The sequence below is a fragment of the Streptomyces sp. NPDC086080 genome, assembly GCF_044540255.1.
Classification (GTDB): domain Bacteria; phylum Actinomycetota; class Actinomycetes; order Streptomycetales; family Streptomycetaceae; genus Streptomyces.
In genome coordinates, this window is record NZ_JBITRU010000009.1 from 56092 (window position 1) to 238597 (window position 182506).

The 182506-nt window shown below is 72.4% G+C and carries 160 protein-coding genes and 3 pseudogenes (1 of these 163 cut by a window edge); 71 read left to right on the top strand and 92 right to left on the bottom strand.

All coding sequences use genetic code 11. The annotated features are described in order from the left end of the window. Positions 1–462, bottom strand: the 5' end (the start) of a protein-coding gene (locus tag ACIF9R_RS13830) for a phosphocholine-specific phospholipase C (protein ID WP_399978690.1). 2976 nt of this gene lie to the left of the window's left edge; the window shows 462 of its 3438 coding nt (coding positions 1–462); it begins with the start codon at positions 460–462; the stop codon falls past the left edge of the window. A gap of 233 nt (positions 463–695) precedes the next feature. Between ACIF9R_RS13830 and ACIF9R_RS13835 the strand changes: the two genes are divergently transcribed. Both ACIF9R_RS13835 and ACIF9R_RS13840 read left to right on the top strand, forming a co-directional pair. Continuing rightward, on the top strand, positions 696–1061 hold the full coding sequence (locus ACIF9R_RS13835) for a hypothetical protein (protein WP_399978693.1): 366 nt from the start codon (positions 696–698) through the stop codon (positions 1059–1061). Beyond that, positions 1058–2191: a phosphoesterase gene (locus ACIF9R_RS13840; RefSeq protein ID WP_399978695.1), complete on the top strand. Its 1134-nt coding sequence runs from the start codon at positions 1058–1060 to the stop codon at positions 2189–2191. The genes ACIF9R_RS13835 and ACIF9R_RS13840 overlap by 4 nt, the downstream gene beginning before the upstream one ends. 35 nt (positions 2192–2226) lie before the next feature. On the opposite strand, the gene ACIF9R_RS13845 is transcribed toward ACIF9R_RS13840, so the two are convergent. The 5 genes from ACIF9R_RS13845 to ACIF9R_RS13865 all read right to left on the bottom strand — a co-directional run bounded on the left by ACIF9R_RS13845 (position 2227) and on the right by ACIF9R_RS13865 (position 10920). Beyond that, positions 2227–2469, bottom strand: a complete 243-nt coding sequence (locus tag ACIF9R_RS13845; protein ID WP_399978697.1) for a DUF6411 family protein — start codon at positions 2467–2469, stop codon at positions 2227–2229. A 148-nt stretch (positions 2470–2617) separates the two neighbouring features. Beyond that, a complete protein-coding gene (locus tag ACIF9R_RS13850; protein ID WP_399978700.1) occupies positions 2618–4384 on the bottom strand; it encodes a lectin in 1767 nt (588 codons plus the stop codon). An 18-nt stretch (positions 4385–4402) separates the two neighbouring features. Beyond that, entirely contained in the window at positions 4403–7270 is a 2868-nt protein-coding gene (locus tag ACIF9R_RS13855; protein WP_399978701.1) for a lectin, read from the bottom strand. A gap of 521 nt (positions 7271–7791) precedes the next feature. Then, complete coding sequence (locus tag ACIF9R_RS13860; protein ID WP_399978704.1) at positions 7792–8814, bottom strand: hypothetical protein; 1023 nt, start codon at positions 8812–8814, stop codon at positions 7792–7794. A gap of 171 nt (positions 8815–8985) precedes the next feature. Continuing rightward, positions 8986–10920, bottom strand: coding sequence for a glycoside hydrolase family 5 protein (locus ACIF9R_RS13865; RefSeq protein ID WP_399978707.1), 1935 nt, complete (start codon positions 10918–10920; stop codon positions 8986–8988). Positions 10921–11134: 214 nt separating this feature from the next. On the opposite strand from ACIF9R_RS13865, the gene ACIF9R_RS13870 reads away from it, so the two are divergent. The 4 genes from ACIF9R_RS13870 (at position 11135) to ACIF9R_RS13885 (ending at position 17186) form a co-directional block, all read left to right on the top strand. Further along, the gene (locus tag ACIF9R_RS13870; RefSeq protein ID WP_399978710.1) at positions 11135–11596 is read left to right on the top strand and encodes a DoxX family protein; all 462 of its coding nucleotides are present in this window, start codon (positions 11135–11137) and stop codon (positions 11594–11596) included. Positions 11597–11689: 93 nt separating this feature from the next. Further along, positions 11690–12103 carry a DUF4190 domain-containing protein gene (locus tag ACIF9R_RS13875; protein ID WP_399978713.1) on the top strand — a complete coding sequence of 138 codons (414 nt, stop codon included), beginning with the start codon at positions 11690–11692 and terminating at the stop codon, positions 12101–12103. Between the two features lie 1416 nt (positions 12104–13519). Next, positions 13520–15610 carry a DUF4139 domain-containing protein gene (locus ACIF9R_RS13880; protein ID WP_399978716.1) on the top strand — a complete coding sequence of 697 codons (2091 nt, stop codon included), beginning with the start codon at positions 13520–13522 and terminating at the stop codon, positions 15608–15610. A 7-nt stretch (positions 15611–15617) separates the two neighbouring features. Continuing rightward, positions 15618–17186 carry a mucoidy inhibitor MuiA family protein gene (locus ACIF9R_RS13885; RefSeq protein ID WP_399978719.1) on the top strand — a complete coding sequence of 523 codons (1569 nt, stop codon included), beginning with the start codon at positions 15618–15620 and terminating at the stop codon, positions 17184–17186. Positions 17187–17414: 228 nt separating this feature from the next. On the opposite strand, the gene ACIF9R_RS13890 is transcribed toward ACIF9R_RS13885, so the two are convergent. Next, positions 17415–17792: a MerR family transcriptional regulator gene (locus ACIF9R_RS13890; protein ID WP_399979103.1), complete on the bottom strand. Its 378-nt coding sequence runs from the start codon at positions 17790–17792 to the stop codon at positions 17415–17417. Positions 17793–17884: 92 nt separating this feature from the next. Continuing rightward, positions 17885–19351, bottom strand: a complete 1467-nt coding sequence (locus ACIF9R_RS13895) for an amidohydrolase family protein (protein WP_399978721.1) — start codon at positions 19349–19351, stop codon at positions 17885–17887. A gap of 239 nt (positions 19352–19590) precedes the next feature. On the opposite strand from ACIF9R_RS13895, the gene ACIF9R_RS13900 reads away from it, so the two are divergent. The 6 genes from ACIF9R_RS13900 (at position 19591) to ACIF9R_RS13925 (ending at position 24350) form a co-directional block, all read left to right on the top strand. Then, complete coding sequence (locus tag ACIF9R_RS13900; RefSeq protein WP_399978724.1) at positions 19591–20394, top strand: IclR family transcriptional regulator C-terminal domain-containing protein; 804 nt, start codon at positions 19591–19593, stop codon at positions 20392–20394. 94 nt (positions 20395–20488) lie between these two features. Continuing rightward, on the top strand, positions 20489–21670 hold the full coding sequence (locus ACIF9R_RS13905) for a CaiB/BaiF CoA transferase family protein (RefSeq protein WP_399978727.1): 1182 nt from the start codon (positions 20489–20491) through the stop codon (positions 21668–21670). 89 nt (positions 21671–21759) lie between these two features. Then, entirely contained in the window at positions 21760–22599 is an 840-nt protein-coding gene (locus tag ACIF9R_RS13910) for a citryl-CoA lyase (protein WP_399978729.1), read from the top strand. A gap of 1 nt (position 22600) precedes the next feature. After that, positions 22601–23464, top strand: coding sequence for an extradiol ring-cleavage dioxygenase (locus ACIF9R_RS13915; protein ID WP_399978732.1), 864 nt, complete (start codon positions 22601–22603; stop codon positions 23462–23464). Further along, positions 23461–23820: a hypothetical protein gene (locus ACIF9R_RS13920; RefSeq protein WP_399978734.1), complete on the top strand. Its 360-nt coding sequence runs from the start codon at positions 23461–23463 to the stop codon at positions 23818–23820. Before ACIF9R_RS13915 ends, ACIF9R_RS13920 begins: the two co-directional genes overlap by 4 nt. Continuing rightward, positions 23817–24350, top strand: a complete 534-nt coding sequence (locus tag ACIF9R_RS13925; RefSeq protein WP_399978736.1) for a DoxX family protein — start codon at positions 23817–23819, stop codon at positions 24348–24350. The genes ACIF9R_RS13920 and ACIF9R_RS13925 overlap by 4 nt, the downstream gene beginning before the upstream one ends. 16 nt (positions 24351–24366) lie before the next feature. On the opposite strand, the gene ACIF9R_RS13930 is transcribed toward ACIF9R_RS13925, so the two are convergent. Further along, positions 24367–25230 (bottom strand): class I SAM-dependent methyltransferase, encoded by an 864-nt coding sequence (locus ACIF9R_RS13930; protein WP_399978739.1) that lies wholly within the window; start codon positions 25228–25230, stop codon positions 24367–24369. A gap of 103 nt (positions 25231–25333) precedes the next feature. Between ACIF9R_RS13930 and ACIF9R_RS13935 the strand changes: the two genes are divergently transcribed. Continuing rightward, positions 25334–25552 (top strand): hypothetical protein, encoded by a 219-nt coding sequence (locus tag ACIF9R_RS13935; protein WP_399978742.1) that lies wholly within the window; start codon positions 25334–25336, stop codon positions 25550–25552. 226 nt (positions 25553–25778) lie between these two features. Then, positions 25779–26630: a hypothetical protein gene (locus ACIF9R_RS13940; protein ID WP_399978744.1), complete on the top strand. Its 852-nt coding sequence runs from the start codon at positions 25779–25781 to the stop codon at positions 26628–26630. A 33-nt stretch (positions 26631–26663) separates the two neighbouring features. Here the strand turns inward: ACIF9R_RS13940 and ACIF9R_RS13945 are convergent, their stop codons facing one another. The 6 genes from ACIF9R_RS13945 to ACIF9R_RS13970 form a co-directional block, all read right to left on the bottom strand. Next, positions 26664–27104, bottom strand: coding sequence for an OsmC family protein (locus ACIF9R_RS13945; protein ID WP_399978747.1), 441 nt, complete (start codon positions 27102–27104; stop codon positions 26664–26666). Between the two features lie 225 nt (positions 27105–27329). Further along, positions 27330–27521 (bottom strand): hypothetical protein, encoded by a 192-nt coding sequence (locus ACIF9R_RS13950; RefSeq protein WP_399978750.1) that lies wholly within the window; start codon positions 27519–27521, stop codon positions 27330–27332. Between the two features lie 39 nt (positions 27522–27560). Continuing rightward, complete coding sequence (locus ACIF9R_RS13955) at positions 27561–28073, bottom strand: NUDIX hydrolase (RefSeq protein ID WP_399978753.1); 513 nt, start codon at positions 28071–28073, stop codon at positions 27561–27563. Positions 28074–28109: 36 nt separating this feature from the next. Continuing rightward, entirely contained in the window at positions 28110–28325 is a 216-nt protein-coding gene (locus ACIF9R_RS13960; protein WP_399978755.1) for a hypothetical protein, read from the bottom strand. A 71-nt stretch (positions 28326–28396) separates the two neighbouring features. Then, positions 28397–29581, bottom strand: coding sequence for an FAD-dependent oxidoreductase (locus ACIF9R_RS13965; protein ID WP_399978758.1), 1185 nt, complete (start codon positions 29579–29581; stop codon positions 28397–28399). A 128-nt stretch (positions 29582–29709) separates the two neighbouring features. Beyond that, positions 29710–30186, bottom strand: a complete 477-nt coding sequence (locus ACIF9R_RS13970; RefSeq protein ID WP_399978761.1) for a DUF2809 domain-containing protein — start codon at positions 30184–30186, stop codon at positions 29710–29712. A 160-nt stretch (positions 30187–30346) separates the two neighbouring features. Between ACIF9R_RS13970 and ACIF9R_RS13975 the strand changes: the two genes are divergently transcribed. Further along, a complete protein-coding gene (locus ACIF9R_RS13975; RefSeq protein ID WP_399978763.1) occupies positions 30347–31231 on the top strand; it encodes a GyrI-like domain-containing protein in 885 nt (294 codons plus the stop codon). A 10-nt stretch (positions 31232–31241) separates the two neighbouring features. On the opposite strand, the gene ACIF9R_RS13980 is transcribed toward ACIF9R_RS13975, so the two are convergent. From ACIF9R_RS13980 to ACIF9R_RS14000, 5 genes are read right to left on the bottom strand one after another with little or no spacing between them, the layout of a single operon-like run. Then, positions 31242–33026, bottom strand: coding sequence for a hypothetical protein (locus ACIF9R_RS13980; protein ID WP_399978766.1), 1785 nt, complete (start codon positions 33024–33026; stop codon positions 31242–31244). Next, a complete protein-coding gene (locus ACIF9R_RS13985; protein WP_399978769.1) occupies positions 33023–37063 on the bottom strand; it encodes a DUF5682 family protein in 4041 nt (1346 codons plus the stop codon). Before ACIF9R_RS13985 ends, ACIF9R_RS13980 begins: the two co-directional genes overlap by 4 nt. A 5-nt stretch (positions 37064–37068) precedes the next feature. Then, complete coding sequence (locus ACIF9R_RS13990; protein ID WP_399979106.1) at positions 37069–38238, bottom strand: AAA family ATPase; 1170 nt, start codon at positions 38236–38238, stop codon at positions 37069–37071. 35 nt (positions 38239–38273) lie between these two features. After that, complete coding sequence (locus tag ACIF9R_RS13995) at positions 38274–43340, bottom strand: hypothetical protein (RefSeq protein WP_399978771.1); 5067 nt, start codon at positions 43338–43340, stop codon at positions 38274–38276. Continuing rightward, positions 43337–44191 carry a DUF4132 domain-containing protein gene (locus tag ACIF9R_RS14000; protein WP_399978774.1) on the bottom strand — a complete coding sequence of 285 codons (855 nt, stop codon included), beginning with the start codon at positions 44189–44191 and terminating at the stop codon, positions 43337–43339. Before ACIF9R_RS14000 ends, ACIF9R_RS13995 begins: the two co-directional genes overlap by 4 nt. Before the next feature lie 343 nt (positions 44192–44534). On the opposite strand from ACIF9R_RS14000, the gene ACIF9R_RS14005 reads away from it, so the two are divergent. Further along, the gene (locus tag ACIF9R_RS14005; RefSeq protein ID WP_399978777.1) at positions 44535–44750 is read left to right on the top strand and encodes a hypothetical protein; all 216 of its coding nucleotides are present in this window, start codon (positions 44535–44537) and stop codon (positions 44748–44750) included. A gap of 82 nt (positions 44751–44832) precedes the next feature. Here the strand turns inward: ACIF9R_RS14005 and ACIF9R_RS14010 are convergent, their stop codons facing one another. Both ACIF9R_RS14010 and ACIF9R_RS14015 read right to left on the bottom strand, forming a co-directional pair. Further along, positions 44833–45219: a VOC family protein gene (locus tag ACIF9R_RS14010; RefSeq protein WP_399978780.1), complete on the bottom strand. Its 387-nt coding sequence runs from the start codon at positions 45217–45219 to the stop codon at positions 44833–44835. Positions 45220–45511: 292 nt separating this feature from the next. After that, positions 45512–46114 (bottom strand): DUF998 domain-containing protein, encoded by a 603-nt coding sequence (locus tag ACIF9R_RS14015; protein ID WP_399978783.1) that lies wholly within the window; start codon positions 46112–46114, stop codon positions 45512–45514. Between the two features lie 176 nt (positions 46115–46290). Between ACIF9R_RS14015 and ACIF9R_RS14020 the strand changes: the two genes are divergently transcribed. The 6 genes from ACIF9R_RS14020 (at position 46291) to ACIF9R_RS14045 (ending at position 51914) form a co-directional block, all read left to right on the top strand. Next, positions 46291–47121, top strand: coding sequence for an alpha/beta fold hydrolase (locus tag ACIF9R_RS14020; protein ID WP_399978786.1), 831 nt, complete (start codon positions 46291–46293; stop codon positions 47119–47121). A 292-nt stretch (positions 47122–47413) separates the two neighbouring features. After that, positions 47414–48526, top strand: a complete 1113-nt coding sequence (locus ACIF9R_RS14025; RefSeq protein ID WP_399978789.1) for an NDMA-dependent alcohol dehydrogenase — start codon at positions 47414–47416, stop codon at positions 48524–48526. Positions 48527–48555: 29 nt separating this feature from the next. Further along, positions 48556–49773, top strand: a complete 1218-nt coding sequence (locus tag ACIF9R_RS14030; protein ID WP_399978791.1) for a cytochrome P450 — start codon at positions 48556–48558, stop codon at positions 49771–49773. 6 nt (positions 49774–49779) lie between these two features. Further along, complete coding sequence (locus ACIF9R_RS14035) at positions 49780–49968, top strand: ferredoxin (RefSeq protein WP_399978793.1); 189 nt, start codon at positions 49780–49782, stop codon at positions 49966–49968. 325 nt (positions 49969–50293) lie between these two features. Then, on the top strand, positions 50294–51061 hold the full coding sequence (locus ACIF9R_RS14040; RefSeq protein WP_399978795.1) for a crotonase/enoyl-CoA hydratase family protein: 768 nt from the start codon (positions 50294–50296) through the stop codon (positions 51059–51061). A 76-nt stretch (positions 51062–51137) separates the two neighbouring features. Continuing rightward, entirely contained in the window at positions 51138–51914 is a 777-nt protein-coding gene (locus ACIF9R_RS14045; protein ID WP_399978799.1) for an SDR family NAD(P)-dependent oxidoreductase, read from the top strand. Positions 51915–52040: 126 nt separating this feature from the next. Here the strand turns inward: ACIF9R_RS14045 and ACIF9R_RS14050 are convergent, their stop codons facing one another. Then, positions 52041–53108 carry a phosphotransferase family protein gene (locus ACIF9R_RS14050; RefSeq protein ID WP_399978802.1) on the bottom strand — a complete coding sequence of 356 codons (1068 nt, stop codon included), beginning with the start codon at positions 53106–53108 and terminating at the stop codon, positions 52041–52043. Between the two features lie 199 nt (positions 53109–53307). Between ACIF9R_RS14050 and ACIF9R_RS14055 the strand changes: the two genes are divergently transcribed. Next, complete coding sequence (locus tag ACIF9R_RS14055) at positions 53308–54759, top strand: MFS transporter (RefSeq protein WP_399978805.1); 1452 nt, start codon at positions 53308–53310, stop codon at positions 54757–54759. A 122-nt stretch (positions 54760–54881) separates the two neighbouring features. Here the strand turns inward: ACIF9R_RS14055 and ACIF9R_RS14060 are convergent, their stop codons facing one another. The 5 genes from ACIF9R_RS14060 to ACIF9R_RS14080 all read right to left on the bottom strand — a co-directional run bounded on the left by ACIF9R_RS14060 (position 54882) and on the right by ACIF9R_RS14080 (position 60407). Then, positions 54882–55985, bottom strand: coding sequence for a 2-oxoacid:ferredoxin oxidoreductase subunit beta (locus tag ACIF9R_RS14060; protein WP_399978808.1), 1104 nt, complete (start codon positions 55983–55985; stop codon positions 54882–54884). Then, entirely contained in the window at positions 55982–57844 is a 1863-nt protein-coding gene (locus tag ACIF9R_RS14065) for a 2-oxoacid:acceptor oxidoreductase subunit alpha (RefSeq protein ID WP_399978811.1), read from the bottom strand. The genes ACIF9R_RS14060 and ACIF9R_RS14065 overlap by 4 nt, the downstream gene beginning before the upstream one ends. Continuing rightward, positions 57841–58155, bottom strand: coding sequence for a hypothetical protein (locus ACIF9R_RS14070; protein WP_399978813.1), 315 nt, complete (start codon positions 58153–58155; stop codon positions 57841–57843). The genes ACIF9R_RS14065 and ACIF9R_RS14070 overlap by 4 nt, the downstream gene beginning before the upstream one ends. 97 nt (positions 58156–58252) lie before the next feature. Continuing rightward, positions 58253–59179, bottom strand: a complete 927-nt coding sequence (locus ACIF9R_RS14075) for an SDR family NAD(P)-dependent oxidoreductase (protein ID WP_399978815.1) — start codon at positions 59177–59179, stop codon at positions 58253–58255. Continuing rightward, complete coding sequence (locus ACIF9R_RS14080) at positions 59172–60407, bottom strand: cytochrome P450 (RefSeq protein ID WP_399978818.1); 1236 nt, start codon at positions 60405–60407, stop codon at positions 59172–59174. Before ACIF9R_RS14080 ends, ACIF9R_RS14075 begins: the two co-directional genes overlap by 8 nt. Positions 60408–60519: 112 nt before the next feature. Here ACIF9R_RS14080 and ACIF9R_RS14085 point away from each other — a divergent pair, with 112 nt between their 5' ends. Continuing rightward, positions 60520–61308, top strand: coding sequence for an enoyl-CoA hydratase (locus tag ACIF9R_RS14085; RefSeq protein ID WP_399978820.1), 789 nt, complete (start codon positions 60520–60522; stop codon positions 61306–61308). Positions 61309–61575: 267 nt separating this feature from the next. On the opposite strand, the gene ACIF9R_RS14090 is transcribed toward ACIF9R_RS14085, so the two are convergent. The 17 genes from ACIF9R_RS14090 to ACIF9R_RS14170 form a co-directional block, all read right to left on the bottom strand. After that, positions 61576–62019 carry an SRPBCC family protein gene (locus ACIF9R_RS14090; RefSeq protein ID WP_399978823.1) on the bottom strand — a complete coding sequence of 148 codons (444 nt, stop codon included), beginning with the start codon at positions 62017–62019 and terminating at the stop codon, positions 61576–61578. A 40-nt stretch (positions 62020–62059) separates the two neighbouring features. Then, on the bottom strand, positions 62060–62545 hold the full coding sequence (locus ACIF9R_RS14095) for a nuclear transport factor 2 family protein (protein WP_399978825.1): 486 nt from the start codon (positions 62543–62545) through the stop codon (positions 62060–62062). A gap of 13 nt (positions 62546–62558) precedes the next feature. Continuing rightward, entirely contained in the window at positions 62559–64949 is a 2391-nt protein-coding gene (locus tag ACIF9R_RS14100; protein WP_399978828.1) for a transketolase-like TK C-terminal-containing protein, read from the bottom strand. 25 nt (positions 64950–64974) lie between these two features. Next, positions 64975–66159 carry an acyl-CoA dehydrogenase family protein gene (locus tag ACIF9R_RS14105; protein ID WP_399978831.1) on the bottom strand — a complete coding sequence of 395 codons (1185 nt, stop codon included), beginning with the start codon at positions 66157–66159 and terminating at the stop codon, positions 64975–64977. A 12-nt stretch (positions 66160–66171) separates the two neighbouring features. Further along, complete coding sequence (locus ACIF9R_RS14110; protein WP_399978833.1) at positions 66172–66960, bottom strand: SDR family NAD(P)-dependent oxidoreductase; 789 nt, start codon at positions 66958–66960, stop codon at positions 66172–66174. Next, complete coding sequence (locus tag ACIF9R_RS14115; RefSeq protein ID WP_399979109.1) at positions 66957–68123, bottom strand: thiolase family protein; 1167 nt, start codon at positions 68121–68123, stop codon at positions 66957–66959. Before ACIF9R_RS14115 ends, ACIF9R_RS14110 begins: the two co-directional genes overlap by 4 nt. A gap of 62 nt (positions 68124–68185) precedes the next feature. Next, a complete protein-coding gene (locus tag ACIF9R_RS14120) occupies positions 68186–69232 on the bottom strand; it encodes an LLM class flavin-dependent oxidoreductase (RefSeq protein ID WP_399978836.1) in 1047 nt (348 codons plus the stop codon). A gap of 80 nt (positions 69233–69312) precedes the next feature. Next, complete coding sequence (locus ACIF9R_RS14125) at positions 69313–70161, bottom strand: alpha/beta fold hydrolase (protein ID WP_399978838.1); 849 nt, start codon at positions 70159–70161, stop codon at positions 69313–69315. A gap of 2 nt (positions 70162–70163) precedes the next feature. Then, positions 70164–71363 (bottom strand): CaiB/BaiF CoA transferase family protein, encoded by a 1200-nt coding sequence (locus tag ACIF9R_RS14130; protein ID WP_399978841.1) that lies wholly within the window; start codon positions 71361–71363, stop codon positions 70164–70166. Continuing rightward, positions 71360–72529 (bottom strand): hypothetical protein, encoded by a 1170-nt coding sequence (locus tag ACIF9R_RS14135; RefSeq protein ID WP_399978843.1) that lies wholly within the window; start codon positions 72527–72529, stop codon positions 71360–71362. The genes ACIF9R_RS14130 and ACIF9R_RS14135 overlap by 4 nt, the downstream gene beginning before the upstream one ends. A gap of 256 nt (positions 72530–72785) precedes the next feature. Beyond that, complete coding sequence (locus ACIF9R_RS14140) at positions 72786–73562, bottom strand: enoyl-CoA hydratase-related protein (protein WP_399978845.1); 777 nt, start codon at positions 73560–73562, stop codon at positions 72786–72788. A 15-nt stretch (positions 73563–73577) separates the two neighbouring features. After that, the gene (locus ACIF9R_RS14145; protein WP_399978847.1) at positions 73578–74696 is read right to left on the bottom strand and encodes a hypothetical protein; all 1119 of its coding nucleotides are present in this window, start codon (positions 74694–74696) and stop codon (positions 73578–73580) included. A gap of 3 nt (positions 74697–74699) precedes the next feature. Beyond that, entirely contained in the window at positions 74700–75512 is an 813-nt protein-coding gene (locus ACIF9R_RS14150) for an SDR family NAD(P)-dependent oxidoreductase (protein WP_399978849.1), read from the bottom strand. A 75-nt stretch (positions 75513–75587) separates the two neighbouring features. Then, positions 75588–76049 carry a limonene-1,2-epoxide hydrolase family protein gene (locus ACIF9R_RS14155; RefSeq protein ID WP_399978851.1) on the bottom strand — a complete coding sequence of 154 codons (462 nt, stop codon included), beginning with the start codon at positions 76047–76049 and terminating at the stop codon, positions 75588–75590. A gap of 42 nt (positions 76050–76091) precedes the next feature. Further along, positions 76092–76652 (bottom strand): VOC family protein, encoded by a 561-nt coding sequence (locus tag ACIF9R_RS14160; protein WP_399978854.1) that lies wholly within the window; start codon positions 76650–76652, stop codon positions 76092–76094. Further along, entirely contained in the window at positions 76652–79435 is a 2784-nt protein-coding gene (locus ACIF9R_RS14165; protein ID WP_399978857.1) for an ATP-binding cassette domain-containing protein, read from the bottom strand. The genes ACIF9R_RS14160 and ACIF9R_RS14165 overlap by 1 nt, the downstream gene beginning before the upstream one ends. A gap of 40 nt (positions 79436–79475) precedes the next feature. Beyond that, positions 79476–80204: an ABC transporter ATP-binding protein gene (locus ACIF9R_RS14170; protein ID WP_399978859.1), complete on the bottom strand. Its 729-nt coding sequence runs from the start codon at positions 80202–80204 to the stop codon at positions 79476–79478. A gap of 246 nt (positions 80205–80450) precedes the next feature. On the opposite strand from ACIF9R_RS14170, the gene ACIF9R_RS14175 reads away from it, so the two are divergent. Together ACIF9R_RS14175 and ACIF9R_RS14180 are read left to right on the top strand one after the other, a co-directional pair. Next, positions 80451–81638, top strand: a complete 1188-nt coding sequence (locus tag ACIF9R_RS14175) for an ABC transporter substrate-binding protein (protein ID WP_399978862.1) — start codon at positions 80451–80453, stop codon at positions 81636–81638. Further along, entirely contained in the window at positions 81635–82375 is a 741-nt protein-coding gene (locus ACIF9R_RS14180; protein WP_399978865.1) for an SDR family NAD(P)-dependent oxidoreductase, read from the top strand. Before ACIF9R_RS14175 ends, ACIF9R_RS14180 begins: the two co-directional genes overlap by 4 nt. A 580-nt stretch (positions 82376–82955) precedes the next feature. On the opposite strand, the gene ACIF9R_RS14185 is transcribed toward ACIF9R_RS14180, so the two are convergent. The 6 genes from ACIF9R_RS14185 to ACIF9R_RS14210 form a co-directional block, all read right to left on the bottom strand. Further along, a complete protein-coding gene (locus ACIF9R_RS14185) occupies positions 82956–84146 on the bottom strand; it encodes an ABC transporter substrate-binding protein (protein ID WP_399978868.1) in 1191 nt (396 codons plus the stop codon). Positions 84147–84324: 178 nt separating this feature from the next. Continuing rightward, positions 84325–86292, bottom strand: a complete 1968-nt coding sequence (locus ACIF9R_RS14190; protein ID WP_399978870.1) for an FAD-dependent oxidoreductase — start codon at positions 86290–86292, stop codon at positions 84325–84327. 60 nt (positions 86293–86352) lie between these two features. Further along, on the bottom strand, positions 86353–88353 hold the full coding sequence (locus ACIF9R_RS14195; RefSeq protein ID WP_399978873.1) for a thiamine pyrophosphate-dependent enzyme: 2001 nt from the start codon (positions 88351–88353) through the stop codon (positions 86353–86355). 290 nt (positions 88354–88643) lie between these two features. Continuing rightward, entirely contained in the window at positions 88644–89153 is a 510-nt protein-coding gene (locus tag ACIF9R_RS14200) for a MarR family winged helix-turn-helix transcriptional regulator (RefSeq protein WP_399978876.1), read from the bottom strand. 21 nt (positions 89154–89174) lie between these two features. Continuing rightward, positions 89175–89369 (bottom strand): ferredoxin, encoded by a 195-nt coding sequence (locus tag ACIF9R_RS14205; protein ID WP_399978878.1) that lies wholly within the window; start codon positions 89367–89369, stop codon positions 89175–89177. Continuing rightward, positions 89369–90544: a CaiB/BaiF CoA transferase family protein gene (locus ACIF9R_RS14210; RefSeq protein ID WP_399978881.1), complete on the bottom strand. Its 1176-nt coding sequence runs from the start codon at positions 90542–90544 to the stop codon at positions 89369–89371. Before ACIF9R_RS14210 ends, ACIF9R_RS14205 begins: the two co-directional genes overlap by 1 nt. A 72-nt stretch (positions 90545–90616) precedes the next feature. Between ACIF9R_RS14210 and ACIF9R_RS14215 the strand changes: the two genes are divergently transcribed. Then, positions 90617–91738: a hypothetical protein gene (locus ACIF9R_RS14215; protein WP_399978883.1), complete on the top strand. Its 1122-nt coding sequence runs from the start codon at positions 90617–90619 to the stop codon at positions 91736–91738. A 362-nt stretch (positions 91739–92100) separates the two neighbouring features. Here the strand turns inward: ACIF9R_RS14215 and ACIF9R_RS14220 are convergent, their stop codons facing one another. The 6 genes from ACIF9R_RS14220 to ACIF9R_RS14245 form a co-directional block, all read right to left on the bottom strand. Further along, the gene (locus tag ACIF9R_RS14220) at positions 92101–92517 is read right to left on the bottom strand and encodes a TIGR03618 family F420-dependent PPOX class oxidoreductase (RefSeq protein ID WP_399978886.1); all 417 of its coding nucleotides are present in this window, start codon (positions 92515–92517) and stop codon (positions 92101–92103) included. Then, entirely contained in the window at positions 92514–93458 is a 945-nt protein-coding gene (locus tag ACIF9R_RS14225; protein ID WP_399978889.1) for a hydroxymethylglutaryl-CoA lyase, read from the bottom strand. Before ACIF9R_RS14225 ends, ACIF9R_RS14220 begins: the two co-directional genes overlap by 4 nt. Then, positions 93455–95470, bottom strand: coding sequence for an FAD-dependent oxidoreductase (locus tag ACIF9R_RS14230; protein WP_399978891.1), 2016 nt, complete (start codon positions 95468–95470; stop codon positions 93455–93457). The genes ACIF9R_RS14225 and ACIF9R_RS14230 overlap by 4 nt, the downstream gene beginning before the upstream one ends. Before the next feature lie 12 nt (positions 95471–95482). After that, entirely contained in the window at positions 95483–97546 is a 2064-nt protein-coding gene (locus ACIF9R_RS14235) for an FAD-dependent oxidoreductase (RefSeq protein ID WP_399978893.1), read from the bottom strand. Positions 97547–97695: 149 nt separating this feature from the next. Next, positions 97696–99216, bottom strand: coding sequence for a class I adenylate-forming enzyme family protein (locus ACIF9R_RS14240; protein ID WP_399978895.1), 1521 nt, complete (start codon positions 99214–99216; stop codon positions 97696–97698). A 151-nt stretch (positions 99217–99367) separates the two neighbouring features. Beyond that, positions 99368–100078, bottom strand: a complete 711-nt coding sequence (locus tag ACIF9R_RS14245) for an EthD domain-containing protein (protein WP_399978897.1) — start codon at positions 100076–100078, stop codon at positions 99368–99370. A 149-nt stretch (positions 100079–100227) separates the two neighbouring features. Between ACIF9R_RS14245 and ACIF9R_RS14250 the strand changes: the two genes are divergently transcribed. Then, on the top strand, positions 100228–100791 hold the full coding sequence (locus tag ACIF9R_RS14250; protein WP_399978899.1) for a VOC family protein: 564 nt from the start codon (positions 100228–100230) through the stop codon (positions 100789–100791). Positions 100792–100957: 166 nt separating this feature from the next. Then, positions 100958–101347, top strand: coding sequence for a hypothetical protein (locus tag ACIF9R_RS14255; protein ID WP_399978902.1), 390 nt, complete (start codon positions 100958–100960; stop codon positions 101345–101347). Between the two features lie 118 nt (positions 101348–101465). Here ACIF9R_RS14255 and ACIF9R_RS14260 read toward each other — a convergent pair whose 3' ends face one another. Continuing rightward, the gene (locus ACIF9R_RS14260; protein ID WP_399978905.1) at positions 101466–102113 is read right to left on the bottom strand and encodes a TetR/AcrR family transcriptional regulator; all 648 of its coding nucleotides are present in this window, start codon (positions 102111–102113) and stop codon (positions 101466–101468) included. A 179-nt stretch (positions 102114–102292) separates the two neighbouring features. On the opposite strand from ACIF9R_RS14260, the gene ACIF9R_RS14265 reads away from it, so the two are divergent. Genes ACIF9R_RS14265 through ACIF9R_RS14275 form a run of 3 tightly spaced genes read left to right on the top strand, consistent with a single transcriptional unit; the run spans position 102293 to position 105082 of the window. Continuing rightward, positions 102293–103561, top strand: a complete 1269-nt coding sequence (locus ACIF9R_RS14265; protein ID WP_399978907.1) for a multidrug effflux MFS transporter — start codon at positions 102293–102295, stop codon at positions 103559–103561. Positions 103562–103601: 40 nt separating this feature from the next. Further along, positions 103602–104201, top strand: coding sequence for an NADPH-dependent FMN reductase (locus ACIF9R_RS14270; protein WP_399978910.1), 600 nt, complete (start codon positions 103602–103604; stop codon positions 104199–104201). After that, positions 104198–105082, top strand: coding sequence for an LLM class F420-dependent oxidoreductase (locus ACIF9R_RS14275; RefSeq protein ID WP_399978912.1), 885 nt, complete (start codon positions 104198–104200; stop codon positions 105080–105082). Before ACIF9R_RS14270 ends, ACIF9R_RS14275 begins: the two co-directional genes overlap by 4 nt. Positions 105083–105225: 143 nt before the next feature. Here ACIF9R_RS14275 and ACIF9R_RS14280 read toward each other — a convergent pair whose 3' ends face one another. Both ACIF9R_RS14280 and ACIF9R_RS14285 read right to left on the bottom strand, forming a co-directional pair. After that, the gene (locus ACIF9R_RS14280; protein ID WP_399978914.1) at positions 105226–106020 is read right to left on the bottom strand and encodes an enoyl-CoA hydratase/isomerase family protein; all 795 of its coding nucleotides are present in this window, start codon (positions 106018–106020) and stop codon (positions 105226–105228) included. 8 nt (positions 106021–106028) lie between these two features. Then, on the bottom strand, positions 106029–106844 hold the full coding sequence (locus tag ACIF9R_RS14285) for an SDR family oxidoreductase (protein ID WP_399978916.1): 816 nt from the start codon (positions 106842–106844) through the stop codon (positions 106029–106031). 46 nt (positions 106845–106890) lie between these two features. Here ACIF9R_RS14285 and ACIF9R_RS14290 point away from each other — a divergent pair, with 46 nt between their 5' ends. After that, positions 106891–108150 (top strand): cytochrome P450, encoded by a 1260-nt coding sequence (locus tag ACIF9R_RS14290; protein WP_399978919.1) that lies wholly within the window; start codon positions 106891–106893, stop codon positions 108148–108150. After that, entirely contained in the window at positions 108147–109430 is a 1284-nt protein-coding gene (locus ACIF9R_RS14295) for a cytochrome P450 (protein ID WP_399978923.1), read from the top strand. The genes ACIF9R_RS14290 and ACIF9R_RS14295 overlap by 4 nt, the downstream gene beginning before the upstream one ends. 368 nt (positions 109431–109798) lie before the next feature. Here the strand turns inward: ACIF9R_RS14295 and ACIF9R_RS14300 are convergent, their stop codons facing one another. Next, the gene (locus tag ACIF9R_RS14300) at positions 109799–110842 is read right to left on the bottom strand and encodes an NAD(P)H-dependent flavin oxidoreductase (RefSeq protein WP_399978925.1); all 1044 of its coding nucleotides are present in this window, start codon (positions 110840–110842) and stop codon (positions 109799–109801) included. A gap of 198 nt (positions 110843–111040) precedes the next feature. Here ACIF9R_RS14300 and ACIF9R_RS14305 point away from each other — a divergent pair, with 198 nt between their 5' ends. The 3 genes from ACIF9R_RS14305 (at position 111041) to ACIF9R_RS14315 (ending at position 114548) form a co-directional block, all read left to right on the top strand. Further along, positions 111041–112234, top strand: coding sequence for a flavin reductase (locus tag ACIF9R_RS14305; protein WP_399978928.1), 1194 nt, complete (start codon positions 111041–111043; stop codon positions 112232–112234). Beyond that, on the top strand, positions 112231–113247 hold the full coding sequence (locus ACIF9R_RS14310; protein WP_399978931.1) for a TIGR03617 family F420-dependent LLM class oxidoreductase: 1017 nt from the start codon (positions 112231–112233) through the stop codon (positions 113245–113247). The genes ACIF9R_RS14305 and ACIF9R_RS14310 overlap by 4 nt, the downstream gene beginning before the upstream one ends. A 104-nt stretch (positions 113248–113351) precedes the next feature. After that, complete coding sequence (locus ACIF9R_RS14315) at positions 113352–114548, top strand: cytochrome P450 (RefSeq protein ID WP_399978934.1); 1197 nt, start codon at positions 113352–113354, stop codon at positions 114546–114548. Positions 114549–114626: 78 nt separating this feature from the next. On the opposite strand, the gene ACIF9R_RS14320 is transcribed toward ACIF9R_RS14315, so the two are convergent. The 4 genes from ACIF9R_RS14320 to ACIF9R_RS14335 all read right to left on the bottom strand — a co-directional run bounded on the left by ACIF9R_RS14320 (position 114627) and on the right by ACIF9R_RS14335 (position 119236). Next, positions 114627–115127: a nuclear transport factor 2 family protein gene (locus ACIF9R_RS14320; RefSeq protein ID WP_399978936.1), complete on the bottom strand. Its 501-nt coding sequence runs from the start codon at positions 115125–115127 to the stop codon at positions 114627–114629. Further along, complete coding sequence (locus ACIF9R_RS14325; protein ID WP_399978939.1) at positions 115127–116551, bottom strand: FAD-dependent oxidoreductase; 1425 nt, start codon at positions 116549–116551, stop codon at positions 115127–115129. Before ACIF9R_RS14325 ends, ACIF9R_RS14320 begins: the two co-directional genes overlap by 1 nt. Before the next feature lie 97 nt (positions 116552–116648). Then, complete coding sequence (locus tag ACIF9R_RS14330) at positions 116649–117827, bottom strand: ABC transporter substrate-binding protein (protein ID WP_399978942.1); 1179 nt, start codon at positions 117825–117827, stop codon at positions 116649–116651. An 8-nt stretch (positions 117828–117835) separates the two neighbouring features. Beyond that, positions 117836–119236, bottom strand: a complete 1401-nt coding sequence (locus ACIF9R_RS14335) for an aldehyde dehydrogenase family protein (protein ID WP_399978944.1) — start codon at positions 119234–119236, stop codon at positions 117836–117838. Between the two features lie 190 nt (positions 119237–119426). On the opposite strand from ACIF9R_RS14335, the gene ACIF9R_RS14340 reads away from it, so the two are divergent. Then, the gene (locus ACIF9R_RS14340) at positions 119427–120611 is read left to right on the top strand and encodes an NAD(P)/FAD-dependent oxidoreductase (protein WP_399978947.1); all 1185 of its coding nucleotides are present in this window, start codon (positions 119427–119429) and stop codon (positions 120609–120611) included. 81 nt (positions 120612–120692) lie between these two features. On the opposite strand, the gene ACIF9R_RS14345 is transcribed toward ACIF9R_RS14340, so the two are convergent. Beyond that, entirely contained in the window at positions 120693–121607 is a 915-nt protein-coding gene (locus ACIF9R_RS14345; protein ID WP_399978950.1) for a crotonase/enoyl-CoA hydratase family protein, read from the bottom strand. A 130-nt stretch (positions 121608–121737) separates the two neighbouring features. Between ACIF9R_RS14345 and ACIF9R_RS14350 the strand changes: the two genes are divergently transcribed. Then, complete coding sequence (locus tag ACIF9R_RS14350) at positions 121738–122373, top strand: TetR/AcrR family transcriptional regulator (protein WP_399978953.1); 636 nt, start codon at positions 121738–121740, stop codon at positions 122371–122373. 276 nt (positions 122374–122649) lie between these two features. On the opposite strand, the gene ACIF9R_RS14355 is transcribed toward ACIF9R_RS14350, so the two are convergent. The 10 genes from ACIF9R_RS14355 to mftA all read right to left on the bottom strand — a co-directional run bounded on the left by ACIF9R_RS14355 (position 122650) and on the right by mftA (position 132374). Further along, the gene (locus ACIF9R_RS14355) at positions 122650–123744 is read right to left on the bottom strand and encodes an acyl-CoA dehydrogenase family protein (protein ID WP_399978956.1); all 1095 of its coding nucleotides are present in this window, start codon (positions 123742–123744) and stop codon (positions 122650–122652) included. Beyond that, the gene (locus ACIF9R_RS14360) at positions 123737–124912 is read right to left on the bottom strand and encodes an acyl-CoA dehydrogenase family protein (RefSeq protein WP_399978959.1); all 1176 of its coding nucleotides are present in this window, start codon (positions 124910–124912) and stop codon (positions 123737–123739) included. The genes ACIF9R_RS14355 and ACIF9R_RS14360 overlap by 8 nt, the downstream gene beginning before the upstream one ends. Before the next feature lie 7 nt (positions 124913–124919). Continuing rightward, a complete protein-coding gene (locus ACIF9R_RS14365) occupies positions 124920–125693 on the bottom strand; it encodes an enoyl-CoA hydratase-related protein (RefSeq protein ID WP_399978962.1) in 774 nt (257 codons plus the stop codon). A 547-nt stretch (positions 125694–126240) separates the two neighbouring features. Next, positions 126241–126933 (bottom strand): mycofactocin system transcriptional regulator, encoded by a 693-nt coding sequence (gene mftR, locus ACIF9R_RS14370; protein WP_399978965.1) that lies wholly within the window; start codon positions 126931–126933, stop codon positions 126241–126243. A 145-nt stretch (positions 126934–127078) separates the two neighbouring features. Then, entirely contained in the window at positions 127079–128530 is a 1452-nt protein-coding gene (gene mftF, locus ACIF9R_RS14375; protein ID WP_399978968.1) for a mycofactocin biosynthesis glycosyltransferase MftF, read from the bottom strand. Then, positions 128527–129342, bottom strand: a complete 816-nt coding sequence (gene mftE / locus ACIF9R_RS14380; RefSeq protein ID WP_399978970.1) for a mycofactocin biosynthesis peptidyl-dipeptidase MftE — start codon at positions 129340–129342, stop codon at positions 128527–128529. The genes mftF and mftE overlap by 4 nt, the downstream gene beginning before the upstream one ends. 2 nt (positions 129343–129344) lie before the next feature. Then, positions 129345–130526: a pre-mycofactocin synthase MftD gene (mftD, locus tag ACIF9R_RS14385; RefSeq protein ID WP_399978973.1), complete on the bottom strand. Its 1182-nt coding sequence runs from the start codon at positions 130524–130526 to the stop codon at positions 129345–129347. Positions 130527–130714: 188 nt separating this feature from the next. Then, positions 130715–131962, bottom strand: a complete 1248-nt coding sequence (mftC, locus tag ACIF9R_RS14390) for a mycofactocin radical SAM maturase (RefSeq protein WP_399978976.1) — start codon at positions 131960–131962, stop codon at positions 130715–130717. Further along, positions 131959–132237, bottom strand: a complete 279-nt coding sequence (mftB, locus tag ACIF9R_RS14395) for a mycofactocin biosynthesis chaperone MftB (protein ID WP_399978979.1) — start codon at positions 132235–132237, stop codon at positions 131959–131961. Before mftB ends, mftC begins: the two co-directional genes overlap by 4 nt. 8 nt (positions 132238–132245) lie before the next feature. Next, positions 132246–132374 (bottom strand): mycofactocin precursor MftA, encoded by a 129-nt coding sequence (gene mftA / locus ACIF9R_RS14400; protein WP_399978982.1) that lies wholly within the window; start codon positions 132372–132374, stop codon positions 132246–132248. Positions 132375–132805: 431 nt separating this feature from the next. Between mftA and mftG the strand changes: the two genes are divergently transcribed. Continuing rightward, positions 132806–134374, top strand: coding sequence for a mycofactocin system GMC family oxidoreductase MftG (mftG, locus tag ACIF9R_RS14405; protein ID WP_399978985.1), 1569 nt, complete (start codon positions 132806–132808; stop codon positions 134372–134374). 103 nt (positions 134375–134477) lie between these two features. On the opposite strand, the gene ACIF9R_RS14410 is transcribed toward mftG, so the two are convergent. Beyond that, positions 134478–135158, bottom strand: a complete 681-nt coding sequence (locus ACIF9R_RS14410) for a TetR/AcrR family transcriptional regulator (protein WP_399978987.1) — start codon at positions 135156–135158, stop codon at positions 134478–134480. Between the two features lie 283 nt (positions 135159–135441). Between ACIF9R_RS14410 and ACIF9R_RS14415 the strand changes: the two are divergent. After that, a pseudogene (locus ACIF9R_RS14415) lies at positions 135442–135570 on the top strand (methylmalonyl-CoA mutase); the annotation flags it as partial. A gap of 204 nt (positions 135571–135774) precedes the next feature. Here ACIF9R_RS14415 and ACIF9R_RS14420 read toward each other — a convergent pair. Genes ACIF9R_RS14420 through ACIF9R_RS14430 form a run of 3 tightly spaced genes read right to left on the bottom strand, consistent with a single transcriptional unit; the run spans position 135775 to position 139192 of the window. Then, positions 135775–136635 carry an alpha/beta fold hydrolase gene (locus ACIF9R_RS14420; RefSeq protein ID WP_399978990.1) on the bottom strand — a complete coding sequence of 287 codons (861 nt, stop codon included), beginning with the start codon at positions 136633–136635 and terminating at the stop codon, positions 135775–135777. Beyond that, entirely contained in the window at positions 136632–137609 is a 978-nt protein-coding gene (locus ACIF9R_RS14425) for a VOC family protein (RefSeq protein ID WP_399978993.1), read from the bottom strand. The genes ACIF9R_RS14420 and ACIF9R_RS14425 overlap by 4 nt, the downstream gene beginning before the upstream one ends. A gap of 50 nt (positions 137610–137659) precedes the next feature. Further along, a complete protein-coding gene (locus tag ACIF9R_RS14430) occupies positions 137660–139192 on the bottom strand; it encodes an FAD-dependent monooxygenase (protein WP_399978995.1) in 1533 nt (510 codons plus the stop codon). Between the two features lie 112 nt (positions 139193–139304). Here ACIF9R_RS14430 and ACIF9R_RS14435 point away from each other — a divergent pair, with 112 nt between their 5' ends. The 5 genes from ACIF9R_RS14435 (at position 139305) to ACIF9R_RS14455 (ending at position 144420) form a co-directional block, all read left to right on the top strand. After that, positions 139305–139940, top strand: coding sequence for a TetR/AcrR family transcriptional regulator (locus ACIF9R_RS14435; protein ID WP_399978997.1), 636 nt, complete (start codon positions 139305–139307; stop codon positions 139938–139940). A 43-nt stretch (positions 139941–139983) separates the two neighbouring features. Beyond that, on the top strand, positions 139984–140664 hold the full coding sequence (locus ACIF9R_RS14440) for an IclR family transcriptional regulator (protein WP_399978999.1): 681 nt from the start codon (positions 139984–139986) through the stop codon (positions 140662–140664). 228 nt (positions 140665–140892) lie between these two features. After that, positions 140893–141753 carry an alpha/beta fold hydrolase gene (locus ACIF9R_RS14445; RefSeq protein ID WP_399979002.1) on the top strand — a complete coding sequence of 287 codons (861 nt, stop codon included), beginning with the start codon at positions 140893–140895 and terminating at the stop codon, positions 141751–141753. 19 nt (positions 141754–141772) lie between these two features. Then, the gene (locus tag ACIF9R_RS14450; protein WP_399979004.1) at positions 141773–143479 is read left to right on the top strand and encodes a bifunctional 3-(3-hydroxy-phenyl)propionate/3-hydroxycinnamic acid hydroxylase; all 1707 of its coding nucleotides are present in this window, start codon (positions 141773–141775) and stop codon (positions 143477–143479) included. Beyond that, complete coding sequence (locus tag ACIF9R_RS14455; RefSeq protein ID WP_399979007.1) at positions 143476–144420, top strand: 3-carboxyethylcatechol 2,3-dioxygenase; 945 nt, start codon at positions 143476–143478, stop codon at positions 144418–144420. Before ACIF9R_RS14450 ends, ACIF9R_RS14455 begins: the two co-directional genes overlap by 4 nt. Positions 144421–144556: 136 nt before the next feature. On the opposite strand, the gene ACIF9R_RS14460 is transcribed toward ACIF9R_RS14455, so the two are convergent. Beyond that, positions 144557–145405, bottom strand: coding sequence for a CBS domain-containing protein (locus ACIF9R_RS14460; RefSeq protein ID WP_399979009.1), 849 nt, complete (start codon positions 145403–145405; stop codon positions 144557–144559). Between the two features lie 157 nt (positions 145406–145562). Between ACIF9R_RS14460 and ACIF9R_RS14465 the strand changes: the two genes are divergently transcribed. The 11 genes from ACIF9R_RS14465 to ACIF9R_RS14515 all read left to right on the top strand — a co-directional run bounded on the left by ACIF9R_RS14465 (position 145563) and on the right by ACIF9R_RS14515 (position 157010). After that, positions 145563–146057, top strand: coding sequence for a hypothetical protein (locus tag ACIF9R_RS14465; protein ID WP_399979012.1), 495 nt, complete (start codon positions 145563–145565; stop codon positions 146055–146057). Then, positions 146057–147028 carry a hypothetical protein gene (locus ACIF9R_RS14470; RefSeq protein ID WP_399979015.1) on the top strand — a complete coding sequence of 324 codons (972 nt, stop codon included), beginning with the start codon at positions 146057–146059 and terminating at the stop codon, positions 147026–147028. Before ACIF9R_RS14465 ends, ACIF9R_RS14470 begins: the two co-directional genes overlap by 1 nt. Next, entirely contained in the window at positions 147015–148505 is a 1491-nt protein-coding gene (locus tag ACIF9R_RS14475) for a V-type ATPase 116kDa subunit family protein (protein WP_399979017.1), read from the top strand. Before ACIF9R_RS14470 ends, ACIF9R_RS14475 begins: the two co-directional genes overlap by 14 nt. Next, positions 148502–148918 carry an ATP synthase subunit C gene (locus tag ACIF9R_RS14480; RefSeq protein ID WP_399979020.1) on the top strand — a complete coding sequence of 139 codons (417 nt, stop codon included), beginning with the start codon at positions 148502–148504 and terminating at the stop codon, positions 148916–148918. Before ACIF9R_RS14475 ends, ACIF9R_RS14480 begins: the two co-directional genes overlap by 4 nt. After that, the gene (locus tag ACIF9R_RS14485; RefSeq protein ID WP_399979022.1) at positions 148915–149148 is read left to right on the top strand and encodes a V-type ATP synthase subunit F; all 234 of its coding nucleotides are present in this window, start codon (positions 148915–148917) and stop codon (positions 149146–149148) included. Before ACIF9R_RS14480 ends, ACIF9R_RS14485 begins: the two co-directional genes overlap by 4 nt. Then, positions 149145–149669 (top strand): hypothetical protein, encoded by a 525-nt coding sequence (locus ACIF9R_RS14490; protein WP_399979025.1) that lies wholly within the window; start codon positions 149145–149147, stop codon positions 149667–149669. The genes ACIF9R_RS14485 and ACIF9R_RS14490 overlap by 4 nt, the downstream gene beginning before the upstream one ends. Continuing rightward, the gene (locus ACIF9R_RS14495) at positions 149657–151408 is read left to right on the top strand and encodes a V-type ATP synthase subunit A (RefSeq protein ID WP_399979028.1); all 1752 of its coding nucleotides are present in this window, start codon (positions 149657–149659) and stop codon (positions 151406–151408) included. Before ACIF9R_RS14490 ends, ACIF9R_RS14495 begins: the two co-directional genes overlap by 13 nt. After that, on the top strand, positions 151405–152814 hold the full coding sequence (locus ACIF9R_RS14500; protein ID WP_399979031.1) for a V-type ATP synthase subunit B: 1410 nt from the start codon (positions 151405–151407) through the stop codon (positions 152812–152814). The genes ACIF9R_RS14495 and ACIF9R_RS14500 overlap by 4 nt, the downstream gene beginning before the upstream one ends. Further along, positions 152811–153431 carry a V-type ATP synthase subunit D gene (locus ACIF9R_RS14505; protein ID WP_399979034.1) on the top strand — a complete coding sequence of 207 codons (621 nt, stop codon included), beginning with the start codon at positions 152811–152813 and terminating at the stop codon, positions 153429–153431. The genes ACIF9R_RS14500 and ACIF9R_RS14505 overlap by 4 nt, the downstream gene beginning before the upstream one ends. A gap of 137 nt (positions 153432–153568) precedes the next feature. Continuing rightward, positions 153569–154456, top strand: coding sequence for a universal stress protein (locus ACIF9R_RS14510; RefSeq protein WP_399979036.1), 888 nt, complete (start codon positions 153569–153571; stop codon positions 154454–154456). A 193-nt stretch (positions 154457–154649) separates the two neighbouring features. Next, positions 154650–157010, top strand: a complete 2361-nt coding sequence (locus ACIF9R_RS14515) for a heavy metal translocating P-type ATPase (RefSeq protein ID WP_399979039.1) — start codon at positions 154650–154652, stop codon at positions 157008–157010. Between the two features lie 31 nt (positions 157011–157041). Here the strand turns inward: ACIF9R_RS14515 and ACIF9R_RS14520 are convergent, their stop codons facing one another. Then, positions 157042–157914 carry a universal stress protein gene (locus ACIF9R_RS14520; RefSeq protein WP_399979111.1) on the bottom strand — a complete coding sequence of 291 codons (873 nt, stop codon included), beginning with the start codon at positions 157912–157914 and terminating at the stop codon, positions 157042–157044. Between the two features lie 252 nt (positions 157915–158166). Here ACIF9R_RS14520 and acsA point away from each other — a divergent pair, with 252 nt between their 5' ends. The 5 genes from acsA to ACIF9R_RS14545 all read left to right on the top strand — a co-directional run bounded on the left by acsA (position 158167) and on the right by ACIF9R_RS14545 (position 163711). Further along, entirely contained in the window at positions 158167–159957 is a 1791-nt protein-coding gene (gene acsA, locus ACIF9R_RS14525) for an acetate--CoA ligase (protein ID WP_399979041.1), read from the top strand. Then, complete coding sequence (gene pdhA / locus ACIF9R_RS14530) at positions 159954–161042, top strand: pyruvate dehydrogenase (acetyl-transferring) E1 component subunit alpha (RefSeq protein ID WP_399979044.1); 1089 nt, start codon at positions 159954–159956, stop codon at positions 161040–161042. The genes acsA and pdhA overlap by 4 nt, the downstream gene beginning before the upstream one ends. A 61-nt stretch (positions 161043–161103) precedes the next feature. Continuing rightward, complete coding sequence (locus ACIF9R_RS14535) at positions 161104–162051, top strand: alpha-ketoacid dehydrogenase subunit beta (RefSeq protein WP_399979114.1); 948 nt, start codon at positions 161104–161106, stop codon at positions 162049–162051. A gap of 2 nt (positions 162052–162053) precedes the next feature. Next, complete coding sequence (locus ACIF9R_RS14540; RefSeq protein ID WP_399979047.1) at positions 162054–163469, top strand: 2-oxo acid dehydrogenase subunit E2; 1416 nt, start codon at positions 162054–162056, stop codon at positions 163467–163469. Then, positions 163466–163711 (top strand): acyl carrier protein, encoded by a 246-nt coding sequence (locus ACIF9R_RS14545; RefSeq protein WP_399979050.1) that lies wholly within the window; start codon positions 163466–163468, stop codon positions 163709–163711. The genes ACIF9R_RS14540 and ACIF9R_RS14545 overlap by 4 nt, the downstream gene beginning before the upstream one ends. 111 nt (positions 163712–163822) lie before the next feature. Here the strand turns inward: ACIF9R_RS14545 and ACIF9R_RS14550 are convergent, their stop codons facing one another. After that, entirely contained in the window at positions 163823–165304 is a 1482-nt protein-coding gene (locus tag ACIF9R_RS14550; RefSeq protein ID WP_399979117.1) for an AAA family ATPase, read from the bottom strand. A 103-nt stretch (positions 165305–165407) separates the two neighbouring features. Further along, positions 165408–166289: a universal stress protein gene (locus tag ACIF9R_RS14555; RefSeq protein WP_399979052.1), complete on the bottom strand. Its 882-nt coding sequence runs from the start codon at positions 166287–166289 to the stop codon at positions 165408–165410. A gap of 184 nt (positions 166290–166473) precedes the next feature. On the opposite strand from ACIF9R_RS14555, the gene ACIF9R_RS14560 reads away from it, so the two are divergent. From ACIF9R_RS14560 to ACIF9R_RS14580, 5 genes are all read left to right on the top strand, one after another. After that, a complete protein-coding gene (locus ACIF9R_RS14560; protein WP_399979055.1) occupies positions 166474–167301 on the top strand; it encodes a universal stress protein in 828 nt (275 codons plus the stop codon). Positions 167302–167691: 390 nt separating this feature from the next. Then, complete coding sequence (locus tag ACIF9R_RS14565) at positions 167692–169083, top strand: nicotinate phosphoribosyltransferase (RefSeq protein ID WP_399979058.1); 1392 nt, start codon at positions 167692–167694, stop codon at positions 169081–169083. Between the two features lie 11 nt (positions 169084–169094). Then, complete coding sequence (locus tag ACIF9R_RS14570; RefSeq protein WP_399979061.1) at positions 169095–169373, top strand: DUF1876 domain-containing protein; 279 nt, start codon at positions 169095–169097, stop codon at positions 169371–169373. A gap of 129 nt (positions 169374–169502) precedes the next feature. Beyond that, positions 169503–169970: an Hsp20/alpha crystallin family protein gene (locus ACIF9R_RS14575; RefSeq protein WP_399979064.1), complete on the top strand. Its 468-nt coding sequence runs from the start codon at positions 169503–169505 to the stop codon at positions 169968–169970. 140 nt (positions 169971–170110) lie between these two features. Next, positions 170111–170986 carry a pyridoxamine 5'-phosphate oxidase family protein gene (locus ACIF9R_RS14580; protein WP_399979066.1) on the top strand — a complete coding sequence of 292 codons (876 nt, stop codon included), beginning with the start codon at positions 170111–170113 and terminating at the stop codon, positions 170984–170986. Between the two features lie 153 nt (positions 170987–171139). Here ACIF9R_RS14580 and fdhF read toward each other — a convergent pair whose 3' ends face one another. The 6 genes from fdhF to ACIF9R_RS14610 all read right to left on the bottom strand — a co-directional run bounded on the left by fdhF (position 171140) and on the right by ACIF9R_RS14610 (position 178987). After that, the gene (fdhF, locus tag ACIF9R_RS14585) at positions 171140–173821 is read right to left on the bottom strand and encodes a formate dehydrogenase subunit alpha (protein WP_399979069.1); all 2682 of its coding nucleotides are present in this window, start codon (positions 173819–173821) and stop codon (positions 171140–171142) included. Further along, on the bottom strand, positions 173818–175503 hold the full coding sequence (locus tag ACIF9R_RS14590; RefSeq protein ID WP_399979071.1) for an NAD(P)H-dependent oxidoreductase subunit E: 1686 nt from the start codon (positions 175501–175503) through the stop codon (positions 173818–173820). The genes fdhF and ACIF9R_RS14590 overlap by 4 nt, the downstream gene beginning before the upstream one ends. A gap of 146 nt (positions 175504–175649) precedes the next feature. Further along, positions 175650–176297 (bottom strand): CBS domain-containing protein, encoded by a 648-nt coding sequence (locus ACIF9R_RS14595; protein WP_399979119.1) that lies wholly within the window; start codon positions 176295–176297, stop codon positions 175650–175652. Between the two features lie 172 nt (positions 176298–176469). Beyond that, positions 176470–177594, bottom strand: a complete 1125-nt coding sequence (locus tag ACIF9R_RS14600) for an FAD-dependent oxidoreductase (protein WP_399979074.1) — start codon at positions 177592–177594, stop codon at positions 176470–176472. Then, a complete protein-coding gene (gene arsB, locus ACIF9R_RS14605) occupies positions 177591–178682 on the bottom strand; it encodes an ACR3 family arsenite efflux transporter (protein ID WP_399979077.1) in 1092 nt (363 codons plus the stop codon). Before arsB ends, ACIF9R_RS14600 begins: the two co-directional genes overlap by 4 nt. Continuing rightward, entirely contained in the window at positions 178679–178987 is a 309-nt protein-coding gene (locus tag ACIF9R_RS14610; protein WP_399979080.1) for an ArsR/SmtB family transcription factor, read from the bottom strand. The genes arsB and ACIF9R_RS14610 overlap by 4 nt, the downstream gene beginning before the upstream one ends. Before the next feature lie 107 nt (positions 178988–179094). Here ACIF9R_RS14610 and ACIF9R_RS14615 point away from each other — a divergent pair, with 107 nt between their 5' ends. Continuing rightward, on the top strand, positions 179095–179508 hold the full coding sequence (locus tag ACIF9R_RS14615; RefSeq protein WP_399979083.1) for an arsenate reductase ArsC: 414 nt from the start codon (positions 179095–179097) through the stop codon (positions 179506–179508). 116 nt (positions 179509–179624) lie between these two features. Here ACIF9R_RS14615 and ACIF9R_RS14620 read toward each other — a convergent pair whose 3' ends face one another. Next, positions 179625–179987 carry an ArsR/SmtB family transcription factor gene (locus tag ACIF9R_RS14620; protein WP_399979086.1) on the bottom strand — a complete coding sequence of 121 codons (363 nt, stop codon included), beginning with the start codon at positions 179985–179987 and terminating at the stop codon, positions 179625–179627. A gap of 74 nt (positions 179988–180061) precedes the next feature. Between ACIF9R_RS14620 and ACIF9R_RS14625 the strand changes: the two genes are divergently transcribed. From ACIF9R_RS14625 to ACIF9R_RS14635, 3 genes and pseudogenes are all read left to right on the top strand, one after another. After that, entirely contained in the window at positions 180062–180232 is a 171-nt protein-coding gene (locus ACIF9R_RS14625; RefSeq protein WP_399979087.1) for a hypothetical protein, read from the top strand. A gap of 31 nt (positions 180233–180263) precedes the next feature. Beyond that, entirely contained in the window at positions 180264–181658 is a 1395-nt protein-coding gene (locus tag ACIF9R_RS14630) for an NAD(P)-binding domain-containing protein (protein WP_399979090.1), read from the top strand. A 48-nt stretch (positions 181659–181706) separates the two neighbouring features. Next, positions 181707–181959: pseudogene (locus tag ACIF9R_RS14635) on the top strand (VOC family protein); the annotation flags it as partial. A gap of 365 nt (positions 181960–182324) precedes the next feature. Here the strand turns inward: ACIF9R_RS14635 and ACIF9R_RS14640 are convergent. Next, positions 182325–182506 (bottom strand): annotated as a pseudogene (locus ACIF9R_RS14640) (hypothetical protein); the annotation flags it as partial.

Sequence of the window (182506 nt, forward strand, 5' to 3'; positions counted from 1 at the left end):
GATGTCGTGCCGGTCGTAGAAGGCCATGCTGCTCTGGGTCTTGGCGGCGACCCAGTCGTTCCACCATCCTTCTGCCCGGGCCTGGTTGGCGTCACGGAAGCCGTGCGCGAGCGCGCCGAGGTACTGGATGTCGCTCTCCGGGCGGCCCGCGTCGAGCGCCGCACGGCGGGCCGAGAACGGCAGGACGGCGCCGCCGCCGGGCCGCGGCTGCTCGAAGACACCGGCCCCCGACGGCAGACGCAGCGGCGTGGGGTCACCGAAGCCGCGCACACCCCGCAGGGTTCCGAAGTAGTGGTCGAAGGAGCGGTTCTCCTGCATCAGGACGATCACATGCTCGATGGCACGCAGGCCGCCGCGCGGCACCGGCGCGGCCATCGCCTCGTGCAGCGACGGAGGCAGGAAGGAGAGCGCGGTCCCTCCGGCGAGAGCGCCGAGCACGTGACGGCGGGAAACATCAGACATGCCGGGGACGCTAGGGTGCGTCCAGCGCACGGCAACACCCCGCCGGGCGGATTTTCGCCGACCGTTCACCGGATGGCATCGCTCGTTCCGCCGTCCGTCGGCTGGGCGGCGGTCCTGCGCCCCGCGGGCTTTGTTCTCCTGGTACGGCGGCCTTGTTCACGCCGTGTTCAGCGGGCGGCTCGAGACTTGGCCGCCCCGGCATGACGCACGCATGCGGACGAAGGGGTTGAGCGGTGAAGGGCAACGACGTCCAGGACGACACATCTTCGGCTGTATCCAGACGCCAGTTGGTCAAGTACGCGGGTGTGGGGGCGACGTTCGTCGCCGCAGGCTCGCTGACAGGGGCTACTTCCGCCGTGGGAGCGGCCGGTGACGACCGCGCCTTTGGTGGCGGTTCCCGCGGGAGGGCATGGCGCGCGGGTGACCATCACGTGCACTCCGAGTACAGCGGCGAGTTCGACACATCCACCAGTCCCCCTGTCTTCCACAAGGGTGCGGACGCGGTGTATCCGATCGTCACCAACGCGATCATGGCCAAGCACTTCGGCCTCGGCTGGATCATGTGCACCGACCACGGCGGTCCCACCACTCGAAGGTGAATCTGGAACTGGCCTATCCGGAGCTGCTGCGCTCACGCGTCCTGGTGCCCGGGGTTCTCCAGTTCTGGGGCATGGAGTTCGACGCTCCCGCACTGGACCACCACACGCTGATGATCCCGCACCACGCGGACGAGGCGGGGCAGTTGTTCGAACTCGAGAGCCGCTTCGCCAAGTACGACGCCTTCCCCACCGACCCCGGCCGCAACACCGAGGCCAAAATGGTCGAGTTCCTGAGGACCGCGAAGGACATGCGGCACAAGCCGCTGGTCATCGCCCACCACGTGTCCCGCTCGGCCACCGGTCTCGGTGTCTACGGACAGGACACCCCGCGCGAGTTCCGCAACGGCAACAACGACGCCCCGGACGTCTACGTGGGCTTCGAAGGGTCACCCGGACACCAGGCCGATCCGCTCATCGGACGTGCGCGCGGCGGCTACCGCGGCCACCCCACGTACGGCGGATTCGACCAGATGACCGCGCGGGTGGGCGGTCTGTGGGACTCCCTGCTGGGCGAGGGCCGCCGCTGGTGGATCACCGCGACGTCCGACTCCCATGTGCACTGGACCCGTGGCGGCTCCGACTTCTGGCCCGGCGAGTACAGCAAGACCCACGTGTACGCCCGGCAGGACTACGCCGACATCATGGACGGGCTCCGCAACGGCCGGATCTGGGTGGGAACCGGTGATCTGATCACCCGTCTCGACCTCACCGTCACCGGCCGGCACGGTGGTGCGGCGATGGGCGGGACCCTTGTCCTCGGCCGCCGTGACCGCGATCAGGTCGACATCGAGATCAGGTTCCGCCCGGCGAGGGGCGAGAACGCGGGTGGCCGGCGTCCCGAGGTGCGTCGCGTCGACCTGATCGCCGGTCAGGTCACGGGACCGGGCTCCAGCCTCGATGCCGACACCAACCCCACCACGGAGGTGGTGGCGCGGTTCGGCCCGCGCGACTGGCGCCGGCAGGGGCACGACCACGTCATCAGATACACGTTGCGCGACGTCGGGACGGATCTCTACGTGCGGGTGCGCGGGACGAGCACCGATGAGGCCGAGCCGCTCGCCGACGGGCTGGAGAGCCCGTGGGACGACCTGTGGTTCTACTCCAACCCCGTGTTCGTCGAGGCCCGTTAGCACCTCTCGGTGCCGGCCGCGGCGCCCCCAGGACGTCAGAACGGAAGCTTGCCGCGTGCCCGCCTGCCCGCGGAGCCGCTGCGGCCGACCGCGCGCGAGCTCGACCGGAAGGGTTTGCTGAACCAGCGTCCGAGCGGGCCCGGAGCCCTGGACCCGGCCCGGGAGCCGAAGCCGAGGGTGCGTTGCGCTCCGTTCTGCGGGTGCCGCGAGAATCGTGGGAGAAGAAATGCGAGGACGGCGATGACCACGCAGACAGCGATGATGCCGACGACCATCATGGAGACCTCCTGAGGGGGTGGGGAACGCCGTACCGGCTGTTCGTGTGGGAACGCGTTCCCCGTTCTCCCGTCGACACGCTTGTCAGCCGGAGTGGGCCCGCCCACCCCGCCGCTCCGGCGGGGTGGGCGGCGGCGGGCGCGGCGGTCGTCAGGGCAGGGTCCACTGCTGGTTGGGTCCGGTGTGGCAGGCCCACAGATGGACCGGCGTCCCGTCGTTCCACGTACCGCCCGAGGCGTCCAGACACTTGCCCGACTGAGGATTGCGCACCGTACCGTCGGGCTGGGCCGCCCACTTCTGCGCACCCGTGCCGTTGCACGTCCACAACTGGATCCGGGTACCGTCCGCACTCCCCCCACCGGAAACGTCCAGACACTTCCCCAACGCCCGCAACGCACCGTCGTCCGCCACCGTCCAACGCTGCGCCGCCGACGCGTTGCACGTCCAGATCTGCACCTCCGTACCATCCGCCGTCCCCGCGTTGTCCACGTCCAGACACTTACCACCCACCCCCTTCACCTCACCCGTACGGGGATCCGTCGGGGCTCCGGACTGCTTGATCCGGATGTTGCGGAAGGCCGCCTCGTCGCCGTCACCGTGGTTCTGGAGTCCGATGTGGCCCTGCCTCAGGCTGCGCGCCGGGTCCGTGTTGGTGAAGTCGTTGATCTTCCGGCCGTTGAGGAAGATCTCGAGCCGCTCCCCGGTGACCCGGATCTCGTACGTGTTCCACTCCCCCGGCGGATTGAGCGCGGCGTCGCGTGCGGTCAGGTCGGCGGAGCGGAATCCGTACACGGCACCCGTGGTGCGGTCGGCCGCGTCGGTGGCGTCGATCTGGATCTCGTAGCCGTTGTCCACCGCGGACCACGGGTCGTCGGACGCGGGGAAGCCGACGAAGACGCCGGAGTTGTCGTCACCACTCAGCTTCCAGTCCAGCTTCAGCGAGTAGTCGCCGGTGAACTCCCTGGCGTCGTACCAGAGCATGCCCAGTCCGCCGTGCGAGGTGAGGGAGCCGTCGGTCAGGGTGAAGCCGCCGGGGCCCGCCTGCTTCCAGCCAGTCGTGGAGGTGCCGTCGAACAGGGAGGTGTAGCCGGTCTCCGGGCGGCAGTCGGCCCGGGTCGTGCCGGCGGCCCAGCGGATGCCTCCGAGCAGATGCCTGCGGAAGGCGGGGTCGGCGTAGGACTCCTCGGTGTGGCCGCCGCCGGTGTAGAAGGCCCGGCCACCCGCGTAGTCCTTGCACCAGGCGATCGGGTGGTCGCCGGACATGCTGCCGCCGGAGTAGCTGGACTCGTCCAGTGACGCCAGGACATGGGCCGTGGTGCGGGGGTTGGTGCGGTAGTTGTACCACTCGTCGGTGCGCTGCCAGGTGCGGCCCAGGTGCGCGGTGGCGTCGTGCGCCCGGTCCTCGGCCCTGACGGTCGCGGGCTGGATGGCGGGGTGGGACTGGAAGAGGGCGCCCGCCAGTCCTTCGTAGAAGGGCCAGTCGTACTCGGTGTCGGCGGCGGCGTGGATACCGACGTACCCGCCGCCCGCGCCCAGGTACTGCTCGAAGGCCGTCTGCTGGGCGGGGCCCAGGACGTCTCCCGTGGTCGACAGGAACACCACGGTCCGGTACTGGGCCAGGTTGGCGGTGGTGAAGGCCGTGGGGTCCTCGGTGGCGGTGACGGTGAAGTTGTTCGCCGCTCCGAGGTCGCGCAGCGCCGTGATGCCCTCATCGATCGAGGAGTGGCGGAAGCCCGCCGTCCGGGAGAAGACGAGGATCCGGTACGCGGGGTCGGCCGCCGCGCCGGCCGTGCGGTGCGGGGCGTGAGCGGCACGGTCGGGGGCCGGTGCGGCGCCGGGCTGGGCCGTGGCCTGGGGGGTCAGGCAGAGCATGGCTCCGGCACACAGGCCGAGCGCCGTCTTGAGCAGGGTGCGCATCGTCGGTCGCCTCCTTGGCTACGGCAGGGTCCACTGCTGGTTGGGTCCGGTGTGGCAGGCCCACAGATGGACCGGCGTCCCGTCGTTCCACGTACCGCCCGAGGCGTCCAGACACTTGCCCGACTGAGGATTGCGCACCGTACCGTCGGGCTGGGCCGCCCACTTCTGCGCACCCGTGCCGTTGCACGTCCACAACTGGATCCGGGTACCGTCCGCACTCCCCCCACCGGAAACGTCCAGACACTTCCCCAACGCCCGCAACGCACCGTCGTCCGCCACCGTCCAACGCTGCGCCGCCGACGCGTTGCACGTCCAGATCTGCACCTCCGTACCATCCGCCGTCCCCGCGTTGTCCACGTCCAGACACTTACCACCCACCCCCTTCACCTCACCCGTACGGGGGCCGCCGCCGGTGGAGGTGGTGAAGGAGAACTCGTCGACGTCGAACAGGGCGCCGCTGCCGCCCCGGAAGACGAGGTAGAGGGTGGTGGACCCGGCCGGCCGGTCGGTCAGGGAGGCCGTGACGTCCTGGAAGGTCTCCCAGCCGCCGGTGCTCGGCACGGTGGCCGTGCCGAGCAGGGTTCCGGCCGGGGAACCCGCGCGGACCTCGAGGGTGCCGCCGCTGCCGCCGGAGGAGACGCGGGCGGTGAAGCCGGTGGCGTCGCCGAGGCTGTAGGGCGAGAAGGAGATCCAGTCACCGTTGTGGATCTCGCCGACCGTCCTGCCGCCGTGCGCGGGTGCGTGGTTGATGATCTGTACCCCTGCGGAGTCGCCGTAGTGCTCTGCCTGACGGTGGCTGGGCTGGGTGATGTGCTGGTCGTGAGCGGTCAGCGCGGGCTGTCCGTTCGCGCCCCGGTCGGTGTACTCGGCGTCGATGACGCCGAAGATGTTGGCGTTGGGGTCGTGTTCACCGTCCGCCAGGGTCTGCAGGGTGCCGGTGCAGCCGGTGGCCGAGGTCTGCGGGTGCCCGTGGCTGTCGTGTCCGATGATGAAGGTGACCTTCACCCTGGCGCAGTCGATCGTGCCGTCCTCCGGGTCGGTGACCGTCACCTCGAACGGGATGGCGGCGCCGAAGTCGTGGATGCGTCCGTCGGCGGGTGTGTCGAGCCGTACGGTCGGGGCGGTGTTGCCGACGGTGATCGGGACGGAGGCCGTGGCGGATCTGCCGGTGGAGTCGGTGACCTTCAGGGTCGCGGTGTACTGGCCGTTGACGGTGTAGGTGTGGGACGGGTCGGCGGCCGTGGAGGTGGCGCCGTCGCCGAAGGCCCAGGCGTAGGTGAGCGCGTCGCCGTCCGGGTCGGAGGTTCCGGCGGATGAGAAGGTGACGGTGAGGGGTGCGCCGCCGGAGGTGCTGCTCGCCCTGGCCTGGGCCACCGGGGCGCGCCCGCCGGTCACGTGCTCGATGCGGTACAGAGCGGAGTTGGCGTCGCCGTTGAAGTAGCCGGTGCCGTAGTCGAGGACGTAGAGCGCGCCGTCGGGGCCGAACGCCATGTCCATCACCTGGGTGCCGCTCCAGGGAAAGGAGTTGATCGACTGCACGGTCCCGTCGCCGCCGGCCTCGATCCGCTTGATCCAGCGGCGGCCGAACTCGCCGGCGAAGAAGTCGCCGTCGTACTCGGCCGGGAACTTCACCTCGGAGGGGGAGCCGGCGTCGTAGCGGTAGACGGGGCCGCCCATGGGTGACTCGGATCCGTTGCCGAACTCCGGGACGGAGCCGCCGTCGTAGGGGATCCAGGCGGGCTGGGCGGGGGGCAGGTCGGTCAGGCCGGTGTTGCGCGGGGACGTGTTCCTCGGCGCCGCGCAGTTGAACGCCGCCCCCGTGGCGCCGGAGGCGAAGTCGTGGTCGACGTAGGCGTTGTTCCTGCCGGTGCAGTACGGCCAGCCGAAGTTGCCCGCCGTGGTGATCCGGTTGAACTCGACCTGGCCGGCGGGGCCGCGGGAGGCGTTGGCGGTGCCCGCGTCGGGGCCGTAGTCACCGACGTACACGGTCCCCGTCGCCTTGTCCACGCTCATCCGGAAGGGGTTGCGGAAGCCCATGGCGTAGATCTCGGGCCGGGTCCTGGCGGTGCCGGGTGCGAAGAGGTTGCCCGCCGGGATGCCGTACGTCCCGTCGGGGTTCACCTTGATGCGCAGGATCTTGCCGCGCAGGTCGTTGGTGTTGCCCGAGGACCGCTGGGCGTCGTAGGCGGGGTTGCGCGAGGCCCGCTCGTCGGTGGGGGTGTAGCCGTCCGAGGCGAAGGGGTTGGTGTCGTCACCCGTCGACAGATAGAGGTTGCCGGCCGCGTCGAAGTCGATGTCGCCGCCTACGTGACAGCACAGGCCGCGGGAGGCGGGCACGTCGAGGATTCTCTTCTCGCTGCCGGGGTCCAGGGTTCCGTCCGCCCTCAGCACGAACCGGGACAGCCGGTTGACGCCGTCGAACCGTGCGAAGTCGGACGGCGTCCCGTCGGCCGGTGCGTCGCCGGCCGGGGTGTCCGACCGGGGAGCGTAGTAGAGGTAGACGAAGCGGTTGGCGGTGAAGGCGGGGTCGACGGCGACGCCCTGCAGGCCTTCCTCGTCATGGCTGTAGACGTCCAGTGTGCCCGCCACGGTGGTGGTGCCGGCCGCGTCGGTCCGTCGCAGGGTGCCGTCGCGCGAGGTGTGCAGTACCGAGCGGTCCGGCAGGACGGCCAGCGTCATGGGTTCGCCCATCTCGGCGACGCCCTTGGCGAGAGTGACCTGCTGGAAGTCCTCGGCTGCCGCGGCCCCGGCGGCGCCGCCGGGTCCCGCCGGGGCGGATGCGGGGGCAGCGGCGACGGGGCCCGTGGGAAGCGCCAGGGCCCACGCGCACACAACGGCGGTCAGCAGGGTGCGGACACGTCTGTGTCCGGGCGGTCTCGTGCGCACAGCAATCTCCAGGACTGTGGGGAGGTGCGGCGGCCCGGGGGCCTGCCGTGACGAGTCCGGGCGCGCGCCGTCGCGCCGTCGAGCACCGGTGCCTTCACCCGAACGGGTTCATGACCGGTTCATTTCAAGGAAGTTAGCGGGCCTCACGCGAACGCGTAACCCCTTTCGCGCCCCCTCCCTCATCTTTTTCCACGCGTGAGACAAAGTGCCCCGGCATCGATGTCACCGCGCCGCGCGGTTCGTCACCCGTCCGCGCCGGCGTCACCGCTCCATCCGTCCGCCGGCTCGCCGGTGAGCCGCGTCGCGAGGCGGTAGGCAACGGTGACATCGCGGTAGTCCCGGCCGGAAGAGACCCGGTCGGGAAGGTGCGTGCGGTCACTGTGGCTCGTCGACTCACGCTTCCCGGCGCCGGGAAAGCGGACGGAGGTCCTGGGCTCCTCGGTGAAGCGAAGCCGCTCGCAGTGGACCGTCGACCCGAACGTGATGTCCCACGCCGGGTCCAGCGGTCCCGTGCCCGACGTTCAGGGCGGCTCCTTCCGCTCCTCGGCGGCACGGCGGCGACTGGGCCGCGGGGGCAGTTTTCCGTCCTTGGCACGTGCGCGGCGGGGTCGGGTGCCGGTCTGACCGCGGGGGGCCGCCGTGGTCCGGTCGCGCTCCGCGGTCCTGCGCGGCGTACTCCGTCCGGCGGCAGGTACGGTTCCGCCCGCGGTGCCGGTGGCGTCCGTGGTGGGCGGGACGTCCGCCACGGCGTCGACACCCTCCGCCGCGGTCCGGCCCGCCGCTTCGGTCACGCCCGCGGCCTGGTCGACCACCCTTCCGGCGGCACCGCCCACCTGCTCGATGGTCTGCCCGGCGGCCTGGCCCGCCTCGTCGCCGACAGCCTCCACCGCCCGTCCGGTGGCGCCACCCACCTCCTGGACAGCCTCGCCCGCCCCGCGGCCGACGTCCTCCACCACCGAGCCGGCACCCCGGCCCACGTCCCGCACCGCGGTCCCGGCGCCCCGGCCCACGTCCTGCACCGCGGTCCCGGCACCCCGGCCCACGTCCCGGACGGCCGTTCCGGCGCCCGTGCCCAGCTCGCCCACGGCTTGACGGGCTCCGCCACCGATGTCCTGGACGGCGGAACCGACCCCCCGCGCCACCTCCCGCAACAGTTCCGGGTTGCGGTCGAGCGTGGTGAGCACCCGGTTGATGATCAGTGCGACATTGTCCAGGCGAACCTTGAGCTGCGCCTGTGCCTCCACGCCCGAGATCCCCAGGTGTACCCGGCCGAGCGCGACGTCGGCGCCCACATTCAGCTTCAGCAGATCCAGCACCTCGGCCTGCAGCGAGACATGCGCCCGCAGGTTCTCGACATCCAGGTCGATCTCATCGACCTTCAACATGGGGACGTCGAGGAAGACGTCGGGGTCCGCCCCCTGGACGTGCGGCAGGGACTCGGCGTACTCGTCGGTGTCCTCGACCTCCTCGCCATCGGGTTCACCGTCGTACTCGTCGACTTCCTCGACGGGTTCCTCTTCGTTCTCGGCGTTGTCGTGCATCATCACGCCTTCCCACGAGGCCGCCGCGGTCCTTTGTCCATTGTGATCCCTTGTGCGAACCCGTGCGAGGGCAGAGGCGCGCGGTGCCGGTTCCGCCGCTCCCGTCGGTCTTCGGCGTGGCGCGGGTGCCGACGGCGTCCCCGAGGCCGCACGCCCCGTATGCGCGGGACCCGATCAGCCGAGTGTCCGGCAGTACAGGGCATCCGGGGTGCGGAAGGAGCCGATGCGGCCGGTGAAGGCGATTCCGGCGGCGTACTCGTCGTCCGCGCACTGTCCCTTGTAGTGCCCCTGTGCGAAGTCGCCGCCCTTGGGGTCGGTTCCCCTGTTGTCACTCCGGTCGAACCAGACCGTGCGACCGCTCGTTCCGGCGACCTCTCCGGGTGCGGCCTTCGCGCACAGAGCGGCCGAGACGGCGGCGCCGCGAACGCTGTAACCGCTGAGGAAATGCCCCACGGGACACTGCAGCTTGGTGTACCCGGATGCCCAGTCACCGCCCGGCGGGACATGCCGTTCGTCCCTGACCACTTCGTGCCGTCCGGCCGGGTCCCACAGGTGTCCGGCGGTCACGTCCGAGCACAGTCCACGGTTGCCCGTGTGGCTGATGCCGAGGAGGCGCTCCCCGTCGGGGCATGCCGCCTTGCGTGCTCCGGAGTCCCAGTCGGGCAGGGCGCGCATGCGGCGGGAGGCGACGAAGTCGCTGTGGTCGGGGCTGAGCATCGACCAGTTGGCCACGGGGGCGATCTGTCCGGTGCGGCCGCCGCTGCGGACGAGCCGGGTCCATGCCCCGGCCCGCCAGTCGTCACCGTCGAGGACACCCATCCGGCGGCCCGCGGCATCCCAGTGCAACAGCGCCCAGCCGTTGCCCCTGCGGTTCTCGTGCCACCCGACGAGCGGCCAGTACGCGAAGTCGGCGTCGGTGCGGACCAGATGGTCGACGAAGTTCTCGAACCAGGCTCGTTGTGCGACGCCCGTCTCCTCCCGCCCGCCGGCACCGAACTCACTGATCCAGACGGGGGCGGTGAAGTGCCGGTCCCGTTCCGCGGTGACGAAGAATGCCTGGCGGTCGAGCACGGCGATCAGTTCGCCGGGGGAAAGGTCCTGGTAACGGGGGTCGGTGGTCTCGCCGATCCCGGTGGCACCACTGTGGTTCGGGCCGGTGTAGCCGTAGAAGTGGGCGGAGTACACGAGTTTGCCCGAGTCGACGAGGGTGTGGGACAGCGCACGCACGGGTTCCAGCGTGGGGCGTCCGTGCGCGAATCCGTCGACGGGGATGCCGGTCCAGTTGATGCCCTCGACGATGATGAGGAGGTCGGGGTTGGCCTCGGTCAGGATGCGGTCGCCGACGCGCTGGGAGGCGGTGAACCAGTCGTGGTTGTCGCCGAGGCCCCAGTTGGGGTCGTCCCAGATATTGCGGCGGACCTCGTTGTAGAGATCAGCGCCCACAACGCGCTTGTTCTTCTGGTAGCGGGCGGCCATGAAGAGCCAGTCGCTCTCCCAGGCCCCCGTGGACCGACTCGTGTTCCAGCGCTCGTTTCCATCGACTCCGCAGCACCAACGGGTCGTGTTGGTGTGGTTGTTGAGGATCACCGCAAGGCCCGCATCGGTGAGTGCGCGGACCACGGCATCGTAGACCTGGAGCGGGGTGCTCCCCCTGAGGGCGGGGTTGGCGGCGACGGCGTCGTCGGTGACGGGAAGGGTGTCGTGGATCATCTCGTTGGAGAAGGGCAGCCGGACGCTGTTGATGCCGATCTCCTGGAAGCCCGCGATGATCTCGGTCATGGGGGCGCGGTCGAGGCCGAGCGGTATCCGGTGGGAGTTCTCCCCCGCGTGGTGGTTGGCGTCCTCGTCCGCGCTGCCGCTGCCGTTCCAGGTGCCGCTGGCACCATGCCAGTTGCCGGACCGGAGTCTGAACCGGTCACCGTCCGCATCGACGATCCAGCGGCCCCGCGTGCTGAGCGGCGCCGTCCAGTCGTCCACGGCGGCGACTTCCGTGCCGGAGGCGGTTTCCCGCGGCACCGCCGCCGCGGGGCCCGGCACCAAGGGCGCCAGCAGAAGGACGGTGGTGAGAATTGCCTTGGCCAAGGAGTCGCGCACGGTCACCTTCCCCATCGTCGTCACACGAAATGGGCTGTCATGACAGCGTCATAATGGGCCATGGGAACGACGCGGTCCAGGCATTCCGGCCCCTCCGGACAGCCGGTTCCGGCCGGTGAGCGGGCCGGCTGAACGGTCGGAGCACCGCGCGCGTACAGAAGTGGCAGAGGGCCGCTCGCCCGGGCGGGCCCACTGTGCGTCGCACGGATCGTGCAAGGAGTAGGCAGCGATGAGCACCACCCGCCTGAGCGACCGGCTCGCCGGTCATCAGCCTCTCGTTCTGGGGCTGTTCCGTATCGTCATCGGCCTGCTGTTCGCCAGTGAGGGCGCCGCCACGCTCTTCGGTGTCCTGGACAGGGAGGCCAGCCCCGCGGGTGACTGGCCGTTCTGGTACGCCGGTGTGATCGAACTCGTCTGCGGCGTCCTCGTTCTCGTGGGGGTCGCGACCCGCGGTGCGTCGTTCCTCAGCTCGGGAGCCATGGCGTTCGCGTACTTCACCGAACACCAGAAGGACGGGGTCTTTCCTCTGCAGAACGGCGGGCTGGCCCCGGCGCTGTTCTGCTGGGGTTTCCTCCTCCTGGTCTTCTTCGGGCCGGGCGCTCTGACGTTGTCGCGCCTGGTCCGTCCGCGGTCCGCCCCGAACACCACGGCCCCGTCGGCCGGGAGCGCGGAGAGTACCCGGGCCGGGTAGGACAGGCCGTCACGGAGGCATTCACCGCCGGTCTCGGGGCAATCGGCCCGTACGGCAACTCACCCGAGCAGAAGCAGAGATGAGTGTGATGGCATGTCCTCCCCGGAACAACCCCCGACGCGAGCCGACTCCATGCGGGCGCATCCGGACACAGGTGCGCACCGGAACAACGGACTGGCTGTCGCCGCGCTGATTCTCGGCATCCTGGCGGTCATCCTGTTCTGGACCGTCATCGGCGGTGTGGTGCTCGGCCTGCTGGCACTGATCTTCGGCATCATCGGCGCACGCAGGGCACGGGGCGGCCGAGCCCCGCACGGCACGATGTCGGTCGTGGGCGCGGTGCTGGGTGCGCTGGGAGTCATCGCATCCGTGGTGATCATCGCGATCGGCGCATCGATTCTCAATTCGGACGAGTTCAAGGACTTCGACGACTGTGTCCGTCACGCCGACACGAAGAGCGAACGTGACGCGTGCACCGAGGAGTTCAACAGGGACATCAACAACTGACCAAAGCCGGAGTCGGACGGCGGCGCCCCGTCGTCGGTGCGGTGCCGCGAGGTCGGGGCAGCCGGGGACCGGCTGCCCCGGACCTGTGCGTGTCACCCGGACGGACGGCAGAAGCGGAGGGAAAGCACAACTTCCAGACGACGCGACAGGCGCCCCGCCGGGAGGCGTAGGACAGTGAGACCATGAATCGTCACCGACGCCAAGCCCGGCGGGCCCCCTGGGTCGCAGGCGGTGCCGCTGTGCTCGTCCTCGGCGGCGTCGGGGTGTGGCTGTTGGTCGCGCAGGACGGCGGCAGCCCCGGTCCCACCCCCTCGGCCTCGACCGACCTGTCCCTGCCGACTCTGAACCCGCTGCCGTCGTGGACCTTCGGCCCACAGCCGTCGAGCGCCGGAGGGCAGACGCCGACGCCGGCGCTTTCCCTCTCGCCCGGGCCGACGTCCCGCCCCCGTCAGCCGGCCACCCCGCGGCCGCCCCAGCCGGAACCACCGGGCCAGGGGCAGGCAACGCGGTTGGCACCACCGACCCGTCCCCTGACGGCCGAGCCGGAACCACAGCCACAGACGCCGACGGCCCAGCTTGTACCGCCGGCCCAGCAGCCGACGGCCCAGCAGCTGCCGCCGAGCCACAGGCCCACAGCCGGGACGGCACCGCGCAGCCACAAGCCCGCCATCCGGCCGAGCGCCACAGGTGCGTCGGCCGGGGAATCGGCAGGGCCCACCCCTCGGACGGGACCGGTATCGACGCCGTCACCCGCCCGGCCCACAGGGCCGAAGCCCCCGGCACCGTCCCTCACGGCACAGCATCCGTCGCGCCCGGCCCCACCCTCACCCACCAGGGCACCGACGACGCCACCACCGGTTCCCCCCGGGCCCGTACCGCCGCCGCCCGCCAGGCCGTCCACACCGGTTTCACCCGCTCCGCCGTCCGTATCCGCGCCCGCGTCCGCGTCACCTCATCGACCGCACAAGACGCCGACACCCACGGCCGGCGGCGACGAGCCGAAGACCACCCAGTGGTACACCTCGGCGGCCGCGACCGAGGCCGCCCGGCGGATGGCCGCCACCGGTACGGTCGGTGATGTCACGTGCTCCATGGCGGCCGCAGGCCGGCCGGACCCCCGTCTGCTTCCGCGGAGCAGCCGTGTCGGCATCGGGCACCATGGCGTCTACTGGTGCCTCGTCTGGTGACCCGAGGGGGGCCGGCGGGGGTGGCGGTTCGGCCAGGACGCTGTCCTGTCGGTGCTCGCACGGACCTCGGTCCACCCGCCGTCCGACGCGTCGCGCCCGTCACGTCGGTGGTGTTGTTCCCTGCGGCACCGCGGCAAGAACGCCGAGGTGCCGGGATCCCGCACGATCAGTGACATGCCACGGCGTAGGCTGCCCTCGGCACGGACACGGTGGCTGGGTGGGGGAGCACATGACGGCTGGGACGGTCCCGAAGTGGGCGTCGGCACTCGACTCGGTGGTGGTGTACGCGCAGGGCGCGCTCTGCCGCCGGCTGGCCCGGGGCAGGGTGCCGGCGGGCGGACAGATACGGGTGACGGGACTGCCCCGGTCGCTGGACCCGGACTCGTTGCGGGCCCGTGTGGTCGGCGCGTCGGGGGTGCGGGTCACCGGGGCCCGGATGGAGGTCGAGGCCCAGCCGCGCGACACGGACCGCTCCGACACCTTGCTGCGCGACGTGGAGCGGCTGCGTGACGACTGCGCGGCCGCACAGGGTCGCCGGGACCGTCAGCTGACCGTGATCGAGGAGATCAGTGCGCTGCGTCCGGTGCCGCCGACCCGCAAGCGCGACGATCCGCACCGCCGTACGCCGGTCGACGCGTGGCTGGAACTCTCCGATTTCGTCGACGCGCGTCTGACCGGACTCCAGAGCGGGCTGCGCGCGCTGGAGGAGGAACTGCGCCGGTGCGAGCACGAACTCGCGGTCGCGGTGGACCGGCTCTCCCGCGCCTCCACCGATGCGCCCGCCGCGCATGTGGCCACCTCGTTCGACGCGGTCCTGACGCTGGACGGCACGGGCGAGGCGGAGATGGAGGTGGAGGTGGAGGTGGAGTACGGGGTGCCCGGTGCCGTCTGGGTGCCCGCCTACCGTCTCACGCACCGTCAGGGGGACGAAGGCGGACGCCTGGTGCTGCGGGCCTCGGTGGCCCAGCGCACGGGCGAGGACTGGACCGGGGTACGGATCGCCCTGGCCACCGCCGACCTGCGCCGCCGCACGGATCTGCCCCGGCTCCGCTCGGTCCGCATCGGACGCAGCCAGCCCGCCCCCACGCCCTCGGGCTGGCGTGCGCACCCGGCGGGACTGGACGGTCTCTTCGCCGGCTACGACGCGGCGGGCCCCCGGCCGGACCGGGACACCGCGCCCTCGCTCGTCGGGGCCGGCGCTCCGTCCGGTCCCGTTCCACCGCCGCTGCCCCCTCCGCCGGCACCGGCGGGCTACGGCGGGCCGCCGGCCCCCGGCGGCGCGGTGGGCGCCTTTCCTCAGGCCCGTGGCAGCGGTGATCTCGTTCCCCCGTCCGTGCCCCGGACACCCGCCGGGGCACGGACCCGCGGCGGTCCCGCCGCCCGCGCCGCCCTGCCCGTGGCCGCCGCGGCCCCCGGGGCAGCGCCGCAACCCGAGATGTCCGGGGGCCTCTCCGCTCCCGTCCCGCCCGCGCCCGCGGCCGGGCCGCCGCAGCCGGACAGCGCCGAGCTCGACTACTCCGGGCTCGTCCTGTGCGGACCGGACGAACCGCGGGGCCGTCGGGGCCGGCTGTTCCCCGGCTCCGGTGTCGACCCGGTGAGCGCCGAGTACCGCCGCCGCGCCGAGACGGTGGCCGCGCTGCCGCTCCCCGGGCACGCCGTACGGCCCCGCGAGTCCGCCGGTTCCTTCGACCACCGTTTCGATTCCGCGGCACGGGCCGACATTCCCTCGGACGGTACCTGGCACACCGTCACCGTCGGCGAGATCCCCGTCGGCCTGCGGACCGAGTACATCTGTGTACCGTCCGTGGAACAGACGGTGTACGCGACCCTGATGCTCTCCAACGCCACCGGACAGGCCCTGCTGGCGGGGCCGGTGGAGGTGACCGTGGACGGGGAGTTCCTGCTGACCGCCTCCCTGCCCACGCTCGCCCCGGGCGGCGAATGCCGGGTGGGACTCGGACCGGCGGAGGCCATCGGAGTCACCCGCCGTACGAATCTGCGCGAGTCGACCTCCGGTCTGCGCAACAACACCACCGTGCTCGACCACCGCATCCACGTGGAACTGGCCAACCGGCTCCCCGTCCCCGTCCGCGTCGAAGTCCGCGAGCGCGTACCCGTCACCTCCGACGCGGACGTCCGGATCGAGGAACGAGCCGACTGGACGGCGCCCGGGGACGACGAGGACCCGGAGCGGCACGCGCCGGGAACGCGTCTGTGGCGGGTCGAGCTGCCCCCCGGCGGCACCGCCGCACTCGACGGTGGCTACGAGATCCGCATCCCGGCCGGCAAGGCCCTCACCGGCGGCAACCGCAGGAGCTGACACAGCCATGTCTACGTCATCGGAGCCGATCCCCCTGATCGCCCTGCCCGTCACCGCCGTCACCTGTACGGAGGACCGCGCCCATGTGGAGCGGACCGCCGTGCTCGATCTGAAGGCCGGCACCCGGCGACTGCGCCTCGGGCCGGTCGGTGCGGCGGCCGTCGACCGTACCCTCCACGCGGAGCTGACCTCTGGCATTCCCGCGACCGTGCTCGACGCGCGGATCGTACGCCGCTGGACCCCGCGCGGGCCGGAGCCCGCCGACGACGACTCCGCGCTGCGCCACCGGGTGGCAGCCCTGGAAGAGGAGCGGTCGGCCCTGGAACAGCGGCGCGACCGGCTGCGCACCCGGGGCGAACTGCTCGGCCGTGTCGCCGCGGACCTGCTGCGGGACATCGCCGAGGGCGCCGGCCTGGGCGAGACGGAACGCGACCGCTGGACCCGGGAGCTGGACCGGGTGGACGGCGAACGTGACTCCTGCGGTGAGCGACTGCGCGCCGTGGAGGCCCAGTTGGCGGGCCTCGCCGCTGAACTCTCCGAGGCGCACCGGGCCCTGGCCCTCTACGGGACGGAGCCCGCGGAGCTGACCGCCCACGTCGAGCTGACCGTCCACTCCCCGGCCGACGGGCAGGCCGAGTTGCGTGTGCACCACCTCACCCCGTGCGCCCTGTGGCGGCCCGCCTACCGGGCCGTGCTGGACGGACAGAACCTCACGCTGGACACGGACGCGATCGTCTGGCAGCGCACCGGCGAGGACTGGTCGAACGTACGGCTGACCCTGTCCACCGCCCGCTCCGCCGCGGCGACACAGCCGCCGCGGCTCGGCGAGGACCGGCTGACGCTCACCGAGCGCTCCGCCGCGGAGCGCCGTACCGTCCATGTCGGCCTGCGCGAGGAGGAGATCGCGGAACTCGGCCCGGCCCCGACTCTCGGGCTGCCGGGCGTGGACGACGGCGGCGAGGTACGGGTGCTCCACTCCCCCGCGCCGGTCTCCGTGCCGGCGGACGGCCGCGCCCATCGTGTTCCGCTCTCCTCCTTCACCTCGTCCGCGCGGAGTGAGTACACCTGCTCCCCCGAGCTGTCGCCGCTGGTCAGCCAGGTGGTGCGGTTCGACAACCGGTCCGGGCACGCGCTGCTCGCCGGGCCGGTCGACCTCATCGGCATCAGCGGGTTCGGCGGGCGCGGCACCCTGGACTTCACCGCCCCCGGTGCCCCCGTCGATCTCGCCTTCGGCAGCCGGGACGACCACCGGGTCGTGCGGCAGACCGAGGAGACCCGGGAGACCGCCGGAATCACCCAGCGGACCGTTCTCACCCGGACCGTCCGGCTCCACCTGTCCAGGTTCTCCGCCCCCGGCGAGGAGGACGACAGGGTGATCGTCCTGCGGGAGCGCATCCCCGTCTCCGAGGTCTCGGCGGTGGAGGTACGCCTGCACCGGGACGCCTGCTCGCCGGCGCCCGACGCGGTCGACGAGGACGGCATCGTCCGCTGGAACATCCCGCTGGGCCCCGGCGGCCGGCGCACCGTCAGCCTGGTCTACGACGTGTCGGCGAGCAGCAAGGTCACCGGGCTCTGAACCCGGCGGACCGGCCCTGCGGGCGGTCGGCGGCCGGCGCGACCTCCTCGCGCCTCGGGCCGGGGACCCGGCGGTGTCCGGTACTGCGCAGGCCGACCTCGTCCGGGGCGATCCGAGCGCGCCCCGGACGGAGAAACCCACCGAGCTCAGAAGGCTTCATGCCCGCAGGACAGGCACGCGCGCGCCCTTCGTCCTGGGTGGGCCGCACCCAGGAACACGGCGCACCGGTCAGCCGACGGGTGCCGGACGCAGGCTGTCCCGGTACTCCCGGGCGACGGTCATCAGCGCGTCGAGCGCGTCCCGGGTCCGTGCGAGGTCGGCGATGTGCTCGGAGATCCGGTCGCGTTCCTCGGCCGTCCGCTCCAGCGCGGCGTCGGAGTGCTCCTCGCTGGGCGCGTCGACGCAGGGCAGCAGTTCGACGATGGTGCGGCTGGACAGGCCCGCGGCGTACAGCCGCTGGATGAACGCGACCCGCTCCACCTCGTCGTCCGCGTAGTGCCGCTGCCCGCCGGCGCTACGGGTACTGGTCAGCAGCCCCTGTTCCTCGTAGTAGCGCAGGGACCGGACGCTGACCCCGGAGCGTGCGGCGAGTTCCCCGATGCGCATCTCGTCCTCCCACCGTGCCCCACGGCACATCACCCGCTTCTCAGCTGTCCACGGGGATCCAGCGTACGTTCCGCGCCGGGGCCGGGCGGGGGTCAGCCTCCGTGGGTGGTGGCGCTGCGGTAGCCGGTGTAGGTGTACGGGTTGTCCAGGATCTTCGTCTCGGGGATGTCGGGGTTCATCCCGTGTTCCCAGGCCTCGGGGCCGAGCTTTCCCCGCAGGTGCTCGACCGTCGCCTCGGCGCTCCGGCGTGCCCTGGCGAGGTCGATGCCGACCAGCCGGTGGTCGTACTTGACGACGCGTCCGTCGACCACGACCGTGTGCACGTCCGCGCGCTGGGCCTGGAAGGCGATGTGGCCGTAGGGGTTGATCAGCGGGAACATCACCGGGGAGCGGTCGTTCTTGATCAGGACGACGTCCGCCTTCTTCCCGGCCTCCAGACTGCCCACCGTGTCGTCCAGTCCGAGTGCCTTCGCGCCGCCGCGGGTCGCCCACCGTACGACCTGTTCGGCCCGGAGGTGGACGTGGGTCACGGTGTCGCCGCCGCCGTGCGCGTCGAGGTGTTCGCGTGCCCGGTCGGCGCCGAGGGTGGACCGCATCGCGGAGAACAGGTCCCCGCTCCACCACACGCTGGTGTCCATGGACAGGGACACGGGGATGCCGTGCGCGCGCAGCGCCCAGGTGGGCGGATAGCCCTGGCCACAGCTCTGCTCGCTCTCGGTGGACACCGAGACGGAGCCGCCCGTGGCCGCGATGCGGTGGTAGGCGTCGGCGCCGAGGGTGGCGGCGTGCACATAGACGGTGTCGGGGTTCATGAAGCCGTGCTCGTACATCAGACGGATGCCGTCGTCGTTGGTGGCGCCCCACACGCCGGCGTGCGTGGTCACCGGTGCTCCCAGTTCCCGGGCCACCTCGAAGGCGGCCTTCTCGGGGAAGGCCGGGTCGCCGGTGACGTCGAAGGCCATCTGGAATCCGAGCATGTCGCCGCCACGGAAGCGGCGTTCGACGAAGGCGCGGAACTCCGGCGCCGCCGACCATTCCCAGGGCGCCGCCTGGATGTTGCCGTAGGCGAGGACGAACCGTCCGGGAACCTCCTCCAGGGCGTCGACGGCGGCGTCCGCGTGCTGCACCGTCTGCAGGCCGTGCGACCAGTCGACGGTCGTGGTGACACCCGCGTCGAGCGCCTCGATCGCCGAGAGCAGGTTGCCCGCGTACACGTCCTCGGGCCGGAAGTGCTTGCCGTGCTCGAGGTAGTACCAGACGAAGTACTGCGTCAGGGTCCAGTCGGCGCCGTAGCCGCGCATGGCCGTCTGCCACATGTGCCGGTGCGTGTCGATCATGCCGGGCATGACGATGCCGCCGTCCGCGTCGATCTCGGTGGTGCCCTCGGGAACGGCCAGGGACGGGCCGACCGCTTCGATCCGCTCGCCGACGACGAGGACGTCGGCCTGCCGGTGAACGGTCCCCCGGTCGTCCATGGTCAGGACGGTTCCGCCGCGGAACACCACAGGTGCCCGCCGCGCTCCGCCGTCGAACCCGTCCGCTCTGCCGGCCGTGTCCATTGCGTCCTCCGACTCGTGGCGCAGGGTGTCGTGCGGGCTTCACCGCGATACGGACGATTGTCCGTGGAACGAACACCTCGATGTGGCGTAACGATGGATCCGTGCCGAAGGGACTGTCAAGGGTCCGGCACAAGACCGTCGCCACCGTCCGGCGGCACCCGGCGGACACCCGTACAGGGGCGGCTAGGCTCGGTGCGGGCACCTCGTGGTGCCCATACCTCCGAACAGCAGGAGCCGCCGTGTCTCGTCGCGACGACGACCCGAACTTCATCGAGGCGATCGCCCGCGGATTCGACGTGATCAAGGCGTTCGACCCGCACGCGCCCGTCATGACGCTGAGCGAGGTGGCCGCGGCCACCGGTCTCGCCCGGCCGACGGCGCGCCGGATCCTGCTGACCCTGGAGGCGCTCGGGTACGTGCGTCCACTGCCGGGCGGAGGCTTCGCCCTCACCGCCCGGGTCCTGGAACTCGGACTCACCTACGTCCAGTCCATGGGCCTGTGGGGCGTGGCGCGCCCCCATATGGAGCGCCTGGTCGGCCGGACCAACGAGTCGACGTCCGTCGCGCAACTGGACGGCTCCGACATCGTCTACGTGGCGCGCGTGGCCGTACCCAAGATCATCGCGCTGGCGGTCTCCATCGGCACCCGCTTCCCCGCTCCGCAGACGTCCCTGGGCAAGGTGCTGCTCGCGGGTCTCGAGCCGGCGGAGCTGGACCGGGCGCTGGCCGAACCGACCAGGTCCGGGGCCGAGCCGCGGCACCGGTTCGACCGTGCGGAACTGGAGGAGACCCTGCGGGACGTGCGCGCCCAGGGGTGGGCGCTGACCGACCAGGAACTGGCCGCGGGCATCCGCTCGGTGGCCGCTCCGCTGCGGGACTGCGACGGGCGGGTGATCGCGGCGATGAACGTCACGGTCCATGCGGCGGAGACCTCGGTGGAGACGCTCCGGGACGAGTACCTGCCGTTGCTGCTGCAGGCCGCCGGCGAGGTGAGCGCCGATTTCGCGCGGTACGGCGCGATCCCCCGGACGCCGGTGGCGTGAGGCGCTGGCCCGGGGCTTGACACGCCGCCCCGGCGATCCGAGACTCCGTTCTACGGACGCAAGTCCGCAGAGCGGACAAGGAGAGTGCTGAGGCATGTCAGACGACACTGCTCCGTCCGGTGACGACGGCCCTCGCGGGCCGCTGCACGGACTGCTGGTGGCCGACTTCTCGCGCATCCTCGCGGGTCCGTACGCGACCATGCTGCTCGGGGACATGGGCGCCGAGGTGATCAAGGTGGAGAGCCCCGGGGGTGACGACACCCGCAGCTGGCTTCCGCCGGTGCGCGGCGACGTCTCCACCTACTACCTCGCCGTCAACCGCAACAAGCGGTCACTGGCGCTGGATCTCAAGGACGGGACCGACGCGGCGCTGGCGCGCGAACTGGCCGCCCGCGCCGATGTGGTGATCGAGAACTTCAAGCCGGGCGGACTCGCCCGGTTCAGCCTGGACTACCCGGCCGTCCGGGACGTGAACCCGGGCGTCGTCTACGCCTCGATCAGCGGATTCGGCTCCCGGGCCGATCCCTCCCTGCCCGGCTACGACCTGATGGTGCAGGCGATCTCCGGTCTGATGAGTCTGACCGGCGACCCGGAGGGCACGCCCTACCGGGCCGGCATCTCGGTCTTCGACGTGATGACCGGGATGCACGCCACGATCGGCATCCTCGCCGCGCTGCGCCACCGCGAACGGACCGGCACGGGACAGCATCTCGAGGTCAGCCTGCTCTCTTCGGCGCTGTCCGGGCTGGTCAACCACTCCAGCGCCTACGTGGCCGGCGGGGAGGTCCCGTACCGGATGGGCAACGCCCACCCCAGCCTGTTCCCCTATGAGCCGCTGCCGGTGGCCGACGGCGAACTCGTCGTCATCGCCGGCAACGACGGCCAGTTCGCCAGGCTGTGCGAGGTCCTGAACCTGCCGGACCTCCCGGCCGATCCGCGTTTCGCCCGCAACCAGGACCGTACCGCCCACCGCGAAGCGCTCCGGCCGCTGCTCGTGGAGCGGCTGGCGACCCGCACGAAGAAGGACCTCTTCCACGAGCTGCTGGCCGCGGGCGTGCCGTGCGCGCCCATCAACACCATCGACGAGGGCGTCGCCTTCGCCGAGGAAGCCGGCCTCGACCCGGTGGTCCTGGTCGGCGAGGGGGACGCGGCCGTTCCGTCCATACGCCACCCGGTCCTGTTCTCGGCCACCCCGGCGCGCCACGCACTGCCTCCGCCGGGCCTGGACGAGCACGGCGCCGCCCTGCGCGCCTGGCTCGCGGGCCCGCGCGACTGAGCGGTCCCACGGCGGGCGTCCCCTGTGATCGAGCGGCCCGCGCGACCGGGCGCCCCGCTTCCCCCCTCCCCCTCCCGAGGAGCACCACCGTGCAGCACCCGTCGAACGGCCGGCCCCCGCGGTATCCGACCTCGCTGGGCACGTCCGACACCAGCACCATCACCCTGCTCGGCCACGATCTGGCCGGCGAACTCATGGGGCAGGTCGGATTCGGCGAACTGGCCCTGTGGCTGGTGACCCAGCGCCGCCCCGAGCCCGGCGAGGTGCGGGTCTTCGAGGCCGTGCTCGTCGCTCTGGCCGACCACGGCTTCACTCCGACCGCGATCGCGGCCCGGCTCACCTATCTGTCCGCGCCCGACTCCGTGCAGGGCGCGCTCGCGGCGGGACTGCTCGGCGGCGGCTCGCGCTTCCTCGGGGTGACCGAGGACTGCGGCGCCTTCCTGCACGAGGTCGTGGCCGGGCACGAAGGGCGCCTGCCCGACGACGTGGACGAGGAGGGCTGGAACGCGCTGGCCCTGGAGACGGTGCGGGCGGCCCGGGCCGGCCGGCGGCTCGTCCCCGGGCTCGGACACCCCGTGCACAAGGTCCAGGACCCACGTACCCCCGTACTGCTCAGGATCGCGGAGGAGAACGGTCACAAGGGCCCCCACCTGCGGCTGTTCGAGGCCGTCGGCCGGGTCCACCCGCAGGTGCTCGGCCGTACCCTCCCGCTCAACGGCGCCGGTGTGTGCGGTGCCGCCCTGGCCGACCTCGGTCTGCCCGTCGGGCTGCTGCGCGGTTTCGCCCTGCTGGCGCGGGCCGCCGGCCTCCTCGGCCACCTCGCCGAGGAACAGCGCTCCCCCGTGGGCATGGACGTCTACCTGTCCGTCGACCGCAACGCCGAGTCCGTCCCTGCGCAGCATCCGACACGGCAACCGACGAAGGAGTGACATGGCAGAGCTGGTGGCGGTCATCGCCTCGACCCACCATCCCTTCTACTACCGGGCCTCCACGGCGACCGGCGAGGACCGGCCCCCGTTCGCGGACGCCTGGGTGGCCAAGATCGAGAGGTTCCGCGAGACGCTGACCCGGGCCCGCCCCGATGTCCTGGTCATGGTGGGCTCCGACCACTTCCACCAGCTGTGGCTGGACAACATGCCGCAGTTCCTGGTCGGCAAGGCGCCGTTCTACGACGCCAACTTCTACAACGAGGAGCGCGAGTTCGGCCTGCCCCGGATGCTGCTCCCGGGACACGAGGAGCTCTCCGCCCATGTGCTGCGCGAAGGGCTCGACGCCGGTTTCGACCTGGCCTTCAGCAACGAGCTGCGGATCGACCACTCGATCACCTGCCCGATCATCACGCTGCGCCCGGAAGCGGACCTGCCGATCGTGCCGATCTACACCAACATCTTCGCGCCCCCACTGCCGCGGCCCCAGCGGTTCGTCCAACTGGGGCGCTCCCTCAGGGAGATGATCGAGAGCTGGCCGGCCGACCAGCGGGTGGCGGTCATCGGCACCGGGCACCTCTCCCTCGAACTCGGAGGCCCGCGCCAGTTCGGTGAGCACGGGCCCGACCCCGAGTTCGACCGCAAGGCCGTCGAATGGATCGCGAGCGGTGACATCGAGGGCTGTCTGTCCGAAGTCACCCTCGACAGCCTCCACCGCCCCGGCAACGCCACCCACGGCTTCATGGACTTCATGCTGATGATGGGCGTCGCCGGCGAGGGCGCGAGAGCGGACCACGTCGACACCCTGGACCTGTTCCACACGATGGAGGCCTACTTCACCTGGTATCCGAAGGGAGTCCCGGCATGAGCAAGTACCTGGTGAACAAGTTCCTCTTCACCGTCGACCGCGACCCGGAGCTGGTGGAGCGCTACCGCGAGGATCCGCGCGGCACCGTCGAGTGGTGGGAGGCCGCCCGGGCCAACACCCTCCTCAACTGCGTCGGCCAGGAGGCGTCCACCTGGCTGAGGTTCGAGGACGCCGAACGCGAGGCGCTCGCCACGCACGACCACTGCGCGCTCTTCGCGCTCGGAGCCCACCCCTTCCTCACTCTCACCCTGTTCATCGCCATGTTCGAGCGCGATCACGAAGGGCTGGGCTACCAGAAGCAGTACGCCGAGCGACTGGCGCACTTCGCCCTTCCCTACCCGGACATCGCGACATGACCGCCGGTCTGCTGCTCCTGCGTCTGCTGCTGGCGGGGCTGCTCTTCGGGCACGCCGCCCAGAAACTGGCGGGCCGGTTCGGCGGCGGTGGCCCGGAGGGCACCGCGCCGGTCTTCGAGAGCTGGGGGTTTCGACCCGGCCGGCCCATGGTGCTCCTCGCGGGCACCTGTGAACTGGCCGGGGCCGTCCTGCTCGCCGCCGGTGCGGCCACCCCGCTCGCCGCGTCGATCGTCCTGGGCACCATGATCGTCGCCGCTGCTCCCAACTGGTCGAACGGCCTGTGGGCGCATCTCGGAGGCTACGAAGTCCCCTTCGTCTACGGGGCCTTGGCGCTGGTGCTGGCGATGACCGGCCCGGGTTCCTGGTCGGTGGACCATGCCCTGGGCGCGGACGGGATGTCCGGCGTTCCCTGGGCACTGGCCGCGGCGGCCGTCGCCCTGGCAGCCGCGGCCCCCGCCCTGCTGCTGCGCCGCCGCAACCTCCGCGCCCCGGCTCCGACGGCCACGGGAACGCCCGAGGCGCACACATAGCGCGTGCCGGCGGTGGTCAGGGGCGCCGCGCGGCCCAGACCGTGCGCTCGGTCCGGACGCTCAGACCGGGGTGGCGCAGGATGCTCCGCTGTCCGCCGGTGTCGAGCAGCTGGTCGAGAGCGGTCAGGTCCTCGGCCGTGAGGGCGGCGGCCGCGCTGCCGCGCATGCGGCGCAGACTGATGAGGGCGTAGGGGCCCACCGCGTCGCTGCGGTCCGGACCGACGCCGACCGTGCGGGTGCGTTCGGCTTCGATGGTGAAGCCGGCTCCGGTCAGCGCCGCTCCCCAGTCGGCACCCCGGTGGGGCATGTGTGCGGCGTGGTGGTGGGCGACGGTGGCGTGGCAGCGTTCCTCGAGACCGGGCGCGGTCTCCGGGGCGTCAGCGGGCAGGAACCGGGGAGAGCCGGCCGGCTCGAGGACGGCGAACAGTCCGCCCGGGGCGAGCAGTTCGTACACCGTGCGCAGGGCGCCGCCGGGGTCGGCCAGGTGGTGCAGGGTGGCCGATGCCCAGACCAGCTCCGGTGTGCCGAGGCGGGGCCAGGGCGTCGCGTCGAGATCCGCGTGGACGAGGCGGACGCGGTCGGCCGCTCCGGCCGCGGCCGCCTTCTCACGCAGGCGGTGCAGATGGGCGGTGGAGGAGTCCACGGCGGTCACTTCGGCGTCGGGGAAGCGTCCGAGCAGGGCGAGGGTGCCCGCTCCGGTACCGCAGCCGAGGTCCACGATGTGGCGGGGGCCGGCCCCTACGGGCAGCCATGCCGTGACGGCCGCGGTGTCCTCGGCGAGTACGGCCGCTTCCAGGTCGAGGAAATCCGCCTGATCGCCCGCGGCGTGCGCGGGGCCGTGCGTACCGTGGGAGGCCTGGTGCGGGGTGGAGTGACTCATGCGCCCACGCTAGGCGGGCCGTCCGCGGGGAACCCGCCCCGTCCCGGAACGCGCAAGACGATGGCCGGTTGCGCTGCGGCACCCGCAAAACGGGTTCACCGACATGAGCGCGTTCCGGGAAGCGGTCACCGGGTGGGCGGCCGGTGGTCCCGGTGACGTGGCACAGGAGCCGGCCTTCGCCCGGGCGCACGACGAGGATCCGGCCCGGCCGAAGCTGTCGCCGAAGGAGCGCCAGGTACTGCTCGAGTGCGCCTCCGGACTCACTCTCCAGGCCACGGCGCGGCGCACCGGGGTCGGTGCGCACACCGCCCGGTACTCCTGAACCTCGTCAAGGGGGATGTACGCGCAGACGGGCAGGCCCACCTGCACGAAGACCGGCCTGGCGGGTCCGTGCCGGTCGTCGGCACGGGGCTCCGGCCGGACGTTCTCACCTGTATGCCTCCGCTGCGCTGGTCCCACGGGCGCAGCGGTGATGCGGTGAGGGACAGGGGAGAAAGCGCCCGGGGCAGGTCGGCACCGGGCGGTCGTCCCGTTCTCAGGAGGCACACGTGACCACCCCTCGCCCGATCGTCCGCCCGGCCCGCGCACTCACCCTTGCCCTGGCCGCCGGGACGCTGCTCGCCACGGCGGCCTGCTCCGGCACGGACACCAGTGCTCCGTCCGGCTCGGAGACCGCCTCCACCGTCGCCGAGCGGGGCATCGCCGCCCAGACCACCACACCCTCGTCCCCTTCCCCCTCACCGTCCTCGGATCTCACCGAGGTCGGCGCACGGAACGCCCTGATCACCTCGGAGGACATCGAGGACGACTGGACGCAGGTGGGGAACCCACAGGAGTGGCGGGACTCCCTGCTGATCGGGAGCGTCGACGTGGCCGCGTTCCTCGACGGGCAGAGTGACGCCTCGGAGTGTCAGCGTCTGGTCGACGCGCTCTACGACGAGACGCTGCTGGGACGCCCCTCGGGGCCGTCGGCGGTCACCGGTTTCCAGGAGGGCGAGTCCCGGCTGCTCTACCAGGTCGCCGCCTACGACGACACCGCACTCGACGAGTCGATGCGATGGCTCACGTCGCTTCCGGACACCTGCGACCAGTTCACGCTCACCGGCGGGGGCAGTGGTGACCGCACCGTCCAGGTCATCGGACTGAAGCTGCCCGAGAGCGGTGACGCCCGGCAGGGACTGACCGTGACGGTCAAGGGCACGAGCAGCGGTGAGAAGGTGACCCTCACCCTGGACGTCGCCGCCGTCCGGCTCGGTGCGGACGCGATCACGGTCACCAACGGCGGACTCGACGGCGCCGATCACGACACCACCTCGACCGCCGTGAAGCAGGGCACGGGGCGGCTCGAGGAGGTACGCGCCGGCCGTACCCCACAGCCCACGCCCAGCGGCATCAACTGAACGGAACCGGCCGGCAGACGGCGCGCCCGGCGGTCAGGCGTCCCTGACCACCGTCCTGACGGGAGTGCCGATCTCGATCGTGCGGCTGACCGTGCAGAGCCGGTCGTGGGAGGTCCGCACCGCGCGAGGAAGGATCGCGCGGGCGCGGTCCGCGCCCTCACCGTCCGGGAAGGTGACGTCGAAGGCGACCGTCAGGTCCGTCATACGGTTGCCCAGCTCGTCGCTGATCTTGTCGCCGGTCACCGACACCGAGAACGCGACGGGCTCGGCGTGACGGACGGTCGCCACGTCGACGTCCGCGGCGGTGCACCCCCCGATGGCGGCGAGCAGCAGTTCGACCGGAGTGAATTCCGCTTCCCGGCCGTCGCCGGAGGCGGTACCGAAGTGGATCGTGCCGCCGCGGGCGTTGGTGGCGACGAAGTGGCCGGTGCCCGTTCGTTCGACGACGACGGAACGCTGGGAGTCTTCGCTCATGCGTCGACCGTAGTACCGCCGGGACGGGCACGCGGGCGGGACCCGCCGTCCGCCTGTCGCCCCGCGCGGGCTGTGAGGCGGTGGAGTCGAGGAAGCCCTCGCCCCCTGGACTCGCCGCGGCTCGCCGAACCCGGGCCGGGCATGGTGATGGCGATAGCACGGGGCAACGGGCCTGACCGGCGGCGGCCGGCGTCCTCGCGCTCGGCGCCATCCCGGCGCCCCAGGTCACCTCCGGCCCGCGGCGGGAGTGGCGAGGGCGTCGAGCTGCAGGTCCGCCGGAATGGCCGGCCCGGTCCGGCCGTGGAATCCGGTGGTCGTCGTCGCGGCGAGCAGGGGAGTCGAGCACCGCCGTACATCGGTGATCGCGTCATGGTGGCCCGCCTTCCAGGTGGACGCACACTCCGTCACCCTGGTCACGGGTGGCCGGCGTCCCCATCGTGTCCGGATGACGGCACGTCAGGCGCGATGCGGCCGCTTCACGTCCGGCAGGGCCAGGTATCGCGCGAATGCCTCGCGCGCGTCGGGGACGAACGCCTCGTCGTGCACCAGTTCGGCGAGTTCGGGCTCGGTCAGCCAGGCGTGCCAGGAGATCTCCCCGGGGTCCGGGCCGAGGGGCCCGGTCACCACCGTCTCGTGCAGGCCGAGCCAGTACGGGCTGATCGCGCCCTCGCACCGGAACTTGAACACGAACCTCGGGCGGGCCCGGACGCCGAGTTCCTCCGTCAGTTCCCGTGCGGCGGCCTCCTCGTAGGACTCACCGGCCTCGACGGCGCCTCCGAGCATCCAGTTGTACTGCCCCGGGAAACGCGAGACGTCATGGGAGCGGCGGTGTACGAGGATCCGCCCGGCGGTGTCACGGCACACGACCGTCGCGATGCGATGCAGCCATCCGTGGCGTATCGCGTCGCCCCGGCCGACGACGGTGAGGATCTCGTCGTGCTCGTCGACACGTTCGACACGTTCGTCCATGGTCCCAGCGTGCCGGACGGCACCGACAGCCCGGACTCACCCGCTCCACGCGTCCGGGCCGCCACCGCGCCACTCGACCAGCGCGGACCGCCGCATGAAGTCGTCGTCGACATCGTCCAGACCGGCCAGGCGCAGGAACTCCACGATGTCCAGCAGCCCGTACGCCATTCCGAGGAACCGGGTACCCGCGCGGACGCGCCGGCCGCCGTCCTCACCGGGCGGGTAGATCACGATGGGCTGCTCGCTCGCCATGACACCAGCGTGCCCGGGGTGGCATCCGCGCGCACGCGGGCGCGTCCCCCGGGCCGGGGCGTACCCCCGCGTCACCGGTGTGCGGCGTGCACGCGAGGGACGGGGGGCCGATCGGGGAAGGACCGGTCGCCGAAGAGGATCCGGCCCGCCGCCGCCCGGCCCAGCGGTGTGCGCAGCAGGGTGAACGCCGCCGTCGTCGCGGCCGGCGTCCGTACGTGGGACAGTCCTCTGCGCAGGGAGAGCCGCCCGCGGAAGGCGGCCCGCAGGCCGGCTCCGCTGTAGTGCGCCAGCGCGTCCGGCTTCCCGGCCTGCAGGGCGTCGTCCAGGACCGAGGCGGCCAGTTCCGACAGGCGCAGGCAGGGGTCCAGGCCGCCGGCGGTGAGGGGGGAGACGGCGCCCGCCGCGTCCCCGACGAGGAGTCCGTCGGCACCGCTGATACGGCGCAGCACGCCGCCGACGGGTATCGGTCCCCCGCGGCGCTCCACCGCTTCGGGGCGGTCCACTCCGGACAGGCCGGGTGCCGAGGCGCTGAAGCGTTCCAGGGCCCGGCGGAGGCCTCCCGGGAAGCGGTCGGCGTAGCCGGCGGTGCCGACGTGGGCGTGCTGCCCGTCGTGGACCACCCAGGCCAGGTATCCGGGGGCGACGGAGGGGTCGAGGACGCAGTGGAAGGTGGGCGGTTCGCCGTTCGGGTGGACCTCGAAGACCTCCTCGGCGCCCACCAGCAGATGACGGTTGCGGTCGAGGCCGAGGTCACGGGCGACGGTCGACCGGGCCCCGTCGGCACCGACGACGAAACGTGCCCGGACCGCGGCCGGACCGTCGCGGCCGGCCAGGTGGAAGGTGCCGCCCTGCCGGCCGAGGTATCGCGTGCCCAGCGCGATCCGCACACCGGCTTCGGCCGCGGTCGCGGCCGCCGCCTCGTACAGCCCCGCCATGTCGCCCACCCGGTACTCGTCGCGGTCGCTGACCAGGCTGACGGGGCGGCACAGGTCAGGGGGGTAGAGCAGGACGCGCCGGATCGGGGGGCCGAGGTGCCGGTCGGGCAGCGGGAAGTCGTCGAGTGTCTTGCGAACGAAGATTCCCGTGGTGCGGATCGCTCCGGCCAGGGTGGTGCGCCGGTCGACGAGGAGCACGTCGTGGCCCTGGCGGGCGAGGAGTGTGGCGACGTGCAGGCCGGCCAGCCCCGCGCCGACCACCAGGACGTCGGTGCCGACCGTACCGGTCAGGTGGTGGGTTGCGCGGGCCGCTGTGGGCATGGCTGTGCTCCTCGTGGAGTCGGTCAGGGGTTGCCGGTGCGGGCGTGCCGCCGCGGGCGCGTGTCGTGGCGCCGGCCGGTTCAGACGCTCGCCGACGACATGGACTTCGATCGAATCACGATGGGAAACTATCGAAAATCGATAGGTTCGGCAAATCGCGTGCCCCGCCGCGGCGGCGCCCCGCCCCTCATCACGAGCCAGCCGGCTGCCGCGCCGGCCGCGTACCAGAACAGGTCCGGTGCGTTGAAGGTGGAACCGAGCACCAGACGGGAGACGGCACTGTGCCGTGCGAGCTCCGCGGGCAGCCCGGTGAGTTGCAGGAACTCGACGCCCCAGCTGACGGCCAGCGCGATTCCGGCCGCTCGCGAAGGCGTCGTCCGCGGTGCGACCAGGACGACGAGGGCGAGCACCAGGACGGTGTACAGGGCGTCCCCGCCGTACTTGGCCACGTCCCCCGTCGCGACGGTCCTGAGCCCCAGTCCCGCGCCGATGACGGCCAGTCCGGCCGAAGCCGCCACCGGGCGCCGGTGGGCCGGGGCGTTCCCGGTGCCGTCACGGGTGCGGAGTTTCCTGGTGCCGACGCGGGTGCGGATGGAGGAGGCCATGGGCGTCATTCTGCTCGCCGCCCCACCCCGGCGGCCGTCGGTCGTCCGGCGCGCGGGGCCGGCGATCGCGCGGACCCGATCCGATCGGGCACAGGATGTCGGGTCCGGCGGTGTGTGGGCTGCCTAACGTGGTGATCACGAAAGAGGAAGGAGACCGGGCGTGCTGGAGCGTCTCAACCAGACGATGGAACACATCGAGCGCCGTCTCGACCGGACCGTCGACGTGGCCGAGCTGGCCCGTGTCGCGGCGACTTCGGAGTACCACCTGCGCCGGATGTTCTCGGCGCTCGCGGGAATGCCGCTGTCGGAGTACATACGGCGCAGGCGGCTCACCGTCGCGGGTGCCGCGGTGCTCGCCGGGCGGGAGACGCTGCTGGACATCGCGACGCGTTACGGCTACGGCTCGGGCGAGGCGTTCGCGCGGGCGTTCCGCGCCCTGCACGGTGTGGGTCCGGGCGAGGCCCGGCGCGCCGGATCCGCGCTCATTTCCCAGCCCCGGCTGACCTTCCGCCTCACCGTCGAAGGGAGCAACAGCATGCGATATCGCGTAGTGGACAGGCCCGCGTTCACCGTCGTCGGCCCGAAGGCCAGGGTGCCGCTCGTGCACGCGGGGCCCAACCGGGCGATCATCGACTTCGTCCGGGGGATCGCCCGGGAGACCCTGGAGGACCTGGAGAAGCTGTCGGACCAGGAGCCACAGGGGGTCGTCGCCGTCTGCGACGACCTGGACCCGAGCCGGGCCGAAGGCACCGAACTCGACTACTACCACGGGGTGGTCACATCGGCGCCCGCGCCCGGGGGCGCCGGCGTGCCCGGGGGCGCGGCCGTGCTGTCCGTCCCGGCAGGCACCTGGGCGGTGTTCACCACCTCGGGGCCGGCCCCGGAAGCCATCCAGTATCTGTGGCGGGACGTGTTCACCGAGTGGTTCCCCTCGAACCCGTACCGCAGCAGGCCGGGCCCGGAGATCCTGCGCACCCGGATGTCCCCGGACACCACGGAGGCCGATGCCGAACTGTGGCTCCCGGTGGAGCGGGAGGAGCGGTAGGTCCCGTCGGTCAGGTCCTGGCCGGCATCGCCTCCTCGCCGGCGGCCCCCCAGGCATGGGCGCACAGTGCCTGTTCGACCGCGTCGGTGTAGACGGCGGCGGCGAGCCAGGACCGGGCGAAGCGGCCCGTGTCGGCCGGGAGCAGACGGCCGAAGGTGTCGCGGGTACGGTCTGCGGCGGCGGCGTGGAGGTCGTCGAGGAGGTCGGCGGCCGTGGCGAGGCCGTGACCGCGCAGTCGGGCGGCATCGCCCGGTGTGTTGCCGGCGAGGGTGAGGACCCGGCGGCCCCCCGGCACGGCCTGGTGGACGCGGCGGCGCAGCAGGTGCAGCGGTGCCCCGTCCCCGGTGCCGGCGGTCGCGGGCGGGGCCGCGAGGGCCCCGGGAGGCAGATCGGCGTGCTGGAGGCGGTCCAGGCCGAGGTCGACCCGGGCCGCCGGGTCGGTGGGGTGCTCGGTGGCGAGGAGCAGGGCGCGGGGGCGCGGGCCGGGCACCAGGCGTGCGACGATCCGCAACCGGCTGCCCGTCGCGGCGGCGAGCAGGCGGAGGTTGTCGCGGCAGGGCAGTGCGGGATCGTCGTGGGCGGTGGCCAGGCGCAGGGGCACGCCCGCGCAGTCGGCCAGCAGACAGTCGCCCGTCGCCCCACGCACCGTGCCGGTGAGGGTCACCTCGAGGAACAGCAGGTCCTGCGCACCGCTCAGGGCCCGCGTCACTTGTTCGGCGGCGGGCACGGCCCACAGCCGGTCCAGGGGATCGTCGCGCCAGGCCGCGCCGGACGCGCGGACCGCCCGCACGCCGGCGCCCGCGCCGAGGCGGCCGTCCGGGGAGACCGTGGCGCCGGACACGGCCAGCCCCGCACGTGACAGTTCCCGGTGGGTCAGGGCGGTGTCACCGATGCGTACGGCCCGGTCGGCGGCACCGGACGCCCGGGTGGGGCCGCCGGGTGCCACGTCGGACACCGTGTACAGGCGGCCGTCGGCGTCGGCGGTCCAGGTGACCGCGCCCGCGTAGCCGGTGGCCGTGAGGACCGGTTCGGAGAAGACCCCGTACAGCCGGAGGGAGCCGTCGGGGCGGTAGGGCCGACGGACCGTGCCGCGCAGTTCGGCCAGGTCGGGGCCGGTCGCGTACGGGAGGCCGTGGGCGACGCCGAGGACCGCGGCGAGCGCGTCGGCGAGGCCGGCGAGCCGGTATCCGGGATCGGCGGCGCGGGCCGCCCGGACCCCGGTCACCACGGAGACGGCCGCGGCGGAGGCTCGTGGGAGGCCGGCGAGGCGGGCGGTGTGCGCGGCGTGCAGGAGTTCCGCCTGGAGCACGGCCCCGGCGCCGTCCGTGCCGGCTTCGAGTACCGCGGCAGCAGCGTCGAACACCGCGCGGGCGGCGGCGTGTTGTGCGGGAGTGATGGTCTCGGGTTCCGTGTCTCCGCCCGGCTGCGCCACGGGTCCGGCGGTCTCCGTCTCCGCCGTCCCGTCCGGTGCGTCCATGTTCTCGCCGGGGTCCTGGGCCGGGGCGGCGTCGGCGACCGGGGCCGCCGAGGCGGCCGCCGCGCGGTGCAGGCAGTCGGGGGCCAGCAGACATCCGCAGCGGATGGCGTCCGCGCCGGTCACCGCTCCGCCCGGTGCGTGCAGGACGACGTCGGTCTCGTCGTCGACGGCGATCCGGACGGTGGCGCCGTCCCGGGTGACGGGACGTGCCAGGAGCTTGGTGACCCCCGCGTCCAGCCGCTTGCGGAGCCGGGGCGAGAGCGCCCCCACGAGTTCGGCGGTGACGGACGGGGCGACCGGAGGGAGGTCCGGGCTCATGCGATCTTCTCCCCTACCCAGCGGGCGAGTTCGAGTGGACTGAGAGCGGCGACCGGCATGCCGGCGGCGACGAGCTGCCCGGCGACGCCCGTGGAGTAGCGGGGCCGGCCGGTGTCGTCGAGGCTCGCGCAGCCCAGGACGTGACAGCCGGCCGAGACCAGCGCGCGGACCTCGGCGAGCAGCCCGCCGACCGGGTAGCCCTCCTCGAAGTCGCTGACGACCACGACGAGGGTGCGTGAGGGGACGGTGACGAGGTCACGCGCGTGCCGCAGTCCGGCGGCGATGTGGGTGCCGCCGCCGACGCTGACCTCCAGCAGCAGGGACAGCGGGTCGTCCACGTGCCCGGTGAGGTCGATGACCTCCGTGGAGAAGGCCAGGAAGTGGGTGGACAGGGTCGGCACCCCGGCCAGTACCGAGGCGGTCAGCGCGGCCCACACCGTGGATGCCTCCATGGAGCCCGACACGTCGGTGACCAGGATCAGCCGCCAGTCCGCGGCCCGGCGCCCCCGGGTGCGGAAGACCGGCCGTTCGGGCAGCACCCGCACCGTGCCGTCCGGGCCGCGGCGCGCGGTCGCGAGGTTGGCCCGCAGGGTGCGGGGCAGGTCCAGGCCGCCGCCGGGCCGTCTGCTGGGGCGGGGCAGGGCCGTGCCGTGCAAAGCGGGACGCAGACGGGTGGCCAGTTGCCGGGTCAGCTCTTCGACCAGCCTCCGTACGAGCGGCCGCAGTGCGGCCAGACGGGCCTCGGGCAGGCCGCCCGCGTGCCGCAGCACGGTGCGCAGCAGGTCCACCGAGGGGCGCACCGCGTCCGGGTCCAGCGCGGTGAGGACATCGCGGCGGCCGGACGCGGCGGCCGCCGCCAGGACCTCCTCGCGGATGCCCGGCCCGAACAGCGCGGCCAGCTCCTGCGACCACTCCCGCACCCCGGGATACGACGCCTGCCGTCCCCCGCCGCCTCCCGGGCCCGCGAGATCGCCCCGGCTGCCCTCACCGCGTCCGTTGCCGTACAGCTCGTCCAGCGCGGTCGCCAGCGGCGCGGCGGACGTCGGCAGCGCGGCGGTACGACGGCCGAGGAGGAGACGCCAGCGGTCGGCGGGCGCGAGGAAGGTGCCCCCGGCCAGGGGCACGCCGGCCCCGGAAGAGCCGTTCCCCGGCGGCCTCTCCGGCCCGGACGGCACCGCGCCCTCCGGCCCGCGGTGCCCCGTGACACCGGGCCGCGTCCCGGCCCCCCGCTCGGGCGGGACCATGACGTCCGGCTCGGCTTCCGTGCCGTCCTCCGGCCCGCGTGGCGCCGCGGAACCCGGCCCAGATCGCGTCACGCCTCGCGATCCGGGTGACGCCGTGGTTTCCGATCCGGGGCCCGCCGGCACACCCGCGCCGGGTTCCGCCGCGACATCCGCGCCGGGCTGTGCCACGACACCGGGTCCGGGTATCGCCTCGCCGCCCGGACCGGTGGCCGTCTCCGACCCAGGTCGCCCCATGCCCAGCGGTACGCATGGCGCCGTGGACGCCGATCCGGGCCCCGCCGGCACACCCGCGCCGGGTTCCGCCGTGGCATCCGGGCCGGGCCGGGTCGTGGCCGTCGGCGCGGGGTGTGTCGAGGCGGTGCTGTGCGGGGGGTGCGGTGTGTCGTTCGATGCGGTGTCGCCGGTTGGGTCCGTGCCGGCCGGGCCCGTCGGCAGGCGCAGGGACCGCAGCCGCTCACGGGCCGCGAAGTCCGCCGCGGTCCAGGCGGCCAGGGCGGCCGGGTCGACGCCACCGGTGTCGGCGACGTGCGCGGTTCCCAGGCGCTCGTCGACCGAGGCCAGGAGCCGGTCCCGGGCCGCGGGGCTCAGCGTGTCGAAGCCGCCGCGCAGCGCGGGGAGCCGGTCGAGGAACTCCCGGTCGGGCAACTCGGTCACCCGTGTGAGCAGGGGCTCCAGCGCGGGCTGCGCCGTCTCCAGCAGCGGTCCCGCGGCGGAGAGCAGTCCGCTGAGCCGGGCGGTGAGCGCGGCGCGGGAGTCGGGGTCGGTGGCCCCGTCGATCCAGGAGGCCACGCGGTCGCCGAAGCTCCGGGCGTCCTCGTGCCCGAGCAGGACGCGCACGGCCCCGGCGGCACCGCGCATCAGCGGTGAGCCGTCGGCGGACAGCCGGGCCAGGGCGTCGGCGAGCCGGATACCGCCCAGCAGATCGGCCCGGTGGGCGAGTTCGAGCAGGGCGTGGGCGTCGGCCACGTCCTCGGATCCGGTCAGGCCGTCCACCTGCCGTACCGCCGCCGCCGTGAGCAGCTCCGCGACATCGGCCGCCCGGGCCTCCCGGTCCGTGTCCGGACCGAGCCCGGGGACATGACCCGCCCGCAGCCGGTCCAGCAGGGCGAGGCCGGCGAGGAGTTCCGGCAGGGTACCGGCCCCGGGCAGGACGTCGGCGAGATCGCCGAGCCGTTCGTCCGCGAGTCCGTCCAGGCCGCACTCCGCCGCTCGCAGGAGCCCTTCGACGGCCTGGGAGGCCGTCGGCCCGCCCTCGTCGCACTCCTGGCGCCGCCGTTCCCGCAGCACCCCCTCGGCGGCCTGCGCGGGGGTGACTCCGCGCACGCCCGCCGCGGTCAGCACGGCAGCCGTGGCGGGCGTCCAGCGCACCTCCCAGCGGGAGGTGAGGGCCTCGGCGCCGCCCGCACCGACGACCTCCTTCGCCTCCCCGTAGGGCACCCCGCACACCGTCAGCCGGCGCAGCAGCAGCTCACGGCGCCGGTCCAGGTCGGAGCGCAGCGGGTCCAGCCGCAGATCCCGGGCCGGCGCGGGGCCGTCCGTCTCCGGGCCGGGCAGGCCGAGTCGCGCCGTCTCGGCCTCGACCGCGGGGGCGAGGCCACTGCGCGGCGCCTGCGGGGCGGGCCGCCCGCCGCGCGTACCGACGAGGACGCGCTCCATCGCCCGCGCCACGGCCCGCCCTCTCCCGTACGGCTCCCCCTGAGCGAGCACCGTCTGTACGGCCTCGACCAGTTCACCCCGGCCGGCCGCGGGCAGACCGCGCAGCCGGGCCAGGTCGTGGGCGAGCCGGCTGATCTCCCGTGCGTCGGCGGGTCCGGAGGGGTGGCCGAGTCCGCGCAGCTCGGCGCAGATACGGACGGACGCCCGGGTCAGGGCCTCCTCCAGCGCCGCCGGATCTCCCGCCGCGCGCAGGACCATGTCCTGCCACTCGGGGTCCCGGATGCCGGCCGGGTAGCCGGACCGCTCGTCGAGGAGTGCGTACGTATACGGGATCAGCGAGGTGGTCCAGCCGGGCCCCCGCGGGTCCGGGTCCGGTGCTGCGTCCTCGCCGGTGTCCTCGCCGCTGTCCTGCCGCACCAACGCGGGGGCGTGGAAGGCCCCCACCACCACGGCGGCCCGCTCGCCCCGGGCGGTGGCATCGGCGAGCCGGGCCCGCATCCAGCGCTCGCGCCGCAGGTCCAGCTCCGGCACGCCGCCCGAGGCGGCCGCGTCCTCACGCAGGGCCCACCCGGTGAGCAGGGCGGCCCGGCGCAGCGCCTCGGGTGGGGAGCCGGGGGCGGTCGCCTCGACGAGGCGGTCCCACAGGTCGTCCCCCGGGCGGCCCGTCAGGCGGGCCCGCAGCGCGGTGGCGAGCCCGGGGCCGCCAGTGCCCGTCACCGCGGCCCGCCGCCCCTCGGCCCAGGCCGGGTCGGCGAGCGGCAGGTCGCAGGCGACCACCGGTACGTCGTGCCGGGCGGCCCAGCGGACGGCGGCCAGTTCGGGCGAGAAGTCGGCGAACGGGTAGAACGCCGGCCCCCCGCCGCTTCCGTCGACGGGAGCGGCGGCGAGCGCCACCGGAGCCCGTGTCTCCTCGTGTGCCAGCCAGGGCAGCCATTGCTGCATCTCGGCGGGCAGTTCGACGAGCAGCACCTCCGGTTCCGCCTCGTCCAGCAGCGCGGGCAGCGCCGCGGCCAGGGAGGGGGCGTGGTGCCGTACGCCGACGAGATAGGGCGCGGACCGGTCGGTGAGGACGGTGAGCGCCTCGTCGGGCGGCCGGACGGGCGTGCCCTGCGGGGCGGCCTTGTGGGAGCGGGACACGACCGTCAGCCCTCCAGGACCGTACGCAGGTCCCACAGGGTGCGCCAGGTGGCGGACCCCTGTTCGGCGCGGCGCCGGACGGGCCCGTCCCAGTATCCGCGCAGCCGGGCGGCGTCGGCGGGGTCGTCCTTGCGGACCACGCCGAGCAGGTGGCCGGGCAGCAGTCCGAGCACGTCGCGGTCGCCGGGGAAGTACGCCGCGGCGAGGGCGAGCGCACCGGCGACGGACACGGCCTCCGCGGTGCTCATCACCGTCGAGGGCCGCTCGACCTCCCAGCCCTCCGCGGACCGGCCCTCGCGCAGGTCCCGGAACGCGGTGACCAGGGCCTCCAGTACGGCGTCGTCGACCTGGAACGGCGCGCCCGCCCGCTCGACGGACGCCCGCGCCTGGCCACGCACCAGCGCGGTCTCCGCGTCGAGGTCCCCGATGGGGCCGACGGTCTCGAAGTTGAAGCGGCGCTTGAGTGCCGCGGACATCTCCGAGACACCCTTGTCACGGAGGTTGGCCGTGGCGATGAGGTTGAAGCCGGGCGCGGCATGGGCCAGGGCGTCCTCGCTGCCTGCCAGTTCGGGAACCGCGATCCGCCGTTCGGAGAGCAACGACACCAGCGCGTCCTGCACTTCGGGAAGACAGCGGGTGACCTCCTCGACGCGGGCGACGGCGCCCCGGGACATGGCGGTCAGCACGGGTGAGGGCACGAGTGCCTGCCGGGTGGGTCCCTGCGCCAGCAGCAGCGCGTAGTTCCAGCCGTACTTGAGCTGGTCCTCGGTGGTGCCGGCCGTGCCCTGCACGACCAGGCCGCTGGTGCCGCACACGGCGGTGGAGAGCAGTTCCGACAGCATCGACTTGGCGGTACCCGGCTCGCCGACGAGCAGCAGACCGCGCTCCCCGGCCAGGGTCACCACACACCGCTCGACCAGCGCCCGGTCGCCGACGAACTTGTCCTCGATCACCAGTCGGCGCGGTACGCCCTCGGGCACGTCGGCGTCGTCGGGCAGCTTCAGGGCCTCGCCGGCGCTGCCCATGACGAACGTGACGACCGCGCGGGGGGTGAGCCGCCAGGCGGGCGGTCGCGGTCCGTCGTCGTGGGCGGCGAGGAAGGCCAGTTCGGTCGCGTACCGCTCCTCGGGCGGGACGATCTGACGGGCCGGGGAAGGGGACAGGGTGGTGGTCATCGCTTCGCGTGGCTCCAGGTGCGGGTGGACGGTGGTCATCGGCGGCGGCCCTTGCGGGTGGCGCGGGTGGTGAGTTCCTCGTAGGCGGGGGCGTCTCCGGCACGGACCCGGTCCCACGCGCGGCGGAACAGTTCGGGTACCGGCAGCAGCGGAACCACCGGGGAGTTGCCGCGCACCGGGTAGAGGCCCTGCTTCCAGATCTCCACCGGCAGCGCGGGGGACTTCAGGTCCAGCCAGCCGCACGGCAGGAAGAGCGTGCGCCCGGCGCGGGCCCGCTTCGCCTCGACGACCAGACGGGGGGCCGCCGCCAGCTCGGCGCGGGCCTTCTTCATGCGGGCGGGCTTCCAGCCGGTCCAGCGGGCGCAGTTGCGGTCCGTCGGGTCGGGCAGGGTGAGCAGTTGGAGGTAGAGCCCTGCCGCGTCCGCGCCCAGGCCGTGGGACGCGGCGACCTCCGCGACCAGTTCGGGCACGCTGACGGACGGATCCTGGGCGTAGCCGGTGGGGCCGTCCGGTTCCGTTCCGGCCGCGACGGCGCGGGCGAGTTCGTCGTCCACGACCGCCCGCAGCGCCCGCATACCGTCGCCCCGTCCGGGTCCGACGAGTCCCTCGACCAGTCCGAACACGGGGTCGTCCGCGCGGTCGAGTGCGCAGGTGCGCACCAGGACGGCCTCCTGGTCGCCGTACCAGGGGCGCAGTACCAGCGCCTCGCCGACGGGTGTCAGGCCGCGCGCGTCGGCGCCGCCGGTGGCGGGCAGTCCGAACGCCTTGCGCAGTTCGGCGGCGGTCGGTGAACCCTTCTCGGTCCAGTCCAGGTCGAGGTCGAGCAGCAGCCCGGGGTCCGCGAGACGGCGGCGCAGCGCGGCCAGTCCCTCCGGAAGCGCGGCCCGCAGGGGGTGACCGTACGGCAGCGAGTAGGCGAGTCCGGCCAGGGACGACACGGCGTACGTCAGGTTGTACCGTCCGGGCAGTGCCCGGGGGTCCTCCGGTACGAGGTTGCCGTCCTTGTCGAGCCGCTGGACGGTGGTACGGCTGAGCCAGGAGGGGCGGCGCGGATTGAGCAGCGCCTCGACGGCCACGGTGGACAGTCCCGGCAGGGCGAGATCGCCGACGAGGTCCTCGGGGAGGCGGACGAGGCCGTCGAAGCGCTCGGCCCACACGCGGCCCGCCGCGTCCGTGTCGGGTCCGGTCGTCCACAGGTCACCGGGGTTCGCGGGCAGCAGCGCGCCGACCAGGGCGGCCCGGTCGCCGGGCTCCAGCGAGCCGAGCAGTGCGTCGCCGAACTGCTTCTGACGTGGCTTCAGGCCGGTGGCGGCGCTGACCTCGTCGGTCAGCTCGGACGGCTTTCCGGCCAGGAGCAGGGCCGCCTGTACGGGGCCGAGGCCGCCGTGCGTGGCGGCTGCGAGCGCGGCGGGCGCGGCCGGCTGCCAGGGGGCGGCGCCCTTGTCCCGGACGAGTCCGGTCACCGCGGCCAGTGCTTCGGCCGGGAACACCGGCGGGTGCGCGGTCTCCCGGCCCGAGGTGAAGTGGGCGACAGCGCCGAACACGCCCGTCGGGTCGTGGTCCAGGGCCAGCCAGTTCACGCGCTCATGATGGTGGTCGACGCTCTGGCAGCCGAGGACGACGACGGTGCGGCCCTCGCGGCGCAGCACCTGACCGGCGCGGTCCTGCTCGCCCCGCGGCTCGCTCAGCACGACATCGCGCAGCGCGGCTCCGGGGGCGGCCAGCGGCCCCTCGAGGATCGCCTCGAAGAACAGCAGCAGTGCCCGGCGGTGCGCCTGCGTCAGGGCGGGGGAGGCGGCGCGGTAGGCGAGCGGGCGCAGCGCGTCCAGCAGGGACGGCCACGCCGCTCCCCCGGACGGGACGGTGCGCTCGTCGCTGTGCCATCCGCCGGCGGGCCCGGTGAGCCGGGCGGCACCGGGCAGTGCCTTGCCGCCGGCGGGCTTCCCGGTGAGGACGTGGTTGACGGCGCGGATCTGACGCAGGACGCCCCACCGCTTCCCGCCTCCCCACCAGCCGTGCTGTTCGGCGAGGCCGGCGGTCGCCTCGCGCAGTGTCTGGTCGTCGCCGTCCTCGGGAGCGTAGTCGGCGAACATGTCCACGACCCGCGGGGACTCCGCCCTGGGCCGTTCCTCCGGAGGCGACACGAACCCGGCGACGGACTCGGCGACGCGCAGCACCGCGAGCAGCAGAGCGGTGACACCGGTGAGCAGACCGGGCTCGGTCAGGGCGGGCAGGGAGCGGGAGACGACCTCGCGCAGGACCTCCTGGGCGGTCGGGACAGCGGGGTCGCCGGTGGTGGCCGCCCGGCCGGTCCGGGCCTCGGCTGCCGCCTTCGCGCGCCTGGCCTCGGCCAACTCGGCGTCCCTCGCCGCCAGAACACTGGCCCCGGCCCTCAGCAGTTCCCCGGCCTGCTCGTCACTCAGCGCCCGGAGGATCGCCGAGGCGCTCTCGTCGCGCGGGCGCAGGGCGTGCCAGAAGTCGACCGGCGGAACGAGGGGTGTGCCGGCGGCGAACTCGCCGCCGCGCTGCAGCGGTGCCAGTCTGCCCAGTTCCCGCACACCCGTGGTGCCGTCCGTCGTGTACAGGGTGACCGAGCGGTAGTGGGCGACGGCGAGGGGCTCGACGCCACCGGGCAGGCGCAGCGCGCCGAGCGGCACGCCCGGTATCCGGCTGTCCCCCGCCGGCAGGGCGGCGGTCCTGCCGTCCGGTGTGCCGACGGTGATGCGGGCCTCGTCGCCCTCGCCCTCGGTGCGCACCCAGCGGCCGAGGACCGTGCCGTCGGTGCCGAACGGGCTGTGCTCCAGGCCGGGTTGCAGGGGCAGCACCGTGCAGTGCTGCTGCAGCAGGGTGGCGCCGTCGCAGATGCCGGAGCGCAGGAACGCGGGCAGCGAGGCGCGGCCGTGGGTGCCGGTGGCCGGGTCGTACTCGAGCCACACCTGCCGCACCCCCTCCCGGCCCTGGCGCCAGTACGAGGTGCCGTCCCCGATGACGGGGCGGGCGGGCGGCAGGACCGTGTCGCCGGCGTGCAGGGTACGCCCCCCGGTGACACGGCCGCCGTCCGGCCGCGGAATCGAGGTCTCGCCCGCGTCGCCGCCGCTGTACCAGGAAGGGAGTTGCTCACCGCCGAGCTCGAAGACCTCGGCGGGGCGGGCCGACCAGTAGCCGTGCTGTTTGTTGCCGTCCCGCCACATGACCAGCAGTTCGCCGTCGGTGTAGCGCAGCGACGGCCGAAGCGGCCGGCGGTCCGGTTCGGGCGGCAGCCGCAGGTCGTGCTCCAGCAGGATGTCCTGCGGTCCCACGACGATCGCCTTGTGCCCCCGGGAGAGGATCAGGGCCGGCCATGCCTCCTGGACGACGAGGGTGTCGTCGCGCCCGCGCCGGGTCTCGGCGTCGAGCCGTCGCACCGCCTCTTCGAGCGCGGGCCAGCCCAGCTCGTCCGGGATGCCGGCGCGCAGGGTGTTGCCGAGCAGCGGCGCGACGTCGAATGCGGCGGCCCGGGCGAGGGCCTGCGGGCTGATGTGTGCGGCGACCGTGCGGAAGGGACGCAGCCGCTCGAGTGCAGCGCGGGCGGCCGCCAGACCGGTGGCGCCGTCCAGCTCCGCGGCGGCGTCGTCCAGCCACTCGCGGAGCACGTCGGCGAGTACGGGGTGGCCGGCGATCTTCTCCGGCAGTTCGGTGCGGGCCCGTTGACGGTGCGGGTTGCCGACGGCGTCGTACAGCATGCGCCGACCGTGCGGGTCCGCCGCGACGGCCGTCAGGTCACGTCGCCCGGCCCCGGAGTCCGCCATCCACCGGCCCAGGTCGAGGTGGATGTCCGTGCCTGCGGCGGGCCGGGTCAGCGGAACGTCCTCGGCCAGGCACAGGTCCAGCAGGTCGAGGTCGGCGCCGGTGTGCCAGCGGCCGGTGAAGAGGTCGACGCGGCGGCCCTGTGCGCGCAGGCGCGGGGCCATCCGCTCCACGAGCGCGAGGGTGGCCGGTGAACGGTCGCCGACCGTTCCGCCGTGCTTGCGGTGCAGCGACCAGCGGCTGAGCCAGTCCGCCGCGTCGACCCGGTCCGCGGCCTCGCCCCGGCTCTCGCCCGTCAGCAGCCGGTCGGCACCGGTCTCCGCGAGCAGCGTCAGCCAGAACTCGTCGTCCTTCGTGGTACGGCCCAGCCCGGCGGGCATGATCTCCAGCAGCCGGACCCGTACATCGGGCTGCCGCTCGGCGAGGACGGCGAGCGTCGTGCGGTAGGTGGTCCAGAAGGACGCGGGAGCGCGCACGGCCGCGGGTGACGCGAGCAGGTCCGCGACCAGAGCGCACTCCTCGGCAGCCCGGTCCAGCCCCGACGCCTTGATCAGGGCGCGCGCGTCCTGCGGCAGGGACGCGTACGGCGGCATGCCGGCGGCACAGCGCTCCACGGTCAGCTGCCGGAACTGTGCCCATGCCTCGGCCGGCGCGAGCCGTGCCGAGAGGGCCTTCACATGCTCCTTGAGCGCCTTGACGGTCAGCGCCCCGGCGAAGGCGAACTCCAGGAAGACGGCGCGCTGCCGCTCCTCGTCGACGGGCAGCGCGTGCACCCGCTCCGCATCGCGCGCCTTGCCGAAGAAGGCGGCCGCGTAGGTGGTGTTCTCGTGCTGCAGGAAGACGCGCGCGGCCTGCTCGTAGAAGGTGGGCAGGAAGTGCGGCACGGCCCGGCCGAGTCGCTCGCCGAGCGTCTCGAAGCCCTCTTTGGCGATGCCGGGACGGGACTTGGCCTGGCGGGCCAGCCGCTCGACATCCCTGACCAGCGCGAGCGCGTGGTGGCCGTTCGCCGGGTCGTGGACCAGCGCCCAGGCGGGGAAGCCGAGGGTTTCCCGGCGTACCTGCCCGACCTCCAGGGTCTGCGGCTCGCGGGCCAGTCCGAGGAAGTCCAGGGCGAGGTCCTCGGCCTCACCGAGCGTGCCCGGTACCAGTCGTACGACCTTGCGCTCGTCCAGCGCGGTGTGCGTGTACGTGCGGGCGGTGAGGACATCGGCGTCCTCCCGGTCCGTGACGCCAGGGGGCAGCACGGCGCCGGCGTCGAGCAGCGCGGCCGTGGTGGTCTCGTCGAAGCTGAACCCGTCGTACTCGTGGGTCGTCATGCCGCACGCTCCTCGTCCTCGATGTCGCGTCCGGCGTACAGCGCGGCCGCCATGCGCATGCCCTCCGACCAGGCCACCGGCCCGACCTGACCGAGCTTCAGGGCCCGGCCCGCCGCGTCGGTGAAGACGAGCGGTCCGGTCTCCGTCTCGGAGTAGCCTTCGTAGTCGCCGACCCATACCCGGGCCTCGACACCGCGGCCGTCCTCCAGTACGGAGCACACGGCGTGGCCGCCCCGGACGCGGTATCCCAACTGGGTCGCGCGGCCTTGGAGAAACCTCAGTTCCCTGAAGACGCCGCCCGCGTAGTCCTCGACGGAGCCGGCTTCGGCGTCCAGGGCCGCGGGCCGGTGCCACACCTCGCGGAAGAGCTGCTGGGCGCGCTGTTCGATGCCGATCTCGACGGCGAACTCGCGAAGGTCCTCGAGTTCGTCGAGCAGTACCGGGTGCGGCAGGCGGACCAGACCGGGGGTGATCCGGACGGTGTCGCCGTCGAGGTCGACGAGGCCGAGGCCGCGCTCGGGGTCGGCGTCCCGCAGGAATCCGGCCACCACCCCGTCCGTCCCCGTGACCACCATGTCGCGCAGGGCGGCCTGCCAGGCTGGGTCGGGCCAGACCCGCGCCAGGACCGCGAACGGCACCGGCAGGGAGCGCACCATCCACCGCTCCACATCGGCGAGGCACTGCCGTTCGTGCCGCTCCAGCCATTCGACGAGCTGGCGCAGCCCCACCACCGCCGGATCGTCAGCGATCTTGGACGGTACGGACTTCAGCCGCCGCCCGGCCGCGTTGCGGCACACCACCTTGCCGTCGTCGAGGGCGACTTCATAGTCGCCGGCCGACACCCACCCCATGCGTGCCTCCCGCATCCCCACTGATCAAGTGACGGGAACTGTAGAGCAGGCCTCTGACACTCGTCCGTGGACGGTGTGCCCGGCCCGGGCGGGCCGGGCTACCGGCCGGGCGCCGGGAGCGGGGAGCGGAGTCGCGCCCGGGCGCGGCAACGGCCTGCCGGGGCGCCGCCGTTCTTCCACACGGAGCGATGGCTGCCTCGGCTCCGGTCCGGCCGGCGGCGGTGGAGCCGTGGCGTGAGCGGAGCCATCAGGGTGGTCACAGGCCGTGTCGGACGGCTGTGCGGGTGCCCGCTGGCCATGCTGGGTCGGAGCAGGAGCCTTCCACGCGAACAAGGAGCACGGCATGCCCACGGACCCGGTCGGACGATTTCTGACGGCTCTGGACCCGGAGCACCGGGAGGCCGTCCGTTCCAGACCACGCGAGGAGCAGGAACACCTCGCGGCCGCCTGGGAGCGGGAGCTGGAATCCGACACCGAACTCGACTCCCTCGACGAGTTGTCCCCGCCGGCGGCCGAGGCCGAGGCCGCCCGCCGTGTTCTGCGGAACGAGCCGGGGTAGACCCCGGGCCGGTGGTGGGCCCGCACGCCGGCGTGGCCCTCGGCGCGGCCGGTCGTCCGCCGTCCGTCCGACGATTTCGCGGCTACTCGCTGTGCACGATCTGGATCAGATTGCCACAGGTGTCGTCCAGGACGGCGGTGGTCACCGGGCCCATGGCCAACGGTTCCTGGGTGAAGACCACACCGAGTGCGCGCAGCCGGTCGAACTCCGCCCGTACGTCGTCCACGCTGAACGAGGCGGCCGGAATGCCGTCCTGGACCAGCGCCGTTCTGAACGGCCCGACCGCGGGGTGCCCGGAGGGCTCGAGGAGCAGCTCGGTCCCGTCGGGGTCCTCGGGGGAGACCACGGTCAGCCACCGGTCCTCACCCACCGGCACGTCGTGCTTCTTCACGAAGCCCAGCATGTCGGTGTAGAAGCGCAGCGCCTTGCCCTGGTCGTCGACGAAGACGCTGGTCAGGTGGATCTTCATGAGGACTCTCCGGAATGTGTGGAGCGGGCGGGGGCCAGGATGTGTCTGAGCGGACCGGTTGCCCGGACCGTGGAACGTACGGCCGCCCTGGCGTCGCGGGGCGACGAGACCGGAAAACCGAAGGACGGCAGGGCGCCTCGAGGACGGCGCCCGCCATGACTCCACCATAGGCAAGTACTTACTTGCCTATCAAGTCGGCGCCTGTCCTTCCGGGGCCGGTGGCCGGTCGGCACCCCCGCGGGCGGACCTCCCACGAGCCCCACCCGGCCCGAACGGTCCGCCGGCCCGCGGCTCATGTCGGCGTCCTGTCGCCGCCCCGGCAGTGACGAAGGCACGAGGCGACGGCCACGAAGGGCCACACGGACTGGACAGCCGTGACGACTCGTTCCGCGACACCGGCCGCGCCCTCACGCTGCAACTCGACCAGGAACCACACCGCGCCGACGACCATCACGGCGGTCGCCACGAACGACGGCGCGGGCCGCAGAGCCCATGGCGCGGCACCGCTGCCATCGGCGGCCAGGACCGGCCACACGGCCAGGAGCACGAATCCGACGACGGCGACCGAGCCGTGCCGCAGGGATCCCCCACTGCTCGGCGCCGGGATCAGCGCCACCACCACAGCCGCCACTCCCCCACCGGCCAGCGCCACACGTCCGGCAACAGCCGCCGTCCTCAGCCCCCAGGCGGTGAGGAGATGACAGACACCCAGGGCGAACAACGCACCGGTCATCACCCAGAACCCCGCGGCCCCGTGAGCCGCCAGCACACTGATCGTCTGACTGACGGGGTCGTACCCCGCCCCCTCCAGGGACGCCGCGATCAGCCATCCCGCGATCAGCAGGACAGGCGCACACCCGGACGAGAACAGGACCCATAGGGGAACGGTCGGCATTCAAGAACCATAAGACGCGAAAAGCACCCTGACGGTCTTTGTGCTGGTAAGTCGCCCGATCACACGAGATGAGGCCGGACGGGCCGACGCGTAGGGTGATATCCGTGTTCCTGCAGCCGTGGCCCGAGGCCGCCGCGGACGCATCCCCTTCAGCCATTCACGCGGGAGGATCAACCATGGGCACGGTCAGCACTCCTGACGGCACGACCATCTTCTACAAGGACTGGGGCCCGCGCGACGCCCGGCCCATCGTCTTCCACCACGGCTGGCCGCTGAGCGCCGACGACTGGGACAACCAGATGGTGTTCTTCCTCGCCCAGGGCTACCGGGTGATCGCTCACGACCGGCGCGGCCACGGCCGCTCCAGCCAGTCCTCGGCAGGCCACGAGATGGACACCTACGCGGCTGATGTGGCGGCGCTGACGGCCGAACTCGATCTGCGGGAGGCCGTCCACATCGGGCACTCGACCGGCGGCGGCGAGGTCACACGCTATGTGGCGCGCGCCGAACCGGGACGGGTCGGCAAGGCGGTGCTCGTCGGCGCGGTTCCGCCGGTCATGGTCAAGTCCGAGGGCAATCCGGACGGTCTGCCGATCGAGGTCTTCGACGAGCTCAGGGCATCCCTCGCCGCCAATCGGGCGCAGTTCTACATCGATCTTCCGTCGGGCCCGTTCTACGGCTTCAACCGGCCCGGCGCGGACGTCTCCCAGGGCCTGATCGACAACTGGTGGCGGCAGGGAATGGCGGGGGCGGCCAACGCCCACTACGAATGCATCAAGGCCTTCTCCGAGACCGACTTCACCGAGGACCTCAAGCAGATCGACGTCCCGGTCCTCGTCGCGCACGGCAGCGACGACCAGATCGTGCCATACGCGAACTCGGCGCCGTTGTCGTCCGGGCTGCTGCGGCACGGCACCCTCAAGACGTACGAAGGGTTCCCCCACGGCATGCTGTCGACGCATCCGGACGTCCTCAACCGCGACATCCTGGAATTCGTCACGTCATAGCACGGCGGTGGGCGCGTCGCGTCCGCTCACCGGCGGACCACGCGCGGCGAACGCCGGCGACCCGGAGAACTCCGCTCCACACCTGGTTCCCACCTCGCACCGTTCGTTTTACGGTGGCGGGCAGGGGAGGCGACACACGACCCAGCATCCCTTACATCGGGGCATTACGGCCACATTTCAGGGTCACACCCCTCTCCCCGGGCGACGTCCGCCCACTTTCGACATAAGGCTTGACAGACCGAACCTAACATTGTGTGATTACCGCCACCTAAGGCGCGAGAGGGATCACACTGTGAAATCAAAAGCAGCCATCCTCTGGGAAACCGGCCGGCCGTGGAGCGTCGAGGCAATCGAACTCGACGCTCCCCAGCAGAACGAGGTCCTTGTACGGATCGAGGCCGCGGGCATGTGTCACTCCGACGACCACGTCCGGGTCGGGGACGGATACGCCGCACTTCCCACCATCGGCGGCCACGAGGGCGCCGGCGTGATCGAGCAGATCGGCCCCGGCATCGAGCACCTCGCAGTGGGTGACCACGTGGTGTTCTCGTTCCTGCCGGCCTGCGGACGGTGCCGCTGGTGCGCGAGCGGGCGGTCCAACCTGTGCGACTACGGGCAGTTCCTGATGGAAGGCTCGATGATCAGCGGCGGATACCGCGCCCACGCCCGGGGCAAGGACGTCGGCACGCTCTCCCTCGTGGGCACGTTCAGCGAGCGCACCGTCGTGCACGAGACGTCGGTCGTGAAGATCGACCCGGACATCCCGTTCGAGGTCGCCTGCCTGCTCGGCTGCGGTGTGCCGACCGGCTGGGGGTCATCGGTCAACATCGGCAAGGTCCGGCCCGGCGAGACCGTCGTGGTGGTGGGCATCGGCGGCATCGGCGCCAACGCGGTTCAGGGCGCCCGGCTCGCGGGCGCCAAGAACATCGTCGCCGTCGACCCGGTGGCCTTCAAGACCGAACAGGCGAAGATACTCGGCGCCACACACACCGCCGCCTCGATGGAGGAAGCGGTGGGCCTCCTCCAGGACATCACCCGCGGTGTGATGGCCGATGTCGGGGTGAACACGATCGGCGTGGTCGAGGGGTGGATGATCCAGCCGTTCCTCGACCTCGTGTCCAAGGGGGGCCGCGCGGTCCTCACCGGCATGGCGCGCAATGTCGACGACAAGGCGACCCTGGGCATGCAGATGTTCGCGCTGTTCGAGAAGTCCCTGCTCGGCACCGTGTACGGAGGCTGCAACCCGCGCGCGGACATTCCCCGGCTCGCCGAGTTGTACCGGGCCGGCAAGCTCCGGCTCGACGAACTGGTCACCCGCACCTACTCCCTCGACCAGATCAACGAGGGCTACGCCGACATGCTCGCGGGCAAGAACATCCGCGGCGTGATCGTCAACGAGTTCTGAGTACCCGGATCCGCTGCCGAGGAGGCTTCGTGACGACCACGCATCAGGGCGACAAGCAGGAACAGCTCGACAACCAGCAGCAACTCGCCGAACAGCTCAGCCACTTCGACCTGTTCAGCTGGGAGGACCAGCGGGTGAAGTGGGAGCTGTTCTCCTACGCCCGCGACAAGTGCCCGGTGGCACACACCGACGGGAACGGCGGCTTCTACATCGTCACCCGCTACGAGGACGTGCGCCGGGTGATGGAGGACTGGGAGACGTTCTCCTCGACCGAGTCGCCCCTGGTCCCGACCGGGGTACCGTCGCTCTGCCCCATCGACAACGACCCGCCCGTCCAGACCGCCGCACGGCAACTGCTCAACCCGCTCTTCTCCCGCAAGGCGCTCGCGCCCTACGAGGAGGCGATGCACCAGACGGCCCGGGAACTGATCGACGCCTTCGTCGACCGCGGCTCGGCCGAGATCCTCAACGAGTACGCCGGCCCCTACATCGGCCGGATGCTCACAAAGGTGATCTTCAACGACCTCAGCGACGAGGAACTCCAGGCGGCCCAGGACCTGGCGCTGGCGGTGGCCGAAGGGGCCACACCGGAGCTGTTCGGGCAGTTGTTCATGATGTGCACCGAATACCTGGAGCGCGCCAAGCAGCGTGGGATCTCCGGCGACGGTGTGCTGGCCCGCCTCGTCAACGGCCGCTTCGGTGACCGGCCCATCAGCCACGACGAGCAGGTCGGCGCGCTCGGCATCCTGATCCTCGGGGGCCTGGACACCACCCGCGCCGCGATCGGGAACATCACCTACCGGCTCACCCAGAACCCCGGCCTGGAGGACCGGCTGCGGGACCCCGCATGGGTACGCCGGGACATGGACGAGTTCCTGCGTCTCGACTCCCCCGTCGCCGCGATGGCCCGGGTGGCGACCCGGGACGTCGAGCTCAACGGCGTGCTGATCAAGAAGGGTGAGCGGGTCCAGGCCCGGTTCGACTCCGCCAACCGGGACACCGACAAGTTCCGGGACGCGGACCAACTGGTCTTCGACGAGGCGCGCAGCGGCCACGCCGCCTTCGGCATGGGGGTCCACCGCTGTGTCGGCTCCAACATGGCCCGGATGCAGATCGAGATCGCCTTCGAGGAGCTGCTGAAGCGGATCAGGAACATCAGACTCGCCCCGGCCGCCGACATCAAGTGGGTTCCGGGACAGAGCAACGCACTCCACACCGTGGACATCGAGTTCGACCGGGTGGGGTGACCGATCATGAAGGTCGATGCCGATGTGACACGGTGCCAGGGGCACGGCCGGTGCGCCCTGCTCGCCCCCGATGTGTTCGACGTGGACGACAACGGCAAGGTCGTGGTGCTGCTTGCGGAGGTCGGTGACGAGCACGTCGCCGGCGTCCGCGAGGCCGTGACGAGTTGCCCGGAGGCCGCGCTCGACCTCGCCTGACGGGTGTCCCGGCCCGACCTTGTTCGGGCCGGGACACCCGTGTGTTCCCAGGTCACGCATCACCGTCCGACCTCCCCGTCCCCTCGGCACGCGTGAGGTCGTCCGGACCAGGCGGCGCCCGCCCCGTCCAGCCGGTCGGCTGGGGAGCGGGCGCCTCCGTTGGTCGTGGTCGTGGGTGCACCCCGGGAAGGCGATGACTTAATCTATCGTTGTTTGATAATGTGTGGGTGCCACGCCTTCCCGCTCTCTCCTGGAGAGGGGCCGCGGACGTCGGCGTGCCCTGTGGTCGTCGCCTCCGCTTGTCGCGGAATCCGAAGGGAGAGATGTGAGCTCGAAGGACGTATCGACCGAACGGAAGGGCGCCGTCCTGGTGATCACGATCAACCGGCCGGACGCCAGGAACGCGCTGAACCGGAACGTGGCCGAGGGCATCGCGGCGGCAGCCGACGCACTCGACGCGTCCGAGGACCTGCGGGCCGGTGTGCTGACCGGGGCGGGCGGCAACTTCTCCGCCGGCATGGACCTCAAGGCATTCCTGCGGGGCGAGTCGCCGAGCCTGGAGGGCCGGGGACTGTGCGGCATCACGATGACGCCTCCCCGCAAGCCGTTGGTGGCCGCCGTGGAGGGCTGGGCGCTGGCGGGAGGACTCGAACTCGTGCTGGCCTGCGACATGGTCGTCGCGGGCGAGACAGCGCGGTTCGGCGTCCCCGAGGTCAAGCGCGGCCTCGTCCCGGCCGCCGGCGCCGCCCTCAGTCTGCCGAACCGCGTGCCGCGGGCGCTGGCACTGGAGATGCTGCTCACCGGGGAGCCGATCGAAGCGCCACGAGCCGCGAAGATCGGCCTGGTCAACCGTGTGACACGGGCCGGCGGGGCGCTGGAGGGCGCCCTGGCCCTCGCACAGAAGATCGCCGAGAACGGTCCCCTGGCGGTCCTGCGGACCAAGCACATAGCGAACGCCGCCGCGGACTGGGGAACGGAAGAGGGCTGGAAGCGCCAGCAGCCGTTCATCGAAGAGATCTTCGCCTCCGAGGACGCCGCCGAGGGGGCACGCGCCTTCGCCGAGAAACGCCCCCCTGTCTGGCGTGGGCGGTGAAGTCCGGCGTCGTCGCGCGCGGGCGGCACGGCGTCCGTCCCCATGATCCCCGTCATCCGCAGGAAGAGAGAGAAGCATGAACATCACGGGAGCCAGCGCTCTGGTCACGGGAGCGGCGTCCGGCATCGGCGCCGCGGTGGCACGCCGTCTCGCGGCGGAAGGGGCCCGGGTCGTCGTCGCCGACGTGCAGGAGGAGAAGGGGCAGAAACTCGCCGCCGAGATCGGAGGCGTGTACGCCCCGGTGGACGTGACCGACACACGTCAGATCGGCGACGCGGTCGCGGCGGCCACCCGGCTGGCGCCGCTGCGGGCGGTGGTCAACTCCGCCGGCATCGGCGGGGCCCAGCGGACCATCGGCCGCAACGGCCGGGTCGAGTCGGCGCACGACCTCGCGGCATTCTCCCGGATCGTCGCGATCAACCTGATCGGCACGTTCGACGTCATACGCCAGGCGGCGAGTGCCATGAGCACCAACGAGCCGGACGCCGGCGGACAGCGCGGCGCCATCGTCAACATGGCCAGCGTCGCGGCCTTCGACGGGCAGATCGGCCAGGCCGCCTATGCCGCGTCCAAGGGGGGCGTGGTCGGCATGACGCTCCCGGTGGCACGCGACCTGTCGGCCTCGGGAATCCGCCTGAACACGGTGGCCCCAGGTCTGATCGACACTCCGATCTACGGCGAGGGCCCGGAGGCGGAAGCCTTCAAGGAGCAGCTGGGCTCGCACGTGCTCTTCCCCAAGCGCCTCGGACTGCCGGAGGAACTCGCCGCCGTGGTCCTGGAGTTCCTCCGCAACGACTACCTCAACGCCGAGACGGTCCGGGTGGACGGCGGCATCAGGATGCCTCCTCGGTGACCCACCGGGGTGGTGCGAGCGCCGGCTGAGCCGGCAAAGACGGCTGTCGGGCAGAACCCAGCGGGAGCGGTTCTGCCCGACAGCGCTGTCCGCGCTTCCTGCGCCCGGTGCGCATGCGTCACGGCGTCACCCGTCCAGCGGTCCCAGGGCAAGGCCTGCCGCCATCAGCCGGGGCACCGCGTGTCCCGCGGTCGCGAAGCCGGGGCCGGATCCGACACCGGCCCGGCGACGGTGCTCGATGCCGGCCGCGATCGTTCCTATCTTGTAGTAGGCCAGGGCCAGGTGGAAGTCCCAGTGGTCGAGCGGTACTCCGCCCGCCGCCTCGTAGGCGGCCGCCAGTGCCGGCACGTCGGGCAGCCGGTCGTCGGTCCAGGCGCTGGGTGCGCCCAGGATGAGGTCGAGCGCCTCGTCCCGATAGGCGCACATCATGGCCACGTCCGCCACGGGGTCACCGATCGTGGACAGCTCCCAGTCGACGACGGCCGCCACCTCGGGCAGCCGGCCGTGGGTGAGGATGGTGTTGTCGATGCGGTAGTCGCCGTGCACGATCCCGGTGGACACCTGCTCCGGGACCGCGACCGTCAGCCGCCGTGCCAGTTCGGCCGCGGCGGCGCGGACCTCCCTGTCCTCGGGGGCGACCAGCTCCCACTGCCCGCTCCAGCGGCGCAGTTGCCTCTGCGCGTACGCGTCGGGCCGGCCGAAGCGCCCGAGTCCGGCGGCCACATGGTCCACGCGGTGCAGCGCGGCCAGGGTGCGGGTCAAGGAATCCATCAGGTGGGACAGTTGGGAATCGTCCAGCGCCGCCAGGTCGTCGCGCGACTGCACGCTGAGGCCGTCCACGAAGTCCACGACCGTGAAGGCTCCGCCGAGGAGCGACTCGTCCTCGCACAGGACGACCGGCCGCGCGACCGGTACGGCGCTGCCCCACAGACCGGAGGTCACCCGGAACTCCCGGGCCACGTCGTGCGCGGAGGGCGTGCGTCCCGCGCGGGGTGGCATGCGCAGGATCCAGCGTGACGTCGCGTCGGTCAGCGTGTAGGTCAGGTTGGAGCGGCCCCCGGTGATCAGCACAGCCCTCAGCGGGCCGTCGGGAGGTGTGCCGGCTTCCGCCATGCGGCGCGCGACCGCGTCCAGTTCGGTGCGGCTCAGGTCGGTCGGCGTCGGGCTCGTCTGCGTGGGCGGATCGGTCTTCACGGATGTTCCTCCTGACGGTCGCGGCCGGCCCGCGGCCGCCCGGAAACAGGCAGCGGCCGAGTGCCGGCACCGGGCCGGGTGTGAGGCGATCGGCCCATTCCTGAGGGGTCAATTATATCTATTGATGTTTGGTTTAGCGTAGCATGAGCCGATCGGATCATCCGGTTCGAACAGTCCAGGCCGGGGAGGCGAGCAGTACGTGAAGGACATCGGACGCGGACGCCGACAGCTGTCGTTCTGGGTCCTCACCCTCTCGGCCATGGCCTTCTCCTCCTTGCAGTCCCTCCTCGTCCCGGTGCTCCCCCACATCGAGCGCCTGTTCCACACCGACCAGCGCACCGTCGTCTGGGTCGTCACCGCCTACCTGCTCTCGGCCTCGATCTTCACTCCGGTGCTCGGCCGTGTGGGAGACATGGTGGGCAAGCGCCGCGTGCTGGTGGCGACCTTGGCCGCGCTGACCGTCGGGTCCGCGCTCGCGGCGCTCGCACCGTCCCTGGGATGGCTCATCGCGGCCCGGGTGATCCAGGGGGCCGGCGGCGGGGTCATGCCCCTGACCTTCGGCATCATCCGCGATCTGTACCACGAGGCTCACGTCTCCCGGGCGGTGGGCGTACTGGCCGCCGTCGGTTCGCTCGGCTACGGGGCCGGCATCGTCGCGGCCGGTCCGGTGGTCGATGTGCTCGGATATCCCTGGCTGTTCTGGCTGCCGACGATCACGACGGCAGCCGCGGCGGTCGCGGCCCGGTTCGTGATCCCCGAGTCTCCGGTGCGCGGCCCCCGGGGTCTGCCCCTGCTCCCGGCGCTGCTGTTGTCGGTGGGGCTGGTCTCGCTCCTGGTCGCGCTGAGCCAGGGCACCGTCCGGGGCTGGCTCTCCCCGGGCATCCTCGCTCTGGTGGCGCTCTCGGTGCTGGCGGGGACCGCCTGGATATGGACCGAGGGCCGGGTTCCGGTGCCGATGATCGACATGACGATGATGCGCCGACGGGGTGTGTGGTCGGCCAACTGTGTGTCGGCCCTGCTCGGGTTCGGGATGTTCGCGGGTTTCGCGTTCCTGCCCCAGCTCATGCAGACCCCGCCCGAGGCGGGCTACGGTTTCGGGAGCACCATCGCGCAGTCGGGACAGCTCATGCTGCCCTCGGCCCTGGCGATGTTCGCCGTCGGCTTCGCGACCGCCCCGCTGATCCGGCGTTTCGGATCCCGGGCGGTGACCGTCGCCGGGTCCGCCGTGGGCGCGCTGGCCTATCTGGCGCTGGCCGCCTTCCACGACACTCCCTGGCAGGCCTGCGCGGCGATGACCGTCCTCGGTCTGGGGATCGGGCTCGTCTTCACCACCGTCGCCGGTGTGGTGGTCCGCGCCGTGCCCCCCGAACAGACCGGTGTGGCCGGCGGGATGAACGCCAACATCCGCACCATCGGCGGTTCCTTCGGAGCGGCGGCCATGGGAGCCATCGTCACCGGCGGCGTCTCCGCGACGGGTCATCCGCCGGAGGCGGCCTACACCGCCGGCTTCGCAACGCTGGGCGTGGCCCTCGCACTGGGCAGCGTCCTGGCGCTGTTCGTCCCGAGCCCCGACGGTCAGCCCGTCGGCGGCCCCGGACACGACGCCGCACCCGCCGGACCGGACGCGGTCCACTCCGGCCGCGTCGGCTGACGCGGCCCACGGACGGGCCCGGCCGCGTCACCACGATCCGCTCGGCGAACCCGTGGGCCGGAACACCACTGCGCGCTCTGTGACTCTTCACGAGACAGTGCGCGCAGTGCCCGGTCGACCGGTCAGCGCACCTCCCAGGTGTCGGGGCCGTCGATGAGTGCCTGGAGGTCCCCGTCGCCCCTGCGCCCGCGGTCGGCCACCACCTGGGTCCGGGCCCCGTCGTCGTACGTGGGTCGCCTCACCTGCCGGAAGATGCCGATCGGGGCACGGGTCATCTCACCCGTGGCGGTCAGTCGCGAGAGTGCGAACGCGACGGTCGGGTCCTCCGCGTGGGCGTCGTGGACCACGACCTGCCCCGCGTTCGCGGGCGTGACGTCGGCGACATGCACCTCGCCCGTGGGCAGGCGGAAGACGCCGAGCCGTCCCCGCCCGTCCTCGGCGGGCGCGCCGAAGCGGACGGGTTCGCCGTGGACCAGCGGGATGATCGCGTCGGCGGCGGAGTCGCGGTCCTTCAGGACCTCGTAGGCGCCGTCGTTGAAGATCGGGCAGTTCTGGTAGATCTCCACGAGTGAGGTGCCGCGATGGGCGGCCGCCGCCGACAGCACCGAAGTGAGGTGCTTCCGGTCGGAGTCGACGGTGCGCGCCACGAAGGTGCCCTCGGCACCCAGGGCGAGGGAGACCGGGTTGAAGGGGTGGTCGACCGAGCCCACAGGGGTGGACTTGGTGATCTTCCCGGTTTCGCTGGTGGGCGAGTACTGGCCCTTGGTGAGCCCGTAGATCCGGTTGTTGAACAGCAGGATCGTCATGTTGACGTTGCGGCGCAGGGCGTGGATCAGGTGGTTGCCGCCGATGGACAGGGCGTCGCCGTCACCGGTGACGACCCACACCGAGAGGTCCTCGCGGGCCGTGGCGATTCCGGTGGCGATGGCGGGGGCACGACCGTGGATGGAGTGCATCCCGTAGGTGTCGAGGTAGTAGGGGAACCTCGAGGAACAGCCGATGCCGGAGACGAAGACGATGTTCTCGCGGCGCAGGCCCAGGCTCGGCAGGAAGCCCTGGACGGCCTTGAGCACCGCATAGTCGCCGCAGCCGGGGCACCAGCGGACCTCCTGGTCACTGGTGAACTCCTTGCCGGTCTGGGGAGCGTCGGCGGTCGGGACCAGGGCGGTGCCGCTGTCCCCGTTCCCGTCCCCGACCACGGGAACGGGGAGGTCGGTGACCGTCATGAGGCCTCCTGCGGGATCTCGGTGAGGTGGGTCAGGAACTCCTGCTCGAGCTGCTCGGCGCCGAACGGCATGCCGCGCACGGTGGTGAGGCGCCGTACGTCGACCAGATAGCGGTCGCGCAGCAGGGTGGCGAGCTGGCCCAGGTTCATCTCCGGGCACACCACCCGGTCGTAGGCGGCGAGAATGTCGCCCAGATCCGCCGGGAACGGGTTGAGGTGGCGCAGGTGCACCTGGGCGATGTCCAGTCCGCGGCGGCGCACCCGGCGTACGGCGGCGCCGATCGGGCCGTAGGTCGAGCCCCAGCCGATGACCAGCACACGGGCCCGGCCGCCGGGGTCGTCCACGGCGAGGGCGGGGACCGACCGGGCCACCGCGTCGACCTTGGCCTGCCGGGTGCGGACCATGAGGTCGTGGTTGTCGGGGTCGTAGGAGATGTCCCCGGTGCCGTCCTTCTTCTCGATGCCGCCGATGCGGTGCTCCAGGCCGGGGACGCCGGGCGGTGCCCAGGGCCGGGCCAGGGTCTCGGGGTCGCGGGCGTAGGGCAGGAAACGCTCTCCCCCGGCCGGCGGAGCCGCGAAACCCGGCTCGATACGGGGCATCGACGCCACGTCCGGAAGCCGCCATGGCTCGGAGCCGTTGGCGAGGTAGCCGTCGGAGAGCAGTATCACGGGGGTGCGGTACGTGACGGCGATGCGGGCCGCCTCGACGGCGGCGTCGAAGCAGTCGGCCGGGGAGCGGGGCGCGATCACCGGCAGCGGTGCCTCGCCGTTGCGGCCGTACATCGCCTGCAGCAGGTCCGACTGCTCGGTCTTGGTCGGCAGACCGGTGGACGGACCGCCGCGCTGGACGTCGACGATCACCAGGGGCACTTCGAGCATCACCGCGAGGCCGATCGTCTCCGCCTTGAGCGCCACTCCCGGACCGGATGTCGTGGTGACGCCGAGCTGGCCGGCGTAGGACGCTCCCAGGGCCGCGCCGACGGCGGCGATCTCGTCCTCGGCCTGGAAGGTGGTGACGCGGAAGTTCTTGTGTCTGCTCAGCTCGTGCAGGATGTCGGAGGCCGGCGTGATCGGGTAGGCGCCGAGGAACACCGGGAGTCCGGTCAGGCGCCCGGCGGCCACGAGCCCGTAGGACAGGGCGGTGTTGCCGGTGATGTTCCGGTAGCGGCCGGGGGCGACGGCCGCCGGTTTGACCCGGTAGGAGACGGCGAACGTCTCGGTGGTCTCGCCGAAGTTCCAGCCCGCGCGCAGTGCGGTGACGTTGGCATCGCGGATCGCGGGCTTCTTCGCGAACTTGGTGGTGAGGTGGGCGACCGTACCGTCGACCTCCCGGCCGTACAGCCAGGAGACGAGGCCCAGGGCGAACATGTTCTTGGCACGGGCGGCGTCCTTGCGGGAGAGCCCGAACGGCTTGACCGCCTCCACCGTCATGCCCGTCAGGTCGAGTGCGTGGACGGCGAGGTCGGCCAGCGCGTCGTCCTCCAGCGGGCTGGCGGAGTACCCGGCCTTGGCGAGGTTGCGTGCCGTGAAGTCGTGTGTGTCGACGATCAGTGTCGCCCCGGGCCGCAGGTCGCCGACGTTGGCGCGCAGCGCCGCCGGGTTCATCGCCACCAGGACGTCGGGCCGGTCGCCGGGGGTCAGGATGTCGTGGTCGGCGAAGTGCACCTGGAAGCTGCTCACGCCCGGGATCGTGCCCTGCGGTGCCCGGATCTCGGCCGGGAAGTTCGGCAGCGTGGACAGGTCGTTGCCGAAGACGGCCGCTTCCTGGGTGAACCGGTCACCCACCAGTTGCATGCCGTCGCCGGAGTCGCCGGCGAACCGGATCACCACCCGGTCCAGTTCTGTCACTCGTGTGCTCATCGGGATGCCTCCAGGTGCGCTCGGACCACCGAGCGGGTGTCGTCGGTCCAGCCCTTGTCCGCGGCGTAGGCGATCATCGCGTCGTACCGTGTGCGCCACTGGGCGTCGCCGGACGGGTGTGCGCGGCGCCCGAGTTCGGCGACGTCGAGCCACATGTGTCCGGCGTCCGCCCCGTCGGTGCCTCGGGCCAGGCCGTCGGCCATCAGCACCCGTGCCGCGGTAGGGGCGTCGAGCCCGGTGACGACCGACAGTGCGGTCAGCAGGGACGGTTCGAGGATGTCGATCCCCTCGGCGGTGACCTGCACCTTCATGGCGGCTCCTCTCCTGGAGGCTGCGTGGGGTGGTCGGCAGCCCACCATACCAATCATTGTTTGATTATGGGGGTCCACCGTCCCCCCACGGAGGTGGTCAGGAGGCCAGTGCCCGCACCGCGGTGGCCCAGAGCCGCTCGGCGTTGGCCGGGTCCAGGGCGTAGGGGGCCACGCCTCCGGAGTAGTCCGGCGAGCGTTCCTCGACGACCCGGGCCGGCCGGCAGTCCTGGTAGTAGGCACCTCCCAGGCCCTCGAGCTCCGGGGCGGTGGCGAGCAGGACCGAGGTGGCGGCACCCTGGGCGACGGTCTTCATGGGCAGCCCTGCCGTGTCCCACTGGATGTGCCGCTGCAGTTCGGTGTGGACGATGCCGGGGTGCGCGGCGTCGGCCCGCACACCGCGCCCGCCCCAGCGGCGCGTGATCCCGACGGCGAGCAGCACGTCGGCGGTCTTGGACTGCGCGTACGCCAGCCAGGGATCGTAGGGCCGGTAACGGAAGTGAAGGTCGTCGAACACCACCGGCGAGCGCAGGTGCGCGGCGGAGCTGAGGCACACCACACGCGCGCCGGACGCCTCGGCCAGCGGCCTCTCCAAGCCGCGCACCAGGGCGAAGTGTCCGAGGAAGTTGACGGCGAGTTGCCGTTCCCAGCCGTCCGGGGTGCGCTCCAGCTCGGGCAGCGCCATGATCCCGGCGTTGTTCACGAGCATGTGCAGCGGCCCGGTCCACGCGTCGGTGAACCGGCGCACCGAGCGGGGGTCGGCGAGGTCCAGCTCGCGGGCCTCGATCCGGTCGTTGCCGGTACGCTCCGTCAGCTCCGCCGCGATCCGGGCCGCTGCGCCGGTGCGGCGGGCGGCGAGGACGACGCGGGCGCCCGTCACGGCGAGGGCGCGTGCCGTCTCGGCGCCGAGACCGGAGGTGGCTCCGGTGACGATCGCCGTACGGCCGGTGAGGTCGACGCCGTCGACGACCTCGTCCGTGGTGGTGGCGAAACCGAAACCCGCCGGCCGCCCGGCCGTCTCAGACATCGCCGTCCTCCCGCGTCGTCGCGCCGGTGGGTGCGGCACCCCCCGGGAAACGTACGGGGAGGCTGCGCAGCCCGTGGGAGTTGGTGTGGCCGCCCCAGACCACGTCGCCGTCGAGTGCGAGCGACGGGAACTCGTCGAGGACGTGCTCCAGGACCGTGCGCAGCTCGAGCCGGGCCAGACCCTCCCCGAGGCAGCGGTGCCGACCGCTGCCGAAGGTGAGGTGCTGGGTCAGGCCGGGGCGGTCGAGGTCGAAGGCGAAGGGCTCGTCGAACTTGTCGGGGTCGTGGTTGCCCGCCCCGAAGGCCAGCATCACCTTCTCGCCGGGGCACAGTTCGGCGTCCCGCAGGGTGGTCCCGTGCCGTACGGTGCGGGCCATGTTCCACACCGGGGGGTGCAGTCGCAGGCACTCGTCGATCATCTTCGGCACCAGGGAGCGGTCGGCGAGCAGCCGGTCGCGCAGGCCCGGTTCGGTGAGGAGGCGGTAGAGCATCGTCCCGATGCCGTCGACGGTGGTGCCGTGGCCGGCGACGACCAGCAGCTGCACCAGGCCGAGCGCCTCGACGTCCGAGACCGTCTCGCCCTCGACCTCGGCGTTGACCAGCTGCCCGAGCAGGTCCTCGGCGGGCCGGCCGCGCCGCGCGGCGATCTCCTCCGCCAGGAATGCCTCCAGCCGCTGGGCGGCGGCCCTGCCCCGTTCGGGACGGCCGGTGTCGGCGAAGGCCTCCATGAACTCCTCGCCCAGGCGGTGGATGCGCTCCCAGTCGGAGCGGATGCCGAGGACCTTGCAGATCACCAGGACCGGCACGGGGCGGGCGAACTCGGTGACCAGGTCGGCACGGCCCCGCTCGGCGAGCGGCGCGAAGCCGTCCGCGACGATCCGGCGGATGCCGTCCTCCCACGGGCCGAGCGCCTTGGGGGTGAAGTGCGGGAGGACCAGCTTGCGGAAGGCGCCGTGGCGGGGCGGGTCGAGCTCGGCCGGGATGACCGGCATGGACTTGCCGGTCGGGGGGATCATGATGCCCTCGGTGACGGTGTACGTCTCCCAGTCCGCCGAGGCGGTCACGATGTCGGCGTGCTTGAGCAGGGCCCAGAAGCCTCCGGACGCCTCGCTCCAGGCCACGGGACACCGTGCCTGCATGTCCGCGAGTGTTTCGAACAGGTCGCCGGCCAGCTCCGGTCTGCGGTTGTCGAGGTCGACGAGGTGTCGCTGTCTGCGGTCGTCGGTCACGGATCCTCCTCGATGATCGGACCGCGCTAATCTAACAGCGATTGGCTCTGGTGTGACCGGGTGTCGCCTGTCACGCTGGGGTCACATAATCAATCGCCGTTAGGAGCCTGGTGTGTCCTCCACGAACCCCTCTGACTGTGTCCTGGTCGAGCACGACGGGGCGGTCGCCACGGTCACCTTGAACCGCCCGCAGCGGCGCAACGCGCTGAACTCCGCGCTGATCCGCGAGCTGAGCGCCACCATGGCCCGGCTCACCGACGACACCCGGGTGCGCGCGGTGGTGCTGACCGGAGCGGGAGTCGCCTTCTGCGCCGGGCTCGACCTGCGCGAACTGGGCGAGACCGGGGACAACATGCGCTCGGCGGGCCCCTCGGCCGGCGACAACGCGCCCTGGCACCGGCCGGCCAAACCGGTCGTCGCCGCGGTCAACGGCCCGGCCGTCACCGGCGGTCTGGAGATCGTGCTGCACTGCGACTTCGTCCTCGCCTCCCCGGCGGCCCGCTTCGGCGACACCCACGCCCGGGTCGGCGTGCTGCCCGGCTGGGGCCTGTCCTACCTGCTGCCGCAGGCCGTCGGAGTGCGCAGGGCCCGGGAGATGAGTCTCACCGGGCGCCTGATCGGTGCCGGGGAGGCGCTCACCTGGGGGCTGGTCAACCGGGTGGTGGAGGGCGAGGACCTGCTCGCCACCGCGCGGGAGGCGGCCCGCCAGATCGCCGAGCTGGACCCGGGGATCGCCGCGGAGTACCTGGCGCTCTACCGCGACAACGCCGCCTCCACAGTCGCGGAGGCGGCGCGGCGCGAGAGCGTCCGCTCGCTGGCCTGGGCGGAGCGCATGTTCCGTCCGGAGAACGTCGCGGCACGCGCCGACGCGGTGATCGAGCGGGGGCGGGCGCAGAACTGAGCTCCGTCCGTCCGGCGCGAAACAGGACCTGGAGACGAGGGCAGCCACGCACGACGGCGCCGCCCCCGTTCTCCCGGTCCGGCCCCGGGCGGGGCCGGACCGGGGCGGGGGCCGGAGCCGGGGCCGGAGCCGGGAGCCGGGGCCGGGAGCCGGAGCCGGAGCCGGAGCCGGGAGCCGGAGCCGGCGCCGGAGCCGGAGCCGGCGCCGGGGCCGGAGCCGGGAGCCGGGGCCCGACCTGGGGCGGGGCGGGGCCCGCTCCCCCGCGGCCTACGGCAGGCCGAGGTGGGCGCGGAGGTCGCCCAGGAACTCCGTGTACCGGCTCGCGAAGGCCTCGTGCATGGCGGCCTCCACGTCGGCATCGCAGTCGAAGTCGCCGTACCACTCGACGAACGTCGCGTTCGTCCGCGTCACCGGCCGCACCCGGATGGTCGCCCGGTAGCTGCGCACCGGGAACGGGTTCTGTCCGGGCGGGAAGTCGTACGCGTACGACCGGTCGTCGGCGTCCATCGCCACCAGCCGCTCGCGCACCACCCGGCCCCCGTCACGCAGCACGAGGCGGCGCACGGAGCCGACGGCCGGTCCTCCGCCCCCCTCAAGACCACCCTCCGACAGTTTTCCGACGAAGTCGGCGATGTCCTCGAAGCGGCCGAGCACCGCCCAGACGGTGTCGACCGGCGCGGGCAGGACGTCGCTGACGTAGGCACGGCTCATGGTTCCTCCGGTACGGAGCGGGTCGGGGCGGACGGGGGTGTCACCGCTGTCCCTCGGGCGGGAGGGGCCGCATGAACGCCTCCGTCTCGCGCTTGAACGCGACGACGACGCGGCGTTCACGGAACAGCCAGCAGCCGCCGACGCGCACGAACTCGTCCTCGTAGTCGCCGGCGATGGCCGGACGGGTGTCGACCGCGAGCCCGTCGGGGCCCCGGTCGTCCCGCAGTTCGACGGCGACGGACACGCCGCGGGCGTGGTCGGCGTCCAGCACGTCGACGGCGATGTTGGTGACGACGTGCCGGGTCGTCCGGGCCGTCAGGGCGTCCCGCCGAGCGAAGAAGGAACGCAGCTCCTCCCGCCCGACGGCATCGATCGCCGGGGAGCGCCAGGCGCCGTCCTCGGTGAAGAGGTCGGCGGCCGACGCGCCGCGGCCGTGGTCGAGCCGGCGGCCGTACTCCACCATCAGCCGCTTGCACTCCTCGACGGCGAGCAGTCTCTCCAGCGGGGGCAGTTCGTGGTGCGCCATGCGCGGACTCCTGTCAGTCGGGCCGGTCGATCAGGTCGAGGGCCGCACGGACGATGTGATCGGCGTCGATGCCGTGGCTCGCGTAGAGGTCCGGCAGGTCGCCGGATTCCCCGAACCGCGTCACCCCTAGCGTGCGGATGCCGAGTCCCGCGGTGTGGGCGGCCAGGAAGGCCAGGGTGTGCGGATGCCCGTCGAGCACGGTCACCAGGGCCTGCGGCCGCCGCTGGGGGAACAGTTGATCGAGGATCCAGCTGTCCCCCGGCTCCAGGCCGTCGCGGGCCCGCTGGGCCCGCATCAGCCGGTCCGGGCTGGTGGCCACCACGACGTCCACGGGGTGGCCACCAGCCGTGAGGCGGTCGGCTGCCGAGACCGCCTCCGTCACCATCGCCCCCATGGCGACGATCGCGACCCGGGCGCCGGGCACGGTGCGCAGCCGGTAGCCGCCGGCCAGCACCTGACGGCGGCGCCGCTCCCGGGCGGCAGCCTCGCCGGGGATCGCCGCCAGCGCCTGGTCCACCGGGCGGGTGGACAGCCGCAGGTACGTCGAGCTGCCGTCCTCGCGGCCCAGCCGGGACAGGCCGTCGAGCAGGCACCACTCGGCCTCCAGGGCGAAGGCCGGCTCGAAGGCGACGCAGCCCGGCTGCTCCAGGCCGATCGAGGGGGTGGTGACGGACTGGTGGGCGCCGCCCTCCGCGCCCAGGGTGACGCCCGACGGGGTGCCGACCAGGATCGACTGCCCTCCGGCGTACATCCCGAACGACCAGGGCTCCAGAGCCCGCCCGACGAACGGGTCGTAGACCACGCCGATCGGGAACAGCGGGTGCCCCCACCGGCTCCAGGTGGCGCCGAGTTCGCCCAGCAGGCCGACCAGGTTGACCTCGGCGATGCCGAGTTCGATGTGCTGGCCGGTGGGCCGCTCGGCCCAGCGCAGCAGGGTCTCGGCGTCGTCGGCGAACCAGTCCGGCTTGGCCGTGCTGGACCAGGGGCCGGCCTTGTTCAGCCAGCCGCCGAGGTTGGTGCTGGAGGCGACGTCGGGTGCCACCGTGACGACCCGGGCCGCCACCTCCGGCGCGGACCGGGTCAGGTCGAGCAGGGTGCGTCCCAGCGCCTGCTGGGTCGAGGCGCGCCCGTTCGGGGTGCGTCCGAGGTCGGCCGGTACGGCGGGAGGCGGGATCTGTTCCACCGGCGTGCGGGTCAGCCGGGCCGCGACGGCGGCGCAGTGCCGCCCTTCGGCGCTTTCCGCCGGGAACGCGGCCCACGGGTCGGCCGGGTCGGCGCCGGTGCGCACGGCGAGGTCGCGCAACTGCTCGGGGCTGAGCAGGTTGGCGTGGTTCTGCGGGTGTCCCGCGCTGGCCAGCCCGTAGCCCTTGACCGTGTAGGCGAAGATCACGGTGGGACGGGTGTCGTCGATCCGGTCGAGGGCGTCGAGGAGGGCGGGCAGGTCGTGCCCACCGAGGTCGGCGACCGCCTCGACCAGGGTGGTGTCGTCGACGCCCACGATCGCGGCGGCGACCGAGGCGGCGTCGGGCCCGGCGCCGGGCAGGCGGTGGCGCAGTTCGGTCGCGTCGCAGCGCAGCAGCCGCTGGTACTCCGGGTTGGGCATCTCGTCGATCCGGCGTTCCAGGGCGTCGCCGCCCGGCCGGTCGAAGAGGGCCTGGAGCTTGCGTCCGTACTTGACCGTCAGGACCTGCCAGCCCGCCGCGTCGAACATCTGCTGCAGTCGGCCGGCGGCGATGTCGGGCACCACCCGGTCCAGGGACTGCCGGTTGAGGTCGACGATCCAGACGACCTCGCCGAGGCCGGCCGTGGCGGGGTCGAGGACGGCCTCCCAGACCGCGCCCTCGTCCAGTTCGGCGTCCCCGACCAGCGAATACTGGCGTCCGCCGCGCCGGGTGCCGGTGCGGTCGTCGACGTAGCGGCCGGCGACCGCGCCCCAGATCGGCGCGGTCGCCCCGATGCCGACCGAGCCGGTCGAGTAGTCGACCGGGTCGGGGTCCTTGGTGCGGCTCGGGTAGCTCTGCAGCCCGCGGTAATCCCGCAGCCGGGTGAGGTAGGACCGGTCGAGCCACCCCAGCAGGTAGTTGACGGCGTGCAGGACCGGTGAGGCGTGCGGTTTCACCGACACCCGGTCCTCGGCCCCGAGACGGCCGAACCAGAGGGCCGTCATGATGCCGGCCATCGAGGCGCTGGAGGCCTGGTGGCCGCCGACCTTGAGCCCGGACCGGTTGGGACGCCCGCGGTTGGCGTGGTCGATCATCGCCGTCGCGAGCCACCGGACGCGGTGCTCGATCGCCTCCAGGACCGCCGGCTCGTCCGTCGTCCCGGGGCCGTCCGTCCGGGCCGCCGCGCCGGGGAAGGCGTCCGGCAGTGGCGGGGGCGGGGTGCGGGGGGTGCTGTGGGTCATCGGTCTCTCCCGGTCGGTCGTCGGCTCAGCCCACGTACGGTCGCTCCCGGCGCAGTTCCTGCCGGGCGACGGTGCGGCGGTGGACGGCGTCGGGTCCGTCGACGATGCGCAGCACCCGCGCCCAGGCGTAGAAGTAGGCCAGCGGCAGGTCGTCGCTCACCCCGGCGCCGCCGAACACCTCGATGGCCCGGTCGATCACCCGGGTGGCGACGGCCGGGGCGACCACCTTGATCTGGGAGATCTCCCCGCGCGCGCCCTTCGCGCCGTGCCGGTCGATGAGCCCGGCCGTGTGCTGCACGAGCAGGCGGGCCTGGTCGATGTCCATCCGGGAGTCGGCGATGAGCTCCTGGACGACCGGGTTGTCGGCCAGCCGTTGCCCGAACGCCACCCGTTCCCCGGCGCGTCGGACCATCAGGGCGAGGGCCCGTTCGGCCATGCCGATCGCGCGCATGGCGTGGTGGATGCGGCCGGGGCCGAGCCGGGCCTGGGCGATGGTGAATCCGTCGCCCTCGGCGGCCAGCAGGTTCGAGGCCGGCACCCGCACCTCGTCGAAGACCAGTTCGGAGTGGCCGTGCTGGTCCTGGTAGCCGAAGATCGGCAGGTGCCGTTCGATGGTGAGTCCGGGCGTGTCCCGCTCCACCAGCACCATCGACTGCTGCCGGTGGGTGGGCGCGTCCGGGTCTGTCTTGCCCATCACGATGAAGATCTTGCAGCGCTCGTCCGCGGAGCCGGTGATCCACCACTTGCGTCCGCTGATGACATAGGAGTCGCCGTCACGGCGGATGGTGGTGGAGATGTTGGTGGCGTCGGAGGAGGCCACGTCGGGTTCGGTCATCGCGAAGGCGGAGCGGATCTCTCCGGCGAGGAGGGGGTCGAGCCACCGCTTCTTCTGCTCGTCGGTGGCGAAGAGCGCCAGGGTCTCCATGTTGCCGGTGTCCGGTGCCTGGCAGTTGATCGCCTCGGGTGCGATCACCGGTGACCACCCGGTGATCTCGGCGATCGGGGCGTACTCGGCGTTCGACAGGCCGGAGACCGACGGCAGGAAGAGGTTCCACAGTCCGCGCTCGCGGGCGGACGCCTTCAGCCGCTCCATCACGGGCGGGTTGCTGTGCTCGCCGTGCTCGCGCAGCTGGGCCGCCCAGACCGGTTCGGCCGGGAAGACCTCCTCGCGCATGAAGTCCCACATGCGGTCCTGCAGGGAAGTACTCATGAAACAGCGCTCCTAGTGGCCGGACATGCCGCCGTCGACGGGCAGCGTGATGCCGGTGACGTACGTCGACGCGTCGCTTGCAAGGAACACCACGACGCCGTCGAGCTCGTGCGGCTCGCCCAGCCGCCGGAGTGTGGTGTTGTGTTCCAGGAAGTTGTCGAGCGCCGGACGCGGGATCGGATCGGTGAGGTCCGTGGCGAAGTAGCCCGGTGCGATCGCGTTGACCCGGATGCCCTTGCGGCCCGACCACTGCTGGGCGAGGTCGCGGGTGAGGCCGACCAGGCCGGCCTTGCTGGCGACGTAGGCCGCCTGGGGGGCGAAGGGCTTCACCAGCGCGAGCGCGCTCGCGACGTTGATGATGCTCGATCCGGGCCGCATGACCCGGGCGCAGGACTGCGCCATCCAGTAGGCGCCCATGAGGTTCACGTCGATGACGCGGCGGAACTCCTCCGGTGTCTCGCGCAGGGCCGGGACGGCGGTGCCGACGCCGGCGTTGTTGACGAGCACGTCGACGGCGCCGAGATCGGCGACGGCGCGGTCGACGACCGCGGCGCAGTCGTCCGGCGAGACGACGTCGCAGCGCACCGGCAGGGCCCGCACCCCGTGCTTCTCGACCTCCCGTGCGACGTCGTGCAGGCGGTCCACCCGCCGGGCGGCGAGCACCACGTCCGCACCGGCCGCGGCCAGCGCGCGGGCGAATCCCGCTCCGAGGCCGGAGCTCGCGCCGGTGACGACGGCGACCCGGCCGGTCAGGGAGAACTGTGCGACGCCGGTCCCGAGCGTCTCGTCCCGGGCCGTCATCGGACCAGCTCGACCAGGGTCGCGTTGGCCATGCCCCCGCCTTCGCACATGGTGATCACACCACGCCGTCCGCCGGTGGCCTCCAAGTGGCTGATCAGAGTGGAGAGGATACGGATGCCCGAGGCGCCCATCGGGTGGCCGAGGGCGATGGCACCGCCCCGCGGGTTGACCTTCGCGAGGTCGACGCCGAGTTCGCGGGCCCACACCAGGGGTACGGGGGCGAACGCCTCGTTGACCTCGAAGACGTCGATGTCGTCGACCGTCAGGCCGGTCCGGTCCAGCAGGCGCTGGGTGGCGGGGATGACGCCCGTGAGCATCAGCAGCGGATCGCTGCCGGTCACCGCGAAGCCGGTGAGCCTGGCCCGGGGCGTCAGGCCCAGTTCGGCGGCCTTGGCCTCGCTCGTCACCAGGGCGGCGGAGGCCCCGTCGGTGAGCGGCGAGGAGTTGCCGGGCGTGATGTGCCACCCGATCTCCGGGAAGCGCTCGCCCAGTGCGTCGCACCTGAACGACGGGCGCAGGCCCGCCAGTTGGTCGGCGGTGGTGCCGGGGCGGATGGTCTCGTCGGCGGTGATGTCCCCGACCGGCACGATCTCCCGGGCGAAGTCACCCGCGGCGGCGCGGGCCGCGGCCAGTTCGTGGGAGCGCGCGGCGAACTCGTCCAGCTCACGCCGGTCGAGCTTCCAGCGTCCCGCGATGATCTCGGCGGAGATTCCCTGGCCGACCAGCCCCTCGGGGTAACGGCCGGCCAGGGGCGCGAACGGCTTGCCGTCGCGGCCCGGGAACCCGAGCGGCACCCTGCTCATGGACTCCACACCGCCGGCGACCACCACGTCGTAGGCACCGCTCATCACGCCCTGGGCCGCGAAGTGCAGTGCCTGCTGGGCGGATCCGCACTGGCGGTCGACGGTGGTGCCCGGCACGGATTCCGGGTAGCCGGCGGTGAGCAGGGCGGTTCTGGCCACGTTGGTGGCCTGGTCCCCGGCCTGACCGACACAGCCGGCGATCACATCGTCGATCCGCGCCGGGTCGACCCCGGTGCGCTCGAGCAGAGCCGCCAGCGTCGTGGCCAGCAGATCGGCCGGGTGCACACCGGACAGGGCACCGCCGGGCTTGCCCCGGCCGGAGGGAGTGCGCACCGCGTCGACGACGACGGCAGGAGTCAGCTCGGACATGTGTTTCTCCTGAGTGTGACGGTCAGGTCGGGGCACCGGGGTGCCGGGCCGGGTCAGGCGTCCGCGAGCTGCGGGATCACCTTGCTGCCGAAGAGCTCGATGGCGGGGAACAGTTCCGCCTCCGGCATGCCGCCCATGTCCATGTAGGCGAGGTGCGTGGTGACCTTGAGCTGCTCGCTCAGCCGGGAGATCCGGTCGACGACCTCGTCCGGACTGCCGACGATGGCCGGGCCCTTGGTGGTGAGCCAGTCGAAGTCGAAGGGGCGTTGGTTCTGCTTCGGGACGGCGGGGTTGATCTCCGCGAGCAGTTCGTTCATCCAGGCGTGGTAGGCGCGGTAGCGGGGTTCCCACTGCTCGCGCGCAGACTTGCTGTCGGGGCCGACCCAGACGTGCCAGCCGGCACCGATCTCCGGCTCCCAGTCGTGGCCGTACTCCTCCCACTTGGCGAGGTAGTGGTCCACGACCTTGGTGAAGAAGGAGGGGTCGCCGAAGGCGCTGGGCAGCATCAGCTTCCATCCCAGGCGGGCGGCGAGTTCCACCGACGCCAGGGAGCTGCCGCCGCCGATCCACATGCAGTCGCGGGCGGACTGGATCGGGGCCGGCTGAAGCGACTCGCCGTTGATCGACGGCCGGAACTGTCCTGACCAGTGCAGGGGTTCGCCGGTCCAGAGCTTGTCGACGAGCTCCGCGTTCTCCTGGAAGCGCGCGGCGGACTCGTCCAGGCTCTGGCCGAAGAGGGTGTAGGTCGAGGCGAAGAAGTTGCCCCGGCCGTGCACGACGTCGACCCGGCCGTCCGACAGCACGTCGACCGTGGCGTAGTCCTCGGCGATGCGCAGACCGTCCAGGTTGGCGAGGAGGGTGACGGCGGTGCCGAGGCGCAGGGTGGTGGTGCGCTCCGCGATGGCGGCGAGGACGACGGGCGGTGCCGAGTAGATGTACTCGATCCCGTGGTGCTCACCCATGTTGATTCCGTGGAAACCGGTCGACTCGGCGAGCACGGCCATCTCCGGGAACATCTTGTAGCGGCGCGCGTTGCTGCTCCGCTCACCGGTCACGGGGTCGGTGACGAGGTCACCCAGCGACATCAGGTTGAACTTCATGGAGCCTCATTTCGTCTGGCCGACAGGGCACTCACAGGGGGCCTTGCAGGGCAATAATCTAACAGTCTTTGGTTAACGGGTCAATCGGTGAGGAAGGCCCGGATGGCATCGACGAACGCGTCGTTGCGGTCGCCGACGACCATGTGTCCCGCACCGTCGAGGGTGACCGCGCGGGCGGTGGGCATGACCGTCAGGAACTCACCCACCTCGTCCTCCCGGACGACGTCACTGGCACCGCCCGCGACCAGCAGGGTGGGCACGGTGACCGACTTGGCGGCGGCAACCGCCTCATCCGGCCTGACCAGCGGGTTCGGTCCGTCGTTGCTACGCAGGATCGCCGGGTCCCAGTGCCACCGCCACCGTCCGTCCGCGCCGCGCCGCACATTGCGGTGCAGCCCTTCCGCACTCGAGGACCGTCGGGCCGGGTTGTAGGCCGCGACGGCCTCGGCGACCTCGGCGAGGGTCTCGAACCCGTCGAGGTGCGCCGTCATGAACTCTCTGATGCGTGCGACGCCGGCCGGGTGGGGCCGCGGTGTGATGTCGACCAGCACCAGACGGTCGGTCAGACGGGGGCTGCGGGCCAGGGCCATGAGCGCGGTCATGCCGCCGAGGGAGGCGCCGGCCAGGCAGGCGGGGCGGGCCCCGCCCACCTGGTCCAGGACGCACTCCAGGTCGTCGACGTAGCGGGCGATGGAGTAGTCCGCGTCCCCGGCCCAGTCGCTGTCGCCGTGCCCGCGTGCGTCGTAGGTCACGGTCGTCCAGCCGTCGTCCGCCAGGGTCTCGGCGGCGCGGCTCCAGGAGTGCCGGGTCTGGCCCCCTCCGTGGAGCAGCACCACCGGGCCGCGACCGGTACGGGGCTCGGCCGGCTCCCGCACGTCTGCGACGATCTTCCCGGCCGTGCCACGCACGATCAGGGGAGCCCGGTTCATGGTCACCTCCGGCCCGCGGACGCCGTCCGCAGCGCGCCCAGGATCTCGTCGTTGTGCTCACCCAGCAGCGGCGCACCGCGCCGGACGGCGCCCGGTGTCCGGCTCAGCTTGGGCACCACACCGGGCATCGGGACGCTCTCGCCGTCCAGCGACGGATCGGGCACCTCGACGACCATGTCCCGTGCCCGGTAGTGCGGGTCACCGAGGATGTCGGGCGCGGTGTAGATCCGGCCGGCCGGTACCCCCGCCCTGTCCAGCACGTCGAGGAGTTCGTCGACCGTCCGCCCGCGCGTCCACCGCGCGATCTCGGCGTCCAGTTCGAGCTGGTGCTCGCCACGCAGCAGATGGGTGGCGTACCGGCCGTCCGGCGCGGCCCACTCGGGGCGCCCCAGCGCGGCGGCGAGCCGGCCGAACACGGTGTCCTTGTTCGCCCCCATGACGATCCACCGTCCGTCGGAGGTGGGGTAGACGCTGGAGGGCGCGATGCCCGGCAGCAGAGGTCCGGAGGGCCCGCGCACCTTTCCCAGTTTCACGAACTCGGGAAGAATCGACTCCATGTACATCCACGTGGCCTCGTAGAGCGCCACGTCGATCACCTGCCCCCGGGGGCCCGGACGCAGATGGCCCGACAGCAGGGCGAGCAGCGCGCCGATGAAACCCTGGGTGCCCGCGAGGGCGTCCCCGATGGAGATGCCGACCCGCACCGGAGGCCGGTCCGGCTCGCCGGACAGATGCCGGAAGCCGCTCATCGCCTCGGCGATGGAGCCGAATCCGGCGCGGTCGCGCAGGGGGCCGGTCTGCCCGTAGCCGGTGATGCGGACCATGACCAGATCCGGGTTGTCGGCGTGCAGGTCCTCGGGACCGAGGCCCCAGCGCTCCATGGTGCCGGGACGGAAGTTCTCGATCACCACGTCGGCCGTACGGGCCAGTTCGCGGAAGGCCGCCTGCCCCTCGGCGCCGCGCAGGTCGAGGGTGACCGACTTCTTGCCGCGGCCGATGATCGGCCAGTACAGCCCCACTCCCTTGTAGAGCCCGCCCCAGCGGCGCATGTCGTCACCGGCCGGGGGTTCGACCTTGATGACCTCGGCGCCGTGGTCGGCGAACAGGTGGGCGCAGAAGGGCCCGCTGATGATGTGTCCGACCTCGAGGACGCGCAGGCCGGCGAGGGCGCCGCCGCCGGCCGTGGCCACCCGGGCGGTCACCGGTCGAACCCGTTCTGCGTCAGCCAGCCGTCGATGTGGTCGACTGCGGACTGGAGGTGTTCCTTCTGGCCGCTGTAGTAGTGGTTCGCGCCCTCGATGACGCTGAGTTGCTTGTTCTCGTGGGCGATGCCCTCGTAGATGGCGCGGGGGTGGGCCGGCGGGCACGCGTCGTCGCGGGAGTTCTCCAGCAGGAGCACAGGGACGGTGACCCGGGCCGCCGCGTCGACGGCGTCGACCTGGGCGGTGTCGTAGGACCACTGGGAGAGCCAGCTGCGGGTGGTGGTGAAGCGGCCCAGCGCCGAAGGGCCGTCGTTGACCAGTCGGGGATCGCCGAGGTAGGAGCCGGGAGCGCGGTCGTTGGGGTCGACGCCGAGGTCCAGCCAGCGGGGGTCGGCCATGGTGCCGTACACCACGAAGCAGTGCTCCTCCTGGTCGCGCCCGGCCGTCTTGAGGGCGGCCAGCCGCTCCTGGGCATACGTGGTGATACGGCGGCTGCGGGCCACCTGGGCCGCGCGGTACTCGGCCAGGAACTCCGCGGTGTACGGGGGCTGGGCGGGGTTCTCGGGGGAGTACAGGTTCAGCCGGGGGTCACGCTCGTCGGGGCGCGACTCGTCCAGGATCGAGGCGTCCAGGAAGTCGGTCAGCAGGTGGTGCCGGCTGCGGTGGGCCGCGAGGATCATCACCCCGTCGGCCGGGGTGAGGCGGGTGTCGGCGAGCGGGGTGTACTCCCCCGCGCCGGTGAGCTTGATGACCGGCTTCTCGGCCTCGGCCTGATAGCCCATCATCAGCGAGCCGCCGCCGCTCCATCCGGCCAGGATGACCCGTTCGTAGCCGAGGCGCTCCTTGGCGTCCTTCACCACGGCACCGAGGTCGAGGAGGACGTTCTCCATGATCAGCGCGGCGTCGCCGTTGCTGTAGCGGGTACCGGCGGCGACCACGTGGAATCCGGCGCGGGCCAGCGCCGAGAACATCGGCAGGTATCCGGGCGATCCGATGGGGTGCATGGCGACCACGCAGGTCGTGGACGGGTTCTCGCCGCGCAGGAGCTGGGCCTGCAGCACGACCGAGTCACCGATCGTGCCGTAGACGTCCTTGCGGGTGGAGTTGTCCCGTTGCACCACGAGGTAGGGGGTGCGGGTGTACTTCACGGACCTGTCCGCGGGCATGGGCGTTCCTCCAGTGCTCGACGTCGTGCGGGGTCGGCTGTCCGATGCCGCCCACAAAACCATACAGTGTTTGGATCCTGATGTGCAGCTCCTGCCGGACCCGGCTTTCCACGTGGTCCCGGGCCGGAGCGGGGTGGGCGCGGTCCACCGGGAACCGACCGCGTCGGCGACGCCGAGAGCCCGTGGGCAATCGCCGGCACCACGTCGGCCGCGGTGCCGGCCCCCACGGGCCCGGCGGGAACCGTACGAGCGGGGCCTACGAAGAGGTGTCCCCCGACAGGTAGCCCTTGCGCTCGCCGGACACGAAGGTCTCGCGGGCCTCGCGCGCGTCACCGCGCATGTTGAGTTCGAGGGTCAGCGCGGTCTCCTGGCGGTACAGCGGGCCGATGTCCCGCCGGGCGCTGCCGTTGATGGCTTTCTTCGCCGCCCTGACCACCGCGGGCCGCTTGCCCGCGATGACCCCGGCCAGCCGCCGGGCCTCCACCGGCACCGACTCCTCGTCGGCCACCGCGACCACGGTTCCGTACGAGGCCAGCTCACGCCCCAGGACCGGCTCGCAGGTGAGCATGGCCTGACGCAGCCGCTTGTCCGGCATCAGGCCCATCGCCTGGACCGCGCCACCGGTGGCACCGTTGTCGACCTCGGCGAGCACGAAGCGGCACTCCTCGTCGGCGACCACGATGTCGCAGGCCCCGGCGACCAGGACGCCCAGCCCGACGCAGTAGCGGTGCACGGCGGCGATCACGGGGGCGGCGCACTCGTGCAGGGCCACGGTCAGGTCGGTGGAGCCGTTGACCTGCCCGAGGATGCCCTCGAAGCCGGGCAGCCGCTGGACCTCCTTGACGTCGCCGCCCCCGATGAAGCCCCGGCCCTCGCCGCGCAGGACCACCGCGCGCACCTCGGGGCGCGCGCCGACACCCTCCACGACGGCCGCCAGCGCGGCCAGGTCCTCGATCCCCACGGCGTTCACGGGCGGGGCGTCGATGACCAGGTCGAGGACGCCGTCCTCGGACAGGTGCTGGTGGATGGGCACGGTCTCGTCCTTCGCTCAGCGTCCGCGTTCGTCGCCGGTCAGCGACGGAACCTTGGGGTGCGGCATGGGGTGGGCCAGCGGCGGGGCCTCGTCGGGTGCCTCGGCCCGGCACATCTCGACCGCCTTGGCGTAGGCGGCGACCTGCCGGTCCTCCAGTTCGTAGTCGAACGTGCCGGTGTACATCGGGTAGGCCTCGGGGGTGGGCGGGTTCTCCCGCAGCCACTCGACGGTCTCCACGAGCGCGTCGTACGCCGTGACGACGTCCTTGTACCCGAGCTGCGTGCGGATCTTGGAGGCGTCGACGGTCATGTGCGGCCGGGAGGCCGGGGCCAGGAACTCGTTGACCGCGGACGGCGCGATGAGGGAGGGGATGCCGATGAACTCCAGGTCCGTACCGCAGATCCCGGCGACCGTCTCGGCCCACTGCCGCATGCTGAACTGGTCGTCGTCGGCGACGTTGTAGGACTCGCCGTCGGCCTGCTCGGGATGGTCGACGATCGCCATGATGCCCGCGGCCGCGTTGCGGGCGGCGCAGCGGAAGATCAGCCAGAGGCCGTCGTCGGGCAGGATCATGTACCTCCGGCCGTCCTGGATCCGCTTCAGCACCGCCCACTCCCACGGCACGATGTTGCGCGGGCCATAGATCTGCGGGTACCGGACGTAGGACGCCTTGTAGGCGCCGTTCGCGGCCCGCTCCATCACCGAGCGCTCGGCGTTCAGGATCTGCATCGCGAACTTCGCGGGCACCTCGGCCGTGTCGGCCAGCGGGCTGTCCTCGCGGGCGTTGATCTTCATGCCCCACGGCTTGGAGCCCTGCGGCTCGATGAAGCCCCGGTAGACCGGCACGCCGCCGACACAGATGAGCTGATCGGTCCTGCCGGCGAAGAACTCCCCGGTCACCCGCATCCGGCCGTAGGTCGCGACGACGAGATCCCACTCCTGGCCGCCGACGACCTCCTGGAGCGTCTCGGCGAAGTGCGGGTCTGCGTGCAGGTGCCGGACGTCGGGCAGACCGGGCGGCTCGTGGGCGCCGCGGTGCAGCATGGTGACGTCGTGGCCCCGGTCGAGCAGCCCCTGCAGGATGTGCGGGCCGGTGGGGCCGGTGCCGCCGATGACCAGTGTCCGCTTGCTCATCGCTCAGTCCTCGATTCCACGGCTGACCGCGGGGGCCAGCCCTTCGCTGAAGGCGGTCTGACCGCCGTCGACCGGGATGACGGCGCCGGTGATGAAGCTGGAGAGGTCGGAGGCGAGGAACACCACCGCCTGCGCCATCTCCTCGGGCCGGCCGACCCGGTTCAGCAGGTGGGAGCGCTCGACCTCGCGCAGCCGCTCCGCGGGCAGGCCGCTGCGCAGGGCAGGGGTGTCGAAGACGCCGGGCACGATGGCGTTGCAGCGCACGCCCCGCGCTCCGTAGTGCACCGCCACCGTGCGGGTCAGCCCGATGATGCCGGCCTTGGCGGTGTTGTAGCTCATCCGCCAGGTGGCGCCGGTGACGCCACGGGTGGAGGACATGTTGATGATGCTGCCCTTCCCCTCCTCCAGCATCCCGGGCAGCACGTGCTTGCAGCCGAGTGCCGCTCCGGTCAGGGTGATCGACAGGCTGGTGTTCCAGGCCTCCAGATCCAGGTGGAGCGGGTCGCGGTCGCGGTCCATCACCGGTCCGCCGGTGAGCGCCGCGTTGTTGTGCAGCACCGTCACCGGCGCGGAGAACGCGCGGCGCCCCGCGCCGACCGCCTCCTCCCAGGACGCCTCGTCGGCGATGTCGAGGACAACCGCGGCAGCGGTGCCGCCGGCCGCGGTGATCGCCTGCGCGGTGGCGGTGGCGGTGTCACCGTTCACATCGGTCACCAGCACCTTGGCACCCGCGGCGGCGAGTGCCTCCGCGGAGGCCCGGCCCATTCCGGAGCCGGCACCGGTGACCAGCGCGACCCTCTTGTCCAGGGAACCCATCGTCGTGTTCTCCGTTCGCCTCGGCATAAAACCAAACAGTGTTCTATCAGGGTGGGCGGCGCAGGGAAAGGAGAGTCAGTCCCCGGCGCGCATGTGGTCGTCCAGCAGGGGCGGACGGTCCGTCGCGAAGTCCTCGGGCAGGTAGCCCTCGGTGAACTCGCGGCTGTCGTAGAAGTAGTCGCGGACCCAGCGGATGCGGCCGTCCTCGACCTTGAGCGTGCCCATCACCTTGTACGAGTGGAGCAGCCGGCCGTCCGCGTCGACGGAGTCGTCGTACCGCTCGGTGAGGACGTAGGGGCCGTCGGCGGCCGCGTGCACCAGCACGAACCGGAAGCCCGCCACCCCCTTGCGGTCCCTGGCCTTCTCCAAGTCCGCCACCAACTGCTCCAGGCTCGTCACCCGGGGCGGGTCGAAGCCGGCGGAGGCCCACCACAGGTCGTCGTGGCACAGCCGCCGGGCGGTCGCCACCATCGCGTCGTGGGCCGGCCCGAAGTGCGCGAAGAAGTCGCGCACCACGGTCAGCGGATCGGTGTTCACCCGCTCTCCTCCTGTCTCCCAGACCGGTGTGCCCGGCACGGCTCAGGCGTTCTCGTGGTCGTAGCGGTAGGCCGTGAGCACGGCCTCGTCCTCACCCTCGTGGAGGCGGCGGGCCAGGTCTTCGAAGTCCACGCCGTGACCGACCGGGTGCCGGGCGAAGGCCGGCGAGCGCAGGAACGCGGTCGCCTCCTCGGTGCCGGCGAACCGGTCGATCTGCAGCTCGGCCCGGTTCCCGTCCGGGTCCTGGTAGTAGAGCGACAGCGTCGGGCCGTGGTTGACCGCCCAGGTGGGGACGGTGCCCCCGGCCTTGAGCCGCTCGTACGTGGCGACCAGGTCGGCCAGGCCCGCGTAGGTGAACGCGATGTGGTCCAGGCCCGCCGCCTGCTCGGCGGGCCCGCCGAGGCCCGGCGGCGCGACGACCGCTATCCGGTGGTGTTCGTCGTCGAAGGTGAGGAAACCGATGAACTCGTTCTCGAACACCACCTCCGCCTGGAGCAGGTCGGCCCACCAGTCGAGCACCGGCCGGAAGCGACGAGTGCGGAGCACCACGTGGGCGAGACGGGCGGGCACGACCCGGCGGGCCGTGCCCCCGCCCCCGCTCATCAGCTGTGCTCCCCGACCAGATCGCCGTCGCGCCGGCCGGCCGGCTCCGCGGTGTCCTGCGGGCCGTCGGTCCCGCCGGACGCATCGCCCTCGCCGGGCTCGTCGGTCCCGCCCCCGAGGTAGGCGCTGAGCACCCGCGGGTCGTTGCGGACCTCCTCGGGGCTGCCGTTGACGAGGACGGCCCCGGCGGTCAGCACGGTCACCTCGTCGCAGGCGGCGAGCACCATGTCGATGTTGTGCTCGACCAGCAGGATGCCCATGCCCCAGTCCTTGGCCAGGCGGCGCAGCAGCGTGGCCAGGTGCTGGGCCTCGGGGTCGCTGAGGCCGGCGGCGGGCTCGTCGAGGCAGAGCACCGAGGGGGTACTGGCGACGGCGCGGGCGATCGCCGCGAGGCGTCGGTGGCCCATGGAGAGTTCGCCGGGCTTCAGGTCGAGCTCGCCGAGCAGGTTGAACTCGCGGGCCGCCGCGAGCGCCACGCCGTTGAGCTGGATACGGCCCGGCCGCACGAAGTCGGCACCGTACTTCAGGGGGCTCCAGTGCTCGCTGGCGATGGCGAGGTTCTCACGCAGGGTGAGGTCCTCGAACAGCTCCAGGGACTGGAAGGAGCGTCCCAGACCGGCCTTCAGCCGCTTCTGGGGCGTCAGGCGGGTGAGGTCGGTGCCGTCGAGGTCGACGGTGCCCGTCTCGGTCCGGACGAAGCCGCTGACGGCGTCGATGACGGTGGTCTTGCCCGCGCCGTTGGGGCCGATCAGGCCGTGCACGGTGCCGGGTTCCACGGTGAACGTGGCGTCGGCGACGGCGACCACGTTGCCGAAGCGCACCCGCACCCCGGAGACGGTGAGCCGCTTGGCCGGCACCGGATCCGCCGTGACGGCCTCGGCCGCCTCGACGTCCGCGGTGTCGGCGGCCGGTGCGGCCTTCCCGCGGCGCAGCTTGCGTCCGACGCCCTTGACCAGTTCGACGTTGACCTGCCACAGCCCGGACGGGTTCTGCACCAGGATGACCAGCAGCATCAGGCCGCTGATCAGCGGCAGCCAGGACTCGATCGAGTGGATGCCGGACAACAGTTCCGAGCCGACGCCGGACGGCATCAGGGTGCCGCCCATGACACCGCCGCCGACATATCCGGCGCCGCCCACCACGGTCATGGCGACGACCACGATGGAGTTGAAGGTGTCGAAGTTGACGGTCACCACGCTGAAGCTGCGGAAGGTGAGCACCACACCGGCGATGGCCGCGATGCCGGCCGCCGCGCCGAACGCGAACAGCTTGGCTCCGAAGACGCTGACGCCCAGCGAGGCCGCCGCGCGCTCGTTGCTCCGCACGGCGAGCAGCCGCCGGCCGACGGCGCCGCGGCGCAGGTTGAGGACGCCGACCGCCACGAGCACCAGCAGCAGGAGCGCCATCACGGCGTAGTGACCGGGTTCCAGCAGGCCGCTGACGTTCAGCCCGAAGATCTCGATGGGCGGGACGACGATGCCGCTGGTGCCGCCGCTGTAGTCGCTGTTGTTGAGGACGATGTTGTAGATGACGACGGCGAGGCCGAGGGTGACGATGGCCAGATTGATGCCGCGGGTACGCAGGGCCGGAAGTGCCACCAGTACACCGAGCAGCGCGGTGACGGCCACGGCGCCCACGAGGGCGGCGAGGAAGGGCCACTTCAGGTCGGCCACCAGACGGGCGGCGACCAGGGCGCCGAAGCCCGCCAGCACGTACTGGGCGAGCGAGAGCTGCCCGGCGTAGCCGGTGACGAGCACGATGGACACGCACAGGATCGCGAAGCCCATGGTGACGGTGACGGCGTTGGTCCAGGCGAGGTCGAACACCGAGGAGACCAGCCAGGCCATGACCGCGGTGACGACGACCGTCGGGATGATCCGCACCTTGCCGGACCCGACGTCGATCATGCGGTCGAGCACGTGGCTGCGCAGCGGGATGCCGCGTCCGCGCAGCACCATGACGACGACCACGATGATGAAGGGCACGCTGGCCGACCAGCCGGGCGCGCTGACGTAGCGGGCCAGGAGGGACTCGACGACACCGAGGCCGATGGCTCCGGCGAAGACGATCGGGAAGGAGTTGAAGTTGGCGATGAGACCGACGGCCAGGGCGGGGATCACCAGCATGGCGAGGACCTGCGGCTGCAGGTAGGTGATCGGCGCGATCAGCGCGCCCGCGAGCGCGCTGAGGCCGGCGCCCAGGGCCCAGTTGACGGTCGCGATCCGCTCCGGGGAGTGCCCGAGGCTCGCGGCGACACGGACGTTCTCGGCGACCGCGCCGGTGGCACGGCCGAACGTCGTACGGCGGTAGAGGTACCAGAGCGCGGCGGTGGAGGCGGCGCCGAGGAGGAAGAGGATCATACGGTCGGCGCCGACGTAGACGTCGGGGGCGACCTGGATGCCGTTGGTCGGCAGCAGCGAGGGGGCCGACTTGAGGTCGCTGCCGTAGATGAGGACGGCGGCGGATGTCAGCACCATCAGCACGGCGAGGGTCGAGATGACCTTCAGCAGTGCCGAGGCTTCCTTCATCGGTCTGAGGATCAGCAGCTGCACCAGGGTGCCGAGGACCGCGCCCACCACGACGGCGAAGACCAGGCCGAGCCAGCGCGGGAGCGAGAAGCCCACCACCGCCTGGTAGTAGGCGTAGCCGCCGACCATGACGAAGCCGCCCTGGGCGAAGTTCAGGATGCCGGATCCGCGGTAGACCAGTACCAGCCCCTGGGCGATCAGCGCGTAGAGCGCACCGGCACCCAGGCCGATGAGCACATACCGGAGTATGTCCATGGAGGTGTCTCCTGTGAGTGGTGAGGCCGGGTCGAGCGCGTCAGTCGGCGCTGTCGTGGTCGGAGAGGTAACGGCGCCGGATCTCCTCGTCGCCGTCGGCGGAGTCGCCGCTGGCGACGAGTTCGCCTCGGCGCATCAGGTACCACCGGTCGGAGGCACCGAGGGCCCGGCGTGCCTGCTGCTCCACGAGCAGCACACCGATGTCCAGCGTGGTGGCCGCTTCGCGGAGTGCCGCGAGGAGCCGGTCGACCACGATCGGTCCCAGGCCCAGGGAGAGTTCGTCGGCGAGCAGGACCTTCGGCCGCCGGGCGAGCGCGCGGCCGAGGGTGAGCATCTGCTGTTCGCCGCCGGAGAGGAGTCCGGCCCGGCGGTCGAGCAGTCTGCCCAGTTCGGGGAAGACCTCGACGGCGGGCTCGAGGCCGCCGCTGCCGAGGAGCAGGTTGTCCCGCACCGACATCGACATGATGACGGAGCGTTCCTCGGGCACGAAGCCGAGGCCGGCCGCTGCGCGCTTGTGCAGGCCGCCGGTGAGCGGTTCGCCGAACCAGTCGATCTCCCCGCCCAGCGGGCGCAGCTCGCCGGCGAGCGTCAGCAGGGTGGTCGACTTGCCGGCGCCGTTGGGCCCGAGCAGCGCGACGATCTCACCGGCGCGGACCTCGAGGTCCAGCCCGCGTACGACGGCGAGATCGCCGTAGCCGGCGACGAGCGACGTCGCCCGCAGGGCGGCGGCTCGCGCCGTGCCGGGCTCGGTGTGGGCGACTGCAGTCACGTCATCTCCCTCAGCGGTGGTGGAGCCGGGTGTGCCGATACCGGATGGTGGATGGCGGCACACACAGCGTAGTAAACGCTGTTTGGTTTTACGCTGCCTTCAGATGGAGCGCAAGGGGCGTGCACGGCCGAATTACTCCGAGAGATGACGTGTACGCATCCCTTGAAGTAACAAGCTGTACATGTTTAACCTAACCGCGTTTCGTTATGCGTGGCAAGGACTCTCTCTCCTAGGGCAAGGACCCTCATGAAGCGACGTCTGTTCTCCACCTTCGCGGTATCCACTCTCGTCCTCGGTTCCGTGGCCGCGTGCGGCGGCTCCGAGGCGGATTCCGCCGCTGCCGACGAGGGCCCGATCAAGCTCATGTCGATCGGCTCCTTCGAAACGCCCGTCTTCTCGACCCCTCAGGTCGAGACGGCGCTGCGGGCGAAAATCGCCGACATCAACGGGAACGGCGGCATCGACGGACGTGAGGTCGAGCTCACGATCTGCAACGACAAGTTCGACCCCAATGAGGCCACCTCCTGTGCCCAGCGCGCCGTGTCGGGCGGCGTCCACGCCGTGATCGGCGGCGCCTCTCCCTTCTCGCCCCAGTTCCTCCCGGTCCTGGAGGCCGCGAAGATCCCGCTGGTGGCCGGCAGCGCCAGCTCGGGCGCGGCGGAACTGCAGAGCGAGATCTCCTTCCCCGTCAACGCGGGTGCACCCGGCATGTCGATCGGCACCGGGCGCCTCGCCGCCCAGGCCGGTTCCTCCACCGTCGTCATCGCCTCCGACAACGAGGGCTCGCAGACCGGCGCCGACCTGAGCATCCAGGGCGCCGAGTCGGCCGGCGCCAAAATGACCAAGGTCACCATGAAGCTGGGCGCCCCGGACGTCTCCGCGACCGTCGCCCGCGCCCTGCAGCTGAAGCCGGACGCCATCGCCCTGCAGGTCGTCACCGAGGACGCGCTGAAGGTGGTCAAGAGCCTGCGCCAGTCCGGTTACAAGGGCGCGATCACCGCTCCCGGCTCCCTCTTCCCGCCGGCCAGCCTGGAGGCGCTGGGTGACTTCGCCGAGGGCGTCCGCATGACCAGCCGGGTGGTGCCGCCCACGTCCACCGACATCCCCCAGGTCAAGGAGTTCCTGGCACAGATGAAGAAGGAGGACCCCAAGGCCCAGACCGACGATCTCGCCCTCAACGCCTGGACCGGCATGTACCTGCTGGCCGAGGTGCTCAAGGGCCATGAGATCACCGACGGCGCCTCCGTGATCGCGGCCTTCGACGCCGTCGACAAGCCGATCGAGCTCGGCACCGCCCCGGACTACACCGGCGTGCCCGCGACCCCGGACTCCAAGACCTACCCCCGGGTACCGGAGTTCGCCACCGTCGGCAGCGCCGTCAAGGACGGCAAGGTGGTCCGCGAGGGCGACTTCTTCAACCCGCTCGAGGCGTGACCGTGACCGTGAACACCGTCGTCGTCACCGGGGGCGCCAGTGGCATCGGCGCGGCCACCTGCCGGTACCTGACCGAACAGGGCTACCGGGTGGTCGTCGCCGATCTGCAGCGCGCGGAGGGTGAGCGGCTGGCAGCCGAGCTGGACGGCCTGTACGTCCACCACGACGTCGGGGATCCGAAGTCCTGGGACGCCCTGCTGACCGCGGCCGTGGACCGCCTAGGTCCGCTGTACGGCCTGGTGGCCGCCGCCGGCGTCAAGAGCGAGTACCTCCTGGAGAGCCCGCCCGACCCGGTCCTGTTCCACCGCACCGCCACGGTCAACCAGCTCGGAGTGATCCTCGGGGTCCAGATCATCGGCGCACACCTGCGCGAGCAGGGCCGGGGCTCCATCGTCAACATCGCCTCCGGCGCGGCGATGCCGCCGGCGCAGAGCCCGGACCTCGCCTATGTCAGCACGAAGTGGGGGGTGCGCGGGATCAGCCGGGTCGCCGCGCGCCGGCTCGCACCGCACGGTGTACGGGTCAACACGGTGCTGCCCGGGCTGGTGCGCACCCCGATGATCGCCGGCATCACGGAACGGGACCCCGAACGGGTCGCCTCCGTGGAGGCGGCGATCCCGATGGGCCGGATGGGCCGGCCGGAGGAGATCGCCCGGGCCGTCTACTTCTTCGTCTCCGAACTCGGCTCGTACGCCACCGGCGCCGAGCTGGTCGTCGACGGGGGGTCACTGGCCTGACGGGCCCGGCGCACCGAGGGGGCGGGCGGTCGACGGAACGCGGGACACCGGGGAGATCCCGGCAGCCCCGGTCCGTCGGCCGCACCGCCCCCTCGGTGTTCTCCGGCTCCGGCCGCCGGAGAACCCCCGACGGCGAAGGGATCACGCGGAACGCCTGGTCCCGCACACGGTGACGGACGGGACGGGGCCCGGGGAGATCCCCGGCCCGTCCCGTCCGTCACCAGTTGTGTTCCTCCGTCCCGCCCGGTGACGGCGCGGACGCGTGCCGTACGAGCCCGGCGCACGGCGGGCAGCACCCTCGGATGGCGCCTCCCCCATGCGCGGGGCTCGTCCGCCCCGCCAGACGTACCGCATCCCGGAGAACCACCCACCCGGACCCACTCCCGGCCCCGTCCGGGAAAGCCACATCGCCCGGACCGGTCCCCACCACCGACAGTGCGTCACCACTCCCCGCCCGCCGGCCGCCGTGTCCGTTCCGTCCTCCGGCCGTCACCGTCCGGGGCCGGATGAACAGCGCATGCGAACGGCCGGTGGCCACTGCGCCCACCGGCCGTCCGCCGTCATGTCCCGCCCCGCCGGGTCAGCCCTTCAGCGGGTCGAAGAACTCTCCGTCCGGGACGATCTTGCCGTCCTTGATGGTGCTCGGCATCACCTCGAACACCGCGACGCGCGGGAACTCCTTGTGCGGCGGCGTGCCACCGAGGCCCGGGTAGTCGGGGTAGATGCCGAACAGGTCCACCGGCTCGGCGATGTCCGAGAGGGCGTCTATGACCGACTGTCCGTCGGTGACCTTCTTGCCGCCCAGGATGCCGGGCAGGGCGCGCACGGAGAGCCAGCCGTTGAGGCTGATGTCGTCGATGGGCGCGTCGGCGTCGAGGGCGTGCACCTCCTTGTTGAACTGCGCGATCATCTTGTTCTCGGTGTACGCCGCCGGCAGGCCGCGCCCGGCGAGCACGATGCCCTCCGCCTTGTCGCCGAGCGCCTTGATCGAGGCCGGGTTGACGATCGACGCCGGGCCGGTGATGGGGCCCTTGAACCCGTTCTCGCGCAGGGCGGACACAATGCGTGTCGCGGTGTCGCCGGAGGCGGTGATGACGATCCCGTCGGGCTTCTGGTCGAGCACCTTGAGCGCGGTGGGGTTGTAGTCGGCCGCGGTGAGCGGGGCGACGACCTCGGTCGCGGAACCGCCGGCGCTCTTGATGCCCTTCTCGGCCTGCTTGACGGAGGCGCGGCTGGAGGCGTTGTCCGCGGGGACCACGACGACCTTCTCGCCGCCGCGCTCCGCGGCCAGCCGGCCGGCGGCGATGACGAAGGCGCTCGAGCCGGCGTTGATCGGGTAGAACGCGGCCTGCTCGCTCTCCGCGGTGCCGTCACCGCCACCGGGGCCGATGAACGGGATCTTCGCGGCCTCCAGGACGGGCGCGAGCGCGGCCGTGTGCGGTGTCATGCCGCCGACGACCGCCGCGACGCCCTCGCTGATCGCGCGCTGGGCGCAGGCCGTGGCCTCGTTGGGGTCGAACTTGTCGTTGCAGAAGGAGACCTTGAGCTTGCGGCCGTCGATCCCGCCCTCCTTGTTCACCGCGTCGACCGACGCCTGGATGGCGGTCTCCAGCTGGGGAATCGAGTACACGGAGCTCTCGAAGGAAGCGATCGACATGATCTTGATGGGGCCTTCGGCGCCCGCCGCGGAGGAGGCGTCGCCGCCCCCGCAGGCGGTGAGCGGAAGGCTCAGGGCGAGCGTCGCGGCGGCGATTTTCGCGGAACGGTGCATGACTGTCTCCTACGTGTTCAGGAAAAAAGGTGTGAAAGCGTTGGCCGCTCTCCCTCCGCGTTCGCGCGGCTGAAGGGTCGAGCGGGTTCCACGGATGTCGGACCGGTCCGGTCCGTGCGGGGTGGGCGGCCCGGGCCGCCGGGTCGCGGGCCGGGCCGGTCGTGTTCGGAAGGCGTACTCAGAAGGTCTGCGCCAGCAGGGTGGCCTCGCGGGTGGCGGTGGTGACGCCGCGAGGGGCGATCACGTCACCGCAGGTGTGCGCGGTGACGCCGAGTGCCTCGAGTTCGTGGACCAGCTCGTCCCGCGGCACGGTGTGCACCGCGGCCACGACGACGTCGATGCCGGTCAGCCGGCTCTCGACACCGTCGGGGTCGATGAGCGTGGCCGTTCCGTTCTCGAACGACCTCAGGTCCCTGAAGGTGGTCGCCGTGATGAGCGGCGACCGGCGGAAGATGTCCTGGTAGTCGAGCCGGTGGTTGTAACCGCTGTTGGTGACCAGCCGGTCGAACGGGGTGATGTAGACGACCTCATGGCCCTCCAGCGCCAGTTTCTCGACCGCCACACCGGCCGGGTTGTGACCGGTGCGGTCCACGACCAGCACCTTCGCCCCCTCGGGAAGGCCGTCCGCGATCGCGTCGTCGACCGTGACGATCCCCGGGCGGTCCAGGCCGTGGGCGGCCAGGTCGTGCGCGGCACCGGTGGCCACCACGACCTCGTCGACGTCCGCCGCCCGGATGTCGGCCGCGGTGAGCCGGCGTCCGTACTCGACCTCGACGCCCTCGTGCCGCAGCTCGCCCACCAGGTGGTCGACGGTGCCGAACGCTTCGGTGGCCCGGGTGCCGAGGAGGGTGCGCAGCCGGCCGCCCGGCCGGTCGGTCGCCTCGACGATCCGCACCTCGTGCCCCCGTTTGGCGGCCACCTCGGCGGCCTGGAGACCGGCGACGCCTGCGCCCACGACGAGGACGCGCTTGCGCCGCGTCGGCGCGGGGACGGCGGCGAACCGTGCCTCACGGCCGAATTCGGGGTTGTGCCAGCACTGCACGACCTTGCCGTCCACACGCCGGCTGTTGCACTCGGCGACCCGCACACAGGTGCGGATGCGGTCCTCGTCCCCGCGCAGGATCTTCACGCCCATGTCCGGGTCGGAGAGGAAGCCGCGGGTCATGCCGATCAGGTCGCACATCCCGTCGGCCAGCGCCTGCTCGGCCATGTCCGGGTCGACGATGCCGCCCACTCCCACCACCGGCACCCGGGCGCCGATCGCGTCCCGCAGGCCCCTGGCCAGTTCCAGGTCGTAGCCCTTGGGGTAGCGGAAGGAGGCAACCGAGGGCTGGGAGTACGCCGGCGCCTTGGTGCCGATGGAGAGGTTCATGAAGTCGATGTGGCCGGTGTCCACCAGGCGCCTCGCGACGTCCTGGAGTTCCTCGGGGGTGAGACCGTTCTCGTCCTCGCGCAGATGGTCGTCGGCGGTCATCCGCCAGCCCAGGATCTTGTCGTCGCCGAGTCCCGAGCGGACCGCCTCGAGCACCGCGGTCGAGAAGGCCAGCTGCTCGCCCCACTCGTCGTCGCGGCCGTTTCCCCAGGGACTGTAGGACTGTTGCAGGAGGTAGCCGTGGGCGCCGTGCAGTTCGAGCCCGTCCAGGCCGGCCTCGCGGAACACCTCGGCCAGCCGGCCGAAGGCGTCGACCGTCAGCTGCACCTCGGCGGCGGTCATCCGGTGCGCGGCTTCGCCGTACTCGTCCTGGCCGCCGTTGAACGACCACTCCGCCCTTTCCTCGAGGAGCACGTGCGAGCCGATCTGGCGGCCGAAGTTCACCACCTGCGGAGCGACCAGTGCACCCTCCTCGTGCACGGCGTCGGCCAGCCGCTTGAGCCGGTCCACCACCGGCCACGGCCAGTCGTGGAAGGGCTCGACATTGACGGGCTGGGCGATGAGCAGGGCGGCGCCGCCCCTGGCCCGGCGGCGGCAGTAGTCGACGTAGGTCGTCTCGTCGCCCGCCGGGTGCCAGGGGGCCATGATGCTGTGGCCCGTGGTGATCATGCGGTTGCGCAGTACGTTGCCGCGGATGGTCACCGGACTGAGCAGACGGGCGTACTTCCCGTCCGTGCGGGGTGACGTCGGCGCGGCGGCCGGGCTGTTCGTCATACGTCTCTCCTGTCGCAATGCCCGCCGTGCCGGAGGGCCGGTACGGCCCGCCCGGCCGGCCTAGACGGCGAGGATTCTGCGGATCGCGGCTTCGATGTCGCGCTGCCCGACCACCCACTGCTTCTCCAGGGCGGGGGCATAGGGTGCGGGGCTGAAAGGCGCCCCCACACGCACCACGGGGGCGTCAAGGGTCCAGAACCCCTCGTCGACGGCCCGGGCCGCGATCTCCGCGCCGATACCGAAGTCGAGGACGGCCTCGTGCGCGATCACCAGCCGATTGGTCTTCGCGAGGGAGCCCAGGACGGTCTCCCAGTCGATGGGGGCCACGGTGCGCAGGTCCACGACCTCGACCGAGATGCCCTCGGCGGCCAGCGACTCGGCGACGGCGAGGCTCTCGCGCACCATGCGCGACACGCTGACGACGGTCACATCGGTGCCCTCGCGGAGCACCTTCGCCTTGCCGATCGGGACGACGTGGTCGGGCGAGAACCCCGGGCCGGACTTCTCGTAGAGGAGACGGTGCTCGATGACGACCACCGGGCCGTCCTCGTGGATGGCGCTGCGCAGCAGTCCGTAGGCGTCGGCCGGGGTCGAGGGCATCACGACCTGGAGGCCGGGGATGTGCGCGAGGAGCGCCTCGATCGCCTGGGAGTGCTGGGCGCCCGAGGAGCGTCCGGCGCCGAACTGGGTACGGATGGTGAGCGGCACGCTCACCTTGCCGCCGGTCATGTAGCGCAGTTTGGCGGCCTGGTTCATGATCTGGTCCAGGCAGACGGCGACGAAGTCGGAGTACATGATCTCCACCACCGGCCGCATGCCCGCCATGGCGGCGCCCACGCCCGCACCGATGATGGCGCTCTCGGCGATCGGGGTGTCGCGCACCCGGCCCGGGAAGTCCGCGGCCAGGCCACGGGTCAGGCCGAAGACGTTGCCGCCCTCACCGACGTCGATGCCGGCCACGAAGACCGACGGGTCGTGCTCCAGTTCGTGCCGCAGGGCGGCCTTGACCGCGCGGCTGTAGCGGACCGGTTCGGCGTCGGCGGGCAGCGCGGGCTCGGTGACGGTCCTGGCGGGCGGACGGATGTACGCGAAGAGGTCGGCGGCCGACGGTTCGGGTCCGGCCTTCGCGGCGGACTCGGCCCGCTCGATCTCCTCGGTCACCGACGCGTGCACGGCCGCGATGTCGGCGTCGCTCGCGCCGCCCGCCCGCAGCCTCTCCTCGGCGAGCAGGATCGGGTCGCGCTCGGCCCAGGCCGCCGCGAGCTCCTTGTCGCGGTACTTCAGCGGGTCGCCCTCGTAGTGGCCGCGCGCGCGGAACGTCACGGCCTCGACGAACGCCGGGCCCTCGCCGCGGCGTACCGCCGCCACGATGTCCTCCATGGCGTCCGCCACTTCCGTCACGTCGTTGCCGTCGAGACGGTGGAAGGACATGCCGTAGGCGGCGGCACGCGCCTCCATGAGGCCGGGTGCCTTCAGATGGGTGCTGGAGAACTCGGAGAACTGGTTGTTCTCACAGAGCAGGATCAGCGGCAGCCGCCAGTCGCCGGCGAGGGTGGCGCCCTCGTGGAAGGCGCCGGTGCTGGTGGCGCCGTCGCCGAAGTAGCTGACGGCGACCTTGCCGTCGCGCCGCAGCAGTGCGGCGGTGGCGGCTCCGGCCGCGATCGGCACTCCGGCGCCGACGATGCCGTTGGCACCGAAGATGCCCAGGGCCGGGTCGGCGATGTGCATGGAGCCGCCGCGGCCGTGGTTGGTACCGGTCTCCCGGCCGAAGAGTTCGGCGAAGGCGCCGGTGAGGTCGAGGCCCTTGGCCAGGACGTGTCCGTGCCCCCGGTGGGTGGAGGTGATGACGTCGTCGGGCCGCAGGGCCGCGGCGGTCCCGACGGGCACCGCCTCCTGGCCGACCGAAAGGTGCACGAACCCGCGGATCACACCGTCGCGGTAGAGCGCGGCGGCGCGGTCCTCGAACATCCGGATGCGCAGCATCTCGCGGTGGAGGTGGGCCAGGTCCGTCCGGTGTCCGGGGCTCGGGTGCGAACGGAGTTTCTCCTGGACGTGTGTCATCGTGCTCCCTGTCCTCGCGGGGATCGAATCGCGGTGTCCGTCCGTTGCGGACCGCAGTCGCGATCGGGCTCACTGTGGCACAGGGCGAGGGAATTAAACAAGCATTGATTGGTTACTGGTGTGCGCGGATTTCGGCGGGCTTTTCCGACATGCGCGCGACAGTCGCTCCCACCGGCTCGCACACGGGCCCGCGTGGCGGCCTGAGCCGGCCCGGCCGGGCCACGCGTCACCACACGAGCCGGGCGGCCGAGCCACGCGTCATCGCGTGAGCCGAGCCGCCGAGCCCCGCGTCACGGCGTGGGCTGGTCGGCCAGGCGCGTCAGGAGGCTGCCGAGCTGCCGCTGCTCCTCGGGAGAGAGCACGGCGAACCAGGCCCTGTCCCGCTCGGCCTGGGCGCGCAGGCCCTCCAGGAGCCGGGAGGCGCCCTCGTCGGTGAGCGAGACGAGCACCTGGCGGCGGTCGCTCTCGCTGCGGTCGCGGCGGATCAGCCCGTCGCGTTCCAGGGTGTTCAAAACGGCCGAGGTGGCGGCCCGCGAGGCCCCGGACAGCCGGGTGAGCTGCCGGGCCTCAAGAGGTCCGGCAGCCCAGAGCAGGTTCATGAAGCGGAACCCGGCCCAGCTCCAGCCCAGCCTGCGGTGCACCGACTCGGCGTCCTGGCCGAGCCGGTTGAAGAACTTGGTCAGGTCGAAGACCAGGTCGGTGCGGTCGGCGGCGTCGGGCGGGATCGTGTCCTGCTCGACGAGCCGGGCCCGCAGGATGTCGCGGAAGGTGGGCTGCGCCTGACCGTGAGGGGAGTTCACGCCGAGAAGGATAGAGCCCACTCAGTCCTCGATGCGGATGGCCTGTTCGGGGCAGGCCAGGGCCGCGGTCTCGGCGTCCCGGCGCTGGTCGCCGGTGAGTTCGCCGACGACGGTCTCGGCGTAGCCGCCGGCGTCGAGGTCGAAGACGTCGGGCGCCATCATCGCGCACTGGCCGTGGCCCACGCACTTGCTCGTGTCGATCACTGCTCTGGTCATCACTGCTCCTTCGTCGTGTCCTGTGGTGCGGGGCCTGCGCTCACCACGCCCGTCTCGACCAGCCGGCCGGCGTCGAGCCCGAGCGAGGTGAGGATGTCGTGGCTGTGCTGTCCCGGCAGGGGCGGCGGGGTCGGGTCGTGCGGCTCCGAGCCCGAGAAACGAGGTGCCGTGCCGGCCTGGAGGACCCCGTCGCGCCTGCGCAGCGACCGCCGGGACCGGATGTGGGGGTGGTCGGCGGCCTCGGTGAGGCCGAGGACCGGGGTCACGCAGCAGTCGGTCTGTTCGAACTCCGCCGCCCACGCGTCGCGGGTGCGGGTGGCGAAGACCGCGGCCATCCGGCGGCGCAGCTCCGGCCAGCGCGACTCGTCTAGTTGCTGACGCGGATCGTCGTCGAGACCGAGCCGGCGCAGCAGTTCGGCGTAGAACTTGCCCTCGCCCGCGCCGACCGCGACGTACCCGCCGTCGGCGCACTCGTAGACGGAGTAGAAGGGCGCGCCGCCGTCGAGGACGTTCACCCCGCGACGGTCCTGCCACATACCCCCGGCGTACATCGCGTGGGTGCTGGAGAGCAGGTGGGAGACGCCGTCGACGATCGCGGCGTCGACGACCTGACCGGCGCCGGTGGCCGCGGCCTCCCGCAGGGCGGCGAGGAGGCCGATGACGAGGTAGGTGGCGCCGCCGCCGAAGTCGCCCACGTAGTTGACCGGGATCTGCGGCGGCCCGCCGGCGCTGCCGATGCCGTGCAGGGCTCCGGTGAGGGCGATGTAGTTGATGTCGTGGCCCGCGGTCGCGGACAGCGGGCCCTCCTGGCCCCAGCCGGTCATCCTGGCGTACACCAGCCTGGGGTTGCGGGCCAGGCACACGTCCGGGCCGAGCCCGAGCCGTTCGGCGACGCCGGGGCGGAAGGGATCGGTCAGCGCGTCCGACCGCTCGACGAGCCGGAGGACGATCTCCACCGCCTCGGGCTTCTTCAGGTCCAGGGCGAGGGACCGCTTGCCGCGGTTGAGCAGGTCGAACCTCGGCTCGGCAGCCGCCTCGACACCGCCGTGCGCGGCCCGCGCCCGGTCGACGCGGATCACGTCCGCGCCGAGGTCGGCCATCAGCATGGTGGCGAAGGCACTCGGGCCGAGACCACCGAGTTCGACGATCGACAACCCGCTCAGCGGTCCTGGCATGGTTCCTCCTGCGGTCTGCACCGATGCGGGGGATCAGTGGCACCGACAGCGTAAACCAATTAACGTATGGTTATGAAGTCCTCCCCTACCGCCCTCGTCGTCGGCGGCACCGGTCCGAGCGGGCCGCACCTCCTCACGGGCCTGCTGGAGCGCGGGTACGAGGTCGAGATCCTCCACCGCGGGGTCCACGAACCGCCGGAGCTGCCCGACGTCCGCCACCTCCACGCCGATCCGCACTTCCGCGAGACCCTCGACGCGGCGATCGGCGACCGCACCTGGGACGTCGTCCTGGCCGCCTACGGACGGCTCAGGGCGGTCGCGCAGGCGTTCGCCGGTAGGTGCGGGCAGTTCATCGGGGTCGGCGGCGTCCCCGTGTACCGCGGCTTCTTCGAGCCGGAGGCCACCCGGCCCTACGGCATGCGGCTGCTCGCCCGCGAGGACGGCACCCTCGCCGATGCCCATGAGCCCGTGGCGCCCTTCGCCGCGAAGATGGTGGCCGCCGAGCGGGAGGTGTTCCGGCTCGGCGCCGAGGGCGCGTACGCCGCCACGATGGTCCGTTACTCCCAGATCTACGGGCCGCGCAACATCGTGCCGTGGGAGTGGGCCGTCATGAAGCGGATCGCGGACGGCCGACGCCGGATGATCCTTCCCGACGCCGGACTGTGGATCGTGACCCGGTGCGCCGCCCGCAACGCCGCCGAGGTGCTGCTGTCCGCGGTCGGCAACCCGGCCGCCGCGGGCGAGGCGTTCAACGTCGCCGACGACGACCAGCAGACCACGCGTCAGTGGGCGGAGAGCATCGCCATGCTGCTCGGCGCGGAGCTGGAGTTCGTCGGCATCCCGTCGGAACTCGCCCCCTCCGCCATGGGTGAGCTGCTCTCCCCCACGGCCCGCCCGCACGTCCTCGTCGATGCCTCGCGCGCCAAGCGGCTGCTGGGCTACCGCGAGGTCGTCACGGCCGCCGACGCCCTCGCCGAGACCGTCGCCTGGCTGACCGCGAACCCGGTCACCGCCGAGGCCTATCCGACCTACAACGCCCGGTTCGACTACGCCATGGAGGACCGGCTGCTGACCGCCTGGGACCAGGCGCGTGATCTCGTCCGCCGCCAGGCACCGGACACTCCCGTCGACATGGCGCACGCGATGCCGCACCCCAGGGTGCCGTCGCTGGAGGCGGACGCCCGCGGTCGCTGACCGGAGCGCGTCCGGTCAGCCGCCGGAGACCTGTACGAAGCCGGCCCGGAACCCGGGCCGGCTTCGTCCGTGGGTCCGTCCCCCGGGCGGCGTCCGGCAGACCTCGCCCGGAGAGCGTGGACAGGAACCGCCCGGGGCGGCGACGAACCGCAGGGCCCGGAACCGGGCGCCTGGACAGGTCCCACCCGGTGGCCCGGCAGCGGACGGGCGGGACGTCCGCCCCGGCCGTCCACCGGCCCGCGCGCCGTGGTGACGCCCTGGCGTGGATGCGCACCGAAGCGCCACGCACGAGAACCGGGCCCCTGGTGACGCGGCACGACACCGCCTCACCAGGAACCCGGTACACGCCCGGCGGGGCGCTCTCAGCGGGGCGTCAGGTCCGTCGCGACGATCCGCCGGGGGTGGAAGGTGACCTTGCTGCGGGTCTGGCCCGGCGCGTCGAGGTCGTGGAAGTCGTGGCCGTACTTGGCCCCGGCCTCGGCCGCGAACGAGAAGTCGGCGTCGGGTTCGAGCGCGACGTCCGCGCGGATCTCCAGCGTCCGGAACCTGTTCTCCGGGTCGATGACGAACAGCGTGGCCAGCGGGGTCCTGCGCAGGTTGCGGGCCTTCTGCCGGCTGTCGTTGAGCGAGATGCGGAAGAGTCCGTCGCTCTCGTCGTAGTGGAACGCGATCGCGGTGACCTGGGGGACCCCGCCCGGGCCGATCGTGGACAGGGTGGCGGTCAACGCCCTGGTCAGGTCGAGGTGACTGGACGGGACCCGGGGCCTCTCGGACGTCATGACGCCTCCTTCTGCGGGAAGCCGCCCGCCTTGGACACCATCGAGGGGACCTCCTTGCCCAGCTTCCCGCCGATGAACGCGGCGGCGTCGGCCAGGGCCGGGAGGGACAGCCCGGTGGTGACACCCGAACGGTCGAGCGTGTAGACGAGGTCCTCGGTGGCGATGTTGCCTGTCGCCCGCGGCGCGAAGGGGCAGCCGCCGATACCGCCGATGCTGGAGTCGAGGATGTTCACCCCCAGGTCCAGGGCCGTCACGGCGTTCGCGTAGCCGGTGTTGCGGGTGTTGTGGAAGTGCGCGCGCAGCGGTACGTCGGTCAACGCACGGGCGGCGGCGAAGAGTTCACGCACCTGACGCGGCACACCCACCCCGATGGTGTCGGCCAGCGCGATCTCACGGGCGCCGGCGGCCGAGGCCCGCGCGACGAGGGAGGCGACCGTGTCGGGCGCCACCTCGCCCTCGAAGGGGCAGCCGAACGCGGTCGCGATCGTCACCGACGCCGGCATCCCGGCCGAGCCGGCGAGTTCGAGGACCTCCTCCACCATGGCGGCGAGGGTGTCGGTGCCGGCGTTCTGGTTGCGGCGGTTGAAGGAGTCGCTGGCGGCGACGACCAGGTTGATCTCGTCGACGCCGGAGTCCATGGCACGCAGGAAGCCGCGCCGGTTGAGCACCAGGCCGATGTACGAGACGTCGTCGCGCCGGGGTACCCGCTCCATCACCTTCTCGGCGTCGGCCATCTGCGGCACGGCGTCCGGGCGGACGAAGGACACGGCCTCCATCCGGCGCACCCCGGCCGCGATCGCCAGCTCGATGAAGCGGACCTTGTCCTCGGTCGCGAGGAGGGTCGCCTCGTTCTGCAGCCCGTCCCGGGGGCCGACCTCGACCACCTGGACCTGCCCGGCCGCCTGCTGCGGCGTCCTCGTCGTGCCCGACGGCTTCGTCATGTCCTCGCCTCCGCTGTCGCGCTCCGCGCCTGATGTGCCGTGCGGCAGAGCTCCTCGATCCGTGTCGCCGCCAGATAGCCCTCCCGCACGGCGGTCCGGTAGGACCTCGGGAGGACCGCGTCGCCGACGTACTCCACCGGAACCCCCAGCTCCGCGCCCCAGGAGGGCCGGGACGGCGCCGCGCGGGTCACCATCACCACCAGGTGCGCCCCGTGTGTGGACACCGTGTGTCCGAGGAGGTCCTCGACGTCGGCGGAGGCCGGGGTGACCGCGACGACCATCGACAGCGGCAGCGCCGTGAAGCGGCCGTGGGCGCGCAGCCGGCCGAGCGCCGTCGCCGGGCGTCCGGTCGCCTCCGCCGGCAGTCCGACCGAGGCGAACGGCGTGACGAAGGTGACGTGCGCGCCCGCCTCGAGAAGCAGTTCGGCCACGCCGAGCGCCTCGTACTCACCGATCTCGTCGACCACGACCGCCGTCGCGGGGACGGTGGTCAGTGTGAGCACGTCCCGTGAGGACACCACGTGCGGCAGGTCCGCGCCCGCCACGGACGCACCGGGCCGCGCCGTCTGGCGGACACCCGGCCGCGGCACCGATCCGGTGGCCGCGACAACCACGTCGGGCGCGGTGGCGAGCACCGCCGCCGCGTCCGCCCGGGTGCCGAGCCGTAGGTCGACGCCCGCGCCGCGCACCTCCCGTTCGGACCAGGCGATCGCGTCGAGCATGCCCGGCGCGTTCGGCATGGCCCGCGCCGCACGGCGGGCGAGGCCGCCCAGCTCCTCCGACTCCTCGAAGAGCGTCACGGTGTGCCCGGCCAGGGCGGCGGCCCGGGCGGCCTCGAGACCGGCCGGGCCGCCGCCGACGACGGTGACCCGGCGGGCCCGCCGGGTGGGGAACGGCAGTTCGGTCGTGGTGCCGGCGCCGGGCAGGGCCGGGTTGACGGCACACCGGATCGATCCCTCGGTGATGATCGAGCGCTGGCACTCGTTGCAGCCGATGCAGGGCCGCACCCGGGCGGTACGGCCGGACGTGGTCTTGACGACCAGTTCGGGGTCGGCGATATGGGCCCGGGTCATGCCGACCAGGTCCGCGGCGCCCGAGGCGATCACCTCGTCGGCCTGCTCCAGGGTGCGGTAACGACCGGTGACCAGGGTGGGCAAGGTCAGGCCGCGCGAGGGCAGTTCGTTCCAGGGCAGTTCGTAGCCGGCCGGCCGCTCCATGCCGCCGGTCATCAGCGGGAAGGCCTCCGGGGTCCGGCCGCCGAGGGAGAACCCGACGAAGTCGACCAGGTCCCGCTCCTGCAGGGCCCGGCCGATGGCGAGCATGGCCTCGGAGTCGATGCCGCCCGGACCGATGTCCGCGCTCAGCCGTACGCCCAGCACGAATCCCGGCCGGGTGGTGGCCCGCATGGCCTCCAGGATCTCGGCGAGGAAACGCAGCCGGTTGCCGAAGCTCCCGCCGTAGCGGTCCTCGCGCCGGTTGTAGAGTGGCGAGAGGAAGTGGTTGACCAGGTAGTGGTGGGCTCCGTGCACCTCGCAGCCGTCCAGCCCGGCCTCCGACATCACCTGCGCGGCGTGCACGAAGGCGTCCTGGATCTCCTCGATCTCGGCGTGTGTCATGGCCCGGGCCGGGGCCCCGTTGAGACCGTCGTTGTCGGAGGCGGAGAACGCCGGACGGCCGTCGGGCAGCGGCGGGGAGGCAGCCCCGCCGTGGTTGGCCTGCCCGATCAGCACGGCCCCCTCCGCGTGCACGGCGGCGGCGAGCCTGGCCAGCCCCGGCCCGACGTCGTCCCGGTAGAGCCGGTACGACGCGGGCCGGTAGGTCGGGTGGACGGCGCCGGCCTCGGTGATCAGCAGGCCGACACCGCCGCGGGCCCGGGCGGTCAGGTACTCGACGAGGGTGTCGGAGACCAGTCCGTCCTCGGCGTAGCCGGTCATGTGGGCCGTGGTGGCGACCCGGTTGCGGAGCGTCAGCGGCCCCAGACGCAGCGGTGAGAGTACGTGCTCGAGTGCCATGATGCCCTTTCCTCAGACGGAGCTTCCGCCGGAGTAGCGCACCCACGTCGCGCGCTGCCAGCCCTCCTCGAACCGGGCCGCCGCGAGCGAGCCCTCGGTGATCGCGGGTTCCAGGGTGCGCGGGCCGAGCGCGTCGCCGATGACGTACAGCTCGGGGATGTCCTCCAGCTGGGCCGTGAGGGCGTTGTCGGGGACCGCGCCGGACATGAACACGAAGGTGTTCACCTCCAGCTCCTGGATGCGGTGCGGGGCGGCGATCGGGGCGACGGTGGCCCTGCCCGGTTCGACGGCGTGCACGAGGGTGCGGGTGTGCAGCTCGTAGTCGCCCTTGAACAGTTCCTCGGCGTGCGGGCCGGCGGCGTAGTCGTAGGCCACCGGAATGTTGGCGGCGAGGTTCGAGAAGCGGGTCACGTGGTGCACCCGGTGGCCCGCGAGGACGAGGGCGTCGGCGACGTCGATGCCCTCGTAGTGTCCGAGTTCGTCGACGAGAAGCACCGGACCGGTGATCTCGGCGCCGTTCAGCACGTCCCAGCCGGTCAGCACGTCGACGCCGGCCAGACCCGCCGGGGCCTTTCCGGGCCGCCAGGCCTGGAAGCCGTCGCGGCGGGGCGTGGCGCCGGTGGCGACGACGACCCGGTCGGCGCCGACGGCGTCCACGGCCTCACGGGACTCGAGCGCGCTGTTCAGCACGACCTCGACGCCGAGGCGGGCGAGCTCCGACTCGAAGTAGGGCAGCAGGTCGGCGACGTCGGAACGGGTCGGGGACTTCTCGATCAGCTTGAGCTGGCCGCCCAGTCGGTCGGACCCCTCGTGCAGGACGACCCGGTGACCGGCCAGCGCGCAGGAGCGGGCGGCCTCCATGCCGGCCGGGCCGCCGCCGATGACCAGGACGGTGCGGCGGCGCGGGCTGATGGTGAGTACGTGGTCGCCGCGCCTGCTCTCGTGGCCGCAGGCGGGGTTGACGACGCAGCCCATCAGGCCGCGGCTGGTGAGGCCGCCGGCGCAGGCCTGGTTGCAGGAGATGCAGGGGCGGATCTCCGCGGTGCGTCCCTCCCGCGTCTTCTTGACGATGTGCGGGTCGGCGATGAGCGCGCGCACCATGGAGACCATGTCGGCCTCTCCGTTGCGCAGGATCTCCTCCGCGTCGTGCAGGGACAGGATCCGGCCGGTGACCATGGTGGGCAGCGCGGCCCGCTTGGTGATCTCCCCGGTGGCCTGCTCGACCATGTAGTTGCGTGGTTCGCGGGTGACGCCGATCAGCTTGGAGCGCCGGTAGTGGCTGCCGTAGGAGACGTTCAGGTAGTCGACCAGACCGTCCTCTTCCTCCAGCCACTCGATCACCTGCCGGACGTCGTCGGCGGTGGTCATGCCGTCGACGCCGTCGGGCGAGAGCCGTACCCCGACGACGAAGTCGGGGCCGACCCGGTCACGGACCGCGCGCAGCGCCTCGAAGAGGATCCGCGCACGGTTCTCCAGGGTTCCGCCGTACTCGTCGGTGCGGTGGTTCGTGGCCGGAGCGAGGAAGGAGCTGAAGAGGTAGCTGTGCCCACCGTGGATCTCGACGCCGTCGAGACCGGCCTGCCGGACGCGGCCCGCCGCGGCGGCGAAGCCCTCGATCACCTCGTCGATCATGTTCTTGGTCATCGGGTGCGGCACCAGGCCCAGGACCGGGTCCGCCACCGCGGAGGCGGCCCAGGGGGCGGAACCGTCGTGCGCGTAGAGCGTCGGGCCGCCGTGCATCAGCTGCTGGAACAGCTTCATGCCCTCGGCCCGCACGGACGACGCCAGGTCGGCGAGGCCTTCGACGATGTCGTCGTTGGTCAGGTCCAGGAAGCCCGGGGAGCTCCAGTGGACCTGGCCGCCCTCGCCGAAGCTGAGCGCGACACCGCCCCTGGCCCGCTCCATGTGGTACGCCTTCAGGGTCTCCGTCACCGGGCCACGGGCGAACCCGGTACCGTGCGCGGACCGGACGATGCGGTTGCGCAACGTGACGTTCTTGATCGTGAGTGGCTTCCAGACCAGGTCCAGTTCCCGCTCGGCCTGCTCGGCCTGCTTGTGCAGATGCGTGGCGCTCACGTACGTCCCTCTCGTGCCGGGTCCTGCTGTGGTGTGGTGCGTGGGATTCCTGCGGTGTGTGCGGTTCCTGTGGTGCCTGGCGATCGTCCGGGGTCCTGCGGCCGGAGACCGCGCCCGGTGTGCGGAGTCCTGCGGACGCCGGCCGGGAGTCAGCCGAGCATGTCGCGCAGCACGTTCTTCTGGATCTTGCCGGTGACGTTGCGGGGGAAGTCTTCGACGACGACGACCTTCACGGGCACCTTGTACTTGGCCAGACGCGTCGCCACGTGGGCGATCAGGCCGGACTCGTCCACCGTGCGGCCCGCCTCGGGGACCACCACGGCGTAGCCGACCTCTCCCCACTTCTCGTGCGGCACTCCGACGACCGCCGCGTCCTGCACGTCGCGATGGCTGACGATCACCCGCTCGACCTCGGCGCAGAAGACGTTCTCGCCCCCGGACTTGTACATGTCCTTGAAGCGTCCCCGCAGGGCGACGAATCCGTCCTCGTCGATCGAGACGGCGTCACCGCTCTTGAACCAGCCCTCGGCGGTCGCCTCGTCGTTCTCGGGTTCGCGGCGCCAGTATCCGGGGGAGATCGCGGGGCCACGGACCCATGCCTCGCCGATCTCGCCCGGCGCGACGTCCTCGAGCGTGACGGGGTCGACGACGCGCATCTGGACGTGCTGGACGGGCATTCCGACGGTGTGCGCCTTCGCCGCCCGCGACGCCTTCGGCATCAGGGTCATGCTGGGCCCCATCTCGGTGGCACCCCAGCCGGCCTGCAGTTCGAGGCCTCGCTCGCTGAAGTAGGCACCTACATCGGCCGGGATCGCGCCACCGCCGACCATGCCGGCCCGGATGTGGGAGAAGTCCGCCGAGTCGGAGGCGTTCTCCATCACCATCCGGTACATCACCGGCGCGGCGTTGAAGTGGGTGAACCCGTGGCTGCTGTCGCCGAGCAGTTCGGCGGCCCGGGCCGGGTCGAAGCGGCGCATGACGCTGATCCGCCCGCCGGCCATGAGCGTCGGGTTGACGATCGCGTTGAGGCCGGCCGCGTGGAAGAGCGGCAGTGCGCTGAGGTAGCGGGCGGGCGGGCCGCCGATCGCCATCTCGTGCTGGACGTTCAGCGCGTGCCAGGCCAGCCCGCCGAGCGTGATGAGAGCGCCCTTCGGCAGGCCGGTGGTGCCGGAGGTGTAGAGGATCTGGGCGGTCTGGTCGCCCAGATACGGGCCGGTGCCCGCCATCGGAGCCGCCCCGTCCATGAGGACGTCGATGTCGTTGCGGACGTCGGTGCCCTCCCAGCCCGCCAGTGGCACGCCGGACTTCTTGCCGAGCGTGGTGGCGGTGTCCTGCCACGTCCCGTCGTGCAGGAGCAGTGCGAGGTCCGCGTCCTCGCAGAGCACGGCGATCTCGTCGACCGTCAGCCGCCAGTTGAACGGGACATAGACCGCGCCGGTGCGGATGCAGGCGAACTGCAGGGCCAGGACCCTCCAGTCGTCGTCCGCGATCAGCCCTACCCGGTCACCGCGCTCGATACCGAGGTCGACCAGGACCGAACTGAGCCGGGCGACCCGGTCCTCGAACTGGCTCCAGGTGAGCTGCCGGCCGGAGTCGATGCCGTCTACCGCGATCTCGGGCCCGTGGCGGCGCGCGTTGTAAGAGACCCAGTCCGTCAAATGAGTGACCACTCGTGCTCCCTAGCTGGTGATCGAAGTGGGGTGCGGCATCCCGCCGCCAAATGCCTCGGTCACGTGGCCGAACGTGGGCGAAAACCTAACAGCATCTGGTTATGGGGTCAACGGTCGTGACGACACTTCCGCCGCCGAGGGAATCCGCAGGTCAGACGACCCGGTTCTCCCGCACCACCAGGCAGAACACCTCGAACGGCAGGAGCGCGGGATCGCTCGCCACCTCCTGCGCGACCCGGGTGGCCGGAGCGGCGGAAGGGAACCAGACCTCCAGCAGACCGTCGTACGGCCGTCGGGTTTCCGCGCCCCGCGGCGAGAGCCCCGGGTCGACGTCCAGCGCCGTGCTCCAGCGACGGCCGAGAGCCGCATCCGCGCCCGGTACGGCCTCCAGGGCCCCGGCCAGCGCCCGGCCGGCCTCTTCATCGGCGTCGTCCACGCGGGTGAACACCATCAACGTGCGCCCCCCGGGCACCGGGGCGGGCGCCGCGCCGAAGCAGTGCTCCAGCAGGACCGCCGCCATGCCGGCCCGGTCGGTGAACCGCTCCTCGTCCGGCACGGCACGGCCGAGGTAGTCCGGGTGTGCCCTGAGTGTCCCGATGGCCGCGAGGTCCGGGAAGGAGGCCAGCGGCACACCGTCGTACGCCCAGGTGGGCGGGCGGTCCGCGGGCTGCTCCCCGGGGATCGCGTGGCCCTGCGTATATCCGGTCATGCCCGGCAGCCCGCGGGCGATCACCGCATGCTCCTCGCGCCAGTGACGGGAGAATTCGGCCCAGTCGAGGCCCTCGCGCCGACGCACGGGCGCCACGGATCTGATCACGGACGTGGTGGTACCGGCCGGATCGGCCGTCATCTGGTCAGACATGGGCAGATGGTTACGTGACCCGCGATATACGTCAAGGCTTCAACAAGCAGTGTTCATACGTCAACCCTTTGACAATCATCGTTGGGTGAGTCACTGTGGAAGGGCACCCCCCGGTTCCGGGAAGGGTCTTCGACCAACGAGGAGGGGCCGTGATTCACCACCTGGCCATCACCCCGAAGAACTTCGACGTGTCGCACAGGTTCTACACCGAGGTCATGGGCTTCGAGCTCGTGAAGATCGTCAAGCGTCAGGCCATGGGCGGATCCAAGGCCGGCTGGACGAAGCACGTGTTCTACGAGACCGCCAAGGGCTCCGGCTCGTACTTCGTGCTCTGGGACCTCCACCTGAACGGTGTCGAGCTGCCCGAGGACTGGGACCCCTCGATCTCCGTCGGGCTCGGTCTGCCCTGGTGGATCAACCACATCGCCTTCGAGGTCAAGGACCTCACCGAGCTGGAGCAGAAGAAGCAGCACTGGCTGTCGTGCGGCCAGAAGGTGAGCGAGGTCGTCCACGAGTTCATCACGTCGATCTACACCCGGGACCCGGACGGCAACATGGTCGAGTTCACGACCAACACCCGCCCGCTGAACGACGACGACAAGGCCGAGGCCCTGGAACTGCTCGCCGACGACGAGCCCGCCTCCATGCCCGACTACCCGGGGGTCGTCTACCTCCCGGACGGACGCATCATCGAGGCCCCGTCCTCGGAGTGACACCGGCCGGCCGCCTCCGTCGTCCGGGTGCGGCTCCGCGCCGCACTCCGGCGACGGCGCCCGGCAGCGCCCCCCGCCGGCCGGTGGGGGGCGCGTTCCCCCCAGCACCTTGCAGATTCATCCCCCGCCCCCTGCCGCGGGGCACCACACACGAGAGGTCAGGCTCATGGGCTGGTCGATGTACACCGCCAGGTTCGGAGCGACGAGGCCGGCCTTCCTGCCCGCCGTGGCGGATCCCGAGGCCGTCACCGCGTCCGTGCGTGCGGGCCTGGACTGGATGTACCCCGACGTCGTGATCACCGCCGACACCGCCACGGTGCGCCTGTCCATGAACGCGCCCTCCGCCGAGGCGGCGCTCGCGCATCTGCGCGGCAGCTACAAGTCGGCCCTCTACACCGCGGGCGTGTGGCGGGTCGGCAACTGGCCGCTGCACCTGCTCACCGTCGAGGCCGGTCTGCCCCCCGGGGTCGGGGCCCCGCCCGGCTCCGCCACGGAGCCCGCCGCAGCGGTGCGGGACCGGCACCGCGACCGGGACAGCCTCCATCTTGTCGGCTGACGTCCCCGGGACGTACGGCGTGGACGGCACGCCCAGGGGGCCAGGCCGCGCACACGCCGCCGCGCGCACGGCGGGTCCATCTGCCCGTGCCCCGCTCCCCCGCCGGCTCTCCGGACGCTCAGGCCCCGGCGAGCCGCTCGGCCGCGAGCCGCGTCTCCTTCAGCTGTATCGTGCTCTCGATCATCGAGAGCATCGAGGAGGCCATCAGCTGGAAGAGCTCCTCGGAGCTCATGCCCCGCGCCTCGAGGGCCGCGTCCAGCGACGGGGTGGCGTCGTCACCGTTCTCCTCCTTCTCGGAACCGGACATACCGGTTTCCTGGAGTGCGCTGGTGATCGCCATCAGTTCCAGGCCCTCCATCAGAGGGACGATCATCGGCAGCGGGACGCCCTCGTCCTGCAGCCGCCGCACACTCGCCTCCACCTCCGTCAGACCGATACCCAGCGGCGCGCGGCGCAGCATCACCGGGATCAGCTCCGGGTGCGAGATCAGGGCCTGGCGGGTGCGGTACGCGTTGAGCGGAAGCCAGACCCTCCAGTTCTCGTTCTGGGTGCGCGGGGCCGCGACATCGGCCAGCGCGAGCTGGGTGACGCCGACCAGGATCTCGTCCTTGTTGCGGAAGTGGTGGTACAACGAAGCGCCGTTGACCTTGAGCGCCTCACCCAGGCGCCGGATGCTCAACGCCTCGAGACCCTCGTTGTCGACGATCTCGAGCGCCGCCTCGAGCGCCTTCCGGCGCGAGATCAGCGGGACCTTCGGTCGGGCCATGGGGGCTCTCCTCGTCTCCGGGCTCCACGTCCTCCTGCACTTTAATCCATCATCGTTCGCCTGTTGACCACCGGTCGCGACGGACCTCGCGGTCCTCTCCGGTCGGGTTCCACCCCCAACTCCCCAGGCCCCGTGCGTTTCCGGCCGTGATCCCCCCGTACGGAGAGGACCGTGTCCCCGTGACCGACGACAACACCACCCCCTCGGTGAGGGCTCTTCCCGGCCCGGACCCGGCGCCTGTCGCGGCTCCCTCGGCGGCGGGCTCGACCCGTGTGCTGGTGGTCGTCGCGCTGCTGATGTCGATATCGCCCTTCACGATGGACATGTACCTCCCGGCCATGCCCGAGATGGCCCGCGACCTGGACACGGAGCCGTCGCGGATCCAGCTCTCCCTCACCGGTGTGCTGGTGGGGCTGGCCCTGGGCCAGCTGGTCGCCGGACCGCTCGCCGATGTGTTCGGCCGCCGCCGCCCGGTGCTGGTGGGGCTCACCGGCCACATCGTCGCCTCGCTGCTGTGCTTCGCCGTGCGTGACCCGTATCTGCTCGCCGGTACCCGGCTGCTGCAGGGCCTGTCCTGCGCGGCGGTCGCGGTCGTGTCGATGGCCACCGTGCGCGACCTGTTCGCGGGGGCGGGCTACGCGCGGGTCATGTCGCGGATGTTCCTCGTGATCGGCGTGGCCCCGGCCCTCGCGCCCACCATCGGCGGCGGTGTGCTCACGGTCGCCGAGTGGCCGTTCATCTTCCTGGCGCTCGCCGCTCTCGGCGCGGTGCTGCTCGTGCTGGCCGCGACCTCGCTCCCCGAGACCCTTCCTCCCGAGCGGCGTGGCCGGCCCACCTTCCGGGCCGCCCGCGCGTCGTACCGGGAGCTGCTGGGCGACCGGACGTACCTCGCGCTGATCCTGGTCGGGGGGCTGATGTTCTCGACGCTGTTCAGCTACGTGTCGGGGGCGTCGTTCGTCCTGCAGGACCGGTTCGGGCTGAGCGAGCAGCAGTTCGGCCTGCTCTTCGCCGCCAACGCGATCGGCCTCACGGTGCTCGCCCAGGTGAACCCGTTGCTCATCCGGCGCTTCGGGCCGGCGAACGTGCTCACCTGCGCCACCCTGCTCGGGCTGTTCAGCTCGGCGCTGCTGGTGCCGCTGCTGGCCTTCGGCGAGACGCCCCTGGGCGCCGTCGTCGCGGTGCTCGCGCTATCGGTCGCCGGGTACGGGCTGAGCATGCCGAACAGTCAGGCGCTGGCGCTGAACGGGCAGGGCCACCGGGCGGGCACGGCGGCCGCGCTCATGGGGTTCACTCAGTTCTCCGTCGGTAGTCTCGTGGCACCCGTCGTGGGCCTGGGAGGGGCCGACGGCACCGCGATGGCCGGCGCCATGCTGACGGCCACGGCCTGCGCGGCGGCCGTGATGCTGCGTGTCGTCCGGCGGGACCCGGAGGCGATGGCCGTCCGCTGATCCTTGCCAGCTTGAACCAACCGCTGTTAGTTTATTGGGCATGCCTGAACACGCGCTCGACGAACGACCGCTGGTCGTCGGCATCGGTGGCACGGTACGGGGTGAGTCCAGCTCCGAGGCGGGACTCCGCTCCGCGCTCGCGGCGGCCGAGGCCGCCGGTGCCCGCACGCTCTGCCTGACCGCCCACGACATCGCGCTGCCCTTCTACGAGCAGCGCGTCCCGCGCTCGCCCCAGGCGGTGAGCCTGGTGGAGGCGCTCCGCTCGGCCGACGGCCTGGTCGTGTCGAGCCCCGGCTACCACGGATCCGTCTCGGGCCTGGTCAAGAACGCCCTGGACTACGCCGAGGACCTCTCCGGCGACCCGCGCCCCTACCTCGACGGGATTCCGGTCGGCTGTATCGGTGTCGCCTACGGCAAGCAGGCCGCCGTGGCAGTGATCGACCAGTTGCGCACGGTCGCCCACGCGCTGCGCGGCTTCCCGACGCCGTACGGCGCGGCGGTCGTCGCCCAGCGCGGCGCCTTCCGCGCGGGCCGGTGCGTGGACCCGGGGCTGGACGAGCAGTTCGCCCGGGTCGGGGCCCAGGTGGCGGCGTTCGCCGGCGCGGTCCGGACCGCCGCCGCGTTCGAACCCGTCGCATGAGCGTCCGCCCGCTGCGTGCCCCGGGGCGGTCCTTCGGGATCTGGGCCGGTGCGTTCCGCCTCGACGACCGCGCGCTCGTCGCCGACGCGGCCGCGGCCCTGGAGGACATGGGCTACGCGGCGCTGTGGTACCCGGGCGGCCTGCGCCGTACGTTCGAGACGGCCGCCGTGCTGCTGGAGGCCACCTCGCGGGCGGTCGTCGCGACCGGCATCGCCAACATCTGGGTCAATCCGCCCACGGAGTCCGCGGAGGCGTTCGCCCGCCTCGACGCCGCGCACCCCGGACGGTTCCTGCTGGGCCTCGGGGCGAGTCACGGTCCGATGGTCGAACGGTCCGGTCTCGGCCGGTACGAACGGCCGCTGGCCAAGATGCGCGGCTACCTCGACGAGCTGGACGCCTCGGCCACCCCGGTGCCACCGGAGGACCGGATCATCGGCGCCCTGGGCCCGAAGATGCTCGCCCTGTCCGCGGAACGCTCCCTCGGCACGCATCCGTACCTGGTCACACCCGAGCACACAGCCCGGATCCGCGCGGCCGTCGGCGCCGGCGCCCGGGTGATGCCGGAGCAAGGGGTCGTGCTCGACTCCGATCCGGTGTCGGCCCGCGCCACCGCGCGAGAGGCGCTCGCGATGTACTTGGGGCTGCCCAACTACGTGAACAACTGGCTGCGTCTGGGCTTCACCGAGGACGATGTGGCCGACGGCGGCAGCGACCGCCTGGTCGACGCCCTGTTCGCCTGGGGAACCCCCGAACAGATCGCCGCCCGGGTCCGCGCCCACCATGACGCCGGCGCGGACCACGTGTGCCTGCAGATCCTCGGGCCTCCGGGCGAACTGCCGCTGGCCACGGCGCGCGTCCTGGCCGCGGCCCTGCTCGGCTGAGACACAGGCCGGACCCCTTCGTCGCGGAAGGGGTCCGGCCTGACCGTCCCGTCCGGGGCAGCGGTCCCGGACGGGCCGCGGTCAGGAACGGCTCGACAGCGAAGGCACCGCACCTGTCCGTCGCGGAACCCGCGGGAGCACGGCTACCTGTTGCGGAACTCCGGGGCGCGTTTGGCGAGGAAGGCCGCGACGGCCTCCCGGTGGTCCTCGGTGAGCGCCGCGGAGACCTGGGTGCGGTTCTCCAGGTCGAGACCGGCTGCCTGGCTGGAGATCTCCAGCTGCGACCACATCACCTGCTTGGTCATCCGGACCCCGTAGGGCGCGTGCGCGGCGATCGCGCGAGCCGTCTCCAGGGCGGTCTCCATCAGCTCCGCCCGGGGCACCAGCCGGGAGACCAGCCCGATCCGCTCGGCCTCCTCCGCCTCCACGAAGCGGCCGGTGAGCAGCAGTTCGAAGGCGCGCGAGGCGCCGATCAGCCGGGGCAGCAGCCAGCTCACCCCGATGTCGCAGGCCGAGAGACCCACCTTGACGAACGCGGCGTTGAACCGGGCGTCGTCCGCGCAGACGCGGATGTCGGAGGCGAGCGCCAGGGCGAACCCGCCGCCGGCCGCGGCGCCCTGCACCGCGGCCACGACGGGCATCCTCAGCGAACGCAGCCGGGTCACCAGGGTCGCGATGTGTTCCTGCACGGACATCCAGTCCGGGACCGTCCGCGATCCGTCACCACCGGGTGCGGTGCCGTGCCCCTGGAGGTGGGCACCGGCGCAGAAGTGCCTGCCCGCCCCGGTCAGCACCACCACGCGCACGTCGGTGCGGGGGGCGAGGGCGCCGAGCACGTCGTGCAGCTCCTGGACGATCACCGCTTCCAGGGTGTTGAACCGCTCCGGCTCGTCCAGCCGGACTTCGAGGACGCCGCCACCGTGATCGACGGTGCTCACCGAGGACATCACAGACCCTCCAGCGCGGAGAACTCGTCGCCGCCCAGCAGCGCACCGCCGTCGACGGTCAGTACCTGTCCGGTGACCCAGGACGCGGCCTCGCCGGCGAGGAACTCCGCGGCGTCCGCGACATCCTCGGGCTCGCCGAAGCGGGGCAGCGGCCAGCGGCCGTAGACCTTCTCGCCCCCGGCGACGAGCGGCGCGGAGAACCGGGTGTTCACGACGCCGGGCGCGATGCCGTTCACCCTGACCCGCGGGCCGAGTTCGACCGCGAGCTGGGCGGTGAGGTAGTTGAGGGCCGCCTTGCTCATGCCGTACACACCGGACGGGCTGCCCGGGGTTGCGGCGACGTTGGAGGAGATCATCAGGACGGAGCCGGGCCGGGTCACGCCCAGACCCGCCTCGAGGGCCAGCTGGGTCCAGCGCAGCGGGGCCCAGAGGTTGACCTCCATGATCTTCTGCCAGCGGCCGTGATCCACCGTATGGGTCGGTCCGAAGTGCGGGTTGGCGGCGACGTTGTTGACCAGGACGTCGAGGGGGCCCCAGCGCTCGCCGACGTCCGCCAGCAGGGACCGGGCGGCGTCCTCGTCGGAGACGTGCACGCCCGCGCCGAGCGCGGTCTCCCCCGAGGGGTCCAGGGTCCGCGCCGCGGCCCTCGCGTCGTCGGTGTTGCGGGCGCACAGCACGACCCGCGCGCCCCGTTCGTGGAACCGGCGCGCGATGCCGAGGCCGATCCCCCGCGACCCTCCGGTGATCAGGGCGATCCGGCCCTGCATGGACCCGTCCCGCGCTGTCGCTTCTCGTTGACACCCTGTGTACGGCATGCCAGCATCGTAAATCTAATACTGGTTGATTAATAGGGGTGCAGACATGACGCCCGATCGGTTCGACCACACCAGCGAGGACCACGCCGCGCGCTGGCGGGACATCTACGCGCAGGCCCGCCGCGGCTGTCCGGTCATCTCCTCCGACCTCCACGGCGGCTACCACGTACTGACCCGGCACGCGGACATCACCGAGGCCCTCCGCAATCACCGGGCCTTCTCCTCCGAACGGTCCTGGCACGCGGACGGCACCGACAAGGGCCTCGGCGTCGCCATCCCGCACCAGCCCGTACGGGTCGGCATCCTCGAGATGGACCCGCCCGAGCACACGAAGTACCGCAGGCTGCTCACCCCGTGGTTCACCCGCCAGGCCATCGCCCGGGGCCGCGAGCGGATCCGGCAGACGGCCGGCTGGGCCATCGACCGGATCGTAGAGAAGGGCGAGTGCGACATCGTCACCGACCTCGCCGGCCCCTTCCAGGCCATCGTCATCCTCGACATCCTGGGCATCCCGCTGGATCGGTGGTCGGCCTACGCCGATGTCGCCGAACGGATGGTCCGGCAGACCGAGGACCGCGCGGAGGGCGCCGTCTGGATGCGCGAGGACGTCCGCAAGGAGGTCGAGCGCCAGCGGGTCGCACCCCGGCCCGGGCTGATCAGCGGTCTCAACGACGCGGTGGTCGACGGCGAACCGCTGAGCGTCGAGTGGGCCACCGAACTCGTCAACATGATGCTGCTCGGCGGCGAGGGCACCACGATCGCCACCATCGCCCACATGCTCAAGCATCTGCACGACCGGCCGGAGGACCGGGCGCGGATCGTGGCCGACCCGTCGCTGCTGCCGACCGCGGTCGACGAGATGATGCGCTATCACGCGCCCTCCCCCGGCCTGGCCCGTACCGTCACCCAGACAGTAGAGGTCGGCGGGCACACGTTCCGCCCCGGCGACCGGGTGCTCCTCTCCTACGCTTCCGGCAACTTCGACGAGGAGGTCTTCCCGGACGCCGCGACGCCGGACATCACCCGCTCGCCCAACCCGCACCTCGCCTTCGGCGGTGGCGTCCACCGCTGCCCCGGGGCACTGCTGGCCTCCGCCAACGCCGAGGTGTTCCTCGGCGAACTGCTGCGCCGCATCCCCGAGTACGTGATCACCGGGGTCGAGGCCTACGAGCGGATCCCGCTGACCAACGGCTTCTACTCGATGACGATGACCTACCCCGCCGGTCCGCGGGAGGGCACCGACACGGGCGCGCTGCCCCGGCTCACCGGAGAACGGGTTCGGCCGGCCGACGGAGCGAACCAGTGAGCGGCTCGACGGCCCCCGACGGCGCCCCCGAACCGTTCGACCACCACTCCCCCGCCTTCGCCGAGCACTGGCCGCGGATCTATGCGGACCTGCGCACGACCTGCCCGGTGGCGCACTCCCCGCAGCACGGCGGGTTCTACGCCGTCACCCGGTACGAGGACGTCCGCCGCGTGCTGCGGGAACCGGAGACGTTCGCGTCCGGGCGTGAACTGGAGTTCGACGGCAGGGTCGTGGGCGGGGCCACGGTGCCGGCCACGGCGTCGCGGCTGGGGATGATGGAGATGGACCCGCCGGTCTCCCTGGTCTACCGCCGTCTGATCGCGCCGTTCTTCTCCGCCCGTACGGTCCGCGAGTACACCCCACGGCTCACCACCATCGTCGACTGGATCCTCGACCGCACCGTCGAGTCGGGCCGGATGGACGTCGTGGGGGACCTCGGCGCCGTGCTGCCGCCGCTGGTCATCGTCGATCTGCTGGGGCTTCCCCCCGACCGGTGGCAGCACTACGCGCATGCCCTGCACCAGGGCGTCAGCCACCGGAAGGGCTCAGCACGGGCGATCATCGGCGTAATGCGGGAGATGCGGGAACTGGTCACCGAGTGGCGGGAGCGCGGTGCGGGTCCGCGGGGCGTCTGCACGGCCCTGCTGGAGGCCGAGGTCGACGGCCGGCCGATCGACGACGACCTGGTCGCCGAGCTGGTCTTCATGCTGCTCACCGGAGGCGTCGACACCACGACGGCGCAGATCTCCAACGTCGTCGAGCACCTCGACGCGCATCCGGAGCTGCGCCGTCGGCTGATCGAGGACCCGGACGCCGTTCCGGGTGCCGTGGACGAGCTTCTGCGGCTGCACAGCCCGGGCACCGGGGCGGCCCGCACCGTCGTCGCGCCCACGACACTCGGGGACGTCGCGCTGCGGCCGGGCGACCGGCTCTTCCTCGGCATCGGCTCCGCCAATCGCGACGAGACGGTGTTCCCCGATCCGGAGACCGTCGATCCCGACCGTGCGAACGCCCATCAGCACGTGGCCTTCGGGCTCGGTGTGCACCGCTGCGTCGGCGCGTACCTCGCCCGGGCCGAACTGGTCGAGGTGGTCCGGGCACTGCTCCGCCGGATGCCGGACTTCGCCGTCGACCGCGAGGACCTCGTCCGCCGGCCGGTGATCCCGTTGGTCAACGGCTGGACCTCGATGCCCGTGCGGTTCACCCCCGGCCCCCGGGTCGTCCCCAAGGATGCCGCGCCGCTGCCGGAGACGGCGTCGGCCGGTACGGCGGACCGGTAGGGCGGACCGGTAGGGCGGACCGGTAGGGCGGACCGGTAGGGCGGGACCCGGCTCCGCCGCCCGGGTCCCGCCCGGTCCGAACGGCCGGCCCGGGCGGCGCCGCTGAGCCGGTTCGGCGCCGGGCGATCCGGCCGGCCCCGGGGTTCGGAACGGTTCGCCCGCTTCAGCGGGACACCTGGTGGGCGCCGCCGCCACGGCGATCACCCGGGGCCCCGAACCGGAACGCGGAGCGCTTGATCCCCCGCACCACTTCGCCGGCGCACGGCTGGATCGCATCCCGGGATGCGGTCCAGCCGTGCGCCGGCACCAAAATGCCCGATGGCCCGGTCCCCCCTCGGAACCGGGCCATCGGCGTCGCGTCCGGCGGCTCAGGCGCGGGCGGCCTTGAGGGCCGGCAGCGAGGCCGCGGTGTTCTCCAGCAGGCCGAGGGCCTCGTCCATCATCCGGTCCAGAAGCGTCTTGACCGGAACGATGTCCTTGACGGCGGCGGCGACCTGACCGGCGACGACGATGCCGGACTCGGTGTCACCCTCCATCTGGGCCAGGTACCCGCGGTCCTCCTTCCACTGGTTGAGCTCGTCCACCGAGATGCCCGACTCCTTGATGGCCGGCAGTTCCTCCAGGAGGGCCTTGTTGCGCAGCCCGCGGCTGGGTGCGTAGTACCCCTGGTAGGTCATGTCCTCCCACTCGCGCGAGTCGACGATGTACTGCTTGTAGTTCTGGTGCCACTCGTGCTCGTCGGTCGCGATGAAGCGGGTGCCCATGGCGACGCCGCCGGCTCCCATGGCGAGCATCGCGGCGAGCCCGTAGCCGTCATGGATGCCGCCGGAGACGATGACCGGGATGTCCACCTCGGCGATCACCTGCGGGGCCAGCACCATGGTGGACACCGGGTTGAGGTGGGTGTGGCCACCCATCTCGTGGCCCGAGGCGATGATGACGTCCACGCCGGCCTCGGCCGCCTTCACCGCGTGGCGCACGGACCCGACCTTGTGGAAGTGGAGCAGGCCGGCCTCCTGGATGCGCTCGGTGAAGCCACCGGGGAAGCCCGCCGAGGTGGTGATGGCGGCGAAGTGCTCACCGACCGGGCCACCCGCGAGCTTGATGCGGATCGCCTCGTCGATGCAGGCCTCCGAGGCCGGCAGCATCTCTCCCGAGGCCAGGGTGCCCACCGGGATGTTGACCGCGAAGGCGCCGCGCGCGCCGAGCGCCACCTGCTCCATCCGGTCACGCAGTTTCTTGCGCAGCTCCGCCTCGGGGGTGAGCAGCCCCGGAGTGGACACCGAGCCGAGCCCGCCTGCCGCGGACACCGCGGTCGCCAGGGACGTGGTGGGTGACGGACCCATGCCGTCCTGCATGATCGGGTACTTCGTTCCGAGTCGGCCGCACAGGGCCTGCCATACCGCTCCCATGTCCATCCTCCCGCTGAGTGTGCGACGGCCCTTCACCGGGCCCTGGCGGCCGAGCCTAACGCCATTTGGTTATCGCGCCAAGACCCTTCCCCACACCTGCGCCCCACCCCCTGCCCACGCCCGTTCGACCCAACCCCTTGGGCACAGAATCAAATGCTGTTAGTTTTAACGTACTGCCCCGTCCCAGTGAGGTGCGATGTGAGCAACTACGTCCAGGCAACCGCTCCGCCCCAGGATGCGCGCCATTTCCGCGACGTCCTCGGGCAATTCCCCACCGGCGTCGCGGTCATCACGGCGCTGGACGCGGAGGGCCGGCCCCACGGTATGGCGGTGGGGTCCTTCGGTTCAGTGTCCCTCGATCCGCCCCTGGTGAGCTTCATGCCGGCACGCACATCGAGCACGTACCCGAAGATCGAGGCCACCGGCCGGTTCTGCGTCAGTATCCTCGGCGCCGACCAGGAGGACGTGTGCCGTGCCATGGCGACCAGGGGCTCCGACAAGTTCAGCGGGATCACGTGGTTCCCGGCGCCGTCCGGCGCACCCGTGATCGACGGGGCCCTCGCCTGGATCGACTGCACCCTCGCGCAGCGGTACGAGGCGGGCGACCACTACATCGTCGTCGGTGAGGTCAACCGGCTCGCCGAGCTGCGGCCGGGTCCTCCGCTGGTCTTCTTCCGCGGCGGGTACGGCGGGTTCAGCACTCCGTCCCTGATGGCCGCGCCGGAACGCGACCTGGTGGAGCTCATCGAACTGGCCGGGCGCGCCCGTCCGCACATGGAGCGGCTCGCCAGGGAACTCGACCTCGAATGCCTCGCCGTCGGAACGGTCGACCGGCAGTCGGTCTGCCTCGCCATCGCCGACTCCCCGGACGCCGACTACGTCTCCTCACGGGTCGGCTACCGCACCCCGTTCGTGTTCCCGGTCGGCTCGGTCTTCGCCGCCTGGGACCCGGCCGGCGCCGATGCCTGGCTCCCCGCGGACCCGGCCCTGGCCGCCACGGGTGAGGCCGCGCTGCGCCGCACCCGGAGGCGACGCTGGTCGGTGGCGATCGGAAACGACCACTACGACCAGCTGGAACGCGCGGTCGGCCAGCAGCTGCGCCGTCCCTCGGCCGACGAACTCGACGGTGCGATGCGGGGACTGCGCGGCGAGCAGTTCGACCCCGCGCTCGACCCGTACACGTCGTACGACGTCCGGATGCTCACGGCACCCGTCTTCGGCCCCCAGAAGGTCGAGCTCGGCCTTGCCGTCCGGGGCTTTCGCCGCCACCTCGACGGCACCGAGATCGAGCAGGTCGCGGCCCGGCTGGTCGCGGCGGCGGACGAAGTGAGCGGCAAGATCGGCGGAGCAGCCTGCCTGGCCTCCGCCGTCGGCGAGGAGGCAGTGGCATGAGCATTCCCGTGGACACCGCGCTGCCCATCAAGGGGGGCGCCGATCCGGCCGCTGCCGCGCGCACGGCCGAAGAGGCGGGCTACGACGCCGTCTGGGCCAGCGAGCTCGACCGTGATCCCTTCCTCCAGATGGCCGTCGCAAGCACCGCGACCGAGCGGATCGGTCTGGGCACCGGCATCGCGGTGGCCTTCGCCCGGAACCCGATGAACGTCGCCTCGATGGCACACGACCTGCAACGTCTCTCCCGGGGCCGCTTCATGCTGGGGCTCGGCACCCAGGTCCGCGCGCACATCACCCGGCGCTTCTCGATGCCCTGGTCCGAACCGGCCGCCCGGATGCGCGAGTACGTCCTCGCCCTGCGCGCCATCTGGTCCGCCTGGGAGACCGGTGACCGCCTCGACTTCCAGGGCCGGTTCTACACCCACACGCTGATGACGCCCATGTTCACCCCGGCCCCGCACGGCCACGGCACACCACCGGTCGTGGTCGCGGCGGTCGGGGATCTGATGACCGAGGTGGCCGGGGAGGTCGGGGACGGCGTCCTGTTCCACAGCTTCCTCACCGAGCGCTATCTGCGCGAACACACCCTCCCGGCGCTCCAGCGGGGCCGTGACAAGTCCGCGCGCGGGGACTTCCAGCGGGTCGGGGGGCCGTTCGTGGCGACCGGCACGACCCCGGAACAGGTCTCCGCCGCCGCCGAGGCCACCCGGAGCCAGATCGCGTTCTACGCCTCGACCCCGTCCTACCGGCCGGTGCTGGAGGCACACGGCTGGGGAGAGCTCGGCGAGCGACTGCACGCGCTCTCCCGCGCGGGTGACTGGCAGGCGATGACCGCCGCGGTGGACGACGAGGTGCTGCACGAGTTCGCCGCCGTCGGCACCCCGGAGGAAGCGGGCGACATCCTCGCCGAGCGATACGCCGACGTCTTCGACCGGTTCACCCTCGTCACACCGTACGACCTCGACGAGACCGCCCGCGTCCGGGTCGCGGCCCGCCTGCGGGAACTCACCTAGACCAGCGGCCCACACCGCACCGGGTGTCCTCCGCTCTTGTCGGAGGGCACCCGCCACTTTACGCTAACAGCGTTTGGTTAAAGCGCGTACGACAAGGATCCGCCATGATCGAGAGCCGTAAGTCCGAGCACGCCTACCACCTCGACAACACCGATCCGTCCCTCGCTCCGCATCTGTTCGAGACGCTGAAGGACGTGCAGGGCAAGTGCCCTGTCGCGTGGAGCGACGCGGGCGACGGGTTCTGGATGCTGACGAAGTACGCCGACATCACCGCCGCGGCCAACGACTGGGAGACGTACACCGTCGAAGAGGGCCACACCATTCCCTCGACCGGGAAGTCCGTGATGCTCCCGCTCGCCGAGGTCGACCCGCCGCTGCACACCCCGTGGCGCCGCTTCCTCGTGCCGTACTTCACCCCGAAGACCGTCGAGGGCTACCGTCCGGTGATCGAGCGGATCGTCGAGGACGCCTTCTCGGGACTGGCCGCGAGCGGGCGCGGCGACCTCGTCTTCGACGTCGCGCGCAAGGTACCCACCGCCACCATCTCCGCGATCCTGGGCTTCGATCAGGACGGGGCCCACATCTCCGAGATCGTCGACGAGTGGATGGCCTCCACGGGCGACCCGGAGCGCGCGCGCAGCGCCGCCGCCGCCGTCGAGGCCGTCGTCCGCGAGGAGATCGGCAAGCGCCGGGGCAAGCCCGCCGAGGACGTGCTCGGCAGGATCATGGAGGGCGAGATCGAGGGTGCGCCGCTGACCGACAGCGAACTGCTCGGCCTGTGCATCGTCTTCATCGTGGCAGGCCACGGCACCACCGTCGACGGCATCACCAACACCGTGCACCGGGTGCTCGCCGAACCGGGCCTCATGGCCTCGCTGCAGGCCGATCGCTCCCGGCTGGGCAAGGTGATCGACGAGTCGCTGCGCATCAACCCGCCGGTCTGGAACATGGGCCGCACCGCCCGCAAGGACGCCGAGGTGCGCGGCGTGGGCATCTGTCCCGGCGAGAAGGTGATGCTGACCTTCGGCGCCGGCAACTACGATCCGGAGAAGTTCGAGGAGCCGGATCGCTTCGACCCCGACCGGCCCGGCGTGCACGGTCACCTGACCTTCGGCTTCGGGCGCCACCGCTGCATCGGTGAGGCACTGGCGAAGCTGGAGATCACCATCGTGCTCGAGTACATCCTCGACCGGCTGCCCGACCTGGCCCTCGACGGCGAGGTCACCGCCCGGACCTACTTCACGACCTACGGCTTCACCGCGCTCCCCGTCCGCCACGGCTCCGCCACCCCGGCGGCCTGACGGCCCCGTCCCCTCCGGGACCACGAGCACCGGCCCACACCCCGCTCGGGGTGTGGGCCGGTGCTCGTGGTCCCGGTTTCAGGCCCGGGGCAGGGTGGTGCCGGAGTTGAACGCCGCGAGGTCCCTGCGCTCGGCGATGCGCCACTGTCCGTCGCCGTCGCGGACCAGGACATCCTCGTAGCGCCCGAACTGGTGGACCCTGCCGTCCGGCGCGAGCACGACGAAGTAGGCCGAGCCGTTGGCCCGGTCGCCCTGGTAGGAGGTGACGACGGCGTTGACGGTGAGGTGGTGGTGGAGCGGGGTGCCCGCGGGCTTGGTGGCGATGGTCCGCAGGCGGTCGCGGCCGCGCACCTTCCCGGTCTCGTCGAGGACGTCCAGTCCCCGCGCCCGGAAGGACTCGGCGGTGTGGCCGAAGGAGGAGATGTCGGTCCAGCCGTCCTCGGTGAAGCAGTCGGCGTAGGCGGCGCCGTCCGCGAGGTCGGCCGCCTGCGCGTAACGGGCGTAGAGCTCGTAGATCGCCAGGCGGTCGGCGACCTCGCGGGGCCCGCGGTCGCCGGGCGCGGCCGTACGGGGTGCCACTACGCCGCCCCGGCGGTGGCGCTCCGGGCGGCGGTGCGCCCGAAGACGAGAGCGTTGCCGATGGAGGTGCCTCCGCCCGCGTACACATCGGCGTCGAGTCCGCCGGCCACCTCACCGCCGGCGAACAGGCCCGGTATCGGGCGGCCCGCGGTGTCCAGCACCCGTGCCCCGTCGTCGATACGCAGACCCGCGAAGGTGATGCCGATGATGGCCGGCCGCAACTGCACCGCGTAGAACGGCGCGGTGGAGATCGGTGCGAGCGTGCCCTGCTTGTCGAACACGGTGTCGCGTCCGCAGGCGACATCGGCGTTCCAGTGCTCGGCGGTCGCCTCCAACGCGGCGGAGGCGATCCCGGTGCGCTCCGCCAGTTCCGCCAGGGTGGCGCCGGACTTCACGACCCCTGCCTCGATCTGCTTGCGCAGCATGGCGGCGGTCCAGTTCGACTCCAGGTCGACGCCAAGGCCATAGGGGTCGACGTGTCCGCTGTCGGCGACCGACCGCAGTGCGGCGTCGTCGAAGACGGCCCAGCACGTGCCCCCGGGCTGCTTGGCGATGACGTGCGGCATCACACAGTAGGTGTCGGTCTCGTCGACGAAGCGGTGACCGTCGCGGTTGACGTAGATCACCCACGGCGGGGTGAAGGCGTCGTTGAGACGGCCGAAGTTCGGCGTCTCCAGCAGGGTGCCGCCGTATCCGCGCAGTTCGCCGCCGACGGCCAGGCCCATACGGACACCGTCGCCGACGTTGGTGTCGGGGCCGAGGTACCAGTGCCAGTCGCCGTGCCGGACGGCTTCGGGCCAGTGCTCGGCCAGCAGGTCGGGGGCGGCGCCGAAGCCGCCGGTGGTGAGGATGACGGCGTCCGCGGGGATCTCCTCGCCGGACTCGGTGCGTACGCCGGTCACGGCGCCGTCCTCGCCGGTGAGCAGCCCGGCGCAGCGGGTGCCGGTCCGGATCTCGACGTTGTCCATCGTCTCGACGGCGGTGAGCAGCGCGGCGACGATCATCGCGCCGCCCGCCGGGCCGAGACCGCGTGTGTCGCCGGTGGGCAGATGTCCGCGCGGCTTGTACTCGAGGCCGGCCACGTACAGCCGCTCGGGCTCCCAGGTGATGCCCAGTTCCTCCAGCCAGCCGATCGCCTCGCGGGTGCCTTCGGCCGAGGCGCGCAGGAGCCGCGGCTCCAGTTCGTGGCGGCTGACCGTCATGTAGTAGTTGATGAGTTCGTCGACGGAGTCCTCGACACCGCGGGCCTTCTGGACCGGGGTGTCGGCGGCGTAGACGACGCCACCGGCCCGTGCGGTCGCGCCGCCGACCTGGTCGGCCGTCTCCAAAAGGATCACATCGGCTCCGGCCCGGCCGGCCTCGAGTGCGGCGGCGAGGCCGGCACCTCCGGCTCCGACCACGGTGATCCTGCGGGTCACTGCCATGAAATAGACCTTTCTGCATCGAGGCGCCGGTGAGGGCCGCCGTTCCGTCACGGCCCTCACCGGCGCATCCCGGTCATCCTGCTGTCCGACTGCCCGGTTACTTGGCGAACGGGTCGAAGAAGTCGCCGTCCGGCACGATCCGGCCGTCCTTCACGGCGCTGGTGCCGACCTCGAACGACGCGACCCGCGGGTACTCCTTCAGCGGCGGGGGGTCCTGGACGCCCCGGTAGTCCGGGTACGCGTCGCCCAGGCTGATCGGCTCCTCGATGCCGTCGAGGGCCTTGATGACGGAGGCGCCGTCGGTGATCTCGTGGCCCTCGGCCACCGCGGCGAACAGCTTGACCGCCAGCCAGCCGTTGAGGCCGATGTCGTCGATGTTGGCCTTCGGATCGGCGGCCTTCATCGCCTTGTTGAACGCCGCTATCTCGGCGTTGGAGGTGTCGGTGGCGGCGTGGCCGCGGGAGGTGAGCACGATGTTCGCGGCGTCCTCCCCGAGGATCTCCAGCACGCCCGGGGTGACCATCGAGGAAATGCCGGTGATCAGGCCGTCGTAGCCGGCGGACCGCAGGGTGGTCGCGATCCGGCCGGCGTCGGCGCCCGAGCCCTGCAGGGAGACCGCGTCGGGCTTGTGCCCGATCGCCTTGGCGGCCACGGTCGAATAGTCAGCCGAGCCGATCGGGGCATAGATCATGGTCGCCTTGCCGTCGGCCTCCTCGACCCCCCTCTTGGCCCACTCGGCACCGTGGCGCGCGGTCTCGTTGTCCCCGCCGATCACGACGACGTTCGGGCCGCCGCGCTCGACGGCGAGCTTTCCGGCACCGACGCCCATACCGACCGGGGTGGCGTTGATGGGGTAGGACACCTTGCTGGTGGCCTCGTTCTGGCCGTCGGCGCCGCCCGGGCCGACGATCGGGATGTTCGCCTGTTCCATCACGGCCGCGATGGCCCCGATGTTCGGCGAGAGCGGGCCGACGACCGCGGTGACCTTCTCGGACACGGCGCGCTGGGCGCAGGCCGTGGCCTCGTTGGGGTCGAACTTGTCGTTGCAGGTGAGCAGCTCGATCTTTCGGCCGTCGACGCCGCCGTCGGCGTTCACCCGCTCCACGGCCGCGGTGACGGCCGTCCTGAGCCACGGAACGGAGTAGACCTGGCTCTCGAACGAGGCGATCGTCATGATCTTGATCGGCCCGTCGGACGTCTCCGTGGAGCCTCCGCCACCGCAGGCGGTGAGCAGCAGCGGGAGGGCGGCGACGGCGGCGAGGGTTCTCTTGCGCATGGTGTGTTTCAGCCTTTCGCGGTGTGGATGACCTGCTGCTCGGTGAAGGACAGCAGCCCGTCCTCGCCGTTGGCGACCCCGAGGCCGCTGTGCTTGGCACCGGAGAAGGGCGCGTGGGAGGGCAGCATGGCGTGGCAGTTGATCCAGGCGGTGCCGCATTCGAGCTGTTCGGCGACGGCCCTGGCCTTCGCCTCGTCGGCCGACCAGACCGAGCCGGACAGGCCGTAGTCGGTGGCGTTGGCACGTGTCACCGCCTCGTCGACGGTGTCGTACTTCAGCAGCGGGATCGCCGGGCCGAACTGCTCCTCGTCGACGATCCGGGTGCCTTCGGCCACGTCGGCGAAGACCGTCGGCTCGAAGAAGTAGCCGGCGCCGTCGACGGGCTTTCCGCCGGCCACCACCCGGGCGCCGCCGGCGACGGCGTCGGCGACCAGCTCCGAGACCCGCTCGAACTGAGGACGGGTGGTCAGCGGGCCCATGGCGGTGGCCGGGTCCGTCGGGTCGCCGACGACCGTGGCCCTGGCGGCGGCGCCGAAGGCCTCGACGAAGTCCTCGTAGCGGCCGGCCGGGACGAAGATGCGCTTGGGGATGCAGCAGATCTGGCCGCAGTTGAACATCGAGAACGCGAACAGGGTGGCGGCGGTCTTCTCCAGATCCGCGTCGTCGAGGACGATCGCCGCGTCGTTGCCCCCGAGTTCGAGGGTGACCCGCTTGAGGTCGTGGGCGGCGTTGACGGCCACGGACCGTCCGGCGGGGATCGAACCGGTGAAACTGATCTTGCGCGGTATCGGGTGCGAGGTCATGGCCTTGCCGAGCTCGTCGCCGCCGGTGACGACGTTGATGACACCGGGAGGCAGCACCTCGGCGCCGATCCGGCCCAGCAGCAGGGTCGAGAGCGGAGTGAACGGCGAGGGCTTGAGCACGACGGTGTTGCCGCCGCGCAGGGCCGGGGCGATCTTCCAGGTCCACATGCCGACCGGGCCGTTCCACGGCGTGATGGCGGCGACCACGCCCATCGGGCGGCGGGCCACCTCGATCCTGGCGGTGTCGTCGTCCTGGATGACGCGCTCCGGCCAGTCCAGATCGGCGTAGTAACGGATCCAGGGCGCGGAGGAGGCGACTTCGGCCGCGGCGACGCCGCGCGGCTTGCCGGTCTCCTGGATCAGGAGCGCGGTCAGTTCGTCCTGGTGGGCGTCGACGGCGTCGGCCAGGTCGCGCAGGGCCTGCCGACGCGTGTCGTCGTCCCGCTTCCAGGCCGTCTGGGCCCGGGCGGCCGACTCCATCGCCTGGTCAAGCTGCTCCGGCGTGCACTCGGGCGCCTGCGCCTCGACGGCACCGGTCGCCGGGTTCACGACATCGAAGGTGTCGCGTGTGTCGACGGGCTTGCCGTCGATCGTCATGCTCAGCATGGGGTGTCCTCCACGTCAGGACCACAAGGGATGAGCCACGTCGGGCACGCGGCAAGGAGCTCACGCGCCGGGAGTTGCACCGAACGTGATCATTGACACAGTATTCTGACAGTGCTTGGTTTCTTAGGCAATGACTTCACACCCTGGGTTCCGTTCTGTACCGACCGTGTGTCCAAGGAGATCGATGACCATGAACGACGGAATCGTCGTCGTCGGCGCCTCACTCGCCGGACTGAGGGTCGCCGAGGCGCTGCGCGCGGGCGGGTACCGGGGCCGGCTGCGACTGGTGGGCGACGAGCAGCACCTCCCCTACGACCGACCGCCGTTGTCCAAGCAGGTGCTGACCGGCGAGTGGGAGGCCGAGCGCAGCGCGTTGACCACTCCCGCGCAGCTCGCCGAGGCCGGCATCGAGACCGTGCTCGGAGCGCGGGCCCTCGATGTGGACACGGAGGCCGTGACCCTGGCCGACGGCCGGCGGCTCGGCTACGACCGGCTCGTGGTGGCCACCGGCGCCGCAGCCAGGACCTGGCCGGGAGCCGCTCCCGGCGGCCGGGTCCACCGGTTGCGCACTCTCGGCGACAGCGTCCGGCTGCGCGCCGCGCTGGCGGACGGCGGCCCGCTGGTCGTCGTGGGCGGCGGTTTCATCGGGCTCGAGGTCGCGGCCGCCGCGCGCGGGGCCGGCCTGGACGTCACCGTCGTCGAGCTGGCGAGCACGCTCCTCGAGCCGGTCCTCGGCCCCGCGATCGGCGCCTGCTTCACCCGGCTGCACCGCGCCGCGGGCGTTCGGGTGCTGACCGGTGTCCCCATCACCTCGCTCCGGGAGACGGCCGACGCGGTAAACGTCGAACTCGCCGACGGCACCGGACTCACCGCCGCCCACGTCGTCGTCGGAATCGGCGCGAAACCCAACACCGACTGGCTGACCGGCCTCGGACTCGACGACGCCGCGGGCGTGCCGTGCGATGCCCGCGGCCGGGCCGGGGACCGGGTGTGGGCGCTCGGCGACGTCGCGCGGTGGGAGCAGCCGGCGTACGGCGACTCCGTACGCCACGAGCACTGGACCTCGGCGGTCGACCAGGCGGCCGTGGTGGCGGCGGCGGTCCTCGGCCGGGAGCCCGCCCGCCCGCCGGCGCCACCGTACTTCTGGAGCGTGCAGTACGACGTGAACTTCCAGCTGGCGGGCCGCCCCGACCTCGCGTCCTCGGTCGAGGTGCTCGAAGCGGGAGAAGGCGGAGCCGACCGCGGCACCGTGTTCGCGCTCACCGACGCCGCGGGCCGTCGCGTCGCGGTCGCCGCCTTCCACCATCCCCGCCGCTTCCTGCGGCTGCGCCGCGAACTCCAGGAGGAGTCCGCCTCCGCGCCGGTCCGGCCGTGACCGGGCACGGGTGCCGGTGACACACACATGTGGGCGGCCGCTCCTGCGGCCGCCCACCCCCACACCCCTGTACGGGGCGCCTCACTCGTCGTCCCACCACGGGTAGAACGGCGGCATCCCCGTGTGCGCGCTGCCGGTGAAGCGGGGCTCCCGCTTCTCGCGGAACGCCTCGACGCCTTCCCTGCCGTCCTCGATGCTGGTGTAGAACATCGCCAGGGAGTCGATCCGGTGTGCCTCCCTGGGGTGCGGCAGGGCGCTGTTGCGGTACATCATCTGCCGGGTGAGCGCGACGGCGACCGGCGACCGGTTCCGCGAGATGCGGCGTGCCAGGTCCTGTGCCTCCTGAAGCAGGGCCGCGGCGGGAACGACACGGCTCACCAGTCCGCCGTCCGCGGCCTCCTGCGCCGAGAGGATCTCGGCGCAGTACACCCACTCCAGCGCGCGGGCCATGCCGACGATCCGCGGCAGGAACCAGGTGGACGCCGCCTCGGGGACAATGCCGAGTTTGCCGAAGACGAAGCCGATGCGCGCCTTCTCCGAGGCCAGCCGGATGTCCATGGCCAGGGTCATGGTCGCCCCGATGCCCACGGCCGCTCCGTTGATCGCCGCGATCACGGGCTTGCGGCAGTCGAAGATCGCCAGGACCACCCGGCCGCCGGTATCGCGCACGCCGCGCAGGATGCGCGGATCGTCGAGGTCGTCCATGTCGGACAGGGTCGGCCGCTGGGACTCGTCCAGCCCGAACACATTGCCTTCCGCGGCGAGTTCCATACCGGCGCAGAAGGCCCGGCCGGCTCCCGTCACGACTACGGCACGCACCTCGTCACGCGTGTTCACCTCGGTGAACAGTGCCACCAACTCGTCCGCCATCTCGACGGTGAAGGCGTTCAGCCGGTCCGGGCGGTCCAGGGTGACGGTGAGCACCCCGTCGTCGTCCAGATCGGTCGACAGGGTACGCGGCCCCTCGATGTCCGCTCCCGCGCCGATGCCTCGCATGTGATTCCTCGATCCACGTTTTCTACCGAGCGTCAGAATTTCATCTACCGCTGGGATTATGATGGGGATGCGTGCACCGCACAAGGGTTCGCCAGGCCCCCAGAGACTCCCAGGGACGAGGAAGAGTCACGTGAGCGAGACGAGCAGGGAATGGCCCCGCCCCAAGATCCGGCCCCGTAAGGCCGAACTGAAGAACGACCAGATCTACGAAGCGGCCGCCCGGCTGTTCTACGAGAAGGGGTACGCGGCCACCTCGCTGCAGGATCTGGCCGCCGCGGTGGGCCTGCAGAAGGGCAGTCTCTACTACTACATCGACTCCAAGAAGGACCTGCTCTTCGCCATCACCGATTACGCGCACACCTTCTTCGTCGAGCTCACCGAGAACGCGAGGGCCGAGGGCGGCACGCCGCTGCAGACGCTGGAACGCATGCTGTGCCGGCACGCCCTGTTCGCCGCGGAGCACTTCCATGTGACGGCCGCCTTCTACAACGAACGGTCGGCCCTGTCCGACGAGTACCAGGAGCGCATCGTCGCCACCCGGGACGCCTACGAGACGTCCCTGCGCGGGCTCGTCAGGAGCGGTCAGGAGTCGGGCGAGATCGCCGCCGACCTGGACGCCAGGCTGGCGGTGTTCGGCGTACTCGGCATGATCAACTGGATCCACCAGTGGTACCGCCCCGGCGGGTCACTGCAGCCGGCCGAGATCGCGGCGGCGCTGAGCCGGCAGGCCGTGCGGTCCCTGCTGCCGCGCAGCGCCTCGGACTGAGCCCCTCGGACCGAGCCCCTCGGCCTGGGCATCACGGACTGAGCCCCTCGGACCGAGCCCCTCGGCCTGGGCATCACGGGCCGAGCGCCCCAGCCCGGGCGCCGGCTTGGGCGTCGCGGCTGGGCGTCGCGGCTGGGCGTCGCGGGCCGGGTGGAGTCCGCCGCGGCGCGGACATCCACGGCCCATGGCTGATGACGGGTCTTCCGGGGCCACGGGCCCTCGGGCGCGGGCGCGGCCCGCTGCCCGGCGGACGCGCGCCCGCTCCCCGCCGGAGGCTCAGGCGGACACCATGCGCCGTCCGGCCTCGGTCGCGGCCTCCCGCTCGTCGCCGTACCAGGTACGCAGGGACAGCGCCCGCTTGTAGTACCAGTGCAGTTCGTGTTCGTAGGTGAATCCGATGCCGCCGTGGATCTGCAGGGCGTCCTCGCACACCGAGCGGCCGACTTCTGCGGCATGGGCCTTGAGTGTCAGGGCCGCGAGGCCGAGTTCCTCCGGGGTGAGCGCCGTCGAGTCGGCGGCCACGGCCTCGACGAAACTCTCCAGCATGATCACCCGCTGGGCCGCCGACGCCGCGATGTGCTTGACCGCCTGGAAACCTCCGACGGGACGGCCGAACTGCTCGCGCTGCTTGGCGAAGGCGACGCTCACATCGAGCATGTGGCGGGCGATGCCGGCGAGTTCGGCGGCAGCCAGCACCCGCTGCCAACTCCGCAGCAGGGCCACGAGCGCCGCCCCGTCCTCGCCCTGCGCGACGATGTCGCCCTGCCCGACCGCGACCGCGTCGAGGAGCACAGCGGCGTAGCTCGCTCCCGGGTCCGTGGTCTCGTGCCCGGTGACGGTGATACCGGAGCGGGAGCGGTCGACCACCAGGACCGTGGCCGTCGCGTCCGTGCCGTCGGCCACCACGACGAACAGGTCCGAGACCGCGCCGAAGCGCACCAGGTCCACCGATCCGGAGAGCCCTGCGGAGTCCAGGACGAGTGAGCCGTTGGCCGCGCGCCAGTCGAGCGTGGCTCCGGGGTCGACCACGGCCACCCGCGCTCCCCCGGTCAGTGCGGACGCCAGCCGGGCCCGCGCGCCGCCACCGGGACCCGATCGCAGCAGAAGTCCCGGCACCAGCATCTGCTCCACCATGGGGCCGGGCACCAGGCGCTGCCCGAACAACCGGAACAGGGGCACGAGGCGGGCGGGGTCCAGTCCCAGACCGTCCTCGGCCTCGGGCGCCAGCAGCCCGAACCAGCCTTGCAGCGCCGCCTGTTCGAGCAGGCTCGGGTCCTCCCCGTGGGACCGCAGCGCGGAGAGCCGCCGCTCGTGCGGATGGTCGCGGTCCAGGAACTCCCTGACCGCCTGCAGGATCTCGTCGTCAGCCACGGGGAAGTCCCAACAGTCTCTCGCCGATGATGTTCTTCTGGATCTGGGACGTCCCTCCGTAGATGGACGCCGCCCGGGAGTAGTAGTGCTCCTTGACCCACCGTGGGCCGTCGAGGCCGAACGGTGCCCGGCAGGCCGCCAGGCGGAAGGGCCCGAGCAGATCGGTGACGGACGTGTAGAGCAGTTGCTCCACCTCGTTGAGGCTGAGCTTGTCCACCGAGTCGTAGGGGCTGGGGATGTCACCGTCGAGCTGCCGGCCGATGGTCCGGCGGGTCAGCGCCTCCAGGGCCCGCACCGCCGTGTAGGACCGGCCGAGCTGCTCCAGGACCCGCTCCGGGGGCTGGGTGCCGGTCGCGCCGGCGTGGCCGCGGACGCTGCGCACCGCCTCCTCGACCGCCACCTCGTACTCCACGCGCCGGCGGAGCGTGTACGCGGCGCGCTCATGGCTCAGGGTGTCCTGGGCGATGGCCCATCCCTCATTGAGCCGGCCGACCAGATTGCGCACGGGCACACGGACGTCCTCGAAGAAGACCTCGCAGAACTCGTCGTCCCCGGTCATCTGCACCAGCGGTCGCGCGGTGATGCCCGGGGTGCTCATGTCGACGAGGAGGTAACTGATGCCCCGGTGCTTCGGAGCATCCGCGTCCGTACGCGCCAGCAGCGCGCACCACTGCGCCTTGTGGGCCCAACTGGTCCACACCTTCTGACCGGTGATGACGAACTCGTCACCCTCGATCCGGGCCCGGGTGCGCAGCGAGGCGAGGTCGGATCCGGACTCCGGCTCGGAGAATCCCTGGCACCAGATGTCCTCGCCCGACAGCAGGCGGGGCAGCAACTGCCGTCGCTGCCAGTCGAGTCCGTACGTCTCAATCGACTTGCCGACGACATCCACGCCGATCAGGCCGATGGGCTGCGGAGCGCCGGCCCGCGCGAGTTCCTCCGAGAAGACCAGTTGGTGCAGGGGGCTCAGCCCCTGCCCTCCGGCCGCCCTGGTCCACGAGATTCCGACGAACCCGGCCTCGTAGAGGGTCTTCTGCCATTCCCTCAGAACGGTGAAGCGGCCCTCCAGGTCGAGCGGAACCTCGGGGACGGTCGCCCGCGCCAGCCAGGCCCGGACCTGTCGCCGGTAGGCCTCCAGCTCCGCGGTGTCCTGTGTCGTGTCCGTCATCCCCGGCTCACTTCCCCGTGTACTGCGGCTCGCGCCGCTCGAAGAAGGCGGCGACGGCCTCCTTGGCGTCGTCGTATCCGGAGAGCTCGCCGGTGAGGCTCTGCTCGAACGCGTAGCCGTCCTTGAGCTCCATGTACTCGATACGGTTCAGGCTGCGCTTGGCCATCCTGATGGCGACGGGGCTGTGCCGGGCGATCCGCCGGGCCAGTTCGCCGGCGGCGGCGAGCAGTTGACTACCGGGCACCACGCGGTCGATGCCGCCGTACCGGGCGAGCTCCTCCACCGGCACCATGTCACCGGTGAAGTGCATACGGCGCACCAGCGCCTGCGGGACCAGACGCGAGGCGTGCTTGGCGCCGCCCATCGCGCCGACCTGGATCTCGGGAAGGCTGAACCGGGCGCCCTCGGCGGCCACGACCATGTCGCACGAGCCGGCCAGCGCCAGCCCCGTCCCCACCGCGACGCCGTGGACGGCCGCGATCACGGGCACGGGACAGTCGTAGATCGACCAGAAGGCCTCACGCACCTGCCGCATGCGCTCGTCGGCGTTCTCCGGGGTCATGGTCTGGAACTCGCCGAGGTCGTTGCCGCCGCAGAAGTGCTTGCCGGCCCCGGTCAGGACGACGACCCGCGCGTCCGGGGCATGCCGATCTATCTCGCCGAACAGTGCCTTGATCTCGGCGTACATCGGCAGGCCGACGGCGTTGACGGGCGGCCGGTCCATCGTGACGGTCGCGATGTGGTCCGTCGTCCGCACGTCCAGGAACTGGAACTCCGACATGTGTGCACTCACCTTCTGCCGGCTCCTGCCCACCGGCCCCGGCCATCCGACCGGTCGAGAAAATTCGACCGAGCGGTAGAATTGTGACAGCGCCGCACCCCGGGCACAAGCCTTCAGGGGTACCGGGTGCCCCCGACCGGGCTCGGCGGCATCCGGCGGGGTCTCTCCGCTACCGGCGTGGGGCGGGTGCGGCACGGGTGCCCGGGACCGTGCGGCGGCGGAGCCGATGCCACACCGGACACGGGACGGCCGGCCTTGTCGCGTAGGTCGTGGGTGTCCTGTCCGCCGGACACCGGCCGGCGCGGCCGACCGGGCCAGGACGCGTCGGAACCGACGGCGCCCGGGTGGAGGCCGTCGTCGTGATCGGCCCGCCCTACCAGGCGTGATGGCCGCGTAGGCCCGATGAGCGTCGCGTCCGAGGCCGGTGCCGAGGCGCGCCACACGGGTCCGTCACATATTCGGCGGCGTGGTTCGGCCCGCCGCACGCCCACGACGCGCACAGTGGTGCCCTCGCGCGCCCCGGATCACCCGCTCCGGCGGGTCCGGCTCACCGGGTGGGGGTCTGTCCGGCCCGGCCGGCCCCGGCACCAGCGGCACCAGCGGCACGGTCGCTCGCCGGCTCGTGACCGGCGAAGCCGCCCCGGAGTTCCCTCATCGCGGTGTCCAGCAGTTCGGCCAGGTCGGCGTCCGGGTCGGTGAGCCACTGCTCGTAGGCGGCGATGCAGGTGCCCAGGGCGGTGTAACCGACCAGGCGCGGCAGCAGCGCGTCCGGTGACTGACCGGTCCTGTCGGCGACGAAGGCCGTCACAACCTGCCGCCAGGACGCGTACCGGAGCGTGGAGTCCGCCTGGAGGGCCGGCACGCGCAGGATGAGTTCCATGCGCCGGCGGTGCCAGGGCACATCCGCCGGGTCGAACCGGTTGAAGGCGACCACCGCGTCGCGCAGGCCGTCCATCATCGGTACGTCCCGGGGGCAGGCGGCGAGCAGTTCGCGCAGCCGCGCCAGTTCACCGTCGAAGTCGCCCCACACCAGGTCGTTCTTCGACGCGTGGTACCGGAAGAAGGTACGGCGACCGATCCCGGCCGCCGCCGCGATGTCGTCGACGGTGGTCTGCTCGAACCCCTTGCTCGCGAACAGCTCGAACGCGAGGCTCTCGAGCCGGTCGCGCGAGGTGGCGGACGGCCGTCCGATCCGCGCCCCTGGTGAGCCCGCCCCGTTCGTCGGATGTGACGCCACCATCTCGGCTCTCCCCCTCGGCCAGGCTGCACCGGGCATTCTCGCATCCGCCGGACGCCTCCCGCGGCCTCCTTCGCCGGAGGGGCCGAAAACTCCGCCGACGTGTCCGAAGGCCGTCCTCGGGCATCGGCCGCTCAGCCGGGAGGGTTCACCGGGTCCGACCCCGCGGGCGCTCCCGTGGCGGTCGGGGGCTCAGGACCAGCCGGGGACGCAGGGCTGCCGTGGAGCGCCCCCTGACGGCGGAGATCCAGACGCCGGTTCCGTAGGCGAGGTCGTCGAGGCGGCGGGCGATGCCGTAGCGCACCGGATCGAGACGGGTGTCCCGACGGTATTCGAGCGCGATGTCGGTGACCGCCGCCAGCGCCGCGGCGCGGCGCATGCGGCGGGAGGTCAGGCAGCCGATGAACGTGAGCGGCCACCAGTGGCGGGTGAGCAGCGCCGATCCCTGGGCCAGGGCCGACACGGCGCCGTCGGCGGTGAGCCGCGCGGCATGCCGGACCGGCCGGCCGGTGCTCCTCAGCTTCCCGGCGATCCGGACGGTGGCGACGGCCCACACGGACGCGGCGACGGGAACGGACCAGCGGCGCTGGGCGAGCAGGGCCAGGACCAGCGCGGTGCTCCACGGGGCGAGCACCGCGGGGGCGATGTTCCCCGGATGGCGCCGGGCCAGAGGGTGGGCGCCCGTGCCGTAGACGGCCTTCCGGGTGAACCAGGCGCTCGGGCGGGCCCGGTGGTCGTGAGCGGCCTCGGCGGACGGCTCGTACCGGATGCGCCTGCCGTCCCGGATCAGACGCCAGCACAGGTCGACGTCCTCGCCGACCCGCATGGTCGCGTCGAAGCCGCCGGCTTGTGTCAGCACGTCGACGCGCACGACCATGCAGGCGCTGGGTGCCCAGGAGACCGGTGTGCCGGGACGGACGGCGGCCGCGTGCGGCCCCAGGTCGAGGGACGAGCGGACGCTCTCGTAGCGGCCGAGCCAGCCGGATGCCCCGGGAGTGGCCAGTCCCGTGATGCGGGGTACGGCCATGGCCACCCGGGGGTCGTGGAAGTGCCGTAGCAGAGTGGGCACCGTCCGGTGCGTCAGCACGATGTCGGAGTCGACGAAGGCCGCGTAGGGGGTGGTGACGAGGCGCAGTCCTGCGTTGCGGGCGCCCGCAGGACCCACGTTCTCCGCCAGCGGCACCAGGAGCGCGCCGTGCCGTGCGGCGACGGCGGAGACGAGGTCGGGACGGTGTGAGGCGTCGTCCACGACGATGACCGGGCTGCCGGCCGGGATGCTGTCCATGAGCCGGGCCAGTGCACGGGGGCGGTCGCGTACCGGGATCACATACGTGCAGCTCGCAGCGTCGTCCGCGCCCTGCGCGGGAAGTGGCGGCAGGGCCCGGACCACCGGGTCGGCCAGCCCGGTCTCCAGCAGGCGGTCGGCGAGGAGCGCGCTCGCGGCGTCCCGCACCCGCACCGTACGTCCGGTCAGCAGCGGGCGCGCCCGGGGGCTGAGCCGGAGCAGCCGGGCCGGGTGTCCGCCCAGGAGGGTGCGGCCGTCGTCGAGCACCCTGGTGTGCGGGCCGAGGGCGACCACGAAGCCGTGGGGAAGGGTCATGGGCGCGCCGTTCTCGTGCGGGGAGCGGGTGATGCCGCGGGCGGCGTGGGCGGAGGGCCGGGCGGCGGGGTGTCGACGAGCCGGCCCCGGGTGTCCGTCCGGCCCGCGTCGATCCGGCGTACGGCGGTGGCCACCATCGACGCGAACGAGGCGCGGCCCTCCTCGGCCGTGGCTCCGGTCGGGTCCCCGAGTACCCCGGAGGGGGACACGGCACGGACGCCACGGGCTGTCAGCTCCGGCATGAGGTCGGCCAGCCGGCGGGTGTCGCCGGCGACCGCCGCGGAGAGGAGCACATCGCCGGGTGCCAGGTGCAGCATCACGGAGGTTTCCGCCCGCCCCGCGTGCGCGTCACCGCCCGGTACCTCGCAGCCGAGCCACGCCACGTCGTGCCCCTCGTCGCGGAGTTGACGCACGGCCGCGTCCAGTGTCGGTACGTTTCCGCCGTGACCGTTGACGAAGACGACGCGGCCCGCCCACAGCGACAGCGACCGCACGGTCTCCACCAGGACGACGCGCAGTGCCTCGTGACCGATGGAGACCGTCCCGGGGAAGCCGGCGTGCTCACCGCTCGAGCCGTAGGTGATGGCCGGCGCGGCCAGCACCGGACGGTCCGGCCGGCCGTCCGTCAGCCGCTCCGCCGCCGCCCGCGTCACGCACTCGGCGATGACGCTGTCGGTGTTCAGCGGCAGGTGCGGCCCGTGCTGCTCGGTCGAGCCGAGGGGGACCAGCACCAGCGCGCCGGCCGGGAGGGCGGGCCACACCGAGCGCGCCAGGTTCCATGGCTCGTCCGCCGGCCTGCCGGGTGACGTCATGGTCAGCGCACTGAGCCGGCGGTACGGGTGAAGCCGTCCGGGACCACCAGGTCGTCCGGCGACAGCTCATGGACCGAGGAGTGCCCCAGGCCGAGTACGGCGGAGTCCAGTCCGCCGCGCAGGATGTCCAGGACGTTCTCCACACCCGCCTGCCCGCCCGCGGCGAGGCCCCACAGGTAGGCGCGGCCGATCAGGACCGCACGCGCGCCCAGGGCCAGTGCCTTCGCCACGTCACCGCCGCGGCGCACACCGCCGTCGAGCAGGACCTCGACCTCGTCGCCCACCGCCTCGGCGATGGAAGGGAGCAGCCGGATGGTCGCCGGGGTGGTGTCCAGGTTGTTGCCGCCGTGGTTCGACACCGAGATGCCGGACACACCCACGTCGACCGCCCGCTTGGCGTCGTCGACCCGGGACACACCCTTGAGCAGGAACGGTCCGCCCCACTCCTCGCGCAGCCACTTGACGTCGTCCCAGGTGGGCGGTGTCGTCTGCATCCACTCGCCGTAGGCGCCGAAGAACGTGGGTGCCCTGCCGCCCGGCGGCTGGAGGTTCGGTGCGGTCAGGTCCGGGATGCGGCCGGACTTCGCGAACGTCCACAGCCAGCGCGGGCGGGGCAGGACGTCCGGCGCCAGTCTGAGCATCGTCCTGAGGTCGATCTTCTCCGGGATGGACGGACTGCCCCAGTCGCGGCCGTGGGAGAAGGACCAGTCGAGCGTGGCGATCAGCGCCTTCGCTCCCGCGGCCCGCGCGCGTTCCATGCGCTGTGCCATGGAGTCCCGGGTGCCGGTCCAGTACATCTGGTAGAAGGTGTGCGGATTGGCCTCGGTGACCTCTTCGAGCGGTTTACTGGCAAAGGAGCTCAGTCCCATGATCACACCGCGGTTCGCCGCGGCGCGGGCGACCGCGACCTCACCGTCGGGGTGGACGGCCTGTACGCCGGTCGGTGAGATCACGACCGGGAACGCGGACTCCACCCCGAGCACGGTGGTGGTGAGATCCCGCTGCGCGTGGTGGCCCACGACGCGCGGGGCGAAGCCGAGTTCGGCGAAGGCGCCGGTGTTGTCGTGGAGGGTACAGCCGCGTTCCGACCCGGCCACCAGTGCCCCGTGGACCGTGCTCGGCAGATACTTCTTGGCGCGGCGCTCGGCCTCCGCGACGGTCTCGAACCAGGAATTACGGCCCATGATGCGGCTCTTTCTCGAGAGGGGTTCCGGCCGGTGGCCGGGGGATGCCGGGCTCCTGAGCCTCGTACGGGATGGACGCGGCTCAGGACGGCCCGGTACCGCGAGCGGGATCTTGCCCTCCGGTGGCAGGGGGGATGGCGTGGCAGGGGCATGGCGTCGTGTGGCGGACCGGAGGGTGCCGGCAGGCCCTACGTGAAGCTCGTGCCCGCCAGGGGGTCCTCGACGCAGGCGCTGACCGGCGGGCGGAGGTCCGGACGGCGCGTCAGGACCAGGTCCACCGTGCCGGGTCGCCGGGCGGGCGCGGTGCGGTGCGAGTGGTCGCCGGACGGCTTCGGAAGATGGCCACGGCCTTTCGGACGCCGAGCCAGCAGCTGCTCGCCGTGCCCCTGGACGCATTCGGGGTCGGGGCCGTCCAGCGGCAGCCCGGTGAAGAACTTCGCCGCCATGCAGCCGCCCTTGCAGGTGTCGTAGAACGCGCACGAGGCGCACGCTCCGCCGCTCTGCGGTTCACGCAGGCTCCGGAACAGCTCCGACGACCGCCACACCCCGGCGAAGCCGCCCGGCCGGCGGATGTTCCCGGCGAGGAACTCCTCGTGGATGGCGAACGGGCAGGCGTACACGTCCCCGACCGGGTCGATCAGACACACCACACGGCCGGCCCCGCACAGGTTGAGGCCCGGCAGCGCCTCACCGTAGGCCGAGAGGTGGAAGAAGGAGTCTCCGGTGAGCACACTATCGCCGTGTGCCACCAGCCAGTCGTACAGCTGCCGCTGCTGTTCCGGCAGCGGATGCAGTTCGTCCCACACATCGGCGCCGCGTCCGGAGGGACGCAGCCGGGTCAGCCGCAGCTGGGCCCCGTAGCGGTCGGCGAGGGCCTTGAACTCGTCCATCTGCGGGATGTTGTGGCGGGTGCACACGACGGAGAGCTTGAAGTTCTTCATGCCCGCGTCGGCGAGGTTGCGCATCGCGCGCAGTGCCGTGGCGTACGAACCCGCTCCGCGCACCGCGTCGTTGACCTCGGCGGTCGCCCCGTCCAGGGAGATCTGGACATCAACGTAGTCGTTGGCGGCGAGCCGCCGGGCGACCTCGGGAGTGATGCGCACGCCGTTGGTGGAGAACTTGACGCCGACGTGGTGCGCGGTGGCGTAGTCGAGCAGTTCGAAGAAGTCGGGGCGGACCGTGGGCTCGCCGCCGCCGATGTTGACGTAGAAGACCTGCATGGCCTCCAGTTCGTCGATGACGGCCCTGGCCTCCGCGGTGGTCAGCTCGCGCGGGTCGCGCCTGCCGGAGCTGGACAGGCAGTGTGCGCAGGAGAGGTTGCAGGCGTAGGTGAGTTCCCAGGTGAGGCAGATCGGTGCGTCGAGGCCGTACTCGAAGAGGTCCACCAGGCGTGACGTGCCCGGTGCGGACCCTGGTCTCGGCGGAGCTGTCGTCATGGAACGGTCCTTTCAACCACCATCGAGGACTGGACGAGCGCGGCCAGAGCCCGCCCGTACCGGGGGACGTCCCGGTCGTCGACGCCGGCGGCCCGGCAGGCCGCGCGCGCGGTGGGCGCCGTCGCCAGCGCCTGGACCACGGCGAGCAGTCTGCCGTCCTTGAGGAAGGAGAGCTTGCGCGTACCGAAGTGGTAAAGCAGCGCGCCGAAGGGTTCCGGCCGTACCGAGACCTGCGGGTGCAGGTCCCAGGCACGGTCCAGGTTCAAGGGGGCCATCGCGCGGCCTAGTAGACGCCGCACATGCCGTCGATCGAGACTTCCTCGATCAGTGCGTCGGCCTCGATGAGCGTGTCCGGGGACGCGTTCTCGTCGTCCTGGTGCTGCTCGGTCCGGGCGGAGTCGAAGTCGTTCATGCGATTCTCCCTCGCGGTGCGGAAGGGTACGGGCGGGTGCCGACCGGGGTGGGTGAAGGGACGTGACGGCGGACACCGTCGGGAAAGCGATCCGCGCGGGTGGACCGGATACCGAAAGGGCAACCGGACAGCCCCTGGTCACGGCGTCGCCGCCCCAGTGGTTCGGATACCGGGCAGACTATTGACATGGAGTGCCAAAAGGAAGGTGTACGGGGGAGGGAAATCCCGCGGGCGACGGCACGCACCCCGGCCGCGCCCCTGGACCGGCATGGCCGACCTGCGCAAACCCCAGCGGGGCCGATGCCGGTACCACCGCTGAGGTCCGTCCCGCCGCCGCCCTGGGGATTGCGCTCCCCAGCCGGGCCGACTTGGATCCCGTGTCCATGGAGCAGATCCGTCCTCGCTCTTCCCTTCGCCGCGGCCCCGCAGTGGTGAGCCGCCGACCGGATGTCGTCGTGGTGGGCGCGGGCACCTCCGGCGCGGTGCTCGCGGCGCGGCTGACCGAGGACGGCGACCGGAGTGTGCTGCTCCTGGACGCGGGTCCCCTGCCGCGCGGCACGGAAGGATTCGGCCCTGCGCTGCTGGACGCCCGTCTGATTCCGGGCGCGCAGCCCGGCCATCCGGCCACGACGACCCATCCGGTACGTCTCACACCGCGGCGGCCGTGGCTGGTCCCGCGCGGACGTGTCCTCGGCGGCTCGACCACCGTGAACGGCGGCTACTTCGTGCGGGCCCGGCGTGCGGACTTCGACCGCTGGGCCGCCGCGGGCAATCCCGCCTGGGCCTACGACGCGGTGCTGCCGTTCCTGCGCGCTCTGGAAAGAGATCTCGACTTCGGTCCGAGTGCGCTGCACGGGGGCCGGGGGCCGATGCCGGTCCGGCGTGACCGCGTCGAGCACCCGGCCGCCGTCGCCTTCCGTGACGCCGCCCACCACCTCGGCTTTCCCCGCGATCCGGACAAGAACGACCAGGCACCGCCCGGTTTCGGCCCGGTGCCTTCCCACACGGTCGACGGGATACGCCACAACACCGGTCTCGCCTACCTGCCCCCCGAGGTCCTCGACCGCGCCAACCTCACCGCCCTCGGCGGATGTCAGGTCCGCAGGGTCGTCATCGGGCACGGCCGTGCCACCGGCGTCGTCGTCGAACGCGACGGCAGGCATGCCATCGTCGAAGCCGGCGCCGTCGTGCTCTGCGCCGGCGCCCTCGCCACCGCGCACCTGCTGCAGCTGTCGGGCATCGGGCCACGCGCCGAGCTCGAACGGCTCGGCCTGCCCGTCGTCCGCGACGCACCCGCCGTCGGTGGCCGTTTCAGTGACCATCCGCAACTCGTCCTGGACTGGACGCCCAGGGAGAACCTGGGCGAGCCGGCCGGATCCTGGCTCGGCGGTTGCCTCCACCTCACCTCCGCGGGAGGTGTGCCCGAAGGCCCCGGCGGCCCGGGCGACCTGGAGATCCTCCAGTCGCTGGTCCCCATGGCGGGACTCGTCAGCGGCACCGTGAGCGTCCCCGGAGCACCCTTGTCGTTTCTCGTGTCCGATCAGACGCCCCGGCCGACCGGCCGGCTGCGCATCCGGTCCGCCGAGGCCGGCACACCCCCGGACATCGACTACCACTTCCTCAGCACCGCCGCCGACCTCCGTCGCCTGCGCGAGGCCGTCCGCGTCACCGCGGCCCTGCTGGACACCCCGTCGTTCACCGGCGTCTCCGAGGGCCTACGGGCCCCGGGCGCCGGCGTTCTGGCCGACGACCGCGCCCTGGACCGCTGGATCCACGGCCACCTCTCCACCGCCCAGCACACCTGCGGCACGGCGCCGATGGGGCCTGCGGACGATCCGCGACGCGCGGCCGTCGACCAGTTCGGACGCGTCCACGGTGTGCGGGCCCTACGGGTCGCCGACACCTCGATCCTGCCGGACGCTCCACAGCGGGGCCCCGCGGCGACCGCTGTCCTCATCGGCGAGGTCATCGCCGACGCCATCCGTCGCGGCCTTCGCTAGCAAGCGAAACCGCCCGGCCGGGGACGGTCGTCCCGCACGTCGGGTACGCACCGTCGCCCGCGGTGCCGCTCCGCGGCCGGACGGTGACGCCCCGCCCCTCGCGTCAGCCCGCACCACCCTCGACGGCACGCCGCAACGAGGGGAGCAGGGCGTCGATGTCCTGGCCGCTTCTGAACACCACGACGGTCGTACCGGCACCGGGCCCGGCCGGCGCGCCGGGTGCGGGGAAAAGGGCGAGGACCTCGCGCATCGCCTCGTCCACCTCCGTGACCGGGTCGGACGACTCCCCCCGCAACCACCGTCGCAGCACGTGGTTGTGGGCCGCGACCACGGCCGCCGCCATGAGTTCGGCCCTGAGCGACGCCGACTGCGTCGGATCCCCCATCCACTCCCCGATGAACTCGCGGAACAACCGCTGGTAGCGGGCCACACTGGCGATCTCCCGATCACGGAGCGCCGCCACCTTGCTGGTCAGGACATACCGCCGGCGCGCGAGGTCGCCCTCGTCGACGTAGTGCAGCAGCACCAGCCGCACCGCGTCGGAGACGGCGATCAGCGCCGTGCCGTGGCTCGAGGTCGCCAACCGGTCGCGAATCAGGTCCAGCAGCCGGTCATGGTCGGGAAAGATGACCTCTTCCTTGGACCGGTACTGCCGGAAGAACGTGGTACGCCCCACGCCGGCACGTTCGGCGATGTCGTCCACCGTGGTCTGTTCGTACCCGCGTTCGTCGAAGAGGGCGAAAGCGGCGTCGGCCAGACGGATCCGCGTGGATGGCTTGCTCATGGGCGTTCATTCTTCCCTGCTCGACGTCCTGCCACTACTTCCCTCCCCTCATGGTACTGAGTACCGCCCATGACAGATTGAGTTCCGGCAGGAGGCCGGTGTGGATCTCGCACACACGACCGCGGGCAAGCTCGCGGATCTGACGCGTCGTATCGAAGAGGCGACGCACGCCGACTCCGCACGCGCCGTCGAGAAGCAGCACGCCAAGGGCAGGCTGACGGCACGTGAACGGATCGACCTCCTGCTCGACAACCAGACGCCCGAGCAGATCGTCGCCGCCGTCATCGCCGAGGACGCACCCCTTCTCGGCCTGTCCGTTCTGTCGGGCGCCCATCTGACGATCGTGCGGCGGGTGATCGAGCTGCCGGCCCGGGAGGGGGCGAGCGACGTCCGCCTGCTGGTCGGCGGCCTCATCCCGGACGCCGACATCCGCTCGCTCGAAGCCATGGGCGTGGACACGGTGTTCACTCCCCGGCGCGGACATCCGCGGCATTGTCGAGGCTGTCGACGCGCTCGGCGCCGGGCGGACGGAAGCGCGGGAGACGGCACGCTGACGCGGGCGGCTCAGGCGCCCGCCCGAAAGCGCGAAACGGACATCAGCTCACGTACCACCCTCTCATCCGTCAAGGAACAGCTTCGTCTGTGCGGTGAAGTCGGCCGCCCGCTCGATCTGGATCCAGTGGCCGGCGTGCGGAAGCACGTGGAGCCGGGCGTTCGGAAGGTTCTCGGCCAGGTAATAGCCGGCCGCCACCGGGAGCATGCGGTCTTCACGGCCGTGCAGTACGAGGGCCTGATGGTGGATGGCTGCCAGCTCGTCCTCGCTGTATGTGACTGGTCCGTACTCGGGGTCGAACGTCGCCAGGTGCGAACGGCGCACGTCGTCGCGGGTGGCCAGCGCGAGCCGGGTGAGCGCGATCTCCTCGAGCTTGCCGGCGAAGAGACCTGTGTCGTCGACGAACCGTACGAGGAGGTCGGCCATCGCCTCGGGCGACGGGTCCTGGTAGAAGGTGATCAGCTTCATCAGGTCCGCGCTCGGCGGGATCGGCGCTCCACCACTGCCCATGAGGATCATCTTGTCGATGCGGGCAGGCTCGATCTGAGCGACACGAAGCGTGATCATGCCGCCCATCGAATTGCCGACGAAGTGCGCCTCGGCGATGCCCAGGGCGTCGAGCAGCGCGATCAGTGACCGGGCGCGCAGGGTGGTGTACGCCGGCATGCCCCCGGCCGGGGCGGGGTCAGGGTGCTCGGAGTCGCCGAACCCCAGGACGTCGGGTGCGACGCAGTAGTGGTCCTCGGCGAACGACGGCATCAGGTGCGCCCAGTTGGAGAGTGCGCCGGCCCCCGGCCCCGAGCCGTGGACGAAGAGGATCGCGGGCTTGGACGGATCGCCGCAGGTGTGGACCCGCAGCCGGTGTCCGCCCGCCTGGATGTCCTGGGCGCGGACCTCCAGGCTGTCGGCAGTGCTCGTCGTCACTTGGCAGCCTCCTCGGCCGCCGCCTTCATGGCCGCCTCCTGAAGTTCCCGACCGCGCTCGGCCAGCGCGACGAGGGACGTGCCGAGCTCCATCGGGTTCTTGTGGCCCCACGCGCTGACGGAGTCGTACTCGGTGATCTCCCAGGTGTCGTCGTCCTCGATGATCAGGCCGCCCCAGCCGTACTCGACCGCGATGCCCGAGGGGGAGTGGGCGTAGAAGGAGAACATCTTGTCGTTGGGGTGCATGCCCAGGGTGTAGAGCAGCGGGACCCCCGCCTCGACGACACGGTCGTAGGCCAGGCCCACGTCCGACATGTTGTTGTTCTCGATCATGAAGTGGTGGAGCTTGAACGGCGCCGGCATCTCAGCGAAGGCCAGTGTGTGGTGACGGCCGTTGCAGTGGGTGAAGGCGATGTCGACGACGACGCCGGGCGCGACCTCGTCCTTGATGTAGTCCGACAGCTTGAAGCCGAGGTGGCCGTAGAACTCGAGCATCCGCTCGCGGCCGCCGCCGGGCGTGCAGAGCAGGACCATGTGGCCGGCGCCGCCCTGGCGGGTCTGGAAGCCGTACTTGTTGACCTGGTTGGTGTACGGCTCGTCGGCCTTCTTCAGGCCGACGAGCAGTTCGACGCGGTTGCCCTCGGGGTCGGCGGTGACGTGGATGCGGGCCACTCCGCGTTCGGCCGCGAGTCCGGGGTCGGTGTCGGTGACGTCGTGCCCCTGGCTGCGCAGCAGCGCGACGACTTCGTCGAGATCGGCGTCGGAGCCGCAGTCGAAGCCGGCGAAGGCCAGGTCGTTGCGGGGGCCCCGCACGATGATCGTGCGGTGGACGCGGTCGTCGAGCCGGAAGGTGCGGATGTCGTCCTCGTGGCGGGCCGGCATCAGGCCGAGAAGCTGCCCCGCGAAGCCGCTCCAGGCGTCCAGGTCGTCGGCCTCGATACCGACGTAGGCAAGTTCTTTGATCGTTGCGGACATGTCGTTTTCCTTAAGGATCGGCAGGAGGTCGGGCGGGATCGATCAGGTGGTCAGGCGGGAACGGAGAGGCCGGTGGGATCGGCGGCGGCCACGAAGCGGTCGGGGCGTACGGCGACCACACGGGCGCCGCGCTCGCGCAGCCAGCCGATGAGGGTGCCGTCGATGTCGACGATCTCGTCGGAGGTCTCGGTGCCCTGGTCGGCGGCGCGGACGGTGAGGTAGCGCGCGCCGAGGGCGTCCCAGCCGGCCTTTTCCCCGGCCGACAGCACGGTCTTCGGGTCGACGTTGTCGCCGAGTACGACGAAGCCGTCGCCGAGCAGGTCGTCGAGCCGACCGATGAGGCCGTTGACGGTGGCGGCGCGCGGCTGCGGGATCATCTTGCCGACCGTGCTGTCGGGTGCCGCGGCACCCGTGAACCAGCCGGCGACGTAGAACGGCGGCCAGAGCAGCGGCGGCAGTTCTTCCGACTGGGTGGCCAGAGCGGCCTGCTCCTCTTCGGAGAGTTCCTGCTTGATGATGCGGCCCAGTTGGACCGAGACCTCGGTGTAGAAGTCGACGTTGGGCCGGCGCTCCGCCTCGTAGGTGTCCAGGATCGAAGCGGGGAGCGAGCCGCCGAGCACGCCGGCGAGCTTCCACGCGATGTTGAACGCGTCGCGGATGCCCGACTGCATGCCCGAACCGGCCCACGGCGGCATCAGGTGGGCGGCGTCGCCGAGCAGGAAGACGCGCTCGCCGACGCGCCACGACTCGGCGGAACGGATGTGGTGGGTGTAGAAGGCGTGGCCGTGGATGTCGATGTCGTCGCGCGAGACCCCGAGCGACTCCAGCAGGGGCCAGACGTCCTCATGGGTGGCGAAGTCCGCGTCGGTCTCCCCGGGCTTGAGCGGGATCTCCCAGCGGTGGTTGTCGCGGCCGAGCGCGATGTCGACGACGGGGCGCTCCTTGTCGGACCAGAAGGTGAGGATGTGGCGGTCGGGCCACCAGCGCTTGACCTTGCCGTCGATGACGACCCAGCGAACGTTCAGGGTGTCGCCGAGGAGGTTGACGCCCAGGCGCTCGCGGGTCGCGGGTTCGCCGCCGTAGCAGGCGAGGGCGTAGCGGGCCCGCGTCATGGCGGACTCGCCGGTGGCGAGGTCGCGCGTGGTGACCGTGACGCCGTCGGTGTCCTGGGCCACGTCGGTCACCTCGACGCCGTACTCGACCCGGATCCTGTCGCCGAACCGGGCGGCCCCGTCGCGGAGGGTCTGCTCCATGGCGGGCTGGTAGATCGAGTACGCGGTCGCGTGGCCGAGCCGGCCGGGCGGGAACGGCAGGCGCAACAGCTCGGTGCCGTCATAGGTGACCCAGCGCAGGGCGACGGTGGGGTCCATGTGGGCCTTGACGCGCTCGTCGAGTCCGACCTGCTGGAAGAGGCGCATCGTCCAGTCGTTCACCGTGACGGCGCGGGCACGGCCGTAGATGTCGCTTTCACGCTCGAACGCGGTCGCGCTGACGCCGAGCGAGCCGAGTGCGTTGGCGGCGGCGACGCCCGAGGGGCCGTAACCGATGATCGCGACGTCGGTGTCGTAATCGTGAGGACGCATGCATGCCCCAGTTCTGTATCGAAGGTTCCAGACAGGAACGTGCCAGCCATTAGACGGGTCCCGAAAAAAGGTGTCAAGGGTCTGGAGCGATCGCTCCAGATAGAATCCAGGAATGCCGACCACAGCCGCCGGGCGTCAGAACAAGCGCCGCCTCCAGGGCGAACGATCACGTGACGAGATCCTCGACGCCGCCGCACGCATGATGTCGCTGCGCGGCTTCGACGGCACGAGCATCGCCGACATCGCCCGCGCGTCAGGGCTGCCCAACAGTTCGATCTACTGGCACTTCAACTCCAAGCAGGGCATCCTCGCCGCAGTCATGGAGCGCGGGGCCGACCGCTTCTTCGCAAGCATCACCACGCCCGAACCCGAGCCGGGCGACACACCCGAGGTGTACCTGCACCGCGCGCTCGGCGCCGCCGGCGCCGCCTTCGTCGGGCATCCCGAGTTCCTGCGGTTGTTCGTGCTGCTCCTGCTCAGCAGCAACGCCCGCGAGACGACCGAGATCGTCGAACGGGTGCGCGTCCGCGCGCGCTCCAACCTCCGCGCACTGCTCACCCACGCCTTCAGCACCGTCGCCCCCGAGCGGGCCGGGCAGGCGGCCGACGACACCGTCGACTTCGCCCTCGCCGGCTTCGACGGCGCGTTCCTGGCGCTCCAGGCAAACCCCGCCGTCACCCACGAGCACCTCATGGAACAGCTCGCCACCGCGCTGTCGGCCCTCGGCAGGAAGGCTCTCGGCGCATGACCGGGAACAGCCGCCACAGGCACCGGCTCTAGGCTTCTGCCTCATGGCGGATTCCCCTCGTACTACCGGAACCCAGACGCTCGCCCGCGGTCTGCGCGCCCTGCAGCTCGTCAGCACGGCGAGCGACGGCCTGAACATCCAGGAGGTCGCCGGGGAACTGGACGTCCACCGGTCGATCGCCTCACGGCTGCTCTCGACCCTCGCGGACTTCCACCTCGTGACACGCGGCAGCGACGGCCGCTACCGCACCGGCACCGGACTCGCCGCGCTCGCCGCGGGCATCCACGCGACCCTGCGCGCCACCGCGGAGCCGGTCATGCACGGCCTCGCCGCCGATCTCGGCGCCACGATCTCGCTCCTGGTGATCGAGGGCAACCAAGCGGTCGCCCTGTCGGTGGTCGAGCCGCCAGGGGCGTCGTACCGGCTCAGCTTCAAGACGGGCAGTCGGCACCCGCTGGGGCGCGGCTCGGCGGGCGTCGCGCTGCTCGCGGCGCAGTCCCCCTCCCCAGGGGAGGAGACGAACGTCACCGAGGCGCGCGAGCGCGGTTTCGCCGCGACGTTCGGTGAAGTCGAGCCCGGCGCTTACGGGGTGGCGGTGCCGATCGCGGTCGAAGGCCTCCCGGCCGCCTGCCTCAACCTGATCACCTCACGCGCCGAGATCGCCGAACACGCGGCGCCGGCGCTCATGACGGCGGCCGAACGGCTGAGCGGCGACCTGGCCTGAAGGGTGCCGCGGGAGGCCGTGATCAGGCAGCCGGAAGAGCGTCGCCGACTGGGGTGATCCGGTTCGGCCCGGCCACGCCGGGAAGCGCCCCGACCCTCGCCTTCCGCACGCACCTCGGGCCGGAGGCGGTGCGGCCGCCTCTTGACATCGCCCCGCCGTCAGCGTTCCATGTGAGCGTTCGTGCAACTATCGATTGATGACGTGCATATATTGCACACGGAGCCGATCATGCCCCTCACAAAGGAATCCGCGGCGCGCGACACCGCCCTCCCCTCGGGCCTGCGCATGCGGTACTACGAGGCCGGGGAGCACGGCGCCGCGCCCGTCCTCCTGCTGCACGGCTCCGGCCCCGGCGCGACCGGATGGTCGAACTTCTCGGGCAACATCGGCGCGATCGCCGACGCCGGATTCCGTGTCGTCGCCCCCGACATGCCGGGGTGGGGTGACTCCGACGCGCAGGCGACACGGGACATGGACCACGACCGGACGCTCATGGAATTCCTCGACGCGCTCGGCCTCCCCGAAGCCGCCCTCGTCGGCAACTCGATGGGCGCCCACACCGCGATCCGCTTTGCGACGCTGCATCCCGAGCGCATCACCCATCTGGTGACGATGGGCGCCTCGCTCGGCCGCGGTCCGGCCACCCTCTTCGGCGCGGGCGACGGGCCGAGCGAAGGACTGAAGGTGCTCGTCAGGGCGTACAAGGACGCGAGCCCGGAGAACATGAGGGCGCTCGTCGAGATCATGACCTACGACAAGGAGCGCTTCGCGACGCCGGAGCTGACCCGGGCCCGCTCCCAGGCCGCGCTCGCCCGCCCCGACCACCTCAGGAACTACGTCGAGGGCCTCGCGCACGGCGCCCCGATCCCGGTCAAGGTGGACCGCGACAGGATCCCCGGCATCCGGGTGCCGACCCTGCTGATTCACGGCAAGGACGACCGGGTCCTGCACTACGAGATCAGCCTGTGGCTCCTGGCCAACATCCCCGACGCACGGCTGGTGCTGCTCAACCGCTGCGGCCACTGGGCGATGATCGAGCACGCCGCCGAGTTCAACCGCCTCGTCGTCGACTTCCTGACACACAACTGACCCGGATCGGACACAGCCCATGACCACTCTCGACACCGACGTCGTCGTCATCGGAGCCGGGCCGGTCGGCCTCACCCTCGCCAACCTGATCGGTGCGCGAGGCCACCGGGTCACCGTGCTCGAGGCCCGTCACGAACTGATCGACTACCCCCGCGGCGTCGGGCTCGACGACGAATCCATCCGCACGCTGTGCACGGCCGGCCTGTGGCAGCAGATCCAGCCCTACACGGTCCCGCACCACGTGGTCCGGCTGGTCAACGGCGAGGGACGGGTGCTCGCCACCAACGACCCCAGGACGCAGGAGTTCGGTTACCCGCGCAAGCACGGCTTCGTCCAGCCGCTGGTCGACAAGGAGCTCGCCGCCGGGCTGGACCGGTTCCCCGGCGCCTCGTTGCGCTTCGGCCACCGAGTCGTGGGACTGGAGGACTGCGGCAGCCACGTCGAGGTCACCGCCGAGCAACTCGACGCCGACGACAGCACCACAGGGACGGTCACCGTCACCGCCAGGTACGCCGTCGGCTGTGAAGGCGGCACCTCCTTCACCCGCAAGTGGATGGGCGTGGAGTTCGAGGGCAAGTCGCCCTCGACCCGCTGGGTGGTCATCGATGTCGAGAACGACCCGATCGGCACCCCGTCGGTCTACCTCGGCGCGGATCCGCGCCGACCGTACGTGTCCATCGGGCTTCCCCAGGGCATCCGCCGCTGGGAGTTCATGCTCCACGACGACGAGCCCACCGACCTGGTCGACGACCCCGCGTTCATGCGCTCCCTGCTCCAACGCCACGTCCCCGACCCGGCAGCACTGACGATCATCAACCGGCGCACCTTCACCCACCACGGCCGTGTGGCCACCGACTTCCGCAAGGGCCGCGTCTTCATTGCCGGCGACGCCGCACACCTGATGCCGGTCTGGCTCGGCCAGGGCTGGAACTCGGGCATCCGTGACGCGACCAACCTCGCCTGGAAGCTCACCGCCGTCCTCAACGGCGACGCCGACGACGCCCTCCTCGACACCTACACGGAGGAGCGCCGCACACACGCCTCCGACATGATCGACATAAACATGGCGGCCGGCACGGTCATGAAGATGGGCCGCCTCGGGGGCAGGCTGCGCGACGTGTGCGCTTCCGCACTGAACCTCGTGCCGAAGTGGAAGTCGTACTTCACCGAGCTGCGGTTCAAACCCATGCCGCGCTACGCCACCGGCGTCGTGGTCGACCAGGTCTCGCTCACCCCGGGCAAGGCAGCGGCCGCTCTCACACGCGGCCGGCTGGCGCCGTTCATCGACTCCGCCGGCGAACTCTCGCCGGTCGGCATGCAGTTCATCCAGCCGCGGGTCAACACATCCGGTGCCACGGACATCCTGCTCGACGAGGTCACCGGCGACTGGTGGACCCTCGCCACCTGGGGCACCGACCCGACGGCCTTCCTCTCCCCCGCCGATCTTGCCCTCGTCCGCCGCCACCGGGTCAAACTGGTGTCCTTCATGCCCGAGACACAGCGCGCCTGGGCCGAGAAGCGGTACGCCGGCTCCCCGGCACCGGTCACGGTCGTCGGCGACAGCACCGGCGCCCTCAAGGACTGGTTCGACGTCCGCGCCTGTGGCCTGGTCGTCCTGCGCCCCGACCGCTTCGTGGCTGCGGCCTCCCTCACCCAGCAGGCGTCCCGGGCCCTCGGCGCCGTCGTCGCCGCAGGGTCTCTGGCCGGGGAAGGAGTCCAGCAGTGAGCCTCGCCCTCGTCACCATGTCGCACAGCCCTCTGCTGGAGTACGCCGACCCGCCCGCCGAGGTCACCGACGCGGTCCAGGGCGCCTTCGACGTCGCTCGGGCCTTCGTCGATGAATACGACCCCACGTTGGTCGTCTCCTTCGCACCCGACCACTACAACGGCTTCTTCCACGACCTGATGCCGCCGTTCTGCATCGGCTACGGGGCGGTGGGGGTCGGTGACTACGGCACGGCCGAAGGCCCGCTGAACGTGCCGGGAGAGCGCGCCGAGGAGCTCGCCCGGTGGGTGACGGGGTGCGACATCGACGTGGCCGTCTCCCGTCGCATGGAGGTCGACCACGGCGCCGTCCAGCCTCTCGAGATCCTCTTCGGCGGCATCGACGCCGTGCCGACCGTCCCGGTCTTCGTCAACGGCGTCGCGGAGCCCTTCGTGAGGATGAGCCGTGTCCGCCGGCTCGGGGAGGCGATCGGCGGCTTCCTCACGACGCTCGAGGACGAGCGTGTGCTCGTGATCGGCTCCGGCGGGCTCTCCCACGACCCACCGGTACCGCAGTGGGCCACCGCCGACGACACCGTCCGCGCGATGCTGCTCAATGGCAGGCACCCCACAGCCGCGGCCCGCGAAGCCCGGCAGCAGCGGGTCATCGACACGGCGAAGGCATTCGCGGCGGGCACGGCCACCATCCGGGATCTCAACCCGGAGTGGGACCGGGCCCTGATGGCGACGCTCGCCTCCGGTGACCTCTCCCCGATCGATGCGATGACCCCCGGGCAGATGGCGAAGGACGCCGGGCATTCCTCCCACGAGGTCCGCACCTGGGTCGCCGCCTTCGCGGCGCTCGGTGCCGCAGGCCCGTACACGGTGGCCCACTCGTTCTACCGACCGATCCGGGAGTACATTGCCGGCTTCGGTGTGATGGCAGCGCGCACGGCGTCCTGACGGCCCACCGGCGCCGGGCGGGCTGTGGCCGGGGAGCTGGTCGGCCGCGGTGTCCTGGGTGGGGTGGAAGGCGGTGTTCAGGGCCCGGTCGGGCCCTGGACGTGCCAGAGCCATGGTGTTGGGAGTCACCGCCCTCTCAGGCCGTGACCGTGTCGTCGACCACCTGAAGCACGTCGTCGAGGTCCCCCACGGACGCGAGCAGTTCGGAGGCGACGGCCCGGTCCATCGTCCCCGTCACGGTCACCACACCGTTCTCCACGGTGGCCCGCACGGCACCCGGATCCGCCAGGTACCGGCTGATCATCGACTCCACATCGGTCTGGATCTCGGCGTCCTCACGGACCAGGGCCCGCAGCAGGTCACGTCTGCTCACCACACCGGCCAGCCGGCCCCGGTGGTCGGTCACGGGCAGCCGCTTCAACCGCGCGTGCGCGGCGGTCCAGGCGGCATCCGCCACCCGCTCCGCCGGGTGGACGGTGACCGGTGGGAAGGTCATCAGCGTGGCCGCCGTGTCGCCGTGGCCCTTGTCGTACAGGCGGTGCTGCCGCAGCCTGCCGACCGGCCCGTGCCGGTGCGGTTCCGCCATGACGGCTGCCTTGGCCAGCAGATCCGACTCGGAGACGACCCCGATCACATGGTCGTCGGAGTCGACGACCGGCACGGCGCTCACCTGCTCGCGGGTGAGCGTGCGGGCCACTTCCACGAAAGGCATGTCACCCGGCACGGAGACAGCGGGCACCTGCATGACGTCCCGTACCAGGAGCGTCTTCTGTTCCTCCTCCGAGGGGCGGGGCCCGGCCGGCGCCGCGGACGGCGACGCGGCGGGGGCGGACTCCTCGGCGCCCTTGGCCGATGCCGCGGCGGCGACCGCCGCCAGATAGCGGCCCAGCGCCTCCTGGCGTGGTTCCTCGCGGGGCGTCCAGGGGCGGCCCGGCGTTGCCCTGCGGGCCTCCCTCTCGGCGGAGATGTGCTCGAAGCCGCTCACGGCTGCCTCCGGGGGACGGCGTTCAGCTGTGCCGTCAGTCTCGCATCGATCCAGGGCGGAGTCCTGCGGGACGGACGGCCCAACGTGGCACGACAGGGGACCGCGCGGCGGGAAGACTGGAAGCTGGATCGGGAGGGCCCGTCTGAAGGGAAGGGTCGTGAATGGTTTCCGCAACTTTCTGACCCGGTTCCGGCCGGCTGCCGCGCCCGGCCGGGCCGCACCGACCGGTGTCCCCGCTGACCGTTCCGCGGAACTCCGCGAGGAACTCGCCGCACCGCTCGCCCTGTTCGCGCAGGCGCAGGAGGAAGCGCGGAGCGTGCGCGAGCAGGCCGCCGCGGCCGCCGCGGCGCGCCGTCGTGAAGCCGAACGGCAGGCGGAGGCCATGGTGGCCGCGGCCCACGAGGAGGCCCGGCGGGTGCGGGCCCGCACCGCCGAGCAGGTGCTCCGTACGGCCGAGAGCAGAGCGGCGTCGCTGCTGGCCGCAGCGGATCGTGAGGCCGCCACCGTCCACGACCGGGCCGGCAACCGGATGCCCGTGCTCGCGGGCCGTGTCGTGGAACTGGTGCTGGAGGACCTCGCGGCGGCACCCGCGTCCGCAGCGAAGGGCCTGGGGGCCTCCGGCCGGGAACGGCACGAGGAGGGAGGTCCGTGATGGGCGCCGGATGGGTGGCCGGTGTGACCCGGGCCCGAGTCCTGCGGACCAGGTGCCTCGGCCCCGGGGGCGTCGCGGAGGTGGCCGGCTACCCCACGCTGGACGACGCCCTGCGCCATCTGGCGGCCACCCCTTACCGGGGCGTCCCGGCAGCGGGCGGCGGCTCTCCCGCCGAGGCCCAGCGGGCGATCACGGCGACCCTGCTGTGGCATCTGAGGATCCTCGCCGGCTGGCAGCCCGCCGCCGGCACGGCAGCGGTCCGGGCACTGGCCGCCGGATTCGAGATGTCCAACACGGAACGCCATCTGGCCGCTCTCGTAGCGGGCTCCTCCCCCTCGGGAACATCGGGAACGGAACGCGCCGACCTCTCGCCCTACCGTCTGGGCGCGCTGAGCATCGCCTGGACGCGGCTCTCCCGCACCCGTACACCGGCCGAGCTGCGCGACGCGCTGACGGCCTCGGCCTGGGGCGACCCCGGCGGCGACTCCCCTGCCGCGGTCGCCACCGGCATGCGGATCTCCGCCGCCGTACGGCTCGCCGGCGCCGTGCCCGACGCGGCGCGCTGGGCGGCGGCCCGGCTCGCCCTGCTGCTGGGCCGGGAGATGTTCGTCGTGGGCCGCCGCCTCACCGACGTCTCCGCCCACCGGGCCGCGCGTGTGCTCGGGCCCCGCGCCGTGGACGCGCGCTCCTACGCCGACTTCCGGCAGGCGCTGCCGGACACCGCGGGATGGCTGCTGGAGGACGTCGGCGAGGCCGCGGATCTGTGGCGGGCCGAGGCACGGTGGTGGGACGCCGTGGAACGGGACGGGCGGGACATGCTGCGCCGTTCCCGGTTCGGTCCCCGGCCGGTCGTGGGAGCCGTGGCCCTGCTGTCGGCCGACGCGTGGCGCACGCGGGGCGCGCTGGAACTGGCCGCCCGCGGCGGGGGCCGGGGAGACCGGCCGGCGGAGGTCCTCGATGGTCCGGGCTGAGTCGATGGTTCCGGTCCGGATGCGCCGGGTGGCCGTCGTGGCGCCGGAGCCGGCGCTGCGGGAGACCCTGGTGCGGATCGCCGAGGCGGGCTGTGTCGAGATCGACCTGGCGGGTGACGGCGGGCAGGACATCCGCGGTCCGGCCGCGTCGCGTCTGCGGCGTCTGCGCGGCGAGCCCGAACGGGCCGTGCTCAGTGCCGCGCCGCCCGACCTGGAGGCGCTGGAGCGGGAGGGCCGCGCGGATCTTCTGGCGGGTGAGGCGCAGCTGGAGGAGCGGCTGGGCAGTGCGGTCCGGCACGGTGCGGTCGCGGCCGTGGCCGGGTGGTGCCCGGAGGCGGAGGTGGAAGCGACGGCCGCGCGCATCGCAGGCGCGGGGGGCGCGCTGATACCGCTGCGGACCCCACGCGGTGTCGATCCGCCCACGCTGCTGACCGGCGCGGCGGCGGAGCCCCCGGGGCACCGGCCACGGACCGTGCGTCGCTCCTTCACGCCACTGGTCACCACGTACGGAACCGTTCCCTACGCCGACCTCGACCCCACCCTGCCCGCCGGCATCGCGTATGTGGTGATGTTCGGTCTGATGTTCGGCGACGCGGGGCACGGGCTGCTGCTGCTCGCCATCGCGCTGGTGCTGCGGGCCGGACGGCCGCGCCGGGCGGAGACGCTGCGCCCGCTGTGGCCGTTCGTCGCCGCGGCCGGGCTGGCCGCCACCCTCGCCGGGGTGGCGTACGGCGAGTTCTTCGGCCCGACCGGTGTCCTGCCCGTGCTGTGGCTGGAACCGCTGGAGGAACCCGTGCGGCTGCTGACCGCCGCCGTGGGTCTTGGCGCCGTCCTGCTCGCCGTCGCGTACGGCGCGGGGATCGTCAACCGCCTCCGGGAGGGCGGACCCGCCGCGGCCCTGTACGCGACGTCCGGCGTCGCCGGGGCGGCGGTCTTCCTCGGTCTCGCCGCCCTCGTCGGCTCTGTGTGGCTGGGGCAGGCCGTGTACGGGATCGTGGGCGCCGCGGTCGCCGCCGCCGGACTGGGCCTTGCGGCCGTGGGCGTGTACGCGGGCACGCCGGGCGGCGCGGCCGGCGCCGTGCAGACCGGCGTGCAGCTGTTCGACGTGGTGGTGCGGATCGGCTCGAACGTCGTCTCGTTCGCGCGACTGGCCGCCTTCGGTCTCACCCATGCGGCCCTGGGGGCCATCGTCTGGGACGGTACGACGTCACTGGCGGGCGGGGGTCCGGCGGGCGTGGTCGCGGCGGTGCTCGTCTTCCTGCTCGGCAATGCCCTGGCCTTCGCGCTGGAGGCACTGGTGGCAGGCGTCCAGGCGTTGCGTCTGGAGTTCTACGAGCTGTTCTCCCGGCTCTTCGAGACCGAGGGCCGGCCTTTCACACCCTGGCATCTGCCCGTACAGCACCTCACGGCCCCGGCCGGTGAGGCCGCGGCGCGGGCGGCCGCCGAACGCGGTCCGGCGAGGGAGGAGGAAGTGTGATCACCTGGATTCTGGCCCTGCCCGTCCTCGTGGCGGGGTTCATCGGCGTACGCCTGCTGCTGCGGCGGTCCGGCCGGCCGGCCTTGTGGTGGATGGTCGGCGCCGACGCCGTACTGCTGGTGGCCGCCACCGTGGTGCTGACCCTGGCGGCCGGCGGAGGGTCCGCGCAGGCCGCGACCTCGGCCGCGGAGACCTCCGGCTCGGGCTCCGCGGCGCTGATCGGTGCCGCGATCGCGGTGGCCGCGTCGACGATCGGGGCGGGCATCGCCGTGGCGTACACGGGCGCGGCGGCTCTGGCGGCGCTCAGCGAGCGGCCCGAGCTCTTCGGCCGCACCATGGTCATCGTGGGTCTCGCCGAGGGCATCGCCATCTACGGACTGGTCGTCGCGGTCATCCTCATCGGGAAGGCATGACCATGGGCCGCGTCGCCGCCATCGGGGAGCGGTCCCGGGTGGGGGGCCTGGCACTGGCCGGGGTGCAGGTCCTCGTCGCCGACGGCCCCGAGGTCGTGCGCCGGGCCTGGCGGGACCTGCCGGAGGGCATCGACCTGGTGATCCTCACCCCGGCCGCCGCCGAGGCACTGCGGTCCGGCCTCGCGGCTCCCCCGGGGCGCCGCCCGCTGACCGCCGTGATGCCGCCATGAACCCGGCGCCCGACCGGACGGCGGACCCCCTCCACCCGGTGCGGGCGGAGCTGCTGCGGGCCGCCCGCGCCGATGCCGAGGCGCTGCTGGCCCGCACCGAGCAGGAGACGGACGCCCTGCTGGAGCAGGCCCGCGCCGAGGCGCGGGCCGTCCTGGACGAGGCCCGCCGCCAGGGCGGGACCGACGGCGCGGACGCCGCCCGCGATCTCCTCGTCAGGGCCCGGCGCGAGGCCAGGTCCCGCACGCTGGCCGCGCGCCGGGAGGCGTACGACGACCTGCGCCGCGAGGCCGGCGAACAGCTCCGTGCGCTGCGCCGGAGCGAGGGCTACGCCGAGCTGCGGGAGCGTCTGGAGCACCGCGCCCGTGATCTCCTCGGCCCCGGCGCCGAGGTGACCGGACACCCCGAGGGGGGCGTGCTGGCCCGGGCACCGGGGAGACGGGTCGACCTGTCGTTGCCGACGCTCGCCGGGCGCGCGCTGGACCGGCTCGGAGGGGAGGTGCGGACTCTGTGGGAGACCTGACGGAAGACCCGGCCCGGCGGCCGGCCTCCCGGATCCTGCGCGTCACCGGCCCCCTGGTCGAGGCGGAGTACACGGGCGGTGTCGCCATGTACGACCTGGTGTCGGTCGGTCCGGCCGGACTGCCCGGCGAGGTCGTGGCGATCAGCGGGGACGTCATCACGATCCAGGCGTACGAGTACACGGGCGGACTGGCTCCCGGACACCCCGCGCTGCCGCAGGGCCGTCCGCTGTCGGTGCGCCTCGGCGCCGGACTGCTCGGCGGCGTCTTCGACGGTCTGCTGCGCCCTCTGTCCACCGCCGGCGACTGGCTGCTGCCCGGCACGCACCGCCGGACGGCCGGAGTCGGCGCCGCGTCCTTCTCGCCTACGGTGGCGCGGGGAGAACGGGTGGTCGAGGGCCAGGCGCTGGGGGAACTCGGCGGCGCGGGTCCCGTGCGGCCGAAGGTCCTCGTGCCACCCGGCTGCGGGGGCGAGGTCGAGGAGATCGCCGGTGCCGGAGAGTACGCCGGGGACGCCGTGGTGGCCGTGGTGGGCGGCACCCGGGTGACGGCCGGCGCCCTGTGGCCGGTGCGCCGGCCGCGGCCCGCGCGTGAACGCGTCGACAGCCGCGCGGCGCTGAACACCGGGCAACGGGTGATCGACCTGCTGTTCCCGGTGGCCCGGGGCAGCACGGTGGCGGTGCCGGGCGGCTTCGGCACCGGCAAGACGATGCTGCTGCAGCAGATCGCCAAGTGGTGCGACGCGGACGTCATCGTCTACGTGGGCTGCGGGGAGCGCGGCAACGAGATGGCCGACGTCATCAGCGACCTGTCGGAGCTCCGCGACCCGCGCACCGGCGGTCGTCTCGCGGACCGCACCGTGGTCATCGCCAACACCTCCAACATGCCGATGATGGCCCGGGAGGCGAGCGTGTACACGGGCATGACGGTCGCCGAATACTTCCGGGACATGGGCCTGGACGTGGTCGTCATCGCCGACTCGACCTCCCGGTGGGCCGAGGCGCTGCGCGAGTTCGCCTCCCGCACCGGCGCGCTGCCCGCCGAGGAGGGGTACCCGGCCGGACTGGCGTCGGCCGTCGCCGCCTTCTACGAGCGGGCCGCCGCCGTCACCACCCTCGGCGGGGCCCCCGGCTCGGTGACCGTGATCGGCGCCGTCTCCCCGCCCGGCGGGGACATGACGGAACCGGTGACCGCGCACACGGAACGCTTCGTGCGCTGTGTGTGGAGCCTCGACCGCGACCTGGCCTACGCCCGCCACTACCCGGCGGTCTCCTGGGCGGGGTCCTTCTCCCGGGACGTGCCGGTGCTGGCCGCCGGACACCGGACGGCCGGCGATCCGGCCTGGGCCGGGCGCCGCGACCGGGTGGGGGCGGTGCTGGCGGAGGCCGGCCGGCTGGCCGATCTCGTCGACCTGATCGGCATCGCCGCCCTGCCCCCGCGCGAGCGCGTCAGCGTGCTGGCGGGGAGGCTGGTCCGCGAAGGAGTGCTCCAGCAGAGTGCCCTGTCGGAGCGGGACGCGTACTGCGGCCCGGAGAAGACGGCCGCCCTGGCCGACGCCGTCCTCGCGGTCGCCGACCGCTGCCGCGCACTCGTGGACGCGGGCGTCCCGGCGTCCACGGTCGAGGAGACGGACTTCGGTCCGATGCTGCGCGCCCGTGAGGACACCGGCCCGCACGATGCCGCCGGGGTGGCGCAGCGGCGCGAGGCGATGCTCGCGCGGCTGGGGGCCATACGGCCGTGAACCCGCCGGGTGGAATCGAGTACACGACGGTGCGCGAGCTGCGCGGGCCGCTCGCGGTCGTCGGGGGTGTGTCGGGAATCGGCTGGGACGAGGACGTACGCATCACCCTGGCCTCGGGCGAGGTGCGCCACGGCGTGGTCCTGGACGCCGACCGCGACCTGGCGGTCGTCCAGGTGCTGGAGGGCACGTCCAGCATGGATCCGGCGGGGGTCCGGGCGGCCTTCTCCGGCAGCCCGCTGCGCGTCCCGGTGGGCGCGGACTGGCTGGGCCGGGTCTGCAACGGCCGGGGCGAGCCGCTCGACGGCGGCCCGCCGGTGTTCGGCTCCCACCATGCCGAGGTGGGCGGCGCTCCCCTCAACCCGGTACGGCGTGAGCCGCCGTCCGAGCCGGTGCTCACCGGGGTGGGCGCGGTCGACGCCCTGACGACGCTGGTACGCGGGCAGAAACTGGCGGTGTTCTCCGTGGCCGGGCTGCCCCATCTGGAGCTGGCCGCGCAGATCGCCGCGCAGGCCACCGCCGCCGGCGCGGCGTTCAGCGTCGTCTTCGCGGGCATGGGACTCACCCACGCCGACGCCTCCTTCGTGCGCGACGCCCTGGAGGAACGGTCCGCCGCCGGGGAACTGGTCCTGCTGCTGAACACCGCCGACGACCCGGTGATCGAACGGATCCTCACCCCGCGCATCGCGCTCACCGTCGCCGAGCACCTCGCCTTCACCGGGGGACGGCACGTCCTGGTCGTGATGACCGACATGACGACGTACGCCGAGGCCCTGCGGGAGGTGTCCGCCGCCCGTGGCGAGATCCCCGCCCGCCGCGCCTACCCCGGCTACCTCTACAGCGACCTGGCCTCCCTGTACGAACGCTGCGGACGCGTCCGGGGACGGCCGGGCTCGGTCACCGTGCTGCCGGTGCTCACCATGCCCGCGGGCGACATCACGCACCCGGTGCCGGACCTGACCGGGTACATCACCGAGGGGCAGATCGTGCTCTCGCCCGAGACGCACGCGCGGGGCGTGTATCCGCCGCTGGACGCGCTGTCCTCGCTGTCCCGGCTGATGCGCAGGGGCGCGGGGCCCGGCCGTACCCGTGAGGACCATCTCGAGGTCGCCGCCCAACTGCTGGCCGCGCTCGCCCGGGCCCGGCAGGTCCGCGACCTCGCGGACCTCGTCGGCGGGGCGGCCCTCAACCCGACGGACCGCCGGTACCTGGACTTCGAGGAGGCGTTCCTGCGCGATTTCACCGACCAGCCGAGCGACGCGCCACGCGACCTCGGCACCGCGCTGGATCGCGCCTGGCGTGCCCTGCTCACCCTGCCCCGGGGTCAGCTCTCGATGCTTCCGGCACGGCTTCTCGAAGCACACGGTGCGCAGGACCTCGAACATCCCGACGGGGAGGTGCCACGATGACCGCCGCGCGTCGTACCCCACCCGGCCGCGCGGGACGGCTCCGTCTGCGGCACAGCCTCGACGTCGCCGAGCGCGGAGCCGACCTGCTGGAGCACAAGCTGCGCATTCTCCGCACCGAGCACGACCGGCTGCTGCGCGTGGCGGAGGAGGCCGGCCGGACCTGGCGGGACCAGCTGTCCGGGGCCGAGACCTGGCTGCTCCGGGGTGTGCTGCTGGGAGGGGAACCGGCCCTCGAGTCGGCTGCCGCGGGCATCGCCCCCGCCGAGGTGTCGGTCGGCTGGACCGTCCTCATGGGGGTGCGCCTCCCGGCGTCGGTCTCCGTGTCCGTGGCGCCCCGCCCCGCCACGGCCGCCGCGCCCTCCAACACCGCCCTGGTGCACGCCGAGGCGGCCTGTGCCGATGCCGTGCGCGCCGCGGCCGAGTACGCCGCCGCTCACGCCGCCGCCGAGTTGGTGGGCGCGGAGGTCGTCAGCACCCGGCACCGGGTCCGCGCCCTGCGCCGCCACTGGATTCCCCGCCTGCGGGAGGCACTCCACCGGGCCGGCCTGGCCCTGGAGCAGTCCGAGCACGAGGACGCTGTCCGGCGGCGGTGGGCCGCTCGCGGCGCCGGCCGGTGACCGTTCGACGTCGGGCGCCGGCGATCGGGACAGGGGAGCCGGACGGTCCTGGGCGAGGGCCATGAGTCCCATGGCGCCAGGACGTCACCCGGGTGAGTCTGGAGGGAGCGGGAAACGCTGCGGACCCGGGAGGCACAGTGGCTGGTTTGGTGATCGTCGGCGTGGACGGGTCGGCGTCGAGTCTCGCCGCGGTGGAGGCGGCCGCGCGGGAGGCCCGGGCGCGGAAGGCCGCGCTGAAGGTGGTGCATGCCTTCCTCTGGCCCGCCATGCACGTTCCCCTGGGTCCGTCGCCCCTGGGTCCGCCCGGGGGCGGAATCCAGAACTCGGTCGAGCGCCTGGTGGCGGAGGCGGTGGAGCGTGCCCGGGCCGCGGCACCGGAGGTGGAGGTGTCGGACGCGGTGGTGGCGGGCGAGCCGTTGACGGTGCTGGAGGCGCAGTCGCGCGCCGCCGAGCTGGTGGTCGTCGGATCCCGCGGGATGGGCGGGTTCGTCGGGCTGATGGTGGGTTCGACGGCGGTGCATCTCGCGGCGCACGCCCACTGCCCCGTCCTGGTCGTACGCGAGGAGGCCCGTCCGGACGGTCCGGTCGTGGTGGGCGTCGACGGCTCCCCCGCCGGGGACAGGGCGGTGGAGTTCGCCTTCGAAGCGGCCGAGCTGTACGGAACCACCCTGGTCGCGCTGCACGCCTGGACCACCTGGAACGCGCCGCTGCCCGCCCCGCAGGACCCGTCCGAGCCGTACGCGAACCCGGCCGAGGCGCTCGGTCAGGAGGAGGAACGGCTGCTGTCGGAGGCACTGGCCGGGCATCAGGAGCGGCACCCGGACGTGACCGTGGAGCACAAGCTGGTGCACGGACCCACCCGTGAGGCCCTGATCGAGGCGAGCCGGGACGCCCGGCTGATGGTGGCCGGGGCCCGGGGGCGAGGTGGCTTCGCCGGGCTGCTGCTGGGGTCGGTCAGCCAGGCGCTGCTGCATCACGCGCACTGTCCGGTCGCCGTGGTACGGGAAGGGGGCGGGCGGCGCTGAGGGCGACCACCCCGGCCAGGTGGCGGACTCCTCCTCGACCGAGGAACCGCCCGTGTACGAGAGGGACCGTACGGCCCTCGATCAGCCCGGCGCCCGCGCCGGATCCTGGGACAGGGCGAAGCAACCGGCCGAACCGGCCGGTGGTCCCCCCTGGCCGATGCCCGTCGTGAACCGCTGACCGGTGAGGAATGCCATGATGCGCACCCATCCCGCCGACGACACCCGCCGGGCCGCCTCGCGGACGGCGCCGGACCCTGCCACGGCAGCGGCGGGGCCGTCCTGGCTCGAACCCGTCCTCCTGGTGGTCACGGCCTCGGCGCTCACGGCAGGGGGCATCCTCTGGCTGCTGGGCCACGGTGGTGCCGCCGATCTGTGCTGGGCGCTGGGCACGGCCTTCGCCGTCGTGCCCGCGATCGGCTGGGTGGTGGCCGCGCTGCGGCGCGGTCACGCCGGCGTGGATCTCATCGCGGTTCTGGCGCTCGGCGGCACCCTGGCCGTCGGCGAGTATCTCGCCGGGGCACTGATCGGTCTGATGCTGGCCACCGGCCGCACACTGGAGGCCGCCGCGCAGCGGCGTGCCTCCCACGATCTGCGCGCGCTGCTCGCGCACACGCCCCGCACCGCCCGTCGGCGCGCCGGCGCCGAGGTCCGCCGGGTGCCCGTCTCCGAGGTCGCCGTGGGGGACCTTCTCGTCGTCGGTGCGGGCGAGGTCGTCCCCGTCGACGGGGAGGTGGTGGGTCCGGCGGCCGTCCTCGACGAGTCGGTGCTCACGGGCGAGTCCGCGCCGGTGGAACGGCCGCCCGGGCAGACGGTGCGCAGCGGCGTCGTGAACGCGGGCGGGGCCTTCGACCTGCAGGCCACGGCGACCGAGCAGGACAGCACCTACGCCGGGATCGTGCGGCTGGCCCGGCAGGCGGGCGCGGAGGCGGCCCCCGTCGTGCGGCTGGCCGACCGTTACGCGGCCTGGTTCCTGCCGCTCGCGGTGGCGGTCGCGGGGCTGGCCTGGCTGCTGAGCGGCTCCGCGGTGCGGGCCGTGGCCGTGCTGGTGGTCGCCACCCCCTGCCCGCTGCTGCTCGCCGCGCCGGTGGCGATCGTCTCCGGTCTGTCCCGGGCGTCCCGGCTGGGCGTGGTGGTCCGGGACGGTGGCGCGCTGGAGCGCCTGGGGCGGGCCCGCACGCTGCTGCTCGACAAGACCGGCACGCTCACCGGCGGTCGCCCGCGCGTGGTCGACGTGACCGCGGCTCCCGGTTGGCGGCCCGCCGAGGTGCTGCGGCTGGCGGCCACGGTGGACCAGTACTCACCGCACGTCCTCGCGCACGCCATCGTGGACGCGGCCCGTGAGCGGGGGCTGGAACCGTCGGAGGCGACGGATGTGTCGGAGGAGGCCGGGCGGGGCGCGCACGGCGTGGTCGAGGGCCGCAGGACGGCCGTCGGCCGTCTGGAACCCGGAACGCCCGTCCCGGACTGGGCGCGGGCGGCGGAGAACCGGGCCCTGCTGGACGGCTCCGCCGTCGCCTGGCTCACCGTCGGCACCACCCCCGTGGGGGCCGTCATGCTGCGCGATCCGCTGCGTCACGACGCGCCCCGCACGCTGCGGCGGCTGCGTACGGCCGGCATCGACCGGATCGTGATGCTCACCGGCGACCGGCCCGAGCCCGCCCGCGAGATCGCGGCCGTCCTGGGGCTGGACGGCGTGCGGGCCGAACTGACCCCGGCCGACAAGGTCGCCGCGGTGCGCGCGGAGCGCGAGCGTGCCGTCACCGTCATGGTCGGCGACGGCGTGAACGACGCGCCCGCGCTCGCCGTCGCGGACGTCGGCGTGGCCATGGGGGCACGGGGTTCCACCGCGTCCTCCGAGGCCGCCGACATCGTCCTCACCACGGACCGGGTGGACCGGCTGGCCGATGCCACGGCGATCGCCGTACGGTCGCGCCGTATCGCCGTGCAGAGCGCCCTCGGAGGCATGCTCCTGTCGCTGGCGGCCATGGGCGCGGCCGCCGTGGGACTGCTGTCCCCGGCCGTCGGCGCGCTGCTGCAGGAAGGCATCGACGTGGCGGTCATCCTCAACGCGCTGCGCGCCCTGCGCGTGGACCAGGGCGCCCGGCCCACCCTCGAACCCGCCGCCGAGGCCCTGATCCACCGTTTCGCGGCCGAGCACGAGGACCTGCAGGACGTGCTGCAGGCCGTGCGGGACGCCGCGGCACGGCTCTCGGACTCCGGCGGGACCGGGCAGGCCCTGGACTCGGTGCGTGAGGTGAACCGGCTGCTCACCGAGCGGCTGCTGCCGCACGAGTACGCGGAGGAACACGAGCTCTACCCGGCTCTCGAACCGACACTCGGCGGACCCGAGGCGACGGCGACCATGAGCCGCGCCCACGCCGAGATCGAACGGCTGGCCGGGCGGGTGGCCACCCACCTGGCGCTCGCCGAGGCGCAGGGCGCGCTGGAACCCGGGCAGCTCGACGACCTGCGGGCCTGCCTCTACGGCCTGCACACCGTGCTGCGGCTGCACTTCATCCAGGAGGAGGAGAACTACTTCTCGCTGGCTCCCTGACCGCGCCGTCCGCCGCTCGGCGGGCCCGGGTTCAGACCCGTTGCGGAACGACGACGACCGGGCACTCGGCGTGGTGCAGCAGGGCGTGCGCGACCCTGCCGAGCTGCAGGCCGGGATGGCCGCGCCGCCGCAGGGCTCCGACGACGATCAGGTCGGCGTCGGCCGACGCCTCCAGGAGGACCTGGCGGGGAGGGCCCTCGACCGGTGTGCGGGTCACGTCGACGCCCGGGTGTTCCCGCACCGCCTGGAGCAACGCCTCGTCGAGGTTGGCCGACGCGCGTTCCTCGTGCGCGGACGTGCCGCCGTCCGCGGTCCGGGTGGCCTCGGGCCCGGGAGCCGGCCGGCGCCAGGCGCGCACGGCGTGCAGGGTCGAGCCGCGTACCTCGGCCTCCTGGAAGGCGAACCGTACGGTCCCCAGGCACAGGGGCAGGTCACCGACGCCGACCACCACGCGTCCGAAGGCTCCCCGCCGGTTCCGTTCCCCACCGCGGACCACGACGACCGGGCAGGCCGCGCGGGCGGCCACTCCGAGCCCGACCGATCCCAGTGTCAGCCCGGCCAGCTCGCCCCGCCCCCGGGAACCCACGACCAGCGCCCACGCCTCGTGCCCGGCCGACAGCAGTGCGGACACCGGGTCCTCGGGGAGCACGTCGGTCGACACCTTGACCTCCGGACGGCGCAGCCGGGCGCGCTCCGCTCCGGAGGCGACGATGTGCTGGGCGAGGACGTCGCCGGCGGGGCGCTCCCGTGCGAAGGACGGCACTCTGCCTTCGTACCGTTCCCACAGCGAGCCGTGGACCAGCCGCAGCGGCAGCCCGTGCAGCGCGGCCTCCTCCACCGCCCAGTCCAGCGCCGCGAGGCCGGGATCCGAGCCGTCGGCCCCCACCACCAGCGGGATGTCCATGGTCGCCACCGCCTTTCCGTCCTGCCGCTCGCGCGTCCCTCTGCACATACCGTCGCACTGCCCGCAGCCCGCCGCGACCTCCGCACGGCTGTCGTGGGACCGCCCGGGCCACCCGTGCCACCGCCGCCCGGCACGGCCTCCCAGGCCCGGGCACGCGGCGGCCGGCCCTGTCCGGGGTCGTGCGCCCCGGCCGACGTGCGGCCGGGGCCGTGCTCCGCGACCCTGGAAAGGGCAGCGCCGCGAGGAGCACCTATGGGCTGGGAAACGATCCACAAGGACACCGCACCCGTCGTGCCACCCCGTCTCACCGACTACGAAGCGACCCGGTCGGCCTTCACCTGGGACCGGGCGCGCGACGCGCTGGCCGGACTGCCCGGCGGCGGGCTGAACATCGCGCACGAGGCGGTGGACCGGCACGCGGCCTCCGTTCACGCGGACAAGGTCGCGCTGCGGTGCGTCGCGAGGGACGACACCGTCACCGCCGTGACCTACGCCGAGCTGGCCCGGCTCACGTCCCGCTTCGCGAACGTGCTGAGGGAGCTCGGCGTGGGCCGCGGGGACCGTGTGTTCACCCTGCTCGGCCGGTGTCCGGAGCTGTTCACGACGGTGCTGGGCACGTTGAAGAACACCAGTGTGCTCTGCCCGCTGTTCTCCGCCTTCGGTCCCGATCCCGTGGAACAGCGGCTGCGGCTGGGGGCGGCACGGGTGCTGGTGACCACCGCGGCCCTGTACCGGAAGAAGGTGGCCGGTCGCCGGGGCGCGCTGCCCGGTCTGGAGCACGTCCTGATCATCGGGCCCGGTGCCGGGGAGCTGCCCGGCACCATCTCCTACGAGGAGCTGATGAGCGCCGCCGCGGACACCTTCACCATCCCGTCGACCTCCGGCGAGGACATGGCGCTGCTGCACTTCACCAGCGGCACCACCGGCACCCCCAAAGGCGCCGTGCACGTCCACGAGGCGGTGGTCGCCCACCACGCCACCGCCGCGTACGCGCTGGACCTGCACCCCGACGACATGTACTGGTGCACGGCCGACCCCGGCTGGGTCACGGGCATGTCCTACGGCATCATCGCCCCGTTGGCACACGGTGTGACGGTGGTCGTCGACGAGGGCGACTACAACGCCCGCCGCTGGTACCGGATCCTGGGGGAACAGCGGGTCACCGTCTGGTACACGGCACCCACCGCGTTGCGCATGCTCATGCGGGCGACACCGCGTCAGGGCCCGTACGATCTGCCGCGCTCCCACGACCTCTCGGCGCTGCGTTTCGTCGCCTCCGTCGGCGAGCCTCTCAACCCGGAGGCCGTGGTGTGGGGCCGGGACGTGCTGGGTCTGCCGGTGCACGACAACTGGTGGCAGACGGAGACCGGCTGCATCATGATCGCGAACTACGCGGCCTGTGACATACGGCCCGGCTCCATGGGCCGTCCGCTGCCCGGCGTCGGGGCGACCGTGCTGAGGACCGGTGAGGACGGCCGTGCGCTGGTCACGGGTGGCCGGGTCACGGAGGTGGAGAGCGCCGAGGAGGAGGGGGAGCTGGCGCTGTGGCCCGGCTGGCCGTCGATGTTCCGCGGCTATCTGCACGACCGGGAGCGCTACGACGCGGCCTTCGCCGGCGGCTGGTACCTGACCGGCGACCTGGTGCGGCGGGACGCGGACGGCTGGTACTGGTTCGTGGGGCGTGCCGACGACGTGATCAAGTCGGCGGGGCATCTGATCGGCCCGTTCGAGGTGGAGAGCGCGCTGATGGAGCACCCGGCGGTCGCGGAGGCCGGAGTGATCGGACGGCCGGACTCCGTGGCCGGGAACGTCGTCAAGGCCTTCGTGTCGCTGCGCCCCGGTGTCGAGCCGTCCGCCGGTCTGGAGCGTGAGCTGCTGGGTTTCGCCCGCCGGCGGCTGGGCCCGGCCGTCGCGCCCAGGGAGATGGCGTTCGACCAGAATCTGCCCAGGACGCGCAGCGGCAAGGTCATGCGCCGAGTGCTGCGTGCGCGGGAACTCGGTCTGCCCACCGGTGACGTGTCGACCCTGGAGGGATCCGTATGAGCGCGGCCCGCCCCACCGCCCGTCCCCGCAAGGACCCGGCGTCCCCCAAGCCCGGCAGGAGGACCACGAAGGCCGAGCGGCAGGAGCGCACCGGTCCGCCGCCGGCTGGCCGGACGGACACCGGGCACCGGACGGACCTGCTGGAGGGCATGCTCCGCATCCGGCGTTTCGAGGAACGGTGCGTGGAGTTGTACAGCGCCTCGAAGATCCGCGGCTTCGTCCACCTCTACATCGGTGAGGAGGCCGTCGCCGTCGGCGTCAACGAGGCACTGACGCCCGAGGACGCGGTCGTCTCCACGTATCGCGAACACGGTCACGCACTGGCCCGCGGCCTCACGGCCGAGGCCGTCATGGCGGAGATGTACGGGAAGGCGACCGGATGCAGCGGCGGACGGGGCGGGTCCATGCACTTGTTCGACGCGCACCGCCGCTTCTACGGCGGCAGCGCGATCGTCGCCGGCGGCCTGCCCCTGGCCGCCGGACTGGCCCTGGTCGGCCGAATGCGCGGCCTGCCCCGCGTCACCTGCTGCTTCTTCGGCGACGGGGCCTTCGCCGAGGGCGCGTTCCACGAGACGGCGAACCTCGCCGCCCTGTGGAATCTTCCTCTCCTGCTGGTCTGCGAGAACAACCTGTACGCCATGGGCACGGCGCTCGCCCGGGAGCACGCGCAGACGGACCTGGCGATGCGCGCCGCCTCGTACGGCATGCCCGCCTGGGCCGTGGACGGCATGGACGTCGACGCCGTACGGCAGGCCGCACGGCGGGCCGTCGAAGGCATCCGGGCGGGCACCGGACCGCACTTCCTGGAGCTGCGCACCTACCGGTTCCGCGCCCACTCCATGTACGACCCGGACCGCTACCGCGACAAGGCGGAGATCGAGCACTGGAAGTCCCTCGACCCCATCGACCGGCTGACGGAGGACCTGCGCGACCACCACGAGCTGGACGACGACGAGCTCGTCCGGATCGAGCAGCAGATCGCCAAGGAGATCGACCACGCGGTGGAAGCGGCCGAGCAGGCCCCGGAGGAGCCGGTCGAGGACCTGCTCCGCCACGTCACTTCAGAGCGTTCTCCGAGGAGGTGATCCGACCGTGGGCACCAGCCGGACGGCGGAGACGACCACGACCACCACCTACCGGGAGGCGATGCGCGAGGCCATGCAGGAGGCGATGCGCTCCGACGACCGGGTCTTCCTCATGGGCGAGGACGTGGGCCGGTACGGCGGCTGCTTCGGTGTCAGCCTCGGTCTGCTGGAGGAGTTCGGCCCCGATCGCGTGCGCGACACCCCGCTCTCCGAGTCCGCCTTCGTGGGCGCCGGCATCGGCGCCGCTCTGGCCGGCCTGCGGCCCGTCGTCGAGATCATGACGGTCAACTTCAGTCTGCTGGCCCTCGATCAGATCCTGAACAACGCCGCCACCCTGCTGCACATGTCGGGTGGTCAGCTGCCCGTCCCCCTGGTCATCCGGATGACGACGGGCGCGGGACGGCAGCTCGCGGCGCAGCACTCGCACAGCCTGGAAGGCTTCTACGCGCACATTCCGGGCATCCGTGTCCTCGCTCCGGCGACGATCGAGGACGCACGTCACATGCTCGCCCCCGCACTCGCCGATCCCGACCCCGTGGTGATCTTCGAGCACGGCACCCTCTACAACGCCTCCGGCGAGCCCGCTCCGCCGAACGCCTCCGTGGACCTGGACCACGCGGCGATCCGCAGGCCCGGTACCGACATCTCCCTCATCACGTACGGCGGTTCGCTGCCCAAGGTGCTCGCGGCGGCGCACCTGCTGGCCGACGAGGGCATCGACGCCGAGGTGATCGACCTGCGCACGCTGCGGCCGCTCGACGGCGCGACGATCGCCGCGTCCGTGGCCCGTACCCACCGTGCGGTGGTCGTCGACGAGGCGTGGCGCACGGGGAGTCCGGCCGCCGAGGTGTCCGCCCGCATCGCCGAGGAGTCGTTCTACGACCTGGACGCTCCCGTCGAGCGGGTGTGCAGCGCCGAGGTGCCCATTCCGTACGCCCGGCGGCTGGAGGAGGCCGCCCTGCCGCAGACCGCCGACATCGTCGCCGCCGCGCACCGGGCGGTGGACTGACCATGGGCGAGTTCACCATGCCGTCACTCGGCGCCGACATGGACGAGGGCACGCTCGTGGAGTGGCTGGTGGAACCCGGCGCCCCCCTGCGCAGAGGCGATCCGGTCGCGGTCGTCGAAACCGCGAAGTCCACGATCGAGGTGGAGTGCTTCGAGAACGGGACGATGGGACAACCGCTCGTCGAGCCGGGCGCGACGGTACCGGTGGGCACACCGCTCGCGCTGATCGAGACGGCGGCCGAAGCACGCCCGAAAGCACGGAAGCCCCACAAGCCCCACAAGCCCCACAAGCCGCAGAAGGAACCACAGGGTCCACCCGCGCCCGAGCCCGCGCGGCCCGCCACGACCGTCGAACCCGCCCCGGCCCGCACGCCGGTGGCGGCCTCCGGGGCCCGGGATCGCGGCCCCGTCGAGGCAGGCCCCTTGATCCGGCACCTCGCGGAGCGGGACGGCGTCGATCTGGCGGCCCTCCGGGGCTCCGGCCCGGCCGGCCGGGTCACCCGGGCCGACATCGAACGGGCGGCGGCAGCCGCGACCACCGCCCGGACCTCTCGTCCCCGGGCCACCCCCCTCGCCCGCCGGCGCGCCGCCGAGCTGGGCGTCGACCTGTCCACGGTGACCGGCACCGGAAGGGACGCGGCCATCCGTGCCGAGGACGTGACCCGGGCGGCCTCCGGACAGGCCGGCGCGTCCCCGCCCCCGCCCCCGCCCCGGACCACGGACGCGGTGCGTGCCGCCCGCCCCGCCGGGGAGCGGGCGCCGGGCATGCGTGCGGCGATCGCACGGCTGATGACCCGCGCCAACCGGGACATCCCGCACTACTACCTGTCCACCACCGTCGACATGACGGTCCCCATGGACTGGCTGCACGACCACAACCGGCGCGCTCCGATGTCCGGACGGCTGCTGCCGGCGGCCCTGCTGCTCAAGGCGGCCGCCCTCGCGGCACATGAGGTGCCCGAGCTCAACGGCTTCTGGGCCGACGACCGGTTCACCGCCGGTGAGGGCGTCCATCTCGGCCTGGCGGTGTCCTTGCGCGGCGGAGGGCTCATCGCCCCCGTCCTGCACGGGGCCGACACTCTGGATCTGCCCGCGTTGATGAGCGCCCTCAAGGATCTGGTCACCCGCGCCCGCACCGGCAGGCTGCGCGGTTCCGAGGTGTCCGACGCCACCCTCACGGTCACCAACCTGGGCGACCAGGGTGTGGAGACCGTGTTCGGTGTCATCCATCCGCCGCAGGTGGCCCTGGTCGGCTTCGGGCGGGTCGTCGACCGGCCGTGGGCCGTCGACGGGCTGCTGGGCGTGCGGCCCGTCGTCACCGTCACCCTCTCGGCGGACCACCGTGCGACGGACGGCGCCGTCGGGGCCCGCTATCTCACGGCGGTCGACCGTTTCCTGCAGAACCCGGAGCAACTGTGAACCGAACCGACGCCCTCGAGGTGGTCAAGGAGGCGATCACCCAGGTCGTCCCCGACGCCGACCTGGACACGCTGGGTCCCGACGACACGTTCCGGGACGCGCTGGAGATGGACTCGCTGGACTTCCTCTCCTACATCGAGATCCTCGCCGAACGTACTGGTGTGCGGATCGACGACGCGGACACCCCGCGGCTCACCACGCTGTCCGGCAGTGCCGGCTTCCTCGTCGCCCATGTGCCGTGAGAGGTGTCCCCGCCGCCCCGGCGGGGACTCAGTGACCGGCTGCCGGGACGCCGAGTGGCGGAGCCGGCGAAGGGGACGCGGACGAACTCCGCCCGCACCGCTCGCCGTCCGTCAGTCCGGCTCCATGTAGGGGCGGCGGAAGACCGGGGCCTGGCCCGTGCCCCACGGGCGCACGGCGGCCAGTGCCTGGACCACCGCCGCCTCCAGGGGGCCGCCGGTGTCGACCGCGACGGCCTCGGGCCACGGCGGCTCCTTCGCCGCCATCGCGGTGGCCACGGCGACGTCCGCGTCGGACACCGACGCTCCCGCGGCCCGGGAGCCGAGACGGGCCCTCGACACCTCACCGGGGACCTGGCAGTGCAGGGCCACCAGATCCGCACCGGTGCGTTCGGCCGTGCGCAGGGCCGCGTCGCGCTGTCCCGTGTCGGACCAGGTGGCGTCCAGGACGACGGACTCCCCCGAGGACAGCAGGACGGCTGCCCTTTCGAGCAGGGCGGCGTACGTCCGGCTCGTCCACTCCGGGGTGTACAGGCCCTCGCCGTAGCCGGCCGCCGCGGACTGCTCCGCGGGGATGCCCGCCAGCTCCTTGCGGAGGCGGTCGCTGCTGAGCAGGGTCACTCCCAGACGGTCGGCCAGGGCTCCGGCGAGCGTGGACTTCCCGCTGCCCGGCATCCCGCCCACCAGGGTCAGACCGACGGCCGAGGTGCGCAGGTGCCGCAGGGTCGCCGCGACGAGCCGCCGGGACACCGCCTCCGCTCCGTGCGCGCCCTGGCGCGCACGGATCAGGGAGACCTTGGCGCGGACGAACGCCCGGTAGGCCACGTAGTGGTGCCACAGCGAGGGGGGCGCGGGGTCGCCGGAGTACTCGCTGTACCGGGCGAGGAAGGAGGCGGCTGATTCCGGGGCACCGAGCTGTTCCAGGTCCATGGCGAGGAAGGCGGCGTCGTCGAGGCCGTCCACATGGCGGAGCCGGTCGTCGAACTCCAGGCAGTCCAGGATGCGGGGGCCGTCGTCGAGGCAGAAGACGTCCTCGGCCAGCAGGTCACCGTGACCGTCGACGATCCGTCCCTCCCGGATCCTCGCGTCGAACAGCTGCTCGCGGCCGGTGAGGTAACGGCGCACCAGCCGCGCGGCCTCCTCCACGCCGTCGGGCAGGGGAACCTCGCCGGCCAGGGCGCGGACCTGCGCGAAGCTCGCTTCCCACCTCGACAGCAGTGCGTCGCGGCTGCCCTGGACGTCCACGTCCGGGCTGCGGGGCGCGTCCGCGTGGCGGGCGGCAAGCTGTCTGGCCACGGACCGCAGAGCATCCTCGACGGGTGCGCCCTCGCGCACCAGCCGGGACAGCCGGCGCTCCGCCGGCATGCGGCGCATCACGACGAGCGGTTCCGCCTCGTCCGTATGGGGGAGCTTCGTCTCCCCCACCCCCAGGTAGATGTCCGGGGCGAAGCGGCGGTTGAGGGCGACCTCCTGTTCGCAGGCGGCCCGGCGGGCCGCCACCGTGGTGTAGTCCAGGAACGTCAGATCGACCGGCTTCTTGATCTTGTAGGCCAGATCACCGAAGAGGAGCACGATCGCGGTGTGCGTCTCGTGCAGCTCCGCGCGCGGAAACGTGACACCGTCGGGGGCGGAGCCCGAACGGAGCACGGAGGCGTCGCTCCCGTGCCCGGCTGTCATCGCTTCCCTCCGGTCGTCCGGCTCAGTCATGGGGGACGACCGCGACGGGGCAGTGTGCGTGGTGGAGGGCGGCCTGGGCGACGGGTCCCAGCCGAGGTGCCGGAACACGGTGGTGCCTGCGCCGGCCGACGACCAGCAGCCCGGCGCCCCCGGCGGCCCGCACGACCGCCCGTGCGGGGCTCTCCAGACCGACGCTGTCGGCCACCTCCACCCCCGGGTACTTCTCGCGCCATGGATGGAGCACCCGCTCCAGTTGCGTCCGCGCGTCCTGCGCGATCTCGTCGCCGACCTCGTGGTCCACCCCCCAGGGAACGTGGGCGTGGACGGGCAGGCTCTGTCCGTGGACGGCCCGCAGCGCCACGTTCCGAGCCGCCGCCGAGGTGAAGGCGAACTCGAGCAGGTCGTCGCAGGGGCCGTGCAGCTTCAGCGCGACCACGACGTCGCCCGGCCCCTCGGGTGCGGCCGGGGGGACGCCGGCGTCCCCCCGGGCCCCGGCACGGACCAGGACGACCGGCCGCTCGGCATGCGCCGCGACCGACATGCTGATGTCGCCCAGGAAGTAGCTCTCGACGCGTTCCAGCCCGCGCGAGCCGAGTACCGTCATGGAGGACTCCGACGCCGCCTGCAGCAACGCGTCCTGGGCCTCGTCCGCCACCAGACTGCCGACGACGGCGAGACCCGGATGGAGCGTCCGCAGTTCCGACTGCGCGTTGTGCACCAGCCGCTTGGCCCAGTAGTTCTGGTCGATCTCGGAGGGGACCTCGGTCGGTTCCGGCGCGAGCATGGGCCACGCGTGCAGCAGGCGCAGTGTGCACATGCGGTGCTCGGCCTCGTCCGCGGCCCATCGGGCGGCGGCGAGACTCTCGGGTGAGCCGTCGAGCCCCACGGTGATCACTGGCTCCATGGCGCCTGTCTCCCTATCGTAAGAACCTGGAAAGGTGACCGGACAGACCTCTTTTCAGGAGGCGCGGAACACCACACGGTGCCTGCCACCGCTTATTCGAGAGTTACCGCAAACCCATCGGCGGTGCACGCGGACCCGACGCCGGCCGGGACGCGAAGGGTGAGGTCGAGCAAAGGGATCAGAGATGGCTGCAACGATGCCCCTGGTCGTGGGGGTCGACGGCTCGGCGCCGAGCCTGGACGCGGTGGACTGGGCCGCCCGCGAGGCGGTCCTGCACGCGGTGCCGCTGCACCTGGTGCACGCGGCGGCCCCGGGTCAGGACGCGTCCGGTCCGATCACCACGGCCTCGGAGCGCGCCGAGGACGGCGCCGCCGGCCTGCGGCTGTCGACCGAGGTACCGCGCGACGACGCGGTGTCGGCCCTGCTCCGTGCGGGACGGAAGGCTTTCGCGCTGGTGGTCGGAACCAGGGGGCGCGGCGGGCTCACCGGACTGCTGCTGGGCTCGGTCGGTCTCGCCGTGGCGGCGCGGGCGGACTGCCCGGTCGTCGTCGTGCGCGGCTCGCGGGAGCACCGGTCCGGCCGGTTCGGAAGGATCGTGGTGGGAGTGGAGGACGGTGAGGAGAGCGACACGGCCGTGGAGTACGCCTTTCGTGAGGCTCATGTGCGGCGGTGCGAGCTCCTGGCCGTCCACGCCTGGAGCGCACCGCCCGGCGCGCTCCCCGAACCTCCTCCCGGGTCGTGGTACGCGCTGGAAGCCCACCGCCGCCCGCCCGCGCAGGTGCTCGACGACGCCCTGCGCGGCCCCGCGAAGCGGTACCCGGGCACCACCGTGACGCGGCGGGTGGTCGAGGGGCCCGCGCGGCAGGCGTTGCTGGAGGCAGCGGCGGAAGCGGATCTGCTGCTCGTCGGCGCCGGCGAACGGCGTGGCCGCCCCGGTCTGCAACTCGGCGTGATCAACCACGTGTTGCTGCATCACGCACCGTGCCCGGTGATGGTCGTACCGCGGACGTGAACGGCGCGCGGCCCGGGAGGGCCGCGCCAGGAGCCGGCACCTGAGCCCGAAGGACCGCCCCTCAGGGACCTTCGGCCCAGTGACCGGAGCCCGCCGCCGTTCGACGGTGGTGGTAGGCGAAGCGACCAGCGCTTGGTGCTGGAGGCCCGAGATGGGTACCCGGGGTTCACCGTACGCGTCCGGCCCGCTGCCCCCCGTCCGGGGGACCGGGAACGGTCACCGGCCGGCCGCTGACGAAGCGCCGCCCGGCAAGCGGCCGGTTCGCCGGAGGTATGACGGTGACCGGTGTGACGGCCGAGGTCCTGCCGAAGCGGGCAGGCGTCCGCCACGTGCTCGACCGCAGGCCGTACGCGCGGCGGGACGCCGGGCGGGATGGAGGAGGTGGCGCTGATGTCCGAGGCGACGACCACCGATCTGTACGAAGTGACCATGGCCCTGTCCTATGTGCGCGAGGGGATGGCCGCTCCGGCGACCTTCAGCCTGTTCGTCCGTGATCTGCCGTCCGAACGCGGCTTCCTGGTCGCGGCGGGGCTGGAGTCGGCCCTGGACTACCTGTCCGGCCTGCGGGTGGGCCCGGAGGACGTCGACGCCTTCGCCACCGCGCTCCACCGCCCGCGACGGGATGTGGAGCCCCTGCTCGGACTGCGGTTCACCGGCAGTGTGCGAGCCGTGCCGGAGGGGCGGATCGTCCTTGCGGGAGAGCCCTTGCTCGAGGTCACCGCCCCGCTTCCGCAGGCCCAGCTGGCCGAGACGTACGTGCTCAACCTGCTGAGCCATCAGACGATGATCGCCTCGAAAGCCGCTCGCTGTGTGCTCGGGGCGGCGGGGCATCCGGTCGTGGACTTCTCGCTGCGCAGGACCCACGGTCCGCAGGCCGGCTTCGAGGCCGCGCGGCTCGGCGCGATGACGGGATTCGCGGGGACCAGCAACGTGGCCGCCGCCACCGCCCTGGACATCCCCGCCGTCGGCACGATGGCCCATTCGTTCGTGGAGGCGTTCGCGGACGAGGAGGAGGCGTTCCGCGCGTTCGCCCGGTCCCACCCCGGCCCCGTGACCTTCCTGGTCGACACCTATGACACCGAGGAGGGCGTCCGCGTCGCGGCAGGTGTGCTGCGGGACCTGAACCGGGGACCGGGCTGCGCCGTGCGTCTGGACAGCGGCGATCTGGGGGCCCTGGCGGTGCGCGCCAGGGCCCTGCTCGACGAGGCGGGCCTGCCCGATGTCCGTGTCACCGTCAGCGGCGGTCTCGACGAGTACGCCGTGGACGACCTGGTCCGCTCCGGGGCACCGATCGACGTCTACGCGGTCGGCACACGCGTCGGCGTCTCGGCCGACGCGCCGTATCTGGACTCGGCCTACAAAATGGTGGAGTACGACGGGCGTCCGGTCATGAAACTGTCCTCGGCGAAGGTGACGGCACCTGGGCGGAAGCAGGTGTTCCGGCGGCCCGGTTGCGTCGACGTGATCGCTCTCGCCGACGAACGGCCACCGCCCGACGGCGAACCGCTGCTGGAGACGGTGATGCGGAACGGACAGCGCACCGGCGACAGGTCCACGCTCGGCGCGTGCCGGGAGAGGTTCGCCGCCGACCTGGCCGGACTGCCGGCGGCCGCCCGGCGGATCCGTGCCCCCGTAGCACCGCGGGCGACGCCCTCCGAGCGGCTCGGCGAGCTCACCGAACGGGTCCGGAGCCGTATCACCGAGCGGACAGCGGCCGCGGCCGCGGGGCGCGGGAGGCCGGGGCGAACCCGCGCGAGGCACTACCGCTCCGTCCCGAGCTGAGGAGGACAGCGATGTCGCACACCATGGAATGGAAGACCCGCCTCTACCTCTTCGAAGAGGAGGGAACCACGAAGGCCCGCGCGACGATCGACACCGGGACCACGGTGCTCACCGGGCACGGCACCGCACGCCGGAACCCGGCCGACCCGGATGTGCCGGAGATCGGTGACGAACTGGCGGCGGGCCGGGCCATGCGGGATCTGAGCCGGCAACTGCTGGACATCGCCGAGCGCGACGTCGAGGGCATCGGCGCGCCCCGGCCGGATCCGGCCGTCGGGTGGCCGGTGTGAGCGCACTCCGCGCCCGGCGGACCACCTGGATCCGGCGCTCGTCCGGGCAGAGCCCGGACCGGTGAGCGGCGGATCCGTCTCCGCGGCCGCAAGCACCGCCGCGGATCAGACACCGAGGAGGAACGACCGATGACACTTCCCGCACACCGCAGCAGGGGTCCGCTCTCCGGATGGGACCCGCTCCGGGAGCTCGAGGATCTGCGCACCCGGATGGATCAGCTGATGCACTCCACCTTCCCCTTCCCCGGCAGGGGTTTCCCCGAGGGCGGGGCCGAGGCGTGGGCGCCGTTGGCCGATGTGGAGGACACCGAGGACGCCTACCTGATGGAGCTGGAGCTCCCCGGTGTCGACAAGGACCGGATCACCGTGGAGATCTCGGACGGCGAGCTCGACATCCACGGCGAGATCAAGGAGAGGGAACGCACGGGCGTGCTCCGCAGGCAGACCCGGCACGTCGGGCAGTTCGACTACCGCACGAGTCTGCCTCCGAACGTCGACACCGAGCACATCACCGCGGAGCTGGCGGACGGAGTCCTCACCGTGCGCGTCCCCAAGGCCGAGGAGGCCAAGCCGCACCGCGTCGAGATCACCGGCTGAGAGGAGGCGGGACCGGCCGGCGTGCCGTGCGGCGGCACGGGCCGGTGCCCGCCCCTTCCGTCACCCGGCGGTCCTTCGCCGGTCACGTCAGGGGGAATCGCACATCGGTACCTTCGGTACCTGAGGAAAGGGCGGCCACCATGCACGCTCACCTGGGCGATCAACTCGTCGTCGAGAGTCCGGCGACCGGCGTCCCGCGGCGCGACGGCGAAATCGTCGGACTGCACCACGACGACGGCACACCCCCCTACGACGTGCGCTGGTCGGACACGCAGGACGTGACACTCGTCTTCCCCGGCCCCGACGCCCACGTCAAGCACCTCGGACACGAACCCGGAACCGATACCGGCGCGCCCTCGCCCGGCCACCGGCCCAACCCCGGCGACATCGGCCGCCGGATCGCCGCCGAACGCGAACGGCAGGGACTGACCCGGGAGGAGACGGCCCGCCGCGCCCGGATGGCACCGGACTACCTCGCCTACCTCGAAGAGCGTCCCGGCGACCCCAACCTGGCCACCCTCGTCCGGCTGGCCGCGGCCCTGCACACCGACGTCCAGGCACTACGCGGTGGTGGTGCCGACCTGCCGCCCGGCCAGGGCATGGCACTGCTGCACCCCCACCTGCGGGACCTCGGGCCCGACGAGTGCCGGACCCTGCTCTCCACACACGGTGTCGGACGCATCGCGGTCGCCACGCCCGAGGGCCCCGCGGTGGTGCCGGTCAACTACGAGGTCGTCGACGACGCCATCGCCTTCCGGACCGCTCCCGGCTCCGTACCCGCGGCCGCCGCCGGCACGGAGATCGCCTTCGAGGTCGACCACCTGGACGAGGCCATGAGCCAGGGGTGGAGCGTTCTCGCCGTCGGCCCCGCGCAGGCGGTCACCGAACCCGACGACGTACGACGCCTGACCGCACACGCCCACACCACTCCGTGGGCCGGAGGCGAACGCGAGATGTGGATGTCGATCCGGCCCACCCAGCTCACGGGACGCCGCATCACCACGGCCGGGCGGTGAGCACGCAGTCCTCCGACGGCGAACGGGTGGGTGAACACCTCCGGTCGGCGGGGTCCGGATCGCGGAGGTGTCCTGAGTGCCCGGGCCCTCGCTCCGCGGTGGCCGTTCCCCGGCGTCCGCAGGGGAGTCCCGGCGCGTCCGGCTTCCTCCCCGTCACGAGCCGGCCACGCGGACCGCCGTGACCTTGTACTCGGGGCAGGACGTGACGGTGTCCGCATGGCCGGAGGTGAGGCGGTTGACCCCGCTCGCGGGGAAGTGGAAGGAACAGAAGACCTGGCCGGGCGTGGTCTGCTCGCCGACACGGGCGATGAGACGGGCGCTGCCGTGGCGGCTCTCCACGGTGACCGGCTCCCCGTCGCGCACGGCGTACCGGAGGGCGTCGCCGGGGTGCAGGTCGAGCCCATCGACGGGGTCGAGATCGAGGTTCGCGCCGTGCCGGGTCATGCTGCCGGAGTTGTAGTGCGCCCAGCGCCGGCCGGTGACCAGGACGAGCGGGTAGTCGTCGTCGGGGTGTTCGCCGGGCGGCAGATAGGGAGCCGCGGCCAGGTGGGCGCGGCCGTCGGCGGTGGCGAACCGGTCCCGGTAGAGCTTCGCCTCGCCGGGGCGACCGGGCTCCGGGCAGGGCCACGGAACAGCGCCCTGCCGGTCCAGCCGGTCGTGGGACAGCCCGGCGAAGACGGGGGCGAGACGGCCGCACTCGGCGAGGGCGGCCGCCGGTGTGGGGCAGCCGAGGTCGGCGCCCATGGCCGCCGCGACGGCGTGCACGACATCGAAGTCGCTGCGTGCCTCCGCCGGCGGGGGCACGGCGGGGCGCACCCGCTGGAACCGGCGGTCGAAGTTGACGAAGGTGCCGTCCTTCTCCAGCCAGGACGTGACGGGCAGCACCACGTCGGCGCGGCGGGCGGTCTCGGACAGGAACAGTTCGCTGCACACGACCAGGGGGCACGCCCGCAGGGCCGCGGCCACCTGGTCGGCGTCGGGATCGGTGGCGCACACGTCCTCCCCGATGACCCACAGCGCCCGCAGCTCCCCCGCCCGCGCGGCGGCGAACATGTCCGGGATGCGCAGACCGGGCCGGCCGGGAACCGGGACGCCCCACACCGCCTCGGCGCGGGCCCGCGCCACCGGGTCGAGCACCTTGCCGTAACCGGGCAGGAGATCGGGCAGCGCGCCCATGTCGGAGGCACCCTGGACGTTGTTCTGACCACGCAGCGGATTGACCCCGTACCCGCGGTCGGTGCCGACGGCGCCGCACAGGATCGCCAGGTTGGCCAGGGACCGCACCCCGTCGGTGCCGTGCAGGTGCTCGGTCACCCCCAGGCCGTAGACGATCGCGGGGCGTCGGGCCTCCCCGTACAGCCGTGCCGCGGCGATCAGGCCGTCGGCGGGCACGCCGGTGAGGTCCGCGACCCGGTCGGGCGGGTAGTCGGCCAGCAGTTCGGTGAGCCGGCCAAGGCCGGTGGCCCGCTCGCGCAGGAACGCCTCGTCGACGAGTCCTTCGGCGAGCAGCACGTGGGCGAGTCCGTGGAACAGCGCCACATTGGTGCCGGGGCGGGGCCGCAGATGCACATCGGCGTGCGCGGCGAGGCCCACGGCGCGCGGATCGACGACCACCAGCCCGGCCCCGCGCAGCACGCTCCGCAGCAGCCGCGCCCCGACCACCGGGTGGGCCTCGACCGGGTTGGCCCCCACCACCAGCAGGCAGTCGGACCGTTCGACGTCGTCGAAGCTGTCGGTGCCGCCGGACAGGCCGAAGGAGGCGGTCAGTCCGGCCGCGGACGGGGAGTGGCACAGGCGGGAGCAGTTGTCGACGTTGTTCGTGCCGATGACGGTCCGCATGAACTTCTGGACGAGGTAGTTCTCCTCATTGGTGGCACGGGCCGAGGAGATCGCCGCCACGGCGTCCGGGCCGCCTTCCGCGACGGCCGCGCGCAGCCCGCGGGCGACATGGCCGAGCGCCTCGTCCCAGCCGACGGGCTCCAGGCGGCCGTCACGCCGCAGGAGCGGCCGGGTGAGCCGTTCGGGGGAGGTCAGGTAACCGTGCGCGAAGCGGCCTTTGACGCAGGCGTGCCCCTGATTGACCGGGCCGTCGCGGGCCGGGAGTACGGCCGTGACCTCGCCGCCCGTGGTGACGACGTCCAGGGTGCAGCCGACACCGCAGTATCCGCAGGTCGTGCGGGTCGCCGACGGCCGGCGGGCGGAGGTCAGCCCGCGTGCCGGGCCGGGTTCGGTGAGCGCGCCGGTGGGGCAGGTGTCGACACAGCCGCCGCACGCCACACAGTCGGACTCGGCCCAGGGCCCGCCGGTACCGGGCGCGACCACCGTGTCGGCGCCCCGGCCGACCAGGGTCAGGGCGAAGGTGCCCTGCACCTCCGCGCACATGCGGACGCACCGGCCGCAGGCGATGCACAGGTCCCGGTCCAGATGGACGTAGGGGTGGGAGTCGTCCCCGCCCCGGCCTCCGGCGCCCCGCGCCGTGCCGGGGCCGATACCCGACGCCCGGCAGAGTTCGGCGAGTTCACTGGGGTTGTCCTCGGCGAGGGCGCGGGGCGGCAGTGCCGAGACGATGACCTCCACCGCCTCCCGGCGCAGCCGGCGGAGCCCGTCGGTGCCGGTCTCGACGTGCACACCGGGGCCGGCCGGGGTCACACAGGCCGCGACGGTCCGCCCGCCGGCGCTCACGAGGCAGGTACGGCAGGACCCGGCCGGGCCGGTCCGCTCGTCGAAGCACAGCGAGGGCAGTTCGACGCCGGCCGCCCGCACCGCCGTGAGGAGGGACGCTCCCTCGGGCACAGTGACACCCGTGCCGTCGACCCGGATCTCGACTCCGGTCATGGCTCCCATCCCGCCAGTCGGTCGCCGTAGACGCGGGCGAGGCTGTGTACGGCGGGCGGGATGCGCCGCCCGAACGCGCACAGGCTCGCCTCGGCGAGGACGTGAGCGAGCCGCTTCCACTCGTCGCCGGGTCCGGTGCCGGCGTCGGCCAGTTCCCGTCCGCGGCGCGAGCCCACCCGGCAGGGGGAGCAGGCGCCACAGCTCTCCTCCGCCGCGAACTCCCACACATGCCGGAGCACGTCCCGTGGCGCCGTGTGCTGATCGAAGGCGACCAGTCCGGCATGACCCAGTGCGGCGCCGCGGGCGGCCAGGCCGGCCGTGGTGAGCGGTACGTCGAGTTCACCGGGGGCGAGGAAGCCGCCGAGGGGACCGCCCACCTGGAGGGCCGCCGGCTCACCGCCGTCCTTCAGGCCGCCGCCCAGCTCGGTGACGATCCGCAGCAGCGAGGTACCCAGCTCGACCTCGTACACCCCCGGCCGGGCGAACCGCTCCGAGAGGCAGACCAGTTTCGTGCCGGTCTCCTCCGGCGTCCCGCGCCGGGCATAGGCGTCGCCGCCCCGGGCCACGATCCAGGGGACGGCCGCGAGGGTCTCCACATTGTTCACCACGGTCGGCGCGTCCCACAGGCCGCGCGTGGTCGGGTACGGCGGGCGGGGCCGGGCGCAGCCCCTGTCCCCTTCCAGGCTCGCGATGAGCGCGGTCTCCTCACCCGCCACGTACGATCCGGCGCCCTCGACCACCTCGACGTCCAGGGCGGTGTCCGTACCGTGCACGGAGGGACCGAAGTGCCCGTCGGCGTAGGCTTCCCCGACCGCCTCCCGCATCCGTGCCCGCGCCCTCGGATACTCCGAGCGGACCAGCACCACGCCCCGGCGGGCGCCGCAGGCGAAACAGGCCAGCGCCAGTCCCTCCAGCACCCGCCGCGGGTCGTCCTCCATCAGCAGCCGGTCGGCGTACGACCCCGGGTCCCCCTCGTCCCCGTTGGCCACGACCACGGTGCCGGGCGCCCGCCCGGCCGCCTCCCACTTCGCCGCGACCCGGAAGCCCGCTCCCCCACGTCCGCGCAGCCCGGAGGCGGCCACCTCCCGCTGGATCCGGTCGGGGTCGCCCGACCTCACGATCCCGGGCCACACCTGCCACGCCGGCTCACCGGCGACCACTCCTGCCAGCAGGACGGGGTCGCCGGTGTCGTCGGACACCGGGATCCGCGGAGCGGACGGTGACGCGCGCCCGGTCAGCTGATCGGCGAGCGCGGGCCCGGTGCAGGGCGTGGCCCCGTCGAGCGCGGCGGGGCCGGCGTAGCAGTACCCCAGACAGCGGACGGCCTGCAGCGATGTCCCGCCGTCGGATGAGACGGTGCCCACGGTGACATCCAGTTCCTGCTCCACCTGGGTGATGTGCCGTCCCGCCTGCGCGGCGAAGCACGCCGTCGCGGAGCAGACCCGCACATGGCGACGGCCGTGCGGGGCGATGAGATCCGCGTAGTAGGCGGCCGGTCCGAGTGCGGCGGCCGCGGGGAGGCCCAGTCCGGCGGCGACCGCCGGGGCCCAGCTCCCGGGGCCGGCCGCCGAGCCCTCCCTGGCGTGGGCCAGACGCTCGACGAGCCGCCCGCCGGCTTTCCCGCGCCGTTGTGAAAGGGCGCGGAGAGCGTCGAAACGGCCGGTGGGGCGTGGGACAGCCATGCCTTCATCGTGGCGGCAGTGATGCGACACCACAATCGGACCGGCCGATGACGTCCCGTCCGGCGAAGGATCGGCTTGAATGAGCGCGTCAGAAGGTCACGGTCAGAAGGTCACGACCGCGTGAAGGACCCGCCCACGCGCCGGAATCATCCGCGCGCGTGCGCGATGTGCTCGGAGACCGAGACGACGCCGTCCACGCTCCGGCACAGCCGTTCGATGACAGGGATCAGCATCTTGATGTCGACGACCCCGCCGAGCGTCACCCGCCCCTCGCGCACCTCGACGGTGACCTGTTCGGCCGCGGGGCCCAGCGTCCGTCGCAGAACGTCCCCCGTGATCTCGTCATGGATGGCGTCGTCGCGGCGCAGGAAGATCCGGAGCAGATCGCTCCGGCTGACGATGCCCTGAAGCCGGTCGGTCTCGTCGACCACGGGCAGTCGCTTGACGTTCTGCACCGCCATGAAGCGGGCCGCCTCGACCACGGTCCACTCGGGACGCGCGCACACGGCGGGGGCCGACATGAGCTCCTCGGCCCGGGTGCCCTCGGCCTTGGCCCGCTCCCATGCCTCGAGGTGCGGGATCGGCGTCCGCCCGGACGGGTCGGGCTGAGAAGACGTCTTGCGCAGCAAATCGGCCTCGGACACCACGCCCATGGGCCGGTCCAGCTCGTCCACCACCGGTACGGCGGTGACGTCGTTGTCTCTCAGCAGTTCGACGATCTCCTTGAAGGGCATGTCACGCCGCGCCCGGACCACGTTCCGGGTCATGAGCTGTGCGACCGTGCGGTGCTGCATGATGTCGTCTCTCTTCCGGTGGACCGTCCGGACGGCGGCAAGGGTCACCCCTGCGGTGACGACGCGTGCCACAGCCTCATTGTGAGGAAGCGGCGACACCCGTGCGACCTCAGCAAGTCCGCCGAGGCGTGGACGGTCTGGTGCCGGACGCGCTCGGGTGACGACGCGCTGATCAACCTCCGTCTTCGAGGAGCACGGCGATGTCGCGGGCCGCGTCGCGGGCCGGCCGTCCGACGCCGATGAGCGTGGCGGAGGCGGGTCCGGTCCAGTCGCCGTATCCGAGGAGGTGCAGACGGGGCTCGTCCACGGCTCGGGTGCCTGTCGTGGGAATGTGGCCGCGTCGGCCGCGCAGTCCCAGGGGTGCCAGGTGGGAGAGAGCCGGACGGAAGCCCGTGCACCAGATGACCGCGTCCGCCGGCGCACGCGTTCCGTCGGCCCGGACGACGCCGTCGCGGTCAAGGCGCACGAACATCGGGGACGCCGTGAGCAGCCCGGCGTCCCGGGCCTCTCGGACGGGCGGTACGGCGACGATATCGCCCAGCGAGGCGACTCCCCCGGTGTCGGTGCGCCCCTCGTCGAGGGCGCGGCGGCGGGCGGTGGCCGCGTCGAACAGGGCGCGGCGGCGGGCGGTGGCCGCGTCGAACAGGGCGCGGCCGTCGATGTCGTCGGCGAGGAAGCGTGGCGGGCGCTGGGTCACCCAGGTGAGCTCGGTGTCGTGGGCGAGGTCGGCGGCGATCTGCGCGCCGGAGTTGCCGCCGCCGACCACGAAAACACTCCCCCAGCCTCCGGCCGGGGGGACCCCCAGCCCGGCGAAGTCGCGCGGGCTGCGGTAGCCAACGGTGTGCAACTGCCGTCCGCGGAAGGCCGAGCGGCCGGGAACCGCGGGCAGGAAGGGCCGCCACCACGTGCCGGTGGCGCTGACGACGGCCCGGGCACGCCAGGTACCCGAGTCGGTCTCCACACGCAGGCGTGCGCCGTCCCGGTGGACGCCGAGGACGCGTACGGGGCGGTGCACCGCAAGCCCGTACCGGCGCTCGTACTCGGTGAGGTAACCGACCACGTGGCGTGCGTCCGGGTACGCCTCCCCCGCCTGCGGGGGCATCGGCCACCCCGGCAAGGAGGAGTACGCGGCCGGCGAGAACAGGTGCAGGGATTCCCAGGTGTGCCGCCAGGCGCCGCCCGCCTCGGCCTGGGCGTCGAGAATGACGAAGTCCAGGCCGAGGCGGCGCAGGTGGTAGCCGGCGGCGAGCCCTGCCTGGCCGCCGCCGACCACCACCACGTCCGCGTGCCGCGTCATGAACCCGGCTGCGCCATGGTGAACTTCCGGCGCCAGGCCAGCGAGACGTAGACGAGCGCCACGAGCACGGGTACCTCGATCAGCGGGCCCACGACGCCGGAGAGCGCCTGACCGGACGTGACCCCGAAGGTGGCGATGGCGACCGCGATGGCCAGCTCGAAGTTGTTGCCCGCCGCGGTGAAGGCGAGGGTGGCGGTGCGGTCGTAGGCGAGGCCGATCGCCTTGCCGAGGGCGAAGGTGCCGAACCACATGACGGCGAAGTACACCAGCAGCGGCAGCGCGATGCGGGCCACGTCCAGCGGCTGCGAGGTGATCGTCTTTCCCTGCAGCGCGAACAGGATGACGATCGTGAACAGCAGCCCGTACAGTGCCCACGGGCCGATCTTCGGCAGGAACTTCCGCTCGTAGCTCTCGCGGCCCAGCTTCTTCTCGCCGATGCGCCGGGTGAGGAATCCGGCAAGCAGCGGAACACCGAGGAAGATGACCACGTTCAGGGCGATCTCCCACATGGAGATGTCCAGGTGCTCGCCGTCGCCCAGGCCCAGCCAGCCGGGCAGCAGGTCGAGGTAGAACCAGCCGAGCAGGCCGAACGCGATCACCTGGAAGACGCTGTTGAGGGCGACCAGGACGGCGGCGGCCTCGCGGTCGCCGCAGGCGAGGTCGTTCCAGATGATGACCATGGCGATGCAGCGGGCCAGACCCACGATGATCAGGCCGGTGCGGTACTCGGGCAGGTCCGACAGGAAGATCCAGGCCAGTGCGAACATCACGGCCGGACCGATGATCCAGTTGATGACCAGTGACGATGCCATGAGCTTGCGGTCGCCGGTGACGGCGTCCAGCTTGTCGTACCGGACCTTGGCCAGGACCGGATACATCATGATCAGCAGGCCGATGGCGATCGGCAGGGAGATGCCGCCGATCTCGACCTTGGCCAGGGCGTCGTTCAGGCCGGGAATGGCCCGCCCGAGCCCGAGGCCGACGGCCATGGCGATCAGGATCCAGACGGCGAGGAAGCGGTCGAGCGTCGACAGCTTCGCGACGACGGAGGAATCCCCGGCGGTCGTGGGTGCTTCGGTGCGGGTCACGGGCAGGCCCTCTTGTTTCCGGCGGCGTTGCGGGCGGACTCGGCCAGGTCGGCGAACTGGCCGGCGAGCGAGGCGATGACGTCCGGGCGCACCTTGTAGTACGTGTACCGGCCGCAGGGCTCCGTCTCGACGACCCCGGCCTCCCGCAGCACCCTCAGGTGGTTGGAGAGGTTGGTCTGCCGCGCGCCGGTCTCCTCCACCAGATGGGTGGTACACAGCGTCTCTTTGGCCAGCAGGGTCACGATGTGAAGCCTGAGCGGGTCGGCCAGAACCCGGATCAGGTCAGTGTCGACTGACGTCATCATGGGCTGATAATCTCACATCAGTGGTCGCTGACATCACCGGGTGCTGATGCGATCCGTCCGTTGCGATCCATGCCCGTCCCTGTTGCGAGACAAGAGAGAAACCTCTGATGTCCGACAAGCCCTCCGTGCTCTTCGTCTGTGTCCACAACGCGGGCCGTTCCCAGATGGCCGCGGCGTGGATGAGCCACCTGGCCGGGGACCGTGTCGAGGTCCGTTCCGCCGGTTCCGCGCCCGCCGGCCAGGTCAACCCGGCCGCCGTCGAGGCCATGCGTGAGGTCGGCATCGACATCTCCGCCGAGACCCCGAAGATCCTGACCGTCGACGCGGTCAAGGAGTCGGACGTCTGCATCACCATGGGCTGCGGCGACACCTGCCCGGTCTTCCCCGGCAAGCGCTACCTGGACTGGACGCTGGACGACCCGGCCGGCCAGGGCGTCGAGGCCGTCCGCCCGATCCGCGACGAGATCAAGAAGCTGGTCGAGGGACTGATCGAGGAGATCGCGCCGGAGAAGACGGCATGAGCGACGCCCCCTCGCATGCCCGGCCCTTCGTCACGGGCCGGGCGCGCGAGGCGCGGCCTGCCGCGCTGCTGTCCGCCCGGCGTGGTGCCTGATCGCGGGCCCGCCTCGGGCACCGGTCAGCCGCGCAGGTCGAGCATGGCGGCCATGGCCGCGACCACGGACGGGGCGACCTGGTAGTAGACCCAGGTGCCGCGCCGCTCGGAGGTGAGCAGGCCGGCCTCGCGCAGCTTCCTGAGGTGGTGGGAGACGGTCGGCTGGGAGACACCGACGTCGGCGATGTCGCACACGCACGCCTCGCCGCCCGGGTGCGAGGCGATCCTGGAGAAGAGCCGCAGACGCACCGGGTCCGACAGAGCCTTGAACATGCCGGCCATCTTCTCCGCGTCCGCCCGGGAGAGTTCTCCGGCCGTGATCGGCAGGCAGCACGGCACGGCGTCGGCCCCCTGCAGGACGGTCAGCTCCACGTCTAATTTCGACATGTGTCTATGTTGACACTCATCGATACGAGTGCCACACTCCGACGTATCGACAAACATCGAAGCAAGGAGTCGTCGTGACGAGCGCCCTCCGTACCGCGCTCACCGCGGCCCGGGCCCGCAGCACCGCCCGTCACCTGGCCGACGTCCGCTTCTGCGCCAGCTGCGCCCAGGTCAGCACCGGCGCCGACCGGGCGGCCGAACGCCGACAGCGCACCCGGCCGACCACCTTCATCCACGCGGGCTGACCCCCTTCGCCCTTCAAGGAGACCGAGCATCATGAGCACCCAGCAGCTCCCCGTCGTCGTCATCGGAGCCGGTCCCGCCGGACTCGCCGCCGCCGCCCACCTCGTCGAGCGCGACATCGAGCCCCTCGTCCTGGAAGCGGGCGACCGGGCCGGCGCGACTGTGCGCGAGTGGAGCCACGTGCGCCTGTTCTCGACCTGGGGCGAGGTCGTGGACCCGGCCGCCGAGAAGCTCCTCGCGCCGACCGGCTGGACCAGGCCCGACCCGGCGACGTACCCGTCCGGCGGAGACTGGGCCGAGCAGTACCTCCAGCCGCTCGCCCACGCCCTGGGCGACCGGGTCCGCACCGGTGCCACGGTCACCGGCGTCTCCCGGGCCGGGCGCGACCGGATCGTGGACGCCGACCGCGAGGCCCAGCCCTTCGTCGTGCACGTCGCCCATGCCGACGGCCGTGAGGAGCGGATCCTCGCCCGCGCGGTGATCGACGCCTCCGGCACCTGGACCACCCCGTCCCCGGCCGGCGGCAGCGGCCTGCCCGCACTCGGCGAGAAGGCGGCGGCCGACCGCATCACGTACCGCGTGCCGGACCTGAAGGACCCGGCCGTCCGCGCCCGGTACGCGGGCAGGCGCACGGCCGTCATCGGCTCGGGCGCCTCCGCCTTCACCGCGCTCGCCTCCCTCGCAGAGCTGGCCGAGTCCGACGACGGCGCGGGGACGCACGCGGTGTGGATCCTGCGCCGGGGCATCTCCGGCTCCACCTTCGGCGGCGGCACCGCCGACCAGTTGCCCGCCCGCGGCGCGCTCGGCCTCGCCGCGAAGTCCGCCGTCGACGACGGCCACGCCGACGCCGTCACGGGCTTCCGCACCGCGGCGTTCGAACGCGACGGCGACGGACGTCTGGTCCTGGTGGGCGAGGACGGACGCCGGCTGGAGCCGGTGGACGAGGTGATCGTGCTGACCGGCTTCCGCCCCGACCTGTCCTTCCTCTCCGAGATCCGCCTGAACCTCGACGAGCGCCTCCAGGCCCCGGCCGACCTCGCCCCGCTGATCGACCCCAACCAGCACTCCTGCGGCACCGTCTACCCGCACGGCCACCGCGAGCTCTCCCACCCCGAACAGGGCATCTACCTCGTCGGCATGAAGTCCTACGGCCGCGCCCCCACCTTCCTCGCCATGACCGGCTACGAGCAGGTCCGCTCCGTCGTCGCCGCGATCGCCGGCGACCTCGACGCCGCCGACCGCGTCGAACTCACCCTCCCCGAGACCGGAGTCTGCGGCGGCGCGGGACTCTTCGACACCCCCGACGCCCAGCAGGCCGACGGCGGTGGCTGCTGCGCCGCCCCGGAACCCCAGCTCGTCCAGCTCGGCGCGCCCGCCGCAGTGGGTGCCGCCGCCGAGGAGGCTCCGGCGAACGGCTGCTGCGGCTGATCCCCAGTCACTGTCCATCCAGCAGGAGGTGGGTCGTTCTCCTCCCGCGTGCAACTCGCCCTCCGCGTCCCCGACCTCCAGGCAGCGATCGGCTTCTACGGCAAGCTGTTCGACGCCGAGCTCGAAAGTCCGCGACGGCTACGCCAACTTCGCCATCGCCGAGCCCCCGCTCAAGCTCGTCCTCTTCCAGGGCGAGCCGGGCGAGGACACCCGCATGGACCAGCAGGTGGTGTCGTTCTCCTCCCGGGTGGTGAGGCCGGCGTCGGCGAGGCGGCCGGTTGGCGGCCTGGACCTCGTCGAGATGTCGCTGGAGCCGCGGGCTTATCGGAGCCGATGTCCAGGACGCGGTGGCCGGTGACGTCGGTACTGGCTGTCGGCGGACGGCTGGTACTTGCCCTCGACCATGTCGGCGGCCACCGATGCGTCGAGGAAGTTGGTGCCAGCACCGCGAGCGGGGTGACCCGGTACAGGCCCTCGAAGAGGCGGAAGAGATTGATCTGGACGCGACCAGGAAACAGCACCACACCGTCACCCCGGATCTACCGCCGTCTGATCGACGAGCACTCCTCGTCCGAGGCGTTGCGTTGACCACTTGAACCCGCACCAATGAGAGGGCGCAAGCGTCCTGCGAGCAACCGCGCGGTCCGGCCAGGGACTGAGTCGGTGTTATACCTTGCTCGCGACCACCATGTAGTTCTCGGCCTCAAGATCGAACGTACTCAGTTCCGTTTGGAGTCCGACCCGGTGCAGCTCCACGGCCCCGGCGTAGTTCCGGGTTGATGTGGTTTGCCCGGTGATGTGTCGGTGGGCTGGGCCGGTTTGCCAGACGAGCGCGACTCCTGATGATC

Excerpts from the sequence above, each read along its gene's own strand:
- ACIF9R_RS13845 (WP_399978697.1), bottom strand. The coding sequence starts at position 2,469 with ATGATGGTCGTCGGCATCATCGCTGTCTGCGTGGTCATCGCCGTCCTC.
- ACIF9R_RS13850 (WP_399978700.1), bottom strand. The coding sequence starts at position 4,384 with ATGCGCACCCTGCTCAAGACGGCGCTCGGCCTGTGTGCCGGAGCCATG.
- ACIF9R_RS13860 (WP_399978704.1), bottom strand. The coding sequence starts at position 8,814 with ATGATGCACGACAACGCCGAGAACGAAGAGGAACCCGTCGAGGAAGTC.
- ACIF9R_RS13865 (WP_399978707.1), bottom strand. The coding sequence starts at position 10,920 with ATGGGGAAGGTGACCGTGCGCGACTCCTTGGCCAAGGCAATTCTCACC.
- ACIF9R_RS13870 (WP_399978710.1), top strand. The coding sequence starts at position 11,135 with ATGAGCACCACCCGCCTGAGCGACCGGCTCGCCGGTCATCAGCCTCTC.
- ACIF9R_RS13875 (WP_399978713.1), top strand. The coding sequence starts at position 11,690 with ATGTCCTCCCCGGAACAACCCCCGACGCGAGCCGACTCCATGCGGGCG.
- ACIF9R_RS13880 (WP_399978716.1), top strand. The coding sequence starts at position 13,520 with ATGACGGCTGGGACGGTCCCGAAGTGGGCGTCGGCACTCGACTCGGTG.
- ACIF9R_RS13885 (WP_399978719.1), top strand. The coding sequence starts at position 15,618 with ATGTCTACGTCATCGGAGCCGATCCCCCTGATCGCCCTGCCCGTCACC.
- ACIF9R_RS13890 (WP_399979103.1), bottom strand. The coding sequence starts at position 17,792 with ATGCGCATCGGGGAACTCGCCGCACGCTCCGGGGTCAGCGTCCGGTCC.
- ACIF9R_RS13895 (WP_399978721.1), bottom strand. The coding sequence starts at position 19,351 with ATGGACACGGCCGGCAGAGCGGACGGGTTCGACGGCGGAGCGCGGCGG.
- ACIF9R_RS13905 (WP_399978727.1), top strand. The coding sequence starts at position 20,489 with ATGTCAGACGACACTGCTCCGTCCGGTGACGACGGCCCTCGCGGGCCG.
- ACIF9R_RS13915 (WP_399978732.1), top strand. The coding sequence starts at position 22,601 with ATGGCAGAGCTGGTGGCGGTCATCGCCTCGACCCACCATCCCTTCTAC.
- ACIF9R_RS13920 (WP_399978734.1), top strand. The coding sequence starts at position 23,461 with ATGAGCAAGTACCTGGTGAACAAGTTCCTCTTCACCGTCGACCGCGAC.
- ACIF9R_RS13925 (WP_399978736.1), top strand. The coding sequence starts at position 23,817 with ATGACCGCCGGTCTGCTGCTCCTGCGTCTGCTGCTGGCGGGGCTGCTC.
- ACIF9R_RS13930 (WP_399978739.1), bottom strand. The coding sequence starts at position 25,230 with ATGAGTCACTCCACCCCGCACCAGGCCTCCCACGGTACGCACGGCCCC.
- ACIF9R_RS13935 (WP_399978742.1), top strand. The coding sequence starts at position 25,334 with ATGAGCGCGTTCCGGGAAGCGGTCACCGGGTGGGCGGCCGGTGGTCCC.
- ACIF9R_RS13945 (WP_399978747.1), bottom strand. The coding sequence starts at position 27,104 with ATGAGCGAAGACTCCCAGCGTTCCGTCGTCGTCGAACGAACGGGCACC.
- ACIF9R_RS13955 (WP_399978753.1), bottom strand. The coding sequence starts at position 28,073 with ATGGACGAACGTGTCGAACGTGTCGACGAGCACGACGAGATCCTCACC.
- ACIF9R_RS13960 (WP_399978755.1), bottom strand. The coding sequence starts at position 28,325 with ATGGCGAGCGAGCAGCCCATCGTGATCTACCCGCCCGGTGAGGACGGC.
- ACIF9R_RS13965 (WP_399978758.1), bottom strand. The coding sequence starts at position 29,581 with ATGCCCACAGCGGCCCGCGCAACCCACCACCTGACCGGTACGGTCGGC.
- ACIF9R_RS13970 (WP_399978761.1), bottom strand. The coding sequence starts at position 30,186 with ATGGCCTCCTCCATCCGCACCCGCGTCGGCACCAGGAAACTCCGCACC.
- ACIF9R_RS13980 (WP_399978766.1), bottom strand. The coding sequence starts at position 33,026 with ATGAGCCCGGACCTCCCTCCGGTCGCCCCGTCCGTCACCGCCGAACTC.
- ACIF9R_RS13990 (WP_399979106.1), bottom strand. The coding sequence starts at position 38,238 with ATGACCACCACCCTGTCCCCTTCCCCGGCCCGTCAGATCGTCCCGCCC.
- ACIF9R_RS13995 (WP_399978771.1), bottom strand. The coding sequence starts at position 43,340 with ATGACGACCCACGAGTACGACGGGTTCAGCTTCGACGAGACCACCACG.
- ACIF9R_RS14000 (WP_399978774.1), bottom strand. The coding sequence starts at position 44,191 with ATGGGGTGGGTGTCGGCCGGCGACTATGAAGTCGCCCTCGACGACGGC.
- ACIF9R_RS14005 (WP_399978777.1), top strand. The coding sequence starts at position 44,535 with ATGCCCACGGACCCGGTCGGACGATTTCTGACGGCTCTGGACCCGGAG.
- ACIF9R_RS14010 (WP_399978780.1), bottom strand. The coding sequence starts at position 45,219 with ATGAAGATCCACCTGACCAGCGTCTTCGTCGACGACCAGGGCAAGGCG.
- ACIF9R_RS14015 (WP_399978783.1), bottom strand. The coding sequence starts at position 46,114 with ATGCCGACCGTTCCCCTATGGGTCCTGTTCTCGTCCGGGTGTGCGCCT.
- ACIF9R_RS14020 (WP_399978786.1), top strand. The coding sequence starts at position 46,291 with ATGGGCACGGTCAGCACTCCTGACGGCACGACCATCTTCTACAAGGAC.
- ACIF9R_RS14035 (WP_399978793.1), top strand. The coding sequence starts at position 49,780 with ATGAAGGTCGATGCCGATGTGACACGGTGCCAGGGGCACGGCCGGTGC.
- ACIF9R_RS14045 (WP_399978799.1), top strand. The coding sequence starts at position 51,138 with ATGAACATCACGGGAGCCAGCGCTCTGGTCACGGGAGCGGCGTCCGGC.
- ACIF9R_RS14060 (WP_399978808.1), bottom strand. The coding sequence starts at position 55,985 with ATGACGGTCACCGACCTCCCCGTTCCCGTGGTCGGGGACGGGAACGGG.
- ACIF9R_RS14065 (WP_399978811.1), bottom strand. The coding sequence starts at position 57,844 with ATGAGCACACGAGTGACAGAACTGGACCGGGTGGTGATCCGGTTCGCC.
- ACIF9R_RS14070 (WP_399978813.1), bottom strand. The coding sequence starts at position 58,155 with ATGAAGGTGCAGGTCACCGCCGAGGGGATCGACATCCTCGAACCGTCC.
- ACIF9R_RS14075 (WP_399978815.1), bottom strand. The coding sequence starts at position 59,179 with ATGTCTGAGACGGCCGGGCGGCCGGCGGGTTTCGGTTTCGCCACCACC.
- ACIF9R_RS14090 (WP_399978823.1), bottom strand. The coding sequence starts at position 62,019 with ATGAGCCGTGCCTACGTCAGCGACGTCCTGCCCGCGCCGGTCGACACC.
- ACIF9R_RS14095 (WP_399978825.1), bottom strand. The coding sequence starts at position 62,545 with ATGGCGCACCACGAACTGCCCCCGCTGGAGAGACTGCTCGCCGTCGAG.
- ACIF9R_RS14100 (WP_399978828.1), bottom strand. The coding sequence starts at position 64,949 with ATGACCCACAGCACCCCCCGCACCCCGCCCCCGCCACTGCCGGACGCC.
- ACIF9R_RS14105 (WP_399978831.1), bottom strand. The coding sequence starts at position 66,159 with ATGAGTACTTCCCTGCAGGACCGCATGTGGGACTTCATGCGCGAGGAG.
- ACIF9R_RS14110 (WP_399978833.1), bottom strand. The coding sequence starts at position 66,960 with ATGACGGCCCGGGACGAGACGCTCGGGACCGGCGTCGCACAGTTCTCC.
- ACIF9R_RS14120 (WP_399978836.1), bottom strand. The coding sequence starts at position 69,232 with ATGAAGTTCAACCTGATGTCGCTGGGTGACCTCGTCACCGACCCCGTG.
- ACIF9R_RS14125 (WP_399978838.1), bottom strand. The coding sequence starts at position 70,161 with ATGAACCGGGCTCCCCTGATCGTGCGTGGCACGGCCGGGAAGATCGTC.
- ACIF9R_RS14135 (WP_399978843.1), bottom strand. The coding sequence starts at position 72,529 with ATGCCCGCGGACAGGTCCGTGAAGTACACCCGCACCCCCTACCTCGTG.
- ACIF9R_RS14145 (WP_399978847.1), bottom strand. The coding sequence starts at position 74,696 with ATGAGCAAGCGGACACTGGTCATCGGCGGCACCGGCCCCACCGGCCCG.
- ACIF9R_RS14150 (WP_399978849.1), bottom strand. The coding sequence starts at position 75,512 with ATGGGTTCCCTGGACAAGAGGGTCGCGCTGGTCACCGGTGCCGGCTCC.
- ACIF9R_RS14160 (WP_399978854.1), bottom strand. The coding sequence starts at position 76,652 with ATGAGCGGGGGCGGGGGCACGGCCCGCCGGGTCGTGCCCGCCCGTCTC.
- ACIF9R_RS14165 (WP_399978857.1), bottom strand. The coding sequence starts at position 79,435 with ATGGACATACTCCGGTATGTGCTCATCGGCCTGGGTGCCGGTGCGCTC.
- ACIF9R_RS14175 (WP_399978862.1), top strand. The coding sequence starts at position 80,451 with ATGAAGCGACGTCTGTTCTCCACCTTCGCGGTATCCACTCTCGTCCTC.
- ACIF9R_RS14185 (WP_399978868.1), bottom strand. The coding sequence starts at position 84,146 with ATGCACCGTTCCGCGAAAATCGCCGCCGCGACGCTCGCCCTGAGCCTT.
- ACIF9R_RS14190 (WP_399978870.1), bottom strand. The coding sequence starts at position 86,292 with ATGACGAACAGCCCGGCCGCCGCGCCGACGTCACCCCGCACGGACGGG.
- ACIF9R_RS14195 (WP_399978873.1), bottom strand. The coding sequence starts at position 88,353 with ATGACACACGTCCAGGAGAAACTCCGTTCGCACCCGAGCCCCGGACAC.
- ACIF9R_RS14205 (WP_399978878.1), bottom strand. The coding sequence starts at position 89,369 with ATGACCAGAGCAGTGATCGACACGAGCAAGTGCGTGGGCCACGGCCAG.
- ACIF9R_RS14210 (WP_399978881.1), bottom strand. The coding sequence starts at position 90,544 with ATGCCAGGACCGCTGAGCGGGTTGTCGATCGTCGAACTCGGTGGTCTC.
- ACIF9R_RS14215 (WP_399978883.1), top strand. The coding sequence starts at position 90,617 with ATGAAGTCCTCCCCTACCGCCCTCGTCGTCGGCGGCACCGGTCCGAGC.
- ACIF9R_RS14220 (WP_399978886.1), bottom strand. The coding sequence starts at position 92,517 with ATGACGTCCGAGAGGCCCCGGGTCCCGTCCAGTCACCTCGACCTGACC.
- ACIF9R_RS14225 (WP_399978889.1), bottom strand. The coding sequence starts at position 93,458 with ATGACGAAGCCGTCGGGCACGACGAGGACGCCGCAGCAGGCGGCCGGG.
- ACIF9R_RS14230 (WP_399978891.1), bottom strand. The coding sequence starts at position 95,470 with ATGGCACTCGAGCACGTACTCTCACCGCTGCGTCTGGGGCCGCTGACG.
- ACIF9R_RS14245 (WP_399978897.1), bottom strand. The coding sequence starts at position 100,078 with ATGTCTGACCAGATGACGGCCGATCCGGCCGGTACCACCACGTCCGTG.
- ACIF9R_RS14255 (WP_399978902.1), top strand. The coding sequence starts at position 100,958 with ATGGGCTGGTCGATGTACACCGCCAGGTTCGGAGCGACGAGGCCGGCC.
- ACIF9R_RS14260 (WP_399978905.1), bottom strand. The coding sequence starts at position 102,113 with ATGGCCCGACCGAAGGTCCCGCTGATCTCGCGCCGGAAGGCGCTCGAG.
- ACIF9R_RS14270 (WP_399978910.1), top strand. The coding sequence starts at position 103,602 with ATGCCTGAACACGCGCTCGACGAACGACCGCTGGTCGTCGGCATCGGT.
- ACIF9R_RS14275 (WP_399978912.1), top strand. The coding sequence starts at position 104,198 with ATGAGCGTCCGCCCGCTGCGTGCCCCGGGGCGGTCCTTCGGGATCTGG.
- ACIF9R_RS14285 (WP_399978916.1), bottom strand. The coding sequence starts at position 106,844 with ATGCCGTACACAGGGTGTCAACGAGAAGCGACAGCGCGGGACGGGTCC.
- ACIF9R_RS14290 (WP_399978919.1), top strand. The coding sequence starts at position 106,891 with ATGACGCCCGATCGGTTCGACCACACCAGCGAGGACCACGCCGCGCGC.
- ACIF9R_RS14300 (WP_399978925.1), bottom strand. The coding sequence starts at position 110,842 with ATGGGAGCGGTATGGCAGGCCCTGTGCGGCCGACTCGGAACGAAGTAC.
- ACIF9R_RS14310 (WP_399978931.1), top strand. The coding sequence starts at position 112,231 with ATGAGCATTCCCGTGGACACCGCGCTGCCCATCAAGGGGGGCGCCGAT.
- ACIF9R_RS14315 (WP_399978934.1), top strand. The coding sequence starts at position 113,352 with ATGATCGAGAGCCGTAAGTCCGAGCACGCCTACCACCTCGACAACACC.
- ACIF9R_RS14325 (WP_399978939.1), bottom strand. The coding sequence starts at position 116,551 with ATGGCAGTGACCCGCAGGATCACCGTGGTCGGAGCCGGAGGTGCCGGC.
- ACIF9R_RS14330 (WP_399978942.1), bottom strand. The coding sequence starts at position 117,827 with ATGCGCAAGAGAACCCTCGCCGCCGTCGCCGCCCTCCCGCTGCTGCTC.
- ACIF9R_RS14335 (WP_399978944.1), bottom strand. The coding sequence starts at position 119,236 with ATGCTGAGCATGACGATCGACGGCAAGCCCGTCGACACACGCGACACC.
- ACIF9R_RS14340 (WP_399978947.1), top strand. The coding sequence starts at position 119,427 with ATGAACGACGGAATCGTCGTCGTCGGCGCCTCACTCGCCGGACTGAGG.
- ACIF9R_RS14345 (WP_399978950.1), bottom strand. The coding sequence starts at position 121,607 with ATGCGAGGCATCGGCGCGGGAGCGGACATCGAGGGGCCGCGTACCCTG.
- ACIF9R_RS14360 (WP_399978959.1), bottom strand. The coding sequence starts at position 124,912 with ATGACGGACACGACACAGGACACCGCGGAGCTGGAGGCCTACCGGCGA.
- ACIF9R_RS14365 (WP_399978962.1), bottom strand. The coding sequence starts at position 125,693 with ATGTCGGAGTTCCAGTTCCTGGACGTGCGGACGACGGACCACATCGCG.
- mftR (WP_399978965.1), bottom strand. The coding sequence starts at position 126,933 with ATGGTGGCGTCACATCCGACGAACGGGGCGGGCTCACCAGGGGCGCGG.
- mftF (WP_399978968.1), bottom strand. The coding sequence starts at position 128,530 with ATGACCCTTCCCCACGGCTTCGTGGTCGCCCTCGGCCCGCACACCAGG.
- mftE (WP_399978970.1), bottom strand. The coding sequence starts at position 129,342 with ATGACGTCACCCGGCAGGCCGGCGGACGAGCCATGGAACCTGGCGCGC.
- mftD (WP_399978973.1), bottom strand. The coding sequence starts at position 130,526 with ATGGGCCGTAATTCCTGGTTCGAGACCGTCGCGGAGGCCGAGCGCCGC.
- mftC (WP_399978976.1), bottom strand. The coding sequence starts at position 131,962 with ATGACGACAGCTCCGCCGAGACCAGGGTCCGCACCGGGCACGTCACGC.
- mftB (WP_399978979.1), bottom strand. The coding sequence starts at position 132,237 with ATGGCCCCCTTGAACCTGGACCGTGCCTGGGACCTGCACCCGCAGGTC.
- mftA (WP_399978982.1), bottom strand. The coding sequence starts at position 132,374 with ATGAACGACTTCGACTCCGCCCGGACCGAGCAGCACCAGGACGACGAG.
- ACIF9R_RS14410 (WP_399978987.1), bottom strand. The coding sequence starts at position 135,158 with ATGAGCAAGCCATCCACGCGGATCCGTCTGGCCGACGCCGCTTTCGCC.
- ACIF9R_RS14425 (WP_399978993.1), bottom strand. The coding sequence starts at position 137,609 with ATGTCCGCAACGATCAAAGAACTTGCCTACGTCGGTATCGAGGCCGAC.
- ACIF9R_RS14430 (WP_399978995.1), bottom strand. The coding sequence starts at position 139,192 with ATGCGTCCTCACGATTACGACACCGACGTCGCGATCATCGGTTACGGC.
- ACIF9R_RS14435 (WP_399978997.1), top strand. The coding sequence starts at position 139,305 with ATGCCGACCACAGCCGCCGGGCGTCAGAACAAGCGCCGCCTCCAGGGC.
- ACIF9R_RS14440 (WP_399978999.1), top strand. The coding sequence starts at position 139,984 with ATGGCGGATTCCCCTCGTACTACCGGAACCCAGACGCTCGCCCGCGGT.
- ACIF9R_RS14445 (WP_399979002.1), top strand. The coding sequence starts at position 140,893 with ATGCCCCTCACAAAGGAATCCGCGGCGCGCGACACCGCCCTCCCCTCG.
- ACIF9R_RS14450 (WP_399979004.1), top strand. The coding sequence starts at position 141,773 with ATGACCACTCTCGACACCGACGTCGTCGTCATCGGAGCCGGGCCGGTC.
- ACIF9R_RS14470 (WP_399979015.1), top strand. The coding sequence starts at position 146,057 with ATGGGCGCCGGATGGGTGGCCGGTGTGACCCGGGCCCGAGTCCTGCGG.
- ACIF9R_RS14475 (WP_399979017.1), top strand. The coding sequence starts at position 147,015 with ATGGTCCGGGCTGAGTCGATGGTTCCGGTCCGGATGCGCCGGGTGGCC.
- ACIF9R_RS14485 (WP_399979022.1), top strand. The coding sequence starts at position 148,915 with ATGACCATGGGCCGCGTCGCCGCCATCGGGGAGCGGTCCCGGGTGGGG.
- ACIF9R_RS14490 (WP_399979025.1), top strand. The coding sequence starts at position 149,145 with ATGAACCCGGCGCCCGACCGGACGGCGGACCCCCTCCACCCGGTGCGG.
- ACIF9R_RS14505 (WP_399979034.1), top strand. The coding sequence starts at position 152,811 with ATGACCGCCGCGCGTCGTACCCCACCCGGCCGCGCGGGACGGCTCCGT.
- ACIF9R_RS14515 (WP_399979039.1), top strand. The coding sequence starts at position 154,650 with ATGATGCGCACCCATCCCGCCGACGACACCCGCCGGGCCGCCTCGCGG.
- ACIF9R_RS14520 (WP_399979111.1), bottom strand. The coding sequence starts at position 157,914 with ATGGACATCCCGCTGGTGGTGGGGGCCGACGGCTCGGATCCCGGCCTC.
- acsA (WP_399979041.1), top strand. The coding sequence starts at position 158,167 with ATGGGCTGGGAAACGATCCACAAGGACACCGCACCCGTCGTGCCACCC.
- pdhA (WP_399979044.1), top strand. The coding sequence starts at position 159,954 with ATGAGCGCGGCCCGCCCCACCGCCCGTCCCCGCAAGGACCCGGCGTCC.
- ACIF9R_RS14535 (WP_399979114.1), top strand. The coding sequence starts at position 161,104 with ATGCGCGAGGCCATGCAGGAGGCGATGCGCTCCGACGACCGGGTCTTC.
- ACIF9R_RS14540 (WP_399979047.1), top strand. The coding sequence starts at position 162,054 with ATGGGCGAGTTCACCATGCCGTCACTCGGCGCCGACATGGACGAGGGC.
- ACIF9R_RS14555 (WP_399979052.1), bottom strand. The coding sequence starts at position 166,289 with ATGGAGCCAGTGATCACCGTGGGGCTCGACGGCTCACCCGAGAGTCTC.
- ACIF9R_RS14560 (WP_399979055.1), top strand. The coding sequence starts at position 166,474 with ATGGCTGCAACGATGCCCCTGGTCGTGGGGGTCGACGGCTCGGCGCCG.
- ACIF9R_RS14565 (WP_399979058.1), top strand. The coding sequence starts at position 167,692 with ATGTCCGAGGCGACGACCACCGATCTGTACGAAGTGACCATGGCCCTG.
- ACIF9R_RS14570 (WP_399979061.1), top strand. The coding sequence starts at position 169,095 with ATGTCGCACACCATGGAATGGAAGACCCGCCTCTACCTCTTCGAAGAG.
- ACIF9R_RS14575 (WP_399979064.1), top strand. The coding sequence starts at position 169,503 with ATGACACTTCCCGCACACCGCAGCAGGGGTCCGCTCTCCGGATGGGAC.
- ACIF9R_RS14580 (WP_399979066.1), top strand. The coding sequence starts at position 170,111 with ATGCACGCTCACCTGGGCGATCAACTCGTCGTCGAGAGTCCGGCGACC.
- fdhF (WP_399979069.1), bottom strand. The coding sequence starts at position 173,821 with ATGACCGGAGTCGAGATCCGGGTCGACGGCACGGGTGTCACTGTGCCC.
- ACIF9R_RS14590 (WP_399979071.1), bottom strand. The coding sequence starts at position 175,503 with ATGGCTGTCCCACGCCCCACCGGCCGTTTCGACGCTCTCCGCGCCCTT.
- ACIF9R_RS14595 (WP_399979119.1), bottom strand. The coding sequence starts at position 176,297 with ATGCAGCACCGCACGGTCGCACAGCTCATGACCCGGAACGTGGTCCGG.
- ACIF9R_RS14600 (WP_399979074.1), bottom strand. The coding sequence starts at position 177,594 with ATGACGCGGCACGCGGACGTGGTGGTGGTCGGCGGCGGCCAGGCAGGG.
- ACIF9R_RS14610 (WP_399979080.1), bottom strand. The coding sequence starts at position 178,987 with ATGATGACGTCAGTCGACACTGACCTGATCCGGGTTCTGGCCGACCCG.
- ACIF9R_RS14615 (WP_399979083.1), top strand. The coding sequence starts at position 179,095 with ATGTCCGACAAGCCCTCCGTGCTCTTCGTCTGTGTCCACAACGCGGGC.
- ACIF9R_RS14620 (WP_399979086.1), bottom strand. The coding sequence starts at position 179,987 with ATGTCGAAATTAGACGTGGAGCTGACCGTCCTGCAGGGGGCCGACGCC.
- ACIF9R_RS14630 (WP_399979090.1), top strand. The coding sequence starts at position 180,264 with ATGAGCACCCAGCAGCTCCCCGTCGTCGTCATCGGAGCCGGTCCCGCC.